General features: G+C 61.7%; 155 protein-coding genes (1 of these 155 running past the window's edge). 67 read left to right on the forward strand and 88 right to left on the reverse strand.

Annotated elements, in window-relative coordinates; genetic code table 11:
* The 3 genes from JOY50_RS07420 to JOY50_RS07430 all read left to right on the forward strand — a co-directional run.
* Window positions 1-611 carry the 3' end of an MFS transporter gene (locus tag JOY50_RS07420; protein ID WP_028613097.1) on the forward strand. The gene continues 754 nt to the left of window position 1, outside the view, so 611 of the gene's 1,365 nt are visible here — the last part of the coding sequence; its start codon lies beyond the left edge, outside the window; it ends in the stop codon at window positions 609-611.
* Window positions 612-690: 79 nt separating this feature from the next.
* Complete coding sequence (gene garD / locus JOY50_RS07425; RefSeq protein ID WP_138737023.1) at window positions 691-2,244, forward strand: galactarate dehydratase; 1,554 nt, start codon at window positions 691-693, stop codon at window positions 2,242-2,244.
* A 175-nt stretch (window positions 2,245-2,419) separates the two neighbouring features.
* Entirely contained in the window at window positions 2,420-4,000 is a 1,581-nt protein-coding gene (locus JOY50_RS07430; protein ID WP_243055007.1) for an aldehyde dehydrogenase (NADP(+)), read from the forward strand.
* Window positions 4,001-4,171: 171 nt separating this feature from the next.
* Here JOY50_RS07430 and JOY50_RS07435 read toward each other — a convergent pair whose 3' ends face one another.
* Window positions 4,172-4,921, reverse strand: coding sequence for a FadR/GntR family transcriptional regulator (locus JOY50_RS07435; RefSeq protein ID WP_016487470.1), 750 nt, complete (start codon window positions 4,919-4,921; stop codon window positions 4,172-4,174).
* Between the two features lie 198 nt (window positions 4,922-5,119).
* On the opposite strand from JOY50_RS07435, the gene JOY50_RS07440 reads away from it, so the two are divergent.
* The gene (locus tag JOY50_RS07440; RefSeq protein ID WP_243055008.1) at window positions 5,120-5,770 is read left to right on the forward strand and encodes a DUF998 domain-containing protein; all 651 of its coding nucleotides are present in this window, start codon (window positions 5,120-5,122) and stop codon (window positions 5,768-5,770) included.
* A 74-nt stretch (window positions 5,771-5,844) separates the two neighbouring features.
* Complete coding sequence (locus JOY50_RS07445) at window positions 5,845-6,174, forward strand: hypothetical protein (protein WP_028613101.1); 330 nt, start codon at window positions 5,845-5,847, stop codon at window positions 6,172-6,174.
* A 45-nt stretch (window positions 6,175-6,219) separates the two neighbouring features.
* Here the strand turns inward: JOY50_RS07445 and JOY50_RS07450 are convergent, their stop codons facing one another.
* The 3 genes from JOY50_RS07450 to JOY50_RS07460 all read right to left on the reverse strand — a co-directional run bounded on the left by JOY50_RS07450 (window position 6,220) and on the right by JOY50_RS07460 (window position 9,469).
* Window positions 6,220-7,140 carry a LysR family transcriptional regulator gene (locus JOY50_RS07450; protein WP_138737026.1) on the reverse strand — a complete coding sequence of 307 codons (921 nt, stop codon included), beginning with the start codon at window positions 7,138-7,140 and terminating at the stop codon, window positions 6,220-6,222.
* Between the two features lie 27 nt (window positions 7,141-7,167).
* Window positions 7,168-8,142 carry a quinone oxidoreductase gene (locus JOY50_RS07455; protein ID WP_243055009.1) on the reverse strand — a complete coding sequence of 325 codons (975 nt, stop codon included), beginning with the start codon at window positions 8,140-8,142 and terminating at the stop codon, window positions 7,168-7,170.
* Window positions 8,143-8,254: 112 nt separating this feature from the next.
* Entirely contained in the window at window positions 8,255-9,469 is a 1,215-nt protein-coding gene (locus JOY50_RS07460; protein ID WP_243055010.1) for a YeeE/YedE family protein, read from the reverse strand.
* Window positions 9,470-9,718: 249 nt separating this feature from the next.
* Here JOY50_RS07460 and JOY50_RS07465 point away from each other — a divergent pair, with 249 nt between their 5' ends.
* Entirely contained in the window at window positions 9,719-10,627 is a 909-nt protein-coding gene (locus JOY50_RS07465) for a LysR family transcriptional regulator (RefSeq protein WP_132843577.1), read from the forward strand.
* On the opposite strand, the gene JOY50_RS07470 is transcribed toward JOY50_RS07465, so the two are convergent.
* The 4 genes from JOY50_RS07470 to JOY50_RS07485 form a co-directional block, all read right to left on the reverse strand.
* Window positions 10,628-11,146, reverse strand: a complete 519-nt coding sequence (locus tag JOY50_RS07470) for a DMT family transporter (protein ID WP_019473995.1) — start codon at window positions 11,144-11,146, stop codon at window positions 10,628-10,630.
* Window positions 11,147-11,372: 226 nt separating this feature from the next.
* Window positions 11,373-11,954, reverse strand: coding sequence for a hypothetical protein (locus tag JOY50_RS07475; protein ID WP_019473994.1), 582 nt, complete (start codon window positions 11,952-11,954; stop codon window positions 11,373-11,375).
* 159 nt (window positions 11,955-12,113) lie between these two features.
* Window positions 12,114-13,406, reverse strand: coding sequence for a sorbosone dehydrogenase family protein (locus tag JOY50_RS07480; protein WP_138737029.1), 1,293 nt, complete (start codon window positions 13,404-13,406; stop codon window positions 12,114-12,116).
* Entirely contained in the window at window positions 13,403-13,831 is a 429-nt protein-coding gene (locus tag JOY50_RS07485; protein WP_138737030.1) for a DUF2231 domain-containing protein, read from the reverse strand. Before JOY50_RS07485 ends, JOY50_RS07480 begins: the two co-directional genes overlap by 4 nt.
* A gap of 166 nt (window positions 13,832-13,997) precedes the next feature.
* Here JOY50_RS07485 and JOY50_RS07490 point away from each other — a divergent pair, with 166 nt between their 5' ends.
* The 5 genes from JOY50_RS07490 to JOY50_RS07510 all read left to right on the forward strand — a co-directional run bounded on the left by JOY50_RS07490 (window position 13,998) and on the right by JOY50_RS07510 (window position 19,560).
* On the forward strand, window positions 13,998-14,285 hold the full coding sequence (locus tag JOY50_RS07490; protein WP_132843586.1) for a DUF4189 domain-containing protein: 288 nt from the start codon (window positions 13,998-14,000) through the stop codon (window positions 14,283-14,285).
* Between the two features lie 316 nt (window positions 14,286-14,601).
* Window positions 14,602-17,592 (forward strand): T6SS effector BTH_I2691 family protein, encoded by a 2,991-nt coding sequence (locus tag JOY50_RS07495; RefSeq protein WP_243055011.1) that lies wholly within the window; start codon window positions 14,602-14,604, stop codon window positions 17,590-17,592.
* A gap of 2 nt (window positions 17,593-17,594) precedes the next feature.
* A complete protein-coding gene (locus JOY50_RS07500) occupies window positions 17,595-18,485 on the forward strand; it encodes a hypothetical protein (RefSeq protein ID WP_138737032.1) in 891 nt (296 codons plus the stop codon).
* On the forward strand, window positions 18,482-18,679 hold the full coding sequence (locus JOY50_RS07505; RefSeq protein ID WP_138737033.1) for a hypothetical protein: 198 nt from the start codon (window positions 18,482-18,484) through the stop codon (window positions 18,677-18,679). Before JOY50_RS07500 ends, JOY50_RS07505 begins: the two co-directional genes overlap by 4 nt.
* Before the next feature lie 2 nt (window positions 18,680-18,681).
* The gene (locus JOY50_RS07510; protein WP_243055012.1) at window positions 18,682-19,560 is read left to right on the forward strand and encodes a DUF6708 domain-containing protein; all 879 of its coding nucleotides are present in this window, start codon (window positions 18,682-18,684) and stop codon (window positions 19,558-19,560) included.
* Here JOY50_RS07510 and JOY50_RS07515 read toward each other — a convergent pair.
* Window positions 19,547-20,359: a class I SAM-dependent methyltransferase gene (locus JOY50_RS07515; protein WP_132843598.1), complete on the reverse strand. Its 813-nt coding sequence runs from the start codon at window positions 20,357-20,359 to the stop codon at window positions 19,547-19,549. The genes JOY50_RS07510 and JOY50_RS07515 overlap by 14 nt on opposite strands.
* 283 nt (window positions 20,360-20,642) lie before the next feature.
* Window positions 20,643-22,829 carry an OsmC domain/YcaO domain-containing protein gene (locus tag JOY50_RS07520; protein WP_138737036.1) on the reverse strand — a complete coding sequence of 729 codons (2,187 nt, stop codon included), beginning with the start codon at window positions 22,827-22,829 and terminating at the stop codon, window positions 20,643-20,645.
* Window positions 22,830-23,167: 338 nt separating this feature from the next.
* On the opposite strand from JOY50_RS07520, the gene JOY50_RS07525 reads away from it, so the two are divergent.
* The 4 genes from JOY50_RS07525 to JOY50_RS07540 all read left to right on the forward strand — a co-directional run bounded on the left by JOY50_RS07525 (window position 23,168) and on the right by JOY50_RS07540 (window position 28,406).
* Window positions 23,168-23,623, forward strand: coding sequence for a (2Fe-2S)-binding protein (locus tag JOY50_RS07525; protein ID WP_016487486.1), 456 nt, complete (start codon window positions 23,168-23,170; stop codon window positions 23,621-23,623).
* Window positions 23,623-25,872, forward strand: a complete 2,250-nt coding sequence (locus tag JOY50_RS07530) for a molybdopterin cofactor-binding domain-containing protein (RefSeq protein WP_138737037.1) — start codon at window positions 23,623-23,625, stop codon at window positions 25,870-25,872. The genes JOY50_RS07525 and JOY50_RS07530 overlap by 1 nt, the downstream gene beginning before the upstream one ends.
* A gap of 18 nt (window positions 25,873-25,890) precedes the next feature.
* Window positions 25,891-27,234 carry a cytochrome c gene (locus tag JOY50_RS07535; RefSeq protein ID WP_132843606.1) on the forward strand — a complete coding sequence of 448 codons (1,344 nt, stop codon included), beginning with the start codon at window positions 25,891-25,893 and terminating at the stop codon, window positions 27,232-27,234.
* A 152-nt stretch (window positions 27,235-27,386) separates the two neighbouring features.
* Entirely contained in the window at window positions 27,387-28,406 is a 1,020-nt protein-coding gene (locus JOY50_RS07540; RefSeq protein ID WP_243055013.1) for an XdhC family protein, read from the forward strand.
* An 18-nt stretch (window positions 28,407-28,424) separates the two neighbouring features.
* Here JOY50_RS07540 and JOY50_RS07545 read toward each other — a convergent pair whose 3' ends face one another.
* The 4 genes from JOY50_RS07545 to JOY50_RS07560 all read right to left on the reverse strand — a co-directional run bounded on the left by JOY50_RS07545 (window position 28,425) and on the right by JOY50_RS07560 (window position 30,602).
* Window positions 28,425-29,213, reverse strand: coding sequence for an ABC transporter substrate-binding protein (locus tag JOY50_RS07545; protein WP_243055014.1), 789 nt, complete (start codon window positions 29,211-29,213; stop codon window positions 28,425-28,427).
* 170 nt (window positions 29,214-29,383) lie between these two features.
* Window positions 29,384-30,025 (reverse strand): LysE family translocator, encoded by a 642-nt coding sequence (locus tag JOY50_RS07550; RefSeq protein ID WP_243055015.1) that lies wholly within the window; start codon window positions 30,023-30,025, stop codon window positions 29,384-29,386.
* 50 nt (window positions 30,026-30,075) lie between these two features.
* Window positions 30,076-30,276 (reverse strand): DUF1289 domain-containing protein, encoded by a 201-nt coding sequence (locus tag JOY50_RS07555; protein WP_012271937.1) that lies wholly within the window; start codon window positions 30,274-30,276, stop codon window positions 30,076-30,078.
* 8 nt (window positions 30,277-30,284) lie between these two features.
* Complete coding sequence (locus JOY50_RS07560; protein WP_028613116.1) at window positions 30,285-30,602, reverse strand: hypothetical protein; 318 nt, start codon at window positions 30,600-30,602, stop codon at window positions 30,285-30,287.
* Between the two features lie 307 nt (window positions 30,603-30,909).
* Between JOY50_RS07560 and JOY50_RS07565 the strand changes: the two genes are divergently transcribed.
* On the forward strand, window positions 30,910-32,658 hold the full coding sequence (locus JOY50_RS07565) for a BCCT family transporter (protein ID WP_243055016.1): 1,749 nt from the start codon (window positions 30,910-30,912) through the stop codon (window positions 32,656-32,658).
* 147 nt (window positions 32,659-32,805) lie between these two features.
* Here JOY50_RS07565 and JOY50_RS07570 read toward each other — a convergent pair whose 3' ends face one another.
* Window positions 32,806-33,285 (reverse strand): VOC family protein, encoded by a 480-nt coding sequence (locus tag JOY50_RS07570; RefSeq protein WP_132843617.1) that lies wholly within the window; start codon window positions 33,283-33,285, stop codon window positions 32,806-32,808.
* A gap of 257 nt (window positions 33,286-33,542) precedes the next feature.
* Here JOY50_RS07570 and JOY50_RS07575 point away from each other — a divergent pair, with 257 nt between their 5' ends.
* Window positions 33,543-34,193 (forward strand): TIGR04211 family SH3 domain-containing protein, encoded by a 651-nt coding sequence (locus JOY50_RS07575; RefSeq protein WP_132843619.1) that lies wholly within the window; start codon window positions 33,543-33,545, stop codon window positions 34,191-34,193.
* A gap of 61 nt (window positions 34,194-34,254) precedes the next feature.
* Here the strand turns inward: JOY50_RS07575 and JOY50_RS07580 are convergent, their stop codons facing one another.
* Window positions 34,255-34,527, reverse strand: coding sequence for a hypothetical protein (locus JOY50_RS07580; RefSeq protein WP_132843622.1), 273 nt, complete (start codon window positions 34,525-34,527; stop codon window positions 34,255-34,257).
* A gap of 91 nt (window positions 34,528-34,618) precedes the next feature.
* Window positions 34,619-35,539, reverse strand: a complete 921-nt coding sequence (locus JOY50_RS07585) for a LysR family transcriptional regulator (RefSeq protein WP_132843625.1) — start codon at window positions 35,537-35,539, stop codon at window positions 34,619-34,621.
* Window positions 35,540-35,663: 124 nt separating this feature from the next.
* On the opposite strand from JOY50_RS07585, the gene JOY50_RS07590 reads away from it, so the two are divergent.
* The gene (locus JOY50_RS07590; RefSeq protein WP_132843628.1) at window positions 35,664-36,398 is read left to right on the forward strand and encodes an SDR family NAD(P)-dependent oxidoreductase; all 735 of its coding nucleotides are present in this window, start codon (window positions 35,664-35,666) and stop codon (window positions 36,396-36,398) included.
* Between the two features lie 18 nt (window positions 36,399-36,416).
* Window positions 36,417-36,623: a 4-oxalocrotonate tautomerase family protein gene (locus JOY50_RS07595; RefSeq protein ID WP_132843630.1), complete on the forward strand. Its 207-nt coding sequence runs from the start codon at window positions 36,417-36,419 to the stop codon at window positions 36,621-36,623.
* A 31-nt stretch (window positions 36,624-36,654) separates the two neighbouring features.
* Here the strand turns inward: JOY50_RS07595 and JOY50_RS07600 are convergent, their stop codons facing one another.
* Complete coding sequence (locus JOY50_RS07600) at window positions 36,655-37,536, reverse strand: LysR family transcriptional regulator (protein ID WP_132843633.1); 882 nt, start codon at window positions 37,534-37,536, stop codon at window positions 36,655-36,657.
* Between the two features lie 209 nt (window positions 37,537-37,745).
* Here JOY50_RS07600 and argC point away from each other — a divergent pair, with 209 nt between their 5' ends.
* Together argC and JOY50_RS07610 are read left to right on the forward strand one after the other, a co-directional pair.
* A complete protein-coding gene (gene argC, locus JOY50_RS07605) occupies window positions 37,746-38,687 on the forward strand; it encodes an N-acetyl-gamma-glutamyl-phosphate reductase (protein ID WP_132843636.1) in 942 nt (313 codons plus the stop codon).
* 80 nt (window positions 38,688-38,767) lie between these two features.
* Window positions 38,768-39,454 (forward strand): GNAT family N-acetyltransferase, encoded by a 687-nt coding sequence (locus JOY50_RS07610; protein WP_243055017.1) that lies wholly within the window; start codon window positions 38,768-38,770, stop codon window positions 39,452-39,454.
* Between the two features lie 111 nt (window positions 39,455-39,565).
* Here the strand turns inward: JOY50_RS07610 and JOY50_RS07615 are convergent, their stop codons facing one another.
* The 5 genes from JOY50_RS07615 to JOY50_RS07635 form a co-directional block, all read right to left on the reverse strand.
* The gene (locus JOY50_RS07615) at window positions 39,566-40,321 is read right to left on the reverse strand and encodes an ABC transporter permease (RefSeq protein ID WP_132843641.1); all 756 of its coding nucleotides are present in this window, start codon (window positions 40,319-40,321) and stop codon (window positions 39,566-39,568) included.
* Complete coding sequence (locus tag JOY50_RS07620) at window positions 40,321-41,526, reverse strand: ABC transporter substrate-binding protein (protein ID WP_138737041.1); 1,206 nt, start codon at window positions 41,524-41,526, stop codon at window positions 40,321-40,323. Before JOY50_RS07620 ends, JOY50_RS07615 begins: the two co-directional genes overlap by 1 nt.
* Window positions 41,513-42,334, reverse strand: coding sequence for an ABC transporter ATP-binding protein (locus tag JOY50_RS07625; RefSeq protein WP_132843646.1), 822 nt, complete (start codon window positions 42,332-42,334; stop codon window positions 41,513-41,515). The genes JOY50_RS07620 and JOY50_RS07625 overlap by 14 nt, the downstream gene beginning before the upstream one ends.
* Window positions 42,331-43,395, reverse strand: coding sequence for an acyl-CoA dehydrogenase family protein (locus tag JOY50_RS07630; protein ID WP_132843649.1), 1,065 nt, complete (start codon window positions 43,393-43,395; stop codon window positions 42,331-42,333). The genes JOY50_RS07625 and JOY50_RS07630 overlap by 4 nt, the downstream gene beginning before the upstream one ends.
* Window positions 43,396-43,493: 98 nt before the next feature.
* On the reverse strand, window positions 43,494-44,054 hold the full coding sequence (locus JOY50_RS07635; protein ID WP_138737043.1) for a carboxymuconolactone decarboxylase family protein: 561 nt from the start codon (window positions 44,052-44,054) through the stop codon (window positions 43,494-43,496).
* Window positions 44,055-44,156: 102 nt separating this feature from the next.
* Here JOY50_RS07635 and JOY50_RS07640 point away from each other — a divergent pair, with 102 nt between their 5' ends.
* Window positions 44,157-45,068 (forward strand): AraC family transcriptional regulator, encoded by a 912-nt coding sequence (locus JOY50_RS07640; RefSeq protein WP_243055018.1) that lies wholly within the window; start codon window positions 44,157-44,159, stop codon window positions 45,066-45,068.
* A gap of 128 nt (window positions 45,069-45,196) precedes the next feature.
* Here JOY50_RS07640 and JOY50_RS07645 read toward each other — a convergent pair whose 3' ends face one another.
* Both JOY50_RS07645 and JOY50_RS07650 read right to left on the reverse strand, forming a co-directional pair.
* Entirely contained in the window at window positions 45,197-45,736 is a 540-nt protein-coding gene (locus JOY50_RS07645; protein WP_243055019.1) for an Rrf2 family transcriptional regulator, read from the reverse strand.
* A 105-nt stretch (window positions 45,737-45,841) separates the two neighbouring features.
* Complete coding sequence (locus JOY50_RS07650) at window positions 45,842-47,221, reverse strand: NAD(P)-binding domain-containing protein (protein ID WP_132840970.1); 1,380 nt, start codon at window positions 47,219-47,221, stop codon at window positions 45,842-45,844.
* A gap of 547 nt (window positions 47,222-47,768) precedes the next feature.
* On the opposite strand from JOY50_RS07650, the gene JOY50_RS07655 reads away from it, so the two are divergent.
* A complete protein-coding gene (locus tag JOY50_RS07655; RefSeq protein WP_138737046.1) occupies window positions 47,769-48,968 on the forward strand; it encodes an NAD(P)/FAD-dependent oxidoreductase in 1,200 nt (399 codons plus the stop codon).
* A 229-nt stretch (window positions 48,969-49,197) separates the two neighbouring features.
* Window positions 49,198-50,823: a methyl-accepting chemotaxis protein gene (locus JOY50_RS07660; RefSeq protein ID WP_138737047.1), complete on the forward strand. Its 1,626-nt coding sequence runs from the start codon at window positions 49,198-49,200 to the stop codon at window positions 50,821-50,823.
* A gap of 302 nt (window positions 50,824-51,125) precedes the next feature.
* Here the strand turns inward: JOY50_RS07660 and JOY50_RS07665 are convergent, their stop codons facing one another.
* A complete protein-coding gene (locus tag JOY50_RS07665) occupies window positions 51,126-52,532 on the reverse strand; it encodes a cytosine permease (protein ID WP_138737048.1) in 1,407 nt (468 codons plus the stop codon).
* 317 nt (window positions 52,533-52,849) lie between these two features.
* Here JOY50_RS07665 and JOY50_RS07670 point away from each other — a divergent pair, with 317 nt between their 5' ends.
* From JOY50_RS07670 to JOY50_RS07715, 10 genes are all read left to right on the forward strand, one after another.
* Window positions 52,850-53,335: a flavin reductase family protein gene (locus JOY50_RS07670; protein ID WP_138737049.1), complete on the forward strand. Its 486-nt coding sequence runs from the start codon at window positions 52,850-52,852 to the stop codon at window positions 53,333-53,335.
* A 75-nt stretch (window positions 53,336-53,410) separates the two neighbouring features.
* Window positions 53,411-54,451, forward strand: coding sequence for an LLM class flavin-dependent oxidoreductase (locus JOY50_RS07675; protein WP_138737050.1), 1,041 nt, complete (start codon window positions 53,411-53,413; stop codon window positions 54,449-54,451).
* Between the two features lie 265 nt (window positions 54,452-54,716).
* Window positions 54,717-55,313: an amino acid synthesis family protein gene (locus JOY50_RS07680; protein ID WP_003256068.1), complete on the forward strand. Its 597-nt coding sequence runs from the start codon at window positions 54,717-54,719 to the stop codon at window positions 55,311-55,313.
* Between the two features lie 68 nt (window positions 55,314-55,381).
* Window positions 55,382-56,215 (forward strand): alpha/beta fold hydrolase, encoded by an 834-nt coding sequence (locus JOY50_RS07685; RefSeq protein ID WP_028613140.1) that lies wholly within the window; start codon window positions 55,382-55,384, stop codon window positions 56,213-56,215.
* Complete coding sequence (locus JOY50_RS07690; protein WP_132840980.1) at window positions 56,212-57,693, forward strand: aldehyde dehydrogenase; 1,482 nt, start codon at window positions 56,212-56,214, stop codon at window positions 57,691-57,693. Before JOY50_RS07685 ends, JOY50_RS07690 begins: the two co-directional genes overlap by 4 nt.
* Before the next feature lie 12 nt (window positions 57,694-57,705).
* Window positions 57,706-58,191 (forward strand): flavin reductase family protein, encoded by a 486-nt coding sequence (locus JOY50_RS07695; RefSeq protein WP_016487520.1) that lies wholly within the window; start codon window positions 57,706-57,708, stop codon window positions 58,189-58,191.
* A gap of 161 nt (window positions 58,192-58,352) precedes the next feature.
* Window positions 58,353-58,742 (forward strand): carboxymuconolactone decarboxylase family protein, encoded by a 390-nt coding sequence (locus tag JOY50_RS07700; RefSeq protein WP_016499260.1) that lies wholly within the window; start codon window positions 58,353-58,355, stop codon window positions 58,740-58,742.
* 88 nt (window positions 58,743-58,830) lie between these two features.
* Entirely contained in the window at window positions 58,831-59,583 is a 753-nt protein-coding gene (locus JOY50_RS07705; protein ID WP_003256074.1) for a GntR family transcriptional regulator, read from the forward strand.
* A gap of 2 nt (window positions 59,584-59,585) precedes the next feature.
* Window positions 59,586-60,149 carry an NUDIX hydrolase gene (locus JOY50_RS07710; RefSeq protein ID WP_132840983.1) on the forward strand — a complete coding sequence of 188 codons (564 nt, stop codon included), beginning with the start codon at window positions 59,586-59,588 and terminating at the stop codon, window positions 60,147-60,149.
* A gap of 81 nt (window positions 60,150-60,230) precedes the next feature.
* The gene (locus JOY50_RS07715; RefSeq protein WP_132840985.1) at window positions 60,231-62,042 is read left to right on the forward strand and encodes an ATP-binding protein; all 1,812 of its coding nucleotides are present in this window, start codon (window positions 60,231-60,233) and stop codon (window positions 62,040-62,042) included.
* Between the two features lie 22 nt (window positions 62,043-62,064).
* Here the strand turns inward: JOY50_RS07715 and JOY50_RS07720 are convergent, their stop codons facing one another.
* Together JOY50_RS07720 and JOY50_RS07725 are read right to left on the reverse strand one after the other, a co-directional pair.
* Entirely contained in the window at window positions 62,065-62,697 is a 633-nt protein-coding gene (locus JOY50_RS07720) for a LysE family translocator (RefSeq protein ID WP_132840987.1), read from the reverse strand.
* Between the two features lie 66 nt (window positions 62,698-62,763).
* Window positions 62,764-63,378, reverse strand: a complete 615-nt coding sequence (locus JOY50_RS07725) for a LysE family translocator (RefSeq protein ID WP_132840989.1) — start codon at window positions 63,376-63,378, stop codon at window positions 62,764-62,766.
* A gap of 111 nt (window positions 63,379-63,489) precedes the next feature.
* Here JOY50_RS07725 and JOY50_RS07730 point away from each other — a divergent pair, with 111 nt between their 5' ends.
* Both JOY50_RS07730 and JOY50_RS07735 read left to right on the forward strand, forming a co-directional pair.
* Entirely contained in the window at window positions 63,490-63,942 is a 453-nt protein-coding gene (locus tag JOY50_RS07730) for an Lrp/AsnC family transcriptional regulator (protein WP_132840992.1), read from the forward strand.
* 396 nt (window positions 63,943-64,338) lie between these two features.
* Window positions 64,339-65,751, forward strand: a complete 1,413-nt coding sequence (locus JOY50_RS07735) for a cytosine permease (protein ID WP_016499253.1) — start codon at window positions 64,339-64,341, stop codon at window positions 65,749-65,751.
* A 124-nt stretch (window positions 65,752-65,875) separates the two neighbouring features.
* Here the strand turns inward: JOY50_RS07735 and JOY50_RS07740 are convergent, their stop codons facing one another.
* The 5 genes from JOY50_RS07740 to glnT all read right to left on the reverse strand — a co-directional run bounded on the left by JOY50_RS07740 (window position 65,876) and on the right by glnT (window position 71,695).
* Entirely contained in the window at window positions 65,876-67,180 is a 1,305-nt protein-coding gene (locus JOY50_RS07740; protein WP_197898936.1) for an ammonium transporter, read from the reverse strand.
* A 165-nt stretch (window positions 67,181-67,345) separates the two neighbouring features.
* On the reverse strand, window positions 67,346-68,671 hold the full coding sequence (locus JOY50_RS07745; RefSeq protein ID WP_016715698.1) for an FMN-binding glutamate synthase family protein: 1,326 nt from the start codon (window positions 68,669-68,671) through the stop codon (window positions 67,346-67,348).
* Between the two features lie 15 nt (window positions 68,672-68,686).
* Window positions 68,687-69,361 carry a protein glxC gene (locus tag JOY50_RS07750; protein WP_019472313.1) on the reverse strand — a complete coding sequence of 225 codons (675 nt, stop codon included), beginning with the start codon at window positions 69,359-69,361 and terminating at the stop codon, window positions 68,687-68,689.
* A gap of 27 nt (window positions 69,362-69,388) precedes the next feature.
* Window positions 69,389-70,294, reverse strand: coding sequence for a glutamine amidotransferase family protein (locus JOY50_RS07755; RefSeq protein WP_243055020.1), 906 nt, complete (start codon window positions 70,292-70,294; stop codon window positions 69,389-69,391).
* A 66-nt stretch (window positions 70,295-70,360) separates the two neighbouring features.
* A complete protein-coding gene (glnT, locus tag JOY50_RS07760; RefSeq protein WP_138736778.1) occupies window positions 70,361-71,695 on the reverse strand; it encodes a type III glutamate--ammonia ligase in 1,335 nt (444 codons plus the stop codon).
* Window positions 71,696-72,039: 344 nt separating this feature from the next.
* Between glnT and JOY50_RS07765 the strand changes: the two genes are divergently transcribed.
* From JOY50_RS07765 to JOY50_RS07785, 5 genes are all read left to right on the forward strand, one after another.
* Window positions 72,040-72,633: a cupin domain-containing protein gene (locus tag JOY50_RS07765; RefSeq protein WP_132841001.1), complete on the forward strand. Its 594-nt coding sequence runs from the start codon at window positions 72,040-72,042 to the stop codon at window positions 72,631-72,633.
* Window positions 72,634-72,928: 295 nt separating this feature from the next.
* Window positions 72,929-73,858, forward strand: coding sequence for a DMT family transporter (locus JOY50_RS07770; RefSeq protein ID WP_138736779.1), 930 nt, complete (start codon window positions 72,929-72,931; stop codon window positions 73,856-73,858).
* A 113-nt stretch (window positions 73,859-73,971) separates the two neighbouring features.
* A complete protein-coding gene (locus JOY50_RS07775) occupies window positions 73,972-74,793 on the forward strand; it encodes an ABC transporter substrate-binding protein (RefSeq protein WP_243055021.1) in 822 nt (273 codons plus the stop codon).
* Window positions 74,790-75,635 carry an amino acid ABC transporter permease gene (locus JOY50_RS07780; RefSeq protein WP_132841009.1) on the forward strand — a complete coding sequence of 282 codons (846 nt, stop codon included), beginning with the start codon at window positions 74,790-74,792 and terminating at the stop codon, window positions 75,633-75,635. The genes JOY50_RS07775 and JOY50_RS07780 overlap by 4 nt, the downstream gene beginning before the upstream one ends.
* Before the next feature lie 35 nt (window positions 75,636-75,670).
* Window positions 75,671-77,044, forward strand: a complete 1,374-nt coding sequence (locus JOY50_RS07785) for an LLM class flavin-dependent oxidoreductase (protein ID WP_132841011.1) — start codon at window positions 75,671-75,673, stop codon at window positions 77,042-77,044.
* A gap of 60 nt (window positions 77,045-77,104) precedes the next feature.
* Here JOY50_RS07785 and JOY50_RS29230 read toward each other — a convergent pair whose 3' ends face one another.
* The 3 genes from JOY50_RS29230 to JOY50_RS07795 form a co-directional block, all read right to left on the reverse strand.
* Window positions 77,105-77,473 carry a winged helix-turn-helix domain-containing protein gene (locus JOY50_RS29230; RefSeq protein ID WP_405045972.1) on the reverse strand — a complete coding sequence of 123 codons (369 nt, stop codon included), beginning with the start codon at window positions 77,471-77,473 and terminating at the stop codon, window positions 77,105-77,107.
* Window positions 77,474-77,486: 13 nt separating this feature from the next.
* The gene (locus tag JOY50_RS07790; RefSeq protein WP_243055022.1) at window positions 77,487-79,895 is read right to left on the reverse strand and encodes a membrane-bound PQQ-dependent dehydrogenase, glucose/quinate/shikimate family; all 2,409 of its coding nucleotides are present in this window, start codon (window positions 79,893-79,895) and stop codon (window positions 77,487-77,489) included.
* 340 nt (window positions 79,896-80,235) lie between these two features.
* Window positions 80,236-81,240, reverse strand: coding sequence for a LacI family DNA-binding transcriptional regulator (locus JOY50_RS07795; RefSeq protein WP_243055023.1), 1,005 nt, complete (start codon window positions 81,238-81,240; stop codon window positions 80,236-80,238).
* Between the two features lie 234 nt (window positions 81,241-81,474).
* Between JOY50_RS07795 and JOY50_RS07800 the strand changes: the two genes are divergently transcribed.
* A complete protein-coding gene (locus JOY50_RS07800; RefSeq protein WP_243055024.1) occupies window positions 81,475-82,347 on the forward strand; it encodes a sugar phosphate isomerase/epimerase in 873 nt (290 codons plus the stop codon).
* A 49-nt stretch (window positions 82,348-82,396) separates the two neighbouring features.
* On the opposite strand, the gene JOY50_RS07805 is transcribed toward JOY50_RS07800, so the two are convergent.
* From JOY50_RS07805 to JOY50_RS07840, 8 genes are all read right to left on the reverse strand, one after another.
* Complete coding sequence (locus JOY50_RS07805; protein ID WP_243055025.1) at window positions 82,397-83,212, reverse strand: hypothetical protein; 816 nt, start codon at window positions 83,210-83,212, stop codon at window positions 82,397-82,399.
* On the reverse strand, window positions 83,205-85,493 hold the full coding sequence (locus JOY50_RS07810; protein WP_243055026.1) for an AAA family ATPase: 2,289 nt from the start codon (window positions 85,491-85,493) through the stop codon (window positions 83,205-83,207). The genes JOY50_RS07805 and JOY50_RS07810 overlap by 8 nt, the downstream gene beginning before the upstream one ends.
* 185 nt (window positions 85,494-85,678) lie before the next feature.
* The gene (mmsB, locus tag JOY50_RS07815) at window positions 85,679-86,869 is read right to left on the reverse strand and encodes a multiple monosaccharide ABC transporter permease (protein WP_243055027.1); all 1,191 of its coding nucleotides are present in this window, start codon (window positions 86,867-86,869) and stop codon (window positions 85,679-85,681) included.
* Window positions 86,866-88,401 (reverse strand): multiple monosaccharide ABC transporter ATP-binding protein, encoded by a 1,536-nt coding sequence (mmsA, locus tag JOY50_RS07820; protein ID WP_243055028.1) that lies wholly within the window; start codon window positions 88,399-88,401, stop codon window positions 86,866-86,868. Before mmsA ends, mmsB begins: the two co-directional genes overlap by 4 nt.
* Window positions 88,402-88,456: 55 nt before the next feature.
* A complete protein-coding gene (gene chvE, locus JOY50_RS07825) occupies window positions 88,457-89,524 on the reverse strand; it encodes a multiple monosaccharide ABC transporter substrate-binding protein (RefSeq protein ID WP_243055029.1) in 1,068 nt (355 codons plus the stop codon).
* Window positions 89,525-89,617: 93 nt separating this feature from the next.
* Entirely contained in the window at window positions 89,618-90,703 is a 1,086-nt protein-coding gene (locus JOY50_RS07830; RefSeq protein ID WP_243055030.1) for a Gfo/Idh/MocA family protein, read from the reverse strand.
* Window positions 90,704-90,754: 51 nt separating this feature from the next.
* Window positions 90,755-91,750, reverse strand: coding sequence for an inositol 2-dehydrogenase (gene iolG, locus JOY50_RS07835; RefSeq protein WP_004576112.1), 996 nt, complete (start codon window positions 91,748-91,750; stop codon window positions 90,755-90,757).
* Window positions 91,751-91,796: 46 nt separating this feature from the next.
* Window positions 91,797-92,663 (reverse strand): sugar phosphate isomerase/epimerase, encoded by an 867-nt coding sequence (locus JOY50_RS07840; protein WP_243055031.1) that lies wholly within the window; start codon window positions 92,661-92,663, stop codon window positions 91,797-91,799.
* Between the two features lie 318 nt (window positions 92,664-92,981).
* Between JOY50_RS07840 and JOY50_RS07845 the strand changes: the two genes are divergently transcribed.
* From JOY50_RS07845 to JOY50_RS07855, 3 genes are all read left to right on the forward strand, one after another.
* On the forward strand, window positions 92,982-93,896 hold the full coding sequence (locus JOY50_RS07845) for a LysR family transcriptional regulator (protein WP_197898950.1): 915 nt from the start codon (window positions 92,982-92,984) through the stop codon (window positions 93,894-93,896).
* 105 nt (window positions 93,897-94,001) lie between these two features.
* The gene (locus tag JOY50_RS07850; protein WP_241800242.1) at window positions 94,002-94,385 is read left to right on the forward strand and encodes a nuclear transport factor 2 family protein; all 384 of its coding nucleotides are present in this window, start codon (window positions 94,002-94,004) and stop codon (window positions 94,383-94,385) included.
* Between the two features lie 69 nt (window positions 94,386-94,454).
* Window positions 94,455-95,525 (forward strand): maleylacetate reductase, encoded by a 1,071-nt coding sequence (locus JOY50_RS07855; RefSeq protein WP_016499232.1) that lies wholly within the window; start codon window positions 94,455-94,457, stop codon window positions 95,523-95,525.
* Between the two features lie 58 nt (window positions 95,526-95,583).
* Here JOY50_RS07855 and JOY50_RS07860 read toward each other — a convergent pair whose 3' ends face one another.
* Complete coding sequence (locus tag JOY50_RS07860; RefSeq protein ID WP_243055032.1) at window positions 95,584-96,498, reverse strand: LysR family transcriptional regulator; 915 nt, start codon at window positions 96,496-96,498, stop codon at window positions 95,584-95,586.
* A 157-nt stretch (window positions 96,499-96,655) separates the two neighbouring features.
* Here JOY50_RS07860 and JOY50_RS07865 point away from each other — a divergent pair, with 157 nt between their 5' ends.
* Together JOY50_RS07865 and JOY50_RS07870 are read left to right on the forward strand one after the other, a co-directional pair.
* On the forward strand, window positions 96,656-97,528 hold the full coding sequence (locus JOY50_RS07865) for an intradiol ring-cleavage dioxygenase (protein ID WP_243055033.1): 873 nt from the start codon (window positions 96,656-96,658) through the stop codon (window positions 97,526-97,528).
* Window positions 97,529-97,589: 61 nt separating this feature from the next.
* Window positions 97,590-97,895: a Dabb family protein gene (locus JOY50_RS07870; RefSeq protein WP_016499229.1), complete on the forward strand. Its 306-nt coding sequence runs from the start codon at window positions 97,590-97,592 to the stop codon at window positions 97,893-97,895.
* Window positions 97,896-98,038: 143 nt separating this feature from the next.
* Here JOY50_RS07870 and JOY50_RS07875 read toward each other — a convergent pair whose 3' ends face one another.
* The 3 genes from JOY50_RS07875 to JOY50_RS07885 all read right to left on the reverse strand — a co-directional run bounded on the left by JOY50_RS07875 (window position 98,039) and on the right by JOY50_RS07885 (window position 102,920).
* A complete protein-coding gene (locus JOY50_RS07875; protein WP_405045973.1) occupies window positions 98,039-99,397 on the reverse strand; it encodes a carbohydrate porin in 1,359 nt (452 codons plus the stop codon).
* A gap of 224 nt (window positions 99,398-99,621) precedes the next feature.
* A complete protein-coding gene (locus tag JOY50_RS07880) occupies window positions 99,622-101,085 on the reverse strand; it encodes a sugar porter family MFS transporter (RefSeq protein ID WP_243055034.1) in 1,464 nt (487 codons plus the stop codon).
* Between the two features lie 284 nt (window positions 101,086-101,369).
* Window positions 101,370-102,920 (reverse strand): PAS domain-containing protein, encoded by a 1,551-nt coding sequence (locus JOY50_RS07885; protein ID WP_138736783.1) that lies wholly within the window; start codon window positions 102,918-102,920, stop codon window positions 101,370-101,372.
* A 280-nt stretch (window positions 102,921-103,200) separates the two neighbouring features.
* Here JOY50_RS07885 and JOY50_RS07890 point away from each other — a divergent pair, with 280 nt between their 5' ends.
* Window positions 103,201-103,572 carry a response regulator gene (locus JOY50_RS07890; protein ID WP_192902513.1) on the forward strand — a complete coding sequence of 124 codons (372 nt, stop codon included), beginning with the start codon at window positions 103,201-103,203 and terminating at the stop codon, window positions 103,570-103,572.
* Between the two features lie 92 nt (window positions 103,573-103,664).
* On the forward strand, window positions 103,665-103,811 hold the full coding sequence (locus JOY50_RS07895; RefSeq protein ID WP_238342288.1) for a hypothetical protein: 147 nt from the start codon (window positions 103,665-103,667) through the stop codon (window positions 103,809-103,811).
* Here JOY50_RS07895 and JOY50_RS07900 read toward each other — a convergent pair.
* Both JOY50_RS07900 and JOY50_RS07905 read right to left on the reverse strand, forming a co-directional pair.
* Window positions 103,795-104,742 carry an RHS repeat-associated core domain-containing protein gene (locus JOY50_RS07900; protein ID WP_132841018.1) on the reverse strand — a complete coding sequence of 316 codons (948 nt, stop codon included), beginning with the start codon at window positions 104,740-104,742 and terminating at the stop codon, window positions 103,795-103,797. The genes JOY50_RS07895 and JOY50_RS07900 overlap by 17 nt on opposite strands.
* Window positions 104,743-104,833: 91 nt before the next feature.
* Window positions 104,834-105,538 carry an NUDIX domain-containing protein gene (locus JOY50_RS07905; protein WP_132841020.1) on the reverse strand — a complete coding sequence of 235 codons (705 nt, stop codon included), beginning with the start codon at window positions 105,536-105,538 and terminating at the stop codon, window positions 104,834-104,836.
* A gap of 138 nt (window positions 105,539-105,676) precedes the next feature.
* Between JOY50_RS07905 and JOY50_RS07910 the strand changes: the two genes are divergently transcribed.
* Together JOY50_RS07910 and pncB are read left to right on the forward strand one after the other, a co-directional pair.
* A complete protein-coding gene (locus JOY50_RS07910) occupies window positions 105,677-106,327 on the forward strand; it encodes an isochorismatase family protein (protein WP_063423641.1) in 651 nt (216 codons plus the stop codon).
* Window positions 106,324-107,523 carry a nicotinate phosphoribosyltransferase gene (gene pncB, locus JOY50_RS07915; RefSeq protein WP_132841025.1) on the forward strand — a complete coding sequence of 400 codons (1,200 nt, stop codon included), beginning with the start codon at window positions 106,324-106,326 and terminating at the stop codon, window positions 107,521-107,523. The genes JOY50_RS07910 and pncB overlap by 4 nt, the downstream gene beginning before the upstream one ends.
* Window positions 107,524-107,635: 112 nt before the next feature.
* Here pncB and JOY50_RS07920 read toward each other — a convergent pair whose 3' ends face one another.
* A complete protein-coding gene (locus JOY50_RS07920; RefSeq protein ID WP_138736785.1) occupies window positions 107,636-108,523 on the reverse strand; it encodes a LysR family transcriptional regulator in 888 nt (295 codons plus the stop codon).
* A 111-nt stretch (window positions 108,524-108,634) separates the two neighbouring features.
* Between JOY50_RS07920 and JOY50_RS07925 the strand changes: the two genes are divergently transcribed.
* A complete protein-coding gene (locus JOY50_RS07925; RefSeq protein WP_019472294.1) occupies window positions 108,635-109,696 on the forward strand; it encodes a YeiH family protein in 1,062 nt (353 codons plus the stop codon).
* Window positions 109,697-109,889: 193 nt separating this feature from the next.
* Window positions 109,890-111,263, forward strand: a complete 1,374-nt coding sequence (gene ppnN, locus JOY50_RS07930; RefSeq protein ID WP_132841031.1) for a nucleotide 5'-monophosphate nucleosidase PpnN — start codon at window positions 109,890-109,892, stop codon at window positions 111,261-111,263.
* Window positions 111,264-111,420: 157 nt separating this feature from the next.
* Here ppnN and JOY50_RS07935 read toward each other — a convergent pair whose 3' ends face one another.
* Both JOY50_RS07935 and JOY50_RS07940 read right to left on the reverse strand, forming a co-directional pair.
* Window positions 111,421-112,566 (reverse strand): GGDEF domain-containing protein, encoded by a 1,146-nt coding sequence (locus JOY50_RS07935; RefSeq protein ID WP_132841033.1) that lies wholly within the window; start codon window positions 112,564-112,566, stop codon window positions 111,421-111,423.
* Between the two features lie 163 nt (window positions 112,567-112,729).
* Window positions 112,730-113,659, reverse strand: a complete 930-nt coding sequence (locus JOY50_RS07940) for a LysR substrate-binding domain-containing protein (protein ID WP_028613143.1) — start codon at window positions 113,657-113,659, stop codon at window positions 112,730-112,732.
* Between the two features lie 101 nt (window positions 113,660-113,760).
* On the opposite strand from JOY50_RS07940, the gene JOY50_RS07945 reads away from it, so the two are divergent.
* A complete protein-coding gene (locus JOY50_RS07945) occupies window positions 113,761-114,720 on the forward strand; it encodes a DMT family transporter (RefSeq protein WP_243055035.1) in 960 nt (319 codons plus the stop codon).
* A gap of 80 nt (window positions 114,721-114,800) precedes the next feature.
* Here JOY50_RS07945 and pssA read toward each other — a convergent pair whose 3' ends face one another.
* Window positions 114,801-116,129: a CDP-diacylglycerol--serine O-phosphatidyltransferase gene (gene pssA, locus JOY50_RS07950; protein WP_243055036.1), complete on the reverse strand. Its 1,329-nt coding sequence runs from the start codon at window positions 116,127-116,129 to the stop codon at window positions 114,801-114,803.
* Between the two features lie 180 nt (window positions 116,130-116,309).
* Here pssA and JOY50_RS07955 point away from each other — a divergent pair, with 180 nt between their 5' ends.
* Window positions 116,310-117,317 (forward strand): GlxA family transcriptional regulator, encoded by a 1,008-nt coding sequence (locus JOY50_RS07955; protein ID WP_132841040.1) that lies wholly within the window; start codon window positions 116,310-116,312, stop codon window positions 117,315-117,317.
* Between the two features lie 129 nt (window positions 117,318-117,446).
* On the opposite strand, the gene JOY50_RS07960 is transcribed toward JOY50_RS07955, so the two are convergent.
* The 3 genes from JOY50_RS07960 to katG all read right to left on the reverse strand — a co-directional run bounded on the left by JOY50_RS07960 (window position 117,447) and on the right by katG (window position 122,685).
* Window positions 117,447-118,781, reverse strand: a complete 1,335-nt coding sequence (locus tag JOY50_RS07960; RefSeq protein WP_132841042.1) for an MFS transporter — start codon at window positions 118,779-118,781, stop codon at window positions 117,447-117,449.
* A gap of 180 nt (window positions 118,782-118,961) precedes the next feature.
* Window positions 118,962-120,173, reverse strand: coding sequence for a M24 family metallopeptidase (locus tag JOY50_RS07965; protein ID WP_132841045.1), 1,212 nt, complete (start codon window positions 120,171-120,173; stop codon window positions 118,962-118,964).
* 256 nt (window positions 120,174-120,429) lie between these two features.
* On the reverse strand, window positions 120,430-122,685 hold the full coding sequence (gene katG / locus JOY50_RS07970) for a catalase/peroxidase HPI (protein ID WP_132841047.1): 2,256 nt from the start codon (window positions 122,683-122,685) through the stop codon (window positions 120,430-120,432).
* 310 nt (window positions 122,686-122,995) lie between these two features.
* Here katG and JOY50_RS07975 point away from each other — a divergent pair, with 310 nt between their 5' ends.
* Window positions 122,996-123,898, forward strand: a complete 903-nt coding sequence (locus JOY50_RS07975; RefSeq protein WP_028613150.1) for a LysR family transcriptional regulator — start codon at window positions 122,996-122,998, stop codon at window positions 123,896-123,898.
* An 8-nt stretch (window positions 123,899-123,906) separates the two neighbouring features.
* Here JOY50_RS07975 and JOY50_RS07980 read toward each other — a convergent pair whose 3' ends face one another.
* Window positions 123,907-124,785, reverse strand: a complete 879-nt coding sequence (locus JOY50_RS07980; protein WP_028613151.1) for a DMT family transporter — start codon at window positions 124,783-124,785, stop codon at window positions 123,907-123,909.
* A 247-nt stretch (window positions 124,786-125,032) separates the two neighbouring features.
* On the opposite strand from JOY50_RS07980, the gene JOY50_RS07985 reads away from it, so the two are divergent.
* The gene (locus JOY50_RS07985; RefSeq protein WP_132841050.1) at window positions 125,033-125,857 is read left to right on the forward strand and encodes an aldo/keto reductase; all 825 of its coding nucleotides are present in this window, start codon (window positions 125,033-125,035) and stop codon (window positions 125,855-125,857) included.
* A gap of 173 nt (window positions 125,858-126,030) precedes the next feature.
* Here the strand turns inward: JOY50_RS07985 and JOY50_RS07990 are convergent, their stop codons facing one another.
* The 5 genes from JOY50_RS07990 to JOY50_RS08010 form a co-directional block, all read right to left on the reverse strand.
* A complete protein-coding gene (locus tag JOY50_RS07990) occupies window positions 126,031-128,127 on the reverse strand; it encodes a bifunctional diguanylate cyclase/phosphodiesterase (RefSeq protein WP_243055037.1) in 2,097 nt (698 codons plus the stop codon).
* Between the two features lie 163 nt (window positions 128,128-128,290).
* Window positions 128,291-128,785, reverse strand: coding sequence for a GNAT family N-acetyltransferase (locus JOY50_RS07995; RefSeq protein ID WP_243055038.1), 495 nt, complete (start codon window positions 128,783-128,785; stop codon window positions 128,291-128,293).
* A gap of 141 nt (window positions 128,786-128,926) precedes the next feature.
* Window positions 128,927-129,862: a catechol 1,2-dioxygenase gene (gene catA / locus JOY50_RS08000; RefSeq protein ID WP_243055039.1), complete on the reverse strand. Its 936-nt coding sequence runs from the start codon at window positions 129,860-129,862 to the stop codon at window positions 128,927-128,929.
* Window positions 129,863-129,905: 43 nt separating this feature from the next.
* Window positions 129,906-130,196, reverse strand: coding sequence for a muconolactone Delta-isomerase (gene catC / locus JOY50_RS08005; RefSeq protein WP_132841065.1), 291 nt, complete (start codon window positions 130,194-130,196; stop codon window positions 129,906-129,908).
* Between the two features lie 21 nt (window positions 130,197-130,217).
* Window positions 130,218-131,339, reverse strand: a complete 1,122-nt coding sequence (locus JOY50_RS08010) for a muconate cycloisomerase family protein (protein ID WP_138736794.1) — start codon at window positions 131,337-131,339, stop codon at window positions 130,218-130,220.
* 135 nt (window positions 131,340-131,474) lie between these two features.
* On the opposite strand from JOY50_RS08010, the gene catR reads away from it, so the two are divergent.
* Entirely contained in the window at window positions 131,475-132,347 is an 873-nt protein-coding gene (catR, locus tag JOY50_RS08015; RefSeq protein ID WP_132841072.1) for an HTH-type transcriptional regulator CatR, read from the forward strand.
* Window positions 132,348-132,473: 126 nt separating this feature from the next.
* On the opposite strand, the gene JOY50_RS08020 is transcribed toward catR, so the two are convergent.
* A complete protein-coding gene (locus JOY50_RS08020) occupies window positions 132,474-133,877 on the reverse strand; it encodes an amino acid permease (protein WP_132841075.1) in 1,404 nt (467 codons plus the stop codon).
* 86 nt (window positions 133,878-133,963) lie between these two features.
* The gene (locus JOY50_RS08025) at window positions 133,964-134,995 is read right to left on the reverse strand and encodes a histone deacetylase family protein (protein WP_243055040.1); all 1,032 of its coding nucleotides are present in this window, start codon (window positions 134,993-134,995) and stop codon (window positions 133,964-133,966) included.
* A 123-nt stretch (window positions 134,996-135,118) separates the two neighbouring features.
* Here JOY50_RS08025 and JOY50_RS08030 point away from each other — a divergent pair, with 123 nt between their 5' ends.
* Window positions 135,119-135,601, forward strand: a complete 483-nt coding sequence (locus JOY50_RS08030) for an Lrp/AsnC family transcriptional regulator (protein ID WP_132841079.1) — start codon at window positions 135,119-135,121, stop codon at window positions 135,599-135,601.
* 185 nt (window positions 135,602-135,786) lie between these two features.
* Here the strand turns inward: JOY50_RS08030 and JOY50_RS08035 are convergent, their stop codons facing one another.
* Entirely contained in the window at window positions 135,787-136,698 is a 912-nt protein-coding gene (locus JOY50_RS08035; protein WP_243055041.1) for a LysR substrate-binding domain-containing protein, read from the reverse strand.
* Between the two features lie 97 nt (window positions 136,699-136,795).
* On the opposite strand from JOY50_RS08035, the gene JOY50_RS08040 reads away from it, so the two are divergent.
* From JOY50_RS08040 to JOY50_RS08060, 5 genes are all read left to right on the forward strand, one after another.
* A complete protein-coding gene (locus JOY50_RS08040; RefSeq protein ID WP_016499198.1) occupies window positions 136,796-137,887 on the forward strand; it encodes a tartrate dehydrogenase in 1,092 nt (363 codons plus the stop codon).
* Between the two features lie 194 nt (window positions 137,888-138,081).
* Entirely contained in the window at window positions 138,082-139,680 is a 1,599-nt protein-coding gene (locus tag JOY50_RS08045) for a BCCT family transporter (RefSeq protein WP_310737970.1), read from the forward strand.
* Window positions 139,681-139,819: 139 nt separating this feature from the next.
* Complete coding sequence (locus JOY50_RS08050) at window positions 139,820-140,941, forward strand: aromatic ring-hydroxylating dioxygenase subunit alpha (protein WP_138736798.1); 1,122 nt, start codon at window positions 139,820-139,822, stop codon at window positions 140,939-140,941.
* A gap of 78 nt (window positions 140,942-141,019) precedes the next feature.
* Complete coding sequence (locus JOY50_RS08055; protein WP_138736799.1) at window positions 141,020-141,991, forward strand: PDR/VanB family oxidoreductase; 972 nt, start codon at window positions 141,020-141,022, stop codon at window positions 141,989-141,991.
* Between the two features lie 236 nt (window positions 141,992-142,227).
* Window positions 142,228-143,307 carry a helix-turn-helix transcriptional regulator gene (locus JOY50_RS08060; RefSeq protein WP_132841095.1) on the forward strand — a complete coding sequence of 360 codons (1,080 nt, stop codon included), beginning with the start codon at window positions 142,228-142,230 and terminating at the stop codon, window positions 143,305-143,307.
* 18 nt (window positions 143,308-143,325) lie between these two features.
* Here JOY50_RS08060 and JOY50_RS08065 read toward each other — a convergent pair whose 3' ends face one another.
* The 16 genes from JOY50_RS08065 to JOY50_RS08140 all read right to left on the reverse strand — a co-directional run bounded on the left by JOY50_RS08065 (window position 143,326) and on the right by JOY50_RS08140 (window position 163,760).
* Window positions 143,326-144,159, reverse strand: a complete 834-nt coding sequence (locus JOY50_RS08065; protein ID WP_192902512.1) for a helix-turn-helix transcriptional regulator — start codon at window positions 144,157-144,159, stop codon at window positions 143,326-143,328.
* Window positions 144,160-144,212: 53 nt separating this feature from the next.
* Window positions 144,213-145,625, reverse strand: coding sequence for an aminotransferase (locus JOY50_RS08070; protein WP_243055043.1), 1,413 nt, complete (start codon window positions 145,623-145,625; stop codon window positions 144,213-144,215).
* Between the two features lie 34 nt (window positions 145,626-145,659).
* Window positions 145,660-146,763 carry a polyamine ABC transporter substrate-binding protein gene (locus JOY50_RS08075; RefSeq protein WP_243055044.1) on the reverse strand — a complete coding sequence of 368 codons (1,104 nt, stop codon included), beginning with the start codon at window positions 146,761-146,763 and terminating at the stop codon, window positions 145,660-145,662.
* A gap of 235 nt (window positions 146,764-146,998) precedes the next feature.
* Window positions 146,999-147,700 carry an NAD(P)H-dependent oxidoreductase gene (locus tag JOY50_RS08080; RefSeq protein ID WP_138736802.1) on the reverse strand — a complete coding sequence of 234 codons (702 nt, stop codon included), beginning with the start codon at window positions 147,698-147,700 and terminating at the stop codon, window positions 146,999-147,001.
* A gap of 43 nt (window positions 147,701-147,743) precedes the next feature.
* Window positions 147,744-149,156 (reverse strand): aldehyde dehydrogenase family protein, encoded by a 1,413-nt coding sequence (locus tag JOY50_RS08085; protein ID WP_243055045.1) that lies wholly within the window; start codon window positions 149,154-149,156, stop codon window positions 147,744-147,746.
* Window positions 149,149-150,339, reverse strand: a complete 1,191-nt coding sequence (locus JOY50_RS08090) for a pyridoxal phosphate-dependent aminotransferase (protein ID WP_243055046.1) — start codon at window positions 150,337-150,339, stop codon at window positions 149,149-149,151. Before JOY50_RS08090 ends, JOY50_RS08085 begins: the two co-directional genes overlap by 8 nt.
* A gap of 24 nt (window positions 150,340-150,363) precedes the next feature.
* Window positions 150,364-151,593 carry an alanine racemase gene (alr, locus tag JOY50_RS08095; protein WP_132841110.1) on the reverse strand — a complete coding sequence of 410 codons (1,230 nt, stop codon included), beginning with the start codon at window positions 151,591-151,593 and terminating at the stop codon, window positions 150,364-150,366.
* Window positions 151,594-151,627: 34 nt separating this feature from the next.
* Window positions 151,628-153,235 carry a 5-guanidino-2-oxopentanoate decarboxylase gene (locus tag JOY50_RS08100; RefSeq protein ID WP_138736805.1) on the reverse strand — a complete coding sequence of 536 codons (1,608 nt, stop codon included), beginning with the start codon at window positions 153,233-153,235 and terminating at the stop codon, window positions 151,628-151,630.
* On the reverse strand, window positions 153,228-155,345 hold the full coding sequence (locus JOY50_RS08105) for an acetate--CoA ligase family protein (protein WP_243055047.1): 2,118 nt from the start codon (window positions 155,343-155,345) through the stop codon (window positions 153,228-153,230). Before JOY50_RS08105 ends, JOY50_RS08100 begins: the two co-directional genes overlap by 8 nt.
* A 17-nt stretch (window positions 155,346-155,362) precedes the next feature.
* Entirely contained in the window at window positions 155,363-156,523 is a 1,161-nt protein-coding gene (locus JOY50_RS08110; protein WP_028613171.1) for an acyl-CoA dehydrogenase family protein, read from the reverse strand.
* A gap of 32 nt (window positions 156,524-156,555) precedes the next feature.
* The gene (locus tag JOY50_RS08115) at window positions 156,556-157,350 is read right to left on the reverse strand and encodes an enoyl-CoA hydratase/isomerase family protein (protein WP_243055048.1); all 795 of its coding nucleotides are present in this window, start codon (window positions 157,348-157,350) and stop codon (window positions 156,556-156,558) included.
* Window positions 157,351-157,691: 341 nt separating this feature from the next.
* Window positions 157,692-159,098, reverse strand: a complete 1,407-nt coding sequence (locus JOY50_RS08120) for an amino acid permease (protein WP_016499182.1) — start codon at window positions 159,096-159,098, stop codon at window positions 157,692-157,694.
* A gap of 196 nt (window positions 159,099-159,294) precedes the next feature.
* Window positions 159,295-161,547 (reverse strand): ATP-binding protein, encoded by a 2,253-nt coding sequence (locus JOY50_RS08125; protein WP_243055049.1) that lies wholly within the window; start codon window positions 161,545-161,547, stop codon window positions 159,295-159,297.
* Window positions 161,544-162,329 (reverse strand): ABC transporter substrate-binding protein, encoded by a 786-nt coding sequence (locus JOY50_RS08130; RefSeq protein WP_132841122.1) that lies wholly within the window; start codon window positions 162,327-162,329, stop codon window positions 161,544-161,546. Before JOY50_RS08130 ends, JOY50_RS08125 begins: the two co-directional genes overlap by 4 nt.
* Entirely contained in the window at window positions 162,326-163,042 is a 717-nt protein-coding gene (locus JOY50_RS08135; protein ID WP_028613175.1) for a response regulator, read from the reverse strand. Before JOY50_RS08135 ends, JOY50_RS08130 begins: the two co-directional genes overlap by 4 nt.
* Window positions 163,043-163,115: 73 nt before the next feature.
* Window positions 163,116-163,760, reverse strand: a complete 645-nt coding sequence (locus tag JOY50_RS08140) for a TetR family transcriptional regulator C-terminal domain-containing protein (RefSeq protein WP_016487575.1) — start codon at window positions 163,758-163,760, stop codon at window positions 163,116-163,118.
* A gap of 102 nt (window positions 163,761-163,862) precedes the next feature.
* Here JOY50_RS08140 and JOY50_RS08145 point away from each other — a divergent pair, with 102 nt between their 5' ends.
* Window positions 163,863-164,609, forward strand: a complete 747-nt coding sequence (locus JOY50_RS08145; protein WP_243055050.1) for an enoyl-CoA hydratase — start codon at window positions 163,863-163,865, stop codon at window positions 164,607-164,609.
* A gap of 211 nt (window positions 164,610-164,820) precedes the next feature.
* Here JOY50_RS08145 and JOY50_RS08150 read toward each other — a convergent pair whose 3' ends face one another.
* From JOY50_RS08150 to JOY50_RS08165, 4 genes are all read right to left on the reverse strand, one after another.
* Entirely contained in the window at window positions 164,821-165,876 is a 1,056-nt protein-coding gene (locus JOY50_RS08150; protein WP_243055051.1) for a lipocalin-like domain-containing protein, read from the reverse strand.
* Window positions 165,866-168,319, reverse strand: a complete 2,454-nt coding sequence (locus JOY50_RS08155) for an FtsX-like permease family protein (RefSeq protein WP_243055052.1) — start codon at window positions 168,317-168,319, stop codon at window positions 165,866-165,868. Before JOY50_RS08155 ends, JOY50_RS08150 begins: the two co-directional genes overlap by 11 nt.
* Entirely contained in the window at window positions 168,319-168,984 is a 666-nt protein-coding gene (locus JOY50_RS08160; protein ID WP_243055053.1) for an ABC transporter ATP-binding protein, read from the reverse strand. The genes JOY50_RS08155 and JOY50_RS08160 overlap by 1 nt, the downstream gene beginning before the upstream one ends.
* A gap of 123 nt (window positions 168,985-169,107) precedes the next feature.
* Window positions 169,108-169,872 (reverse strand): DMT family transporter, encoded by a 765-nt coding sequence (locus JOY50_RS08165; protein ID WP_310737972.1) that lies wholly within the window; start codon window positions 169,870-169,872, stop codon window positions 169,108-169,110.
* Between the two features lie 607 nt (window positions 169,873-170,479).
* On the opposite strand from JOY50_RS08165, the gene JOY50_RS08170 reads away from it, so the two are divergent.
* Window positions 170,480-171,547: an aromatic ring-hydroxylating dioxygenase subunit alpha gene (locus tag JOY50_RS08170; protein ID WP_243055054.1), complete on the forward strand. Its 1,068-nt coding sequence runs from the start codon at window positions 170,480-170,482 to the stop codon at window positions 171,545-171,547.
* Between the two features lie 12 nt (window positions 171,548-171,559).
* The gene (locus JOY50_RS08175; protein ID WP_243055055.1) at window positions 171,560-172,510 is read left to right on the forward strand and encodes a PDR/VanB family oxidoreductase; all 951 of its coding nucleotides are present in this window, start codon (window positions 171,560-171,562) and stop codon (window positions 172,508-172,510) included.
* A 6-nt stretch (window positions 172,511-172,516) separates the two neighbouring features.
* Here JOY50_RS08175 and JOY50_RS08180 read toward each other — a convergent pair whose 3' ends face one another.
* On the reverse strand, window positions 172,517-173,230 hold the full coding sequence (locus JOY50_RS08180; RefSeq protein WP_028613182.1) for a GntR family transcriptional regulator: 714 nt from the start codon (window positions 173,228-173,230) through the stop codon (window positions 172,517-172,519).
* A gap of 210 nt (window positions 173,231-173,440) precedes the next feature.
* Window positions 173,441-173,539, reverse strand: a 99-nt coding sequence (locus JOY50_RS08185; RefSeq protein ID WP_243055057.1) for an IS3 family transposase, incomplete at its 5' end; no start/stop codon positions are given.

Consider the following 173,539-nt stretch of genomic DNA (forward strand, 5'->3'; position numbering starts at 1 on the left):
TCAACGCCATCACCTACTTCTTCCTCACCTGGTTCCCTGTGTACCTGGTGCAGGAACGTGGCATGACCATCCTCAAGGCCGGCTTCATCGCTTCGCTGCCGGCGGTCTGCGGTTTCATTGGTGGCGTGCTGGGTGGCGTGATCTCCGACTGGCTGCTGCGCCGGGGCAACTCACTGACGTTCTCGCGCAAACTGCCGATCGTGTGCGGCCTGCTGCTGTCGACCACCATGGTGTTCTGCAACTATGTCGATGCCGAGTGGATGGTAGTCGGCTTCATGACCCTGGCATTCTTCGGCAAAGGCATTGGCGCGCTGGGCTGGGCGGTGGTGGCAGACACCTCGCCGAAGCAGATCGCCGGGCTGTCCGGTGGCCTGTTCAACACCTTCGGCAACATCGCCTCGATCACCACGCCTATCGTGATCGGCTACATCATCAGCGCCACCGGCTCGTTCAAGTGGGCACTGGTGTACGTGGGCGCCAACGCCTTGGTAGCGGTGTTCAGCTACCTGGTGATCGTGGGCCCGATCAAGCGGATCGAGCTGCGCGATGATGACCCAAAGCCACAGGCTGAGCCTGCCGCCAACGGCGAACTGGCCAGCTCGCGTCACTGAGTGAGCACGCCCGCACCGGGGCAACCGGTGCGGGCGGATGTACAAAAAAGCCTGAGAACCTGACAAGTAGGGCCCAAACATGCAGTTGATCGAACATTCCGACTCGCCCCGCTACGTCCGCCTGCACGACGACGATAACGTCGTGGTAGTGGTCAACGACGGCGGCCTGGGCGAAGGCGCCCGCTTTGCCGACGGCCTGACCCTGGTCGAAGGCGTGCCACAAAGTCACAAGGTCGCCACCGTGGCCATCGCCAAAGGCGAGCCCGTGCGCCGCTATGGGCAAATCATCGGCTACGCGCTGGAAGACCTGCACCAGGGCAGTTGGGTGCAGGAAAGCCAGCTGGCCATGCCGGCCGCCCCGGAGCTGGACAGCCTGCCGCGCTGCGATGCCGTCCCACACCCGCTGCCGCCGCTCGAAGGCTTCACGTTCGAAGGCTACCGCAACGCCGACGGCACCGTCGGCACCCGCAACATTCTCGGCATCACCACCACCGTGCAGTGCGTGACCGGCGTGCTGGAGCATGCGGTAAAGCGCATTCGCAGCGAACTGCTGCCCAAGTACCCCAACGTCGATGACGTGGTAGCCATCACCCACAGCTATGGCTGCGGGGTGGCCATCAACGCGCGCGACGCCTACATTCCGATCCGCACCGTGCGCAATCTGGCGCGCAACCCCAACCTGGGTGGCGAGGCGCTGGTCATCAGCCTCGGCTGTGAAAAGCTGCAAGCCGGCCAGGTGATGCACGACAACGACCCTTCGGTAGACCTCAGCGACCCATGGCTGTACCGCCTGCAGGACGCCAGCCTGGGTTTTGTGGAAATGATCGAGCAGATCATGGAACTGGCCGAAACCCGCCTGAAGAAGCTCGACCTGCGCCGCCGCGAAACCGTACCGGCCAGCGAGTTGATCCTTGGCATGCAGTGCGGCGGCAGCGACGCCTTCTCGGGCATCACCGCCAACCCGGCGCTGGGCTACGCCGCCGACTTGCTGGTACGCGCCGGCGCCACCGTGCTGTTCTCGGAAGTGACCGAGGTACGCGACGCCATCTACATGCTGACGTCGCGCGCGGAAAACCAGGAGGTGGCCGGTGCCTTGATACGCGAAATGGACTGGTACGACCGCTACCTGCAGCAAGGCGCCGCCGACCGCAGCGCCAACACGACGCCAGGCAACAAGAAAGGCGGCCTGTCCAATATCGTCGAGAAGTCGCTGGGGTCGATCGTCAAGTCCGGCAGCGGCGCTATCCAGGGGGTGCTCGGCCCAGGCGAGCGGGTAACGCGCAAGGGCCTGATCTTCTGCGCCACCCCGGCCAGCGACTTTGTCTGCGGCACCCTGCAGCTGGCCGCTGGCATGAACCTGCATGTGTTCACCACCGGCCGCGGCACCCCCTACGGGCTGGCCATGGCGCCGGTAGTCAAGGTGTGCACGCGTACCGAACTGGCCCAGCGCTGGCCCGACCTGATCGATATCGACGCCGGGCGCATCGCCACAGGCCGTTCGAGCATCGAAGAGCTGGGCTGGGAACTGTTCCATTACTACCTGGACGTAGCCAGCGGCCGCAAGCAGACCTGGGCCGAACAGCACCGGCTGCACAACGACATCACCCTGTTCAACCCGGCACCGATTACCTGATGCCGAGGACTCACTCTTTTTCCCGGTATTTCGCGCCCCCTGTAGGAGCGGGTTTACCCGCGAACACCGGCAAAGCCGGTGCCATACACCGGGTTGCCTGCTTCGCGGGCACGCCCGCTCCCACAGGTCATGCGACAACCCCCCCGTTTTTTTTTCAGCCAACAGGAGCACCCCAATGCCTGAAATCCTCGGCCACAACTTCATCGCCGGCCAGCGCAGCGCCGCTGGCCCACAGCGCCTGCAGAGCCTGGACGCCAGCACTGGCGAAGCCCTGCCCTACAGCTTTGCTCAAGCCAGCGAAGCCGAAGTAGACCAGGCCGCCAAGGCCGCCGCTGCGGCCTTCGCTGAGTTCCGCCAACTGGCCCCGGCCCGCCGCGCCGAATTCCTCGACGCCATCGCCGCCGAACTGGACGAACTGGACGATGCCTTCGTCGCCATCGTCTGCCGCGAGACCGCCCTGCCCGCCGCCCGTATTCAAGGCGAGCGTGGCCGCACCAGCGGCCAGATGCGCTTGTTCGCTCAAGTACTGCGCCGTGGCGATTTCCTCGGTGCCCGTATCGACCTGGCCTTGCCAGAGCGCCAGCCGCTGCCACGCGTGGACCTGCGCCAAATGCGCATTGGCGTCGGCCCGGTCGCCGTGTTCGGTGCCAGTAACTTCCCGCTGGCCTTCTCCACCGCCGGTGGCGACACCGCTGCTGCACTGGCCGCTGGCTGCCCGGTGGTGTTCAAGGCGCACAGCGGCCACATGGCCACCGCCGACCTGGTGGGATGCGCCATCGTGCGCGCCGCCGAGCGCACCGGCATGCCCAAGGGCGTGTTCAACATGGTGTTCGGTGGTGGTGTCGGCGAGTGGCTGGTCAAGCACCCGGCCATCCAGGCCGTCGGCTTCACCGGCTCGCTCAAGGGCGGCGACGCCCTGTGCCGCATGGCCGGCGAGCGCCCACAGCCAATCCCAGTGTTCGCCGAGATGTCCAGCATCAACCCGGTCATTATCCTGCCAGCCGCCTTGGCCAAACGTGGCGAGGCTATCGCCCGCGAATTGGCCGGCTCGGTGTGCATGGGCGCCGGGCAGTTCTGCACCAACCCGGGGTTGGTGATCGGCCTGCAATCGCCACAGTACAGCCAGCTACTGGCCGACCTTGGCCAGCACCTGGACCAGCAGGCCGGGCAAACCATGCTCAACGCGGGTGGCCTGCGTAGCTACGTTGGCGGCCTTGAGCACCTGCAGGCCCATACCGGTATCGAGCACCTGGCCGGCCAGGCGCAGGAAGGCAGCCAGGCCCGCGCCCAACTGTTCAAGGCCGATGCCCGCCTGCTGGTCGAGTCTGACCCGCTGCTGCAGGAAGAAGTGTTCGGCCCCACCACTGTGGCCGTGGAAGTGCAGGACGACGAACAGCTGCGCGCAGCCCTGCTTGGCCTGCGTGGTCAGCTGACCGCTACCCTGATCGGCGAAGCAGAAGATTTCGAGGCCTACGCCTGGCTGGTGCCGCTGCTGGAGGAGAAGGTCGGGCGCATCCTGATCAATGGCTACCCGACCGGTGTCGAAGTCTGTGATGCCATGGTCCACGGCGGGCCTTACCCTGCGACCTCGGACGCCCGCGGTACCTCGGTCGGTACCTTGGCCATCGACCGCTTCCTGCGCCCGGTGTGCTACCAGAACTACCCGCAGGCCCTGCTGCCTGAGGCGCTGCGCGATGGCAACCCGCTGGGGCTGCGCCGACTGGTGAACGGGCAATGGAGTGACCAGGCGATCTGATCGGGCGCCTGAAATAAGAAAGCCCCGCACATTGCGGGGCTTTTCTTTTGGCTGTGCCGGCCTCTTCGCGGGTAAACCCGCTCCCACAGGGTTTGCACAATTTTCAGGCATTGTGGTGATTCTGTGGGAGCGGGCGTGCCCGCGAAGAGGCCGGTATAGGTCACAAGGGCCTTAGACCCCTTGCGCCTCAGCCTCTTCATGTACCTGACGCAAGCGCTCCCGGCTGTTGCTCAGGTGCATGCGCATGGCCATCTTTGCCCCTTCGCTGTCACGCCGGGCGATTGCTTCATAGATCGCCTCGTGCTCATGCATCAGCCGGCTCATGTAATGCGCCTGGTCATCATGGGCCAACCGCGCCGAGTTCACCCGGGTGCGCGGAATGATGCTGGTCCCCAGGTGGTTGATGATATCGGCAAAGTAGTGGTTGCCGCTGGCCTGGGCAATGCGCAGGTGGAACTGGAAGTCCGCCGACACCGCATCATTGGCATGCGCCGCCCCTTCGTTGAGTTCGTCCAGCGCGGCACGCATGCCCGCCAGCTCTTCGTCACTGCGCCGCTGCGCCGCCAGGCCCGCCGACTCGATCTCCAGGGCAATACGCAACTCCAGCACCGCCAGCACTTCACGCAGGGTGACCACAGTTGCCGGGTCGATGCGAAAGCCCCCCGACGCTGGCGCGTCCAGCACGAACGTGCCGATGCCATGGCGGGTCTCGACCTGCCCGGCGGCCTGCAGCCGCGAGATCGCCTCACGCACCACGGTGCGGCTCACGCCCTCTTCGACCATGATCTGCGATTCGGTCGGCAGCTTGTCGCCACGCTTGAGCTGGCCACTGCGAATGCGTTCGGTCAGCACTGTGACCAGTTCCTGGGCCAGACTACGCGGCTTGCGCCGGGTCCTTGCCTGTACCTGTTGCTCTGTCATTGCCCTGTATTTCACCTAGAAAGACAGTGCTCATCATAGCGCAAGCAGTTGTACGATCACATACACCCGGTGCGGTATTTCTTGCGCTCCCTCGCAAGCCACGCCTATGAGAAAGCCGGCGCAAGTGCTGGCCCAAAGGCCGCGCAAGCCTGTACTGTGCGCCTTTGCGCTCACTCATCCATGGAAGGAAAATGCCGCATGAAACCCCTCGACCGCCTATTGCTCGCCAGCGGCCTGGTGATACCCCTCTGGTTGCTGGCAGGTGTTTGGCTCACCGCCCAGGCTTACCCCGGCTATGACCACCTGCAACAGGCCATGAGCCAGCTCGGCGCCGTGGGCGCGCCAACCCACAGCTGGTCGCCACTGGTAAACAACTTCCCACTGGCCGCGCTGTTCGCGCTGTTTGCCTGGGGGTTGGTGCGGCGCTGGCGTGGCTCGAAACTGGCAATGCTGAGTGCTGCCCTGGTGCTTCTGCATGGTGTCGGCAGCCTGGGCACCGGCTGGTTCCCCTGTGACCAAGGTTGTGCACCAGCGCAGCCGTCCACCTCACAGCAACTGCATAACCTGTCCGGCCTGCTGATGTTCCTCTCGCTGACCCTGGCCAGTGCCCTGTGGGCATGGCTAGGCAATCGCATTGCCGGCTCGCGGGCCCTGGCGTTGTTCTCCCTGGCCTGTGTGGTACTGGCGATCATCACCGTCGCGCTGATGGGCCAGGCAGCGCAAAACGGCCAGCTATTTGGCCTGTATCAACGCCTGAACTATGGTGTGTCGGTCATCTGGGTTGCCAGCCTGGCCTGGGCAAGCCTGCGGACACCAGCGGGTAGTCCGCTGCGCATGGCGGTGATCTGACGGCAAATTGCTGGCCCCTGGGATCGGAAAGCGAAGGCAAACTCCGTTCTCCTTCAGATGTTTAGGACAGCAACATGCGAGTAATTCTAGCAACGATGGCCGGTTGCCTGCTGGCCACGCTGGCGTTCGGCGCCCAGGCCCGGGCGCTGAGCCAGAACGATCGCCACACCTGCGGCTGGGGTGCGCAGATAGCCGCCGAGGCCCAGCAGGCCAAGCTTTCCGGGGTGACCCTGTATGCCACGCGCAAGAAGCTGCAGGTACGCAAATTCCCCAAACCCTGGATGCGCATGACCGCCTTCGGCATTACCGAGCAGACTTACAACAGCCGCTCGCGGCTCAAGCCTGCAGCGATCAAGCAGACATACTATGAGCAGTGTGTTCAGCATGCGATAGCCAAACGATAATCTATTATTTATCAGATGGTTATGCGTTTAATCTGCAGAAGAGTATCAAGAGCGCCAGGGTGCCCCGGCCTTGAAGCGGTCTTCCAGCCAGGCCTTGAAGGCGCCCAGGGCCGCAGTGTTCAGCCGCGCGGTCGGGCGTACCAGGTAAATGCCCGCTGCCACGTCCAGCTGCCATTGCGGCAGCACCCGTACCAGGCGGCCGCTGGCCAGGTCCTCACCCATCAGCCAGTCACCCCCGGCAATAATGCCCACGCCACGCCGCGCTGCCTCCAGCAACGCTTCATTGTCATTGCTGCGCAGGCTGCCGGCGACCTTCACGCTCACCTGCCGCTCACCACTCATCAATCGCCATTCAGGAAATGAACGCAAGCCCTTGAAACATAAACAATTATGCTCAGACAATTGTTCCGGTTGTGCAGGCGTGCCATGCCGACCAAGGTAATCAGGCGATGCGCAGAGGATGCGCACGTGATCGCACAATCTCCTGGCCACCAGGCGATTGTCCGCCAGTTCGCCAATGCGGATGGCGGCATCGAAGCCCTCGCCGATCAGGTCGACGAAACGGTCGGCATACTCTGCCTCCACCGTCACCTGCGGATAGGCCAGCACGAAGTCCGCTAGCATCCCACTCAACCAGCGCCGCCCCATGGCCGCCGGCAATGCCAGGCGCAAGCGCCCGCGTACCGTTGCCGCCCCCTCGGCAGCTTCCTGTTCCGCCTCGGCGATCAGCCGGTTGGCCTCGCGTACCTTGGCCACCAGCCGCTCGCCTTCATCGGTAAAACGCAGCTGCCGCGTGCTGCGCTCCACGAGGCGAATGCCCAACCGCGCCTCCAGCGCACTCAGGCGCTTCGACAGCACCGTGGGGTGGCGCTCCAGCTGCCGCCCGGCAGCGGCAAACGAGCCCTGCTCGTGCAGGGCCAGCAAGGTGGCAAGTTCATCGGCGCGGCGACTGGCGAAGGCATCCATGGCTAGGCTCGGTGGCAGGTTCGGGCATCAGGCAGTAAGGACCAGCGCGCCCTCCGACAGCCCTTGCTCCAGGTCCCGGTGGGCCCTGGCCACTTCGGCCAGCGGGTAGCGACGCCAGACCCGAGGCTGGATGATACCCTCGGCGACGGCTGCCAGCACATCGGTTGCGCGTTGCTGGTACTCCTCGACCGTGCGGGTATGTGCCGCCAGTGATGGCCGGGTCAGGTACAGCGAGCCCTTGGCATTGAGCGTGGCCACCTCGATTGCCGCCGGCGCACCGGAAGTGCCGCCAAACGACACCAGCAAGCCACGCACCCGCAGGCTGTCCAGCGAAGCCTCCAGCGACACCTTGCCGACACAGTCATAGGCCACGTCCACGCCCTGCCCCTGAGTCAGCTTGCGCACATCGCTGGCCAGCGTCGCCGCGTCGAACACCAGCACATGGTGGCAACCGGCCGCCTGGGCCCTGGCCACACTTTGCGGGCGTGATACCACGCCAATCACCGTCGCCCCGAGATGCCGCGCCCAAGGCGCCATCAGTTGGCCCAAGGCACCGGCGGCGCCGTACAACAGCACTTGGGTACCCGGGCCCACAGCGTAGGTGGTTTTCAGCAAATACTGCGCCGTGATGCCTTTGAACAGCACTGCTGCTGCGGCCTCGTCCTCCAGCTGCGGCGGCAGCCTCACCAGCCGTTCGGCCGGGAACAAACGGCCGCTGGCATAGGCACCGACCGGCCCCATGGCATAAGCGACCCGGTCCCCCACCTGCACGTTGTACACCCCATCCCCGACCGCAGTGACCCTGCCTGCGCCTTCCAGCCCCAGGCCGGAGGGCAAAGCCAGGGGCGCAGCGCCTTTGCGCTGCAGCAGGTCGAGGGGGTTCACACCCATGGCTGTCTGCTCCAGCCAGACCTGGCCGGGCCCTGGGGATTGTGCCTGTACGTGTTCAGGTTGCATCACATCGGCGCTGCCGGTGCCATTGAGCGTGATACGGGTAGCCATGATCGAATCCTGTTGGATGGAGTTCGGGTCAGGCTAATGGGGCAGGAAAAGTTGAACAATAAGGCGAGGTGCAGATGATTTCTGCACCTCTTGCAGCAATCTACGCACTGCCTCAGCAGCCCGTCAGCACCGCTGGGCGCCGCTCACCGGCGAAAAACAACGGGCGAAGGCGAACGCCGATCAGGTTGCCCGCATAAGCCGCCACCAGCCACAGCCAGCCATGCACGCTGCCCGAGGCAATGCCACTGAAGTACGCGCCAATATTGCAGCCATAGGCCAGGCGCGAACCGTAGCCCAACAGCAGGCCACCGATGACTGCGGCAACCAGCGACGGCAGCGGGATTTTCAAGCTTGGCGCAAAGCGCCCGGCCAGGCCAGCAGCCAGCAGCGCCCCCAGCACGATGCCCAGGTCCATCACCGTGGTGATGTCCTGCCACAGCGGCGAGGCCAACGCCTTGGCATTGGCCGGCGCCTGCCAGAACACCCAGCTGCCGACATCCACGCCCAGGCCGTTGAGGGTTTTGGCACCCCATAAGGCGAAGGCCGAAGTAATACCCCATGGCCGCCCCGCCAGCGCCAGGGTCGCGTAGTTGAGCAGTGCCAAGGCAATGGCGCCCCACAACAGCGGCCATGGGCCACGCAGGAAACGCCGCAGGCCCTGGTGTTCGCTGGCAACTGGCGCTTCCAGCGTGCCATGTCGGCGCTTTTCCAGCAGCACAGTAGCCCAGGCGATCAGCCCGAACACTGCCAGGCTCACCAGCAGGGCCGGCCCCACACCCCAGGCTTGCACGATCGAGGTTGCCGGGAACGACGGCAAGGCAAACCACCAGTCAGCGTGATGGGTGGCGGTTACAGAACCGATGATGAAGAACAGCAGGGTCACCAGCATGCGCGCATTGCCACCGCCCACGGTGAACAGCGTGCCCGAAGCGCAACCGCCGCCCAATTGCATGCCGATGCCGAAGATGAACGCACCGAACACGACCGAAACACCCGCCGGGGCCACCAGGCCAGTGACCGGGTTACCGAACAGGCTGCCAGCTGACAATGCCGGGAAGAACAGCAGCACCGCCAGGGCCAGCATGACCATCTGCGCCCGCAGGCCTGCGCCGCGGCGCTCGTTGATGAACACCCGCCAGGCCGAGGTGAAGCCGAAGGCGGCGTGGTACAGGGTCAGGCCCAGCGCCGCGCCGACCAACAGCAGCAACACCTGCTTGAAGCCGGCATTCAGATTGAGGAACCAGGCACCAGCCAGCAGTAAGGCCATGGCGATCAAAGGGGCGCCCAGGCGACGCGGTTCGGGTGTGGCAGTTGCGGAAAGACCCATCGGAGTACTCGGATAACAGTAGAACGGACGAAGAGTATACCCCCGGCAACTGACGTGGTCCCTGTAGGAGCGGCCTTGTGTCGCGAAGGGCCGCAAAGCGGCCCCAGATCTTCAGCTCCGCAGCAAATATTGTCGGGGGCCGCGTGGCGGCCCTTCGCGACACAAGGCCGCTCCTACAACGACCGTGCAAGGCCCACACATTTGTTAGGCTGATGTGAGTCGCCAGCATTTATCAAGGCCATTCACCCCATGGATGAACTGCGCAAGATCGACCTCAACCTGCTACTCGCCCTGCATGCCCTGCTCAGCGAAAAGCACGTGACCCGTGCCGCCCTGCGCCTGCACCGCAGCCAACCGGCGGTCAGCCACGCACTGGCGCAGCTGCGTAAACACTTCGACGACCCCTTGTTGGTACGCCAAGGCGGCGGCATGGCCCTCACCGCCCTTGCCCAGTCGCTGGTAAAACCGCTGCAGGATGCCCTGAGCAATCTCAACGGCCTGCTGGCCACCCCGCAGTTCGAGCCAGCCAAAGCCCAGCGCCGTTTCCGGCTGTCGCTGTCCGACTACTCCTCGCGCATCATCCTGCCACCCCTGCTGCGCCACCTGCGCCAGGCCGCACCCGGGGTGGACCTGGCCATCAGCCAGGCCAGCCGCGAAACCATGCTGGCGCAACTGCTCGATGGGGAACTGGACCTGGCACTGGGCCTGTTCCCCGAGTTGCCTCAGGACATCACCGCCCAGCCCCTGTTTGCCGACCATTTCATCAGCGTTGCCGATCGCCAGGTGTTGCCTGCTAGCGGCGGCCTTACCCTGGAAGACTGGTTGGCACGCCCGCATGTGCTGATGGCGATGCGTCCGGATGCCTTCGATGAAATCGAGCGTGCGCTGGCCGCCCAGGGCCTGCGCCGCCGTATTGCCTTGGCCTTGCCACACTGGAGCGCGGCAGTAGAGGTGCTGGCCGGCACCGACCTGATCCTGACAGTGGCCAGCCGCGCAGTAGGATCGCTGCGCCAGCACAAGACACTGCGCCAGTTCACCCCGCCGCTGGCCATTCCCTCGTTCGACTACCAGCAAGCCTGGCACAGCCGCAAGGACAGCGACCCCGGGCACCGCTGGCTGCGCGAAACCGTGTGGGCCTGCAGCCAGCTGGGGCGCTGATCAGCCTTCTGGCTGCTTCACTGCGGTGATTGCACTGGTCGCTGGCGCAGTCGCCCAGGTGCCTTGCACCAACAGCACGCCGCACAGGATCAGCACTACGCCTGCCACCCTGGCCAGGCTCAGCGGCTTGCCGCCCAGCCCCATCACCCCGAAGTGGTCGGCAAGTACCGCTGTGATGATCTGCCCTGCCACTACCAGCACCAGGAACCCTGCCGCGCCCAGTTTGGGCGTAAGCGCTGCAGCACCAGCTACATACATCGCCCCCAGCACACCGCCAATCCACAGCCACCATGGGCCCTGCAGGGCCTTGCCCAGGTCTGGTACGGGCACCCTGAACATTAACAGTGCGGCAATTACCACCAGCGAACTCACCGTCAACGAAGTGAATGCCCCCCACAACCAATGCCCCAGGGCACGACCCACGGCGGCGTTACCTGCGGCCTGGAACGGCAATACCGCCCCGGCAAGCAACGCCAAGGCAAAGGGAAGCACCAGAAGGCACAGGGTTTTACTGGACATGGCAGCCCTCATTGCTGAAAAAGATTCAGGCAATGATCGAAAATTCTCGCCATTGATGGAAATCGAAAGTATGCACGTACAGTATTCGTCAAGCGCATATCCGCAGTGGTTGCGGTTTGCCCGCGATGAGCATTTTGCGTGCTCGGTTGCGTACAGCATCCGCCGTCATGCACGGCATCACGACGGATTCATTTACAGGTAACCCGTAGCCTTTCTCGGTAAATGTTCAGCGCGAAGTTTCGACGCGCAGCACTTCGGTAAAGATCGCATCGACCGTCTGGCCGACCTTGAGATTGTTCATGCGCGCCTGCAATTCCGGGTTTTCGACCTTGACCACCTGCAACTTGCCCTCGGGTGGCAGCAGGCTCACTTCATGCGTCTTGAGGTCGATCTTCTTGATCTGCGAGGTGACCCGGACCTGGCGGAATGCCTCGCCGCCCGGATTGGGGTTTTGCGCAGTGGCGCGAATGGTACCGGATTCCTCGCTGGCCTTCGGCGCCCCACCCACATCGGTGTTGAGCACATAAGCCACGGCGCGGGTAACGAAGATATCGACCTGGTCCCCAACCTTGAGGTTAGGCAGAGCCTTCGCGTTTTCCGTAAGCTGGAACGTCACATCTTTCTTGTTATCTGGGCCTTTTACCGTGACCTGGCGATTGGCCAGGTCGATGGCTGTGACCTGCGTGGTGACATGGCTTTCCAGTGCCTCGCTGGCAATCGGAATATCGGCAGCGTGCACCGTGAAGCTGGCAGCGGATGCCAGCGTGGCCAGGGCAACAGCACGAGCGAGAGAGCGAATCGGGTTCATAGACCTGCTTCCATGTGATCAACCAAAAAAAGGGCGCGAATGGTTCACGCGCCAACAAGCATAGACGTTGCCCGCCACCCTGCCGGTGCCATCACCTCGCCGGCTTTTTCGCGGATGAACCCACCCCCACAGGGAAGTGGATTTGGGCCAGACCAATATTCAACGGTTACGCGTCACCCGCCATACCGTATTGGCCAGGTCATCGGCAATGATCAACGCCCCACGCGGGTCCACCGTCACCCCCACTGGCCGCCCACGCGTCTTGCCATCCTCGCCGCGAAAGCCTGTAGCGAAGTCGATTGGCTCCCCTGCCGGCCTGCCATTGCGGAACGGTACGAAAATCACCTTGTAGCCCACCGGGTCGGGCCGGTTCCAGCTGCCGTGCTCGCCGACGAACACACCGTCGGCAAAGCGCTCACCCATGGCCGGGATAGAGAAGTCGACACCCAATGCAGCCACATGCGAACCCAGGCTGTAGTCTGGCTTGATCGCCGCAGCCACCTTGTCCGGGTTTTGCGGCCGCACCCGCTCATCCACGTTTTGCCCCCAGTAGCTGTAAGGCCAACCATAGAAGCCACCTTCACGCACCGAAGTGAGGTAGTCCGGCACCAGGTCGGGGCCCAGCTCATCCCGCTCGTTGACCACAGTCCAAAGCTGCCCTGTCTGCGGCTGAATGGTCAATGCCGTCGGGTTGCGCAAGCCAGTGGCGTAGGGCCGGTGCGCGCCGGTTTCGGCATCGACCTGCCAGACCATCGCCCGATCGATCTCCACCTCCAGGCCGCGCTCGGTGATGTTGCTGTTCGAGCCGATGCCCACATACAAATAGCGGCCATCGGGGCTGATTGTCAGCGCCTTGGTCCAGTGGTGGTTGATTTCGGCCGGCAGTTCCGTGACCTTGGATGGCGGGCCGTCGGCCTGGGTCTGGCCTTCCTTGTAGTCAAAGCGCACCAGCGCATCCTGGTTGGCCACATACAGCTTGCCGTTGGCAAAGGCCAGGCCATAGGGTGCGTTGAGGTTCTCCGCGAACACGGTCTGCACCTCGTAGGTGCCATCGCCGTCGGCATCACGCAACAGGGTCAGGCGGTTGCCACCCTTGACCTGCGTATTGCCCTTGGCCTTGATCTGGCTAGCGATCACATCCTTGGGCTTGAGCTTGGCCGCGCTGCCCCCCCTGCCCTCGGCCACCAGAATATCGCCATTGGGCAGCACCAGGCTCTGCCGCGGGATTTTCAGGTCAGTGGCAATGGCCGTGACGCTGAAACCCTCCGGCACGGTCGGTTTCTGCTCGCCCCAGGCAACCGGCTGCGCGATCTTCATGCTCGGCAACAACCCGCGCTGCGGATCGGGCAGCTTCGGGTCCGGCCCATGGGCCTGGGTAGGCTCGCCGTCACCCCCACAGGCGCTCAGCACCACCGCCATGCTCAACAAGCTCAATGCATGCAAAGGCTTCATGCTGCACCTCCCGAACGCAGGTTGCTCAAGCCGGTCCAGGCAGCCACTACCGAGAGCACGGTCACGATCACCGACAACACCAGCCCCGACGGCATCACCGCCCAGGCGTCCTTGGCGTGCTCGAACGCATTGATCAACCCGAGCACCCAGGTCACCAGCTGCAGCACGAAGTACAGCGTAGCGCGCCCACCCTTGCGCTCGGCGCGGACCAGGTTGGCCAGCGCAAACAGCAGTGCCAGCCCGCAGAACACCAAGGCGCCGGCGATCAGCCAGGCGGCAAAGTTGCTCCACTGGATCTGGTAGCTGTTGAAGTAGGCGATGTCGCTCAGCAGCGCGCCAAGGAACAATGGGACACTGCCTGCCAGCAGCAGGGCGTGCAGCGGGCTGGGCTTACAGCGGTAGAGGGTTTGGTCAGTTGCGGTCACAGTGCCTCCTTTTCATTCAGTGACCCAAGAGACTGATGGGCTTGCGCCATCAGATGAGCGCAGGGTGCGCTAAGCAAAGGAGCCCCTTCATGACGCGATAGTTCACCGCTTCGCTAGAATGAAATATCCTGCAAGGCATTTGCTGCCAAGCGTAGAAGGGGAACACATGAGCAGACCAACCCCGTCCTGGGCCCTCACCACTCTGCTCGCCCTTAGCCTGGCGCTCACCGCTGGTTGCTCCAGCAAAGGCAGCAAGGCGCGCTACGCCACGCCTGCAGTCGGCTCCAACTGCTTCGCCAAAGCCGTACCCACGACCGGCGAAGGCGGCCTGGCCTGGGGCAATACCCTGAGCATTGCGCGGCAAAAATCCATGAACAATTGCATACGCTATGCCGGCCGCTCTGGAGGCACACCCCGAACTTGCCAAGTAGTGATGGCCAAGTGCAAGAACTGAAAGTTTATCGACCGCTTAATAAGTAAGACAATTCCTACAGAAAAGATCAAACTTTCCACTTACAAAACCACACTCACTAAACACAAAAAATATTCAAATAAAATATTACACTTTCAGCCTCGACCAAGAAGGAGAAATCGAGGCATTGTCTTTCGCCTGAGCCTTAACAAGCCAATCTTTTTTTCACCCTCCAAAACAAGAAAGATATTTCCTCAGCATAAGCATCAGCCAACCCCCTTCCAGTCTTTATTTGCACTGGAACAGGCCGTTCTACGCGTTTGGTCTGAAAAGACTGCTCTCTGAGCAAGGAACTCGCATGAGCAATGCTTCCGTTAGCAGCGCCACCTCCGGCCCTGCCTGCAGCGCACGCATCCCCATCCTGCCGGTGCGCTATGCCATCGTGCCACGCACCGGCGAATCCCCCGCCTGCCGCTATGCCAATGCCGGTTTCAACCTGGAACAAGGCTTCGCCCCGCTGCAACACTCTGCCTACACCCTCCGCGCCTTGCGCCCGGGTTATATCTACGTGTTCATGAAAGGCCCGAAGGGCGAAAAGCTGGTCATTCATGAGTACATTGGCGCGGGCCTTTACAAGGAACTGCGTTACAAAGGGCTGGAGAACTACCACCTGCGTGATCGCTATCTCTCCAGCCGGAGCATGGGCTGGGTGTGGGCCGATACCTGCCCCGAAACCGCCAAGGAAGTGTGGATCGCTTACAGCCCCCACCTGTGGACCAACGCCGTGACCGCCCGCATCACCGGTTCATCAGCCTTGCGCAAACGGCACATGCGCCAGCTGGACATGGCCGAACTGATCGCCGGCAACCAGGCGCCGTCCACCCAGCCCCATGTGTTGCCGGTCAGTGCCCTGCAAACCTGGGTCGAAGACTTCAAGCCAACCGAACGACGCATGCCGCTGACCTGGAGCAGCGACCCGGTCACCGAAACCTTGCCTATCGGCAACCTCGTCGCCGTTGCGCGTCACTACCCCTGGGCCCAACCGAAGGTACCGGTGGTGGTAGCACTCGCCGACGCCGAAGGCATGGCTCTGGACCTGAGCCTGTCGGTCTCGGCCTACCAGCATCAAATGCGCGACCTGATGCCCGCCGAGCAACTGGCACACACAAAACCCGCGCAACCTCCCGAGCAGGAACCCGTGCCGGCGTGCTACCGCCTGGATGCCGAGCAGCTGAGCGTGCAAAGCCGCGACTTCCACCATCGCAACCTGATGGGCATGCTGCTGAACAAGGCGCTGGAAAGCATGTACCCGGCCGATGCACCTTCACCGGAACTGGCTGCGTTCAGGCTTGGCACGGAGCGGCGTGGGCCTGCGCTGTCTGCGGCCGAGTCACATTTCCAGGCCCTCACCCATGAGGATTACTCCCCCAACGGCGCGCGCCTGGCACAGCGCATCGATATCGCCAAATACCGGCGTTTCCTCGCCGAGCGCGATGAGTTGGAACGACGTATTGCAGCCTTGCGCAACCTGACCTTGCAAGCCAGCAACGATCATGACACCTGGCTGGCCACTGCCGAATCGCAACATATCGACAACCCCTACAGCCTGGCTGCCGCCTTGGCGTGTTACGACCGCGACGAACGCACCTCCGCCCGCGGCCTGGAAATCTCGCTGGCTTTGCTGATTCACCCGATGGGGCAGCCGACACCCGGCACCGAAGAGCATGACCGACGCTTCAAACGCCTGGAGCAATGGCTGGATCAGCACGACAGCCCGCTTTACACCGCCTTGGCGCCGTTCAATCCGTTCAAGGACAAGGCGGATTCGACCGGGTCTTTATTCGGTGCCAGCGACAACGTGATCGAAGGATTGGTGGGTCGCTTCCCGGCCATGGCCGACATCACCGACCTTACCGCCCAGGCGGTCAATACCGTAGTGCTCAAGCGCCTGCGTGGCCAGACACGGTGGGATGCCAGTCATGGCCTGCGTCAGCAGGTGCTGTTGGCGGCGCGGGAGGCGAATGCCGAGAAGGCGTTGGGGCTGTTGGCGGCGCGCTACCGGATCACCGAGCAGACCATCACGGACAATCCATTTAGCCAGGAGGTACAGAAGTATTTGAAGAGCGGCATGGCGCAGGTTGAGGAAATGAAACAACTGCGCATCTCGGGTAGCCGGACAATATCGATAGAACTGACCACCACTGCGCGAGTGAAGCCCAACTTTCTCGGGTTGCTCACCTCGGGCGGCGGGGGTGGTCTGAACGCGGGGATGCTGTGGTTCAACATCTTATCGCTCAAGACGGCCTATAACAGCCTGCAGAGGAACGATGCACCGGAATACACCTTGGGGTTTGCTTCATCGATTTTCGGTGTGATCGGTGCAGCGGCGGCGACGATGGTCAGCGTGCGAGCAACGCAGAAGGCTGTAATGCTAAGTTTAAGTTCGACTGCACCAGGGATGGGATTTGGCAATGGAATTATCAAATTTCTAAGCAGTAATCTGTTTGCGCGTTTGGCTGGTTATCCGGCAATAGCATTTAGTTTTTTCGCGGACAGTGCTAAGGCGCTGCGACAGCATAACAACGGTAACCTAACTGCAGCCAGTTACACGATGGCTGGTGGGTTCACCATGGCTATTGGCTCCGCTGTCGCCCTTGAAGCAGGACTGGCCGTTGCCGGCGTGACATCAGTTGTGCCATTTGCCGGATGGGCCGCAGCTGCTCTTGTTCTAGTAGGCGTAGCCATCATTGCTGGAGGCCTTTACCTACACGCCAAGGCCCATGAGCACCTTCACAGCCCAATTGAGTTGTGGGCAGCACGCAGCGTCTTCGGTAATCGAATCAATGATGGGGAAGTGCACCCTGACATTACCTTGGACTATGAGCAAAAACTTCCTGCTTTCGGGTCGCTACAAACTGAAGTCAAAGCTTGGCACAACGAGCATTACGGACCAAAACTACTATCGGCCGAACAGGCCCTATCACTCGGCATAACTAAAGTTGACACTAAATGGCATCGGAATGATCACTGGTCTCCGCCCAACTGGACTGCTATTACACATAACGAAGTAGCCACACCTCAACCAACCGTTGAGTTCGTGGTGCTGCTGCCTGGCTTTGTACTTGGGGTAAGCGAGTGGTCAGGAAGCTTGAGCACTCTCCGTGACGATCGAGGAATGGACGTATTCCCAATCGCCCCAACCGGCCACATCGTAGGTGCTGGTTTGGTTCTGCATTTCGAGAACACACTGGCCAACCAAAGTCATGTCTCACTGCATTTAACTTACAGCGCCAATCAAGGTTTGGACGAAGACAATGAAACCCAATCAATCTTTAATCTGAAGCGTTAATTATGGCAACCATCTGGATATTCGATTCAAAGTCAGGCTCTGGACACAAACCTGCAATTGGGGGGCAGCTGGCAAACGCATCCGGAAATATCTTATGCCTGCGAAACCCATGGGTAACAGACTCCGTATTCATGGGAAAACTGTACTGCGCAATAACAGTCATATCACTCATCGGATTTTACCCTCAAATCCTCCCAATCACCTTAGACCTCTATAATAAAAACGCTGCATTAATGCTTTTGTTCTTAATTTCTCCATTTCCTTTCGTTCCATTTCTAATTTATCGTATTTATTTTATAAAAAACCTATCAAACTTTTGCCTCAACCGCTCAACCCAAAAAATCTACTACCAACGCTTGAGCAAAGTATTAGTCTTCGAGTGGAGCAATACCGGAGGGGGCGTATTCAAACGCACCGAATACGGCGGCTCATCCTTCAGCACCAGCTATGCCCTCGCCTTCGCCCCTCGCCGAGCGGATGGCAGTCTGCACCAAAAAGACTGCCTCTGGATCGACAGCAACGAACCCACCGAACCCGGCGTAAAGCACGTCGCTGAAGTCTGGGAATACCTCCGCCATTTCATGGCCCACGGCCCGGACAAACTCCCCCCGCCCGGCGAACCCAACTGGTGGCACAAACCGCTGCACGCCATCTGCCTGACGCCGGCAGAAGCCTGGCAACACTACGCGCCCTGGCGAACCGGCGAGCCCGGTGAAATGCAGGGCAAAAAGAACTGGCAGCTGCCGTTTTGGGCGGTGCTGTTCCCCTACAACCTCACCGTCGCCATCTGCTGGTACGGCATCTGTCGCCTGTTCAATGTTCGCGTCGCGTCACCACCGCCTGAAGCGTTTGAGGAGCGCCCGGCACATTCGGGCAAAAGGAAGCGCGCATGACTGACGCCTCCATCAGCAGTGCCACCTCCGGCCCTGCCTGCAGCGCACGCATCTCTGTAGGTGCTGGCTTAGTTCTGCATTTCGAGAACACGCTAGCTAACCAAAAGCATGTCTCACTGCATCTCGCTTACAGCGCCAATCAAGGGTTGGACGAAGGCAATGAGATCCTGTCAATTTTTCGACTGGAGCCCTGAGCATGGCAACCGTCTGGATATTCAATGCAAAGACAGGTTCAGGACACAAGCCCGCTATCACTGGGCAGCTATTAAACTTATCCGAAAATTTTTTATGTTTGAGAAACCCATGGGTAACAGACTCGGTCTTCATGGGGAAACTGTACTGCGCAATAATAACTATTTCAATGATCGGCTTCTACCCTTATCTATTTGACGGGGAGTTCATGAAGTACTTTGAATCCAACCCACTTTTAATGACCAGCTTCGCACTCACGCCCTTCACCTTCCTCCCGTTCCTAATATACCGAATATACTTCATAAAGCGCTTATCGAGCATATGTTTCAACCGATCAACTCAGAAGATTTACTATCAACGCTTGAGCAAGGTATTCGTCTTTGAGTGGAGTAACACTGGCGGAGGCGTTTTCAAACGCACCGAGTACGGCGGTTCATCCTTCAGCACCAGCTACGCCCTCGCCTTCGCCCCTCGCCGAGCGGATGGCAGCCTCCACCAAAAAGACTGCCTCTGGGTCGACAGCAACGAACCCACCGAGCCCGGGGTCAGACACGTCGCCGAGGTGTGGGAGTACCTCCGCCATTTCATGAACCACGGTCCGGACAAGCTTCCGCCTCCCGGCGAGCCCAATTGGTGGCACAAGCCACTCCACGCCATCTGCCTGACCCCGGCTGAAGCCTGGCGCCACTATGCCCCCTGGCGTACCGGCGAGCCCGGTGAAATGCAGGGCAAGAAGAACTGGCAACTGCCGTTCTGGGCCGTGTTGTTCCCCTACAACCTAACGGTCGCCATCGCTTGGTACTTCGTCTGCAAGCTTTTCAATGTCCGTGCAGCCCCCCCACCCGCGGAGGCATTGGAAGGAGCCCCTGCTAGCCCCGAATGACCACCACCTCGACGTATTCACTCGGCACCACCAACGATGAAGGGCCAGCGACGTTGTTCTCCTCCAGCAACTGGGTCAGATCCCGCTCCAGCGCACTGGCCGCCTCCGGCGCCAATGAGGCAAACGCCTTGTGCACCGGCCCATACCAGGTGCGGAACACCTCAATGAAATGCGCCGCCGAGCGATAGCGGAAGTTGAAGTGCTGCCGGTTGACTTTCAGTTCGCCGAGCGCCCCTTCGAACATCACGCGCAACTGCTCCTCATCGCCCCAGCGCGAAGGCGGCAAGGCACCGAGGGGTGGCGGCACATGCCGGCCTAGAATTTTGAACATCTGCCCGACAAAGCCTTGCGGGGTCCAGTTGGCCAGGCCGATGCGGCCACCGGGCCGGCACACCCGGGCCAGCTCGCGTGCGGCCTGCGCCTGATCAGGGGCGAACATCACGCCGAAGGTGGAAAGCACGGCATCGAAGGTACCGTCGGCAAACGGCAACGCTTCGGCATCGGCCGCCTGGAACAGCACATTCAAGTGCTCGGCCCGCGCCCGCTCCTCGCCGCGCTTGAGCAGTTCGGGCACATAGTCGGTGGAGGTGACGCGACAGCCGCGCCGGGCAGCGGCCAGGGTGGCGTTGCCGTTGCCGGCAGCAACGTCCAGCACCTGCTCGTCCCAGCGCAAGTCGCAGGCCTCAGCCAGGCGTTCGCCAACCAGTTGCAGGGTGGTGCCGATTACCGCGTAGTCACCGCTGGCCCAGGCGGCCTGCTGACGGGCCTTAAGGGCATTGGTATCCAAAGGGGTGCTCATGGTCTGCGCCTTCTTGTCGTGCGCGTCCGAGGTCCTTCTGGCGGTTAACGCGCCATATATTGGGGGAGAAAAAATTTACTCGCCTGCCAGGCGAAGCGGAAGGACGCATTGGGCATAGCGCCAAGATCAAAGTGCTATATGAGGGCTGCTGGCCCAATCGCTGGCAAGCCAGCTCCCTCAAGTTCAGCAAAACGCTCAAGAACGGTGCAGTACCTGTGGGAGCTGGCTTGCCGGCGATGAGGCCGGTACAGCCAGCACACAATAACGAGCGGGACAGCAGCTATCAGGCGAATTTGGCCCGGGCTGCGTGCAGCTTCTTGTAGCTCTCGATCAGGCGCAGATGGCGGTCGAGGCCTTCGAGCTTCATGCTGGTCGGGGTCAGCCCATGGAAGCGCACGCTGCCGTCCACCGAACCCAGTACTGCGTCCATGCGCGCATTGCCAAACATGCGGCGGAAGTTGGCTTCGTAGTCATCCAACGCCAGCTCGTCATCCAGCTGCACTTCCAGCACCACGTTCAGTGCCTGATAGAACAGGCCGCGTTCGACGGTGTTGTCGTTGAACTGCAGGAATGCCTCGACCAGCTCCTTGGCATCCTCGAAGCGCTGCACCGCCAGGCAGATCAGCAGCTTCAGCTCGAGAATGGTCAACTGGCCCCATATCGTGTTCTCGTCGAACTCCACACCAATCAGCGTGGTGATGGTGGTGTAGTCATCCACATCGCAGTTGTCCAGGCGCTTGAGCAACAACTTCAGCGAGCGGCTGTCGAGGCTGTGCAGGTTGAGGATGTCGGCGCGGAACGACAGGGCGCGGTTGGTGTTGTCCCAGATAAGATCCTCAACCGGGTAAATTTCCGAGTAGCCCGGCACCAGGATGCGGCAGGCGGTAGCGCCAAGGTTGTCGTACACCGCCATGTACACTTCCTTGCCCAGGTCTTCGAGAATGCCGAACAGGGTTGCGGCTTCCTGCTGGTTGGAGTCCTCGCCATGACCGGAGAAGTCCCACTCGACGAATTCGAAGTCGGCCTTGGCGCTGAAGAAGCGCCACGACACCACGCCGCTGGAGTCGATGAAGTGCTCGACGAAGTTGTTTGGCTCAGTCAGCGCATGGCTTTCGAAGGTCGGTTGCGGCAGGTCATTCAGGCCTTCGAAGCTGCGGCCCTGCAGCAGCTCCGTGAGGCTGCGCTCCAGCGCCACTTCAAGGCTTGGGTGGGCCCCGAACGAGGCGAACACGCCACCGGTGCGCGGGTTCATCAAGGTCACGCACATGACCGGGAACTCGCCACCCAGCGAGGCATCCTTGACCAGCACCGGGAAGCCCTGCTCTTCAAGGCCCTGGATGCCGGCGACAATCGCCGGGTACTTGGCCAGCACCTCCTGCGGCACGTCCGGCAGGCACAGCTCGCCTTCGAGGATTTCGCGCTTCACCGCGCGCTCGAAGATTTCCGACAGGCACTGCACCTGCGCCTCGGCCAGGGTGTTGCCGGCGCTCATGCCGTTGCTGAGGAACAGGTTTTCGATCAGGTTGGACGGGAAGTACACCACCTGCCCGTCGGACTGGCGCACGAACGGCAGCGAGCAGATGCCCCGGGCGGTGTTGCCAGAGTTGGTGTCGTAAAGGTGCGAACCACGCAGCTCACCGTCCGGGTTGTAGATTTCCAGGCAATGCTCGTCGAGGATCTCGGCCGGCAGCGCGTCACGCGGGCCAGGCTTGAACCACTGCTCGTTCGGGTAGTGCACGAACGGCGCGTTGGCCAGGTCTTCGCCCCAAAACTGGTCGTTGTAGAAGAAGTTGCAGTTCAGGCGCTCGATGAATTCGCCCAGCGCCGAGGCCAGCGCCGCTTCCTTGGTCGCGCCCTTGCCGTTGGTGAAGCACATCGGCGACTGCGCGTCGCGCACGTGCAGCGACCACACATTGGGCACGATGTTGCGCCACGAAGCGATCTCGATCTTCATCCCCAGCCCGGCGAGGATGCCCGACATGTTGGCGATGGTCTGCTCCAGCGGCAGGTCCTTGCCAGGGATGTAGGTGCTGGTGTCCGCCACCGGCATGAGCAGGCCCTGGGCATCGGCATCGAGGTTGTCGACCACTTCGATCACGAATTCAGGGCCGGTCTGCACAACCTTCTTGACCGTGCAGCGGTCGATGGAGCGCAGGATGCCCTGGCGGTCCTTGTCTGAAATGTCCTCGGGCAGCTCGACCTGGATCTTGAAGATCTGGTTGTAGCGGTTTTCCGGGTCGACGATGTTGTTCTGCGACAGGCGAATGTTTTCGGTTGGGATGTCGCGGGCTTGGCAGTACAGCTTGACGAAGTAAGCCGCGCACAAGGCCGAAGACGCCAGGAAATAGTCGAACGGGCCTGGGGCCGAACCATCGCCTTTGTAGCGGATCGGTTGGTCGGCGATCACCGTGAAGTCATCGAATTTGGCTTCGAGACGGAGATTGTCGAGAAAATTAACCTTGATTTCCATGCGGGATTACCGTGATTTAAGCGTGCAAAACGAAATTGGCCGGTATTATCCGGGTTTTCACGCCAGAAGTCCTGTTTGCCTCCCCCATCGCCGGCAAGCCAGCTCCCACAGGGACTGCATATCTTTCAACCCTTACGCCGCCCTGTGGGAGCTGGTTTGCCGGCGATGAGGCCGGTACAGGCTTGCGCATTCCCCCGGATTGCTTGCCTGATCCTCTGAACCTGCCCCCGCCACCAGACCAGCGGTCACCCCGCTGTGCTAGCGTTTCTTCTCTGGGGAACAACGTATTCCCGCACAGAAAAACACAGCGACAGCAACCGATGACTGGCAGGTGAACCATGGAACTACGCATTAACCAGCAGACCTATCAGGTCGAGGCGGACGCCGACACGCCCTTGCTATGGGTGATCCGCGACGACCTGGGGCTGACCGGCACCAAGTACGGCTGCGGCCTGGCCCAGTGCGGCGCCTGTTCGGTGCTGGTGGACGGCAACGTGGTCCGCGCTTGCGTCACCCCAGTGGCCGGTGTGGTGGGGCGCGAGGTCACCACCATCGAGGCAATCGAAGCCGATGCCGTTGGCAAACGGGTGGTTGCGGCCTGGGTCGAGCACCAGGTAGCCCAGTGCGGCTACTGCCAGTCTGGCCAGGTCATGGCCGCCACGGCGTTGCTCAAGCACACCCCCAAGCCCAGTGATGCGCAGATCGACGCGGCCATGGTCAACCTGTGCCGTTGCGGCACCTACAATGCCATCCATGCTGCCGTGCATGACTTGGCCCAAGGGGAGCAGGCCTGATGAACACGCCAGTCGATAGCCCCGCAGAGCTGCTCAAGTTGCAACTGGGCGAAACCGTCAACCTGTCGCGGCGGCGTTTTCTTGCCGGCACCGCAGTCGGCGCCCTGGTGCTGGGTTTCGGCCTGCCCATGGGCTCGGCCCGCGTGCAGGCCGCGGGCGTGGCAACTGCAGAACGCGGCACCCAGGTGCCGGCGTTTCTGGAGATTCGCCCAGACGGCACGGTTCGCCTGCTCAGCCCCTTCATGGAAGGCGGGCAAGGCCCCTTCACCGCCATGGCGCAAATTGTGGGTGAAGAGCTGGATGTCGACCCCGTCAACTTCGTGGTCGATAGCGCACCACCGGGCGAAGCCTACGTGGTGATGGAAAACGGCATGCGCATCACCGGCGGCAGCATGTCGGTACGCATGAGCTACCCGACCATGCGCCGCCTGGGAGCCCTTGCCCGGGCCATGCTGCTACAGGCGGGCGCCCAACAACTGGGCGTGCCGGTCGAGGAACTCTCGACCACACCAGGTAACGTAGTACATACCACGACAGGGCGTTCGATACCCTACGGTGAACTTGCCGGGCGAGCCATGGACCTGCCGGTACCCGACCCGGCCACCGTCAAGCTGCGCGACCCCAGCCAGTTCCGCTGGATCGGCAAGCCCGTGCGCCGCCTGGATGCCTACGACAAGTCCACCGGCAAGGCCCAGTACTGCATCGACATAAAGGTCGACGGCATGCTCCACGCCGCCGTGCAGCACGCGCCACGCCTGGGCATGACCGTGGGCAGCCTGCGCAACGAAGACCAGGTCAAGGCCATGAAAGGTGTGCATTCAGTGCACCAACTGCCGGGCGCCGTGGCCGTGGTTGCTGAGCGTTGGTGGCACGCAAAGCGTGCGGTGGAGGCGATTCAGGTGGACTGGAAAGAGCCGGCTGCCGACAGCAAAGTGCGGCCGATGCCGGCCGACTTTTCCAGCGATGCCTGGCGTGAACACCTCGCCACGGTCGAGGGCCCGGCCCGCGATGAAGAAAACCAAGGCGATATCGCCGGCGCCCTGAGCAATGCCAAAACCAAGGTCGAGGCCAGCTACCACAACCAGTACCTGAACCATGCCCAGCTCGAGCCACCGTCCGCCCTCGCCCGCTTCAACCCCGACGGCAGCCTGGACGTCTGGCTGCCCAACCAGGCCCCGGACATGTTCCGTGATGACATTGCCAAGCGCACCGGCCTGGAGCCTGCGCAAATCAACCTGCACTCGCCCCTGCTGGGCGGCTTTTTTGGCCGCCACTTCCTGTACGACTCGGCCAACCCCTACCCGCAGGCCATTGCCCTGGCCAAAGCGGTCGGCCGGCCGGTGAAGCTTATCTGGAGCCGCGAAGAGGAATTCCTGCGCGATGTGCTGCGCCCGGTTGCGGTGGTGAAGTTCCGCGCCGGGCTGGACGCCGACGGCATGCCCGTGGCCCTCGAAGCGGTCAGCGCCACCGAAGGCCCGACCGAGGCCCTTGCTGGCAAACAAGGGGACAAGATCGACCCGACTGCGCTGGAGGGGCTGTCCGGCAAGTCATACGCCATCGCCAACAAGCGCATCGCCCAGATCTACGTCAAAGGCCCGGCCATGCTCGGCTACTGGCGCTCGGTGGGCAACTCGTTGAACGACTTCTTCTATGAATCATTCCTTGATGAACTGGCTGACAAAGGCGGCAAGGACCCGTTTGAACTGCGCCTGCACCTGCTGCGCGACAACCCGCGCCTGACCAACCTGCTGAACGCGGTCGCCGAGCTGTCCGGTGGCTGGAAACGCGGGCCGTTCACCGCCGAGGATGGCAGCAAACGGGCACGCGGCGTGGCCATGGCCTCGCCGTTCGGCTCGGAGGCGGCAGTCATCGCCGAGGTATCGATCGAGAACGGCCAGGTCAAGGTGCACGACATCTGGGAGGCCATCGACCCGGGTAGCATCGTCAACCCGGCGATCATCGAACACCAGGTTAACGGCGCGGTTGCCCTTGGCCTGTCGCAGACGCTGGTGGAAGAAGCGGTATACGTAGATGGCAAGCCGCGCGCACGCAACTACGACCTGTACCCGATCCTGCCGCCCTCGCGCATGGCGCGGGTGCATGTGCGCATTGTCGAAAGCGGGGCGAAGATGGGCGGTATCGGTGAGCCACCGCTACCCGCCGTAGCCCCGGCAGTGGCCAACGCGGTCGCGCAGCTTACCGGCCAGCGCGTACGCAGCTTGCCACTGAGCCGCCATACCTTCAGCTGACTGCACAAGGGACGCCCCATGACCCATCGTTTCGCAAGGACCGCTGGTTGGCTGGCGCTGCCGTGCCTGGTCGCGGCAGGCCTGCTGGCCTGGTATGTCACCCGCGAGCCGGCCTCGCCGTTTGCCGACGCACAGGCCACTGCCGCTGACCCGGCACTGATCAGCCGCGGCGAGTACGTGGCCCGCCTCAGCGACTGCGTGGCCTGCCACAGCCTGCCAGAAGGCAAACCGTTCGCGGGTGGGCTGGAAATGGCCACCCCGCTGGGGGCCATCCACGCCACCAACATCACCCCGGACCGCGACAGCGGTATCGGCAGCTACAGCCTGGCCGATTTCGACCGCGCCGTACGCCAGGGTGTCGCGCCCGGTGGCCGGCGGCTGTACCCGGCCATGCCCTACCCGTCCTACGCCAAGCTCAGCGATGATGATGTAAGGGCGTTGTATGCGTTCTTCATGCACGGCGTGCAACCCGCCCGGCAGGCTAACCTGGCCAGCGACATCCCCTGGCCGCTGAACCTGCGCTGGCCCATTGCCGTGTGGAATGGCCTGTTCGCCGCCACTACGCCATACGCTGACAAGCCCGGGCAGGATGCGCAGTGGAACCGAGGTGCCTACATCGTCCAGGGCCCCGGCCACTGCGGCAGTTGCCACACCCCACGCGGCCTGGCCTTCAACGAAAAGGCCCTGGATGAAGGCGGCAAGCCGTTCCTGGCAGGTGCCCTGCTCGACGGCTGGTACGCTCCGAGCCTGCGCGCCGACCACAACACCGGGCTGGGGCGCTGGAGCGAGGCAGAAATCGCGCAGTTCCTGAAAACCGGGCGCAACCGGCATGCCGTGGTGTTCGGCTCGATGACCGAGGCGTTCAACAACTCCACGCAATTCATGCATGACGATGACCTGGCCGCCATTGCCCACTACCTGAAATCACTGCCCGGCGACCCACAGCGTGACGGCGCGCCATGGCAGTACCAGGCCGAATCGGCAGCGGCACGGCTCGACAGCCCGGGGGCGCACACCTATGTGACCCACTGCGCGTCTTGCCACGGTCTGGACGGCAAAGGCCAGGCCGAATGGATGCCGCCATTGGCAGGCGCCACCTCGGCACTGGCCATGGAGAACGCCTCGGCGATCAATATCACCCTCAATGGTTCGCAGCGGGTGGTGGCTGCCGGTGTGCCGGATGCCTATCGCATGCCGGCTTTCCGCGCGCAGTTGAGTGACCAGGACATTGCCGAGGTGCTGAGCTTTGTGCGTTCGGCCTGGGGCAACCAGGGGGGTGCGGTGGATGCGCAGGCGGTAGGCAAGTTGCGTGGTCATACCGACCCGGCCAGCAGCAGCCCGATCATCTTGCATATGCGCTGATTTGCCGTGGTTCATGCACCGGCCTCTTCGCGGGCACGCTCGCTCCCACAGGAACACGCCGCTCAGGAAATTTGTGCAGTACCTGCGGGAGCGAGCGTGCCCGCGAAGAGGCCATCATAGCCACCCTTGAACATCAGGTTTAATGGAACCCCATGGAAAGCATTGATCTGTTGGTTTTGCGCACCACCCGAGACTGGCTCGCCGCTGGCCATCGCGCCCTGCTGGCCACGGTCGCTCGCACCTGGGGCTCCTCCCCTCGCCCGGTCGGCTCGATGATGGCCTTGCGCAGCGACGGACGCGTGGTGGGCAGTGTCTCTGGCGGCTGCATCGAAGACGATCTCATCCACCGTTACACCAGGGCCTACGGCGGCCCCGGCATGCCCACCGGCCAGCCCCAAGTGGTGCGCTATGGCGTCAGCGCCGACGAGGCCCACCGCTTTGGCCTGCCCTGCGGCGGCACGCTGGAACTTGTGCTGGAATTTGCCCCCTCACTGGCGCACCTGGACCAACTGCTGGCCTGCCTCGACCGCGGAAACCTGGTGCGCCGTGAGCTGAACCTGCGCAGCGGCGAAGCCAGCCTCTGTGCCACCGGGACACCCGAACTGTTCAGCTTCGACGGCCAGCGCATGCTCAGCACCCTCGGCCCCGGCTACCGCCTGCTGCTGATCGGTGCCGGCGCCTTGGCCGAGTACCTCGCTACCATGGCGCTGTTCAACGGTTTCAACGTTTCGGTGTGCGACCCGCGCCCGGAGTACACGGCAGGCTGGAATATCCCCGGGGTCAACCTGCTGCCCGGCATGCCGGACGACGTGGTCCGCGCCTTCGCCGCTGACGTTCGCAGCGCCATCGTCGCCGTCAGCCATGACCCCAAGCTGGACGACCTGGCCCTGCTCGAAGCCTTGCACAGCCCTGCGTTCTACATCGGCGCCATCGGCTCACGGCGTAACAGCCAGCTGCGCCGCGAGCGCCTCATCGAACATTTCGGCGAAAGCGAGACCTCGCTGCAGCGCCTGCATGGCCCGATTGGCATCTACATTGGCAGCAAGACCCCAGCCGAAATTGCCGTCAGTGTCATGGCCGAAATCCTTGCCGCAAAAAACGACATCACCCTGCCCCGTGCGGTCAACGTGTCCCAGGCCAAGGAAGCCGAACAACTGGCACGGTCCCTGTAGGAGCGCGTACCAGGGCTGTTACTGCCACCGCTCCAGGTTCTGCTGCAGCAGTTGCTCAGGCAACGCCCCGCCAACGATTTTCGCCATCTCCCGCGCCAGCGCCTCACGCAGCTGCGGCTTGTTGCAGGGCGATTCATGTGACATCGCCAGGTACAACCCTTCACTGGACACAGGCGGTTCCAACACCTGCAGGGTATCGGTGATACCCAACGTACGCGCCAGCGCCATCCCGGGGTACTGCTCGTAGACCACGTAGTCACTGCGCTTGTGCATCAGCTTCTCGAACGCCTGCCGGGCGCTGGGCACCGCTTCGAGGGTGAGGTTGGCCTGGGCGTATTCATCGAACTGCTGGCCATGGCTGTTGCTGACCAGGGTGCCGCCCTTGCGGCCCTTGAGGTCGGCCCATTGCCCGTAGACAAAGGCATTTTCCCGGCGCACCCAGACCACGCTGGGGGTATGCAGGAATGGCGGGGCGACAAAGTCCATCTGCTGTCGGCGCGCCTCGGTCAGGAAATACCCGGCCATCAAGTCGATCCGCCCGGTGCGCACTTCTTCCTGCGCGCGCGACCACGGCCCAGCGTAAACAAACTCGATGTCCAGCCCCAGCTGCTTGCCCAGCAACTTGAGCAGGTCGGCATTGGCGCCGATCAGTTGCTGAGGGTTTTGCGGGTCGCGCCACAGGTAAGGGGGGTATTCAGGGTTACCGGTAGCCGTCAGCCGTCGGCATGGCTCGTCGGCTGCGCCTGCCAAGGGCAGCAACAGGCAAGGCAACAGCAGCAAGGCTTGGCGCAAGCAACGCTCGATCATCTACAACCCTCGGCACATGTAACATCCGGCGACCCGGCGTGGCGGCCAAACGCTGCCACATCTTGTGCTCGACCGCAGCATTCATCTGCACGTGCTGTAGACAGTCTGGACTATGAGCGGATGGAGGCGCGGCCTTTTATCGGTCAGCAACGAAACGGGCGAGCAATGCCTCAGGCGCCCTGCCGGCGCATTGCCAGAATCGCCGCGCCAAAGCCGATAAAGGTGGTGCCCACCACGCGGCTCACCCAGCGTGCCATCGACGGCCGGGTCAACACACCCTTGGCCCGCGCCGCCAGTGCGGCATACAAGCTCAGCGAAGCAAGCGACAAGCCCACGAAAATCCCGGTCAGGGTCAGGAACTGCGGCAACAGTGCCGCCCCCTGCTCGATGAACTGCGGGAACAGCGCAGTGAAGAACATGGTTGCCTTGGGGTTGGTCACCGCTGTGAGGAAAGCCGATTTGTACAACTTCAGCGGTGTGGGCGGTACCTTGACAGCACCCTCGGCAGTGCCCTGCTCCAGCATCGGGCTCTTTTTCAGCAACTGCCGCGCACCGAGGTAGAACAGATAGCCTGCCCCCAGGATCTTGACGGCGTTGAACAGTACTTCGGAACTGGCCAGCAACGCGCCCAGCCCAAGCATGGCCGCAGCCGACAGGCAGAACAGGCCCGAGCCATTGCCCAGCGACGACCAGATAGCACTGCGCTGGCCGTGGGCAAGGCTGTTGTTGATGGCCATCAGGGTGGCGGGGCCAGGGCTGGCGATCGCGATGGCGGCGACCAGGGTAAACGCAAACAGCGAGTGAGAATCCATTTCAGGCTCGTCAGGCAAATCAGGCTAGGCCGCGTGCAGGGCACGCAGGATCAGTCAGCATTCTGCCGCTTGGCTGCCTTCTTGGCGATAGCTTTCATGCGCGTTGCCGCGCGCTGCACGGTGGCCATCTTTTCCGGGCGCTTCATGCCCCGCCATTTGCGAATTTCGTCACGGGTACGGCCACAGCTCACGCACAGCTCGCTGTTGAGCTGGCATAACGAGACGCAGGGGTTGTCGATGTCTTTGGCCATGCCACCACTCAGCCGGGCATTTCTGCCCGTGCACGTTCGGCAGCGCTCTGGAACACCTGGCGTACTTCTTCAGACTTGGCTTTGGTGACCGACCTGGCGGCCAGCAGCTCATCGACCACACGAATGCACTGGCCCAGGGCGGTGTCCAGTTGCTCAGCGTCAGAGGCGTCAGCGATATCACCCAGATAAGGAGCGATGAGGTACACGTAACGGTCCTGCAGCTTGAGCGCTGCCAGCGCGTCGAGGGCTTTCTGGAACCGGTCGGCAGCGGCAGGGCTCATGCTCAATTTATCGAAATGAATCAGGCTCACACGGTCAGTGGCCATTGACGAATCTCCGTTTCCTGGTGCGGCCTGGCCTGCAAGCAGCAGCGCTTCTACGGTGCTCGGATGTGCAGGCCAGGGTAATGCCAACAGGGTACCAGAACGCGAGACAGAAAGGGCCATCGCCCCCAGAACTAAAAGTATTTGGCAGGTCGCGCAATGGACGCCCCAGGACGTTTACGGGACAGGATCAGCGGTTTAGGGCACAGGATAATCGCCCGGCAATCTCTCCGCCGAGGCCGTCATCGAACTCGGTAGCCCACAACAACAAGCCTGCGCGTGCAGGTAATCCACCAAGGGCCTCTCATTCATGGCAAAGGAACACATCACCGAAACACTCGACCTTGGCGTGACGGACCCCTCGAAAACCGCAGAAGCCCGCCAGGACCGACGTCTTGAGGGCAAGCTCGACTGGATCGTATTTGGTTTCACCAGCCTCCTGGCCATCGCGTTCGTCCTGTGGGGCCTCCTCAACCAGGCCAGCCTGGCCGGCAACGCCTCCAGTGCGCAATCCTGGGTCATTCTCAACTTTGGCTGGTTCTTCGTGCTCACCTCCACGCTTTTCGTGGTGTTCGTGCTGTGGCTGGCCGCCAGCCGTTATGGCCGCGTGCCCCTGGGCCGTGATGGCGAACAGCCAGAATTCCGCACGGTGTCCTGGGTGGCAATGATGTTCAGCGCCGGCATGGGTATCGGCCTGATGTTCTTCGGCGTTGCCGAGCCGCTATCGCACTATGTGACGCCGCCCCCCGGCTCGGCAACAGGGCAGACCAGCGAAGCCATGCAGGTGGCCATGGCCACCACCCTGTTTCACTGGACGCTGCACCCATGGGCCATGTACGCCATCGTTGGCCTGGTGATTGCCTACGGCACCTTCCGCCGTGGCCGCTCGCAACTGATATCCGCCGCCTTCCGGCCGCTGATCGGCAAGCACGCCAATGGCCCGCTCGGTCGCCTGATCGACATGATGGCGATCTTCGCCACGCTGTTCGGCTCGGCGGCCTCGCTGGGCCTCGGGGCGCTGCAGATTGCCGGCGGGCTGGAGTACAACGGCTGGATCGAAAGCCCCGGCAAGCTGTTCTATATCTCCATCATCACCCTGCTAACCATTGCCTTCGTCACCTCGGCGGTGTCAGGCGTCGGTAAGGGCATCCAGTGGCTGTCCAACACCAACATGGTGCTGGCTCTGGTGCTGGCGGTGTTCGTGTTCATGGTCGGCCCTACCCTGCTCATGCTCAACCTGCTGCCGACCTCGATCGGTATCTACATCAAGATGCTCCCGGAAATGATGGCCCGCACCAACGCCAGCGGCGGCGATCAAATGAACAGCTGGCTGGCCGGCTGGACCGTGTTCTACTGGGCCTGGTGGATTTCCTGGACACCGTTCGTGGGCATGTTCATCGCCCGCATCAGCCGCGGCCGCACCATCCGCCAGTTTGTTACCGGCGTGCTGCTGGTGCCGAGCCTGGTCAGCCTGGTGTGGTTCACCATTTTCGGCGGTGCATCCATCGATGCCCTGCGCGAAGGCGCCTTCCAGCTGGCCAACGGTGCGGTGAACAGCAACCACGCGCTGTACCAGCTGCTGGACAGCTACCCGCTGGCATCGGTGTCCTCGGTACTGGTGATGATCCTGGTGGGCATCTTCTTCGTCTCCGGTGCCGATGCCGCGTCACTGGTGATGGGCACGCTGTCTGAACACGGCACCACTGCACCCTCGCGGCGCACGGTGATTTTCTGGGGGGCGCTCACCGGGACGGTGGCGGCGATCATGCTGGCAATCGGCGACCCGCGCGACCCGGGCCAGGCGCTGACCGGGTTGCAGAACCTGACCATCGTGGTGGCCCTGCCCTTTGTGGTGGTGATGGTGCTGCTGTGCCTGGCGCTGTACCGCGACCTGCGTAAAGACCCGATGATGCTGCGCCATCTGCGCGGCAACGAACTGATCGAAAAGGCCGTGTTGTATGGGGCGGTGAAGCATGGTGAGGAGTTCTACATCGTGGTACAGGAGAAGAAGGCTTCGGTGAAGGTTGCGGCAGCAGCGAGCGAAGTGTCCGAAACCTGACACGCCAGCCCCGCCCGGTCCCTTGCTGGCGCGGGCTGGTACAGCGTCTGGTTCGGGGGCGCCACTTGAGTTAAGGAACAGCGCCCCCCTCGATAAGCGATTTTCCAGGGCAAATCGATAACCGCAGCCCATGAAACACCTGGGGGATCACCCCTTCAATGCCGCTGCTATCTTGGCGACATCGATCTTGTCCATCTGCATCATGGCCTCGAACGCCCGCTTGGCCGCCGCGCGGTCGCTGTGGCCGATGGCCTCGATCAGGATACGGGGGGTGATCTGCCAGGAGATCCCCCACTTGTCCTTGCACCAGCCACACACGCTGGCCTCGCCGCCATTAGCGATGATCGCATCCCACAAGCGGTCGGTTTCAGCCTGGTCTTCGGTACTGACCTGGAACGAAAACGCCTCACAGTGCTTGAACGTCGAGCCGCCATTTAGCCCCACACAGGGTATGCCCATAACAGTGAATTCGACGGTAATTACATCGCCCTCTTTGCCCGATGGGTAGTCAGCTGGCGCCTGGTGCAGTGCGACCACCTTGCTGTCCGGGAAGAGGCTGGCGTAGAAGTTGGCGGCTTCTTCGGCATCGTTGTCGTACCAGAGGCAGATGGTGTTTTTGGCAGTCATGGCCTTGCTCCATGAAGGGTATGGACTTTGAGTCTAGCCCCACCCTTGCGCATGAAAAACGGCTGTCCGGTTGAATTCACAGGATGATCGGCGGTGAAGCGCTCAGGGGCGAGTTCTGCAATATCCTGCAGACATTTCCGATATCAGGTAGTGAACCTGCTGACAAAAAAAAGGTCTTTGGCTGACGGTCAACTCACCGACCGGTTCACCGGCCCAGTCACCGGCCTACTTTTGTCCTGTTTCAGCGAAGACCCAACATGCCCGATTCCCGCCCAACCGCTTCCGTCCTCCCTGCCCTGCGCGGCGGCCTGATTGCCGCCTTGGTGGCCCTTGCCGCGCCGGTGCACGCCCAAGAGCCCGCCAGTGACGCACGCTGGGTCAGCGACAGCCTGAGCACCTATGTGCGCAGCGGCCCCACCGACGGCCACCGCATTGTCGGTACCTTGAAGTCCGGGCAACAGCTGACCCTGCTCGGCACCCAGGGCAATTACAGCCAAGTGCGTGGGCAGAATGGCGATGTGGTGTGGATACTCAGCAACGACTTGCAGGCGGTGCCGGGCCAGAACGAGCGCCTGCCGCAGCTCGACGCCCAGGTCTCGGAGCTGACCGGGCAGTTGAAGACCATCGACGACAGCTGGAAGAGCCGCGTGCAGGGCATGCAGGAAACCCTCGACTCACGGAAAAAACTGATCGACGAACTGGAGGCGCGCAACAAGGCGCTGAATGAACAGTTCGATGAGAGCCAGTCGACCCTGCGCGATACCCAGGCGCGCCTGGGTGACGAGAACAAGCAGGTGATGATGCGCTACATGGTGTATGGCGGCAGCATTGCCGGCGCGGGCTTGCTGGCGGGGCTGATCTTGCCGGCGCTGACCCGGGGGCGGAAGAAGAACGATCGCTGGTTCTGACAGCGGGGCCATCCTGCACCGGCCCCTTCGCGGGTAACGCCGCGCAGGGGCCGACCAAGGCTTACTTGCTACGCGCCTTGTTATAGATGGTCTTGGCTTGGTCCGCCGAGGCCTGGCACTGGGTAAAATCACCCTTGCTCTGAGCATCCTTGGCATTTTGCAGGTGGACTTTGAAGTCATGGGCCATGCCGCCATGCATCGCCTGGCCACTGGCCTTGTGGAAATCATCAAGTTCCTTGATCTTGGCCTCACAGTTGCTCGCAGGGTCTGCCTGCACGGCAAAGCTGAGGACGGACGCAATCACCAACAAGGGTATGCATTTCGTGGATTTCATGGAGCGTTCTCCTGGAAAACCATAGGGTTCGTCGAGGCGCGTTGGCTCGACGCAGCCAAAAGCATAGTAGGCCCTTGCCTGCCCCGCCCCCTCATAGGAGCGGCCGCCCGGTCTCGGCAAACAGGAAATCGATGAAAACCCGCACCCGTTGCGGCATGTGCCGCGCCTGTGGGTAGATCAGCAAAAACGGCCGCGAAGTCCCGCCAAATTCGGTGAGCACCTCCACCAGTTCACCCTTGGCCAACGCATCCTGCACGGTAAACCGGTAGGCCTGCATCAGCCCACCGCCATGGCGCACCAGCGTGGCAGTGGCGAGAAAATCGCCTTGGCAGGTGAACGCGCCCTGGGTTTCGAGTTCCACCTGGCGGCCATTCTGGCGAAAGCTCCACGGCGGGCGGCGGCCACTGCTGGGCATTTCAAACTGGATGCATTCGTGCCGCAGCAAATCTTCCGGTACCCGAGGCACACCTGCCCTGGCCAGATAGCCTGGCGTGGCCACTACCACCAGTTCGGCATCCTCCAGGCGGCGTGCCACCAAACGTGAATCGGCCGGTTCGCGGCCACGGACGGCCAGGTCGAACGGTTCCTCGGCAAAGTCTACGTTGCGGTTGCTGACATGCACGTCCACCTGCACCTTCGGGTAACGTTGGCGAAATTTCGGCAGCAGTGGCAAAAGCCGGTGGTGGGCATAGGGCGTGGGCACGCTGATGCGCAGGCGGCCGCTCGGCTCGACCTGCCCGCCGGTCACCTGGCGCTCAGCCTCGACCAGTTGCCCAAGCGCCTGTCGGCATTGCTGGTAATACGCCTGGCCTGCGCTCGACAGGCGCATCTGCCGCGTTGTCCGGACGAACAGGCGTACCCCCAGGCGCTCCTCCAGACGCGCCACGCTGCGGCTGACCGCCGCCGGGGTCACGCCGGCCTCTGTGGCTGCTGCAGTGAAGCTGCCGCTGTCAGCGGCAAGGCAGAACAGCTCCAGGCTGCCCAGTTGCAGGTCATCGAAATGGCGGCTCATAACAGCCTTATTGATTACATGATGTATCGATTGAAATGCTTTTCGCCTCATTTTTCAAGCACTGGTAGCGGCCTACAGTGACGCGACACCGAGCCCATGGCTCACATCACTGGAGAACACGCACATGAACAAGCCAAGCACCGTCATTATCACTGGAGCTTCCAGCGGCCTGGGTTTCGCCCTGGCCCAGGCCTTCCTCGAACGCGGCGACAACGTAATCGGTAATGCCCGCAGCCAGGCGCGCCTGGAGCAGGCCGCCGCACGCCTCGCCAACACCTCGCGCTTCATTGGCGTGGCGGGCGACATTGCCGAGGCCGACACGGCGCAGCGGCTGTTCGCTACCGCCCTGCAAACCTTTGGCGGCGTGGACATCCTGATCAACAACGCCGGCATCTTCATTGCCAAACCGTTTGTCGAGTACAGCGAGGCCGATGTCGACGCCCTGGTCGGCACCAACCTCAAAGGCTTCTTTTACCCGGCCCAGGAAGCGGCGCGGATCATGACCCGGCAAGGGTATGGGCAGATCATCGCCATCACTGCCTCCATCGCCCTGCAACCGGATACCCGCGTGCCCGCCCTGCTGCCGGTACTGGTCAAGGGGGGCCTCAACCAGGCGGTTAAAGGCCTGGCACTGGAGCTGGCGGCCAGTGGCGTGCAGGTGAATGCCGTGGCACCGGGGATCATCGAAACACCGCTGCATGGCGGCAATATTCAGGGGATGGGCGCGTTGTCGCCCAGTGGCCGCACCGGCTCGCCCCAGGACGTGGTTGACGCGGTGCTTTATCTGGCCGACTCACGCTTTGTCAGCGGTGTGATTCTGCCTGTGGATGGCGGTAGCACCGCTGGCACCTGGCACTGATCAGAGGAGCGCGCAGCCATGCCTTATGTACATATCCGCGTGACCGATGAAGGGGTGAGCGCCGAGCACAAGCGCCAGCTCATCGAAGGCACGACCCGCCTGTTGCAGGAAGTGCTGGGCAAGCCACCGGCCAGTACTTTTGTGGTGATCGAAGAGGTGCCCACCGACAACTGGGGTGTAGGTGGGGAGACGGTGACCGCGGTCCGGGTGCGAGAACGGGGATGAACCAGGGGCTGCTTTGCAGCCTCCTGTGCCCTCACTGCCGTAACCGCCCCAACGCCTGCAACACATACCCCGTGGCCCGTTCCACCTGGCCCTCCCGGCAGGCGATACCCAACTGCCGCCACAACCCTGGTCGCAGCGGCCGGCGCGCAATGCGCCGGTCCAGTTCGGCTGCCTCGCCTTCCTGCGGCAACAACGTCGCACCGTACCCGGCCCCGACCAGGCTTTTGATCGCATCGTTGTAGTTCAGCTCGATCCGCGGCTCGGGGTACAACCCCGCTGCCGCGAACCATTCCCCGGTAACCCGTGACAGCTGGGTACTGCTGTCGTTGAGAATCAACGCCCGCTGCGCCAGCCAGGCCGGTGTGACCTTCGTCGGCGGCTGCCAGTCGGCCGGTACGTAGGCCAGGATCGGGTCGCGGCGCCAAGGAGTAACTGTCAGCCCTTTGCCGGCGACCTGCGGCAGGGCCACCAGGCCGATGTCCAGCGTCCCCTCGCGCAATCGCCCCAGCGACGCCTGGGAGGTCAGCACCTGCACCTGCACGTCGATCCCCGGATGGTCCACACGCAGGTGCTCCAGTGCCTGCGGTAGCAAGTGGGCGATAGCACCGGTAGACGCGCCAAGGCGTACCCGACCGGTCAGCCCCTCGACCTGACGGCGTACTTCGTCCAGCGCCAGGTCGGCGTCGGCCAGCAGGCGGCGGGCACGGGCCAGCAGCGTTTCACCAATGGCCGTAGGGCGCACCTGGCCACGGGTGCGGCTGAGCAAGGGGGCGCCGATACGTGCCTCCAGTTCGGCCACATGCAGGCTGATGGTGGGCGGTGCCAGGTTGAGCTGGCGGGCGGCCTCGGCAAAAGAACCCAGGTCGGCGATGACCACCAGGGTGCGGAGGCGGTCGAGGCTGATTTCGCGCATGGTCAGTGCCGGCCTATTCGCGGGTAAACCCACAGGTTCACCACTTTTATCAACACCAGCACCAACCTTGTGGGAGCGGGTTTACCCGCGAATAGGCCGGCACTGACTGGCTTGTTCAGAAAACCTGAATACATCGATCATCATATTCAAATTTTCATTACCAAAGCCACAGGCGAGCATAGGCCATCTTTCCCAAACCGGACCCGAACATGCACACTCCTGTTGTCTTCATCGACGGCGACCAAGGCACCACCGGCCTGCAAATCCATGCCCGCCTGCAAGGCCGCAGCGACCTGCGCCTGCTCACCCTGCCCGAGGCCGAGCGCAAAGACCCGCAGCGCCGCCGCGAGGCCATCAACAGCGCCGACATCGCCCTGCTGTGCCTGCCCGACGACGCCGCTCGTGAAGCCGTGGCAGCGATCCACAACCCGCAGGTGCGGGTGATCGACGCCAGTTCGGCGCACCGCACCACCCCGGGCTGGGTCTATGGCCTGCCAGAACTGGACGACCAGCAGGCCGAACGCATTGCCCACAGCAAGCGCGTCAGCAACCCGGGCTGCTACCCCACTGGCGCCATCGCCCTGCTGCGCCCGCTGGTCAAGGCCGGGTTACTGCCAGCCGACTACCCGCTGGGCATCCATGCCATCTCCGGCTACTCCGGCGGTGGCCGTGCGGCGGTCGAGCGCCACGAACAACCCGGTGCAGGTAATGCCCCGGTCTTGCAACTTTATGGACTGGAGCTGGCGCACAAGCACGTACCCGAAATTCAGCAACATGCCGGGCTGTCGGCACGGCCGGTGTTCATGCCTGGCTACGGTGCCTACCGCCAGGGCATCGTGCTGAGTATCCCGCTGCAATTGCGCCTGTTACCGGGCCAGGTCAGCGCCGAACAGCTACAGGCCTGCCTGGAGCAACATTACCAGGGCGCACGCCATGTGCAGGTGATGCCGCTGCATCAGCAAGGCGCAGCTGCAAACCTTGACCCCGAGGCATTGAACGACAGCAACGACCTGCGCCTGGCGCTGTATGCCAACCCCGAGCATGGCCAGGTCTTGCTGACCGCAGTGTTCGATAATCTGGGCAAAGGCGCCTCCGGCGCGGCAGTGCAAAACCTCGACCTGATGCTTGGTGCACTACAGCAACAAGGCTGATACGGCAAAACCGGTTAAACTGTACAGCCCGCGCCAACCTGGCCCGGGCTGTATTCCCACCCGCCGGAGCCCGCCCCCCGATGTTCATCCTGAGCCGCCTCGACAGCGTGCCGCCCGAATCTTTCCAGAACCAGATCCGCGAACTGGTGATCCACCATGTCGGCGAACTGAGCAGTGTCGCCATTACCGCCGACAACCCGCTGTACCCGCTGTACCAGTACGGCGTCGGCATGGAGGTGCACCAGTACCTGCAAGCGCTGGATGGCACCCGCGGCCTTGCCGTGGCGCTGACCCTTGCACTGGATGCCGAGGCGCCGGACCAGTTGCTGGGCTTTGCCCTGTCGCTGCCGTCCGAGGACGATGAGCAGGCGTGTTCATTGGCATTTCTTGCCGTGCGCGCCAGCCATCGCCGCCAGGGCACCGCCCGCGCCCTGCTGGGCGACCTGCAGGCTCGCCATGCCTGCGTGGAACTGAACGCCTTTGCCAGCCAGGTGCCGTGGTTCGAGGCGATGGGCATGCAGGTGGTGGCCGCCAATGGGCCGCAGGTGCTGATGAGCAGTACCGGCCATGCCAGTGGTGCGCTGATCGGGCGCCTGGACATTGCGCCGATTTATCAGACCGCTGAAGTGATGCAGATTCACACCTACCTGCTTAACCAGCAGGGTGAGGATGCAATGATCGAAGCGGAGCAGATGCGCGATGAGCGGCTGGATGAGCTGGCCGCCCAGGCGCTGGAATGTGTACGGCAGCGCAAGACCGTGCATTGATCCAAGGGCCTATTCGCGGGTAAACCCGCTCCCACAGGTACACCACAGGCTTCAAAACCTGCGTTATCCCTGTGGGAGCGGGTTCACCCGCGAAGGCGCCTCACTGGCCCCTCAGCCATGCACCCAGCGCCGATGCAGCGCACGCGCCAACGCGTCCAGCACAAACCCCAGCACGCCAATCAGCAGCACCATCGCCATCAGTTCGGAATACGCCAGCCGGTCGCGGGTATCGAGGATGAAATACCCCAATCCCGCACTCACCCCGAGCATTTCGCACGGCACCAGCACGATCCACAGAATGCCGATGGCCAGGCGCACGCCGGTCAGCACGTGGCCGATCACCCCCGGCACGATCACCTTGCACAAGGTTTCCCAGCGCGTGGCGCTCAAGCTGCGGCTCAGTTGCAGCCAGCGTGGGTCCAGTTGCCGCACCCCTGCCGCGGTGTTCAGCAAGATCGGCCATAACGCGGCGAACGCCAGCAGGAAGTAGATCGGCTGGTCACCCACGCCCATCAACATCACCACCACCGGCATCCACGACAACGGCGAGATCATGCGCAGAAACTGGAACGCCGGGGTGGTTGCCGCCTCCAGGTGCCGGTAGCTGCCCACCAGCAAGCCCAGCGGCACGCCGATCAGCAGCGCCAGCAGCAACCCGACCAGGATGCGCTTGAGGCTGACCCAGATGTGCCCGTAAACCTCACCCTGCCCCAACAGCTCGACCAGGCTGGCCAAGGTTGCCGCCGGCGAAAAGCGCGCCGACAGCCCTTCGGCCTGGCCAAACACGGCAACACCGGCCCACCACAGCAGCAGCAAAGCCAGCAACCCAGCCAGCCCAAGGCTGGCGTGTACGACATGCGTGCGCATCAGACGGCGAACTCCTCGCTACGCTCGAAGTTGTCGGCAATACCGAACACCGACGGGCCACCAACCGCAGCGATGGCATTACGCACGAAGCGATCGTCGACCAGGTCGCGGGCTGTCTGCGCCGGGTCCAGCCCGGCAAGGAAGGCATTGTCGCCTTCGATCAAGGTGGTTTTCAGGCGTTTGACCAGCTCTTCGGTGTAACTGGGGAACGGGTATGGCTGGAAGTCGATGCGCTTTTCGTCCCACTGCTGATGGCGAATGGCGCCACTGGCAACGTAGCCGGCACGGTCCTCGGTGGCCGGCGCCAGCACCTTGGCCAGCACCCCGGGCTCGTGCGGGGTGTACTTGTTGGGGCCGGCCTTGGACAGCAACGCAGCGGCTTCGGCGCGGTGGTCGCGGGTCCAGTGCTGGGCCTTGACGATGGCATTCACCACCTTCTGCGACCATTCCGGGCGGTTGTTCAGGTCATGCTCATGCATGAACACCACGCAGCAGGCGTGGTTGCGCCATACATCGCCGGTAAAGCGCTGCACGCGGCCAACCTTGAGGTTCTCGGCCAGGGCGTTGAACGGCTCGGCGACGATGTAGCCGGCAATACGCTTGCTGGCCAAGGCTGGCGGCATGTCGGATGGTGGCAGCACCAACAGGTTGACTTCGTTGGCCGCCAACTGCGCATTGGCCGGCTTCGATACCGGCGTCAGGCCATTGTCGTTGAGCATCTGCTGCAACACCACGTTATGGATCGAATACCAGAACGGGATGGCCACGGTCTTGCCCCCGAGCTGTTTCATGTCGCTTATGTCGGGCGCCACGGTCAGGCCTGAGCCGCCCACATGGTTCCAGGCCACTACCTTGGCTGGCACCTTGCTGCCGTAGCGCGCCCATACGGTCATCGGCGACAGCAGGTGGATGACGTTGACCTGCCCGGAGATGAACGCCTCGATCACCTGCGCCCAGCTGCGCAGCAACACCGGGCGCTCGGCCTTGATGCCTTCGGCCTCGAACAGGCCGTTGTTATGCGCCACCAGCAATGGCGTGGCGTCGGTGATTGGCAGGTAGCCGATACGCACTGGCGCGTCGGGCTCGGAAGCGGCACGGGCTTGCAGGCTCGAGAGCAATGGCAGCGCACCAGCGGCCGTGAGCATGGCACCGAGCTTGAGAAAATCACGACGCGATGAAGAGGAACAGCAGTCATCCATGCACATGGACAGCCTCCGAGGGCAACGGGGTTGAGGTAGGTTCGACTGTGCGGCTTGCCCGCCGAAGGGTTTTGAGGATTTCGATGCGCAGGGCGCCCAGTTCTTCGACCCGTTGCGTACGCGGCTGCGGCAGGTCCATGTGCCACTGGCCCAGGATGTGCGCTGGGTGGTTGCCCAGTAGCAGGACCCGGTCGGACAGCAGCAGGGCTTCGTCAATATCGTGGGTGATCAGTACCGCCGCGGTGTTGTGGGTGGCGATCAGTTGCAGCAGCAGTTGCTGCATGTCGGCGCGGGTCACTTCATCCAGCGCGCCGAACGGCTCGTCGAGCAGTAGCACTTCGGGCTGGCGGGCCAGGCAGCGGGCCAGCGCGGTGCGCTGGGCCATGCCACCGGACAACTGCGCCGGGTACTGGCCACGGGCGTGGGCCAGGCCCACGGCGGCAATCGCATTGTCGATGCGCGCGCGCCGCTCGTCAGCTGCCAGCTTGGGCTGGCGGGCAAAGTCCAGGCCGAAGGCGACGTTCTTTTCCAGGTTCAGCCAGGGCAGCAGGCTCGGGTCCTGGAAAGCCACCGCCAGCCGGGGGTGCGGGCCCTGCAGCGGCTGGCCGTGCAAGGCCACACTGCCGCTGCGGGGCTGTTGCAGACCGGCCAGCACCCGAAGCAGGCTGGATTTGCCGACGCCACTAGGGCCAAGAATGCTCACCACTTCGCCTGGCGCCAACTGCAGGTCGAACTGCTCCAGCACCTGCTGCCAGCCACCCTCCCGCGGGTAGCCCAGGCTGATGTCGCGGGCTTCGAGCAACACTTCACTCATGCCGCGCCCGCCTGGCGTTGCAGTTCGGCGCGCAATTGCACCAGGCTGGGGGTGACGATCGGCACAAAGGCCGACTCACGCCAGCGGCGGGCGAAGCCTTCGCCATACTCGTTGAGGTAGGCCCTGCCGCCGCTGGCCTGCAACTCTAGCTGGACTGCATCGGCGGCACATTCAGCCAAGGTGATGCGCAGTTTGAACAAGGCCGCCGGCTGTTGCTGGAAGCGGCCTTCGAGCAGGCCCTGCTTGAGCTCGCTGACGGTGTTTTCCAGGCGCTCGCTGAGCACCTGCAGGGCTTCGTCGAGGAACGAGGCGCGACCGTGCAGGTGCGCCTGAACCTCTTCCAGCGCCCGTCGCGCCAGGCCGATGGCCATGCCGCACTGCAGCGCCAGGAATGCCGGGCGTACCCGTGGCAGGAACTCGCGCGCATTCTCGTGCAGCAGCCAGTCACGCGCCAACGGCACCTGGTGGAAGGCCAGTGCCGCCGTGTTGCTCGACTGCAGGCCCATCAGTTGCAAGTCGTCGGAGCGTTCCAGGCCCTGGGCGTCAGAAGGAATGGCCAGCACAAACGGTGCCCCGCCGTTCTCATCCTCGATGGCCGCCGCCACCACGAAGCCGCTTTTACGCAGGTTGGTCACCCAGTGCAGGCGCCCTTCCAGGTGCCAGCCATCGGCTGCCGGCCGGCCACGCACCTGCAGCGCTTCAATACCGGAAAGGAACTTCATGGCGTTGGACAGCCCGGTGGCGCCGGCCAGCTCGCCTGTCAGCAAGCGCGGCAGCAGGCGCTCGCGCAGGGGCTGGTTGGGGCTGTGCAGCAGGTATTCGATAAAGGCACGCTGGCCCCAGCAGACGAAGGCTGCGGCCAACGAGCGGCTGGCGATGGCGGCAATCGCCTCGACCGCGTCGGTCACCTGCCCGCCCGTGCCGCCCAGGGCCGGGTCGACACCAATGCGCAACAGCTGTGATTCGGCGATCTGCGCCAGCACCTGCTGCGGTTCGCACAGGCCCCGGTCGATTGCCTCGGCATTGGCATCCAGCCAGTGTCGAAATGCACAATCTTGCATGGTCTTGCTCCTTTTGAACGCCGGGGCCGCCTGGCGGCCCATTCGCGGCACAAGGCCGCTTCTACAACGACCGCGTCAGGGCCGCTCTCACACGCGGGCTACGCAGAAGGCTGCCAGCGGTATTTGCCAAGCTCGTCGTTGAGTGGCGTTTGGGCGAAAACATTAGCAAAGTTGCACAGGGTTGCGAGGCTGACCCCCAAAATCACTTCTAGCGCGTTGCCTTCGCTGAAGCCAGCCTCACGGAAGGCCTGGTAGGTGGCCTCGCTGACATTGCCACGGGTGGCAATCACTTCGCGAGCAAATGCGGCCAGGGTTTCGTAACGGGCATCGGGCAGTTCGCCACGGGCACGCAGGGCATCGACCACCTCCTGCGGCACCTTGGCCTTGTTCAGCGCCACAGCGGTGTGGCCGGCCACGCAAAAATCGCAGCCATGCAGGGTGGCAGCAATGAGTTGCACCACTTCTCGCTCGGCCAGGCTCAGCTCGGACTTGCCATTGAGTGCCGAAACGGTCACGTAGGTTTCCAGCGCCGCCGGGGCGTTGGCCAGCACGCCCAGCAGGTTGGGGATGAAGCCGGAATTCTTCTGGGCATTCTCGAGAAACGGCCGGGCCGCTTCCGGAGCACTCTGCAGCGTGTGTAAAGTAATGCGCGAGGACATGGAGTGGTCTCCTTTGATGGGTGTCACTACAGTCTGTTGGTTATAAGAATTACCCTCCATATTCATCAGTCGCCTTTCCTTGTTCCTGAGTCTTTGTATTAGATGATTTCGTCCAGCCACCTTGTCGATTGGTTATTAGAGGGCCTGGAGCTTGATGCCAGCCTGTTTCATGTCGGCCGCTACTGCGGTGGCTGGCACGCCAGCACCCAAGGCATGGGACGCGCCAGCTTCCACCTGGTAGTGCAAGGGCATTGCTGGCTGCACATCGACGGCCAGCCGCAACCGGTGCGCCTGGAGAAGGGAGATGCAGTATTCCTGTTGCGCGACCTTGCCTATCGCTTGTCCAGCGATCAGGACCCGGTCGACGCCTGCGCCCAACCGCGCCAGGCCATGCAGGCACTGGATAGCGAAGCCAGCGACGGCGTCGGGCTGGTTTGTGGCTTCTTCCATTTCCAGTCCGGCCTGTCTTCACTGCTTGTCGAAGGCCTGGCCGACTGGATCCTGCTGGGCGCCGAAGACCCCGCCGGCAGTGCGGCGCGGGCGCTGTTCGAGCTCATTCTGGAAGAATGCCGGCGGGCCGCCGCCCCGTCGCAGACGTTGCTGGAGCGCCTGACGCACCTGTTGTTCCTGTACGTGCTGCGCCAGCAGGTCATTGCCGGGCGGCCACTGGGCGGGCTGGTCGCCCTCGCCCGCCAGCCGGCATTTGCCGGGTTGCTGGAACAGTTGATCGAACAACCGGGGCAAGCCTGGACACTGGAGAGCATGGCCGCCTGCACCGGCTTGTCGCGGTCGGCGTTTTTCAAGCGCTTCAATGAACTGGCCGGGCAATCGCCGGGGCAAGTGCTGCTGGCGCTGCGCATGCGCCATGCCAGCCAGTTGCTGCGGGCGGGGAATACCGTGGAGCAGGTGGGTGCGCAGGTGGGGTATCAGTCGGTGGCAGCGTTTACCAGGGCGTTTGCCAAGGCGGTGGGGGTGCAGCCGGGGGCCTATCGGCGCCAGCATGAGGGTCGCTGAAAGCGTGACTCCTGTACCGGCCTATTCGCGGGTGAACCCGCTCCCACAGGGTCACCACAGCTTTCAAGACCTGTGAAGTACCTGTGGGAGCGGGTTCACCCGCGAATAGGCCGGTACAGATAACATATTCAGACCTGGCTGACCGGTATGTCCCCGCCACCTTTACCCTCGCGCCGCTCCTCCATCCAGCTATTCACCTGTTGACCGAACTCGGCCGGGGCCTTGCGCCCGAAACGCCGCGCCAGGTCGAGGATGGTCTGCTGCGCCAACGCCTCTTCCATGCGCTTCTGCGCCCCCAGCATCACGGCATGAATCGCACAGGTGCCCTCCGTCGCCCAAGCGGGCGGCGAGCCCTCGAACAGCGTGCAGCGTTCGCGAATCTCGCGGCAATCGAAAATCTTCTTCGGCCCGTCGATGGCGTTGACGATATCCAGCACGGTGATTTCAGCCGCCGGTCGTGCCAGGCGGAAGCCACCGCGCACGCCTTCGGTGGCGGCCACCAACCCGGCACGCGCCAGCTTGGTGAAGACCTTGGCCAGGTATTCCTGCGGCACGCCTTGCAACTGGGCCAGGTCGCGCACACTGGAATCACGGCTGTCACCGCCCTCGCCTACCAGAAACAGCAGGCAATGGATGCCGTATTCGACGCCAGCACTGTAAAGCGACATATCAATCTCCGACCAACCATGTCGCAAATGATACGCGGGGAGCGTCGGTACGGCAAAACACTTCCCCGCTTGCACGCATCCTGATCGTGCTGGCCGGTCCGGCAGCTACCCGCGCAGCACCTTCACCTCGCCTTGCTTGCCATCCGTTTCGCGCAGGTACTCCTGCAGCGAGTCGTCCATGGCCTGCATCCAGCGGGTATGGTGTGGTACCGCTTTGGTGCCGGTGATCACCGAGCGGTACGATTTGTCACGGTAGCCCATGATGTCGTGCTTCTTGTCGGTCTTCCATTGCAGGAAGATGCGGTTGACCGCATCGATGTCAAAACGCGGGTAATCCGTCTGCTCGATCAGGTGCTTGATGTATCGGCCCTGGAATTCATACATCGAAGCAGTGGTTGCCAGCTGCTCCTCATCCTCGCGCCAGCGCGCACTGTCGGCCTGCATGCACGCCTTGGTCGGCAGCTTGATGCGCCCCAGCATGTAGTCGCGAGCAAACCAGGCCTGCGCATCGAACAGGTTGAAGCTGTACCAGAGGTCCTGCATGCCCAGGTAGAGCAACTGCGGGTTCTGCTCCCACACCACGCCTTGGTACAACCCGGCAGGCCACAGGCGGTTGTTGGTCTTGAGGGTGAGTTCATCGGGCAGGAACGGGAAGTGATGCTGGTAGCCCGTGCACAGGATGATTGCATCCACGCGCTTGTTCGACCCATCGGCGAAAAACGCCAGATCGTTTTCAACGCGCACCAGTTGCGGGCGCTCTTCCCAGCCCTTGGGCCATTTGTAGCCCATCGGTTGGGTACGGTAAGCCGTGGTGATCGAGCGCGCGCCGTACTTGTAACACTGCGACCCGATGTCTTCGGCCGAATAGCTGCTGCCGACAATGAGCAGGTCCTGGCCGTTGAATTCCATCGCTTCGCGAAAGTCGTGGGCGTGCAGGATACGCCCGGTGAACCGCTCGAAGCCTTCGAACTCCGGCACGTGCGGGGTAGAGAAGTGCCCGCTGGCCACCACCACATAATCAAACACCTGCTCGATGCCAAGCCCCGCGCTGTAGTCATGGGCGCTGACGGTGAACTCGCGGGTGTTTTCATCGAAGCTGACGTTCTTGACCGCCGTATTGAAGCGGATGTAGTCGCGCACGCCGGCCTTCTTCACGCGGCCTTGGATGTAGTCCCACAGCACCTCGCGCGGCGGGTACGAGGAAATCGGCCGGCCAAAGTGCTCATCGAAGCTGTAGTCGGCGAACTCCAGGCATTCCTTGGGGCCGTTGGACCACAAGTAGCGGTACATGCTGCCGTGCACCGGCTCGCCATGCTGGTCGAGGCCGGTGCGCCAGGTGTAGTTCCACATACCACCCCAGTCGGCCTGCTTTTCGAAACATACGATTTCGGGCATGGGTGCGCCCTGGGCATGGGCGGATTGGAAGGCACGCAGTTGCGCAAGGCCGGACGGGCCGGCACCGATGATAGCGACACGAAGAGTCATAGTGATTCCTGAACAGTTGAACGCTGAAAAAAATGCAAAGGCTCCCCAACCCCATACGGCAAAAGGCCGGGGGTGGTGGAATTCAGGCGCTACGGTGCAGGTGGAGGGACGGGGCGTTTGCGCATCTGGGTCAGCAGGAGCTTGACCGGTGGGATCGACAACACGTGGTACAGGCTCGAAAGCGGAGAGAGGGTCATGGGGGCGGGCCCATATCCATCTGCGCAGGGCGCGAAATGGGGGCCTGAGGGGCGGAAGATACGTGTGATCTCGTGCATGGGGGGCTGAAATGGCCTCTTTTCTTTATGGTTTCTTTCTTATCTATAACGGATGGGGGTGGGGATAGCAAGGTTTGCGGCCCTGGCTGCGGCAGTCACGACAGCACGAAATAGGGCCGTTGCGTACGCCCGTCCTGAGGCTCGCCTCATCGCAATGATGAAAAAAACCTTGCAGAGATAAACTACGACTAATAGAGTCGTAGTTATTCGAGCGGCACCTATCGTGTGATCGAAGCCAACGTTTTCATCCCCGACCTTTGCGGAGCACCTGCATGAAATCCAACATCCTGATCATCGGTGCCGGCTTTGCCGGTGTGTGGAGCGCCCTGAGCGCCGCCCGGCTACTCGACCAGGCCCAGCGCGACGACCTGAGCATCAGCGTGCTCGCGCCGCAAGCGGAACTGCACATTCGCCCGCGCTTCTACGAGGCCAACGCACACACGTTGAAGGCCCCCGTAGGTGAGCTGTTCAATGCGGTGGGCGTGCATTTCATCACCGGTAACGCCGAAGCCATCGCCGCCGATGCACGCACCGTCAGCTACATCGACAGCCAAGGCCAGCGCCAGCAGATCAGCTACGACCGCCTTATCCTCGCCGCTGGCAGTGAGGTAGCACGCCCGGCAGTTCCGGGCCTGGCCGAGCACACCTTCGACGTCGACAAGATGGCGTCGGCCGTACGCCTCGAGCAGCATCTGACGGGCCTGGCCGCCCTGCCCGCTTCACCTGCCCGCAATACCGTGGTGGTCTGCGGCGGTGGTTTCACCGGCATCGAAACGGCCACCGAAATGCCCACCCGGCTGCGCGCCATCCTCGCAGACGCCGATGTGCGGGTACTGCTGATAGACCGTGGCGCCAGCATCGGCGCGGCATTGGGTGCAGGCATCAAGCCGTCGATTGTTGCCGCCTCGCAGGTTGCTGGCGTCCAGTGGTTGACTGGCACCTCGGTGGTGGCTGTCGATGCCGGTGGCGTAACTCTGGATAACGGCGAATACATCGCCAGCAACACCGTGATCTGGACCGTCGGCGTCAAGGCCAGCCCGCTGACCGCGCAGGTTGCCGGCGAACGTGACAACTTCGGCCGGCTCAAGGTCGACGGGCACCTCAAGGTCATTGGCCAGGACCACATCTATGCGACCGGCGATACCGCCTGGGCTGCTGTCGACGACGCTGGCAACCACGCCCTGATGACCTGCCAGCACGCCATCCCTATGGGTCGCCACAGTGGCAACAACGCCATGGCCGACCTGCTTGGGGTGGCACCGGTGGTCTACCGCCAGCCCAAGTACGTCACCTGCCTCGACCTGGGTGAGTGGGGCGCGGCGTACAGCGAAGGTTGGGAGCGAGAATTGAAACTGCAGGGCCAGGAAGGCAAGGACCTCAAGCGTCAGATCAACTCGGTGTGGATCTACCCGCCGGCAGCCGACCGCAGCTTGGCGCTGGCTGCTGCCGACCCGATGATTCCGATCGCTTGATGTGAAAAACCTGACAAAACCGTCAAAAAATGACGGTTTTGTCAATTATTTCGTTACATTGAATGACTGTTCAACAATGATGGCCATATGGCATCATTCAAAGAAAAAACATGCAAGAGGGTGAGAAAAATCTACTAACCCGCAGTGCATCAAGAGCCTGGCGCCACCTCGGTGTCCTGGCTTTGCGGCCAGCTCCTGACGCCTGCACGCCACCGTCAAGGAGCATTCCATGCAGTTACGGAATTTGAAGATCGGCATTCGCGCTGCCAGCGTATTCGCCCTGTTGGGCACCCTGGTCCTGTTCATGGGCCTTACCGCACTTTACGAAACCCGCCAGATGGACAAGGCCACCGACGAAATCCGGGTCACCTGGATGCCCGCCGTGGTAGCGCTGGGTGACATCAGCAGCAACCTCGGGCGCGCCCGCGCCGTCACCCTGCGCGCCGCGCTGGACGACAACCCCGCCGAACGTTCTCGCAACCTGCAGATGCTCGATGGCATCAATGCCGAGCTCAAGGACGGTTTGAAAGACTACGCCGACACCATCATCGCCGCCGACGACCGCGCCCTGTTCAACGCCTTCAATGACGCGTATCAGCAGTACCTCAAACTGCAAGTAGAAGTGCTGCAGGACATTGCCGCAGGCCGCATGGATGAAGCGAAGCAGCAGATCAGCGGCCCGCTCACCCAGCGTGCCGACAGCATGATGAAGGCCTTGACGGCGCTGATCGACTACAACAGCAAGGGTGCCGAAGATGCCTCACAGCGCAGCAGCGATGTAGCAGACGAAGCTTTCACCGCCATCATCTTCTCGTTGCTTGTGATCATGCTTGCCCTCGCCGCGATGGCTACCGTGCTGACTCGCAGCATCGTGGTGCCCCTGGCCGATGCGGTGGCCGTCGCCGAGCGTGTGGCCACCGGCGACCTTACCCAGGAAATACGCGTTACCGGCCGCGACGAGCCCGCCTTGCTGCTGCGTGCCCTGAGCCGCATGCAAGGCAGCCTGCGCGACACCATCCGCAAGATCGCCGCCTCGTCCGACCAGTTGGCCTCAGCCTCGGAAGAACTGCACACCGTCACCGAAGACACCAGCCGCGGCCTGCACCAGCAGAGTGCCGAAATTGACCAGGCCGCCACGGCTGTCAACCAGATGACCGCAGCGGTCGAGGAAGTGGCCAGCAATGCGGTCAGCACCGCCGATGCCTCCAAAGGCGCCGACCAGACCACCCGCGATGGCCGCGACCGGGTCAACCAGGCACTGGCGTCCATCCAGCACCTGGTGGCCGATGTGACCGGCACCTCGGCCGAGATCGAACAGCTTGCCAACAATGCCAATGAGATCAGCCGTGTGCTGGATGTGATCGGCGCGATTGCCGGGCAGACCAACCTGCTGGCACTGAACGCCGCCATCGAGGCAGCCCGCGCTGGCGAGGCAGGCCGTGGCTTTGCCGTGGTGGCTGACGAAGTCCGCGCCCTCGCCCACCGCACCCAGCAGTCGACGGCCGAGATCGAGCAGATGATTGCCGGCATCCAGAACGGTACCGAGCGGGCCGTGACGGCGATGCACAGCAGCCAGGGACGTGCGACGGGCACGCTGGAAGTGGCCCAGGGCGCCGGTCAGGCATTGGAAGTGATTGCCGAGGCGATTGCTTCGATCAACCAGCGCAACCTGGTGATTGCCAGCGCTTCGGAGGAGCAGGCGCAGGTGGCGCGCGAAGTGGACCGCAATTTGGTGAACATTCGCGACTTGGCGATGCAGACATCGGCTGGGGCCAACCAGACCAGTGCGGCGGCACAGGACCTGTCGCGGTTGGCTGTGGACCTGAATGGCATGGTGGCACAGTTCAAGGTTTGATCGGACATAGCCGGGGCCGCGGTGCGGCCCATCGCCGGCAAGCCAGCTCCCACAGGTTCTATGTTGCGCTTGAAGGGTACGCCATCATTGTCGGAGCTGGCTTGCCGGCGATGGGCTGCAGAGCAGCCCCTGTTTCAGCAACCTCAATCTATCAGTCGTTGACACTCACAACCCGCCCCGCCTGCTCGGCATGCCAGCGCCCACAGGTTCTACGTTGCCCTTGAAGGGTACGCCATCACTGTGGGAGCTGGCTTGCCGGCGATGGGCTGCAGAGCAGCCCCTGTTTCAGCAACCTCAATCTATCAGTCGTTGACACTCACAACCCGCCCCGCCTGCTCGGCAGCCTTGCCGCGGGTCGCCAGGCAGTAATACAACGGCACCGTAACAATCAGCCCGAACAGCCAGGACAAGTCCGCCCCTTCGACAATGTTCGAATACGGCCCCACATAAAGCGCCGTATTGGCAAACGGCAGCTGCACCACGATGCCGCAGGCATAAGCAATGATCGCGTGGTGGTTGAAGCGGCCATAGATACCGCCGTCAGCACTGAAGATCGAGGCGATGTCGTACTGGCCCTTCTTGATCAGGTAGAAGTCGATCAGGTTGATCGAAGCCCACGGCACAAGCACCAGCAGCAGCGCCAGGATCAGGCCGATGAAGTGGCCGATGAAGTCCGCCGAGGCGTTCAGTGCAACCATCCCGCAACCCACCAGAATCACCGAGGCCAGGATTACCCGCACCTTGATGCTCGGCGTCCATTTGGCAAAGAAGGTCTGGATCGCGGTAACGATCGACAGCACTGCGCCATACAGGTTGAGGGCGTTGTGGCTGATGATATTGAGCAGGAACAGCACCATCAGAATTGGGCCCAGCCAGCCGGTGGCTTGCTTTACCGCGTCCATGGCATCGGTACCTTCCGGCACGCAGAGCACCGCCACGGCACCGAAGCTGAAGCACAGGATGGTGCCCAGGGTCGCACCGAAGTAAGTGGCCCAGAACGGCTTGGCAATGCCTACTTCACGCGGCAGGTAACGCGAATAGTCGGACGTGTACGGCGAGAAGCTGATCTGCCAGATGGTGCCCAGCGACACCGTGGCGATAAAGCCCGACAGGTTGAACGCACCACGGCTGAAGAAGTCCGCCGGCAGCTCCTGGGCGAACATCATGATGAAGCCCGCCAGCAGCGCAGAGCCCATCACCCAGGTACCGATGCGGTTCAGGACATGGATGAAGCGGTAGCCGATCACGCCAATGGCCGTGGCGCTCAGGGCACCGATCACGATCGCGCCCGGCATCGGCATGCTCGGGGCAATGCCGTGAATGGTCTTGCCCGCGAGGACGATGTTGGAAATAAAGAAGCCGACATAGATCAGTGCGGTGAAGAACACGATCAGCAAGGCGCCGTAGCGGCCGAACTGGCCACGGCTTTGCACCATCTGTGGAATGCCCAGCTGCGGTCCCTGCGCAGAGGCCAGGGCGATGACCACGCCCCCGACCAGATGGCCCAGCACAATGGCGATCAGCCCCCACAAGAGGTTCAGGTGGAACACCTGGACCACCATGGCGCCGGTGACGATAGGCAGTGGCGCAATGTTGGTACTGAACCAGAGGGTGAACAGGTCGCGCGCCTTCCCGTGGCGCTCGGCAGGTGGAACGTAATCGACCGTGTGATTCTCGACAAACTGGTGTTGCGATGACGGTTGGGACATAGGATTCAGCTCGAAAGGTCGTTTTTATCTTTGTAAGGAAACCGCATCTAGGCGGCCTCTCAGCTGCGGACCATATTATGGTATTCCAAACTTTTGACAACACTGATCCGCACGAAAAAGCGTCCACTGATCTGCTTTGGAAACCCCTGCGACAAACCGCCTCACCGCTCTAAGCCACGTTCCACGTGGCTTCGAGCCGTTTATCGCACAATACCCTTGCTTGAAAATTCCGCTTGCAAAATAGGTATTACGGTATACCATCAGACACATCAACGATAAAAACCGCGGACCACCGCAGCCTTTTAGAGGTACTCCCGATGATCGACGCAACCGTCTACAAGAACGTCCTGGGCTCCTTCCCGTCCGGCGTTACCGTCATCACCACCCTGGACGACGACGGCTCGGTTGTCGGCCTGACCGCCAGCGCCTTCTCCTCCCTGTCGATGGACCCGCCGCTGGTGCTGTTCTGCCCCAACTACACCTCCGACTCCTACCCAGTGCTGATCAAGCAAAAGCGTTTTGCCATTCACCTGCTCTCCGGTGAACAACAGGCCGAAGCCTATGCGTTTGCCAAGAAGGGCAAGGACAAGGCCAGCGGCATCGAGTGGTCCATGAGCGACTTGGGCAACCCGATCCTGGCCGGTGCCACCGCCGTTATCGAATGCGAACTGTGGCGTGAATATGAAGGTGGCGACCACGCCATCATGGTCGGCAAGGTGCATAACCTGATCGTGCCCGAAGAAGCGCCACGGCCGATGGTGTACTGCCGCGGCAAGATGGCCAGCCTGCCGGCATTTGCCTGAAGCCTATTCTGAATCGTGACCACTGGTGCCCACCCTGCCAGGCGCCAGCCCCTTTCAAGCGTTGAGGAAAGCCCCATGAAATTTTCGTTGTTCGTACACATGGAACGTTGGGATGAACAGGTCAGCCACCGCCAGTTGTTCGAAGACCTGACCGAACTGACCCTGATGGCCGAAGACGGCGGTTTCAGCACCGTGTGGATTGGCGAACACCACGCCATGGAGTACACCATTTCGCCAAGCCCGATGCCGCTGCTGGCTTACCTGGCCGCGCGCACTGAAAAAATCCGCCTGGGCGCCGGCACCATCATCGCGCCGTTCTGGAACCCGATCCGCGTCGCCGGCGAATGCGCCCTGCTCGACGTGATCAGTAACGGCCGCATGGAAGTGGGCCTGGCCCGTGGCGCCTACCAGTTCGAGTTCGACCGCATGGCCAATGGCATGCCGGCCACCGACGGCGGCAAAGCGCTGCGCGAGATGGTGCCGGTGGTACGCAAGTTGTGGGAAGGTGACTACGCCCATGACGGCGAAGTCTACAAGTTCCCCACCTCCACCAGCGTGCCGAAGCCGTTCAACGCGACGCCGCCGATGTGGATCGCTGCCCGCGACCCCGATTCGCACAACTTCGCCGTGGCCAACGGCTGCAATGTCATGGTCACCCCGCTGATGAAGGGTGACGAAGAAGTGCTGGACCTGAAGAACAAGTTCCAGGCCGCTCTGGACAACAACCCGGACGTGCCGCGCCCACAACTGATGGTGCTGCGCCACACCCACGTGCATAGCCCGGCCGAGCCGGATGGCTGGAAAGTCGGCGCGCAGGCCATCTCGCGCTTCTATCGCACTTTTGATGCCTGGTTCGGCAACAAGACTGTTCCGGTCAACGGCTTTCTGGAGCCGAGCCCGGAATCGAAGTTTGCCGAGGTGCCGGCGTTCCAGCTGGAGAACATCCGCAAGAACACCATGATCGGCACCCCGGAAGAAATCATCGCGCGCATCAAGTACTACCAGGAACTCGGCGTCGACGAGTTCAGCTTCTGGTGCGACAACAGCCTGCCCCACGCCGAGAAGAAGAAGTCGCTGGAGCTGTTCATCAAGGAAGTAGTGCCGGCGTTCGCCTGAATTCCCATTGCCTGAATCATTGCGGGACGCGCCCGCTCCCGTGGGCCCCTTCGGCCTGCGTGAGCGGGCTTTTTTTTGAAACCTGTGCAGTCCCTGTGGGAGCGGGCAAGCCCGCGAAGAGGCCAGTACAGACAGCAGAGAAATCAAGGCATCAGGCCACCTTTCGTCCCCCCATCAAGAGAAATTTCCAGACACCTCTTGCACAACAAATATTATGGTATACCATCAGACAACAAGAGCTGATAACCCTCACCAGGAGCCACCCATGAGTTTCGAAATCCGCAAGATCGTCACCTACTCCGAAGAGACCCGCATCGAAGGCGGCAAGGCCACCGACAAGCCGGTGACCATGGTCGGCCTGGCCGTGGTGATCAAGAACCCATGGGCCGGTCGCGGTTTTGTTGAAGATCTGAAGCCGGAAATCCGCGCCAACTGCTCGGAGCTGGGTGCACTGATGGTCGAGCGCCTCACCGCTGCCATCGGCGGTGCCGACAAGATCGAAGCCTACGGTAAAGCTGCTGTGGTCGGCGCCGACGGCGAAATCGAGCACGCCTCGGCCGTGATCCACACCCTGCGCTTCGGCAACCACTACCGCGAAGCGGTACAGGCCAAGAGCTACCTGAGCTTCACCAACAAGCGCGGCGGCCCTGGCACCTCGATTCAGATCCCGATGATGCAAAAGGACGACGAAGGCCTGCGTTCGCACTACATCACCCTGGAAATGCAGATCGAAGACGCCCCGCGCGCCGATGAAATCGTCGTGGTGCTTGGCGCTGCCGACGGCGGCCGCCTGCACCCGCGCATCGGCAACCGCTACATCGACCTGGAAGAACTGGCTGCCGAAAAAGCCAACGCTCAATAACAACAACCAAGACGGGCCGGGGCGTGGCGTGCTTTCCCGCCGTGCCCGACCTTCAAGGAGCGCCCTCCATGATTCAGCCTGTCGCTGAACGTACACCTGCCGGCACCAGCTACCTGTCCGTAGGCCAAGGCCAACCCGTGGTACTGATCCACGGCGTGGGCCTGAACAAGGAAATGTGGGGCGGTCAGATCGTTGGCCTGGCCAACGACTACCGTGTCATCGCCTACGACATGCTCGGCCACGGTCAAAGCCGCGTACCGGCTGCCGACACGCCACTGGAAGGCTACGCCGACCAGCTCGCCGAACTGCTCGACCACCTGCAAATTCAACAAGCGACCGTGATTGGCTTCTCCATGGGCGGGCTGGTTGCCCGTGCCTTTGCCCTTAACTACCCGCAGCGCCTGGCTGCACTGGTCGTGCTCAACAGCGTGTTCAACCGCACCCCCGAGCAGAGTGCCGGCGTGATCGCCCGCGCTGCCCAGGCAGCGGAGCTGGGCCCCGACGCCAACGTCGATGCTGCCCTCGACCGCTGGTTCAGCCGTGAATACAAGGCAGCCAACCCGGCGCAGGTCGCCGCCATTCGCCAGGTGCTGGCGAGCAACGACCCGCAGGGCTACCACACCACGTATTCGCTGTTTGCCACCCAGGACATGTACCGCGCCGGCGACCTGGGCAGCATTCAGGTGCCGACGCTGATCGCCACGGGCGAACTCGACTCGGGCTCCACCCCGGCCATGACCCGCCAGCTCGCCGCCAGCATTCCGGGTGCGCACAGTGTGGTCCTCGCCGAGCAACGGCATATGATGCCGGTAGAAGCACCCCGTGAAGTCAACAAGATGCTGCTGGACTTCCTCGCGCAAGCCCGCACCCTCACCGAATCCGCCAAGGGGATTGTTGCATGACCCTCGTTCGTTTCCAGATGTGCATCGACGGCCAATGGCGCGATGCCCAGAGCGGCAAGACCTTCGACAGCCTCAACCCGGCCACCGCCCAAGCCTGGGCGCAGCTTCCCGACGCTGACGAAACCGACGTCGAGCTGGCCGTGCAGGCCGCCCAGCGTGCCTTCGACAGCAAGGAATGGCGCAGCATAACCGCCACTGCGCGTGGCAAGCTGCTGCGTCGCCTGGGTGACCTGATTACCGAGAACAAGGAACACCTGGCCCAGCTGGAAAGCCGTGACAACGGCAAGCTGATCCGCGAAACCCGCGGCCAGGTCGGCTATCTGCCAGAGTTCTTCCACTACACCGCAGGCCTGGCCGACAAGCTTGAAGGCGGCACCCTGCCGCTGGACAAGCCCGACCTGTTCGCCTACACCGTGCACGAGCCCATCGGCGTGGTTGCCGGGATCATCCCGTGGAACAGCCCGCTGTACCTCACCGCGATCAAGCTGGCCCCGGCCCTGGCTGCGGGCAATACCATCGTGCTCAAACCCTCCGAGCATGCCTCGGCGACCATCCTCGAGCTGGCCCGCCTGGCCCTCGAAGCCGGCTTCCCGGCCGGTGTGGTCAACGTGGTCACCGGCTACGGCCCAACCACCGGCGCGGCCCTGACCCGCCACCCACTGGTGCGCAAGATCGCCTTCACCGGCGGCGCTGCAACCGCCCGCCACGTGGTACGCAGCAGTGCCGAGAACTTCGCCAAGCTGTCGTTGGAGCTGGGCGGCAAGTCGCCGAACATCATCTTCGCCGACGCTGACCTGGACAGCGCCATCAACGGTGCCGTGGCCGGTATCTATGCCGCCTCCGGGCAAAGCTGCGTGGCCGGTTCGCGCCTGCTGGTGCAGGACGAGATCTTCGACGAATTCGTAGAGCGCCTGATTACCCGCGCCAAGCGCATCCGCATCGGCAACCCGCAAGACGACGCCAGCGAAATGGGCCCCATGGCCACCGCACAGCAGCTGGCCGTGGTCGAAGGCCTGGTGGCTGCGGCCAAGGCCGAAGGCGCCAAATTGCACATGGGCGGCAAGCGTGCCGAGGTCGAGGGTGACGGCTGGTTCTACGAGCCGACCCTGTTCGAGTGCGACAGCAACTCGATGACCATCATGCAGGAAGAAGTGTTTGGCCCTGTCGCCGCGGTCATCCGCTTCAAGACCGAGGAAGAGGCCCTGGCAATCGCCAACGACTCGCAATTCGGCCTGGCCGCCGGCATCTGGACCCGTGACCTGGGCCGTGCCCATCGCCTGGCCCGCGACGTGCGTTCGGGGATCATCTGGGTCAACACTTACCGCGCCGTGTCGGCCATGGCGCCGATCGGTGGTTTCAAGAACAGCGGCTACGGCCGCGAGAGCGGCATCGATTCGGTGCTGGCCTATACCGAGCTGAAGACCGTGTGGATCAACTTGTCCACCGCGCCGATGCCCGACCCGTTCGTGATGCGCTAGGAGGAACACGAGATGATCGAACCCGGCATCTACAAAGACGTGATGGGCTCTTTCCCGTCCGGCGTCACGGTAGTCACCACCCTGGACGCCGACGGCGCCATCGTCGGCATCACCGCCAGCGCCTTCAGCGCGTTGTCGATCGACCCGGCGCTGGTACTGTTCTGCCCCAACTACGCCTCCGACACCTACCCGATCCTGCGTGACAGCAAGCAGTTCGCGATTCACCTGCTGTCCGCCGAACAGACCGCCGAGGCCTATGCCTTTGCCGGCAAGGGCAAGGACAAGGCCAAGGGCGTCGAGTGGCACTTGAGCGAGCTGGGCAACCCGCTGCTGGCCAAGGCGACAGCGATCATCGAGTGCGAACTGTGGCGCGAATATGACGGCGGTGACCACGCGATCATCGTCGGTGCGGTGAAGAACCTGGTGCTGCCGGCCGAGCCGGTGACGCCGATGGTTTACCACAAAGGCAAACTGGGCGCCCTGCCGCCCCTGGGCTGACCTTGAGACCGCCGGGGCTGCTTTGCAGCCCATCGCCGGCAAGCCAGCTCCCACAGGAATTGCGCAGGCCTCTGGTCCTGTGCAGTCCCTGTAGGAGCTGGCTTGCCGGCGATGGGCCGCAAAGCGGCCCCCGTTCCCTTTTTTCTTCCGGAGTACGGCACATGAGTAACGAGAAGTACGAGAAAGGCCTGCAGATCCGCACCCAGGTGCTAGGGGAGGATTACGTCAACCGCTCGATCCAGAACGCCGACGAGTTCACCAAGCCGTTGCAGGAACTGGTCACTGAATACTGCTGGGGCCACGTCTGGGGCCGCGAAGGCTTGTCGCTCAAAGAGCGCAGCATGATAAACTTGGCCATGATTTCCGCGCTCAACCGGCCCCACGAGCTCAAGCTGCACATTCGCGGCGCATTGCGCAATGGCCTGAGCCGTGAACAGATTCGCGAAATTCTGCTCCAGGTCGGCATTTATTGCGGCGTACCCGCGGCGGTGGACAGTTTCCGCCTGGCCCGTGAAGCGTTTGCCGAAGCCGATGCGGAGTCAACCCGTTAACAACGGGCTGTTCGAACCACTGCATGGAAAGCCTCGGTTCGGGGCGTTCCGCGATGTTGGCGCAACAGCCTCATAAAGAGCGCACCTGATGAAACGCCAGCCACTCGACGACAGCTTCAAGGTCAACCGCAACCCCGTTACCCTGCGCGAAATCGTGCTAGACAAGCTGCGCGCCGCAATCATGAACTTCCACCTGCTGCCAGGCGACCGCCTGGTCGAGCGCGACCTCTGCGACCGCCTCGGGGTCAGCCGTACTTCGGTGCGCGAAGCCCTGCGCCACCTGGAATCCGAAGGCCTGGTGGAATTCGCCGACGCCAAAGGCCCGCGTGTCGCCATCATCACCCTGGAAGACGCCCGCGACATCTACGAGCTGCGCTGTGTGCTCGAAGGCCTGATCGTGCAGCTGTTCACCCTCAACGCCAAGGCCAAGGACATCCGTGCCCTGGAACGCGCGCTGGAAGTGAACCGCGAAGCGCTGGAAGAAGGCGAGCTGCAACAGGTGCTGGATTCGGTACAAGGTTTCTACGATGTGCTGCTGGAAGGCTCTGGCAACCAGGTAGCGGCCCAGCAGCTGCGCCAGTTGCAGGCACGCATCAGCTACCTGCGCGCCACCTCGGTCTCGCAGGAAAACCGCCGTGGCGCCAGCAACCGCGAAATGGAAAAGATCGTCGAAGCGATCAAGGGTGGCGACCCGCTGGTGGCCCACCAGGCCTCGGTCGACCACGTCCGCGCTGCCGCCAAGGTGGCCCTGGACTACCTGCGCCAGAAGCAGGATGACAACGCCAAGGTGCGCGACATTGTCGAGCCCCTGGCCCTGAAGGAACCCCGCATAGGCCGCTGATCATGCCCAACGCCCCGCGCTACTGCCCGCACTGCACCACGGAACTGGCCCGGGGCGTTCCCACAGGCGACACCCACGAACGCCTGCACTGCACCGGCTGCGGCTACATCCACTACATCAACCCGAAGATCATCGCCGGCTGCATCATCGAGCGCGATGGCAAGTACCTGTTGTGCCAGCGCGCCATCCCGCCGCGCCCCGGCACCTGGACCTTGCCGGCCGGGTTCATGGAGGCTGGTGAAACCACCGAGCAGGCTGCCCTGCGCGAGGTCTGGGAAGAAAGCGGCGTGCGTGCCGACATCGTCTCGCCCTACTCCATCTTCAGCGTGCCGAAAATCAGCGAGGTGTACATCATCTTCCGGGCCAGCGTCACCGAAGAAACCGGGCAGTATGGGCCGGAGACCCTGGCATACAAGTTCTTCGAACCCGACGAGATTCCGTGGGACGAGATCTATTACCCAGCAATCCGGCAGATTCTCGAGCGCTACATCCTTGAGCGGCAGGCTGGGGTGTATGGGATCTACATGGGCAATGATGACACCGGCAAGGTGCACTTCATTCGCTAGCACAGGCCACCACAAAACCCTCGCCAACCGTCTATTCTCGGTGCACCCTAAAAGCCTTGAGTTAAAGGACCGAAAGAGCACATGGCGAAATGGCTAGACGGCGGCGGGCTGATGGCCGAACGCATCCGCAACCACGACTGGGCAAACACCCCCCTGGGCCCACTGGAACATTGGCCCGATGCGCTGAAGACCACCATGGCCCTGTGCCTGGCCTCGCGCTTCCCGCAGGCCGTACTCTGGGGCCCGGACCTGCTCACCCTGCACAACGATGCCTTCACCCAGATTCTCGGGCGCAAGCCCTTGGCCCTTGGCATCCCCTTCCGCGACGTGTGGCAGGAAGCCTGGGCCGACATTGGCAGCATGGCTGACCGTGCCCTGGCTGGCGAAGCGGTGTACATCGAAGACTTTCCGCTGATCATCGAACGCAACGGCGGCCCGGAGCGGGCCTATTTCACCTTCTGCTACAGCCCGATTCGCGGCCTTGATGGCGAGGTGCTGGGCATGCTCGACACGGTCACCGAAACCACCACCAGCGTGCTCGCCAACAGGCGCCTCAACTTTCTCGACGCACTCGGCCGTGCCATAGCCGACGCCACCGCCGCGGACCAGATCCTGGACACCACCACGCGCATGATGGTGGAGCACCTGAGCCTTTCCAGTTGCGCGTATGCGGTGATGGACGCTGACGAGGACGGTTTTACCATCTGTGGCGACGCGGTGGCCCCCGGCTCGCCGAGGCTGGTGGGCCAGTACCAACTGCACGACTTTGGCCGCCTGGCACTCAGCCGCCTGCGCAGCGGCCTGCCACTGGTGATCAACGACAACCTCAGTGAACTGGCCGCCGACGAAGCCGCCACCTTCCAGGACATCGGCATTACCGCCACCATCTGCATGCCGCTGATCAAAGGCGGCCGCCTCATCGCACTGATGGCGATCCATGACAACGTACCGCGCACATGGACACACTACGAACAGGCGCTGATCAGCGAAGTGACCGAGCGTTGCTGGGCGCATATCCAGCGGGTTCAGGCCCATGCCGAAGTGCGTGAGGCCATGACTGCACTGGAGGCGCTGAATGCCACCCTCGAACACCGCGTCGACGAGCGCACCACCCAGTTGGTGCACACCGAGGCAGTGTTGCGCCAGGCCCAGAAGCTGGAAGCCATCGGCCAGTTGACCGGTGGCGTGGCACACGACTTCAACAACCTGCTGACCATCATTCGCTCGTCGTTGCACTTTCTGCAGCGCCCCAACCTTGATGAAAAACGCCGCGAGCGCTACATCAAGACCATATCTGACACGGTCCACCGTGGTGCCAAACTGACCGGGCAGCTACTGGCCTTCGCCCGCCGCCAGGCCCTCAGCCCCGAAGTGTTCGAGGCCGGGCCACGGCTGGAGGCCATGGCCGACATGCTCGACACCGCCACCGGGGCGCGCATCCAGGTCGAGCTGCAACTACCGCAGACGGCGTGCCACATCCGCGCCGACGTCAGTCAGCTGGAAACCGCGGTGATCAACCTGATGCTCAACGGGCGCGACGCCATGGCCGGCGAAGGCACCTTGCTGCTGCGCCTGCAGGCTGACCGGCGCCTGCCTGCCCTGCGCGGCCAGCCTTCACCGCCAGCCCGGTTCGCGGCGATATCGGTGAGCGACAGCGGTGTGGGTATTGCCGCCGAACTGCTGGAACGCATCTTCGACCCGTTTTTCACCACAAAAGCCCCGGGTGAAGGTACCGGGCTGGGGTTGTCGCAAGTGTTCGGTTTTGCCAAGCAGTCCGGGGGCGATGTACAGGTAGCAAGCATCCCCGGCCAGGGCACCACCTTCACCCTTTACCTGCCACAGGAGGATCCGCCTGCGGCCTCGGCCGAAGACGCCTCGGCCAGCAGCCACTGATACCTTGCAGCGCGATGAACGATCAACGGCGCCCTTCTGCCAGCATGCGCAGCGCCAGCCCTGCCAGCACGGTGCCCATCAACCACCGCTGAACCTGTTGCCACAGCGGCCTGCCAGCCAGAAACACGGCGATGGACCCAGCCATGACCGCAATCAACGCATTGACCGTGACGCTGATGGCGATCTGTGTCGAACCCAGCACCAGCGACTGCAGCAGCACGCTGCCATGGCCCGGCTCAATGAACTGCGGCATCAGCGACAGGTACATGACGGCGATCTTGGGGTTGAGCAGGCTGGTGGCAAACCCCATGGTGAACAGCCGCCGCGGGCTGTCGGCGGGCAGTTCACGGACCTGGAAGGGTGAACGGCCACCGGGCCGCAGCGCCTGCCAGGCCAGGTACAGCAGGTACAGCGCGCCACCGATGCGCAGCGCGTCGTAGGCAAAGGGAACCGCCATTACCAGCGCCGTGATACCCAGGGCCGCGCAAAACATGTAGATGACAAAGCCCAGAGCCACACCACCCAAGGAAATCAACCCGGCCTTGCGGCCCTGGCAGATCGAACGGGAGATCAGGTAGATCATGTTCGGCCCCGGGGTCAGCACCATGCCGAGGCAGATCAGGGCGAAGGTGAGCAGTTGGGTGGTTTCAGGCATGGGGCACATCCTGGTTGTGCGTGGGTTTGCGGCGAGTCTATCTGAAGCCATTTGTCACGGGTGAAATCAGTTGATTTGCCCCGCTATCAAACCCAGGGCAACAGTAATCATCGCCACCCCCGAAACCCGCCCGATCAGCTTCGCCGCGCCCGGCCGGGTGCTCAGCACGGCTTTAGCGCCATAGCCGACCAGCGAATAGATCACCAGCGAACTGCACAGGTGCACCAGGCCCAGCAGCAAGATCTGCAACGGCACCGGCCAGCTCGACTGCGGGTCGGTGAACTGCGGCAGCAAGGCCAGGAACAGCAGGAAAACCTTCGGGTTCAGCCCGCTGACGCAAAACCCCTTCAACGCCCAGCGCGACCCCGACTCCCCCTCACCACCCTGCCCGGCTTCGGGCAATGCCGGGCTCAGCAACAGGTTGCCGCCCAGCCACAGCAGGTAGCTGCACCCTGCCAACGTCAGCAGGGTCAGCGCCAGCGGGTGGCCTGCCAACAGGCTACCTACACCCGCAGCCACCACCAGCGTCGCCAGGAAATGCCCCGACAACATCCCCGCCACCGCAGGCATCACCCAGCGCCCGCGCATGCCCGCCGAAATGGCATAGGCCCAGTCTGCACCCGGGGTAATCACGAACAGCATCGACACGGCCCAAAATGCCGTCAGCACACTGATAGCCACTTGAATCTTCCTTATCTACTGCCTTGGGATGTCGAAAGATTACGGATTCCGCTCGGGGATTTTCTTTCGTATATTCCCTGCAATCGCTCAATTACTGGAAGATCCTTCTCAATGGACAGAACTGACAGAAAAATACTTGCCGAGCTGCAAAAAGACGGTCGGCTGTCGGTAACCGAACTGGCCGACCGCGTAGGGCTCAGCCTGTCGCCCTGCCATCGGCGCTTGAAAGCACTGGAGGAGTCCGGGGCGATACTCGGCTATCACGCCCGCCTGGCGCCGAGCGCCCTGGGGCTGAACTTTGCTGCGCTGGTGTTCGTGACCCTGCGCGAGGTCACCCGCCAGCCAGTGGCGGATTTTGAAGCGGCACTTTCGGAGATCCCGCAGATTGTCGAAGCGCAGCGGTTGTTCGGCGACCCGGATTACCTGCTGCATGTGGTGGCCAAGGACCTGCCGGCATTTCAGAAGCTGTACGACGAGAAACTGACCAGCATTCCCAACGTGAAGCGCCTGAGCTCGACCTTGGTAATGAAAGAAGTGATTCAGGACCGGTTGTTGCCGATGTAATTCTAGTGCCTGTACTGGCCCTTTCGCGGGCTCGCCCGCTCCCACAGGTTCACCACAGGTACTGAAAGCTGCGCCATACCTGTGGGAAAGGGCCTATACAGGCAACCATTCAGCTGCCCGGAAAACGCGCATCACGCACCATCAAAGCCCACCGCTTTCTACCGATACAGGGCTCAACCCCTCTATCCCCGGCCCTGCCGCCCACTGGCACCGTCCTTGCTACCGTCATCCGCTTAAGCTTTTGACAGCCTTAGGTTTTTTAAGGTTTATGGGTACATATTTACTAATTTCTCGTTATCCCCGCGCCCCGCATCATCCCTCCAACAAGAACGCGTCGCCCATCGCCGGCACGCCCCCGGGCAGCTCCCGATGCCCTACCTTGCCTTGGAGTCAGTCATGACCAGTGCAGCCAATTCGGCACCTTTGATAGAAAAACACACAATCGGCTACGTGCCCCCGCAAGACCGCCATGGAAAGGTAAGGGATCTGTTCACACTGTGGTTCGGCGGCAATATCGCGCCGCTGCCCATCGTCACCGGCGCGCTGGGCGTGCAGCTGTTTCACCTGAACCTGATATGGGGCATCGTCGCCATCCTGGTCGGCCACCTGGTCGGCGGGGTACTGATGGCACTGCACTCGGCCCAGGGCCCACAAATGGGCATCCCGCAGATGATCCAGAGCCGCGCCCAGTTCGGCACCCTCGGCGCGCTGTTGGTGGTAGTGATCGCCGGCGTCATGTACATCGGCTTCTTCGCTTCCAACATCGTGCTCGCCGGCAAGTCGCTGCATGGCGTGGTAGACACCGTGCCGGTACCGGTGGGCATCGTCATCGGGGCGCTCGGGTCGGGCATCATCGGCATCATCGGCTACCGCTTCATCCACGTGCTCAACCGTATCGGCACCTGGGTGCTGGGCATCGGCATCGTGGTCGGCTTCGGCTACATCTTCACCCACGTGCAAAGCGACGACTTCCTGACCCGTGGCAGCTTCAACCTGGCCGGCTGGCTGGCCACCGTGTCGCTGGCGGCGCTGTGGCAGATCGCCTTTGCGCCCTATGTGTCGGACTACTCGCGCTACCTTCCGGCGGATGTGAAAGTCAGCTCGACGTTCTGGACCACCTACCTCGGCTCTGCCCTGGGCTCGAGCCTGTCGTTCATCTTCGGCGCCGTGGCGGTACTGGCGATCCCGGCAGGCATGGACACCATGGATGCGGTCAAGCTGGCCACCGGCACCCTGGGCCCGATCATGCTGGTGCTGTTCCTGCTCAGCGTCATCAGCCACAACGCCCTCAACCTGTATGGCGCGGTGCTGTCGATCATCACCCTGGTGCAAACCTTCGCTTATCGCTGGATTCCTACTGCCAAGAGCCGTGCGGTGCTGTCGCTGATCGTGCTGTCGGCCTGCTGCGTGGTGGCGGTGTTCGCCTCGGCAGACTTCATCGGCCACTTCGTCGACATGGTGCTGGTGCTGCTGGTGGTGCTGGTGCCGTGGACAGCGATCAACCTGATCGACTTTTATGTCATCCACAAAGGTGACTACGACATCCAGTCGATCTTCCAGGTCGATGGCGGTATCTACGGGCGTTACAACCCACAGGCGTTGATTGCCTATGCGGTAGGTATCGTGGTGCAGATTCCGTTCATGAACACGCCACTGTACGTGGGGCCGATTTCCGAGCACATCAACGGGGCTGACCTGTCGTGGCTGGTAGGGCTGGCAATCACCTCGCCGCTGTACTGGTGGCTGGCCAGCCGTGACAGTGCCTACCGTCGCCGGCAGACGAGTGCCAAGTTGGCCATGGGGCACTGATTCAACCTGTAACGGCCCTATCACCGGCAAGCCAGCTCCCACATGAGCACCCCAGGCCTGGGCCAAGTAGGGAGCTGTGGGCGCTGGCTTGCCGGCGACAGGGCCGGTGCTGGCAACACATCAATCAGAGGTTGTAAGCCCGCTCATTGTGCTCCGCCAGGTCCAGCCCCTGCTCTTCCTCCTCCCGGCTGGCCCGCAGCCCGACAGTCAGCTTGATCGCGCCGAGAATCGCCCAGCTCACCACGAAGCAGTACACAAAGGTGAACGCCACCCCCTTTAGCTGCACCAGTGCCTGCCCGATGGGCGATACGCCCTCGACATAGCCCCCCAGCGAGGGCGCTGCGAACACCCCGGTCAGCACCGCCCCGACCATGCCGCCAACACCATGCAGCCCGAACACATCGAGGCTGTCGTCATACCCCAGCGTCTGCTTGAGCCGGGTCACGGCAAAGAAGCAGATGGCCCCCGTCAGCACACCGATCACCAGCGCCCCCAGCGGCCCGACGAACGCGCAAGCCGGTGTGATGCCCACCAACCCGGCCAATGCCCCCGACGCTGCACCCAAGGCAGTCGGCCGGCCATGCATCACCTTCTCGGTCAGCAACCAACCGACAATCCCCGCACAGGCAGCCACCATGGTCGCCAGCATCACCACCCCGGCCCCCTCGTTGGCCGCCAGCCCCGACCCCACGTTGAAACCGAACCAGCCCACCCACAGCAACCCCGCACCCACCAGGGTAAAGCCGAGGTTGTGCGGCGGCATGGCCACCTGCGGGTAGCCCTTGCGCTTGCCCAGCATCAACGCCGCAGCCAAGGCAGCCACGCCAGAGTTGATATGCACCGCAGTACCACCGGCGAAGTCCAGCACGCCCCAGTTGACCATCAACGCCCCCGGGCCGCCCCACACCATATGGGCGATTGGCGCGTACACCAGCACGAACCACGCCGCCATGAAGAGCAACGAAGCGCTGAACTTCATGCGCTCGGCAAAGCCGCCGGCAATCAGCGCCGGGGTGATGATGGCGAACGTCAGCTGGAACACCGCAAACACGCCTTCGGGGATGGTGCCGACCAGGCTGTCATGGCCGATATCCAGCATCAGAGCCTTGTCCAGCCCGCCGATGAAACTGTTGAAGGTGAGCTGGCCCTCGACCATGCCAGTGGTATCGACCACCAGGCTGTAACCGAACAGTACCCAGAGGATGCCGATAACCCCGGCCACGGCGAACAGCTGGGTGAACACGGAGAGGAAGTTCTTGGCACGCACCATGCCGCCGTAGAACAGCGCCAGGCCAGGGATGCACATCATCAGCACGAACATCGCGGCGCAGATCATCCAGGCAGTGTTGCCGGTGTCCAGGGTGGTTTCGGCGGCAGTGGCCTGGGTGGCCAGGGCTAACAACATTACAGCTAGGGTGAGGTGCTTCATGGAGTCACTCCTGTGGGAATGGTGGGGGCCCTTTGGGGCTGCTTCGCAGCCCATTCGCGGCACAAGGCCGCTCCTACAGGGGAGCGCACAAGCTCAGGCACTGCGGCCCCCTGTAGGAGCGGCCTTGTGTCGCGATGGGCCGCAAAGCGGCCCCAAAACGGTGGGTCAGTACTGCGCCTGCCCCGGCACCCAGGCCGTCCCCGCCAGGGGCACCCGCGCCATCGCCGCCGCTTCCACGGTCAAGGCCACCAGGTCCTCCGGGTCAAGGTTGTGCAGGTGCGACTTGCCACACGCCCGCGCCATGGTCTGCGCCTCCAGCACCAGCACCCGCAGGTAATTCGCCAGCCGTCGCCCCGCCTCTTCCGGGTTCAGGCGCTTGGCCAGCTCCGGGTCCTGGGTGGTGATGCCGGCCGGGTCGCGGCCGTTTTGCCAGTCGTCATAGAAGCCGGCGGCCGAGCCAATCTTCTTCAGCTCGCTGTCCAGGCGCGGATGGTTGTCACCCAGGGCGATCAGCGCCGCCGTACCAATGGCCACCGCGTCAGCCCCCAGGGCCATGGCCTTGGCCACGTCAGCACCGTTGCGGATACCGCCAGAGACAATCAGCTGCACCTTGCGGTGCATGCCCATTTCCTGAAGCGCCTGCACCGCCTGCGGGATGGCCGGCAAGATCGGGATGCCGACGTGCTCGATGAACACTTCCTGAGTCGCTGCGGTACCACCCTGCATGCCGTCAAGCACGATTACGTCAGCACCGGCCTTCACCGCCAGCTTGACGTCGTAGTACGGGCGGCTGGCACCAATCTTCACGTAGATGGGTTTCTCCCAGTCGGTGATCTCGCGGATCTCGGCAATCTTGATCGCCAGGTCGTCCGGGCCGGTCCAGTCCGGGTGGCGGCAGGCACTGCGCTGGTCGACGCCGATCGGCAAGGTGCGCATGCCGGCCACCCGCTCAGTCACCTTCATGCCAAGCAGCATGCCGCCACCGCCCGGCTTGGCGCCCTGGCCCAGGACGATCTCGATGGCGTCGGCCTTGCGCAGGTCATCGGGATTCATACCGTAGCGCGATGGCAGGTACTGATACACCAGATGCTGCGACTGGCCGCGCTCTTCCGGGGTCATGCCGCCGTCGCCGGTGGTGGTGCTGGTGCCCGCGATGGTCGCCCCACGGCCCAGCGCTTCCTTGGCATTGGCCGACAGCGCGCCGAAGCTCATGCCGGCGATGGTCACCGGGATTTTCAGGTGAATCGGCTTTTTCGCAAAGCGGTTGCCCAACACCACGTCGGTGCCGCACTTCTCGCGGTAGCCTTCCAGGGGGTAACGCGACACGCTGGCGCCCAGCAGCAGCAGGTCGTCGAAATGCGGCACACGGCGCTTGGTGCCACCACCGCGAATGTCGTAGATGCCGGTTTCGGCGGCACGCTGGATTTCCTGGATGGTCAGGCGATCGAAGGTGGCCGACTCACGCAGTACCGGGGGGAATTGCTCGCTCATGGGAATGCTCCTGGATCAGTACGCGCTGGCGTTGTCGACTTTGAAGTTGTACAGCTGGCGGGCCGAGCCGTAACGCTTGAAATCGGCGGCCTTGTGGTCCAGGCCAGCCTTGTTCAGCAGCTCCTGCAGCTCTTGCAGGTGTTCGGCGCGCATGTCCTTTTCGATGCAGTCCGAGCCCAGTGACTGCACCGAGCCCTTGACGTAGATGCGCACTTCATACAGCGAGTCGCCCAGCGCATCGCCGGCATCGCCACACACCACCAGGCGCCCGGCCTGGCCCATGAAGCAGCTCATGTGGCCGATGCTGCCGCCGACCACAATGTCCACGCCTTTCATGGAAATACCGCAACGGGCACCGGCATCACCTTCGATCACCAGCAGCCCGCCATGGGCAGTGGCTCCAGCGGCCTGGGAGGCACTGCCCTTCACCCGCACCAAACCGGACATCATGTTCTCGGCCACACCCACACCGACGTTGCCGTGCACCGTGACACTGGCCTGCTGGTTCATGCCTGCGCAGTAGTAGCCGGCATGGCCTTCGATATCCACCGCCACGGCAGCGTTGATGCCCACAGCCAGGTTGTGCTTGCCGCCAGGGTGGGTCACTTGCCATTCAAGGTCCTGCACCTCGCCGTGCAGGGACTGGTTGAGCACACGCACCGAAGTGCTGGAAAGGTCGATCGTCTTCATAAGGTTCTCCAGGGGTTCGGTGGCAAGTCAGGCGCTTTCGCGTTCCCAGACGTACAGCGTGGCCGGGGCCGGTTCCCAGACCTTGGCGTGCTCGATGCCTGGCAGGCCGGCCAGTGCCTGGTATTCCGAGGCCATGGCCACATAGTCTTCGGTCTCGGCCAGCACCGCCGGCTTGCAGGCAATCGGGTCGCGGATCACGGCAAAGCCGTTGCGGGTGCCGATGGCAAAGGTGAAGAAGCCGTCCAGGTCTTCCAGTGCGCCATCCAGGGCCTGGGCCAGGCTGTTACCCTGCTGCAGGCGCCAGGTCAGGTAGCCGGCGGCCACTTCGGTGTCGTTGTCGGTTTCGAAACTGATGCCTTCGCGCTTGAGCTCCTGGCGCAGGCGAAAGTGGTTGGACAGTGAGCCGTTGTGCACCAGGCACAGGTCGGCGCCGGTGGAGAACGGGTGGCTGCCTTCCATGGTCACGGCGCTTTCGGTGGCCATGCGGGTGTGGCCGATGATGTGGCTGCCCTTCATGCCGGCCAGGCCGAAGCGGCTGGAAATTTCTGTTGGCAAGCCCATGCCCTTGAGGATTTCGATGCTCTGCCCGGCGCTCATGATGCGCACTTCGGGCGCCAGCTCGGCCAACGCGGCGCGGGCAGCGGCTTCATCGGTGTGCACCTTGAGCACCGCGGCGCTGGCATTCTGGAACCAGTCCAGCGAGCAGCCCAGGTGCCCTTCCAGCTGACCCATCAGGGTGGTCCAGGGGTAATTTGTGTCAGTCGCTTGCAGGGTCAGCTTGACCCAGCCTTCGGCCACTTCATCGCCGTAGATGGCGAAGCCGGCGCTGTCCGGGCCACGGTCGGTCATGGCTTGGAGCATGGGTTCGAACAGCTTGCCAAGCTGGGCTTCCAGCTCGGGCTTTTTCAGGTACAGGCCTACAATTCCACACATGGTGATGCTCCTTACTAGGCAGTGGGCGACCGCTCTCGTGTTGGCCGCCCAGGGGATTGGGGGCGGTCAGAAGAACTCGGTGTAACGCTGGATTTCCCAGTCGGAGACGTGGCGGCAGTACTCCACCCACTCCATGCGCTTGAGCTTGATGAATTCGTCGACGATCTCGGCGCCCAGCACCTCACGGAACAACGGGTCGGCTTCGAGCGCGTCGGCGGCCTCCTTCAGCGATTGCGGCAGGGTCTTGATGCCGCGTGCGGCAATTTCTTCAAGGCTCAGGTTGTAGAGGTTTTCATTGCACATCTCGCCCGGTTCCAGCTGGCGGTCGATGCCGTCGATGCCGGCAGCAATGATCGCGGCGGTGACCAGGTAGGGGTTGCAACCGGCGTCCGGCAGGCGGAACTCCAGGCGACCATAAGGAATGCGCACCATCGCCGAACGGTTGTTGGCCCCCCAGGCTACGAAGGCCGGGGCCCAGGTCGAACCCGACAACGAACGGCCTACCACCAGACGCTTGTAGGAGTTGACTGTCGGGGCCGCAAAGGCACACAACGCCGGGCCGTGGGCCATGAGCCCTGCAGCAAAGTGGTAGGCCAGCTTCGACAGGCCCATGCCGCTGCTGTCGGACGGGTCGTGGAACAGGTTCTTGTGGGTGCTGCTGGCCAGCGACAGGTGAAAGTGCATGCCGTTGCCAGCGCGCTTGGGGTCGGGCTTGGGCATGAACGAGCAAATCATGCCCAGGTCGTTGGCGATCTCACCGGCGGCCATGCGGAAAAAGGTGAAACGGTCGGCCGACTCCATGGCGTCGCTGTAGGTGTAGTTGATCTCGAACTGGCCGTTGGCGTCTTCGTGGTCGATCTGGTAGATGTCGAAGCCCACCGGCTGCAGCGCTTCGGTCAGGCGCTCGAGGAACAGCCGCGAGCGCGACAGGCCCTTGTAGTCATAGCATGGCTTGTCGAGGTTGTCGGAGGCGTCCACCAGTTGCAGCTTGCCCCCATCGTCGCGGCGGAACAGGCTGAACTCAGGCTCAAGGCCGGTGTTCAGGGTCCAGCCTTTGTCGGCCAGGCGCTGCACCTGTTGCTGCAACACGTAGCGGGTGTCATAGGGCCAAGGCTGGCCGTTGACATGGCCCACGCACACCACGCGGCCATAGCCTGGCTGCCACGGCACCGGGACCAGTGTAGACAGGTCGCCGCGGGCCATGAAGTCCGGCCCGTGCGGTTCCATGCCCATGCCACAGATGGCGAACCCGGCAAAGCCGGCACCCTCCTCGGCTACCATTTTCAGGCCCGATATCGGCACCGATTTGGTCTTGGCCGAGCCATGAATATCGACGAACTGCGCCAGCACGTACTTGATGCCGTGTTGGTCGAGCGTGCGCTGGGTTTCTGCTGGCAACATGGGTTGGACACTCCTGGGCAAGGGGCAATGATTCCGCAAGGGAAACTTACTTTCCTGACAGGAATGCAATGCGCTTGCCAAGTTTGTTCAGGCCGCGAACTTGGGGTGTCTGTTCGGGCCTCCTCGCGGGCAAGCCCGCGCCTACAGGTTCGCTGCAAAGCCTTGTAGGAGCGGGCTTGCCCGCGAAGAGGCCGGTGCAGGCAAGACAAAACCCAAGCTGATTTTCATGCTCTATTTATGGGAAACTTGTTTTCATCTGAGGAAAGAAGCGGCCAACGCAGCTATATTTCGCACTTTCCCAGTGCGAAAATATTATTCTTGAACTGAAACCGTGCAGGACATTCATGTCGACCGAAACCGAACCGCGTCTTCGTCTGGAGCAGTACCTGGGCCTGCAGATCAAGCGCCAGCGCCAGGCCCAGTCCCTCAAGCTCGCCGATGTGGCACGCATCGCCGGCATCAGCCAGGGCATGCTGAGCAAGATCGAGAACGCCCAGGTGTCTACCAGCCTCGACACCCTCAGCCGCCTGTGCGACGTACTGGGCATGCCGATGGCCAAGCTGTTCAGCCAATACGACCAGCCCGACGGCAATGCCCTGCTGGTGAAGGCCGGTGAAGGGCTGGAAGTGGTACGCCGCGGCACCGACAAGGGCCACACCTACCACTTGCTCAATCACGCCAGGGGGCCGAAGAAGAACTTCGAGGCCTATATGGTGAGCATGGACGACGCCAGCGAGGAGTTCCCGACCTTCGCCCACCCCGGCACCGAGTTCCTCCATTTGCTGGAGGGCGAGCTGGTGTACCGCCATGGCAACCAGCTCTACCACATGCACGCCGGCGACAGCCTGACCTTCGACGGCGAAACCCCGCACGGCCCGGAGCAGCTGGTGCAAGTGCCCATACGGCTGCTGTCGATCATGAACTACGGCGACGAGTGACGCGGCGCTGCAAGGCAACAGCCGATGTCGCGATCAGACAAGCACACGTCGCCCGCAATCGGCTGCAAAACCCTGTATACAAAAATAATACACACATCGACCAGCCCCGCGCCGTGGGCTGGCCGACGTGGTAGCCGCGAGTAAAACAGCCTCGCTTCACAATTCCAACGCTGTGGCGCCTTTTTGCACCGGGCAATTCGTCCGGGCTCATAACGATAAAACTCCCAGTATCACAGACCTGCGCAGCGCCAGCCGGGAGTGTTTGCGCGCGCCACAGTGTGAAGACTTGACTGCCATGATCGCGACTTCAATCCCCGTAGCCGGTGCTGCCACCGGCCACCGTAATGCCCTGTGCGTTGCCCATATCGCCGCTGTACTGTTCGGCCTGACCGGCATCCTTGGTCACTTGATCAGCGCCGATGCCAGCATCATCACCTTCGGCCGCGCCACCTTTGCCTTCATTGCCCTGGGCTTCGTCGCCGGGCTCAAGGGCACCCGCCTGCTCGATGCGCTCACTCTGCGCAATTTGCCGGTGCTGGGCCTGACCGGCGCCCTGCTGGCAGCCCACTGGGTGACCTTCTTCATTGCCGTCAAAGTCGGCGGCGTGGCGATGGCCACTCTGGGCTTCGCCAGCTTCCCGACGTTCATTGCCATGATCGAGCGCGGTGTATTTGGCCAGCGTATCCGGGCCGTGCAAGGTTTGCTTCTGCTGATGGTTACCGCCGGCCTGGTGTTGGTGGTCCCGACTTTCGACCTGCTGGACAACGGCACCATCGGCCTGCTCTGGGGCTTGGGCTCGGGCCTGGCATTCGCCCTGCTGACCGTGGCCAACCGCCGCAATGCATCAAGCATGAACGCCATGCAGGTGGCCTTCTGGCAGAACGTGGTGGTGGCCGCGCTGGTGGCGCCGTTTGCCTTCGCCCATCTTGGCAGCACCAGCCTGGCGGGCAGTGACTGGGTCAACCTGGCGCTGCTGGGCGTGTTCTGCACCGGGCTTTCGCAATTTCTTTTCGTCAAAAGCCTGGAAGGGCTGGAAGCGCGCACGGCCGGCATGATCATCGCGCTGGAGCCGGTGTACGCGATCATCGGCGCGTGGTGGCTGTTTGGTGATCAGCCGAGCCTGCGCATGGCCGCTGGTGCTGCGCTCATCGTGCTGGCTACCCTTCTGGCTGCGGCGCGCAAGACACCGGCCGAGCAAGGCGATCCCAGCCGCTGCGCGCATTGATCAAAGCACGGGAGATATAGCGCCCGGAACCAAGCATATTCCATAATGTTTGTATCAACTGATTTTATATTGCGTTTTAATATTAAAAATCAATTCCTATGGAGTAGCAGCCGTTGAAAGCCTTCCCACTTTTACCTTTGGGCATTGCCTTACTGGTGGCTTGCTCAACGGCCATTGCGGGCTCAACGCTTGATCGTGTCCAGGGCAAGGGTGAGCTTACCGGGGTGCTGATGGAGAACTACCCGCCATTCTCGTTCTTGAATGAGCAAAACCAGCTGGATGGCTTTGACGTGGATGTCGCCAAGGCCGTAGCCGAGCGTCTTGGGGTGAAGCTCAAGCTCGAAACGCCCTCTTGGGATGTGATCGCCGCAGGCCGCTGGGGGGGCCGTTACGATATCTGTGTCTGCTCTATGACGCCGAGCAAGGCGCGTGCTGAGGTGTTCGACTTCCCGGTCGAGTATTACCAGTCGCCAGCGGTAATCGTGGTCAACGCCAAGGACATCACCATCACCTCGGGAAAAGATCTGTCGGGCAAGAAAGTTGGCGTCATCAGCGCCTCGACCTACGAGGCTTACCTGAACAAGGATCTCACCATCGAAGGGGCAGAAGACAAACCTCTCATCTACCCGTTTGATAACGCCCAGGCTGCGCCCTATGACAACGAAACTGTCGCCTTCCAGGATCTGGCACTGGGTGCCGGCGTGCGCCTGGACGCAATGGTCACCAATCTGATCACTGCCAAGGAGCGTATTGCCCAGGATCCCCGCTTCAAAATCACAGGCGAGACTTTGTACGCCGAACCCAACGTAATCGCTATTGAGAAAGGCGATCCGCAGTGGAATGAAAAGGTCACGGAGGTCATCACAGCACTCAAGGCCGATGGAACACTGGCCAAGATTTCCCAGAAGTGGATCGGCGCCGATATCAGTAAATGACAGTCCTTAACCCACATCCCGCAAAGTCCGTTCTCGCACCCAAGGTGAAATCGAGCCTGCTGGGTCGAACCTTTGGGTTCAAGACCCGCCTGTACCTGACCTGGGGGGCGTTGCTTGGCCTTTGCGTCTTGTTCTTCCTGAGCTTTGACCTGAAGTTCTCGATCATCCTGGACAAATGGCCCAACCTTGTAGGCTTGCGGTTGGGACCCAACGGCTTTCTTCAGGGTGCAGCACTGACGCTGTTCCTCTGTATTTGCTCGATAGGGTTTTCGTTGTTGCTGGGCTTTGTTACGGCGCTGGCGCGGTTATCCCGCAGTGCTGTGGCGTTCGGCGTGGCGAGCTTCTATGCATCGTTTTTTCGCGGTACGCCGCTGCTGATCCAGATCCTGCTCATTTACCTGGGCTTGCCGCAACTGGGTGTGGTGCCGGGAGCGATTAGCGCAGGGATCATCGCACTGTCGCTCAACTACGGCGCCTACCTCAGCGAAATTTTTCGTGCCGGCATCATGGCTGTCCCACCCGGGCAGCGAGAAGCGGCTGCCGCGCTTGGCTTGAGGCCGACGTCGGCGTTCCTTCATGTTGTGCTTCCGCAGGCGATGAGGACGATTATCCCCCCGACCACCAGCCAGTTCATCTCGATGCTGAAGGACTCGTCGCTCATTTCGGTAATGGGGGTGTGGGAAGTGATGTTCCTGGCGCAGTCCTACGGACGCTCCTCATACCGTTATATCGAAATGCTCGCCACTGCCGCGCTCATCTACTGGCTGCTGTCCATTGGGCTGGAGCTCATTCAGCACCGTCTTGAACGCCACTTCGGCAAAGGGTTCCAGCATCAGCGTTGAGCTGCCAGCTGATATCAATGAAGACAGGAAAAATGATGTCCGACCCCAAACCCCTATTGTTTGCGCTATACGAACAAGCGAGCGTTGGCTGCGGTGGAGCACCCAGCCTATGGACTCATCCAGCGGATGAGCGCTTGGCCGCCAACACGTTTGATTTCTGGTCGAACCAAGCCCGTATCGCCGATCAGGCTAACCTCGACATGCTCTTCTTCGCAGATGTCCTGGGCTTCTACGACGTCTTCGGCGGGAGCGCTGAAGCAGCAGTGAAGTGGGCGGTAGAAGCGCCTGCGAACGACCCGTTGATGATCATTCCGGGGCTAGCTGCGATCACCAGGAACCTGGCATTCGGCGCTACCGTTACCACGACCTACGAGCATCCCTTCACGCATGCCCGGCGCTTCAGCACGCTCGATCACATGACCAATGGCCGGATCGCCTGGAACATCGTCACGTCCTACCTTTCCAGTGCTGCTCGCAACTTCGGCCTGGAAGAGATGGTCAAGCATGCCGACCGCTACGAACGCGCCGAAGAGTTCATGGACGTGGCCTACAAGCTCTGGGAGGGCAGCTGGGCAGACGACGCAGTGGTGCAGGACAAAGCGGGTAAGCGCTACGCCCGTGGCGAGCGAGTGAGACCGATCAATCATTGCGGGGAGCGCTACCGCGTGGCAGGCCCTCACCTGACAGCGCCTTCCCCGCAACGAACCCCGCTGCTTATCCAGGCAGGTTGGTCAGGCCGGGGCCGCGAGTTCGCAGCCAAACATGCAGAGCTGATTTTCATCGCCAAATCCAACCCACATGAAATCCGCCAGGGTCTGGAAGAAATCTGGACGATGGCACAGGCTCGTGGACGTGATCGGGATGACGTGAAATCGCTTACGGTGCTGCGGATCGTCACGGCGAAAACCGAGATTGAGGCCCAGAGAAAGTATGACGAGCTTCAGAGCAACTATCACCTGGAAGCACAATTGGTCAGCTATGCCGGCGATACAGGCATCGACCTTAGCCGCTACGCGGACGGCGACGCGCTCTCGACCCATACCGAAGGTTTGACCTCCTACATGATGCGACCAGACGGCAGCGGCAAACCGTTGACGGCAGGTGACGTCAGAAAGCGTTTTGCCAACGTCACACGCGGTACGGATTTGATTCTGGTAGGAACGCCTGAGCAAGTCGCCGACCGTATCGAGGAGCACGCCCGCATTTCGGGAACCAGTGGTTACATGCTGAACCCGCTCACCAGTCCTGGCACTTTGGAAGATTTCGTCGAGCTGATTGTGCCTGAACTCCAAAAACGCGGGCTTTATCGCACACAAGCGCAAACCGGCACCTTCCGGTCTCGCCTCAGAGATGACCGCTCGGACCGCCTGCCATCGTCTGCTTATGGAGCGTCTTTCCGGCAGCAGTGACTCAGGGCTACTTTTCCCTGATCCCCCGGCCTTCACGCGCTGAATTCAGTTGAAGGCGGGTTACCGCTGTTCGTGTAGGCTGAGACCGATACCTCGATGCGTATGAATGCGTACGCTACAGCCCAGGGCGACGAGTACCTTGCGTAGATAGCTTAGCTGCACTTCCAGCACCTTTGTCCCAGGGTCGAAATGGATACCCCAGACCGCCTCGAACAGGGCGGATCTCGACACGATTTGCTCAGGATTTACTATGAGAGCTACCAATAGCCTGCATGAAGTCGCTTTGAGGATGATGCGCCTACCATCGCAGCTAACCTCGCGACAAGCAGGATCCAGATGCAGGTCTGAAAAGGCTAAGTGACCTGCACCAGCAGCAATTCTGTTCAAGATTCGCAATGTCTCGGAGGGTTGCAGGTCATTGACCTGCAACCAGGGAGGGATATTACTTGCCAGCGCCCGGCAAAGCGTAAGCGATCACATAGTCGCCACGGTTTTCGTTGGAACCTGTACGGGTTGCCCCGCCCACGGTAACAACGATGTACTGCTTGCCGTCACGACCAACGTAGGACATTGGAGCGCCCTGACCACCAACTGGCAGACGACCGCGCCACAACTCTTCACCCGTGTCGTTATCCAAGGCTCGGATGTAGTAGTCCAGAGTGCCGTGGAAGAAGGTCAAACCGCCTTTAGTAACCAGCGGCCCGCCCATGGTGGGCATGCCAAGCGGCATGTAGACGCCAGGGACGATGCCGTGCACGGGTGCATCCTGAATACTGCCCATCGGCACCTGCCATTTGGTCTCACCCGAGGTGAGGTCGATGGCAGTCATGGTGCCGAATGGGGGCTTGAAGCATGGCACGCCCAGCGGCGACACAAACATCGAACGTTCTACACCCCACGGCGTGCCCAGCTGCTCGGAATATTCGCCTTCGGTAGTCGGTACCAAGCCAATGCGCTTGGCCTCATCCTGTTTGATGAAACGACCCCACTGAGCCATACGGATATCGTTGACGATCAGGGTACCGGTAGATGCATCGATTGCACCGCCGCCCCAGTTGAAGCCCCCATAGTAACCTGGGTAAATCAGTGTGGCCTGGCCTTCAACCAGCGGCGTAAACTCCCCTTCCCAACGCATGCCTTTGAAATCGATTCGGCACATCAGCTGATCAAAGATAGTGCCGCCCCACATATCCGACTCTTTGAGACGATCCGCTCCAACGGACAGCTGTGAGTAAGGCTGGGTCGGCGAAATCCGCATACCTGGGACGCCATCGGTTGCAACCTTGCGCTGCTCAACCGGGAACACAGGGGTGCCATCGCGTCGATCGAGAACGAAGATCTGGCCACGTTTGGTCATCGCGATCACAACCGGAGTCGTGTCACCCTTTTTGTTCGGGAGGTCGTACAGAATCGGTTGGGCGGACACGTCGTAGTCGAACATGTCGTTGTTGGCAGTGCGGAAGTGCCATTTATCGACACCGGTCTTCACGTCGATAGCAACGATCGAATCGTTGTATTCATCCGAGCCAGGCTTGCGATCACCGTTCCAGAAGTCCGGGGTCTGATTGCCTGTAGGAATGTAGGCCAACCCCAGCTTTGCATCATACGAAGCGGTACCCCAGAAGTTGGGCGACTCTGCAGGATAGTTTTCACCCGCAGGTAATGGCACGCCCCGCTTCGGGTTCAACGCCTCCCAAGCCCAGAGCAATTCGCCGGTTCGAACATCAAAACCGCGCGTCACACCTGACGGTTCGCCGGTCTTCAGGTTGTCGTTGATCTTGCCACCGACAATGATCACGTCCCCGGCCACAAGCGGAGCCGAAGTCAGATAGTAAGAGCCGTCGGTGTTCGGGCCAATGCCTTTGAGCAAATCAACGGTACCGTGATCACCAAAGCTACCGCATGTCTTACCAGTATCCGCATCGAGCTCAATCAGGCGAGCATCCACTGTCGTCATGACGATACGGCGACGACATTCAGCAGGCTGAGCAGCTACCGATGGGTCGACTACCGTATCCCCGTTTGCTACGGCAACTTGAGCCTTGTCTACATCGTAGTAGCCAAGTCCACGACACCGCTTCCACGTACGGTTAGACGGGGTTTCCTGAATCACCGGGTCGTACTTCCACTTTTCAGCACCAGTGACAGGATCAAGTGCAAAGACCTTGTTGAGTGGCGTGCACAGGTAAACCGTGTCATCAACCTTGAGCGGTGTGCCCTGATACTCGGCGCCGTTGATTGCCATGTCGCCGGTACGGAAAGTCCACGCCACCTGCAGATCTTTGACGTTGGATTTGTTGATCTGGTCGAACTGAGCGAAACGCTCACCATGGGTATTGCGGCCATACGCTGTCCAATCATTACCGTCTGTTTGACCTGCATCCGGCACGACCACTGGGGAGGTGCTGCCCTTCTTCGCCACTACAGTTGCATGTGGCTGGAACATACCGTAGCCAAAGCCAACCAGGCTGATGATGAGGAGCGAGCTGATAGCGGCGCGTGCCGGATTGCCCATCAGTCGACGATTACCCTCAAGCAGCGGCACGATCAGCACCATTACCAATGCAATCACGATGAAGGTGATCAAGCGCGGTACAAGCTGCCAGAAATCAAAGCCAACTTCCCAGAATGCCCAGCACGCGGTAGCCACCAGCAACGCCAAGGAAATCCAGGTCGCAACGATCTTCTTTTTGACCAGGGTGAGACCAGTAGCCGCCATGGCTAGGCCAGCCAAGAGGTAGTACCAGCTGCCGCCCAGCGATATCAGTTTTGCTCCCCCAAAGGCGAGCCCTGCGCCAAGCAACGTCAACACGACACCGATGGCTATCGGTAAGACGCTCTTAAATCTCATGCGTTTTCCTACATTCACGCGAGGGGCCAGGCCCCTCAATCAAAAACCGTCCAAAGCGCTGCGCCAGACCCTCTCCCGAGGCTCCTTTCAAGCGTCCCTAAACCAGACTTTCGAACATCCATGCTCTATGAGAGCGCTCTCATCTGCGCGCCGAACGACCCGCAGACTAGAGCACGTCACCGCAAATGAGAGCGCTCTCATTCGACGATCAAAAAACGGCGCTCTCCGAGCGCCGCCTACGAAACGGGCGCATGGTATGTCCTGTAACAAAGTGAGTCAATGTGACGCATATCAAAAGATGGGAATTATTTGCATCTCGAACAGTCACGGGGATGCCTGCTTAGCCTGAGCTTGGCCCAGTTGACTTCCGAGTTATGAGAGTGACCGGCATGTCCACACGGCGGGGATGGGCAGCATTGCCCGCCAACATCGCCTGCAAAGCCACAACAGCGGCCTGGGCCTGGGCATCCGTATCCTGCTTTAAGGTCGTCAGCGAGAAGAGGCTGTTTTCGGCATCAGGAACGTCATCAAAACCGACAACCGATACGTCAGATGGGACACTTAATCCCATACCCTTCAACCTGTCCAGAACACCCAGAGCGATGAAGTCGTTCGAGGCGAAGATGGCGCTTGGACGCTCATCCCGGGCAAACAGCGCATCCACTCCTCGCCTACCGAACGCGGCATTGTGCTCGCCCCTGATCAGGATCGGATTCAAACCAGCAGCCTTCATGATTTCGCAGTAGAACCTTGCTCGGTCTTTGGATGAGGGTTCGCGCCCCCCTGCCAGGTGAGCAATTCTTCGGTGCCCCAATGCGAACAAATGATCCATCGCAAGGCGCACTCCTGTCTGGTCATCGACCGCGATTGAGATGACTTTTTTGTGAGCGACCCGTTTGCTTCCGATAAAAACGCAAGGGAGCTTATCGGCGATCTCGCCAATGACCTTGGGATGGTGCGGAGTACCTAGTAGGATCACCCCGGCTGCTCGAAGCGTCAGCAACCTTTCTATCTCGAAAGCTGCTGAATTACCTTCAACTGGCCGTAGGGAAGTGACAGGTTCGAAGCCAGCAGCAAGCAATCTCTTGTCGACCGACTGAGCCAGCTGGATATGAAATGCGTTGTTGGGGTCTCCGATCACCAACCCAACGATGGATGATCGGGCGGAGACTAAACTCCGAGCAGCCAGATTCGGACGATACTCGAGCTCAGAAGCAATCTGATCGATCCGCTCACGCGTTTCAGGCCGAACACCAGGATCCCCTCGAAGCGCCCTCGACACCTGAGCACGTGACATCCCAGCAGCTTTAGCTACGTCATCAAGGGTAGTGAAGGGCTTTGCCATGATCTACAGACAGCTCCGAGCATGATGCCCGCAGGCTTCGTCGGTAGACGCGCAAGCCGAGAACTAGGCATGAAAGTGTTCGAGCCGAGGATAACACACACCCTAAGCAAGGACTTCGCTGCGCATAGCCAGGCGGGTTGTTCCATGCCGTTTGTGGAAAATTGTTTTCCAAATCCAGCCCTTACATCCCCTGAACCGCGCGAATACATTGGGGTTTTATGTTGAGACGCGCGGATGACGCACAGAGAAGAAGACCTGAAGCCCGGCCTGACATTCACCATGCCGTTTTCTAATGTCCTCCACCTGCCCTTCCCGGACAAGGTAAGAGCTACTCGGTTGGCGGGTTTCCACGAACTTGCTATCCAACCACAGGAGGTGGCCAGGATCGCGGCATCCGGTCTTTCCATTCAGAACATGCGACTGATCGCTGAGGATAACGGGATCAAGATCAGCCGCCTGGATCCTCTCTGCACGTGGAATCCTAATTGGCACCCCAACAACATGGATAACAGGTTCATCGCGGATCACTCGACAACCACCCTGGAATTTTTCGAGATCGCGAGCGAGCTTGGCTGCACCCACATGAGCTTGAACGCTACATTCACAGCTAATGCCTATGCTCTGGATGAACTGGTCTCGCACTACGCCGAAATCTGCCGTCTGGCCCACGAGGAAGGCATAGTTTGCGACCTTGAACCTATCCCAATGTGGGGCGTGACGTCCCTAGAGCAAGGCTGGGAGATCGTCGAGCGTGCCGGCGCCCCTAACGGCGGCCTTGTGCTCGATACGCTCCATTTTGTTCGCAGTGAATCCAAGCTCGAGACGCTGGCAAAGATTCCAGGCAGCTCGATTCACTGCGTGCAGATCTGCGACGGTATTCATCCACTCAAGGCAGGCGTGACCTTAGAGGCCGATTGCTTTGAGCGCATGTGGCCTGGCACAGGCAACTTCCCGCTCCAGGCAATCGTATCTGCGCTACATGCCATTGGCGGCCTCAATGGAGTAGGGCCGGAGGTCTTCTCCGTGATGAACCAGGACATGAGAGCCGAGGATGTAGCGCAGCTATGCAAACAATCGCTACTGGCATACCCGCAACTACGGGCCTAGCGCAGCCGCTGCAGCCCGCCTAACCAATGGGACGGCGGGCAACACCCCGTCACATACCTTTAGGCCTGATGAGTCGCATCGCCGCATCGGAGAAGGCTTCTTGTAACTTCACTAAGGCTCCTTCCAGCTCGCTGCCCTCCTCCGCTTCAAATTGGTTAATTGCGGAAAGAGACGCTTTCATGGCTGGATTTCCATTCACCAAGACTTCTTTTGCTGCTATATCTCGCAGAAGGTCTTCGCAAAGTTTCTTACCTTGGACGGTAACGCCTCTATACAGAGTTATATTGTGATCATTTGTTTGAACACGAATGAACCGCACGTGATCCTTGAAACGATGAAATCTAGGGTGGAACATCTCAGTAAATGAAGAGGGCTCCGGATATTCCCGCTTACCATGCTTTTCGCCATCCACCCAAACATACGAACTTTTCAGCCCATTACAGTCCACACAGGCCACCGCAAGGTTCCAAAAATTGAAGGCGTAATGTTCAAACGACTCACGCGGCAAAATATGCTCAATTGGCTTCGCGTTCCCATTATTCAACAACCAGCGCTGACAGTAGCAGCAAAGATTTCCTTGCTCTGAAGCTAAGAACGCCCTAAAGGCCGATTTTATAGAACTACCAGATGGAATAGACGTGATACCTTTCTTGGGCACACGCTCCGAAAATTTTTTCCAAAGATCCGACTCCGGTTTAAGAGCGCCTTTGTAATCACCATCAAATAACCGTAAGGCATCCCTATTCAAACGCGCTAAAATCAGAAGCGTTCTAGCACGGTGCTTTTTTGTTTTATGGCACTTAGCCTTATATCGATCCAACGTAGCCGTCATTGACGCCAGATCAATCACATGATAATCAGCCACGAGTTACACCAGCCATTAACGTTTCGTCCTGCACCCGACGATCCTTCATTAGCAACTCAATTGCAGTATAAGCTTTTTCAATCAAATCCAGGTCTTCTCTCATACCCGGGACACTCGTTCTATCCACTTTTTTGAGGAGTAAATCCTTTAACTCACCAAGCTGCTTAAGGCTATCACTTTCGACGCTGGCATCATCGTCACTCTCCATCATTGAACCAGCTACTAGGCGAGCGCATTTTTCGTGCACGCCTCGATTATTTGGTGTGTACGTTCCAAAACCCTCAAGAATAATAGACTCTACAGAGTAACGCTGTTCATCAGTGAGCAAACGCAGCTTCCCCTGACGTAGGTCGTAACTATAGCTATTTGGCTCATTGGCATTACTGATAAGCGTTGGTGAATGAGTGGCCACAACAAATGACATACCAAATCGACTAGCCAAAATACTAAGTACCTTAGGAATCGCTTGCTGCCATTGTAGGTGGAGACTGATTTCAGGCTCATCAAGCAAAAAAACTTTGTCGCGATCTGCCGATCTCAATATCGTCAGCAACAGGTAGTTCAAATTCTGCTCACCAGAACTCAACGACGAAACTGGAGTTATCCTATCCTTATCGTCCGAGCGAACAACTCCAAACTCGTACCTATTAAGATCTGGAGGTAACGTATTCTCCGTCGCCTCCAAACCAAGAGGAATAAAGCGAACATGGACGGGGAGTTCTTCCAGGGTGCTCTGAGGCTTCCTGACAAGATAATATCTGGCCTCATACCCAAGGGAGAACAAGCACTCTACGAGTACATCAATCAGATCTTGACGTTTAAATATGTACGCAGCCAGTTTAGTAGCATTCTGAGCCAGCCGAGGAATTGTGATACCTTCCGATCTGCTTCGAAGCCCTTTATAGCTAAACAACTTTAGACTTTCATCATTAAGCGGGAACCTATCGTGCACCCCCGTTGAGACACCGACAGTTTCCACATTTGATTCGGACATTCTGTAAATCAGCTCTCTCAACATCAAGCTCTTGCCGGCTCCGTTGCTGCCAATTACATATGTACACGTAGACTGATCACAGGTTTGTATTCGCGAAATCAACTCCCGAAGATCAGCTGAAAAATTTATTGCACTGGCTCGCCTAGCCTTTCGATTCAAAATACTTTTTACCGGGTGGATCTTAATTGACTTTTTATGATTATGGGCAACTTCCGTGCACAATAGCTTTACATCACGATAGCCAGATGAAAATTGAGCATTTAAAATCCCCATCACCCTGGGAGTAATATCTAAATCAGACAAAGAATTCTTTGCATGCAAGTTAAAAATAGCACTTGCCAGCAGGGCACAATCTTCCGGATCAAGCTCCGAGACTGAAGGATTTGACCGACTCACATCCAAATATAATGTATATCCATCCTTATTCGAAGAGCGACCACTCAGAACGAGTATCAAAAACGTAGAATTGGGCTCCCTTGCCTCGCTTGAAGACATCGTAACGACCGCATCCAAGTGCAGACTTTCGCCAACAAATGGTACAACATACCTAGCTACATCTTTCTGAGTTTCCTTTCCAAGGGGAACAACAACCACCGCTCGCCCTTGCATACCATTATTCAAGAAAACTTTCTCAAACCTTCCCAGTGCAGCATTCAGCTGTACATGAGCACCAGGTGAATCAAAAATATAAGTTGCCCGCTCTGGCAAGCCATCCACGCCCTCAAAAATCTTGTAATCAATATTATTTAGGCGAAGCTTAAGCTGAAGAATAACTCTCAACCAACTAGACATATTCTCCGACTGAAAATACATCCCATATCCTCCACCATTCATCGCCAACTCAGACACCAACGGAATCATATCAATAGTCGGCAAGGATGCATCCAGCTGCACACCTCTTATAAAACTTGCAACAACTCTTGCCCTTGCATAATGAGTACCATACTTATCACAAATAAATTTATCAATAAGATATGTAACCACTCGCACAGACTCACTTAGACTTAGTACGTTACGGTCGGCACTAATTAGTTTCGAGTAGTGATTTGAAAATATATTATGCAGTTTCCTATCATCATATTTTTTCAAATCTAGACTCACCCTCAAGGTCGACACAGCAGACTGAACATTCGTGACATCTCCAGACAGCCCTCCGATCTCGACTGCAAGAAAACAGATAGCCGACAAGAGAAAATGCTCCGGAGCAACGTCCGCATACTTACTATTCAGCGCAATAAATGACTCTGCATTTAGCTGCGTAACAACGTATCGCTCATCGTAATCCATCACATCCCCCCTACATCAACATCAGCAATTTCGAAACTACGCATTTTGAGCAAAAACATGACATCGATCAACCCCCAACCACCCAGCGCAATGTTAAGTGGCGTCTAATTTCAGCCCCAAAAAAAATCCCAGCACATGAGCTGGGATTTAAGAACCTTATAGTTAGTGCAAATCCTCTAGCACCACTAGCTCCTATTCTTCTGGTAAACGTCCACAAACACTGCAGCCAACAGCACCGCCCCTTTGATCATCTGCTGGTAATCGACTCCGATACCCATGATGGACATGCCGTTGTTCAGCACCCCCATGATGAAGGCACCGATCACCACGCCCATCACCTTCCCTACCCCACCGGATGCCGAGGCTCCCCCGATGAATACGGCGGCAATGACATCCAGCTCGAAACCGCTGCCGGCGCGGGGGGTTGCGCTGTTCAGGCGAGCCGCAAAGATCAGGCCTGCCACAGCAGCCAGTACACCCATGTTCACAAATGTGAAGAAGGTGACCCGGGCGGTGTTGATACCGGAAAGCTTGGCGGCCTTCAGGTTGCCGCCCACTGCGTAGATCCAACGCCCGATCACCGTCCGATTCATGATGAACGTGTACAGGCCGATCAGTGCACACATGATGACCAGTACCGTAGGAAGCCCTCGGTAAGTCGCCAACATGAAGCAGAAGGCGATGATGGCGCCACCCAGGATGCCATGCTTGAGCGCAAACAAAGACAGGGGCATAACCTCCCCACCAGCTTTGCTGACCCTCCTACGAGCACGCCATTCAACCCAAAGGAAGCACGCAACTACCAATACACCAAGCACCAGGGAGGTGACTTTGAGACCTTGGCCTTGGAAGGGGTCAGGCAGGAAGCCCGCACTCAGGGCGACGAACTCTGCCGAGAATGGCCCAATCGACTGTCCTTCACCAATAGCGATGGTGGCCCCACGGAAGATCAGCATGCCGCCCAGGGTCACGATGAATGAGGGCATTCCCCAGAACGCCACCCAGTAGCCTTGCGCAGCCCCTATGAGGCCGCCGATGAACAAGCACAGCAGTGATACCGTGATGAAGTCGAACTGGTACTGCACCATCAACACAGCTGCTATCGAACCGATTACCCCAACGATGGAGCCAACCGACAAGTCGATGTGACCGCAGACGATGACCATGAGCATGCCCAGGGCCATGACCACGATGTAGCTGTTCTGCAAGATCAGGTTGGTCAGGTTGAGAGGCTGGAGCAATGCGCCGCCCGTGGCGATTTGGAAGAACACGATGATGACGAGCAAAGAGCTCAACAACCCGTACTCGCGGGCGCCTCGTTTGATAGCAGGAAGCAAGCTCGGTTTTGCCGCCACAGGGGCGATGACATCAGTCATTGGATCACCTCATTTTTCATGATGGCGTGCATGATTCGCTCTTGAGACGCCTCTTTGATTGGGAACTCCCCGACGAACCTTCCCTCGTTCATCACATAGATCCGGTCGCAGGTGCCGAGCAGCTCGGGCATCTCCGAAGAGATCATGATCACGGTCTTGCCCTTCGCCACTACCTGGTTAACCACCCCATAGATCTCGTACTTGGCACCCACGTCGATACCCCTGGTGGGCTCATCCAGGATCAGGACTTCGGGGTCGGAGAACAGCCACTTCGCGAGCACCACCTTCTGTTGGTTGCCGCCAGAGAGACGCTCTACAGGCTGGCGAAGATCGGGGCTACGAATGCGCAGGGTTTTCTTGTAGCCATCACCAACACCAAGCTCCTCGGTCTCGTTGATGATCCACCGGCGTGCCAGGGATTTCAGGCTGGCCAGGCTTACGTTCCGACCAATGCCATCGGCCAGCAATAGCCCAGCGCCCTTGCGATCTTCGGTGGCGTAGGCGATGCCGTTATCAATTGCTTCGCGCACATTGCGCACGCGAAGCTCCTGCCCATTCAGGCGAACGGTTCCTCGAATGTTCTTGCCGAAAGAGCCACCGAAAATGCTCATTGCGAGTTCGGTGCGACCAGAGCCCATGAGGCCTGCAATACCCACCACCTCCCCTTTGCGAGCATAGAAACTCACATTGCGAATGAAGTCTTCGCCCGGGCGCTCCGGATGCTCCACCGACCAATTCTCCACCTCAAGCTGCTTCTCACCGAGGTTTGGCTCTCTGCTCGGGTAACGGTCAGCCAGCTCGCGGCCAACCATTGCCTGGACGACTCGGTTTTCGCTCAACGGCGACTCACGACAGTCAATGACGTCGACCGTCGTCCCATCCCGGATGACCGTAACCCCGTCCGCCACACGTGATATTTCGTTGAGCTTGTGGGAGATGATGATCGAGGTGATGTCCTTCGCTTTCAGCTCGAGCATGAGCTCTAGAAGCCGCTCGCTGTCCTTCTCGTTGAGACTGGCGGTAGGCTCATCAAGGATCAAAAGGCGAACGTCCTTGCCGAGCGCTTTTGCAATCTCGACGAGTTGCTGCTGACCGATGCCCAGTTGATTTACACGGGTCTGGGGCGACACCTCCAGGCCTACCTTTTCCAGCAAAACCTTCGCTTTGCGATGTGCAAGCGACCAATCGATAACTCCCCTGGTAGCAACTTCGTGCCCAAGGAAAAGGTTTTCAGTGATCGAGAGCATCGGCACAAGCGCAAGCTCCTGGTGGATGATGCAAATCCCCAAGGCCTCGCTGTCACGCAGGTCGCTGAACTGGCGTACCTCGCCATCGAACCTGATCGAGCCTTCATAGCTTCCGGCAGGGTAAACACCACTCAGGATCTTCATCAGGGTGGATTTCCCGGCGCCGTTCTCACCGCAGATGGCGTGGATTTCACCCTTACCCACCTGAAGATTCACACTGGTGAGGGCTTTGACCTGGCCAAAACTTTTCTGAATGCCGCGCATGTCAAGAAGATGAGGTGACATGGCTCTCCTCCTATCTCAGAAGCGGCCCGGAAACCGAGCCGCTGACATTGGGCAATTACTGCAGACGGTCTTTGGAGTAGTAGCCGGAATCGACCAGAACCTTTTGCACATCCTTGGCTTCTACAGAAACTGGAGAGAGAAGCTGGGTAGGAACGACCATGGAGCCGTTGTTGTACGAGGTGGTGTCGTTTACCTGCACGTCCTTCCCTTGAAGGGAACTGTCCATCATCACGGCAGCAGCTTCGGCCAAGGCGCGAGTGTCTTTGAACACGGTCGAATGCTGGTCACCCCGGATGATCGCCTTCACGCTAGGGATTTCCGCATCCTGGCCTGTCACGATGGGCATCGAGTTGCCGCCGCTACCGTAGCCGACACCCCGCAGCGAAGAGACCACACCCACCGCGAGCTGGTCGTTCATCGCAAGCACCGCATCGAGATGGGCTTTGCCATAGAAGGCGCTGAGAATGTTGTCCATCCGAGACTGGGCAAGTGCCCCGTCCCAGTTCAGCGTGGCGACCTGGTCGAGCTTGACCTGCCCGCTTCGGATCACGAGCTTGCCGCTATCGATGTAAGGCTGCAGAACGGACATCACCCCGGCATAGACGACATGAGCGTTGTTGTCGTCAGTAGAGCCCGCGAAGATTTCGAAATTGAATGGCCCGGTACCTTCGTTCAACTTCAAGGCACTGACAATGGACTCCCCCTGGAGCACGCCAGTTTTATAGTTGTCGAAAGTGGCGTAGTAGTCGAAGTCTTTGGAGTTTCGGATAAGACGGTCATAAGAAATGACGGTGATGCCCTTTTCCTTGGCCTGGCGAAGCAAGTCCGTCATCGTGGTGCCATCGATAGGAGCGATGATCAATCCTTTGACGCCTTTCACCAGCAAGTTTTCCAGCTGGGACAACTGAGTGGAAACTTCGTACTGGGCATATTGAATATCGGTCTTGTAGCCAAGCTTGGTAAGCGCATCCACCATGCTTTGACCATCGGAAGTCCAACGTGCCTCAGCTTTAGAGGGCATTGAAATACCGATCAACCCTTTAGTGTTTTCTTCTTTCTTCGAGCAGCCGATAACCGCAACCGCTACGCACAGAGACGCAGCAAGCTTCATGAACTTGTTCATAACTTTCACCTATTACTGTAGCAATTATTTTTCTTTTTACTCAGAACCGCCCCCATTGCGGGGGCGGTACAGCAAGGTGGCGCGAGTAACTACTTAGCCGAGCTTAACTTCCTGACCTGCTTTATCGGAGGACTCGAAAATTGCCTCCAGCAGGATGTTGATGTTGTGAGCCTGGCTAGCTGGCACTGGCGACGGTGTACCGTTCTGCAAGGCCTGGACGAACGCCGCAGCTTCACGGTCGAAGTACACCGGATTACCGATTTCAGCGATCTCGGGGGAGTACACGGTTTTGCGTACCGCCCAGATTTCGGGGAAGCTGGTTTCATTCCAGTGAGTCCAACCTTGCGGATGGCCATTTTTGCCGTCGTGGTACAGCTTGTAGGACGCCGGCATTGGAGTGGAATGCATCACACCATGGGTACCGTAGGCCGTGATGTCCCAGGTTTCAGTCCACGGCATCGGATCCCACGACATGAAGTCGATGGTGACCATCTTGTCGTCGTAGTTCAGAACAGCGGCAGCCGCATCTTCACGAGCAGAATCGCTCATCTGGCCAGCGAACTTGCTAATGCGGGCGTTGACGGAGCGTGGCATGCCGAAGTGCAGGAGGATCCGGTCGATGGTGTGGCAACCAATCACATAGAACGCACCGCCACGATCACCTGGCTGCTTCATGTGGTTGGTATCAGCTTCATCATGGGAGCAGCCGGCGTGGGCACGTACTTGAAGTACCTTGCCGATCTCTCCGCTCTCGAGAACCTGCTGCATTTTTTCCACCGAAGGAGCGAACCTCCAGCAGTAGCCGACCTGGAACAGACCACCGGTACGCTCAACTGCCTCGACGATGCGCTGGGTGTCCTGTGGCCCACGACCGGCTGGTTTCTCACACAGCACAGCCTTACCTGCTTCCAGGGCTTCAATTGCCCAGTCGGCCATCAGGTAGCTCTTCGGGTGAACCAGCACTACGTGAACATCAGGGTCGGCCAGGATTTCGTCCTTGGTGCGAGCCTCAAGCTCAAGCGCATCAACGAACGGCTGCAACAGCGGGCTATCGTCATAAGCGCCGAGGAAGCGAACGCCTGGGATACGCTTGAAGGCTTTGACGCGTCCCGAAGTATGCGGGTGGGTGATGCCCAGGCAAGCGACGCCCAGTGGTTTGCCATTCAGATTCAGCGACATTGTTGTTCTCCTATCTCACGAAATCGGGCGCCCGAAGGCGCCCGTCGTCAATCAAAGCTTTACAGCGCGACCAGTGCTTACGGACTCGACACAAGCATCAGCCAGGCGCAGGGCCTGGAGGCCGTCAAACGGGGTAACCGGCAGCGGCTTCTCTTGCACCAGAGCTGCAACAAAAGCGTCCAGTTCGGATTTGTAGGCCTGCTGGTAGCGCTCCAGGAAGAAGTTCAGCAGCGGCTCACGGGAGTCAGTTGCTTCCTGAGTCCAGCGGCGCATGGTGGTCGGGCGCAGGTTGTCTTGGAGCAGCATGCCTTTGGAGCCGAAGACTTCGATACGCTGGTCGTAGCCGTAGACGGCCTGACGGCAGTTGTTGATGTGGCACTGCTTACCGCTGGCAGTCTTCATGTGCACCATCGCGGTGTCGTAGTCGTCGTACTTTTCCATCAGGGGGGAGTCGACCAAACGGCTACCCATGGCGGTGATTTCCACCGGCTCTTCACCCAACAGCCAGCGACCGATATCCAGGTCATGGATGGTCATGTCGCGGAAGATACCGCCGCTGTGTTGAATGTAATCTTCTGGAGCGAGGCCAGGGTCGCGGCTGGAGATGATGACCTGGCGCACCTCACCGATCTCGCCGGCAATGATCGCTTCACGCATCGCTGCGAAGGTGGTTTCGAAACGGCGGTTGAAGGCCAGCATGACGCGACCGTTCAGGCCTTCGATTTCTTCGACGGCTGCTTGGCTTTTCAGCAGATCCAGATCAATCGGCTTTTCGCACAGAACTGCTTTACCTTGGCGAACAGCACGCATCATCAGCTGAATGTGGGTATTGGTTGGGGTACCGATGACGATGGCGTCAACGTCATTGCGGTCGATTGCGGCTTCGCAATCGGTCATCGCGTCAGCACCCAGAGCGCCGGCCAGGGACTGAGCTGCGGAAGCATACGGATCGGCCACAGCGATCAGACGAGCATTTGGGTTTGCGGCCACGTTGGCTGCGTGAATTTTACCGATACGGCCTGCGCCCAGAACTGCAATTCCAACCATGATGAATTCCTCGTTGTTCTTAAAGTGATGATGGTTAAACGCGGGCTCAGAAGCGCGCGTGTACGAATTGGGCCATCGTCGAGTCGAAGGCACGCTTGGCCACTACATCCAAGGGCAGCTTGCGCAGCTCAGCCGAGATGAGCTCCACACCCCATGGGCCGCGATAGCCGGTGTCGAGTATTGCCTGAACGAAGTGCGGGAGATCCAGCTGCCCCTCACCGCAGCATTTACGGTGGTGGGTGGAGTCGTTGAACACGTCACCGACCAGGGCCAGGTCAGCGTCATCGATCTCGACGCCTTTGATCAGCTCAAGAGGAATCTTGCTGATTTCATCGAAGCCCATACCACCACGAGCGATGTGCCAGCTATCGACCATCAGGCCACCGTTAGGGCGAACACCTTCGGATACAGCCAGCGCCTTATCGATGGTGTTAACGCTGGAGAACGGCAGGAACTCGATGGCTACGTTGACCTTGTACTCCGCAGCTTTGTCACAGAGGATCGCGAACGATTCACGCATCAGCGGGACGTCAACGTCGCCCTCTTCAAACAGGCCTGCAGCACATTTCAGGCGAGTGGCGCCGACATCTGCAGCAATATCGAGCAGCTCTTTGCACATACGATCCGATACCGAACGACGCTCGCAAGCCAGGTGCCAGTCGATCAGAAACTCGACCTCCAGGTGCTTCATGCCGTTGTCTTGGAAAATCTGGCGAACGGTTGGCAGCCCAAGTTTTTCAATGGAGTGAACGATGTCGGAGTACACCAACCCCATGCCTCGCCAGCCGGCTTTGGAAGCTGCTTCGGCGCGTTCCTGCAAGGTGTAAGGACTGATTTCGCTCTGCGCACCTGGGTAGGTGTCACCTGCGATAGTCCAGTAGGAGGCGATCAGATCAACTTGATTACTAGGCATGTCGAATCACTCAAATTACGAGGGAAAAGCGAACGGTGTTCGCGAAGCACGAAGCTCCATCCACGTGAATACCGCCCACGGGAAGCTGGGTAAGGCTTTCAGGAAGATGAGAGTTGTTGAGGTCGAGCAACAAGAAGGACGAGCGGAAGCCTCGGAATGGCTGACCGCGAAAGTATGGAGTGCACGAAGCTTGGGCTTGGCGTCTCATGGTTTTTACCACTTCTTGTTTTTGTGACGTTGAGGTGAGTCTAATTTCTCCCATGGGTGGAAAAAACCCGTAAGATCGGGATACAGCTTCCCACATAGCGGGAGAATCGCGTGGATCCGTTCAAAGAGGTCGAGTTTTTTCTCCAAGTGGCCGAGGCCGGCAGCATCAGCAAGGCAGCCGAGCGACTTGGGCTGTCTGTCTCTGCAGCAAGCCGTCACCTAATCGCTTTGGAAACGAGGTTGGGTGTTCGCCTTGTGCAGCGCACAACAAGGCAACTGTCACTCACCGAGGTGGGAGAGGAGTTCTACAGGCGCACCAGGTCTGTGATGGCAGACCTGAAAGAAGCCGAGAGCGTGGCCAGGGACGCGGTAGTGCAGCCACGTGGTGTGCTCCGGGTTACTGCCTCCCTTTCATTCTGCCTGCTCCACATCGAACCGCTGCTTCCTGAGTTCACTCGGCGCTACCCCGAGATCAGTGTCGACGTGATCGCTGCCAACCGATACCTGGACGTGATGGAAAACAACGTAGACGTCGCCATCCGCACCAGGCAGTTCGAAGCAGATAACAACCTCACGATCAGGCGCCTGGCAGAAACCCGTAGGATCCTCGCCGCCTCCCCCGCTTACCTCGAGAAGAACGGCATCCCCAAGCATCCGATGGATCTTATCCGCCACAAGATGCTGGTCTACGACTATGCGATCAATCCGACCGAGCTGCCATTCAAGCGGCGTGATGAAACCGCGACAGTGAATGTGAGATCTTTCATTTCTGCCAATGACGGCCAGTTTGTATTGAAGGCAGCACTCGATGATCTCGGGATTTTGATCCAGCCGAAATACATCGTGCAGGATCACCTGGAGCGTGGAGAACTCGTCTCGGTGTTGGACGACTGGGATCTTCCACGCCTCACCATGAACATCGCCTTTCAGACACGCCGACACATGCCTGCAAAAGTGCGGCTGTTCATTGAAGCCTTGGCGGAACGGTTCCGGAAAAACGACTACGAGCGCCTTTGGACTAAGTAAGCAGTTTTTCACAGGTGAAATAAAGATTTCCCGAAAATCGGTTTTTAACCGATAAAGGTAAATATACGCTGACCCGACCAAGTACAAGGTTCAGGTCAGTCCAGCATGATCCACATCACCGAAGAGATCAGATCTCACATTCATGATCTGGAAGGTCGTCGATATCGCGCCATGCTTGAGGGCGATATCGACACCTTTATCGCCCTCTCCCACCCGGGCCTCACCTATACCCACTCCACAGGTGTCATCGACTCGCTATCGAGTTATGTGGCCAAGTGCAGGGACGGCTACTACCAGTACCTCAACCTCGACGTCCCCATCGACAACATTCAGGTCCTCGGCAACGTTGCAATTGTGCACGGTCGAATGGCCGGTGAGATCGTAGCCGGCGGCACTCACAAAACGCTGAATAACCGCACCCTTTCCATATGGTCGTCATTGGGTGGCGAGTGGAAGTTTCTGGCCTACCAGCCGACCCCCATCAAATAGCGCACCGTAATTCATCTGCAGCGCTCCGCCTGCTGCCATTTGCAGTCAACAACAATAGGACTAGAACCCGTGGCTATCGCGAATTTCACCTACACCGGTCTTCCTTCCCGCGTCATCTTCGGAAAAGGCTCTCTTCAGCAACTCGAAGCTGAAATTGATCACCTGGGATCGCGCCGTGCGTTGGTACTCTCGACTCCAGAACAGCGCAGCCAGGCAGAACGCATCGCTGACATGTTGGGCTCTCGCGCTGCCGGCATCTTCGACAAAGCCGTTATGCACGTCCCAATCGAAACGGCGCGTGAGGCTCGTGAGGTTGCTCAAGCACTGGGGGCTGACTGCGCTGTGGCCATCGGCGGCGGCTCGACCACCGGCCTGGGTAAAGCGATTGCCCTGGAATCCGGCCTACCAATTCTTGCAATCCCGACCACCTACGCCGGCTCCGAAATGACCTCGGTTTATGGCCTGACTGAAAACGGCATCAAACGGACGGGCAAAGACGTGCGCGTTCTGCCGAAGACCGTCATCTATGACCCTGAGCTGTCGGCGACCCTTCCGGTCGAATTGTCTGTAACCAGCGGCATGAACGCCATCGCACATGCCGCGGAAGGGCTGTACGCCCAAGACGGTAACCCCGTGATGTCGCTGATCGCAGAAGAAGGCATCCGAGCAATGGCTGAAGGCCTCAAGCTGATCATCGAGAACCCGGAAGATCTGGATGCCCGCTCTGACTGCCTGTACGGCGCCTGGCTGTGCAGCACCGTCTTGGGCAACGTCGGTATGGCGCTTCACCACAAGCTCTGCCACACCCTGGGCGGCAGCTTCAACCTGCCTCACGCTCCAACGCACACCATCGTGCTGCCGCACGCTATTTCATACAACTCCGAAGCAGCACCTGAAGCGGCTGCCCGCATCGTTCGAGCCCTGGGCGGTAAATCTGCCTCGGCTGGACAGGCTCTGTACGACCTGTCCAAATCCTTGGGTGCGCCACTGGCGCTCAAGTCTCTGGGTGTTAGCGAAGCTGATATGGATCGCGCCACAGAAATTGCGTTAGCCAACCCATATTGGAACCCTCGCCCAATCGAGCGGGATGCGATTCGCGAGCTGCTTCAGAATGCTTATGAAGGTAACCGCCCGATTTAAGTTGCGGACTTTCCTTAACCCACTCAATCCTCGTGCGGGGGGCTGAGTGGGTCTTTTTTTAGCGAGTCCAATAGCGCTCGTAGCCTTCCTTCTTGAAATGCTCCAGCAAGAAGTCGATGAACAACCGGGTTTTGGCAGGCATGTATCGACGATCTTGGAAAGCAAGGTTGATCGTCAGTCGCGGCAGGTCCCAATCATCGAGAACAGGTAGCAACCTGCCAGCAACCAAATCGTCGTAGATAATGTATTTGGGCTGCACCAAAATTCCTGCACCGGCTAGCGCAGCCGCCCTGACTATCTGACCGTCATTCGATTCCATCGAAGGCTGAATCTTGACCGAAGCTCTCTCTTCTCCCCTGGTGAACTCCATCGAGTTGGGATGGTTGGCGTGGCTATAAATAAGCAGGTCGTGATGCTCGAGGTCGGCCACTGTTTGTGGACAGCCACGCTGGGCCAGGTAGGACGGTGATGCTGCAAGTACTCTTCGCGTCTGCGCCAAGCGCCGAATCGTGATGTTGGAGTCCGCTTCAAACTCCCTGGTACGGATCGCGAGATCAATCTCGGTATCCATGATGTCGTAGTAACGGTTGGCACCGATGATCTTCACCTTGATACCCGGGTACAGACGCTTGAATGCCGGCACCAGAGGCGCCAGGTGCAGCATGGAGAAGGAAATCGTCGCAGTGATGGTAAGGGTACCGGTGGGCTCAACCAACGCCGCATTCACCGACGCTTCAGCCTCAGCCCATTCGGCGAGCAGCGCCTTACACCGCCCGTAAAAATCATGACCCGCGTTGGTCAACGCCAAGCGCCGGGTATTCCGGTCGACGAGACGGACACGAAGCCGACTCTCGAGCGCAGCCAGGTGACGGCTCGCTGCAGCATTGGAAATGTCCAACTTCTCAGCAGCCTTACTCAGCGTTCCCAGCTCCGCTGTCTGGACGAAGAGCTCAATCTCGGTGTAGCGATCCACGGGATGCCTCTCAGTTTTTCACGGGTGAAACAAAGAATTTCATTGTCAGTATTTTATTCCACTGGGAAGCACTTTAGCGTAGTTACACCAATTCGAAAATGCTGGGGAAGCCCCCCGACATCGCCGATTACAAGAAAGAAGGAACCAGGGGCAACCAATGAGAAATCTGGACGAACACACTATTACCCAGGCCGTTTTGACTCGAAACGCCAACGCTGATGACGCGCGCCTGCGCGAGATCATGACCAGCCTGGTTCAGCACCTTCACGCTTTCGCTCGTGAGACCAAACTCACCGAGCCAGAGTGGGAGAAAGGCATCGAATTCCTGACTGCAGTGGGCCAGATCTGTTCTCCGACACGCCAGGAATTCATCCTTCTCTCGGATACGCTGGGCCTGTCCACCCTCGTGACGGCACAGAACCACAAGAAGCCAGACGGCTGCACTGAAGCCACCGTGTTCGGCCCATTCCACGTGCAGAATGCCCCGCAGTACGACCTCGGCGCCGACATCAGCGATGGTTTGCCGGGCGTGCCGTGGTATGTACACGGCTCTATTAAAGACATCGATGGCAACCCAGTGCCTCACGCTGTCATCGAGGTATGGCAGGCTGACGACGCCGGCTTCTACGACGTCCAGAAACCCGAACTAGGCCAAGAGACTTATCAGGGCCGCGCGGTGCTGCAGGCAGACAGCGAAGGCCTCTACCACTTCAAGACCATCGTCCCTGAGTGCTATCCGATTCCCCACGATGGCCCGGTAGGCAAAATGCTGCAGGCGCTAGACCGCCACCCGTGGAGACCTGCGCACCTGCACTTCATGATCATCTCGCCGAACCATGAGCGCCTGGTAACCCACGTCTTCCGTGAGCATGGTGAGTACCTGGATTCCGACGCCGTATTCGGTGTCCGCTCCTCGCTCATCGCCGACTGGGTAGAGCATCAGCCAGGGGTTGATCCATACGGTGAGAAAGTCGACACCCCGTACTTCACGCTCGACTTTGACTTTGTTCTGAATCCTGTCACCCGATAACAAAATTCCACTACAGCCCGAGCAAAATTGCTTGGGCTTTGCCCTTCCCTGGAGCACCAACATGCAACCTGTCAAACACATTGTCATGTGGAATTTACGCGGTGACAGCGAACAAGAACGCACCGAAAACATTCATAAAGTGAAGCAAGAGTTTGAAGCAATCCGGCACGAGATTCCTGGCCTCAAGCTTCTCGAAATCGGTGTCGACTTCAGCAAGATCGACTACGCATGCCATGTCGTCCTGTACTCAGAATTTGTGTCGGCTCAGGCGCTCCAGGACTACGCGACCCACCCCGCGCACATTCGCGTGAAAGAAGCACTGGGGAACCTGCGTACACATCGCTACCAGGTTGATTACGTAGGCTAAACCCACGACAAAGGAGCCCGTTCACTGAACGGGCTTTTTATCGCCTGTTGATTCTCTGCATGCAGCATCATGAGACACTACCCACGATTGGCGCCCAACAAAAAGCCCGACATAAATGTCGGGCTTGTTGCTCTAGGATCGGCTTAGAACTTAACAGCCATCTTCAGGCCGGCAACCACCGCACTGTCGACCTCATCCACGCCACCCGGGTGACGAATGTACTGAAGGTTCGGCCTCAGGGTGAGCCAGGGCGTTATTGCAAACCCGTAGTAGATCTCCGCATCGTATTCGGTATCACGGATAGGCATGAACGCCGGGTTGTCGTAGTCACTGATGTCAGCGAGCTGGTTGGTGAGGCTCGCCTGCTTGGCGACTGCTGGATTGACGTGGATGCGTGCGACCCCAAAGCCGAAGTCATCCTTCGGTCGTGAGTCTAACGGGCCTTTATACGACACACCTGCCTGAACGAAATTGTCGACCAGGTTGGTTTCCTTATCGTGCATCGTGGCATTGAAGAAGACAGACAGACCTCGATCAGTGGAGCCACCGCGAGACGTCAGCTGTTGCTGGATGACTATCCAAGCGCCGTGCTTGCTGCCGTGACTCTGGAATGCGCCACCTGAGACCGGCTGTGGCTGGCCGTCGGCGCCGTCGAAGACATCGTCAGCCTTCGCATTGCTGTAGTAATACCCAGCTCGATATTCGCCTGGCAAGCCATTTACCTTCGGTGTCCAGACCAGCTCTACAGGGAACAAGGCCCCCTCAGCACCACTGCCGCTGAGCTTGAAGCCATTGCCGGTCTCAAGGTAAGAGGAGTTGACCTCAAAGGCCCCCACCTGCGCATATACCTCTGGTGTGATCTTGTACTTCACCCGCGCTGCCCATTGGCTTACAGGCCAGTTGTACCAAACGGAGCCCGCCCAGTTCGCCACCTGGGCACCGCAGAAGGCGTTGTTCTGGAAATCGCAGGGGAAGGCGTTGAAGTCCTCACCTTCACCGAAGCGCCCGAATTTCACATCCAGATCACCCTCCAGAAACTCCTGGCTCAGCCACATCTGGGTCAGGCGCCAGGTCTGTCCACGACCATACACCTCCTGAGTCGAGCTGAGCATGCCTGCGCGTGGATCACCAATCCGGTCCCCCGCCAGGTTGCGACCGCTGCGCTCGGTAACCATCAGCTGGAACTTTGCTCCGTGCCATCCGGCAAGCTTGTTCATGTCAAGGGTCGTCCCCAGGGCGAGCTGGTCGGTATAGCGCGCGGTCTTGTCCTTGTTGTACCCACCGTGCAAATTTGCAGCGGCCTCCCCCACATACTCGACTGTGATATCAGCACCCTTGTCGTGCAGCTCAGACCTCAAACCGCCCCAGTCACCAGACAAGTAGTTTGAGGCATCAAATTTTTCATCAGCCCTTACATGATCCGACATTAAACCAATTAACCCCAATACAGTAACACCCAGCAGAAGACGCGGATTAACGGGACGAAGATAAACGACTGGCATATACTCTCCTACGGTACTTTTATTATTGTTACTTAAGGCGGGCTTATCGGCAGAAAGCCCCAATGCCTGAACGACACGCAAACGAGCTCGCCCCCACGCGCCAAGCAGTGAAAGCAAGCAATGAACGAGAGGGATTAAGCGGACGAATTTAACGGGGATGGCATTAATACCCAGTGGCACTACGCTTCGGTAGCGCCACTGCGATTTCAACTACTTACACAGTTTCACCAGGAAATACTCGCATTAGGTTTAACGTCCGCCTCTTGAAGAGCATCGCCCTTGCCACCAAAGCGACGCTCCATGAGCCGCTCGATCTCTTCTAGCGAAAGCCCCTTGGTTTCAGGGATGCAGCGCAGGCAGAAGATGATGGAAAAGACATTCACCACTGCGAACAGGAAGAAGGTCATTCCGCCGAAATAGCTGAGAGCAATCGGGAAAGCAAAGGCCACGATAGCGTTGAAGATCCAGAACAAGCCAACCGCGATCCCGTTCATGACGCCACGGGCGTGGGTGGGGAAGATTTCCGACATCAGCACCCAGTAGACGGGGCCGATGCACATCTGCATGAAGAAGAGGAACACCAGAATGCCGGACAGGGCCAGATAGCTCTGCGTGAGCGAGCTCGGCATGAAATTGATGACGATACCAAGGAAGATTTGGGTCAGGACTACAACTGCAAGACCCAAGAGCAGCATCGGACGCCGACCCATACGGCTAATAGCCCACATCCCAATCATGCAGGCTATTACCGAAATGACCCCATTGCCAATCGTAGCGACCAGCGCCGCACTGGTACCCATACCAGTGGATTTTAGAATGCTCGGTGTGTAGTACATGAAGGCGTTGACGCCAGTAGCCTGGATAACGAAGCCAAGACCGATACCCACCAACAGCAGCTTCATCAGCCAGGGCTCACTGAGCTTGCTGACAAGGCTGGTATGAGTCCGCTCGAAACTGCACTGCTCGACGATTTCCCGCACCTCTTCATCGGTTTCTTTTTCCGTATCCCGAAGACCGAGCAACACCGTGCGAGCCTCGTCAACGCGGCCTTTGGCAACCAACCAGCGTGGCGAGGTCGGAACGAAATTTGTACCCATGTACAGCAATGCTGCGGGAATCAAGGCAATGGCCAGCATGTATCGCCAGATGGCAGGGTTCTCAAACAGGTGGGCCAGTAGTGCGCTGGACACGTATGCCAAACACTGCCCAGAGACGATCATCAACTCGCTCTGGCAGACCAGTCTCCCCCGATGCTTAGGGCCGGCGAGCTCGGCGATGAACACAGGAACGATGGAGGAAGCCCCGCCGACAGCAATGCCCAAGGCGAAGCGAATCATGATCATGGCCCAGATACTCGGGGCCAGCGCGCTACCGATAGCGCCGAAGGCAAAGAGGAGAGCCAGGAGCTTTAGAACGAGAAGGCGCCCGTAGCGATCCGCCAGTTGACCGGCAGCAAACGCCCCAATCGCACCACCAAAGATCAGAGAGGATGCAACCGCACCCTCAGTCAAAGGGGTCAAGCCGAGCCCCCCCTGACCAGGGTCGAGTGTCATGAATGGAAGAGCGCCAGAGATCACGCCGGTGTCGTAACCGAAGGCAAGAGAACCCATGGTTGCGATGGCCGCTACGCGCCAGAGGATCTTGGATTTTTGGCTAGGCAAGGCATGGTCGCCACGATGCATGATCATCTACCTTTCTTAGAGTTATTAATGTATTTGGTAGTGGGAGGCTATCCCCCCTATAGCCAAAAAAAAACTGACTCAGAGGGAAATGTGTTTTTCAGTAGTGAAATTCTGTTCACCTAAAGCGCCCGCATTGTTTCGTTAACAACGCAGACGCAATGAGGAGCTGGCTTCGAAGCGGTAGCAGGCGTCGCAAACATGGCTAGTCACCGCCAAGTCCAGGTGCTCGTACCTTTGACCGTTAGTGCCGATACGGAGCGCGGTGCGGGCCAGGGCGGATTCAAGCGAACCTACAGCTTGAACTTCACACAAATCGTACTGTTTCGGGCGAGCCGATCCAGCGTAATTGCATTGGCCCCATACCCTGAATAGCTTTTCACCAGCCGCATGCCCAGGCCTGTTCCGCTTGGTTCGGGATAAGACTCAGGAAAGCCCTCCCCCTCGTCCCTTACCGTAATCAAAGCATGGTCGCCTGCATCCTGGACGCTCACGCCAATGGTGCCCTTGCCGTACTTGAGGGCGTTGGTGATCAGCTCGGAAATGACCAGGCCCAACGGTGCCATCCGCTGTGGAGGGAGAATGAAAGCATCGGCGTCCAGAACGATCTTTCGTTCAGCCAGCGCCGACCCCAGGTCACTCAACAAGGCGCCAAGATACTCTGATGCCAGGACACCCTGGGTTTCTGCGGTCTGATAGAGGCGTTCATGCACACTGGCTATCGTCAGCACACGGCTGGCTGCCGTCTGCAGCTGGATCTTGACCGCCTCATCCGCCGACAGATTGGCTTGAAGCTGCAGCAGGGTGTTCACCAGATGCAGGCTGTTCTTCACCCGATGGTGAATCTCTTCGAGATAGAGATCGCTGTCGCTCAGCTTGGTGTTCTGCACGGCAATCAGCGACAGCAACTGAGCCTCATGCTGGTGCCGCTCTGTGATGTCACGCGACACCGCGATCAGCCTGTCGACCTTGCCCTCGGTGCTCAGAATGGGCGCAATGGTGACGTCCCACCATCTCGGCTCATCGGTGGCCGTAGGGCAGTAGGCCTCAAACCTTGCCGACTCGCCGGCCACGGAACGCGCCATGGCATCACGCACTACCGCCTTGGAGTCATCAGGCCACAGCTGGGTCCAAGGTTTGCCCCGCACCTCTGCCAGCTCGCCGATGTGCATGAGGCACATGCCGGCCTCATTCATGAATTCGATGTCGCCGTGGGTGGTGAGGATCTTTACGCAGTCCGGGCTGGCATTGAGCATGCTCTCGGAATAGCGATCCGGTAACTGGTCATCCGCCCCATTTGCCAGGCGCTCCACGGCCATGGAGATGACGTTGGAGATACCCTCAAGGAAGACCAGGTCGCTTTCGATGAAGTCGTCACCGTCGGTGCTATCCGCCTCCAGCACACCAAAGGGCCTGAGCGCACCCCGGATAGGCACGTTGATGGCGCGTTCGATTCCGTATTTTTTCAACAGGTCCGGCGTGCGGAAGCGTTGCTCCTGGCCCAGATGGTTGGAGAGCACCGGGCGGTAGGTGGAGATGGCATAACCCGCCGGACTGGCCACATCCCCACCGACCTTGGCGTGGCCAATATCCGAGGGATCCCAACCGACGCCGTGGGTCAGCAAAAAATCATCGCTCCCCGGCAAGGGCATCAACACCTTGGCAAAACGCGTGTTCATGCCGTTGGCCACCACGCTACAAGCCTGCGTGAGCAAAGTATCGAGGTTCGTCGACCTGAGCGACGACACGCCATACTCCACCACCAACTGATGCTGCTTGTGTAAACGGGCCTGTGACTTCTGTAGTGCAAGCCTGATCATTTCATCGGGAGGCAGTTGATGCATGGGTTCTCATCCACAGCTGGCCAATATGGAAGATTATTTTCGAGCGTGCCCTTTGACACCGTGGACCCTGCGCACGTGCCGGATCGGGATCGAAAAAGATTCGTGGCTTCATTTACCAACGATCCTGGATCGATGGCAATGACAAAAACCATCTAAGCCCGACGCTAATGGGCAAGTATAGATCGCTGCACTTGCCAACACCCCAAGCGCCACCCGTCAGCCGCGTGAAACCACTGGTCATGGCCGCTGGCCGTATGGCTACATGATCGGGGTTTTTATTATGGCTCGCAGTGTATTGGTAGTAGAGGATGACGAGTTGATCCGAATGCTCGCCTGCGAGGCGCTGGAATCGCTCGACCTCGACGTGCACAGCTGTAGTTGTGTCGATGAGGCGATAACGGTGCTGGCAACCATGGCCCACCTGGACCTCGTCTTGACCGATATCCAGATGCCTGGCCAACTCAATGGCGTGGATCTTGCGCACGTGATCATTGATCGTTGGCCTGCCACCGCCGTGATCGTGATGTCGGCCGGCCAACTTGATCCCGGCGTTCGCCTGCCTGCGTGTTCAACGTTCCTGTCCAAACCCTGGACGGTTGACCAGTTACTGAACGCTGTTGAGCGACAGCTATCGCCTAGGGCAAGTGTTTGAGGACGGGGCCTTGTTCGAACACGCTCGGCATCCCACACAGCGGAAAAGGCGCTGGAATGACTTCCCGGCGTTCATTGCCATGATCGAGCGCAGTGTATATCGCGCTGGAGCCGGTGTACGCAATCATCGGCGCGTGGTGGTTGTTTGGTGACCAGCCGAGCTTGCGCATGGCGGCGGGGGCTGCGTTGATCGTGCTGGCGACCATTCTGGCGGCGGGGATGATCAACTTGCTGTCCTGATGCCAAACCCGTGTGCTGTCGCATCTTCATAAGAGGGCGGTGGAACGTATTCAGGCGGTGGGCCATTGAACGAAGGATCAGTGCTAGAGGAGCTAGGGCGCCTTATAGCAAAGAGAGGGGTATTGTTATATCTACCATGCCATGTGTATTCGTATCCCTTGACCCCTCTGGGAAGCTGCCCTCTGTTCACTGCGAAGACATGCCCTTCTTTGTGCACAGATACGGTCGGAACAAAGTTTGCAACAAAATCAACATCCGGCCGTTGGAGGCGAATTATCCCTTCAACCTTGGACAGTTTTGTGAATACCTGATTATTTCCTTCGGGTAAGGCCAGCAAAGCGTTAACATCAGACGGTTCTTGAGCTAAATGTCGGATAAAAGGCTTGAGCGTCATAGGCGCATTATGTTCCCGCAGCAGAGCAGTAGCACCGGTCTTCTTCATTGCACCCAAGGTTTTAGCCATTCCAGAAAGGCTGACTCTCAATTGACCTGAAGGGTCTGAGTAATTGATGGGATCACCTGTGCAATAGGCGTATGCATTCAGCTCTCCTCTGTCAAACGGGCTCAATACGTCAGGCCCTGTCAAACGCCTGAGTGATGGGCTGAACAGTCGATGCCCGTTACCCAACGGATAGCACCCCGTCTGTGTATCACGCCATTCGCCAGTGAAACCAACCATTGCCAGTTTTTTCTGGACAGGCGAAAAACCATAGGGTGAATAAGCCTCGCAATCGTGAAGGTTAATAGCGTGGGCTGCCACTACGGTATTGGCTGCGTCGCTTTGCAACAGCCTGGCCGATGTTTGTAACTGGGCTAGCGCCCTGCCATCAGCACGCATTAACCGCGTGTTTTCCAAACCGAGCAAACAAACCAGCCTGGTGTTGGCGTAGAACAGGCGCACACTGGGGACCTTGTTAGCTATCGTGCTCATTCCATCGTCACCTTTGGCAGAGGTGTTTGACAGTACACGGTAGATGACAGGGTCGATACTGGTAGATCTGCCAGGTCAGCCTGGCCTTCAGTTATCCGCCTTCAGGTAACAAACTGCGGTCAAACATGAATGCCCGCTCCCCGTGCGGCGTGTACTGGTACAACTGCTGCGGCCGGCCCAGTTTTGGCTGGTGCTTCTCGCCGGTATCCCTTACCCAACCCAGCTCGCGTAAACGCTCCAGGCGTTTGCGCACAGAGGTACCGTTCACCGCCTGCCCCAGGCATACCTGCACCGCCCCGAGCGCATCCTGCACAGTAAACTTCTGCGCCAATAGGTAAAGCGGCAGGCTGCTGTACACCGTCTTTGCCGCCAGCCGTTCTCGGGCCCGCTCCACCAGCAAGTTGTGGTCAAAGGGCAACAGCACCTTGCGCCCCAGCACACTGTCCAGATCGAAAAACGCCAGTTGCTCGCCTTCGACGGCCTGCGCGGGGTCGAGCAACGCCAGGTAATAGGTGCTCAACGACCACCCTCGTGGATCGCGGAATGCATTGCCCTCGGTACCCACCTGCTCCATGTAACACGGTTGCACCCGGGCCTTCTCGTGCAGGGCCCGGCTGGCGGCATCTTCCAGACTGGTGTCGGGGGTACGCCCATTTACGATGACCCCGGGCAAGGCCCATTGCCCGGCATGGGGCTCGCGCTCACGACGGTGCAACAACACTTGCAGATGCTGGGCATCAGGGGCCAGGCGCAGGGCGACAATGTCGACACTGGCCAGGACTTCGACTGTACTCACCGTGCAGCTCCTTCTTCAGTAGCACAATAATCCACCAGAGCATCTAAGTAAGGCAACCGCCAACCCGATATCGTTTGCCACTTGACATATTTAATACACCAGGTGAATTATATAACCATTCCAGCAAGGAGAATCGCCATGAAGATCGCCAGTTTCGATGTCGACGCGCAAAACGGCTTCACTGCCAACGCTCCGCTGGAGCTGCCCGTGCCCGAAGGCGACGAAATTGCGGCTGACCTGAACGCCATGGCCTTGCGCGCCGACCTGCGTCTGGGCAGCAAGGACGCGCACCCGGCCAACGCCGCCTGGGTGGTCGCCGACCCTGCGCACATGCTGCAACCCCTGCAACTGGCCAACGCCGACCTGACCTGGGTCAGCCACTGCGTCCCCGGTACACCGGGCTTCGCGCTGCTGCCCGGCCTGCCCGCCCCCATCGACTACGACTACTTCGTGTGGAAAGGCGTCGAACCTGACCTGCACCCCTACGGCGCCTGCTACCACGACCTTGCCGAGCGCCGCTCTACCGGGGTGATCGAATACCTCAAGGTGCAGCAGGTGGGCGCGGTGATCGTCGGCGGCCTGGCCCTGGACTATTGCGTCAAGACCACCGCCCGCCAATTGCGCCAGGCCGGCTTCCAGGTGCTGCTGTACCTGCCGGCCTGCCGCGCGCTTACCCAGGCCGGCGCCATCGAGGCGTGTGGTGCGTTGGCCGCCGAGGGCGTGATCCTCTGCGGTGACGAGGACGCGCTTGACCACCAGCTTGCCCTGATCAAGGAAGACCGCCCATGAGCGACAGTGTTTTTGGCCCACGCATCATCCAGAACCTGCTGGACACCGACTTCTACAAGATCACCATGATGCAGGCGGTGCTGCACAACTACCCCAACGCCGAGGTGGAATGGGAGTTTCGCTGTCGCAATGGCGAAGACCTTTCCCCCTACCTGGCCGAGATCCGCTATCAGATAGAGCAACTGGCCGAGGTTACCGTCACCCACGACCAACTGGCCTATCTGGAAAAAGTCCCCTTCCTCAAGCCGGACTTCATTCGCTTCCTCAGCCTGTTTCGCTTCAACCTGCGCTATGTCCAGGTTGGCCTGGATGGCGCCGGGCAACTGGCAATCCGCGTGCGTGGGCCGTGGTTGCACGTGATCCTCTATGAGATCCCACTGCTGGCGATCATCAGCGAAGTACGCAACCGCTACCGCTATCGCGAAGTGGTGATCGAGCAAGTGGGCGAACGCCTGTACCAGAAGCTGGACTGGCTCAAAGCCGAGGCCAGCGCCGATGAGCTGGCCGGCTTCCAGCTGGCGGACTTCGGAACCCGGCGGCGCTTCTCCTACCGCGTGCAGGAAGAGGTGGTGCACATCCTCAAGCACGATTTTCCCGGGCGCTTCGTCGGCACCAGCAATGTGCACCTGGCCCGCGAATTCGAGCTCAAGCCACTCGGCACCATGGCCCACGAATGGTTCATGGCCCACCAGCAGCTCGGCCCACGCCTGGTCGACAGCCAGGCCGCTGCGCTGGAATGCTGGGTAAGAGAGTACCGCGGGCTGTTGGGTATTGCGTTAACCGACTGCATCACCATGGATGCCTTCATTGGCGATTTCGATCTGTACTTCGCCAAGCTATTCGATGGCTTGCGGCACGACTCGGGCGATCCACTAGCGTGGGCAGAAAAAGCCATTGCCCACTATGAGCGGCTAGGGATCGACCCGAGGAGCAAGACCCTGATCTTTTCCGACGGGCTGGATTTTGCCAAGGCGCTGGGGCTGTACCGGGCGTTGCATGAACGGATCAATGTGAGCTTTGGCATTGGTACCAAGCTCACGTGTGATATCCCGGGGGTTGAACCGATGAACATGGTGATCAAGATGACCGGCTGTAACGGGGCGCCAGTGGCGAAGATTTCCGACAGCCCGGGCAAGACGCAGTGCCGGGACGAGAATTTTGTTGCTTATCTGAAGCATGTCTTTCATTTGAATTGAGGGCGCCTGCACCGGCCTCTTCGCGGCACAAGCCGCTCCTGCATGTACAAAGCCATTGAATGCTGCGCACTCCCTGTAGGAGCGGCCTTGTGCCGCGAAAAGGCCGGCACAGTCAACCGACCTCTTGCATACCCACACACAACTCAAGAAACCGCGCCGCCGCTCGCGATGGCGTCGCGGCATGCGGCATCAGAATGGAAAACCGCCTGACCAAAGGCTGCGGCGCAACCTGCAACCTGTGCAGCGCCCCATCCTCATGGCGGATGGACATCGCCGACACAAAGCCAACACCCATCCCCGCACGCACCGCCTCCTTCACCCCTTCCACCCCGGCAATTTCCAGCGCTACGCGCATCGCCACACCATCACGGGCAAACGCCCGTTCGACAATCTGCCGCACCCCCGAGCCGCTCTCGCGCAGCACCAACGGGTAAGCACCCAGCGACGCCAAGGCCTGCTGGTCACTCCCCGCCAGCGGATGACCACTGGGCACGATGGCAACGATTTCGTCCTCACGCCAGGCCGTCACTTGCGTGCCCAAGGGCAGCTCCTGCCCAGGCGGCCCCTCGATCAGGGCGATGTCGACAGTGCCCAGCGCAGCGACGATCTCTGCCGTGTTGCCGTGCGATGTAGTCACCAGCACGTCCGGGTGGCGGGCATGGAAGTCAGCAATCAGGTAAGGCAGCAGGTAGCTGGCAGGTGTGGTACTGGCACCGATCCGCAAGGTACCGCGCTCCAGGCCACGCATGGCCTCGCGCAGTGCCTGGGCCTGGCGGAAGGTTTCGCGCAGGCGCTCGGCATGGGCCAGCAATTGCTCGCCGGCTGCCGTCAACCGCACACCCCGGCCGGCGCGCTGATACAGCGGCTCGCCAAAAGCCTCCTGCAGCAGCTTGAGCTGGCCCGACACCGCCGGCTGCGACAGGTGCAGCGCCTGCGCCGCATGGCTGATGTTGCCGTACTCGGCGACAGTGGCAAACGTTATCAGTTGTTCTGGGGTCATGTTTTAAAAATATCAGCTAAACGGATATTTGCCATTCCAAATTACGATTTTTTATAAGCTTATAACCAGATTAACGTAGGCCTTGTCGAAACACCTTTCCGGAGGACTCACATGGCCACGGTTCCGTCCCACCCCGCTTATTCGCCTACCCTCTCTACCCGAGGGCGGCTCAACGGCATCCTGTTCGTCGCGCTTTTTGCGCTTGCGGTCACTCAGCTGGCGGCCTTGCCTGCCATCGCCAACCTGGGCATCAGCCCGTTGATTGTCGGCATCGTCGCCGGCGCGCTGTACGGCAATGCCTTGCGCGATGGTGTACCGGCCAGCTGGGCTGCCGGCATCAACTTTTCGGCCCGCGGCCTGCTGCGCATTGCCGTGGCCTTCTTTGGCCTGCGGGTCAGCCTGCAGGAGATCGCCGAAGTCGGCTGGTCGGGGCTGCTCGTGTCGTTGCTGGTGGTGTCCAGCACCCTGCTGATCGGCCTGTGGTGTGGCATGAAGCTGTTCAAGCTGGACCGCGATACCGCTCTGCTGACCGCCGCTGGCAGCGCCATCTGTGGCGCCGCCGCCGTGCTGGCCTTCGAATCGGCACTGCGCAGTGCCCCGCACAAGAGCGCCATGGCCGTCGGCAGCGTGGTGCTGTTCGGCACCTTGTCGATGTTCCTCTACCCGCTGGCCATCAATGCCGGCTGGCTGCACCTGGACACCCTGGGCGCCGGGCTTTTCCTGGGTGGCACCATCCACGAAGTCGCCCAGGTGGTGGGCGCAGCCAGTAACGTCAGCCCTGAAGCCACTCATATCGCCACCATCGTCAAGATGACCCGGGTGATGCTGCTGGTGCCGGTACTGCTGGTGGTAGGCCTGTGGATCAGCCGCTCGCGCAAGGCCGGCCAGGCGCAGGGCAATGGGCGCATTGCGATGCCGTGGTTTGCCTTCGGCTTCCTCGCGCTGGTCCTGGTGAATTCCCTGCAGGTATTGCCAGGTAGCGTGACGCAAGCGGTCAACAGCCTCGACACTTTTGCCTTGACCATGGCCATGACTGCGTTGGGGATGGAGACGCGCCTCAGCCAGATCCGCCAGGCCGGGCCAAAGGCGCTGGCTACCGGTGCGATTCTGAATCTGTGGCTGGTAGGTGGTGGATTGGCGATTACCCTTGGCGTGCAGAAGCTGTTGGGATAAATCGGGACCGGGTTGGCTTCTTCGCGGGCTTGCCCGCTCCCACAGGGATCTGCACTGTACCTGTGAGAGCGGGCAAGCCCGCGCAGACGCCAACCCGGTCTCAAGGTTTTTCACCAGCCCCCTCGTTGCCGTCCACATTTCTCGGTATGGTGTTGTCAAAGAAGGATGTTTTACCCGCACAGGAAAGACTTAGATGCCTCAACGCAATGTCATCAATGCATCCGTCAGCCCCAAAGGCAGCCTGGAAACGCTGTCACAACGTGAAGTGCAGCAACTGAGTGAAGTCGGTACCGGTAGCCTCTACACCCTGTTCCGCCAGTGCGCCCTGGCCATCCTCAACACCGGCGCCCATGTCGACAATGCCAAGACTATCCTCGAGGCCTATAAGGACTTCGAGGTTAAAATCCACCAACAGGACCGCGGCGTGCGCCTGGAGCTGCAGAATGCCCCGGCCGACGCCTTCGTCGATGGCGAAATGATCGCCAGCACCCGTGAAATGCTGTTCAGCGCCCTGCGCGACATCGTCTACACCGAGAGCGAGCTGGCCAGCCAGCGTATCGACCTGGAAAGCTCCCAGGGCATCACCGATTACGTATTCCACCTGCTGCGCAATGCGCGCACCCTGCGCCCGGGCGTGGAGCCGAAGATGGTGGTGTGCTGGGGCGGCCACTCGATCAGCACCGAGGAATACCAGTACACCAAGAAGGTCGGCCACGAACTGGGCCTGCGCAAGCTGGACGTGTGCACTGGCTGCGGCCCTGGCGTGATGAAGGGGCCGATGAAAGGCGCCACCATCGCCCACGCCAAGCAGCGCATGCATGGCAGCCGCTACCTGGGCCTGACCGAGCCGGGCATCATCGCCGCCGAGGCGCCCAACCCGATCGTCAACGAGCTGGTGATCCTGCCGGACATCGAAAAGCGCCTGGAAGCCTTCGTGCGTGTCGGTCACGGCATCATCATCTTCCCGGGCGGTGCCGGCACGGCCGAGGAGTTCCTCTACCTGCTGGGCATCCTCATGCACCCGGACAACCACGACGTGCCGTTCCCGGTGGTGCTCACCGGCCCGCGCAGCGCCGAGCCATACCTGCAACAATTGCATGCCTTCGTCGGCGCCACCCTGGGCGAGGCGGCGCACCGCTTGTACGAAATCATCATTGATGACCCGGCCGAAGTTGCCCGGCACATGGTCGAAGGGCTCAAGGAGGTCAAGCAGTTCCGCCGCGAGCGCAACGACGCCTTCCACTTCAACTGGCTGCTGAAGATCGAAGAGAGCTTCCAGCGCCCGTTCGACCCGACCCACCAGGCCATGGCCGACCTGGACCTGCGCCGCGAGCTACCACCCCATGAACTGGCTGCCAACCTGCGCCGGGCGTTTTCCGGCATCGTTGCCGGTAACGTCAAGGACAAAGGTATCCGCCTGATCGAGGAACACGGCCCGTATCAGATCCACGGCGACAGCGCTGTACTGGACCCACTGGGCCGGCTGCTGCAGGCCTTCGTCGACCAGCACCGCATGAAGCTGCCGGGCGGCGCAGCGTATGTGCCGTGCTACCAGGTGGCGACCTGACACCGGCTGTCCAAACAGTAACCTCAGGCTATTAGGGCCGCTTCGCGGCCCATCGCCGGCAAGCCAGCTCCCACAGGGCCCGCGCAATCCTGAAGGTCTGCGCAGTAATTGTGGGAGCTGGCTTGCCGGCGATGGGCTGCGCAGCAGCCCCATTAGTCTATTGGTTGAGGTCAGCCATTGGCCGCTCAACAAACCGAATGCTATCGCGCCCACTGCGCTTGGACTGGTACAAAGCCACATCCCCCTGCTCGATCAACGCCGCCAGGCTCGCCGGCGGCTGCTCGAACAGGTTCACGCCGATACTCAAGGTAACCGCGTGCGGCGTAGGCACGGTCTTGCTGGCATACTGCTGAAATTGCTCACGCAACAACCCACCCAGCTCCATGACCCGCTCGCTACTCGCCCCGCTCAACAAGATCACGAACTCATCGCCGCCCAAACGTGCGGCCAGCGCGCGCTCGGGCAGCACCGTGCGAATCATCTCGCTCAAGGCAATCAGCAACCGGTCCCCGGCAATGTGCCCGTGCAGGTCGTTCACCAGCTTGAAGTTGTCGATGTCGATCAGCAACAACGCCCCGGGCTGGGCCGTGCTGACATCCTTGAAGAAATGCCCCGCCCGCACCTCCAGCGCGCGCCGGTTGTACAGCGCGGTCAACGGGTCGCGGGCTGCCAGCCGGGCAATCCGTTCCTCGCGCCGATAGCGCACAGTGCCAGTCATCGACAAGGCAATCAGCATGATCGCCATCGCCCCCTCGACCAGGGAAACCTGAATGATCAGCCCGCCAAAGGTGGTCAGGTCAATCAACGTACCCGGCGTGATCGCAATGACCGCCTTGGCCACATAGAACAACCCGTGTATCAGCAATACATAGCGCAGCTGTACCGCGCCGACACTTAGCGACTTGCCATGCGGCCGCAGCAGGAAGCTGGCCTTGAGCGTCAGCGAGGCCACCAGCAACGAGTTCACCATCAGCATCACCTTCGACCACTGCGGCCCTACGGGCAGCAGCAGCAAGGCGAACCAGACCACCACAATGATCAGCCAGGCCCGCGACAAGCGGTCCTGGGTAAAACGCAGTACGCCTATCAGGAAAAACCAGTGCGCCACCACCAGCAAACCGTTGGCAAACCAGATGCCGATGAACAACAACCCGACCCCGCGCAACAAGGCCAGGACACAACCGACGGTAATAGTGGCAAAACCGGCACTCCAGAACAGCAGTGAGGTTTCGCGGACACTGCGCCACTCAATCGCCAGGTACAGGGCAGCCGCCGCTGCCAGGGCGACCGAGATGGTCAGCATCGTGGGTGGATCTAGCGCCATATACGCATTGGCCTATCTGGTTAACGAGGAAAAGGCCCGATTGTATGCGCTCGTGATGACTTTTCAGAGGGGCCTTGCACGGTTGACTGCAAATGATAGCCCAGCCCCTGTCGATGGGCGCCTTGGCAATATCATTTTGCCATCAAGGCGCCGTATTCACTACCGAAATCGCGGTGGTCTCGCCCGCCTCAAGCCCGGAAAGAAAACTCACCAGTTGCCGCCCATGCGAGCTCAGTTGCTCCCAGTCACGGAAGCACAGGCGAAGCTCCAGGGTGGCCCAGCTTTCGGCCAGGGCCACCCTGCGCACCGGAAGCTCCTGTTCGGCGCGTAGGGCCGCTGTTTCGGGCAGCATTGCCACCCCTGCACGCTGTGCGACCAACTGGGCAATCGCCTCGAAACTCGGTGCACGCACCCGTACCTTAAGGGGCATGGCCAGCTTCATCGCCATTTCCTCGACAAAGCGCTGCATCGGCCGCTCACCCGGGAGGCAGATGAACGCAAAACCCAACGCGTCGACCAGGCGTAGCTGCTCGCGCCCGGCCAGCGGATGACCGGCAGGCACCAGCATCACCAGGCGCTCGGTGCGAAACGGCAGCGATACCACGCCCTCACTGTTCAGGATGCCGTCATACACACCGATCTCGCACTCGTTGGCCACCACTACCCGCAGCACATCCACGCTCTTGTGCTCGACCAGTTGCAGGTCGACTTCCGGGTAGTCCGCCAGGAACGGCCCCAGCACGGCGGGCAGCAATGTGCTGTTGGTCACGGTGGATGCCGCCAGGCGCAAGGTGATGCGATGCTCACCAGACAGCTCTTTCAAGGTGCCCTGCAGCTTTTGCGCCTCAGCGAGAACGGTTCGCGCGCCCTCGAGCACCAACCGCCCGGATGGCGTTAGCTGCATGCCACCGGCATTGCGGATGAACAGCGCCAGCCCGCAGCGCTCTTCCAGCAGGCGCAGGCGATTACTGGCGGCCGATACGGCCACCGGAAAAGTGGCAGCCGCCTTGCTCAGGCTGCCTGTGGCGGCGATGGCCAGCAGCAGGCGCAGGTCTGTCAGGTCGAAAGGCATGGCTTCTCCAAAAGCGAACACCCTGTTCGATTAAAAGCGATTCTAGCTTAGCCTCCTTCTGTTCAGAATAAGCCCCGTCATTCTTCTGCCTCGGGTACTCCATGAACGCATTACGCAGCCTGATCCAACGCCAGATGCAGAGCGGCGCCTTGTACGCCGTGCTGGCCGCCCTGGGCTTCAGCTTCAAGGCGATTTTCGTCAAGCTCGCGTACGCTGCCGGGCCTGTGGACGCCATCAGCCTGCTGGCGATGCGCATGGGGCTGGCGCTGCCGTTGTTCGCCTGGCTGGTATGGGCCAGCCGTAGCCAAGCCAGCGCCCCTTTCAAACTGGGCGACGGTTTGCGTGTGGCCTTGCTCGGGCTGCTGGGTTATTACCTGGCCAGCCTGTTCGACTTCTATGGTTTGCAGTACATCAGCGCCGGGCTCGAGCGGCTGATCCTGTTTACCTACCCGACGCTGGTGCTGGTGTTCCAGGCCATCGCCCTGCGTGAACGGCCAAGCCTGCGCACCTTGTCGGCCATGGGCCTGTGCTACCTGGGGCTGGGCATCGCCTTTGTCCACGACGTCAGTGTCGCCGGGGTTGGCCAACGGGTGGTGCTGGGCTCGCTTTGGGTGTTCGCCAGTGCGGTGACCTACGCGCTGTATTACTCCGGCACCGGGATGATGCTCAAGCGGATGGGCTCGATGCGCCTGGCCGGGCTGTGCGGCACGGCGTCCTCGCTGATGGTGCTGGCGCATTACCTGCTGGTGGCACCGGTCGGGCAGTTGTGGCAATTACCGGGCGCGGTATGGGCCAATGCCGGGTTGATGGCGGTGTTTTCCACGGTATTGCCGATCTACTGGGTGGCGCTGGCAATCCAGCGGCTGGGCCCTACCCATACGGCGGCGGTGGGCAACCTGGGGCCGGTGCTGACGGTGTTGGCGTCATGGGCACTCTTGAGTGAAGAGATTTCGCTGTACCAGGTCGTCGGGCTGGCGGTGGTGCTGTTTGCCGTGTCGCGGCTCAAGCCGCGTGGCAAGAAGGACATCGGAGCGGCGCCAGGTAAAGGCGCCACGGCCTGACGCGGCCTCTGTGGGAGCGGCCGTTCGCGACACGACGCCGCTCCCCCCAAAAAACGCACAGCATCGCCTGGTGCAATGCCTCAGAGCACGCGCTTGATCAACGGCTCCAACCGGCTGAAACGCAAGCGCCGCAGCAACTTGCGGACTTCCTTGGGATGTTCTGCCTTCACCCCCAGCGCCTCTGCCGAGCCAATCTTCGGCGCATGCCGGCGTAGCTCGTTCAATTCCGCTTCCCGTGGCCCCAGCCATTGCCCTTGCGGGTCATCGATAAGCAGGCCGTTCTCCAGGTCCAGGTTGAACCCGCGCGGGTTCAGGTTGTTGCCGGTCAGCAACGAATAGCGCTGGTCGACCCACACACCCTTGGCATGGAAGGTATGCCCGGGATCGTTCCATATCCGCACCTGCAACTGGCCGCTGGCAATCGCGGCATGGCGGCGCCGGGCGAAGGCACGCAGATTGTCTTCGTACAGATAAGGCAAGGCGCCACTGGCACTGAACGGCTCACCGGGGGCGATATAGAAGTCGTTAGCCGTGCGGTCACCGACGATCAGCTCAACGTGCACACCACGCTCCAGCGCATGGTCAAGCTCGCGCATCACCACCCGCGGTGGGTTGAAATACGGCGTACTGATGATGAGTTGCGTGCGCGCCGTCGCCAACAGGGCGCACATTGCCCGGTTCAACGGGTTGCCACGGCCCACGCCCAGCAGCGGAATCACCCGCAACCCCTGCCCTGCCACGCTGGCTGGTGCCTCGTAGGCCATGCGCCGCAACCGCGCTCGCAAGCGCCGGATATCGCCGCGCAGGCTGCGGGTGGCAGGTTGTGCAGGCAAGTCGAGGCGTGGTGTGGCGGTGTGGTGCAACAGGCGCTGTACCAGGTCGACCATGGCGTCGGCAAGCCCCGGCGACTGGAACAGGTGGTAGCGGTCCAGGCGATAGCGGTCGAAGCGGTGCAGGTAGACGTTGTTCAGGCTGGCGCCGGTGTAGATCACGCAGTCGTCGATGATGCTGCCCTTGAGGTGCAACACGCCGAACAGCTCGCGGGTCTGCACTGGCACCCCGTGAATGACGATATCCAGCCCGCGCAACTGGCGTTGGGCCTGATACCAGGCGGCGTTGCCCGGCTGGCGCCCGCCCCCCAGCAGACCACGGCGAGCACGAAACCAGTCGACCACGATGGTGATTTCCAGGCCTGGCCGCTCGGCCTTGACCTGGTACAAGGCATCCAGCACTTCCTGGCCGGCCTCGTCTTCCTGCAGGTACAGTGCGACGATGACGATGCGCCGGGTCGCGGTGCGGATGCGCTCGAGCAGGCAGGCGCGGTATGCCTTGGCATCGGGCAGCACCTGGATCGACTCGGGCGATATGGCGTAGCCTGGCAATGCCGCCAGCATGGATTCGGGGTTCACGAACGATCACCTTCTCTGTGCAATCACTGTCGGCCCTGCCAGCCGGCGGGGCCATTCCTGGCCGCTGCGGCGGGGGTGTAAGATCGACCCGGCAACGACCTATAACAACAAGAACCACGCGAGGCTGTATTTCTCTCTGCCCCTGACGAACTCTGCCTCAGCTTGCACAGGAACAGCGCAATGGTCCACCCCGCTTCTACAAACCTGTCGCCGTCTATTGTAAAGAGTTGTTCCGTAAAGACCTTCGGCTTTCTGATTTTGCCCAACTTCACCACCATCGGCCTGGCCTCGGCGGTGGAAACACTGCGCATGGCCAACCTGGCCGCGCGCAAGCCACTGTTTCGCAGCGTGCTGATTGCCGCGGACGAGGCGCCCGTGGTCGCCAGCAACAGCATGCGGGTACTGCCCGACTACAGCATCGCCAACGCGCCCGAGCTGGATGCGCTGCTGGTGGTCGGCGCCAACCCGATCGACCGTGGCCGTAGCAGCCGCCCGCTGATCGACTGGTTGCGCAAGCTGGCCCGCCAGCACCTGCCATTGGGCGGTATCTGCACCGGTAGCTACCTGCTGGCCAAGGCCGAGCTGCTCAAAGGCTACCGCTGCACCATCCATTGGGAAGACCTGCCGACATTGCAGGCGCACTTCCCTGGCATTGTCATTTCCAGCCAGCTGTTCGAACTGGACCGCGACCGTTATACCTGCTCGGGCGGTGTGGCAGCCATGGACATGATGCTGCAACTGGTGGCACGCGAACCTGGGGGCCAGGACATTGCGGCCAAGGCGGCGGAGCTGTTGCTGTGCGACCGGGTGCGGGGCGAGCGCGAGCGCCAACGGGTACCGCTGCGCACCCTGCTTGGCAGCGCCCAGCCCAAGCTGAGCCAAGTGGTGGCGATCATGGAGGCCAACCTGGAAGAACCACTGGGGCTGGAGGAGCTTGCCAGCCTCAACGAGGTGACCGTGCGCCAGCTGGAGAGGCTGTTCCACAAGTACCTGCAGCGCACGCCCAGCCAGTATTACCTGGAGCTGCGGCTGTCGCGGGCCCGGGAGTTGCTGCTGCGCAGTGATGTGCAGGTGCGCGAGGTGGCGCTGGCCTGCGGGTTCAGTTCGCCGGCGCATTTTTCCAAGAGTTACAGCCGGTTCTTTGGCTTGTCGCCGCTGGGGGAGCGGCGGCAAGCCTCTTTGCACTGATCCAGATATTGCAATAGTTTTGCCGGCCTCTTCGCGGGTAAACCCGCTCCCACAGGGATTGCACAATGCTCAGGCCTTTGAGGCCCCTGTGGGAGCGGGTTCACCCGCGAAGGGGCCAGTGCAGGCTTTTCAATCTTCCAGGGCCGAGTGCGCCGTTTCTCGGCACATCAGCATGGCCACCAGTGCCACCAGTGCTGCCGCCAGCAAATACCCCGCCGGCGCCAGCTTGCTGCCAGTCACCTGGATCAGCCAGGTGGCAATGAACGGTGCAGTCCCGCCAAACAGCGCGTTGGCCACATTGAAGCTCAGGGCAAACCCACTGAAGCGCACCCGGGTCGGGAAAATCTCGGCCAGCAGGCACGGCAAGGTCCCGTCGTTCATCGCCAGTATCGCCCCGAAGCAAATCTGGATCGCCAGGATGACCAGCAGCGGTTGCCCGTCAAGCAGGCGGAACAACGGCACAGTCAGCCCCAGGAACAACAGCGAAGCCACCACCAGCATGGTCTTGCGGCCAAACCGGTCGGACAGCCGCCCCATCAGGAAGATCAAGCCGATGTAGGTGGCCAGCGATACTGTCGAGGCAATGAATGAATCCCGCTCGCTCAGGCCCATCTCACTGGACAAGTAGGTCGGCATATAGCTGAGCAGCAGGTAGAACGCCACCGCGTTCAGGCAGGTAACGCCAATGCCGATGGCCAGGCTGCGCCGGTGCTGGCCCAGTAGCTCACGCAGGGGCGTCGGGGCCATCCCGGCCTTGTGTTCCAGGCGCTGCTCCATTTCCAGAAACTTGGGCGTGTCCTGCAGGCTCATGCGGATATAGCGCCCCACCAGGCCGAACGGCGCCGCCAGCAGGAACGGCAGGCGCCAGCCCCATTCATGCAGGGCTTCGCTGCTGAGCAGTTCGTGCAGCACCGCCACAAACGCCGCACCAAACAGCAACCCCGCTGCCGTGCTGGCCGGCACGATGCTGGTGTACAGGCCACGACGGCCGGGCGGCGCATATTCGGCCAGGAACGCCGCAGCACCGGCGTACTCGCCCGAGGCAGAAAAACCCTGCACCAGGCGGATCAGCAACAGCAGCGCTGGCGCCCACAAACCGATTTGCGCATACCCAGGCAGCAGGCCGATGCAGAAGGTCGATACCGACATGATCAGGATCGACCACGACAGTGCGTTGCGCCGGCCATGGCGGTCGCCAAAGTGCCCCCAGACGATGCCGCCTAGCGGGCGTACCAGGAACGACAGGGCAAACACCGCGAAGGTTGCCAGCAAGCCGGTGGTCTTGTCGGTTTGCGGGAAGAAGGTGGCGGCGATGATGGTGGCCAGGTAGCCGTAGGCGGCATAGTCGAACCACTCGACAAAGTTGCCCATGAAACTGGCCCGGGCGGCCTTGCGCAGGGCCTGCCGTTCGGCATTGTGTGTGGGCCCGGCGACGGCGGATGGGTCAAGTGTGGTGCTGGACATGACGGGTACCCTCTGATTCTTTTAATTGGAGGCAGGGTCTGGTGGTCATACAGTGATATTTTTGTTGTCCGGGCTGGCCTCATCGCCGGCAAGCCAGCTCCCACAGGGACTGCACAGGCATTGCGTGCTATGCAGAATCTGTGGGAGCTGGCTTGCCGGCGATGAGGCCAGCTCCGGTCTTTATTTGCGAATGATGTTGTGCTCCGGCCCATACGGGAACTTGGTAATGTTCTCGGCGCCGTTGTCGTTGACGATCAGAATGTCATGCTCGCGATACCCGCCCGCCCCCGGCCGCCCTTCGGGCAGCATGATCATCGGTTCGATCGACACCACCATGCCAGGCTCCAGCACTGTGTCGATGTCTTCGCGCAGCTCCAGCCCCGCTTCGCGGCCGTAGTAGTGGCTCAAGGTGCCGAACGAATGCCCATAACCGAAAGTACGGTACTGAAGCAGGTCGTGGCGCAGGAAAATTTCGTTCAGTTCACGGGCGATGTCGCTGCAGCGCATGCCCGGGCGTACCAGTTTCAACCCGGCCTCGTGCACTTCAACGTTGGCCTGCCACAGGCGCAGGTACTCATCCGGGCAGTGATCGAGGAACAGCGTGCGCTCCAGCGCGGTGTAGTAGCCGGCGATCATCGGGAAGCAGTTGAGGCTGAGGATTTCACCCTTGCCCACGCGGCGGCTGGTTACCGGGTTATGCGCGCCATCGGTGTTGAGCCCGGACTGGAACCAGGTCCAGGTGTCCATCAGCTCCGCATCGGGGAAGCGCCTGGCAATTTCCCGGACCATCGCCTGGGTGGCATGCAGCGCCACCTCATACTCAGGCACCTGTTCGCGCAGCGCCTCTACCACCGCCGTACCGCCGATGTCGGCCACCTGCGCACCGTGGCGGATCAGCGCCTGCTCCTCGGCCGACTTGATCATGCGCATGCGCATGCACGGCGCGCCAATGTCCAGCAACTCGGCTTTGGGGTAGCAGGCGGCCAACTTGGCATGGTTCTGCAGGTTGAGGTGGTCGTGTTCGACGCCGATGCGCGAGGCCAGCGGCAGCGCCTGCTGAATGGCAACGAAGTAGTTGTCGCGTTGCCAGTCGGTGTAGACGATGTTGTCAGTACCGACCGTACGCCGCCAGGGCTGCCCGCCATCGATGTTGGCGCTGATCGAGACAACCTTGTCCTGGGTGATCACCAGCGCATACGGGCGGCCGAACGAGCAGTACAGGAAGTCGCTGTAGTAATTGACGTTGTGGTACGAAGTGAAGATCGCCGCCTCGATGTCATGCTCGGCCATGTAGGCCCGCAGACGGGCGTGGCGGGCCGCATATTCCTGCGCCGAAAAGGTCGGCTGCACCTTCTCGCCATTGCGGATTTTCAGGGTCTTGGGCATTTGCATGGTCGGGGTTCCTTGTCGTTGTAAGCACGCTGTTCAGGCTGGCTGCCTGAGAAGCATTGCAACAGAACCGACGACGACGCTTTTGTATCTATCCGACCTGGAATTGGCGGGATCACCAGGGCCAAGGGGGCTGCTCTGCAGCCCATTCGCGGGCTTGCCCGCTCCCACAGGATTTTCACCGCCCTGAAAGGCTGCGCTGTACCTGTGGGAGCGGGCAAGCCCGCGAATGGGGCGCAACGCGCCCCCCGCAACACCGTTACTTCAGGTCAAAACGATCCAGCTCCATGACCTTCTGCCAGGCTGCGACAAAGTCCCGCACGAACTTGTCGCCCCCATCACTGCTCCCATACACCTCGCTCAACGCCCGCAACTGGGCATGCGAACCAAACACCAGGTCGACCCGGCTAGCGCTCCATTTAACCTGCCCGGTCTTGCGGTCGCGGCCTTCGAAGGTTTCGTTGTCTGCCGAAGTCGGCTTCCATTCCACACCCATGTCCAGCAGGTTGCGGAAGAAGTCGTTGCTCAAGGTACCGGGCTTGTCCGTGAACACACCCTGCTTGCTGCCGCCATGATTGGCGCCCAGCACACGCAGGCCGCCGATCAGCACGGTCAGCTCCGGGGCAGTCAGGGTCAGCAACTGGGCCTTGTCCAGCAACAGCTTCTCGGCCTTGACGCTGTAACGAGCCTTGGTGAAATTGCGGAAGCCATCGGCCAACGGCTCCAGCACGGCAAACGACTCGACGTCGGTCTGCGCCTGGGAGGCATCGACGCGACCCGGGCGGAACCCGACGCTGCCACTGTAACCGGCATCCCTGGCAGCTTTTTCAACTGCAGCGGTACCGGCCAGTACGATCAGGTCGGCCAGGGAGACCTTCTTGCCACCATTATTGAACTCGCCCTGAATTTGCTCCAGAGCCGTCAGCACCCTGTCTACCCCCTGATTGGCAGCCCAGTCCTTCTGGGGTACCAGGCGCAAGCGGGCGCCATTGGCACCTCCGCGCTTGTCCGAGCCACGGAAGGTTGACGCCGATGCCCAGGCGGTGGAGACCAGATCGCCCACACTCAAGCCCGAGGCCAGGACCTTGGCTTTGAGGGCAGCAATGTCTTGCTCGCTGATCGTGGAGGGGTCGGCCTTGGGCAACGGGTCCTGCCACAGCAACTCTTCATTGGGCATTTCCGGGCCCAGGTAGCGCGCCAGCGGGCCCATGTCGCGGTGGATCAGCTTGTACCAGGCACGGGAGAAGGCATCCGCCAGCTGATCAGGGTTGTCCTTGAAGCGACGGGCGATCGGCTCGTAGATCGGGTCGAAGCGCAGCGCCAGGTCAGAGGTAAGCATCGACGGTGCGTGTTTTTTACCCGGATCGTGGGCATCTGGCACCGTGCCTGCGCCTTTACCCTCTTTCGGCCGCCACTGGTGCGCACCGGCCGGGCTTTTGGTCAGCTCCCACTCAAAGTTGAACAGGTTGTTCAGGTATTCGTTGCTCCACTTCGTCGGGGTGGAAGTCCAGGTCACTTCCAGGCCGCTGGTGATGGTATCCCCCCCTTTGCCGGTACCAAACTTGTTGGGCCAGCCCAGGCCCTGCAACTCCAGGCCTGCCGCTTCCGGTTCGGGGCCGACGTTGTCGGCGGGCCCGGCGCCGTGGGTCTTGCCGAAGGCGTGGCCGCCGGCGATCAGCGCCACGGTTTCTTCATCGTTCATGGCCATGCGGCCAAAGGTTTCACGGATGTCCCTGCCCGACGCCACCGGGTCGGGGTTACCTTCCGGGCCTTCCGGGTTGACGTAGATCAGGCCCATCTGCACGGCGGCCAGCGGGTTTTCCAGGTTACGCTCGGCCGACAGGTCGCGATTCTGCTCTTCACCATGCTTGGCCGGCTCGGCCACCAGGTCACCCTGCCCGGGCGGCTGCGCCTTGACCTGATCATTGCCGTAGCGAGTATCGCCGCCCAGCCAGACCTTTTCCGAACCCCAATACACATCTTCGTCCGGCTCCCACACATCGGCGCGCCCGCCAGAGAAACCGAAAGTCTTGAAGCCCATGGATTCTAGGGCAACGTTACCCGTGAGCACGATCAGGTCGGCCCAGGAAATCTTGTTGCCGTATTTCTGCTTGATCGGCCACAGCAGGCGCCGGGCCTTGTCCAGGCTGACGTTGTCCGGCCAGCTGTTCAGAGGGGCGAAACGTTGCTGGCCAGAGCCCGCGCCACCGCGGCCATCGCCTATGCGGTAGGTGCCGGCGCTGTGCCAGGCCATACGGATGAACAGCGGGCCGTAGTGGCCGAAGTCGGCGGGCCACCAGTCCTGCGAGTCGGTCATCAGGGCAGTCAGGTCGTTCTTCAGGGCCTGGAAGTCGAGGCTTTTGAACGCCTTGGCATAATCGAAGTCCGGATCGGGGCTGGATTTCGACGAATGCTGGTGAAGAATACGAAGGTTGAGCTGGTCAGGCCACCAGTCACGGTTGGTGGTGCCGCCACCTGCGGTTTGATGGAACGGGCATTTCGATTCGTTCGACATCTGCGGGTACCTTTGGGTCGGTTATCCAGATTTCCGGTCTATGCCAGGTGTTCTTTCAGCCGAGCGTGTGGGGCTCGTGCTACCCCTCATCAGGTCTACACGGGGCCACGGGAAAGACTAGACGAGCTTGGGCAGAGTTCTAATAGAGTGGCTGTTAGGGGGTAATAGGCTGGCTCTGTCAGAATGGCTTGTGCAGTACCTGTGGGAGCGGGTTCACCCGCGAAGAGGCCGGCACATTCATACAAGGCAAGCAGGCCTGCGGCGTGCTTCAATACACCGCCAAGCCCTCTATTCCCGGAACCTGAGCCCAATGAACCGCAACGACCTGCGCCGCGTCGACATGAACCTGCTGGTGCTGTTCGAAGCCCTGATGATCGAACGCAACCTGACCCGCGTCGGTGAAAAGCTGTTCATCACCCAGTCCACCGTCAGCGCCGCCCTCGCCCGCTTGCGCGAGCTGTTCGATGACCCATTGCTGATCCGCAGCGGCCGGGCCATGGAACCCACGCCAAGGGCCCTGCAGATTTTCGCCGAACTGGCGCCTGCGATGGACGTGATTTCCGCCGCCATCAGCCGCGCCCGCGAATTCGACCCGGCCAGCAGCTGCAATGTGTTCCGCCTGGGGCTGTCGGACGATGCCGAGTTCGGCCTGTTCCCGGCCCTGCTGCAGGCCCTGCGCGAAGAGGCCCCGGATATCAGTGTGGTGGTGCGGCGGGCCAACTTCCTGCTGATGCCTGGCCTGCTGGCCAGCGGCGAAATTTCGGTGGGTGTGAGCTACACCACCGACCTGCCGGCCACGGCCAAGCGCCGCAAGCTGCGCGACATCGGCGTGCGCGTGCTGCGCGCCGACGACCGGCCCGGCCCGCTGACCCTCGACGAATACTGCGCGCGCCCGCATGTGATGGTGTCGTTCTCCGGCGACATGAGCGGCAACATCGACCTGGACCTGGCGCGCATCGGCCGCTGCCGCAAGGTGGTGCTGGCGGTGCCGCAGTTCGGCAGCCTGCGCGCCCTGCTGCGCAACACCGAGCTGATCGCAACGGTGCCGGACTACGCCGCCTGCGCCCTGGCCGACGACGGCAGCCTGCGCGCCGACCCGGCGCCGTTCGACATCACCGAGGCCGAGCTGTCTATGGTCTGGAGCGGCGCCCAGGACAACGACCCGGCCGAGCGCTGGCTACGCGAACGCATCCTGCAGTTCATGGCCCGGTAGGTAATCACTCACTTCTTGCGCTGCATCCACGCCGCGCCCAGTCCACTGAGGCAGATCACCGAAATCCCAACCAGGCTCAGGGTGTCCGGCACCTGGCTATAGAATACAAGCCCAAGCAACCCGGCAAACACGATCTGGCAGTAGCTGAACGGTGCCAGCAACGCCGGTGCCGCATGGCGGAAGGCCTGGGTCAGCAGCAGGTGAGCCGTCATGCCAAAGCCCCCCAGGGCCAGCATCAGCAGGGCATGGTCCCAACGCGGCACCTCCCAGAAGAACGGCACCAGTGCACTCATTGCCAGGGTGTTGCACAGCCCTGCATAGAAGTTGCTGGTGGTCGGGCTGTCATGTGCAGCCAGAATGCGCGTCAGCAACTGATAAAAGCAGAAGCCCAACGCCGAACCGAACGGATACAGAATGGCCGGGGTAAACATCGCCCCACCTGGGTGCACCACCACCAGCACGCCGATGAAACCCAGCACTACGGCCACCCACTGCCCCACCGTCACCCGCTCTTTGAGCAGCGGAGCAGACAGCGCGGTAACCAGCACCGGGGCAAGGAAGTTGACCGCAGTCGCCTCAGCCAGCGGCAGATACTGAAGGCCGCTGGTGAACAGCAGGCTGGTGCTCAGCAGGCTCAAGGCCCGCAAGGTCTGCAGTACTGGCCGGCGGGTGCGCAATACGTTGAGGCCAGACTTGGGCAGGAAAATACCGGCCATCAGCAGCGTATGCACGACATAACGCGCCCACACCACCATCACAATCGGGTAAATGCCGCCGAGGAATTTGGACAGGGCATCGTGGCTGGCGAACAGGAACGTCGCCCCCACCACCAGCGCGATACCGCGCAAGGGTTGGTTGACGCCGGACAGCGGTGTGCTGGAACTCATGGCTCTCTCGATGACGGCACGGCGGCATGCCACGCCCAGGGAAGGCCGCGCAGGGGTGCCCTGGCGGATACAACAGCTCGAATTCTAGAAGAGATACCGCAGGATAAGGAAGTTCATTTGCCGCGTGCCCACGCTGGTGGAAAATTCTGTTCGCTGATCGACCACTTTGTGGCATGAACGCATGGCCCGTGCCTCGCTGATCACCGACCATCGGGTGCGAACCCTGCACACCCTACAAGGAATTTACATGCAAAGGCTCACCACCCGTAACGGTCTGGCCCTGCCTGCAATCGGCCTGGGCACCTGGCCGATGACCGGCACCGAATGCACCCAGGCCGTGCACCAGGCGCTGGACGTGGGTTACCGGCACATCGACACCGCCACTGCCTACGAAAACGAAGCAGCCGTAGGCCAGGCCCTGCGCGACAGCGACGTACCACGCGAGCAGATCCACCTCACCACCAAGGTGTGGTGGGACCGCCTGGAGCCCAAGGCCATGCGCCAGTCGCTGGAAGACAGCCTGCGCGCCCTGGGCACCGAGCAGGTCGACCTGTTCCACATTCACTGGCCCGGCAAGAATTGGGACCTGGCACGCAGCATCGACACCCTGATAGCGCTGCGTGACGAGGGCAAGACGCGCCACATCGGCGTGGCCAACTTCCCGCTGGGGCTGCTGCGCCAGGTGGTGGAAACCCTGGGCGCGCCGTTGTCGGCGATCCAGGTGGAATACCACGTGCTGCTCGGCCAGCAACCGCTGCTGGACTACGCCCGCCATCATGACCTGTTGCTCACCGCCTACACCCCGCTGGCCCGCGGCCAGGCGGCGGCGCAGCCGGTGATCCAGGCGATTGCCCGCAAGCACGGCGTGCTGCCCAGCCAGGTGGCGCTGAAGTGGTTGCTGGACCAGGACGGTGTGGCGGCGATCCCAAAGGCCAGTAGCCGCGAGAACCAGCTGGCCAACCTGGCAGCGTTGAACGTGGAACTGGACGACGAGGATCGCGCGGCGATTGCCCAATTGCCGAAAGATCAGCGGGTGGTAAGCCCACCGTTTGCGCCAGACTGGAATAGCTGAAATTCGTAAGCGCGACACGGACCTTGTGGGAGCGGGCGTGCCCGCGAAGAAACCAACTCGGTGGCTGGCACCGGCTGCGCCGGTGTTCGCGGGCATGCCCGCTCCCACAAGGATTGCACAAGCTCTTAAAATTTGAGCAGGACAATTACCCCCACAATGGGCCGCGTAAGCCGTCAGCCTGGCGTAATCACCTGCTTCAACCGCTCACTCGCCGGTGCCGGCCGCCCGTACAGGTAGCCCTGGAAATGCGAGCACCCTTCCGCCGCCAGCCGGCGCATCTGCTCTTCCGACTCCACCCCCTCGGCCGTGGTCTTGATCATCAGGCTGTTGGACAGGTCGGTAATGGCGCGGATGATCGACATCGCCTCACGGCTTTCGCACATGTCATGCACAAACGACTTGTCGATCTTGATCCGGTCGAACGGGAACGACCGCAGGTAGCCGAGCGATGAATACCCGGTGCCGAAATCGTCCAGCGAAATGGACACGCCCAGGTCCTTCAGCGCGCGCAAGGTGCGCACGTTTTCTTCACTGTTACCCAGCAGCACCGACTCGGTTATTTCCAGCTCCAGGCGCTGCGCCGGCAGGCCCGAATCGGCCAGGGCCAAGGCCACAACCTGCACCAGGTTGGCATTCTTGAACTGCACCGGCGACAGGTTCACCGACACCGTCTGCTCGCTGTCCCAGCTCGCCGCCTCCTGGCAGGCCAGGTTCAAGGCCCGGGTGCCCAGCTCGTGAATCAACCCGGTTTCCTCGGCAATGGGGATGAAGTCCATGGGCATCACCATGCCACGGCTCGGGTGCTCCCAGCGCAGCAACGCCTCGTAGCCGGTGATGCAATGGGTCTGCTGGTCGACCACCGGCTGGTAGTGCAGTTGCAACTGGCCCAGGTGCAGCGCAGTACGCAGGTCGGTTTCCACCAGGCGGCGCTGGCGGGCTGCAACGTCCAGTTCTACCTCGAAGCACTCGTAGCGGTTTCGCCCGTTGCGCTTGGCCTCGTACAGCGCCATGTCGGCATAGCCGAGCAACTGCTCGGCCTGGTCATTGTCATCGGGGGCAATGGCAACGCCGATGCTCACCCCCACCGTGAACTGGTGGCCTTCGATCTGGAACGGCGGGCAAATGGCATTGATCAGGCGCTGCGCGGTGTTGCACGCGGCATCGCGGCCATCCAGCCCGGTCAGTACCACAGCAAACTCGTCACCGCCCAGGCGGGCCAGGGTGTCGTGCTCGCGAAGCTCACGGCGCAGGCGCTTGCCCAGCTCGCGCAGCAGCTTGTCGCCGAAGGCATGGCCCAAGGAATCGTTGATGTTCTTGAAGTTGTCCAGGTCCAGGCACAGCGCAGCGGTCAGCTTTGCGTTCTCGCTGCCACGCACCAGCGCCTGGCGCAGGCGTTCGTTGAAGAGCGTGCGGTTGGGCAGCCCGGTGAGCGCGTCATGGTGCGCCATGTGGTGGATCTGCGCGTGGGCGGCCAGTTCCTCGGTGGCATCTTCGGCGACAAACAGCACGTAGTCGGCCTGGCCTTCGCAGTTCTGGCTGAGCAAGGTACGGCTGCGCAGGGTCCGTGGACCACGGGCGGTGTCGACCCGGGTCTCGGCAGCATGGCCCTTGGTGTTGCGAGCACCCCGCGCCAGTTGTTGTTCAAGGTAGTCGGCAGCGGCCGGACTCAGGCATTCGCCAGGCAGTTGGCCGATCATGCTGCGCTCTGGACCGCCGAACAGGCGCTCGGCCTGCTGGTTGGCCAACAGGATGCGCTGGCTTTCGAGGTCCTGGACGATGACGCTGGCGGGGATATTGGCAATTACCGAATCCAGGAACTGCGACAGCTTGGCCATTTCCTGGCTGTACTGCTCGGCCAGTTCCTTGGCCTGCAGCAGCTCCACCTCCTGGCGGCGGCGTTCGGAAATGTCGCGGGTAACCTTGGCAAAACCCACCAGCTGCCCGGCATCGTCGTACACCGCATCGATTACTACATGGGCGTGGAAGGCCGAGCCGTCCTTGCGAAGGCGCGAACCGACCTCTTCAAAGCGCCCGGTGCTGCGCGCCTGCTCCAGGTTATGCACGGGCAGCCCGGCGGCGCGCTCGGCATCGGTGTAGAACAATGAGTAATGCTGGCCGACAATTTCCTCGGCGTGGTACCCCTTGGCACGCTGAGCGCCGGGGTTCCAGTTGGCGACGACTCCTTCGGGGGTGAGCATGTAGATGGCATAGTCCACCACACTCTGAATCAATAGCCGGTACATGATGTCGGGGCTTGCGACTAACGACATGAACTTTACCTGAACCTTCGAAGCGCATGAAAAGGGACCCCGGCAAGAGATGGCCGGGTTTTTGAAAGCATTGATGGCATTATGCCGCTCATGACGATTTTGTGAAGTAGCTCACAAAAATGTCGCTATTCCTCTTCAAGGACGAACGAAGGCTGGCAAACCCTCAATGGCGGGCGCCGCTCACCAGGAAACTGAGCAGGTCCGGTTCATCAGCCAGGGCAATGGCCTGCGCCGGGCGCGACAGGTTCGCCAGTACGGCCTTGCAGAACGCCACGGCCGGGGCATCTTGTGCGTAGCACCGCAGCAACCAGTCGCCCTCGCCGCCCAGCAGCTGCAACGCCACGGCCTGGCCGATGCCCTGGCGGCGGTACTTTTTCAGGATGAACAGGTCAGCCAGTTCCAGCGCGTCGATGCCCGGCAGTTCGCTGCGTTCCACCAGTACGAAGCCGGCGATGAAGCCGTCCGCCAGCACCAGGTAAGCGCCCCAGCCCTCGTCCTGCCAGTAGCGTTGCAGGTGCTCGTCATGGATATAGAAGCGGCCGTCCACTTCGACGTCCTCCTGCTCCCAGTCGGAGGACTCGTAGGAATAGAACTGGTAGAGGTTGCGGATAAGTGGGGCCTGGTCAGCGGTGGTTGGCAGCAGCGCGATGGGCAGCATGGGCGGGGCTCAGGCAAAAGGTCGATTCTAGATCACCGGCCCGGCAGCAAAAAGCCCAGGCCCTCCCCGCACGGAAAGGCCCAGGCAAAAACACAGCGAAAAATGGTCAGCATTGTGGGGGCGCTACGCGCCCCAACGGTTTCAGCCTTCCTGCAACGCACGCGGCCGGTGGCTGCGTGCCTCGGCCTCCACCGCCGTGGCCCCCTGCAGGTGGAAGTCGAACGCCAGTTCGGCAAAACGCTCGCCTTGCACGCCGCGGTCACGCGCCGCCGCAGCATCCTCGACAAAGCGCAGCTCGCCGATCAGCCCGTCACGGGTGGCGTAGGCAAAGTCGTCCCACAGGTACTTGTCACCCTCGAAGTTGATCTGCGTGGTCAGGTGGCGGTGGCCGGGTGCCGAGATGAAGAAGTGCACGTGCGCCGGTCGCTGGCCATGACGGCCGAGCAGGTCCAGGCATTCCTGGGTCGGGCCCTGCGGGTCGCAGCCATACCCCGATGGCACGATGGAACGCGCACGGTAGCGCCCCTCGGCATCGGTGATGATACGGCGGCGCAGGTTGTACTCGGACTGGGTCGAGTCGAAGTACGAATAAGTACCTTGAGTGTTGGCGTGCCAGAGGTCGACGGTGGCGCCGGCCAGCGGCTTGCCTTCGGCGTCGAACACCTGGCCTTTCAGGAACATCACCACCCCTGGGTCGGTGCCGTCGTCCATACGCGCTTCGCCTTGTACCAGCGGCGCCCCGGCGACGTACAGTGGGCCTTCGATGGTCCGTGGGGTGCCGCCGCTCAGGCCGGCCTCGGCATCCTTGGCGTCCTGCAGCAGGTCGAGGAAGTGCTCGATGCCCAGACCTGCGGCCAGCAGGCCAGCTTCGTTACGGCCACCCAGGCGGTTGAGATAATCAATGGCGTGCCAGAACTCGTCTTCGGTGATTTCCAGGTCTTCGATCAGGCGCGCGGTGTCCTGCAGCACACGCAGGATGATCTGCTTGAAGCGCGGGTTGCCTTCGGCGTGGTCCAGGCCAGCCACTTTGTTGAAGAAGGCTTGAATGTCGGCAGTGTGGGAAATTTTCACGGTCATCGTGCGTACCTCATATTGTTCTTGTCAGGCAGACAGGTGCGTATCAGCGGTCGTCGCTGTGGATCGACGAGGGATGCCGGCACAGGCCGTCGACCTCGATGTCCATGTACGGGAACAACGGCAGTTGCATCAGTGTGTCGTGCAGCGCTTCGACGCTGGGCACATCGAACACGCTGTAGTTGGCGTAGTGCCCGGCAATGCGCCACAGGTGGCGCCAGGTCCCTTCACGTTGCAGGCGCTCGGCCAGTTCCTTTTCATCGGCCTTGAGCTGAGTGGCCTTGGCCGGGTCCATGTCCACCGGCAGTTTCACGGTCATCTTCACGTGGAACAGCATGATTATCTCCTTGTTGGCTGATCAGCGACGGGCGAAGCGCGCCAGGCGCTGTTCGTCCAGGGTCAGGCCCAGGCCTGGGGTACGGGGAATGTGCAGCTGGAAGTCGCGGTATTGCGGCGGCTCGTTGACGATTTCTTCGGTCAGCAGCAGCGGGCCGAACAGCTCGGTGCCCCAGGTGAGCTGGCGCAGGGTAAGGAAGGCATGGGCCGAGGCCAGGGTGCCGATAGAGCCTTCGAGCATTGTGCCGCCGTACAGGCCGATACCGGCGGCCTCGGCAATTTGCGCAGTGCGCAGCACGGCGCGCGGGCCACCGTTCTTGGCAATTTTCAGAGCAAAGATGCTGGCCGCGCCGTCGGCGGCCAAGCTGAAAGCGTCCTCGACGCTTTCGATCGACTCATCGGCCATGATCGGTGCTGGGCTGCGCTGGTTCAGGCGCACCTGGCCACCCCGGTTGATGCGCGAAATCGGTTGCTCGATCAGGTCGATACCGTTGTCGCCAAGCACCTGGCAAGCGCGGATGGCCTGGGACTCGTCCCAGTACTGGTTGACGTCCACCCGCACGCTGGCGCTGTCGCCCAGTTCACGTTTTATCGTCACCACATGCTTGATGTCCTGCTCCACCGGGTTGGCGCCAATCTTCAGCTTGAACACACGGTGACGGCGGATTTCCAGCATGTGCTGGGCTTCGGCGATATCCCGGGCGGTGTCGCCGCTGGCCAGGGTCCAGGCCACTTCGAGGCTGTCGCGCACACGGCCCCCCAGCAGCTCGCTCACCGGCAGGCCCAGGCGTTTGCCTTGGGCGTCGAGCAAGGCGCTTTCAATACCCGACTTGGCAAAGGTGTTTCCCTTGGCCAGCTTGTCCAGCTTGAGCATGGCGGCGTTGATGTTGTCCGCCGCCAGGCCGATCAGCGCCGGGGCCAGGTGCGCGTCGATGTTGGCCTTGATGCCTTCAGGGCTTTCATAGCCATAGGCCAGGCCACCAATGGTCGTGGCCTCACCGATCCCTTCCACGCCATCGCTGCAACGCACCCGCAATACCACCAGGGTCTGCTGCTGCATGGTGTGCATTGCCAGCTTGTGCGGGCGAATGGTCGGCAGGTCGACGATAATTGCATCAATACGTTCAATCAGCGCGCTTGTCATTGTTGCCAGGTCCCGTCAGGTCGGGCTGCCAGTTGCAGGCCCGAATGGTGCATTTACTTGATTGATCAAGGATTGCGCGAGACCCTGATGACCGTCCAATATCAAATGAATCTCCCACCATACCCTGGAGGTCTGATGGAGCTGCGCCACCTGCGTTACTTCAAGGTCTTGGCCGAGACCCTGAACTTCACCCGCGCCGCCGAGCTGCTGCACATTGCGCAACCCCCCTTGAGCCGGCAGATCAGCCAGCTGGAGGATCAGCTCGGCACCCTGCTGGTAGTGCGCGAACGCCCGCTGCGGCTGACCGAAGCCGGTCGCTTTTTTTACGAGCAGACCTGCACCGTGCTGCAGCAACTGCAGAACATCAGCGACAACACCCGCCGCATCGGCCAGGGCCAGCGCCAGTGGCTGGGCATCGGTTTTGCCCCCTCCACTCTGTACAACGTGCTGCCAGAGCTGATCCGCGAGCTGCGTCAAGACAGCGAGCTGGAACTGGGCCTGAGCGAGATGACCACGCTGCAGCAGGTGGAAGCTTTGAAAAGCGGGCGCATCGACATCGCCTTCGGGCGCATTCGCATCGACGATGCGGCCATTCACCAACAGGTACTGCTTGAAGACCCGCTGGTGGCCGTGCTGCCCAAGGGCCACCCGCTGGCGGGCAGCCCGCTCAGCCTCGCCCAGTTGGCTGGCGAGGCGTTCATCCTCTACCCGGCCAACCCCCGGCCCAGTTATGCCGACCACGTGCTGGCGCTGTTTGCTCAGCATGGCATGAGCATCCGCGTCAGCCAGTGGGCCAACGAACTGCAGACGGCCATCGGCCTGGTGGCCGTGGGCGTGGGGGTGACCCTGGTGCCAGCATCGGTACAACAGCAGCACCGCACCGATATCGAGTATGTCGGTTTGCTTGATAGCAGTGCCGTCAGCCCGATCATACTCAGCCGGCGCAAGGGTGATGTTAGCCCGATCGTGCAGCGGTGCCTGGGGTTGATCGCCCAGCAGGTCGGGTGAGCAAAACCAGAAGCCACGCGGTACCTGTGGGAGCGGCTTTAGCCGCGAACACCGGCGCAGCCGGTGCCATGCACCGCGTTGGGGCCTTCGCGGGTGAACCCGCTCCCACAGGGGTATGGCATTCGCTCAGGGGTGTGCTGCGCGACGGCGGTAGGCCAGCAGCAGGAACACGAACCACAACGGCATCACGCACAGCGCCAACCGGGTATCCGGCTGCAGCGCCAGCAGTACCAGCACAAAGCCGAGGAAACCCAGGGTGGTAATGGCCATCGGCACCCCGCCCGGCAACTTGAACACCGAAGCATCGTGCGCAGCCGGGTTGCGTTTGCGATAGGCAAGGTACGCAGCAAGGATCATCGACCAGGTAAAGATCACCAGGATTGCCGACACGGTCGAAATCAGCGTGAACACCGTCATCACCTCGGGGATGATGAACAGCAGGCTCAACCCGATCAGCATGCACACGCCGGAAAACACCAGGCTGTACACCGGCACGCTCAGTGCCGAAAGCCTGGCGAACAGGGCCGGTGCGTTACGCCGCTCGGCCAGCCCGAATAGCATCCGGCAGCCCGAGTAGACACCGCTGTTGGCCGATGAGGCTGCCGAGGTCAGCACCACGAAGTTGATCATGCCGGCCGCCGCGGGGAAGCCGGCCAGCAGGAACAGCTCGACGAAGGGGCTGCGGTTGGCCGGCACCTCGGCCCACGACACCACGCTGATAATGCACACCAGCGCCAGGATGTAGAACAGCAGAATGCGCAAGGGGATGGTGTTGATGGCCTTGGGCAGCGAGCGATGAGGGTTCTTCGCCTCTGCCGCAGTGGTGCCGATCAGTTCGGTACCGGCAAAGGAAAACACGGCAATCTGGAACCCGGCAAAGAAACCGCTGATGCCATGGGGCAGCACCGCACCCGGCGCGACCACGTTGGACAGCGAAGCAACCACGCCATTGGGTGAGGTATAGGAAGTGGCGATCATCACCGCCGCGGTGATGATCAACAGCACGATGGCGACGATCTTGATGATGCCGAACCAGAACTCCACCTCGCCAAAAATCCGCACCGCCAGCATGTTTAGCCCCAGCAGCACGAACAGGGTGAAGAACGCGGGTAGCCAGGCCGGTGCATCGGGGTACCAGTACTGGAAGAACCCGGCCACCACCACCACGTCACCCACCACCGCCACGCTCCAGCTCAGCCAGTACGACCAGCTCAGCACAAAGCCGGCGCGCGGGCCCAGGTAATGGGCAACGATATCGGCGAACGACTTGAAGCGCAGGTCGGACAACAGCAGCTCGCCCATGGCGCGCATGACAAAGAACACGAAGAACCCGAGGATGGCGTAAACCAGCAGGATCGAGGTGCCAGACAGCGCGATCACCTTGCCCGAGCCCATGAACAGGCCGGTGCCAATGGCGCCGCCTATGGAAATCAGCTGGATGTGGCGGTTTTCCAGCGTGCGTTGCAGGTGCCCGTCACGGTCGGGCGTTACCGGTTTGCTTTGCTCAAGGCTTGCGGGCATGTCTTGCATGGCGACCTCTTCTTATTGTTGGCCTGTCACATGTCGCTGTGCCGTGGCGAGGCCCAGTACAGGCCTCGTCACGGCTGGTAACGGGGTTAGCGAGCGTTCTCAAAACCTTGCAGGGTGTTCACTGCGTTGATGCCGATTTCGTCGACCATGTAACCGCCTTCCATCACGAACAGGGTCGGGATACCGGCGCTGGCGATCTCGGCACCCATGCGCAGGAAGTCTTCGCTGGTGAGCTTGAAGTGGCTGATCGGGTCATCCTCGAAGGTGTCGACCCCCAGCGACACAACCAAGAACTGCGGCCTGTGCGCGACAATGCGCTTGAGTGCATCCTGCAAAGCCGGCTGGTACTGGGCCCAGCGCGTGCCCTTGCCCATCGGGTAGTTGGCGTTGAAACCCTCGCCAGCGCCTGCGCCTTGTTCATGGGAGTAGCCGGAAAAGTACGGGTAGGACACGTGCGGGTCGCCATGCAGGGAGGCGAAAAACACATCGGGGCGATCGTAAAAGATGTTCTGTGTGCCGTTGCCGTGGTGGAAATCAACATCCAGCACAGCCACGCGTTTGGCGCCCTGGCTCAGGCAGCGCTCGGCGGCGATGGCGGCGTTGTTCAGGTAGCAGTAGCCTCCCATGTATTCCCGCGCTGCATGGTGCCCCGGTGGGCGGCACAGGGCGAAGGCACTGTCGGCACCGTCGATGATGCGCTGCATGCCGGTCAAGGCAACGTTGGCGCTGCTGCGCACCGCCTCCCAGGTGCCGGCAGTGATCGGCGCGCCAGCGTCCATGGCATAAAAGCCCAGCTTGCCGTCGATGAAGCCGGGCTCACGGTCGATGGCCAGGTCGCGCACTGGCCACACCAGTGGCAGTGCATCGTGGGTCTTGCCGGTGGCGGCCCATTCCTGCCAGGCATTTTCCAGGAAGCTTACATAGCGCTCGCTGTGCGCCGCCACGTAGCAGCCACGGTCGAAGGCCTGTTCGGCAATGACATCGCCAAGGCCGGTGCTGTGCACCCGGGCCAGCACGGTGTCGGCACGCTGGGGGTTTTCGAACGATGGCGTAATGGCGCCGTCCTTGAGTTCCGAGCCATGGTGCAAGCGGTGGTTGTTGCTAAAGACTGTCAGCACACGAATGTCCTTTTTCAAGGGGTTACCGGATAACCAATTTTCGCGACAGAGCGGTGAAAATGCTTTGCTTTATGCTCAACCAAACCGGATTCTTGCGCAAAGTATTCACAAGGTTGACCACCTATGAGCAAAGCCTTTGCTATCGAACAACTGGACGACACCGACCGCGAGCTGCTGCGCCTTTTGCAGGAGGACGGCACCCTGTCGAGCGCTGCGCTGGGCGAGCGCCTGTCGCTGACCGTGACGCCCTGCTGGCGCAGGCGCAAACGGCTGGAAGAGCTGGGCATCATCAAGGATTACCAGGCCAACCTCGACCGCAGGAAGCTGGGCTACGACGTGATGGCGTTTGCCCAGGTGCGCTTTGGCAACCATTCGGCCAACGCACCGGATGAGTTCGAGCAGGTGATATTGAAACTGCCGCAGGTGCTGTCCTGCCACAAGGTGACCGGCGAGGCTGATTATGTGCTGACGGTGTTGGCGAATGACCTGGAGAGTTATGGGCGATTCGTAGAGGAGGTGCTACGCCGTCAGCCAGGCATTGCCTCGATCCAGTCGAGCCTGGCGCTGCGCGAAGTGAAGGCGGTTTCCCGAATACCCGTGCCCTGAAGGCCTTTACCCAACCTGCTTTTGACTTTTGTGGGAGCGTCCTTGTGTCGCGATAGAGCTGCGGAGCAGCCCCGGGATTTCAGCAGAGGCGCAGAAATTGCTGGGGCTGCTTTGCAGCCCTATCGCGACACAAGGCCGCTCCCACAAAAAAATCAAAAGCAGACCGGGCATGGTTTGGGTCCGGCCTACCCCGGCAAGCTGTAGCGCTCGGCAAAGTACTGGCGGAAAAAATCCACCGCCACCCGCACCTTGGCCGAGCGGGCCAGCGGCGAGGTATAAACCGCCCAGATGTCCGCCGGCTGATGATAGGCCTCTAGCACCTGTACCAGGCGCCCGTCCTGCAGGCTGTCGTGCACGTCCCACCATGACCGCAGCAGTATCCCGCGCCCGTCCAGGCACCACTGGTGCGCCACTTCGCCATGGTTGGTCGACAGGCCGCCGGTCACCCGCACGCTTTCTTCACCCTGCGGCCCCATCAGTTGCCACACCCCGAACGGGTGGTCGCGCTCCTTGATCACCAGGCAGTCGTGGCTGCCCAGGTCGCCCAGCACCTTGGGCGTACCGCGCCGCACCAGGTACGCCGGCGCTGCGCACAGTACCCGGCGGTTGCGTGCCAACGGCTTGGCGATCAGGTTGGGGGCAATGGCGTTGCCCACGCGGATATCCAGGTCGACACCTTCGGCAATCAGGTCCACCAGGCGGTCGTGCACATCCAGGCGAATGTCCAGCCGCGGGTAGCGCTCGGCCAGCTCCGACAAGGCCGGCGCCACGAAGCGCCGGCCCAGCCCCAGGCTGCTGGCAATGCGCAACTGCCCGGCCGGCTCGCGGTGCTGGGCACTGATGTCATCGCCCATGCGCTGCACGGCGTCGAATATCTGCAACGCCCATTGATACACCCGCTCGCCCTCCTCGCTCACCGTCACCCGCCGGGTGGTGCGGTGCAACAGGCGCACTTCCAGGGTTTGCTCAAGCATGCGAATGCGCTTGCTGATATACGCCGCCGACATCCCCAGCTCATCGGCCACAGCCGCAAAGCTGGCGCGCTTGGCCACTTGCAGGAAGATGTTGAGGTCGTCGAGGCTGGGCAGATTATTCACGTATCGTGTTCCAAGAATCCATGATTGGCCAGATTATCTCCGAGCCAAGCCCTTATAGCATGACCAGCACCTGTTCCCCAGACAAAGAGTGCACCCCATGAGCAAGACCTTCAGAATCGCGGCAATCCCAGGTGACGGCATCGGCAACGAAGTACTGCCCGAAGGCATTCGCGTCGTCGAGGCCGCCGCGCGCAAGCACGGCCTGGACATCAGCTTCGAGTTCTTCGAATGGGCCAGCTGCGATTATTACCTGGCCCACGGCAAGATGATGCCGGATGACTGGTTCGAACAGCTCAAGGGTTTCGACGCCCTGTACTTCGGTGCTGTAGGTTGGCCAGACAAGGTGCCGGACCATATCTCGCTGTGGGGTTCGCTGCTCAAGTTCCGCCGCGACTTCGACCAGTACGTCAACATCCGCCCGGTGCGCCTGTTCCCCGGCGTACCCTGCCCGCTGGCTGGTCGTGAACCCGGCGACATCGACTTCGTGGTCATCCGCGAAAACACCGAAGGCGAGTACTCGTCGCTGGGCGGGCGCATGTTCGAAGGCACCGAGAACGAGTTCGTGCTGCAGGAATCGGTGTTCACCCGCCGTGGCGTCGACCGCATTCTCAAGTACGCCTTCGAAGTGGCCCAGACCCGCGAGCGCAAGCACGTCACCTCGGCCACCAAGTCCAACGGCATGGCCGTGAGCATGCCGTACTGGGACGAACGCACCGCCGCAATGGCAGCCAATTATCCGGAAATCAGCTGGGACAAGCAGCACATTGATATCCTCTGCGCCCGCTTCGTACTGCAACCAGACCGCTTCGATGTGGTCGTGGCCTCGAACCTGTTCGGCGACATCCTGTCCGACCTCGGCCCGGCCTGCGCCGGCACCATCGGCATCGCGCCATCGGCCAACCTGAACCCCGAGCGCAAGTTCCCGTCGCTGTTCGAGCCGGTGCACGGCTCGGCGCCAGACATCTACGGCAAGAATATCGCCAACCCGATCGCGATGATCTGGTCCGGTGCGCTGATGCTCGATTTCCTCGGCAACGAAGGCACCGACCCACGCTACCGCGCTGCCCACGACGACATCCTCAAAGCCATTGAGCAGGTCATCGCCGCCGGTGACGTAACCCGCGACATGGGTGGCCAGCAGTCTACCCAGCAAGTGGGCCAGGCCATCACCGCGCTGATCGAAGCCTGATGCACCCAGGGCCGATTGTCAGAAGTGTCTGACAATCGGCCCTTTGCCTCTTGCGAGCGGCGTGGATTGTATGCAAAATCTGTTAACCATTAGATATTGGTTAACTGGTAGTTAACAGCCAAGGAAGGAGTGGTACCGCAACACCCCGGATGCCTGCCGGGTATAACAAGTACGCCAACGTCCAGGAGACGATGATGTCGCACAAGAATAAAAAGATTGATGTGTTCCTGATTACCGTGAGCCTGATCGCCGTACTGCTCACCGTGATCGGCCTTGCAGCCTTCCCCGCCCAGGCTGAAAGTGCCGCCAACCAGTTGTTCGAGCTGTCCACCCGCACCTTCGGTACCAGCGTGCAGGTGCTGGTGTTCGCCAGTACCCTGGCAGTGCTGTACCTGGCCTTCAGCAAGTACGGCAACATCCGCCTGGGCAGTGGCAAGCCTGAATACGCCACCGCCACCTGGGTGTTCATGTTCATCTGCGCCGGCATGGGTTCGTCGACCCTCTACTGGGGCGTGATGGAATGGGCCTACTACTACCAGACCCCGGGCCTGAACATCGCCGCGGCCACCCCCAAGGCACTCGAGTACAGCGTGGGCTACTCGTTCTTCCACTGGGGTATCAGCGCTTGGTCGATCTACGCCCTGGCCTCGCTGGCCATGGCCTACCACTTCCATGTACGCAAGAAGAGCGGCCTGAACCTGGCTTCGGTTATCGAAGCGGTGACAGGTTTCAATGCTACCGGGCCGGTGGGCCGTACCGTCGACCTGATCTTTTTGCTGACCATGATGGGCGCACTGACCGTGTCGCTGGCCCTCACCGCCTCTACCCTGACGCGCGGCCTGCATGACCTGACCGGCACCCCGGATACCTTCACCGTGCAATTGATGGTGATCGGCGGCGTGGCGGTGATGTTCTCGCTCAGCTCCTACATCGGTATCGATGGTGGCCTGCAGCGCCTGAGCAAGATGGTGTGCATCGGCGCGCTGGTGTTTGCCGCGGTTGTGCTGTTGGTGGGCCCGACCCAGTTCACCCTCAACAACACTGCCAACTCGATTGGCCTGATGATCCAGAACTACGTGCACATGAGCCTGTTCACCGACCCGGCGGGCGACGGTGCCTTTACCCGCAACTGGACGGTGTTCTACTGGCTGTGGTGGGTGTCCTACGCCCCGGGCGTGGCCATGTTCGTTACCCGCGTTTCGCGCGGCCGGCAGATCAAGGAAGTGGTCCTGGCCCTGCTGATGGGGGGCAGCTTCGGTTGCTGGTTCTTCTTCGGCGCGCTGGAAAGCTACAGCATGCACCAGTTCATCACCGGCGCGGTGGATGTACCGAAAATGCTCGCCGAACAAGGCGGCGAATCGGCCGTGACGCACCTGCTGCTGGCCTTGCCGTGGGGCCAGGTGTTCCTCGGTGTGTACCTGTTCATCATGGCCATCTTCTGTGCTTCGCACATGGATGCCGCGGCCTACGCGGTGGCCGCCACCAGCACCCGCAACCTGCGTGAAGGTGACGACCCAACGCCAACCCACCGCCTGTTCTGGTGCGTGGTGCTGACCCTGGTGCCACTGGCCATGCTGTTCGCCAAGGCCTCGCTGTCGACCATGAAGACCGCCGTGGTACTCACCGCAATCCCGTTCATGGTGATTCTGCTGGTGAAGATCTATGGCTTCTTCAAGTGGATGATCGCCGACTACGGCCAGGTACCGGCCCACGTCATCGAAGAAGAGGCTGCACGGATGGCCGGTGAAGCCCCGGCCGAACACGCCCCGCGCAGCGCTGCTGCCGTGCACTGATTAACCGTGCAGGAGCGAGCTTGCTCGCGATGGGCTGCAAAGCAGCCCCCTTGATCACTGCAAATTTTTTTGCCTGATCTGTTAACCAACAGATACGCGTTAACCAACAACTATAAACCGAGCTTGTGAGAAACCTGTCATGAACGACTTCAAACGCCTGCCCGCCGATTTCTGCGCGAACGCCGACGAGGCCTTCACCATCCCGGCCAACTTCTACACCAAGGCCGCGGTGTTCGAACACGAGAAAGAAGCCATCTTCGCCCGCAGCTGGATCTGCGTGGGCCACCGCAGCGAAGTGGCAGACAACAATGCCTACATCACCCGCGACGTGATTGGCGAAAGCATTATCGTCGTGCGCGGCCGTGATAGCGTGCTGCGTGCGTTCTACAACGTCTGCCCGCACCGTGGCCACCAGTTGCTCAGCGGCAGCGGCAAGGCCAAGAACGTCATCACCTGCCCGTACCATGCCTGGACCTTCAAGCTCGACGGCGAACTGGCCCACGCCCGCAACTGCGACAACGTGGTCAATTTCGACAAAGAGAATTCCACCCTGGTGCAGCTGCGCGTCGAGGAATACGCCGGCTTCATCTTCATCAACATGGACATGGACGCGGGCTCCGTCGAAGACCAGCTGCCAGGCATGCAAGCACGCATGCGCGAAGCCTGCGCGGTAATCGACGACCTGCACCTGGCGGCGCGCTTCGTCAGCGACACCCCGGCCAACTGGAAGTCGATCGTCGACAACTACCTGGAGTGCTACCACTGCGCCCCGGCCCACCCAGGCTTCTCCGACTCGGTCGACGTCGGCCAGTACAGCCACACCATGCACGGTAACTGGACCCTGCAATACGGCCTGGCCAAGCCTTCGGAGCAGTCGTTCAAGTTCGACGAAAACGTGAAAGACCCGTCGTTCGCCGGCTTCTGGGCCTGGCCGTGCACCATGTTCAACGTGCCGCCAGGGTCCAACTTCATGACCGTGATCTACGAGTTCCCGGTCGATGCCGAAACCACCCTGCAGCACTACGACATCTACTTCCTCAACAAGGACATCACCGAGGAGCAGCAGAAGCTGATCGACTGGTACCGCGAAGTGTTCCGCCCAGAAGACCTGCGCCTGGTCGAAAGCGTGCAGAAGGGCCTGAAGTCGCGTGGCTACCGTGGCCAGGGCCGCATCATGGCCGACCGCGAGCGCAGTGGCATGAGCGAGCACGGCATTGCCCACTTCCACAACCTGATCGCCGTGGCCCACCTCGACGATTGATGGCAACCGCTCCACGTTTATTTGCACGTAAAGGCGCGCGGCAGGGCCTGCCGCGCGCCCAGGCAGTCGAGGTGAACCATGGCCAACACTTATGAAATGTTCAACGTACGCGTTACCGACGTGGAACACGCCACGCCGCTGATCAAGCGCTTTACCCTGGCCCGCGAAGACGGCGCGGCGATGCCCGCTTTCACCGGCGGCAGCCACGTCATCGTGCAGATGCAAGGCGCTGACGGCAGGCAGTTCAGCAACGCCTATTCGTTGATGAGCGACCCGCGCGACACCCGCAGCTACCAGATCGGCGTGCGCCTGGAAGAACAGTCCAAAGGCGGCTCGGCGTTCATGCACCAGCAGGTAGAAGTCGGCACCCGCCTGACCATCTCCTCGCCCAACAACCTGTTCGCCCTCGACCCCTCGGCAGGCCGTCACGTCCTGATTGCCGGCGGCATCGGCATCACCCCGTTCCTGGCCCAACTGCATGAGCTGGAAGGTAGCAGCACCGATTACGAGCTGCACTATGCCTTCCGCGCCCCAGAGCACGGCGCGTTCCAGGACCAGTTGGCCAATGGCCCGCATGCCGCCAACACGCAGTTCTACATCGACAGCCTCGACCGCAAGCTTGACCTGGCCGCCCTGTGCGCGGGGCTGGACGAGCAAGCGCACTTGTACGTGTGCGGCCCCAAACCGCTGATCGACGCAGTCATCGCCTGCGCCGCCAAGGCCGGCATTGCCGAGCAGCGCGTGCATTGGGAACAGTTTGCCGCCACCCCGGTCACCGGCAGTGCCTTTACCGTAGTGTTGGCGCAATCGGGCGTGGAACTGCAGGTGGAAGAAGGCATGACCATTCTGCAGGCCATCGAGAAGTCCAAGGCTGCCAAGGTCGAGTGCCTGTGCCGTGAAGGCGTGTGCGGTACCTGCGAGACGGCCATCCTCGAGGGTGAAGCCGAGCATTACGACCAGTACTTGAGCGACCAAGAAAAAGCCGCCCAGCAGAGCATCATGCTGTGCGTCTCGCGCGCCCGCACGGCGCGGCTGGTGCTGGACCTTTAACAACCGCCCGGCTGATGTTGCCTGTACTGGCCTCATCGCCGGCAAGCCAGCTCCCACATGGACCGCATCGCCCTCCAGCCATGTCAATACCTGTGGGAGCTGGCTTGCCGGCGATGAGGCCAGTGCAGGCAGCACAAGGCCATTCCCCCCAAAAGAGGCAGCGTGAGACCGTCAACCAAAAGTTGACAGCTTGGGTATACTGGCAGGCTCTTGGCCCAGATCAGGACACCCTGCCGATGTTGGAAAACAGCTTCGCCTTCCGCCTCAAGGAACTGCTCGAGCATCACAAGCTGACCCTGCAAGCCGTGGGCACGGCCTTGGGTATTTCGCGCACCGCCGTGCACAAGTGGACCCGCGGCGGCGAGATCGACTACGACAACCTGCGCAAGCTGGCCGACTTCCTCAAGGTCAACTGGATCTGGCTGCGCTATGGCGACGAAGCACTGCAGAACATCCAGCAACCGCAGGTGGTCGAGCTGCCGATGACCGACGTGCGCCGGCGCCTGACCGCCGAGATCATGGAAAGCGAAACGCGTATGAAGCTGGCCCAGGAAGGCGCACGCATCGTTACCTGGGAATGGAACCTGATCAGCGACGAAGTCACCTACTCGCCCAACGTCGAGCAGGTCTATGGCTGGCCGGTCCACCACAACGAAGACTTCTGGAGGCACCTGCCCGACGAAGACGTGCAGCGCATGCAGGTGATGTACGCCGACGCGGTGGCCGACGGCAGTGGCTGTGAATGCGACTTCCGCATCACCCGCCCGGACGGTGAAGTGCGCTGGATTTCTTCCCGCGCCACAGTGGTGCGCGACAGCGCCGGGCGCTCGGTAAAGATGGTTGGCATCAGCATGGACAACACCGAACGCCAGGTGGCCCAGCAGGCGCTCAGCCAGAGCGAGGAACGCTTCCGGGCGATCTTCGAGCTGGCCTGGGGTGCCCTGGCCTACATCGACCCGGACGGCACATGGCAGCGGGTCAACAACAGCCTGTGCGAGTTGCTGGGCTACAGCGCCGATGAACTCTACGGCATGACCTTCCAGCAGATCACCCACGCCGACGACCTGGCGCAGAACCTGCAGCTGCTGCAACGCATGCTGGCCGGCGCAACCGAGCGCTACGAAGTGGAAAAACGCGTGCGCCACAAGAACGGCGAGTACATCTGGGTACGCGCCCGCACCTCGCTGCAGCGCCGGGACAACGGCGAACCGGAACACCTGATCAGCGTGTTCGAAGACATCAGCGCCGAGCGCCAGGAGCATGAACGGCTACAGGCGCACATCGCCGCCCTGGAGGCCCGCCTGGCGGCTTCGTGAGCAGGCTTACGCGAAACGTCACGGTCCCGATTGATCGCCGCGGAGCCAGTCGATAAACCGTGCAAACAACTCGGACTGCGAGTTGATCTCCAGCTTCAGGTACAGGTTCTTGCGGTGCATGCGTACCGTCTCCGGTGAGATGCCCAGCTCCAGCGCGGTCGACTTCACCGAGTGCCCGCGCAGGATCATGTGGGCCACCTCCCGCTCACGGTCGGTCAGCACCTGGCAACCAAAGCTGTCGAACGCTGCCTGCAGGCTGCCGTGTTCGGCCGATGCTGCGCCGGGCTCCAGGTTATGCCGGGCATAACGCCCCAAAAGTTCCCGCACCATGGGCTCCAGCGCCCGCAGCAAGTCGACCTGCCCGGCACTCAGAGGCGTGCCGCTGCAACCCTGGAACAGGCTCAGCGACAACTTGCGGCCTGCGCTGAGGTCGACGATGTAGTAGCTGTCTTCGCTGCAACCGGTGCCCAGGTAATAGGCCTTGTAGTAGTCGCTGTCGAAGAAGTTGTCGGGGGCGATTTCCTGCAGGTGGTAAAAGCCTTCGGCCAGGCCGCTTTGCACCGCCAGGCAGAATGGGTCGAGCAAGTAGCCGGCACTGAAATAACGCTCAAGCACCGCGGCGCGGTGCAGCTCGGGAATGCCCTGCTGGTAGAGCAGTTGCGGCGCGCGCCCCTGGCACTCAAGGCTGATCATCATCGATTCAACCTGCACCAGCTGGCCGATGGCAGCGGCCACATACTCCAGCGCCTCGGGCGTTTCGCTATGGGCCAGCGCACGCTGCAGCGCCGCATGCCATTGCTGCAGCGCGCCCATTGTCAGGGTAAGCGGGGTGTCGGGAGTGGCCTGGGTCATGCCCGGCAGTCTAGCCTGCCAGGCACGCCCGCGCACAGCCCTTTGCGCCAGGTTCATCGGCCCTGATACAGGCCAAGCGCCGTGAGTTCACGCGCGGTTTCGATGATGCACTGGCGCAAGGTCTCGACGATCTCGTCCACCTGCGCATGGGTGACGATCAGCGGTGGCGACATCACGTTCAGGTGCATGATCGGGCGCACCAGCAACCCGCGGGCCTGGGCCTTGCTGTGGATGCGCTCACCGATGTTCACCTCATCCGGGAACAGCGCCTTGCTGGCCTTGTCGGCCACGAACTCAACGCAGGCCATCAGCTTCATGCAACGCACATCACCCACCAGCGGCAACTCGCGCAGGCTTTGCAGGCGCTGCTCCAGGTAGCCACCCACGTCCTTGACGTGATCGAGCAGTTGCTCGCGCTCGATGATCTCGATGTTCTTCAGCGCCGCTGTACAGCACACCGGGTGACCACTGTAGGTAAAGCCATGGGTGAAGCAGCGGCCCTTGCCCGGCTCGGCAATCACTTCCCAGATACCCTCGGAGAAGATACACGCGCCCAGCGGCAGGTAGGCCGAGGTCAGGCCCTTGGCGGTGGTGATGATGTCGGGGGTGACGCCAAACAGTTCTTCGCTGGCGAAGAAAGTGCCCAGGCGCCCGAATGAGGTCACCACTTCGTCGGCGACAAAGAGGATGTCGTAGGTCTGGCACAGTTGCCACATACGCTGGAAGTAGCCCTCGGGCGGAATGATCACCCCGCCCGAGCCCATGATCGGCTCGGCGAAGAACGCCGCCACGTTGTCGGCACCCAGCGACAGGATCTTGTCCTCGAACTCGGCCACCAGGTAGTCGAGGAATTCGGCCTCGTCCATGTCGTGCGGGGCGCGGTACGGGTTGGGGTTGGAGACGTGGTGGATCAGGTCGTGGTGATAATCGAACTCCGGCACCCGGTCGGCGGCCTTGTTGCCGATCGACATGGTCAGGGTGGTGGAGCCGTGGTAGGCGTTATAGCGGGCGATGATGTGCTTCTTGTGCGGTTTGCCGCGGCAGTTCTGGTAGTACTGGATCAGCCGGTAGGCGGTGTCGACGGCAGTCGAGCCGCCGGTGGTGAGGAACACATGGTTCAGATCGCCCGGTGCCAGCTGCGCAAGCTTCTGGCACAGTTCGATGGCCACGTCGTTGGCCATGTCGGAGAACGGGTTGGAATACGCCAGCTGGCGCACCTGGTCGGCGATGGCCAGGGCCATTTCCTCGCGGCCCAGGCCGATGTTGGTGCACCACATGCCGCCGACGGCATCGAGGAAGCGGTTGCCATGGGTGTCACGAATGTAGGCGCCCTCGCCGGCGACGATGTTCAGCGCGCCTTGCTCGCGGTGCTCGTCGAACACATGGTAGCCGTGCATGTAGTGGGCCTTGTCGGCCTCCACCAACGGGTCGTGGGCGATAGCGAATGCTTTGCTTGGGGTGGCCATGGGCAGCTCCTTGGCGGGAATCGTTGGGCAGTGTTCAGAAACCGGTCTTGACCGTGCTCCAGACCCGGGTGATGGCGCGCATGTCCTTGGGGCTCTGGGTTTTCTGCGCGAACAGGCGCTCACGGGTTTGTGCGTCGGGGTAGATGGCCGGGTCCTGGCGGATGTCGTCACGCACCAGCGCGGTGGCGGCGGCGTTGCTGTTGGCGTAGTGGATGTAGTCAGTGACCTTGGCCATGGTCTGCGGCTGCAGCAGGAACTCGATGAAGCGGTGGGCGTTGGCCGCGTGCGGCGCATCCTTGGGGATGTACAGGTTGTCGAACCAGATCAGCGAACCTTCCTGGGGGATGAAGAACGACAGCTTGATGTCTTTCTTAGCCTCCACCGCACGGGCCTGGGCGGTGGCATAGTCGCCGGACCAGGTCAGCGCCAGGCACACCTCGCCATTGGGCAGGCTGGTGAGGTAGTTGACCGAGTCAAACTTGCGAATGTAGGGGCGGATGCCCAGCAGCAGTTGTTCTGCTGCCTTGAGGTCGGCGGGCGACGCGCTGCGCGGGTCCTTGCCCAGGTACTGCAGGGCCAGCGGGATGACCTCGGTGGGTGCGTCCATCAGGGTGACGCCACAGTCGGCGAAGCGCGAGACGACCTTGGGGTCGAATAGCATCGCCAGTGAACCGATCGGCGCGTCGGGCATGCGCGCGGTGATCTTGTCGACGTTGTAGGTTACCCCCGAGCTGCCCCATGTATAGGGCGCCGAGTATTTCAGGCCAGGGTCGTAACCCTGCAGGTTGTTGACCACTTGCGGGTCAAGGTTTTGCCAGCTGGGCAGTTGCTGCTTGTCCAGCGCCTGGAACACGCCGGCGCTGATCAGTGGGGGAACCAGGGAGGCGTTGAGCATGACCAGGTCGTAGCCGGAGCGGCCGGTAAGCAGTTTGGTCTGCACCGTTTCGTAGCCGTCGAAGGTGTCGTAGATGACCTTGATGCCGGTGGCCTTCTCGAAATCGGCCAGGGTGGTTTCGCCGATGTAGTCGGTCCAGTTGTACAACCGTAACGTGTTGGCGCTGTCCACCTCTGCCGCCTGGGCCAGGCTGGCACCAGACGCCAGCAGCAGACCTCCAATCACCTTCAGTACCTTGCGCATGGCAACTCCATCGTGTGAATGCTCAGGAACGAGCCGATGGGTTCACTATCGAGGGATTTGCCCAGGGGCAACATACCCCGAATGTGTGGGTGGTCGTTTTTGGGCAGGTAAGTCTTGTAACAAGGCAACTGGCCTCATCGCCGGCAAGCCAGCTCCCACAGGGAAACCACAGTCCTGAGGCCTCGTGGTGTCCCTGTGGGAGCTGGCTTGCCGGCGATGAGGCCAGTACAGGCGATCACACCAGTGGGTACAACGCCTCATCGAACTGGGCCAGACGCGGGAACACCAATGGCTGGTCGTCCGCAAGCTGCTCCAGGCGCTGCCGGTATTGCTGCAAAAAATCTTGCCGCGCCTCGGCGCTGATGTAAGGCACATGCCAGGCCACGAACGGCGGCAGCACCTCAAGCCCCACATAAGCCAGCGTGCCTCGCAGTATTGGCCGCAGCATGTCTTCCAGCGGGCCATGAATCGCCCCTTCGCCAAACATGTGCTCGCGCCCGCCCAGGGTCACGGTCACCAGCGCCTTCTTGCCCGCCAACCCGCCCTGGTCGTAGAAACGCTTGCCGCCATAGCACACCCCCGACACCAACACCCGGTCGATCCAGCCCTTGAGCATGGCAGGTGCCGAGAACCAGAAGATCGGGAAGTTCAGCACCAGCAAGTCGGCCCACAACAACTTGTCCAGCTCCTGCTGGATATCCTCGGCAATGGCGCCGCGCTTGACCCCTTGGCGCTGCTCCAGGGCATACACCAGGTACTCGGGGTTCTCACGCTGGGTGAAGTCATCGGCACTGGCCACCGGGTTCCAGCCCATGGCGTACAGGTCGCTGACCTGCACCTGGTGGCCCTGGGCGCGGAAAGTTTCCACGGCCTGGTCCCGCAGGGCTGCGGTGAACGATTGCGGCTCGGGGTGAGCGTGGACGATCAGTACATTCACAAACATTCTCCTTACACAAAACAGATTGTCTTGCAGCGGTGGCTCAGCACTGTACGGCTTTCACCTCGACGAACTCCGCCAGGCCCTCTTCGCCCCACTCGCGGCCGTTGCCCGACTGCTTGTAGCCACCGAACGGCGCCTGGTAGTTGAACCCGCCACCGTTGATGAAGCACTGCCCGGCCCGTATCTGCCGCGCCAACGCCAGGCCATGCTCGCGGCTGCCCGCCCACACTGCGCTGGACAGGCCGAACGGCGAGTCATTGGCCAGTGCCAGCGCCTGGGCCTCGTCGGCGTAGGGGATCAGGCACAGCACCGGGCCGAAGATTTCTTCCTGGGCAATGCGCATGCGGTTGTCGACGTCGGCGAACAACGTGGGCGCCACGTAGAACCCGCGCTCGAAGCCGCCGCTATCACCACCGCACAACAAGCGCGCGCCCTCCTCCTGCCCCAGGCGAATGTAGTCGAGCACCGTGCGCCGCTGGCCTGCCGAACACATCGGCCCGAGGAAACTGGCCGGGTCACGCGGGTCGCCCATGACCAGTGCACGGGTCTCGGCCTCGGCAATTTCCAGCGCCTCGGCGTAGCGGCTGGCCGGCAGCAGCATGCGGGTCAGTGCCGTGCAGGTCTGCCCCGAGTTGATCATCACGTCCTGCACGCCGTGGCGCACCGCAGCGTGCAGGTCGGCATCGGCGGTAATCAGCAACGGTGATTTGCCACCCAGTTCCAGGCACACCCGCTTCACCGTCGGCGCGGCCGCTTGTGCCACCCGCACCCCGGCACCGGTCGAGCCGGTGAACGACACCATGTCCACCTGCGGGTGCCGGGCCAGGGCTTCACCGACCTTGGCACCTGGGCCGCTGACCAGGTTGAACACCCCTGCCGGCAGGCCGATGGCGTCGATCATTTCGGCCAGCACAAATGCGTGCAGCGGCGTTTCCTGGCTGGGTTTGACCACCACCGTGCACCCGGCAGCCAGGGCCGGCGCCAGCTTGCCAATCATCTGGTGCAGCGGGTAGTTCCACGGGTTGATGAATGCGCACACGCCAACGGCCTCGCGGTACACCAGCGAATTGCCGACTTCGCGCACCTCATCCATCAGCCCGGCCAGTTCGGCATACTGTTCCAGCCCGGCAATCGGGCCTTCGACCTGCACCGCCTGGCACCACTGCACCGGCATGCCCAGCTCGTCGGTAATAACCTCGGCCATTTGCGCCGCACGGTTTTTCAGCTGTGCGACCAATGCCCGTATGTACCCGGCGCGCACGCTGGACGGCGTGCGCGACCAGCCATCGAAGGCCCGCCGCGCCGCCATCACCGCCCGCTCGACATCGGCCTCGGCGCCCAAGGGTACCCGGCCAATGACCTGTTCGGTGGCCGGGTCGATCACCTCAGCCATACCCTGCCCACTCGGTACCTGCCAGGCGCCATCGATGTACAGCCGCGCATACTCACGCATGGCCGTACTCCCGTTTCAGTTCGTCGGCGCAGCGGGCGATGCGCTGGCAGGCATCGACAAGCGCCGCTTCGCCCAGCACCAGGCCCAGGCGGATATGCCCGGCAGCGCTGGGGCCAAACGCTTCGCCGGCGAGCACCGACACGCCCTGGCGGTCCAGCAGGTGGTCGGCAAAGGCCTGGGCACTTACGCCGGTCTCACGGATATCAACCATCACGAACATGCCACCATCGGGCTTCAGCGCCCTCAGGCCCGGGCAGCCGGCCAGCTGTTCGCACACCAGGTCACGGCGCTGGCGGTAGGCCTCGCGCATGGCGGCCAGCTCGGGCAACGGCTGCTCCAGCGCCACCACGGCGGCGTCCTGGATGAAGTCCGGCGAGCCATACAACATGCACAGGGCGAGGTTTTCCAGGTGGGCGGCCAGCTCGGCCGAACCCACCACCCAGCCCATCCGCCAGCCCGTCATGGCATGGGACTTCGACAGGCTGTTGAGGGTGGCGGTGCGTTCGGCCATGCCCGGAAGGCTGGCAGGGCTGACATGTTCGCCCTCGTACAACAGCTCGCTGTACACCTCGTCGGAGATCAGCCACAGGTCGTGGGCGATGCACAGTTCAGCCAGTGCTTCCCAGGTAGCACGGGGCAGGCTTGCCCCCGACGGGTTGTGCGGGCTGTTCAAGGCCAGGGCTCGGGTGCGCGGGGTGATGCGCTCGGCCACGTCTTGCGGGCATACCCGAAAGCCGTTCTCCGGCTTGACCGGCACCGGCACCACCTTGGCACCACAGGCACCGAACACCGCCTCATAGGTCACATACATCGGTTCGGCGACAAGCACCTCGTCGCCTGGGTCCAGTACGCACTGGGCCACGCAGTACAGCGCGCACTGGGCCCCCGCCAGCACCGTCACCTGGTCGGCGGTAACGGCCTGGCCGCTACGCTGCTGGTGGCGCCTGGCGATGGCCTGGCGAAGGGCCAGCTTGCCGCGTACATCGGCGTAATGGGTGTGACCCGCCTGCAGGCTGTCGATGGCCGCCTCGACAATCGGCGCGGGGGTGTCGAAGTCCGGGTCACCCACCGACAACAGCAGGATGTCCTTGCCCTCGGCCTGCAGCGCCAGGGCGCGGTAGTGGATGTCCCAGGCTGCGGCCCCGTCGCCGGCGATGCGTTGGGTAAGCTTGGCGTAGCGCATGGCAATCTCCCTTCTTTGGCGGTTTCAGTCGACGAGAATCTTCGGGTTGGAACTGCCCCACACGGTGTACAGGTCGGCCAGCAGCGCGCCGTTGATTTCTTCCATCTCGGCCTGGGTGATTTCGCCCCCGGCCTGCTTGCCGAACAGCACCACTTCGTTGCCACCCTTCACGTCCGGGAAGTCGGTGACATCGACCATCAGCGTGTTCATCGACACCTTGCCCACCACCGGTATGCGGTGGCCGTTGATCAGCACATGGCCCTTGTTGGTGAACACCCGGCGATAGCCATCGGAATAGCCGACGGTGATGTTGGCCAGGCGCGAATCACGGGCCAGGGTGAAGGTGCGGTCGTAGCCGACGGTGTTGCCGGCCGGGTAACTGTGTACCGCCGCCACGTGCGACTTGAACTGCATGGCGCGTTGGTACTCGGTGCGCGCCGGCACGGTGTCACCGAACAGCGCGCCACCGGTGCGCACCATGTCCAGGCGCGCCTCCGGCACCTCCAGCGTAGCGAACGAGTTGGCGGCGTGCAGGGTGAGCTTGCTGCGGTCGAGCTTCGCGTGTTTGATCAACCAGTCGGTCTGCTCGTTGAAGGCCGCCAGGCCCTTGCGCACATCGTCCTTGTCTTCCACGGCGAAGTGGGTCATCAGCGCGACCAGCTTGAGGTGCTTCTGGTCGGTGATCTGCAGCGCTTCGCCACGGCCGGACCAGGTCGCCATCTCCACACCGTTGCGGCTCATGCCGCTGGAGTTGAGCGCCATGTGAATGCGCAAGGTCTTGCCATGGCGCGCGGCGATGGCATCGACCTGGCGGGCAAATTCGGCGCTGCCCACCAGCTCGTCCATGTCGTACTGCAAGGCATCTTCCAGCTCGCCGAGGCTGGCCAGGCGTACCCGCACCAGTTGCCCGGTGAAGCCACTGGCGCGGACCACGCGGGCCTCCTCGTTGCTGGCCACCGCCACGCAGGGCACGCCCTGGGCGATGATCGATGGCATTACCAGGCCGATACCGTGGCCATAGGCATCGGCCTTGAGCACGGCGCACAGCTTGGACTTGCCGGCCAGCTCGGCCTGCAGGGTGCGGATGTTGTGCTGCAGGGCGCTGGCGCTGACTTCGACCCAGGCGTTGCTGTTCTGCACGGTCAGGGCGTTGGTGCCGTTGTCCATCGACAGCGGTGGTGCGGCATACAGGGGGGCCTGGCCGGTAATCAGCAGGGCCAGGGATGCGGCCAGAAGTGTACGGCGAAATGGCATGTGGGTTTCTCTTGTTCTATTGGTTGTGCGCGGCTTAACAGACGCAGGTGTGTTTGAGTTCGATGAAGGTAACGCCGGGTGTGGCGAAACCGCTGGCCAGGTCGGCCTGCAGCGCGTCCAGATCACGTGGCTGGCGCACCGCGCAACCAAAGGCACGGGCCAGGCCGATGAAGTCCGGGTTACGCGGCAGCACGCCGACCGGCTCGATGTTCAGGCCAAGCATGTCATCGCGGATCTGCCCGAGGGCGTCGTTGTTCCACAGCAGCACCACCAACGGCCGGTCCAGTTCCTCTACAGCCGTGGCCAGCTCCTGGGCGGTATAAAGAAAACCGCCGTCGCCCACCAACACCAGGCCTGGGCGATGGTCGGTGGCGAGCATACCGCCGATACCGGCCGGCAGGCCGTAGCCGAGGGTGCCGTAGCCGGTGGGGTGCAGCCAGCTGCGCGGCGCCCGGCTGGCGAAGGCGTAGTTGCCGGTGTAGGCCAGTTGGGTCATGTCGCTACTGATGAACGCGTCATCGGGCAGCACGGCGGCAATGCGGTCCAGAATCGCCTGATGGGTGGCCTGCAACGGTGCATGCCCTCTGCGGATGGCCTGGCGCAAGTTGCTCACCGCTTCGCTGGCCTGCGCCGGGTCTCGGTCGAGTGCTGGCAGGTGCTCGAGCAAGCCGGCGAGGGTTTGCCGGGCATCACCCTGCAAGGCGATGGCACAGGGGTAGAAGTCGTTGAACTTGCGCGGGTCGATGTCCACGCGCAGCAGTTCGCCAGTGATCGGCAGGCGCTCGCGCCAGAAGTCGGTGTCGGCCATTTCGGTGCCCACGGCCAGCACCACATCGGCCTGGCTGATCAACTGCCAGCCAGGCTCCACGCACAGGCTGGAACCCGCGTTCAATGGAGCTTGCGGTGCCAGCAGGCCCTTGCCTGCCACGCTGGTGAATACCGGTGCCGCCAGCCGGGTGCTCAACTGCGCCAGTTGCTCGGCCGCGTGCAGCGCACCGCCACCGGCGATGATCATCGGCCGTTTGGCCGCTGCCAGCTTCAGGGCAGCCTGGTCGAGGGCTTCGCGGCAGGGCTGGCCACGCTCGGGGCGGCGTGCCACCTCATCGCTCCAGTCACGGCTGACGGGTGCGGCCAACACGTCCAGCGGCACCGAAATGTGCACCGGGCGCGGCCGCTCGCTGTCGAACACGGCCCAGGCACGGGCAATCAGTTCGGGCAGGTCGTCGCCGCGCAAAGCCACCGCAGAGAACGCGGTGATCGGCGCAGTCATGGCGCGCTGGTCCTGGGTTTCGTGCAGGCAGCCCCAGCCCTTGCCCAGGCTGGCGGTATGGTTGACGCTGGAAATCACCAGCATCGGGATGGAATCGGCATAGGCCTGGCCGATGGCGGTGGCGGCGTTTGTCACCCCCGGGCCGGTGATGACAAAGCACACCCCCGGCTGACCACTCACCCGCGCATAGCCGTCAGCCATGAAGCCGGCGCCCTGCTCGTGGCGGGTCAGCACATGGCGGATACCGCTCCCCGGCAGGCCGCGGTACAGCTCCAGGGTATGCACCCCGGGGATGCCGAACACAGTCTGCACGCCGTAGTTGGCCAACAGGCGCACAAGCGCCTGGCCGGCAGTCAGGGTAAGGTCATTCATGTCGTTCTCCTTGCGCCTGGCCGAGGCGGATCAGCGCGTCGACCGCGGTGGTGCCGTGGGCACCGACCATCAATGGGTTCACATCCAGCTCCAGCAGTTGCCCGGCGTTTTCGCAGGCGTAGTCGGCCACCGCGCGGATGGCTGCGACCAAGGCGTCCAGGTCGGCGGCCGGGCGGCCACGGAAGCCTTGCAGCAGGCTGGCGCTGCGCAGGTTCAGCAACGCGGCGCGGATAGCACTGTCGGTGGTGGGCAGCAACAGGCTGACACTGTCCTTGAGCAGTTCGACCAGCACGCCACCGGCGCCGATCACCAAGGCCAGGGCAAAGTCGTGTTCACGTTTGATGCCCACTATCAGCTCGGCCAGCGGCGGGTCGGCCATGGGTTCGAGCAGTACCTGGTCGAACGCGACGTGCGGGGCGTAGGCAGCGATGCGCTGGCGCATCTGCACCAGTGCGGCTTCCAGGGCGGCGGCATCACGCAGGTTCAGCGCCACCGCACCGGCTTCGGTCTTGTGCGGCAGCTGCGCGCTGACCGCCTTCAGTACCAGCGGGTAACCCACGCGGGCGGCGTCTGCCACAGCGCGCTCGGGCGTACTCAGCACGCCCGCTGGCACCGGCAAACCGAAGGCGCGCAGGGCGTGCTTGGCTTGCCATTCGTCCAGCAACCGGCTTTCGCCCGTGAGGGCTTGCGGGCACAGCGGTACCCGTGCGGCCTCGCCTTGCTCCAGCAACCGCCGGCGGTTGCGCTGGTAGGCGACAATGCGGCCCCAGGCCGCCAGGCCGTCTTCCACGCCCTGCAGCGCAGCGATGCCCCGGGCATGCAGGCGCTCACGCGCAGTGGCGGGCAGCAGCTCCGGGAAGGCGGAGGTGACAAAACCGATCTTGCCGTGACGCTCCAGCGCGTCGCAGTAAAGCGCCAGCAGCAGGTCGCACTCCTTGCGTTCGCCAGTGAATGCCGCCGGGTAGTCCAGCACCAGCATGGCGGCATCAGCTGCCCCGCTCAGGGTATTGTCGAGCATGCGTTGCAGGGCCGCTTCATCGCCCCAGATGGCAGTGGTGAAATCCAGTGGGTTGACCAGGTTGGCATAGGCCGGCAGCACCTCGGCCAGTGCCGTCACCTGCCCCTGTTCAAGCTTTGGCAGGTGTAGATGGTTGCGTTCGGCATAATCAGCGATCAGGCCAGCATCGCCGCCCGAGCAGGCCAGCGCGATCAGTTCGCCATCTGCCGGCAAGCGCCCGCAAGCGGCGGCCTTGAGGGTTTCGACAAAGCTCACCGGGCCGCTGACGCGGATCACGCCCAGGCGCTGGAAGAGGCTGTCGTACAGGGCATCGGAGCCGGACAACGAGCTGGTGTGGCTCAGCGCCAGTTCAGCGCCGATCTGCGACACGCCAGTCTTCAGGGCAATGATCGGCGTACCCTGCTGCAATGCCTTGTAGGCGGCGCGTGCAAAGCCAGGCACGTTCTTCAAGCCTTCCAGGTGCAGGCCGATGGCCGTTACCCGTGGGTCGTCGAGCAGTACGTCCATCAGCTCGGCCACACCCAGTTGCGCCTGGTTGCCGACCGAGGCCATGTAGGCCACCGGCAGCGAGCGGTCGCTCATGGACAGGTTGTAGGCAAAGTTGCCGCTCTGGGTGAGGATCGCCACGCCCTTCTCCACCTGCTGGCCGCCATGGGCCACCGGCCACAGGGCGGCACCGTGCAGGTAATCAAGCAGGCCATAGCAGTTGGGGCCAAGCAGGGCCATGTTGCCCGCCGCAGCCAGCAGGCGCTGCTGCAACTGGCGGCCCTCTTCGCCGCTTTCGGCAAAGCCGGAGGCATAGCAGATGGCACCCCCGGCGCCACGCGCGGCCAGCTCGGTAACGCACTGCAACGTCAGCTCACGGTTGGTGGCAATGAACACCGCGTCCGGGGCATACGGCAAGTCGGCCACACACGCCACACAGGGGATGCCCTCCAGGCTTTCATGCTGCGGGTTGACCAGCCACAGCTCGCCGCCAAAGCCACCTTCGGCGCAGCGCTTGAGCGCCCGCGCCATGCTGCGCCCACCAACGAAGGCCAGGTGCCGGGGCGCCAGCAGGCGCTTGAGGTTGTCACGAATCGATTGCGACATGGGTGTTCTCCTGGCGCTCAGCGCAGCAGCGGGCGCAGCAGTTCGCGGGCGATGATGTGCCGCTGGATTTCCGAGGTGCCCTCCCAGATCCGTTCGATACGCGCGTTGCGCCAGATACGCTCGACCGGCCCTTCGTCCATCAGGCCCATGCCACCGAAAATCTGTACGGCTTCGTCGGCCACCTTGCCCAGCACTTCGCTGGCAAACAGCTTGGCCATGCCGGCTTCACCGTCGGTCATGCTGCCCTGGTCCATCTTCCAGGCAGTGTGCAGGGTGAGCATTTCGGCGGCGCGAATCTGCGTGGCCATGTCGGCCAGCTTGAACGATACGCCCTGGTAGCTGCCGATGGCCTGGCCGAACTGCTTGCGGTCGGCGGCCCACTGCAGCGACAGGTCGAGGGCGCGCTGGGCCTGGCCCACGCAGTTGGCCGCAACCATCACCCGGCCGGCGGTCAGCCAGGCGTTGGCCACTTCCCAGCCCTTGCCCACTTCGCCCAGCACCTTGCTGGCCGGCACCCGGCAGTCGTCGAAGAACAGCTCGTAGGTGTGGTAGCCACGGTTGCTCACGCACTTGGGGCCGCGGCGAATGGTCATGCCCGGTGTGCCGCGGTCGACCAGCAGCGCCGTGACCGCATTGCGCTTACGCCCGTTGTGCTCGTAGGTGTCGGTGACCGCGAAGACAATGGCGAAATCGGCGTGGCCGGCGTGGCTGATGAAGTGCTTGCTGCCGTTGATGACAAAGTCATCGCCCTGGCGCACAGCGCGGGTCTTGATGGCGTTGGCATCGGAACCGGCACCCGGTTCGGTGAGGGCGAAGCAGTCGGTTTTCTCGCCCTGCACGCAAGGCAGCAGGTAGTCGTTGATCTGCTCGTCCTTGCAGGCCATGAGTATTTTCGACGGGCGTGCGACAAACACATGCAGCGCCCAGGACACCTTGGACAGCTCACGTTCGATCAGCGCCTGGGACAGGTAGTCCAGGCCACCGCCGCCAACTTCCTCGGGCATATTGAAGGCATAGAACCCGGCGGCGATGGCCTTGCCACGGATGTGCGCGGCCAGCTCAGGCGACACGGCATCGGCCCGGTCCACCGCTTCTTCATGGGGCAGCAGCTCTTTGGCCACAAAGCTGCGTACCGCTTCCACCAACATTTCTTGTTCTTGGGTCAGTTGGAAATTCATTTGTGCAGGTCCTGGTCAGGGTCGATATCGGGTTACTGGCCGGTGAAACGGGGGGCGCGGCGTTCTACCGAGGCTTGCAGCGCCTCGACGCCATCCTGGCTGCGGCCGCACAGCAGGCCGGCGTGGCGCTCGGCCTCCAGCTGCTCGGCCAGGGTGCGGCGGGCGCCGTCGCGGATCAGCTGCTTGGTCTGCGCATAGGCGAACGTCGGGCCATTGGCCAGGCGCCCGGCCAACTCGGCTGCCACGGCAGGCAGTTGCTCGTCGGCGCAGACTTCGCTGACCAGCCCGGCCGCCAGGGCACGCTCGGCGCCCCACAGTTCATCGAGGAACAACAAGCGCTTGGCCTGCTCGCTGCCGATCAACCGTGGCAGGTGCCAGCTGGCGCCGGCATCGGGGCTGTAGCCCATGCTGGTGTAGCCGGCCTTGAAGCGCGCAGAGGCAGCGGCGATACGCAGGTCGCAGCACAGGCTGAGGTCCATGCCACCGCCCACTGCGGTGCCGTTGATGGCGGCGATGGTGGGCTTGTCGAGGCTGTGCAGGCGCAACATCAGGGCGTGGGCGGTTTCGGTCCAGCCGTAGCTTTCCAGGGTGCCCGCAGCTTCGGCGGCAGCCCACTCGGCCAGGTCGGCGCCGGCGCAGAAGCTGCGACCGCTGCCGGTAAGCACCACCACGCGTACGGCCGGGTCGCTGTTGTGGCATTCGAGCAAGGCGTGCAGTTGCTTGAGGGTGGGTATGTCCAGCGCGTTGCGTTGCTCGGGGCGGTTGAGGGTGATCCAGGCAACGCCGGCTTCGACTTTGCTCAACAGTGACGACGACGGGGTGGTCATGGGGGGCCTCGGTGTTGTTGTGATGGTTTTGGGAGGGCTTGATGAGGGAGATACTAAACGAGTGTTCAACAAGGCGGCAATTGGCGGTGAGATGGCCTGTAACATCACTCGAAAACCAACTAACCTATTGTTTCAAAGTGATTTTTTTCATCTTAAGAGGGTTAAATCCGAGGTGGTTGTTACAACTTTGAACAACTGTGGGATTGCCGGGGGCGCTTTGCGCCCCTTTCGCGACACAAGGCCGCTCCCACAGGGTCTTTCACAGCGTTCAAGTCTGCGCAGTACTTGTGGGAGCGGCCTTGTGTCGCGATGGGCCGCAAAGCGGCCCCGGCAATCGTGAATCAAACGCCAGGCGCGCTCGGCTCAAAGGCGCCCTGCCGACGGCGATTGACGAAGAAGTACGCCGCGTAGCACAGGGCAATAAAGCCAAAGCCCCAGTACAGCGACGGCCGCTGGGTTTCATCCAGTGCCAGGAACACGAACAGCGAGCTGCACAGGGTGATGCACAGCAGCGGCACCAGCGGGTACAGCGGCGCCCTGTACTTCAGGTCCTGCAGTTGGCCACCTTCACGCAGGTAGGCCTTGCGGAAGCGGTACTGCGCCAGGGCGATGACGATCCAGGTCACGGTGCCAGACATCCCGCTCACCGCCATCAGCACCATGAACAGGGTGTCGGCGGCAATGAAGCTGGTCATCAGCGACACCAGGGCAAAGCACAGGGTGATGCTCAGCGCCCGCAGCGGTACGCCGCGCTTGCTCAGCGGCGCCAGGCTTTTCGGCGCCATGCCGCTCTTGGACATCGCCCACAGAATGCGCGTAGACGCATACAGCCCAGAGTTGCCCACCGACAGGATGGCGGTGAGGATGACGAAGTTCATCACGTCGGCAGCAAAGGGGATGCCGACCATGTCGAACACCTGCACGAACGGGCTTTCCATCAGGCCGGCCTGCTCGAATGGCACAATGGCCGACAGCACGGCGATCGCCAGCACATAGAAAATCAGCACGCGGAACACCACGTTGCGCACGGCGCGCGGGATGCTTTTTTCCGGGTGCTCGGTCTCGCCGGCCGCCACGCCCATGATTTCGCAGCCCTGGAACGCATAGACCACGGTCATCATCACCGCGAACACCGCCGACAGGCCGTGGGGGAACAGCGACTCGCCCACCAGGTTGTCCAGCATTGGCGCCGGCGCCCCGCTGCTCAGCGGGATGGCGCCGAAAATCACCAGCAGGCCAATGATGATAAAACCAAGGATGGTTGCCACCTTGATGCCCGAGAACCAGTACTCGGCCTCGCCAAAAGCGCGAGTGGCCAGGGCGTTGAGGCCGAACAGCACGACCACGAACAGTGCCGACCAGTACCAGATCGGCACCTCGGGGAACCAGCGGGTCATCAGCATGCCGGCAGCGGTGAACTCCAGGCCCACGGTAGTGGCCCAGCTCATCCAGTACACCCACCCGATCATGAAGCCGGTGGCCGGGCCGATGAACTTCGTGGCATGGGCCTGGAACGAGCCGGACACTGGCATCTGCACCGACAGTTCACCCAGGCAGACCATCACCAGGTACATCAGCAAGCCGGCCACCAGGTAGGCCAGGATCGCGCCCACCGGCCCGCCCTGGTTGATGGTCACGCCCGAACCCATGAACAGGCCGGTGCCGATCACCCCGCCCAGCGACAGCATGAAGATGTGCCGGCTTTTCAGGGCGCGGGTGAGCTGGATTTTTTCGTGGTTGTCAGTCATGGCGCACCTCGCTATTGCGGCAGGTGCGGGGGGCGTTACGAAGGAGGGGCTGAGCGCTACGGCATGTCATTATTCTTGTCTCCAATAAGCCTCATGGACCGCGTGCAACACGGTTGCAATGGATTATTGAAAACGGATGTAAGGTGCCGTTGTACGAACGGATCGAAGATGTAAAAAGTCGTAAGTTTTTTGTACGTCAGCTCTGGATCAAATGTTCCAGGGTCGCACGGGCTTGGCCGAGCTGGCTTGCCAGTGGCTCGGCAAGTGCGTTCAGCGCCTGTCCGTCATGCTGGCGGGCTGCGTCTTCCAGGCGTCGCAACAGCGCAGCCAGGCCAGAAAAACCCAGCGAGTCGCAACTGCCGGCCAGGCGATGGGCCAGGTGCAGCACTTCGGTAAAGTCCTGGGCCGGCAGCGCCTCGGCCAACGCTGTGGCGTGCTGCTCCAGTGACTGGCGCAACACGTTCAGCAGGCCCTGCAGCTTCTGCTCGCCCAGCAGCGAGCGGTGGGTGGCCAGCAGCGACCAGTCCATGTTGGCGTCAATACCGGCCTCTTCAGTCGGCGTCGCGTCGGCCAGCGCCTGGCGCAGGTTGGCCAGCCGCAGGGGCTTGGCCAGCACTCCTTGCATGCCGGCTTCCAGGTAACCCGACACTTGCCCCGGTTGCACGCCAGCGGTCAGCGCCACTATCCGGCTGTGGTGGTTAGGCCCGGGGGTAGCGCGAAGCTGCCGGCACAGTTCCACCCCGCTCATGCCGGGCAGGTGAACGTCGAGCAGGATCAGGTCGAAGCGCCGCTGTGCGCACAGCTGCAGGGCCTGCCCGGCATCCTCGGCAAAGCTCACCCGGTGGCCATCGCGCACTAGCAAGCCGCCTGCCACCTCACGGTTCAGCGCGACATCCTCGACCACCAGGATATCCAGGCTGGCACTGGCCGACTGGGCTGGCTCAGGGGGTGAACCCGGCTGCCCGAGGGCGATGTCGAGCTCGAACCAGAAGCAACTGCCCTGCCCTTGCACACTGTCCAGGCCAATGCAGCCTCCCAGCTTTTCCACCAGGTGTTTGCAGATCGCCAGGCCCAGCCCGGTGCCGCCGTAGCGCCGAGCCACGGCCTCGCTGGCTTGGACGAAGCGGTCGAAGATTTTCGCCTGGACGGCCGGCTCGATGCCGATGCCATTGTCACTGACCGACAGGCGCAGGCGCTGCGTGGTCGCGTCGCTGGCCAGCACCTGCACCTTGAGCCGCACCTGGCCGTGCTCGGTGAATTTGATGGCATTGGCCAGCAGGTTGCTGAGCACCTGACGCAGGTACTGCTCGGCGCCGTGCTGGTAACCGGCCAATTGCTCATCTACCTCCAGGTGCAGCGTGTCGCCGTTGTCCGCGGCCATGGGTTCGAGCAGCGCCAGCACTTCCTGGCACAACTGGCGCAGCGAAAAGCCCACCAGTTCGGCGCGGCTCTCGCCTTCTTCGAGCCGGGCGAAGTACAGCACTTCGTTGAGAATCGCCAGCAGCCCCTCGCCGGCCTTGTACAAGGCCTCCAGGCGTTGACGGTCGGCCGCTTCCAGCCGGCCACCGCGTAGCAGCTCGGCCATGCCCAGGATGCCGTTGAGCGGGGTGCGCAACTCGTGGCTCATGGTCGCCAGGAAGCGCGACTTGGCCAGGTTGGCGGCCTCTGCGTCATCCTTGGCCCGGGCCAGGCTGGCGGTCCGTCGCTCGACCATGGCCTGCAGTTCGTCGCGCTTGTCCTGCAACGCCAGGCGGTCGCGCTCGCGGCGTTCGATGTCGCTGAGGATGGCGCGGCGCATGTCGTCCAGGGCATTGGCCACCGTGTCGATTTCGTCGGGGCGCGATGAACGGCGGCGGCCCAGGCGCAACGGTTCCTGCCATTGGCCGGCGCCAATACGCCGGGCGAACTCGGCCATCACTTGCAGGTGGCGGGTGACCAGGCGGTAGAAGAGCCCCGACAGCGCCACCGCCAGGCCGCACAGGAACACCCCCATCCACAGCAGGCTGGCAAGGCCGGTGGCATACAACCGATGGTGTACCGCCCCCAGGTCGATACTGACTTCCAGCTCGCCCAGGTGCCTGGCCGGGCCCGAGGGGGGCTGATAATCCAGGGGGAAGCGCTCGATGCGCAGCGGCCCTTTGGGTTCGGCCTCCCCTCGTAGCAGTTGAAAATCGTCGCTGAGCAAACGCACCCGGGCCACGTCGGAAAAGTCCACCAGGCCGCGCAGTTGTGTGTCCAGCTGCGTCTCGTCCAGGTCCCACAGGCTGCGCTCCAGGCTGGCCAGGTAGCCGGCGCGGATCAATGCCATGCGCGCCTCGATGTCGCGCATCTCGCGGCGGTATTCGAAGTACAGCTGCACGCCACTGGCCAGTACCGTGAAACACAGGCTGAACAACAGGATGAACCGCAGCAGGCGGCGCAGCAGGCCATCGGTGTGCAGGCGGATCATCGGGCATCTGCCGGCAGGTTGATCATGTCGCGGTAGGTGACCTCGCTCTGCTCCAGCCAGCGCGCGATCTCGCCAGCCTGGTTCATGCGCCGCAGCTGCGCATCTATTTCGTCCATGTGCTGGCTCAGGGGTGATTGCCGCGATACGGCAACGCGCAGGTAGTCCACGCTCAGTGCGCTGGGCAACACGCGGATGTCCTGCGCCCCGGGCAGGTGCTCGATGAACAGTTCGCCAGTGCGCCGCTCCTGGATCACGTAGTCGATGCGCCCGCGGATCAGCTTGCCGAAGTTCTGCTGGCTGGAAGACACCCGTTCGATGTTCTGATGCCGGGCGACGAAGCGGTCGAATTCGGCGCCATAGCTTTCGCCGTACAACAGGCCGCCGCGGTAACCGGCCAGGTCCTCCAACTGCTGGAACTGCACCGGCCGTTTGCGGTTGTAGAACACAGCCACTTCCTCGCGCACCACCGGCTCCGTGGAAAAATGCATGCGCTGGTCCCGCTGGTCGCTGTTGTAGGCCAGCACCACGTCTACCCGCCCGGCGGCAGCGTCCATCAGGCAGCGTTTCCAGTTGCCCAGCACCACGGTCTGCACCTGGTAGCCCATGCGGGCGAACAGTTCGCGCACCACGGTTGGCGCCAGGCCACGCACCTGGTGGCCGTCGCTCCAGGACATCGGCGGGTACACCGGGTAATCGCAGTAGCGCACCGTCTGTGCCGCACCGGCCGGCACAGCGAGCAATGCCAGCACCATCGCCCAGGCACGGCGGGCGCGGTGGATCATGCGGCCACGCTGGCAGTGAACAGGTAGCCGGTACCGTGAATGGTGATGATCAGTTGCGGCTCGGCCGGGTCATCGTGCAGCTTGCGCCGCAGGCGGCCGACCAGCACGTCGATGGAGCGGTCGTTGGGCACCCACTCGCGGTTGCGAATCTGGTCCATCAGCTGGTCGCGGCTCAGGGTATGGCCGCTGTTGCGCAGGAACACGCTGAGCAACTGGAACTCACCGTGGGTCAGCAGGGTTTGCCCGCCGCGTGGGTCGATCAGGCGACGGCGGTCGGTGTCCAGCGCCCAGTCGGCAAACTGTTTCAGCGACTGCGCGCAGGCCGGTGCCGGGTGCACTTCGCGGGCATGGCGCACGCGGCGGATCAGGTTTTTGGCGCGCGATACCAGCTCGCGGGGGTTGAGCGGTTTGATCACGTAGTCGTCGGCGCCGCATTCCAGGCCGACAATGCGGTCGATGTCGTCGTTGCGGCCGGTGATGAGGATGATGCCCACCTCCGAGCGCACCCGCAGCTCGCGGGTCAGGGTGAGGCCGTCCTTGCCAGGCAGGCGGATATCCAGCAGCACCAGGTCGACATCCTGGCTGGCGAGCCAGGCTTCGGCCTTTTCCGCCGTATCGGCGCAGTGCACGTCATAGCCTTCCTGGGACAGATAGGCCTGCAGCAAGTCACGAATAAGCGGATCGTCATCGACGATCAATACCCGAGGCGTCATTGCGTGTTGTCTCTTTTTATTGGTGTTGTTCTACACACTCGCGCCAGCAGCGTACTCGTTACTGAACAGACGATCAACAGCCCTCGGGCAGGCTGAAGCGCCGCCGACCACCGGCCTGCAGGCCGTCGACCCAGGCCTCGCAGATAATCACGCCCTGCTCGGGGGTGAAGGTGCCGGGGTTGAGGCCCGACTCCAGCCACAGGCCATCGAGCAGGGCACTGAGGCTGATGGCCGCGAGGTCGGCATCGAAGCCCTGCCAGCCCTCCTGCGTGGCCAACTCGGCCAGCAACCGGCTCAGCTCCTTGCGGTACTCGCCATAGGAATGGTCATGCACCTGGTTGATCGCGTCAGCCGTCTTTACCGCGCCCCAGAACGCCAGCCAGGCGTCGAGCAGTTGCGGGTCGAGCAACTCTGCGCAAAACGAGGCGCGGAAAAACGCCGACAGCCGCTCCCGGGCATTGGGCGCAGCCTGCGCCATGGCGTCACGCAGCAGCCCCATCACCCGGCCGGTGACGGCCAGGTAGGCTTCGGCCACCAGTTCATCCTTGCCGGCGTAGTGGTGGCTGATCAGCCCGACCGAGACCCCGGCCTCGGCCGAAATCTTGCGGATCGAAGCCCCTTGGAATCCGTGGCGTTTGAGGCACACCAGGGTCGCTTCGACCAGGTTGGCCTTGCGCAATTCCGGCAGCATGCGGTGGTAGCGGGCTTCCTGGCTCATCAAGGGTTCTCGGTTCAGGGGCTGGACTGAACGACTGTACAACAAGCCGGACTGCGTGATAAACCCTTGGCACACTTACCCACAACAACAAAAACGGCTGCCATGAACGACCTGATCACACGCGAGCTGTACCAAGGCCTGCTGACCCTGGCCTTCAACCGCCCCGACAAGCTCAATGCCCTGAACACTGCCATGTACCAGCAACTGGGCGACCTGCTGCTGGCAGCGGGTGAAGACCCTGGCGTCGATGCCATTATCATCACCGGTGGCCCCCACTGCTTCAGCGCTGGCAACGACCTGCGCGACTTCCTCGATAACCCGCCCACTGACCTGGACAGCCCGGTGTTCCGCCTGATGCGGGTGGTCATGGGCCTGGACAAGCCGCTGATCGCGGCGGTCAGTGGCGCCGCAATCGGCATCGGCGCCACCTTGCTGTTGCATTGCGACCAGGTGCTGGTCAGCCGCTCGACCAAGTTGCGCATGCCTTTCGCACCGTTGGGGGTGTGCCCGGAGTTTGGCTCCAGCCTGTTGCTGCCACGCTTGCTTGGCCAGGCCCGCGCCGCCGGCCTGCTGCTGGGTAACGTGTTGCTGGATGGCGAACAGGCGGTGGCCTGGGGGCTGGCCAATGAGCTGCATGAAGATGGCGAACAGTGCCTGGCCGCAGCGCGCAAGCTGGCGCGGCAGCTGCAAACTTACCCGCAGGCGGCGCTGCGCATCAGCAAGCGGCTGATCAAGGACAGCCAGCGGGCGGAGCTGGAGGCCACGGTGGCGCGGGAAAGCCAGTTGTTTATCGAGTGCTTGCGCACCGAAGAAGCACGCGCCGTGTTACGGCGGCTGATCAAAGATTGAAACGATGACGCGCCCCTTGTGGGCGCGACTGTGTTGCTCAAACTTTTCAAGTTTGCGCGGTACCTGTGGGAGCGGGCATGCCCGCGAACACGGGCATAGCCCGTGCCATCCACCGAGCAGCCTGCTTCGCGGGCTTGCCCGCTCCCACAAGTACCGCGCAGGTTTGGGCCATGCTGTATTTGTGGGTGCATGATCGCGGGAATGTGTTGCACTAGTACCCGGTCATCTCCAGATACCCGCGCCCACCCGAACTCCCGCTCAACCGCACCGGCCCTTCCCAGTACGGGAACCGCGTATCCATCCAGGCCCGTGGCTCCACCGCGTCAACCTCCACATCAACCCCATGCGCCGGCACCAGCACCCGCCAGCGCGTCGGTACCTGCTTGCCATTCTTCTGCTCGGCCCAGGCCAGGGCCTGCAACTGCACCTGCGCGCCTTGCAGCGCTACCACTTCACCTTGCGGGCCAACCCACGTGCCGGCGCGGTAGGCATCGCCCTGAGCCTGACGCACCTGGAACACCATCAGCTTGGCACCACTGTCCAGGTGCAGCGAAAACCAGTCCCACCCGGTTTGCCCGGCCGCCAGCGGCTGGCTGCTCCATTCCCGGTCCAGCCAGGCCTGGCCGGTGACCGCGATGCACATGCCGTCACGTTCCACTTCCCCGCGCACACGGTAAAACGGCTGGCTGTAATAGTAAGAGGCCTGCCCCTTGCCGGATTTCTCGCTGTAACCCTGATCGCCGTGCAGCACCAGGGGCCGATCACTGCGCAAACGCAAGTCGTAGCGAAAACCTTCGCCACCTGCAGCCATCTGCACGCTTTCGATACCCCCCCTGCCCTGCAACGACCAATCATTGATCCACGCCCGGAAAGGCTGGGCCTGCACACCGGCCTGGTCAATACCGCCGCGCGCCAGGGTTTCGCCAGACTGGTGGCCTCCCGGCCCGGTCAGGGCCGCGTGCCCCATCCACAGGTTGGGGCTGTTCCAGTCGGTAGTTTCAGGGCCGGGGCGCAGGGCCGAGCGGAACAGGGTCCACTGCGCGCCCCAGTCACGCCCTTGGGCGTCCTTGAGGTTGGCGGTGACGTACCACCATTCGATGCGAAAGCCATCGTGCGCGCCATGGTCACGCGGGAACTCCAGGCGATGCGCACGGGCCACCTGGCTGAACCCGTCCGCCTGCTGCCCGAGCCCGGCATAGCCTTGCGGCGCCGGCGGGTCACAAGCGCATAGCAGGCCGCACAGCAACAGCCACGCGTTACGCTTCATCGGCAAACGGCCTCAACAGTTCGCGGGGCTGGCGGCGCGCCAGTTGCCACAACGGCCAGGCACTGGCCAACAAGCTGGTGAACAAACCCAGCGCGGCCAGTTGCAGCAGCTGCACGGGGAATACGTAAAGCGGCAGGCGCCAGCCGAACGCCTGCACGTTGACCACCGCCACCAGGCACCAGGCCAGCAACACCCCCAACGGGATTGCCAGCAGTACCGTGAAACTGCTCAGCATCAGTGTCTGCCCCAAGCTCAGCCACACCAGTTGCCTGCGCTGCACACCCAGCGCCCACAGGGGTGCCAGCTGGCTCAGCCGCGTTTGGCCCAACGTCAGCAAGTTGATGAACAGCGCCACGCCGGCCACGCCAAGCGTGAGGCTGTTGAGCGCAGCAGTGGCGGCGAAGGTACGGTTGAACACCTCGGTGGACCAGCGTTTCAGGCGTGCCTGCTCTACCACGCGGCTGTCGTCCAGGGCGAAACGCTGTTGCAACGCGGCCTTGATGACGGGCCCTTGTTCAGCGGGCAAGTCAACGCTCAAGCCGGTTAGCGCTGCCTGTGGCCAATGCTTGCGTAACCAGCCGGCATTGACCAGAACATGGCCCTTGGGGTTACCGTAGTCGGCATAGATCCCCACCACCGTCATCGCCTCTGAAGGCAGCGCCAGGCGGTCGCCCAGTTGCAGCTTCAGGCGCCTGGCCAGCTGTTCACTGAGCATCACGCCCTGGCCGCTGGCCAGCACTTCCCAGGCGTGAGGCTGCTGCTGTAGCAACGGCCAACGCTTGAGGTAGGCCGGGTGATCGACGATACCCTGGAGCTGCACCGGCCAGCCACGCAGCTGCGTTTCCACACGCCAGCCGGGCAGCACCACACTGGCTGCAGATTGCTGCCCTACCCACTGCGCAATCTCCAGACCTTGGGCGGTATCCCGAGGGGTGACGTACAGGTCGGCAGACAGGCGCAGGTCCAGCCAGCCGACAAAAGTCTTGCGAAAGCCCTCGGTCATGCTGCCCACGCCGACACTGGCAGCCAGCGCCAGCAACAATGCCATCAGCGCCAGGCTCAGGGCCGGCAGTTGCTGGCGGCTGTCGGCGACAAACCATTGCGCCAAAGGTCGCCGGCAATACCGCGTCAGCAAGGCCAGAGCCCGGTCGAGCAAGGCCGGCAACAACAGCGCCGCCGCCAGCAACAGCCCAGCCAGCATGGCAAACGCGCTGGCCAGGCGGTTACCCAGCACGCCACAGCCCAAGGCCAGCAGCAACAGAACCCCCGCTATGCAAGCCTGGCGCCTCAACCATGGCCCCTGCGCCAGCCGCCAAGCCTGAGGCTGCGCCAACGCCAGTAATGGCAACCGGGCTGCACGCAACACGCTGCCCAGTCCTGCCAGCAATGCCCCCAACACACTCACAAGCACTCCCACCAGCCACCACCACGCGGGCAGGCTCAGGGTACCGGCAACTTGGGCGCCGTACAGGCCGCGCAAACTGGCTGCCACATCGGGCAACAACCACGCGGCCAGCACATACCCGCTGGCCACCCCGGCCAGCCCGCCCAGGACGGCGAACAGACCCAGCTCCAGCATCAAGGCACACAGCAGGGTGTTCAAGCTGACGCCACAGGCGCGCAGATTCCGGATCAACCCACGCCGCTGTTCTAGCGCCAGACCGATTGCGGCATGGGCGATAAACAGGCCTACGACGAACGCCAGCAGGCCGAGAGCAGTCAGGTTGAGGTGAAAGCTCTCAGTCAGCCGCTGCAACCCGCCGTCGTCCTGTTGCGGTTGCAGTTCGAGGTAAACCGCAATATCAGCAGGCAGCGGCCCTGGCTTGCCGGCCACCAGCAATCGCGACAACTGCCCAGGCGCGTGCAGCAACCGCTGGGCATGGCCGATATCGACCACGATCACGCCGGGCGCCAAGGCAGGCTGCAGGATCATGGGTGGGAGCAGTTGCCCTTCGCTGTCGCGCACCGCGGCCCCAAGCTCTGCGCCCAGTTGCCGCAAGGTATCTGGCCCGGCCCACGCTTGCCCGGGCGTGCCGATGAACGCCTGCACATCGAATGCTTGCGGCTGCACACCGGCAATGCTGCCGGCCGGCGGCAGGCTCAAAGGGTCGATGCCCAGCAGGCGCACGCTGCGCGCGGGCTCCCCAGGCAAGCGCAAGCGCCCTTCCAGCACGGGCGTTACTGGCCAACCCTGCTTGCGTAATTGCACGTAAAGCCCTTGGTCGAAGCGCTCACCGTTGCGCGGCACTAGCTGCGCCTGCAGCGGCCCGGCCAGCACGGCACTGGCCCGGGCGTAGTCGCTGCGTGCCTGGCTGTTCAGCGCCTGCACGCCCGTCCACAGCGCCGTGGCCAGCCACAGCCCGGTGAAGATGCTGAAAAACTGCATACGATGACGCCGCCAATGGCTGAACAACGCCAACAGGGCCAGCGACAAAAGCCTCATCACCCCAACTCTGGCTGAACGCGACCGGCCTGCAGCTGGCAACGCCGCTGCAAGCGTGCCGCCAGCCGGGGGCTGTGGGTCACCATCAACACACCGCTGCCGGCCTCGGCGACCAGTTGCAGCAACAGGCTCAGCACCTCATCACTGCTGGCTTCGTCAAGGCTGCCGGTGGGTTCGTCGGCCAGCAGCCAGGCCGGGCGCCCAGCCAGGGCGCGGCCGATGGCGACCCGTTGCTGCTGGCCACCGGACAACTGCTCAGGGTAGCGCGCCAGCAAACCTGCCAAGCCCAACTGCTCTGCCAGGTAAGCCACCCATTGTGGGTCATGCCTGCCAGCCAGCCTGGCCTGAAAGGCCAGGTTCGCCGCCACGTCCAGGCTGCTGATCAGGTTGTATTGCTGGAACACCAGGCCAATCCCCTCCCGTCGCCACTGCGCCAGCGACGCCTCCGAACGGCCGTCGAGCGGGACGTCATCGATCAGGATGCGGCCGCTGTCGGCACGGTCCAGGCCGGCAATCAGGTGCAGCAACGTGCTCTTGCCGCTGCCCGACTCGCCCATCAGCGCCAGGCTGCTACCGCGCGCCAGGCGCAGGTCCACGCCCTGCAGAACGGGGAGCGGGCCTGGGGGGGTGGGGAATGATTTGTGAAGCTGTTCGATGGCGAGCATCGACGGGCCTTTATGGTGTGCGTCTGCTTAGTAATAGCAGGTCCGAACCGCAAGGGCGCACAGTCACCCCAGCCGCAGTTCGGTTTTCTTTCCTCCATGATTCATCCTGGGCTGACGTAGCGCCTACAGCAGATGCAGCACTACCGCGCCTAGCAGAACGAAACTTACGCCCAACCACTGCCCTGCCGTTAAACGCTCTTTATAGAACACATAGCCGAGCATGGCCGCCACCCCACCAGAAAGCGTACTAATAACCGTTACAACGGCAATCGAACCCTCAAGCACCCCAAATGAAAACGCTGCAAAACCACCCAGATTGAAAAGACTGGCACCACTCAAGGCGCGATAATCTTTTAAGGTCAAATTGTTACCCCCTCGAAAATTACGATACATAAGCAACAGAAACAGAGCGCCCACGCAGTAGTTCAACCAGAGCATGTTGATTGGGCCTACAGTGGGCAGCGCATATTTACCTTGAACCCAGAAACTGAAGCCGTAAAAACCAGCGGCCAGCAGCGCAAAAACAATTGCCTGCCCCTCGCGACGGTTTAAGCGAGACGCAGGATTGCTGTGCCCCAAGCCCACAGCCATCACACCAAATGCGCAGATGGCGATGCCAACAAACTGATAGGCGCTCAAGCGTTCGCCCCCTGCCCAAGCCAAGATTGTTGTGACGATACCGTAGGACGTGACCACTGGCGCAACAATTGCGGTGCGTCCCTCGGTTAACGCTTTGGCCAGTGAGAGAGCGCCGAGTAGCGTCAACACCGCCGCGACAAGACAGAGGATCATGGATTCTATACTGACTGCGACAATCGAATTGAGGCTGCTTGATTGCAAAGCAAAAATACTCAGAACTACCAGCCCCAATACTTGACTGTAGAGCACTGAACGCCTGATGCCAAGTGACCTGCCATTTACGCTCACCAAATAATCTGTAGCCCCCAACATATGGCTGCCACCAAGCCCATCAACACATCCACTTCAACACCCCTTTGTTGTATTTAGCGAGCCTCACTTCGCTTACACCTATTATGTTTGCGAGCACTTCATTCAATAAGCGGCTTGATGGCGCTGTCAATGACGTGTATTGCAACTAAGCGTGACGAGAGTCGTCACGTAGGAATTATCTGATCTAAGTAGATCCTTTAACCTACAAGAAATCGAATAATTCATAGGTCACTTGTGTCATCTACATAACTCGCAACCAAATGGCACGGGGGCCGCCCGTGTTCGCGGGCAAGCCTGCCCCTACAGAGGGTGCGTCAGCCCTTGGCTTTTTGGCCAACGCACACGGCACCTGTCTTCAAGACCTGCCGCTGAAACCGCCCCATCTCCTACCGACAGTGACCTGACGAATTGGCACCAATGGATCCATTGACCGTTCGATAACCGCACATAGCTCGCAGTTTTCATGCGCAACGTGTTGACCTTGTTCTCACAACAAAGCTCTAATGGATCCATTAAATAAAAACAAAACCCTGGAGAGCCTCCCATGTACCCCAAAAACACCTGGTACGTCGCCTGCACCCCCGACGAGATAGCCACCAAGCCGCTTGGCCGGCAGATCTGCGGCGAAAAGATCGTGTTCTACCGCGCCCAAGAGAACAAAGTCGCCGCCGTCGAGGACTTCTGCCCCCACCGCGGCGCGCCGTTGTCGTTGGGCTATGTCGAGGATGGCAACCTGGTGTGTGGCTACCACGGCCTGGTCATGGGTTGCGACGGCAAGACCGTCTCGATGCCGGGCCAGCGGGTGCGTGGCTTTCCCTGCAACAAGACCTTTGCGGCTGTCGAGCGCTATGGCTTCATTTGGGTATGGCCCGGCGACCAGGCGCAGGCCGACCCGGCGCTGATCCCGCATCTGGAATGGGCGGTGAATGATGAGTGGGCGTACGGCGGCGGGCTGTTCCACATCGGTTGCGACTACCGCCTGATGATCGACAACCTGATGGACCTTACCCACGAAACCTACGTGCATGCCTCCAGCATCGGCCAGAAGGAAATCGACGAGGCGCCGCCAGTCACCACCGTCACCGGCGACGAGGTGGTCACCGCCCGGCACATGGAAAACATCATGGCCCCGCCCTTCTGGCGCATGGCCCTGCGTGGCAACGGCCTGGCCGACGATGTGCCGGTGGATCGCTGGCAGATCTGCCGCTTCACTCCGCCCAGCCATGTGCTGATCGAAGTGGGCGTAGCCCATGCCGGCAAGGGTGGCTACCACGCCGAGGCCCGGCACAAGGCGTCGAGCATCGTGGTGGATTTCATCACCCCGGAAACCGACACCTCGATCTGGTACTTCTGGGGCATGGCGCGCAACTTCGCCGCGCACGACCAGACCCTGACCGACAACATTCGTGAGGGCCAGGACAAGATTTTCAGTGAAGACCTGGAGATGCTCGAACGCCAGCAACAGAACCTGCTGGCCTACCCCGAGCGCAACCTGCTGAAGCTGAACATCGATGCTGGCGGCGTGCAGTCGCGCAAGGTGCTGGAGCGGATCATCGCCAAAGAGCGTGCGCCGCAACCGCAACTGATCGCTACCAGCGCCACCCCTGCCTGAGGAACAGCCGACATGATCGATGCCGTAGTGGTGTCCCGTAACGATGAAGCGCAAGATATTTGCAGCTTCGAGCTGGCGGCGGCGGATGGCAGCCTGCTGCCGGCGTTCAGCGCTGGTGCGCATATCGACGTGCACTTGCCCGATGGGCTGGTGCGCCAGTATTCGCTGTGCAATCACCCCGAAGAGCGCCACCGCTACCTGATTGGCGTGCTCAACGACCCGGCTTCGCGGGGCGGCTCACGCAGCCTGCATGAGCAGGTGCAGGCCGGCGCACGGCTGCGCATAAGCGCGCCGCGCAACTTGTTCCCGCTGGCCGAGGGCGCGCAGCGCAGCCTGCTGTTTGCCGGTGGCATCGGCATTACCCCGATCCTGTGCATGGCCGAGCAGTTGTCCCACAGCGGCCATGATTTCGAGCTGCACTACTGTGCCCGCTCCAGCGAGCGTGCGGCCTTTGTCGAGCGCATTCGCAACGCGCCGTTCGCTGACCGCCTGTTCGTGCACTTTGACGAACAGCCAGAAACCGCACTGGATATCGCCCGGGTGCTGGGCACGCCGCAAGAGGATGTGCACCTGTATGTTTGCGGGCCCGGCGGGTTCATGCAGCATGTGCTGGACAGCGCCAAGGGGCTGGGCTGGCAAGAGGCCAACCTGCACCGCGAGTACTTTGCCGCGGCGCCAGTGGATGCCAGCAACGATGGCAGTTTCTCGGTGCAGGTGGGCAGCACGGGGCAAGTATTCGAGGTGCCAGCCGATCAGACTGTGGTGCAGGTGCTGGAACAGCATGGTATCGAAATTGCCATGTCGTGCGAGCAGGGTATTTGCGGCACCTGCCTGACCCGCGTGCTGCAGGGCACGCCGGATCACCGTGACATGTTCCTCACCGAAGAGGAGCAGGCGCTGAACGATCAGTTCACGCCCTGCTGCTCGCGCTCGAAGTCGTCGCTGCTGGTGCTGGATATCTGAACCGGTTCACGACGAAGGCAGGATGACTTTCATACTCGCGTCCGCCGTTGCCCCGCCAAAGGTTTCGGCGTAGCGCAAAGTGGCATTGGCGTGCTCGCGCATGATGGCTTCGGCGCGAGCACCCTGACGGTTGGTCAGGGCGTCGAACACCGCGTGGTGCTGCATATGGGCGAAGTTGAAGCGCCGGTACTCGCGGGCCAGGTCATGGCGGTCCACGGCCAGTGCGGTGACCGAGGCGAACGGCAGGTGGTCGTTGCGTGCCAGGGCATCGGCGATGGCCGGGTTGTGGCTGGCTTCGATGATCACTTGGTGAAAGCGCATGTTCAGGTCGTGATAGGCCTGCAGGTCGTCTTCGGTCACGAACCCCTTGTCGAATAGCTGATCGCCATCGACCAGACACTGTTGCAGCGCCGCACGTGCTGACGCTGACAAGCCACGCTCTGCGGCTTGGCGAGCGGCCAACCCCTCCAGTACGCCGCGTACCTCGACCGCGCCAGCGATATCATCGGCGCTGACCGAGCGCACCTGAAAACCCCGGCCGCCAAAACGCACCAGCAGGCCTTCCTGCTCGAGGGTACGAAACGCCATGCGCACCGGCATGCGTGAGACGCCGAACAGCTCGGCAGTGGGGACTTCCATCAAGCGCTCGCCGGCCGCCAGCTCGCCCGAGGCGATCATCTTGCGCAACGCGACCAGCACCATTTGACCGGGTTTGCTCATCCAGGCTACTTCCAGGGGCATGAGCGGGCATCTTAGCGCAAGCCGAGGGGTTGCTGCAGGGCTGTTGGAGTGCACCACACAAGGCTAAGTAAGATGTGTGTGCGGGTTCACCCGCGAAGCAGGCAACGCGGTACCTGGCACCGGCTTCGCCGGTGTTCGCGGGCATGCCCGCTCCCACAGCATGGACTGCCCCCGAAAAGTTGGACAGCTTCAGCTAGCAGCCTCAGCAGCATGGGCCCTGTATTTCACAGGGCTCATGCCATTGAGCTTTAGCTTGATACGGTCATGGTTGTAGTAGTGGATGTACTC

The organism is Pseudomonas sp. BP01 (genome assembly GCF_022760795.1).
Lineage (GTDB): Bacteria > Pseudomonadota > Gammaproteobacteria > Pseudomonadales > Pseudomonadaceae > Aquipseudomonas > Aquipseudomonas putida_Q.

What these genes read in the sequence shown, in the direction of transcription:
- JOY50_RS07735 (WP_016499253.1), top strand. Translation starts at nt 64,339, where the DNA reads ATGACCAGTGCAGCCAATTCGGCACCTTTGATAGAAAAACACACAATC.
- JOY50_RS07695 (WP_016487520.1), top strand. Translation starts at nt 57,706, where the DNA reads ATGATCGAACCCGGCATCTACAAAGACGTGATGGGCTCTTTCCCGTCC.
- JOY50_RS07720 (WP_132840987.1), bottom strand. Translation starts at nt 62,697, where the DNA reads ATGCCTGAAACCACCCAACTGCTCACCTTCGCCCTGATCTGCCTCGGC.
- JOY50_RS07635 (WP_138737043.1), bottom strand. Translation starts at nt 44,054, where the DNA reads ATGTCCTCGCGCATTACTTTACACACGCTGCAGAGTGCTCCGGAAGCG.
- JOY50_RS07465 (WP_132843577.1), top strand. Translation starts at nt 9,719, where the DNA reads ATGGATGAACTGCGCAAGATCGACCTCAACCTGCTACTCGCCCTGCAT.
- JOY50_RS07535 (WP_132843606.1), top strand. Translation starts at nt 25,891, where the DNA reads ATGACCCATCGTTTCGCAAGGACCGCTGGTTGGCTGGCGCTGCCGTGC.
- JOY50_RS07550 (WP_243055015.1), bottom strand. Translation starts at nt 30,025, where the DNA reads ATGGATTCTCACTCGCTGTTTGCGTTTACCCTGGTCGCCGCCATCGCG.
- JOY50_RS07960 (WP_132841042.1), bottom strand. Translation starts at nt 118,781, where the DNA reads ATGTCCAGCACCACACTTGACCCATCCGCCGTCGCCGGGCCCACACAC.
- JOY50_RS07790 (WP_243055022.1), bottom strand. Translation starts at nt 79,895, where the DNA reads ATGAGATTTAAGAGCGTCTTACCGATAGCCATCGGTGTCGTGTTGACG.
- JOY50_RS07910 (WP_063423641.1), top strand. Translation starts at nt 105,677, where the DNA reads ATGAAGATCGCCAGTTTCGATGTCGACGCGCAAAACGGCTTCACTGCC.
- JOY50_RS07650 (WP_132840970.1), bottom strand. Translation starts at nt 47,221, where the DNA reads ATGACTCTTCGTGTCGCTATCATCGGTGCCGGCCCGTCCGGCCTTGCG.
- JOY50_RS07575 (WP_132843619.1), top strand. Translation starts at nt 33,543, where the DNA reads ATGCCCGATTCCCGCCCAACCGCTTCCGTCCTCCCTGCCCTGCGCGGC.
- JOY50_RS07920 (WP_138736785.1), bottom strand. Translation starts at nt 108,523, where the DNA reads ATGACCCCAGAACAACTGATAACGTTTGCCACTGTCGCCGAGTACGGC.
- JOY50_RS07445 (WP_028613101.1), top strand. Translation starts at nt 5,845, where the DNA reads ATGCGAGTAATTCTAGCAACGATGGCCGGTTGCCTGCTGGCCACGCTG.
- JOY50_RS07660 (WP_138737047.1), top strand. Translation starts at nt 49,198, where the DNA reads ATGCAGTTACGGAATTTGAAGATCGGCATTCGCGCTGCCAGCGTATTC.
- JOY50_RS08180 (WP_028613182.1), bottom strand. Translation starts at nt 173,230, where the DNA reads ATGAGCAAACCCGGTCAAATGGTGCTGGTCGCGTTGCGCAAGATGATC.
- JOY50_RS07665 (WP_138737048.1), bottom strand. Translation starts at nt 52,532, where the DNA reads ATGTCCCAACCGTCATCGCAACACCAGTTTGTCGAGAATCACACGGTC.
- JOY50_RS07620 (WP_138737041.1), bottom strand. Translation starts at nt 41,526, where the DNA reads ATGTGCATGGATGACTGCTGTTCCTCTTCATCGCGTCGTGATTTTCTC.
- JOY50_RS08040 (WP_016499198.1), top strand. Translation starts at nt 136,796, where the DNA reads ATGAGCAAGACCTTCAGAATCGCGGCAATCCCAGGTGACGGCATCGGC.
- JOY50_RS07945 (WP_243055035.1), top strand. Translation starts at nt 113,761, where the DNA reads ATGAACGCATTACGCAGCCTGATCCAACGCCAGATGCAGAGCGGCGCC.
- JOY50_RS07955 (WP_132841040.1), top strand. Translation starts at nt 116,310, where the DNA reads ATGGTCCACCCCGCTTCTACAAACCTGTCGCCGTCTATTGTAAAGAGT.
- JOY50_RS07745 (WP_016715698.1), bottom strand. Translation starts at nt 68,671, where the DNA reads ATGAGCGAGCAATTCCCCCCGGTACTGCGTGAGTCGGCCACCTTCGAT.
- catR (WP_132841072.1), top strand. Translation starts at nt 131,475, where the DNA reads ATGGAGCTGCGCCACCTGCGTTACTTCAAGGTCTTGGCCGAGACCCTG.
- argC (WP_132843636.1), top strand. Translation starts at nt 37,746, where the DNA reads ATGCACACTCCTGTTGTCTTCATCGACGGCGACCAAGGCACCACCGGC.
- JOY50_RS07610 (WP_243055017.1), top strand. Translation starts at nt 38,768, where the DNA reads ATGTTCATCCTGAGCCGCCTCGACAGCGTGCCGCCCGAATCTTTCCAG.
- JOY50_RS07515 (WP_132843598.1), bottom strand. Translation starts at nt 20,359, where the DNA reads ATGAGCACCCCTTTGGATACCAATGCCCTTAAGGCCCGTCAGCAGGCC.
- JOY50_RS08075 (WP_243055044.1), bottom strand. Translation starts at nt 146,763, where the DNA reads ATGCGCAAGGTACTGAAGGTGATTGGAGGTCTGCTGCTGGCGTCTGGT.
- JOY50_RS08130 (WP_132841122.1), bottom strand. Translation starts at nt 162,329, where the DNA reads ATGATCCACCGCGCCCGCCGTGCCTGGGCGATGGTGCTGGCATTGCTC.
- JOY50_RS07460 (WP_243055010.1), bottom strand. Translation starts at nt 9,469, where the DNA reads ATGGGTCTTTCCGCAACTGCCACACCCGAACCGCGTCGCCTGGGCGCC.
- JOY50_RS07785 (WP_132841011.1), top strand. Translation starts at nt 75,671, where the DNA reads ATGTCCGACCCCAAACCCCTATTGTTTGCGCTATACGAACAAGCGAGC.
- JOY50_RS07470 (WP_019473995.1), bottom strand. Translation starts at nt 11,146, where the DNA reads ATGTCCAGTAAAACCCTGTGCCTTCTGGTGCTTCCCTTTGCCTTGGCG.
- JOY50_RS07730 (WP_132840992.1), top strand. Translation starts at nt 63,490, where the DNA reads ATGGACAGAACTGACAGAAAAATACTTGCCGAGCTGCAAAAAGACGGT.
- JOY50_RS07830 (WP_243055030.1), bottom strand. Translation starts at nt 90,703, where the DNA reads ATGTCGCTGAATCTGAATGGCAAACCACTGGGCGTCGCTTGCCTGGGC.
- JOY50_RS07540 (WP_243055013.1), top strand. Translation starts at nt 27,387, where the DNA reads ATGGAAAGCATTGATCTGTTGGTTTTGCGCACCACCCGAGACTGGCTC.
- JOY50_RS07750 (WP_019472313.1), bottom strand. Translation starts at nt 69,361, where the DNA reads ATGAAGACGATCGACCTTTCCAGCACTTCGGTGCGTGTGCTCAACCAG.
- JOY50_RS07640 (WP_243055018.1), top strand. Translation starts at nt 44,157, where the DNA reads ATGATTTCGTCCAGCCACCTTGTCGATTGGTTATTAGAGGGCCTGGAG.
- JOY50_RS07565 (WP_243055016.1), top strand. Translation starts at nt 30,910, where the DNA reads ATGGCAAAGGAACACATCACCGAAACACTCGACCTTGGCGTGACGGAC.
- JOY50_RS08155 (WP_243055052.1), bottom strand. Translation starts at nt 168,319, where the DNA reads ATGAGGCTTTTGTCGCTGGCCCTGTTGGCGTTGTTCAGCCATTGGCGG.
- JOY50_RS07595 (WP_132843630.1), top strand. Translation starts at nt 36,417, where the DNA reads ATGCCTTATGTACATATCCGCGTGACCGATGAAGGGGTGAGCGCCGAG.
- JOY50_RS08060 (WP_132841095.1), top strand. Translation starts at nt 142,228, where the DNA reads ATGTTGGAAAACAGCTTCGCCTTCCGCCTCAAGGAACTGCTCGAGCAT.
- JOY50_RS07940 (WP_028613143.1), bottom strand. Translation starts at nt 113,659, where the DNA reads ATGCCTTTCGACCTGACAGACCTGCGCCTGCTGCTGGCCATCGCCGCC.
- JOY50_RS07600 (WP_132843633.1), bottom strand. Translation starts at nt 37,536, where the DNA reads ATGCGCGAAATCAGCCTCGACCGCCTCCGCACCCTGGTGGTCATCGCC.
- JOY50_RS07800 (WP_243055024.1), top strand. Translation starts at nt 81,475, where the DNA reads ATGACGCACAGAGAAGAAGACCTGAAGCCCGGCCTGACATTCACCATG.
- JOY50_RS07615 (WP_132843641.1), bottom strand. Translation starts at nt 40,321, where the DNA reads ATGCGCACGCATGTCGTACACGCCAGCCTTGGGCTGGCTGGGTTGCTG.
- JOY50_RS08055 (WP_138736799.1), top strand. Translation starts at nt 141,020, where the DNA reads ATGGCCAACACTTATGAAATGTTCAACGTACGCGTTACCGACGTGGAA.
- JOY50_RS08085 (WP_243055045.1), bottom strand. Translation starts at nt 149,156, where the DNA reads ATGCGTGAGTATGCGCGGCTGTACATCGATGGCGCCTGGCAGGTACCG.
- JOY50_RS08120 (WP_016499182.1), bottom strand. Translation starts at nt 159,098, where the DNA reads ATGACTGACAACCACGAAAAAATCCAGCTCACCCGCGCCCTGAAAAGC.
- JOY50_RS07870 (WP_016499229.1), top strand. Translation starts at nt 97,590, where the DNA reads ATGCAACCTGTCAAACACATTGTCATGTGGAATTTACGCGGTGACAGC.
- JOY50_RS07710 (WP_132840983.1), top strand. Translation starts at nt 59,586, where the DNA reads ATGCCCAACGCCCCGCGCTACTGCCCGCACTGCACCACGGAACTGGCC.
- JOY50_RS07715 (WP_132840985.1), top strand. Translation starts at nt 60,231, where the DNA reads ATGGCGAAATGGCTAGACGGCGGCGGGCTGATGGCCGAACGCATCCGC.
- JOY50_RS08125 (WP_243055049.1), bottom strand. Translation starts at nt 161,547, where the DNA reads ATGATCCGCCTGCACACCGATGGCCTGCTGCGCCGCCTGCTGCGGTTC.
- JOY50_RS08065 (WP_192902512.1), bottom strand. Translation starts at nt 144,159, where the DNA reads ATGACCCAGGCCACTCCCGACACCCCGCTTACCCTGACAATGGGCGCG.
- JOY50_RS07810 (WP_243055026.1), bottom strand. Translation starts at nt 85,493, where the DNA reads ATGGATTACGATGAGCGATACGTTGTTACGCAGCTAAATGCAGAGTCA.
- JOY50_RS08135 (WP_028613175.1), bottom strand. Translation starts at nt 163,042, where the DNA reads ATGACGCCTCGGGTATTGATCGTCGATGACGATCCGCTTATTCGTGAC.
- JOY50_RS07630 (WP_132843649.1), bottom strand. Translation starts at nt 43,395, where the DNA reads ATGCAAGATTGTGCATTTCGACACTGGCTGGATGCCAATGCCGAGGCA.
- katG (WP_132841047.1), bottom strand. Translation starts at nt 122,685, where the DNA reads ATGTCGAACGAATCGAAATGCCCGTTCCATCAAACCGCAGGTGGCGGC.
- JOY50_RS07755 (WP_243055020.1), bottom strand. Translation starts at nt 70,294, where the DNA reads ATGTGTGGAATTGTAGGCCTGTACCTGAAAAAGCCCGAGCTGGAAGCC.
- JOY50_RS07680 (WP_003256068.1), top strand. Translation starts at nt 54,717, where the DNA reads ATGAGTTTCGAAATCCGCAAGATCGTCACCTACTCCGAAGAGACCCGC.
- JOY50_RS07850 (WP_241800242.1), top strand. Translation starts at nt 94,002, where the DNA reads ATGATCCACATCACCGAAGAGATCAGATCTCACATTCATGATCTGGAA.
- JOY50_RS07625 (WP_132843646.1), bottom strand. Translation starts at nt 42,334, where the DNA reads ATGAGTGAAGTGTTGCTCGAAGCCCGCGACATCAGCCTGGGCTACCCG.
- JOY50_RS07560 (WP_028613116.1), bottom strand. Translation starts at nt 30,602, where the DNA reads ATGGCCACTGACCGTGTGAGCCTGATTCATTTCGATAAATTGAGCATG.
- alr (WP_132841110.1), bottom strand. Translation starts at nt 151,593, where the DNA reads ATGCCATTTCGCCGTACACTTCTGGCCGCATCCCTGGCCCTGCTGATT.
- garD (WP_138737023.1), top strand. Translation starts at nt 691, where the DNA reads ATGCAGTTGATCGAACATTCCGACTCGCCCCGCTACGTCCGCCTGCAC.
- JOY50_RS07520 (WP_138737036.1), bottom strand. Translation starts at nt 22,829, where the DNA reads ATGGAAATCAAGGTTAATTTTCTCGACAATCTCCGTCTCGAAGCCAAA.
- iolG (WP_004576112.1), bottom strand. Translation starts at nt 91,750, where the DNA reads ATGGTTGGAATTGCAGTTCTGGGCGCAGGCCGTATCGGTAAAATTCAC.
- JOY50_RS07480 (WP_138737029.1), bottom strand. Translation starts at nt 13,406, where the DNA reads ATGAAGCCTTTGCATGCATTGAGCTTGTTGAGCATGGCGGTGGTGCTG.
- JOY50_RS07685 (WP_028613140.1), top strand. Translation starts at nt 55,382, where the DNA reads ATGATTCAGCCTGTCGCTGAACGTACACCTGCCGGCACCAGCTACCTG.
- JOY50_RS07995 (WP_243055038.1), bottom strand. Translation starts at nt 128,785, where the DNA reads ATGCTGCCCATCGCGCTGCTGCCAACCACCGCTGACCAGGCCCCACTT.
- JOY50_RS07840 (WP_243055031.1), bottom strand. Translation starts at nt 92,663, where the DNA reads ATGCCTAGTAATCAAGTTGATCTGATCGCCTCCTACTGGACTATCGCA.
- JOY50_RS08110 (WP_028613171.1), bottom strand. Translation starts at nt 156,523, where the DNA reads ATGAATTTCCAACTGACCCAAGAACAAGAAATGTTGGTGGAAGCGGTA.
- JOY50_RS07875 (WP_405045973.1), bottom strand. Translation starts at nt 99,397, where the DNA reads ATGCCAGTCGTTTATCTTCGTCCCGTTAATCCGCGTCTTCTGCTGGGT.
- JOY50_RS08045 (WP_310737970.1), top strand. Translation starts at nt 138,082, where the DNA reads ATGTCGCACAAGAATAAAAAGATTGATGTGTTCCTGATTACCGTGAGC.
- JOY50_RS07795 (WP_243055023.1), bottom strand. Translation starts at nt 81,240, where the DNA reads ATGGCAAAGCCCTTCACTACCCTTGATGACGTAGCTAAAGCTGCTGGG.
- JOY50_RS07440 (WP_243055008.1), top strand. Translation starts at nt 5,120, where the DNA reads ATGAAACCCCTCGACCGCCTATTGCTCGCCAGCGGCCTGGTGATACCC.
- JOY50_RS08170 (WP_243055054.1), top strand. Translation starts at nt 170,480, where the DNA reads ATGTACCCCAAAAACACCTGGTACGTCGCCTGCACCCCCGACGAGATA.
- JOY50_RS07450 (WP_138737026.1), bottom strand. Translation starts at nt 7,140, where the DNA reads ATGGATGCCTTCGCCAGTCGCCGCGCCGATGAACTTGCCACCTTGCTG.
- JOY50_RS07670 (WP_138737049.1), top strand. Translation starts at nt 52,850, where the DNA reads ATGATCGACGCAACCGTCTACAAGAACGTCCTGGGCTCCTTCCCGTCC.
- JOY50_RS08160 (WP_243055053.1), bottom strand. Translation starts at nt 168,984, where the DNA reads ATGCTCGCCATCGAACAGCTTCACAAATCATTCCCCACCCCCCCAGGC.
- JOY50_RS07435 (WP_016487470.1), bottom strand. Translation starts at nt 4,921, where the DNA reads ATGACAGAGCAACAGGTACAGGCAAGGACCCGGCGCAAGCCGCGTAGT.
- catC (WP_132841065.1), bottom strand. Translation starts at nt 130,196, where the DNA reads ATGCTGTTCCACGTGAAGATGACCGTGAAACTGCCGGTGGACATGGAC.
- JOY50_RS07885 (WP_138736783.1), bottom strand. Translation starts at nt 102,920, where the DNA reads ATGCATCAACTGCCTCCCGATGAAATGATCAGGCTTGCACTACAGAAG.
- JOY50_RS08145 (WP_243055050.1), top strand. Translation starts at nt 163,863, where the DNA reads ATGAACGACCTGATCACACGCGAGCTGTACCAAGGCCTGCTGACCCTG.
- JOY50_RS07990 (WP_243055037.1), bottom strand. Translation starts at nt 128,127, where the DNA reads ATGTCGTTAGTCGCAAGCCCCGACATCATGTACCGGCTATTGATTCAG.
- JOY50_RS07975 (WP_028613150.1), top strand. Translation starts at nt 122,996, where the DNA reads ATGAACCGCAACGACCTGCGCCGCGTCGACATGAACCTGCTGGTGCTG.
- JOY50_RS08020 (WP_132841075.1), bottom strand. Translation starts at nt 133,877, where the DNA reads ATGCAAGACATGCCCGCAAGCCTTGAGCAAAGCAAACCGGTAACGCCC.
- JOY50_RS07475 (WP_019473994.1), bottom strand. Translation starts at nt 11,954, where the DNA reads ATGAACCCGATTCGCTCTCTCGCTCGTGCTGTTGCCCTGGCCACGCTG.
- JOY50_RS07490 (WP_132843586.1), top strand. Translation starts at nt 13,998, where the DNA reads ATGAGCAGACCAACCCCGTCCTGGGCCCTCACCACTCTGCTCGCCCTT.
- JOY50_RS07430 (WP_243055007.1), top strand. Translation starts at nt 2,420, where the DNA reads ATGCCTGAAATCCTCGGCCACAACTTCATCGCCGGCCAGCGCAGCGCC.
- JOY50_RS08175 (WP_243055055.1), top strand. Translation starts at nt 171,560, where the DNA reads ATGATCGATGCCGTAGTGGTGTCCCGTAACGATGAAGCGCAAGATATT.
- JOY50_RS07740 (WP_197898936.1), bottom strand. Translation starts at nt 67,180, where the DNA reads ATGAAGCACCTCACCCTAGCTGTAATGTTGTTAGCCCTGGCCACCCAG.
- JOY50_RS07645 (WP_243055019.1), bottom strand. Translation starts at nt 45,736, where the DNA reads ATGTCGCTTTACAGTGCTGGCGTCGAATACGGCATCCATTGCCTGCTG.
- JOY50_RS07890 (WP_192902513.1), top strand. Translation starts at nt 103,201, where the DNA reads ATGGCTCGCAGTGTATTGGTAGTAGAGGATGACGAGTTGATCCGAATG.
- JOY50_RS07500 (WP_138737032.1), top strand. Translation starts at nt 17,595, where the DNA reads ATGGCAACCATCTGGATATTCGATTCAAAGTCAGGCTCTGGACACAAA.
- JOY50_RS08090 (WP_243055046.1), bottom strand. Translation starts at nt 150,339, where the DNA reads ATGCGCTACGCCAAGCTTACCCAACGCATCGCCGGCGACGGGGCCGCA.
- JOY50_RS07585 (WP_132843625.1), bottom strand. Translation starts at nt 35,539, where the DNA reads ATGAGCCGCCATTTCGATGACCTGCAACTGGGCAGCCTGGAGCTGTTC.
- JOY50_RS08070 (WP_243055043.1), bottom strand. Translation starts at nt 145,625, where the DNA reads ATGGCCACCCCAAGCAAAGCATTCGCTATCGCCCACGACCCGTTGGTG.
- JOY50_RS07865 (WP_243055033.1), top strand. Translation starts at nt 96,656, where the DNA reads ATGAGAAATCTGGACGAACACACTATTACCCAGGCCGTTTTGACTCGA.
- JOY50_RS07965 (WP_132841045.1), bottom strand. Translation starts at nt 120,173, where the DNA reads ATGCAAATGCCCAAGACCCTGAAAATCCGCAATGGCGAGAAGGTGCAG.
- JOY50_RS08100 (WP_138736805.1), bottom strand. Translation starts at nt 153,235, where the DNA reads ATGAATGACCTTACCCTGACTGCCGGCCAGGCGCTTGTGCGCCTGTTG.
- JOY50_RS07525 (WP_016487486.1), top strand. Translation starts at nt 23,168, where the DNA reads ATGGAACTACGCATTAACCAGCAGACCTATCAGGTCGAGGCGGACGCC.
- chvE (WP_243055029.1), bottom strand. Translation starts at nt 89,524, where the DNA reads ATGAACAAGTTCATGAAGCTTGCTGCGTCTCTGTGCGTAGCGGTTGCG.
- JOY50_RS07555 (WP_012271937.1), bottom strand. Translation starts at nt 30,276, where the DNA reads ATGGCCAAAGACATCGACAACCCCTGCGTCTCGTTATGCCAGCTCAAC.
- JOY50_RS07700 (WP_016499260.1), top strand. Translation starts at nt 58,353, where the DNA reads ATGAGTAACGAGAAGTACGAGAAAGGCCTGCAGATCCGCACCCAGGTG.
- JOY50_RS07925 (WP_019472294.1), top strand. Translation starts at nt 108,635, where the DNA reads ATGGCCACGGTTCCGTCCCACCCCGCTTATTCGCCTACCCTCTCTACC.
- JOY50_RS08010 (WP_138736794.1), bottom strand. Translation starts at nt 131,339, where the DNA reads ATGACAAGCGCGCTGATTGAACGTATTGATGCAATTATCGTCGACCTG.
- JOY50_RS07985 (WP_132841050.1), top strand. Translation starts at nt 125,033, where the DNA reads ATGCAAAGGCTCACCACCCGTAACGGTCTGGCCCTGCCTGCAATCGGC.
- JOY50_RS07495 (WP_243055011.1), top strand. Translation starts at nt 14,602, where the DNA reads ATGAGCAATGCTTCCGTTAGCAGCGCCACCTCCGGCCCTGCCTGCAGC.
- JOY50_RS07510 (WP_243055012.1), top strand. Translation starts at nt 18,682, where the DNA reads ATGGCAACCGTCTGGATATTCAATGCAAAGACAGGTTCAGGACACAAG.
- JOY50_RS07690 (WP_132840980.1), top strand. Translation starts at nt 56,212, where the DNA reads ATGACCCTCGTTCGTTTCCAGATGTGCATCGACGGCCAATGGCGCGAT.
- JOY50_RS07935 (WP_132841033.1), bottom strand. Translation starts at nt 112,566, where the DNA reads ATGCTGACCATCTCGGTCGCCCTGGCAGCGGCGGCTGCCCTGTACCTG.
- JOY50_RS08105 (WP_243055047.1), bottom strand. Translation starts at nt 155,345, where the DNA reads ATGTCGCAATCGATTCGTGACAACCTCAAGCGCCTGCTGGCGCCCCGG.
- JOY50_RS08030 (WP_132841079.1), top strand. Translation starts at nt 135,119, where the DNA reads ATGAGCAAAGCCTTTGCTATCGAACAACTGGACGACACCGACCGCGAG.
- JOY50_RS07655 (WP_138737046.1), top strand. Translation starts at nt 47,769, where the DNA reads ATGAAATCCAACATCCTGATCATCGGTGCCGGCTTTGCCGGTGTGTGG.
- JOY50_RS07545 (WP_243055014.1), bottom strand. Translation starts at nt 29,213, where the DNA reads ATGATCGAGCGTTGCTTGCGCCAAGCCTTGCTGCTGTTGCCTTGCCTG.
- JOY50_RS07590 (WP_132843628.1), top strand. Translation starts at nt 35,664, where the DNA reads ATGAACAAGCCAAGCACCGTCATTATCACTGGAGCTTCCAGCGGCCTG.
- mmsB (WP_243055027.1), bottom strand. Translation starts at nt 86,869, where the DNA reads ATGACTGATGTCATCGCCCCTGTGGCGGCAAAACCGAGCTTGCTTCCT.
- JOY50_RS07530 (WP_138737037.1), top strand. Translation starts at nt 23,623, where the DNA reads ATGAACACGCCAGTCGATAGCCCCGCAGAGCTGCTCAAGTTGCAACTG.
- JOY50_RS07765 (WP_132841001.1), top strand. Translation starts at nt 72,040, where the DNA reads ATGTCGACCGAAACCGAACCGCGTCTTCGTCTGGAGCAGTACCTGGGC.
- JOY50_RS07705 (WP_003256074.1), top strand. Translation starts at nt 58,831, where the DNA reads ATGAAACGCCAGCCACTCGACGACAGCTTCAAGGTCAACCGCAACCCC.
- ppnN (WP_132841031.1), top strand. Translation starts at nt 109,890, where the DNA reads ATGCCTCAACGCAATGTCATCAATGCATCCGTCAGCCCCAAAGGCAGC.
- JOY50_RS07455 (WP_243055009.1), bottom strand. Translation starts at nt 8,142, where the DNA reads ATGGCTACCCGTATCACGCTCAATGGCACCGGCAGCGCCGATGTGATG.
- JOY50_RS07580 (WP_132843622.1), bottom strand. Translation starts at nt 34,527, where the DNA reads ATGAAATCCACGAAATGCATACCCTTGTTGGTGATTGCGTCCGTCCTC.
- pncB (WP_132841025.1), top strand. Translation starts at nt 106,324, where the DNA reads ATGAGCGACAGTGTTTTTGGCCCACGCATCATCCAGAACCTGCTGGAC.
- JOY50_RS07570 (WP_132843617.1), bottom strand. Translation starts at nt 33,285, where the DNA reads ATGACTGCCAAAAACACCATCTGCCTCTGGTACGACAACGATGCCGAA.
- JOY50_RS07980 (WP_028613151.1), bottom strand. Translation starts at nt 124,785, where the DNA reads ATGAGTTCCAGCACACCGCTGTCCGGCGTCAACCAACCCTTGCGCGGT.
- JOY50_RS07675 (WP_138737050.1), top strand. Translation starts at nt 53,411, where the DNA reads ATGAAATTTTCGTTGTTCGTACACATGGAACGTTGGGATGAACAGGTC.
- JOY50_RS08140 (WP_016487575.1), bottom strand. Translation starts at nt 163,760, where the DNA reads ATGAGCCAGGAAGCCCGCTACCACCGCATGCTGCCGGAATTGCGCAAG.
- mmsA (WP_243055028.1), bottom strand. Translation starts at nt 88,401, where the DNA reads ATGTCACCTCATCTTCTTGACATGCGCGGCATTCAGAAAAGTTTTGGC.
- JOY50_RS08050 (WP_138736798.1), top strand. Translation starts at nt 139,820, where the DNA reads ATGAACGACTTCAAACGCCTGCCCGCCGATTTCTGCGCGAACGCCGAC.
- catA (WP_243055039.1), bottom strand. Translation starts at nt 129,862, where the DNA reads ATGACCGTGAAAATTTCCCACACTGCCGACATTCAAGCCTTCTTCAAC.
- JOY50_RS08115 (WP_243055048.1), bottom strand. Translation starts at nt 157,350, where the DNA reads ATGACCACCCCGTCGTCGTCACTGTTGAGCAAAGTCGAAGCCGGCGTT.
- JOY50_RS07770 (WP_138736779.1), top strand. Translation starts at nt 72,929, where the DNA reads ATGATCGCGACTTCAATCCCCGTAGCCGGTGCTGCCACCGGCCACCGT.
- JOY50_RS07505 (WP_138737033.1), top strand. Translation starts at nt 18,482, where the DNA reads ATGACTGACGCCTCCATCAGCAGTGCCACCTCCGGCCCTGCCTGCAGC.
- JOY50_RS07780 (WP_132841009.1), top strand. Translation starts at nt 74,790, where the DNA reads ATGACAGTCCTTAACCCACATCCCGCAAAGTCCGTTCTCGCACCCAAG.
- JOY50_RS07900 (WP_132841018.1), bottom strand. Translation starts at nt 104,742, where the DNA reads ATGAGCACGATAGCTAACAAGGTCCCCAGTGTGCGCCTGTTCTACGCC.
- JOY50_RS07880 (WP_243055034.1), bottom strand. Translation starts at nt 101,085, where the DNA reads ATGATCATGCATCGTGGCGACCATGCCTTGCCTAGCCAAAAATCCAAG.
- JOY50_RS08150 (WP_243055051.1), bottom strand. Translation starts at nt 165,876, where the DNA reads ATGAAGCGTAACGCGTGGCTGTTGCTGTGCGGCCTGCTATGCGCTTGT.
- glnT (WP_138736778.1), bottom strand. Translation starts at nt 71,695, where the DNA reads ATGTTGCCAGCAGAAACCCAGCGCACGCTCGACCAACACGGCATCAAG.